The sequence below is a fragment of the Cardiobacterium hominis genome (assembly GCF_900637305.1).
In the GTDB taxonomy this organism is placed as follows: Bacteria; Pseudomonadota; Gammaproteobacteria; order Cardiobacteriales; family Cardiobacteriaceae; genus Cardiobacterium; species Cardiobacterium hominis.
In genome coordinates, this window is record NZ_LR134365.1 from 1824668 (window position 1) to 2055353 (window position 230686).

At 59.9% G+C, this 230686-nt stretch carries 209 protein-coding genes, 5 tRNA genes, 1 other RNA gene and 4 pseudogenes (1 of these 219 only partly in view); 127 read left to right on the plus strand and 92 right to left on the minus strand.

Annotated elements, in window-relative coordinates:
* From EL199_RS08930 to EL199_RS08940, 3 genes are all read left to right on the plus strand, one after another.
* On the plus strand, positions 1 to 652 hold the 3' portion of the coding sequence (locus EL199_RS08930; protein WP_004142170.1) for a hypothetical protein. The gene continues 59 nt to the left of window position 1, outside the view; the window shows 652 of its 711 coding nt (coding positions 60–711); its start codon lies off the left edge, out of view; it ends in the stop codon at positions 650 to 652.
* Between the two features lie 72 nt (positions 653 to 724).
* Complete coding sequence (locus tag EL199_RS08935) at positions 725 to 1342, plus strand: bifunctional tRNA pseudouridine(32) synthase/ribosomal large subunit pseudouridine synthase RluA (protein ID WP_004142168.1); 618 nt, start codon at positions 725 to 727, stop codon at positions 1340 to 1342.
* Positions 1343 to 1393: 51 nt separating this feature from the next.
* Positions 1394 to 3100, plus strand: coding sequence for a DUF945 family protein (locus EL199_RS08940; RefSeq protein ID WP_004142165.1), 1707 nt, complete (start codon positions 1394 to 1396; stop codon positions 3098 to 3100).
* 222 nt (positions 3101 to 3322) lie between these two features.
* Here EL199_RS08940 and cls read toward each other — a convergent pair whose 3' ends face one another.
* The gene (gene cls / locus EL199_RS08945; protein WP_004142164.1) at positions 3323 to 4783 is read right to left on the minus strand and encodes a cardiolipin synthase; all 1461 of its coding nucleotides are present in this window, start codon (positions 4781 to 4783) and stop codon (positions 3323 to 3325) included.
* Positions 4784 to 4837: 54 nt separating this feature from the next.
* Here cls and EL199_RS08950 point away from each other — a divergent pair, with 54 nt between their 5' ends.
* Together EL199_RS08950 and EL199_RS08955 are read left to right on the plus strand one after the other, a co-directional pair.
* Positions 4838 to 5587, plus strand: a complete 750-nt coding sequence (locus EL199_RS08950) for an endonuclease/exonuclease/phosphatase family protein (protein ID WP_232008282.1) — start codon at positions 4838 to 4840, stop codon at positions 5585 to 5587.
* Between the two features lie 133 nt (positions 5588 to 5720).
* Positions 5721 to 6584, plus strand: coding sequence for a DMT family transporter (locus EL199_RS08955; RefSeq protein ID WP_004142161.1), 864 nt, complete (start codon positions 5721 to 5723; stop codon positions 6582 to 6584).
* Here the strand turns inward: EL199_RS08955 and EL199_RS08960 are convergent.
* Together EL199_RS08960 and EL199_RS13685 are read right to left on the minus strand one after the other, a co-directional pair.
* Positions 6556 to 7302, minus strand: coding sequence for a phosphatase PAP2 family protein (locus EL199_RS08960; protein ID WP_004142160.1), 747 nt, complete (start codon positions 7300 to 7302; stop codon positions 6556 to 6558). The genes EL199_RS08955 and EL199_RS08960 overlap by 29 nt on opposite strands.
* Positions 7299 to 7433, minus strand: a pseudogene (locus EL199_RS13685) (DUF1287 domain-containing protein); the annotation flags it as partial. The gene EL199_RS08960 and the pseudogene EL199_RS13685, both read right to left, overlap by 4 nt.
* A gap of 443 nt (positions 7434 to 7876) precedes the next feature.
* On the opposite strand from EL199_RS13685, the gene EL199_RS08970 reads away from it, so the two are divergent.
* Positions 7877 to 18946, plus strand: coding sequence for an Ig-like domain-containing protein (locus tag EL199_RS08970; protein WP_126316062.1), 11070 nt, complete (start codon positions 7877 to 7879; stop codon positions 18944 to 18946).
* Positions 18947 to 19051: 105 nt separating this feature from the next.
* Here EL199_RS08970 and EL199_RS08975 read toward each other — a convergent pair whose 3' ends face one another.
* The 3 genes from EL199_RS08975 to EL199_RS08985 are packed head-to-tail and all read right to left on the minus strand — an operon-like array spanning position 19052 to position 21943.
* On the minus strand, positions 19052 to 19816 hold the full coding sequence (locus tag EL199_RS08975) for an ATP-binding protein (RefSeq protein WP_004142142.1): 765 nt from the start codon (positions 19814 to 19816) through the stop codon (positions 19052 to 19054).
* Position 19817: 1 nt separating this feature from the next.
* The gene (locus tag EL199_RS08980; RefSeq protein WP_004142139.1) at positions 19818 to 21428 is read right to left on the minus strand and encodes a DUF4153 domain-containing protein; all 1611 of its coding nucleotides are present in this window, start codon (positions 21426 to 21428) and stop codon (positions 19818 to 19820) included.
* Positions 21428 to 21943, minus strand: a complete 516-nt coding sequence (locus EL199_RS08985; RefSeq protein ID WP_040355577.1) for a disulfide bond formation protein B — start codon at positions 21941 to 21943, stop codon at positions 21428 to 21430. Before EL199_RS08985 ends, EL199_RS08980 begins: the two co-directional genes overlap by 1 nt.
* 625 nt (positions 21944 to 22568) lie before the next feature.
* Between EL199_RS08985 and EL199_RS08990 the strand changes: the two genes are divergently transcribed.
* The 3 genes from EL199_RS08990 to menA are packed head-to-tail and all read left to right on the plus strand — an operon-like array spanning position 22569 to position 25326.
* Positions 22569 to 23939, plus strand: a complete 1371-nt coding sequence (locus EL199_RS08990) for an MATE family efflux transporter (RefSeq protein WP_004142133.1) — start codon at positions 22569 to 22571, stop codon at positions 23937 to 23939.
* A gap of 9 nt (positions 23940 to 23948) precedes the next feature.
* On the plus strand, positions 23949 to 24422 hold the full coding sequence (locus EL199_RS08995; protein ID WP_004142131.1) for a tRNA (cytidine(34)-2'-O)-methyltransferase: 474 nt from the start codon (positions 23949 to 23951) through the stop codon (positions 24420 to 24422).
* A 16-nt stretch (positions 24423 to 24438) separates the two neighbouring features.
* Positions 24439 to 25326 (plus strand): 1,4-dihydroxy-2-naphthoate octaprenyltransferase, encoded by an 888-nt coding sequence (gene menA, locus EL199_RS09000; RefSeq protein WP_004142128.1) that lies wholly within the window; start codon positions 24439 to 24441, stop codon positions 25324 to 25326.
* A gap of 61 nt (positions 25327 to 25387) precedes the next feature.
* On the opposite strand, the gene EL199_RS09005 is transcribed toward menA, so the two are convergent.
* The 3 genes from EL199_RS09005 to argH all read right to left on the minus strand — a co-directional run bounded on the left by EL199_RS09005 (position 25388) and on the right by argH (position 27710).
* Positions 25388 to 25702 carry a YMGG-like glycine zipper-containing protein gene (locus tag EL199_RS09005; RefSeq protein ID WP_004142126.1) on the minus strand — a complete coding sequence of 105 codons (315 nt, stop codon included), beginning with the start codon at positions 25700 to 25702 and terminating at the stop codon, positions 25388 to 25390.
* A gap of 177 nt (positions 25703 to 25879) precedes the next feature.
* Positions 25880 to 26254 carry a glycine zipper 2TM domain-containing protein gene (locus EL199_RS09010; RefSeq protein WP_004142124.1) on the minus strand — a complete coding sequence of 125 codons (375 nt, stop codon included), beginning with the start codon at positions 26252 to 26254 and terminating at the stop codon, positions 25880 to 25882.
* A 64-nt stretch (positions 26255 to 26318) separates the two neighbouring features.
* Entirely contained in the window at positions 26319 to 27710 is a 1392-nt protein-coding gene (gene argH, locus EL199_RS09015) for an argininosuccinate lyase (protein WP_004142121.1), read from the minus strand.
* Between the two features lie 40 nt (positions 27711 to 27750).
* On the opposite strand from argH, the gene hemC reads away from it, so the two are divergent.
* The 4 genes from hemC to EL199_RS09035 are packed head-to-tail and all read left to right on the plus strand — an operon-like array spanning position 27751 to position 31946.
* Positions 27751 to 28683, plus strand: coding sequence for a hydroxymethylbilane synthase (gene hemC / locus EL199_RS09020; protein ID WP_004142119.1), 933 nt, complete (start codon positions 27751 to 27753; stop codon positions 28681 to 28683).
* Complete coding sequence (locus EL199_RS09025; protein WP_004142118.1) at positions 28676 to 29407, plus strand: uroporphyrinogen-III synthase; 732 nt, start codon at positions 28676 to 28678, stop codon at positions 29405 to 29407. The genes hemC and EL199_RS09025 overlap by 8 nt, the downstream gene beginning before the upstream one ends.
* Positions 29400 to 30680: a uroporphyrinogen-III C-methyltransferase gene (locus tag EL199_RS09030; protein ID WP_004142116.1), complete on the plus strand. Its 1281-nt coding sequence runs from the start codon at positions 29400 to 29402 to the stop codon at positions 30678 to 30680. Before EL199_RS09025 ends, EL199_RS09030 begins: the two co-directional genes overlap by 8 nt.
* 3 nt (positions 30681 to 30683) lie before the next feature.
* Positions 30684 to 31946, plus strand: coding sequence for a heme biosynthesis HemY N-terminal domain-containing protein (locus tag EL199_RS09035; RefSeq protein ID WP_004142115.1), 1263 nt, complete (start codon positions 30684 to 30686; stop codon positions 31944 to 31946).
* 320 nt (positions 31947 to 32266) lie between these two features.
* On the opposite strand, the gene EL199_RS09040 is transcribed toward EL199_RS09035, so the two are convergent.
* The 12 genes from EL199_RS09040 to lptM form a co-directional block, all read right to left on the minus strand.
* Complete coding sequence (locus EL199_RS09040) at positions 32267 to 32641, minus strand: YqcC family protein (protein WP_004142114.1); 375 nt, start codon at positions 32639 to 32641, stop codon at positions 32267 to 32269.
* On the minus strand, positions 32638 to 33867 hold the full coding sequence (icd, locus tag EL199_RS09045; RefSeq protein ID WP_004142112.1) for an isocitrate dehydrogenase (NADP(+)): 1230 nt from the start codon (positions 33865 to 33867) through the stop codon (positions 32638 to 32640). The genes EL199_RS09040 and icd overlap by 4 nt, the downstream gene beginning before the upstream one ends.
* Positions 33868 to 33926: 59 nt before the next feature.
* Positions 33927 to 34637, minus strand: coding sequence for a DUF2262 domain-containing protein (locus EL199_RS09050; protein WP_004142110.1), 711 nt, complete (start codon positions 34635 to 34637; stop codon positions 33927 to 33929).
* A gap of 413 nt (positions 34638 to 35050) precedes the next feature.
* The gene (locus EL199_RS09055; protein WP_004142108.1) at positions 35051 to 35863 is read right to left on the minus strand and encodes a hypothetical protein; all 813 of its coding nucleotides are present in this window, start codon (positions 35861 to 35863) and stop codon (positions 35051 to 35053) included.
* Positions 35864 to 35923: 60 nt separating this feature from the next.
* Positions 35924 to 37447, minus strand: coding sequence for an NAD(P)H-hydrate dehydratase (locus tag EL199_RS09060; RefSeq protein WP_126316064.1), 1524 nt, complete (start codon positions 37445 to 37447; stop codon positions 35924 to 35926).
* Positions 37434 to 38231, minus strand: a complete 798-nt coding sequence (gene truA, locus EL199_RS09065; RefSeq protein WP_004142103.1) for a tRNA pseudouridine(38-40) synthase TruA — start codon at positions 38229 to 38231, stop codon at positions 37434 to 37436. The genes EL199_RS09060 and truA overlap by 14 nt, the downstream gene beginning before the upstream one ends.
* Positions 38231 to 41509, minus strand: a complete 3279-nt coding sequence (locus EL199_RS09070) for a FimV/HubP family polar landmark protein (protein WP_004142101.1) — start codon at positions 41507 to 41509, stop codon at positions 38231 to 38233. The genes truA and EL199_RS09070 overlap by 1 nt, the downstream gene beginning before the upstream one ends.
* A 91-nt stretch (positions 41510 to 41600) precedes the next feature.
* A complete protein-coding gene (leuB, locus tag EL199_RS09075) occupies positions 41601 to 42695 on the minus strand; it encodes a 3-isopropylmalate dehydrogenase (RefSeq protein ID WP_004142099.1) in 1095 nt (364 codons plus the stop codon).
* Between the two features lie 2 nt (positions 42696 to 42697).
* A complete protein-coding gene (gene leuD / locus EL199_RS09080; RefSeq protein ID WP_004142093.1) occupies positions 42698 to 43309 on the minus strand; it encodes a 3-isopropylmalate dehydratase small subunit in 612 nt (203 codons plus the stop codon).
* Positions 43306 to 44712 carry a 3-isopropylmalate dehydratase large subunit gene (gene leuC / locus EL199_RS09085; protein WP_004142091.1) on the minus strand — a complete coding sequence of 469 codons (1407 nt, stop codon included), beginning with the start codon at positions 44710 to 44712 and terminating at the stop codon, positions 43306 to 43308. Before leuC ends, leuD begins: the two co-directional genes overlap by 4 nt.
* The gene (gene lysA, locus EL199_RS09090; protein ID WP_232008283.1) at positions 44709 to 45953 is read right to left on the minus strand and encodes a diaminopimelate decarboxylase; all 1245 of its coding nucleotides are present in this window, start codon (positions 45951 to 45953) and stop codon (positions 44709 to 44711) included. The genes leuC and lysA overlap by 4 nt, the downstream gene beginning before the upstream one ends.
* Positions 45946 to 46065, minus strand: coding sequence for an LPS translocon maturation chaperone LptM (gene lptM / locus EL199_RS09095; protein ID WP_081447838.1), 120 nt, complete (start codon positions 46063 to 46065; stop codon positions 45946 to 45948). Before lptM ends, lysA begins: the two co-directional genes overlap by 8 nt.
* Before the next feature lie 31 nt (positions 46066 to 46096).
* Here lptM and EL199_RS09100 point away from each other — a divergent pair, with 31 nt between their 5' ends.
* Positions 46097 to 46750 (plus strand): alpha/beta hydrolase, encoded by a 654-nt coding sequence (locus EL199_RS09100; RefSeq protein ID WP_004142087.1) that lies wholly within the window; start codon positions 46097 to 46099, stop codon positions 46748 to 46750.
* Between the two features lie 39 nt (positions 46751 to 46789).
* On the opposite strand, the gene EL199_RS09105 is transcribed toward EL199_RS09100, so the two are convergent.
* From EL199_RS09105 to EL199_RS09125, 5 genes are all read right to left on the minus strand, one after another.
* Positions 46790 to 47458, minus strand: coding sequence for a hypothetical protein (locus EL199_RS09105; RefSeq protein ID WP_004142085.1), 669 nt, complete (start codon positions 47456 to 47458; stop codon positions 46790 to 46792).
* Positions 47459 to 47470: 12 nt separating this feature from the next.
* The gene (locus EL199_RS09110) at positions 47471 to 48706 is read right to left on the minus strand and encodes a DUF819 family protein (RefSeq protein WP_004142083.1); all 1236 of its coding nucleotides are present in this window, start codon (positions 48704 to 48706) and stop codon (positions 47471 to 47473) included.
* Positions 48707 to 48713: 7 nt separating this feature from the next.
* Positions 48714 to 49298 (minus strand): RdgB/HAM1 family non-canonical purine NTP pyrophosphatase, encoded by a 585-nt coding sequence (rdgB, locus tag EL199_RS09115; RefSeq protein ID WP_004142082.1) that lies wholly within the window; start codon positions 49296 to 49298, stop codon positions 48714 to 48716.
* Between the two features lie 63 nt (positions 49299 to 49361).
* On the minus strand, positions 49362 to 50051 hold the full coding sequence (locus tag EL199_RS09120; protein ID WP_004142080.1) for a hypothetical protein: 690 nt from the start codon (positions 50049 to 50051) through the stop codon (positions 49362 to 49364).
* A gap of 65 nt (positions 50052 to 50116) precedes the next feature.
* Positions 50117 to 51055, minus strand: a complete 939-nt coding sequence (locus EL199_RS09125; protein ID WP_004142078.1) for a bile acid:sodium symporter family protein — start codon at positions 51053 to 51055, stop codon at positions 50117 to 50119.
* 71 nt (positions 51056 to 51126) lie between these two features.
* Here EL199_RS09125 and EL199_RS09130 point away from each other — a divergent pair, with 71 nt between their 5' ends.
* Complete coding sequence (locus EL199_RS09130) at positions 51127 to 51759, plus strand: trimeric intracellular cation channel family protein (protein ID WP_004142077.1); 633 nt, start codon at positions 51127 to 51129, stop codon at positions 51757 to 51759.
* Between the two features lie 25 nt (positions 51760 to 51784).
* Here EL199_RS09130 and EL199_RS09135 read toward each other — a convergent pair whose 3' ends face one another.
* Together EL199_RS09135 and gshB are read right to left on the minus strand one after the other, a co-directional pair.
* Positions 51785 to 51934: a hypothetical protein gene (locus EL199_RS09135; protein ID WP_004142076.1), complete on the minus strand. Its 150-nt coding sequence runs from the start codon at positions 51932 to 51934 to the stop codon at positions 51785 to 51787.
* Entirely contained in the window at positions 51931 to 52914 is a 984-nt protein-coding gene (gene gshB / locus EL199_RS09140) for a glutathione synthase (protein ID WP_004142073.1), read from the minus strand. Before gshB ends, EL199_RS09135 begins: the two co-directional genes overlap by 4 nt.
* Positions 52915 to 53036: 122 nt before the next feature.
* Between gshB and gshA the strand changes: the two genes are divergently transcribed.
* Entirely contained in the window at positions 53037 to 54554 is a 1518-nt protein-coding gene (gene gshA / locus EL199_RS09145; protein WP_004142071.1) for a glutamate--cysteine ligase, read from the plus strand.
* A gap of 317 nt (positions 54555 to 54871) precedes the next feature.
* On the opposite strand, the gene EL199_RS09150 is transcribed toward gshA, so the two are convergent.
* From EL199_RS09150 to EL199_RS09180, 7 genes are all read right to left on the minus strand, one after another.
* Positions 54872 to 56359, minus strand: coding sequence for a tetratricopeptide repeat protein (locus tag EL199_RS09150; protein ID WP_232008284.1), 1488 nt, complete (start codon positions 56357 to 56359; stop codon positions 54872 to 54874).
* A 150-nt stretch (positions 56360 to 56509) separates the two neighbouring features.
* Positions 56510 to 58510, minus strand: coding sequence for a UvrD-helicase domain-containing protein (locus EL199_RS09155; RefSeq protein ID WP_004142061.1), 2001 nt, complete (start codon positions 58508 to 58510; stop codon positions 56510 to 56512).
* A 48-nt stretch (positions 58511 to 58558) separates the two neighbouring features.
* The gene (locus EL199_RS09160) at positions 58559 to 58789 is read right to left on the minus strand and encodes a hypothetical protein (protein ID WP_004142060.1); all 231 of its coding nucleotides are present in this window, start codon (positions 58787 to 58789) and stop codon (positions 58559 to 58561) included.
* A 97-nt stretch (positions 58790 to 58886) separates the two neighbouring features.
* Entirely contained in the window at positions 58887 to 60137 is a 1251-nt protein-coding gene (locus EL199_RS09165) for a tetratricopeptide repeat protein (protein ID WP_004142058.1), read from the minus strand.
* A gap of 54 nt (positions 60138 to 60191) precedes the next feature.
* A complete protein-coding gene (locus tag EL199_RS09170) occupies positions 60192 to 60863 on the minus strand; it encodes a hypothetical protein (protein ID WP_004142056.1) in 672 nt (223 codons plus the stop codon).
* A 56-nt stretch (positions 60864 to 60919) separates the two neighbouring features.
* The gene (locus tag EL199_RS09175) at positions 60920 to 61780 is read right to left on the minus strand and encodes an alpha/beta fold hydrolase (RefSeq protein WP_040355796.1); all 861 of its coding nucleotides are present in this window, start codon (positions 61778 to 61780) and stop codon (positions 60920 to 60922) included.
* Positions 61777 to 62826 carry an NADP(H)-dependent aldo-keto reductase gene (locus tag EL199_RS09180; RefSeq protein ID WP_004142050.1) on the minus strand — a complete coding sequence of 350 codons (1050 nt, stop codon included), beginning with the start codon at positions 62824 to 62826 and terminating at the stop codon, positions 61777 to 61779. Before EL199_RS09180 ends, EL199_RS09175 begins: the two co-directional genes overlap by 4 nt.
* A gap of 135 nt (positions 62827 to 62961) precedes the next feature.
* Between EL199_RS09180 and exbB the strand changes: the two genes are divergently transcribed.
* From exbB to EL199_RS09195, 3 genes are read left to right on the plus strand one after another with little or no spacing between them, the layout of a single operon-like run.
* On the plus strand, positions 62962 to 63399 hold the full coding sequence (gene exbB / locus EL199_RS09185; RefSeq protein ID WP_004142048.1) for a TonB-system energizer ExbB: 438 nt from the start codon (positions 62962 to 62964) through the stop codon (positions 63397 to 63399).
* On the plus strand, positions 63396 to 63791 hold the full coding sequence (locus EL199_RS09190; protein WP_004142046.1) for a biopolymer transporter ExbD: 396 nt from the start codon (positions 63396 to 63398) through the stop codon (positions 63789 to 63791). The genes exbB and EL199_RS09190 overlap by 4 nt, the downstream gene beginning before the upstream one ends.
* A gap of 1 nt (position 63792) precedes the next feature.
* Positions 63793 to 64668, plus strand: coding sequence for an energy transducer TonB family protein (locus tag EL199_RS09195; protein ID WP_004142039.1), 876 nt, complete (start codon positions 63793 to 63795; stop codon positions 64666 to 64668).
* A 442-nt stretch (positions 64669 to 65110) separates the two neighbouring features.
* Here the strand turns inward: EL199_RS09195 and EL199_RS09200 are convergent.
* The 6 genes from EL199_RS09200 to EL199_RS13335 form a co-directional block, all read right to left on the minus strand.
* Positions 65111 to 65187: transfer RNA gene (locus EL199_RS09200), tRNA-Asp, on the minus strand.
* 58 nt (positions 65188 to 65245) lie between these two features.
* Positions 65246 to 65322: transfer RNA gene (locus EL199_RS09205), tRNA-Asp, on the minus strand.
* A 5-nt stretch (positions 65323 to 65327) separates the two neighbouring features.
* A tRNA-Val gene (locus EL199_RS09210) sits at positions 65328 to 65403 on the minus strand.
* A 131-nt stretch (positions 65404 to 65534) separates the two neighbouring features.
* The gene (locus EL199_RS09215; RefSeq protein ID WP_004142037.1) at positions 65535 to 66677 is read right to left on the minus strand and encodes a mannitol-1-phosphate 5-dehydrogenase; all 1143 of its coding nucleotides are present in this window, start codon (positions 66675 to 66677) and stop codon (positions 65535 to 65537) included.
* Positions 66678 to 66690: 13 nt separating this feature from the next.
* Complete coding sequence (locus tag EL199_RS09220) at positions 66691 to 68553, minus strand: PTS mannitol transporter subunit IICBA (RefSeq protein ID WP_004142036.1); 1863 nt, start codon at positions 68551 to 68553, stop codon at positions 66691 to 66693.
* A 411-nt stretch (positions 68554 to 68964) separates the two neighbouring features.
* Positions 68965 to 69216 carry a LysR substrate-binding domain-containing protein gene (locus tag EL199_RS13335; protein ID WP_315861903.1) on the minus strand — a complete coding sequence of 84 codons (252 nt, stop codon included), beginning with the start codon at positions 69214 to 69216 and terminating at the stop codon, positions 68965 to 68967.
* On the opposite strand from EL199_RS13335, the gene EL199_RS13340 reads away from it, so the two are divergent.
* On the plus strand, positions 69106 to 69411 hold the full coding sequence (locus tag EL199_RS13340; protein ID WP_232008285.1) for a hypothetical protein: 306 nt from the start codon (positions 69106 to 69108) through the stop codon (positions 69409 to 69411). The two genes, EL199_RS13335 and EL199_RS13340, sit on opposite strands and share 111 nt — an antisense overlap.
* Positions 69363 to 69779, plus strand: coding sequence for a hypothetical protein (locus EL199_RS09235; RefSeq protein ID WP_197719328.1), 417 nt, complete (start codon positions 69363 to 69365; stop codon positions 69777 to 69779). Before EL199_RS13340 ends, EL199_RS09235 begins: the two co-directional genes overlap by 49 nt.
* Before the next feature lie 30 nt (positions 69780 to 69809).
* Here EL199_RS09235 and EL199_RS09240 read toward each other — a convergent pair whose 3' ends face one another.
* Complete coding sequence (locus EL199_RS09240; protein WP_126316065.1) at positions 69810 to 70784, minus strand: IS30 family transposase; 975 nt, start codon at positions 70782 to 70784, stop codon at positions 69810 to 69812.
* A 146-nt stretch (positions 70785 to 70930) separates the two neighbouring features.
* On the opposite strand from EL199_RS09240, the gene speD reads away from it, so the two are divergent.
* The 15 genes from speD (at position 70931) to EL199_RS09315 (ending at position 86675) form a co-directional block, all read left to right on the plus strand.
* Positions 70931 to 71356: an adenosylmethionine decarboxylase gene (speD, locus tag EL199_RS09245; RefSeq protein ID WP_004143641.1), complete on the plus strand. Its 426-nt coding sequence runs from the start codon at positions 70931 to 70933 to the stop codon at positions 71354 to 71356.
* Between the two features lie 189 nt (positions 71357 to 71545).
* Entirely contained in the window at positions 71546 to 72520 is a 975-nt protein-coding gene (locus EL199_RS09250; protein ID WP_126316066.1) for an IS30 family transposase, read from the plus strand.
* 294 nt (positions 72521 to 72814) lie between these two features.
* Complete coding sequence (locus tag EL199_RS09255) at positions 72815 to 73561, plus strand: phosphoadenylyl-sulfate reductase (RefSeq protein ID WP_004142031.1); 747 nt, start codon at positions 72815 to 72817, stop codon at positions 73559 to 73561.
* Positions 73562 to 73569: 8 nt separating this feature from the next.
* Positions 73570 to 74496 (plus strand): sulfate adenylyltransferase subunit CysD, encoded by a 927-nt coding sequence (gene cysD, locus EL199_RS09260; RefSeq protein WP_004142030.1) that lies wholly within the window; start codon positions 73570 to 73572, stop codon positions 74494 to 74496.
* 387 nt (positions 74497 to 74883) lie between these two features.
* Positions 74884 to 76167, plus strand: a complete 1284-nt coding sequence (locus EL199_RS09265) for a sulfate adenylyltransferase subunit 1 (RefSeq protein ID WP_004142029.1) — start codon at positions 74884 to 74886, stop codon at positions 76165 to 76167.
* A 740-nt stretch (positions 76168 to 76907) separates the two neighbouring features.
* On the plus strand, positions 76908 to 77789 hold the full coding sequence (locus tag EL199_RS09270) for a metal ABC transporter substrate-binding protein (protein ID WP_004142027.1): 882 nt from the start codon (positions 76908 to 76910) through the stop codon (positions 77787 to 77789).
* Entirely contained in the window at positions 77773 to 78606 is an 834-nt protein-coding gene (locus EL199_RS09275; RefSeq protein ID WP_004142026.1) for a metal ABC transporter ATP-binding protein, read from the plus strand. The genes EL199_RS09270 and EL199_RS09275 overlap by 17 nt, the downstream gene beginning before the upstream one ends.
* Positions 78603 to 79442, plus strand: coding sequence for a metal ABC transporter permease (locus EL199_RS09280; RefSeq protein WP_004142018.1), 840 nt, complete (start codon positions 78603 to 78605; stop codon positions 79440 to 79442). The genes EL199_RS09275 and EL199_RS09280 overlap by 4 nt, the downstream gene beginning before the upstream one ends.
* Positions 79426 to 80241: a metal ABC transporter permease gene (locus EL199_RS09285; RefSeq protein ID WP_004142017.1), complete on the plus strand. Its 816-nt coding sequence runs from the start codon at positions 79426 to 79428 to the stop codon at positions 80239 to 80241. Before EL199_RS09280 ends, EL199_RS09285 begins: the two co-directional genes overlap by 17 nt.
* Before the next feature lie 99 nt (positions 80242 to 80340).
* The gene (locus tag EL199_RS09290) at positions 80341 to 81132 is read left to right on the plus strand and encodes a Slam-dependent surface lipoprotein (RefSeq protein WP_004142015.1); all 792 of its coding nucleotides are present in this window, start codon (positions 80341 to 80343) and stop codon (positions 81130 to 81132) included.
* 147 nt (positions 81133 to 81279) lie between these two features.
* A complete protein-coding gene (locus EL199_RS09295; protein ID WP_004142012.1) occupies positions 81280 to 82047 on the plus strand; it encodes a transferrin-binding protein-like solute binding protein in 768 nt (255 codons plus the stop codon).
* A 279-nt stretch (positions 82048 to 82326) separates the two neighbouring features.
* A complete protein-coding gene (locus EL199_RS09300; RefSeq protein ID WP_004142010.1) occupies positions 82327 to 83217 on the plus strand; it encodes a substrate-binding domain-containing protein in 891 nt (296 codons plus the stop codon).
* A gap of 6 nt (positions 83218 to 83223) precedes the next feature.
* Positions 83224 to 84750: a sugar ABC transporter ATP-binding protein gene (locus EL199_RS09305; RefSeq protein ID WP_004142007.1), complete on the plus strand. Its 1527-nt coding sequence runs from the start codon at positions 83224 to 83226 to the stop codon at positions 84748 to 84750.
* Positions 84737 to 85696 carry an ABC transporter permease gene (locus EL199_RS09310; protein WP_004142005.1) on the plus strand — a complete coding sequence of 320 codons (960 nt, stop codon included), beginning with the start codon at positions 84737 to 84739 and terminating at the stop codon, positions 85694 to 85696. Before EL199_RS09305 ends, EL199_RS09310 begins: the two co-directional genes overlap by 14 nt.
* Positions 85697 to 85730: 34 nt before the next feature.
* Complete coding sequence (locus EL199_RS09315; RefSeq protein ID WP_004142004.1) at positions 85731 to 86675, plus strand: tagatose kinase; 945 nt, start codon at positions 85731 to 85733, stop codon at positions 86673 to 86675.
* A 301-nt stretch (positions 86676 to 86976) separates the two neighbouring features.
* On the opposite strand, the gene EL199_RS09320 is transcribed toward EL199_RS09315, so the two are convergent.
* The 6 genes from EL199_RS09320 to EL199_RS09345 form a co-directional block, all read right to left on the minus strand.
* Positions 86977 to 87399, minus strand: a complete 423-nt coding sequence (locus EL199_RS09320; protein ID WP_004141997.1) for a type II toxin-antitoxin system VapC family toxin — start codon at positions 87397 to 87399, stop codon at positions 86977 to 86979.
* A complete protein-coding gene (locus EL199_RS09325; RefSeq protein WP_004141995.1) occupies positions 87399 to 87644 on the minus strand; it encodes a type II toxin-antitoxin system Phd/YefM family antitoxin in 246 nt (81 codons plus the stop codon). The genes EL199_RS09320 and EL199_RS09325 overlap by 1 nt, the downstream gene beginning before the upstream one ends.
* An 83-nt stretch (positions 87645 to 87727) precedes the next feature.
* The gene (locus tag EL199_RS09330; protein ID WP_004141993.1) at positions 87728 to 89347 is read right to left on the minus strand and encodes a phosphoethanolamine transferase; all 1620 of its coding nucleotides are present in this window, start codon (positions 89345 to 89347) and stop codon (positions 87728 to 87730) included.
* 94 nt (positions 89348 to 89441) lie between these two features.
* Positions 89442 to 90551 carry an aspartate-semialdehyde dehydrogenase gene (asd, locus tag EL199_RS09335; protein ID WP_004141990.1) on the minus strand — a complete coding sequence of 370 codons (1110 nt, stop codon included), beginning with the start codon at positions 90549 to 90551 and terminating at the stop codon, positions 89442 to 89444.
* 93 nt (positions 90552 to 90644) lie between these two features.
* Positions 90645 to 92036, minus strand: a complete 1392-nt coding sequence (locus tag EL199_RS09340) for an SGNH/GDSL hydrolase family protein (protein WP_004141988.1) — start codon at positions 92034 to 92036, stop codon at positions 90645 to 90647.
* Positions 92037 to 92045: 9 nt separating this feature from the next.
* A complete protein-coding gene (locus tag EL199_RS09345; RefSeq protein ID WP_004141980.1) occupies positions 92046 to 93446 on the minus strand; it encodes an MBOAT family O-acyltransferase in 1401 nt (466 codons plus the stop codon).
* 162 nt (positions 93447 to 93608) lie between these two features.
* On the opposite strand from EL199_RS09345, the gene EL199_RS09350 reads away from it, so the two are divergent.
* The 8 genes and pseudogenes from EL199_RS09350 to EL199_RS09380 all read left to right on the plus strand — a co-directional run bounded on the left by EL199_RS09350 (position 93609) and on the right by EL199_RS09380 (position 99914).
* Positions 93609 to 94724: an ABC transporter substrate-binding protein gene (locus EL199_RS09350; protein ID WP_004141977.1), complete on the plus strand. Its 1116-nt coding sequence runs from the start codon at positions 93609 to 93611 to the stop codon at positions 94722 to 94724.
* An 11-nt stretch (positions 94725 to 94735) separates the two neighbouring features.
* Complete coding sequence (locus tag EL199_RS09355) at positions 94736 to 95380, plus strand: hypothetical protein (protein WP_040355566.1); 645 nt, start codon at positions 94736 to 94738, stop codon at positions 95378 to 95380.
* Positions 95381 to 95394: 14 nt separating this feature from the next.
* Positions 95395 to 95544 (plus strand): hypothetical protein, encoded by a 150-nt coding sequence (locus EL199_RS12840; protein WP_155814344.1) that lies wholly within the window; start codon positions 95395 to 95397, stop codon positions 95542 to 95544.
* A 513-nt stretch (positions 95545 to 96057) separates the two neighbouring features.
* Positions 96058 to 97155, plus strand: coding sequence for an ABC transporter substrate-binding protein (locus EL199_RS09360; RefSeq protein WP_040355790.1), 1098 nt, complete (start codon positions 96058 to 96060; stop codon positions 97153 to 97155).
* Positions 97156 to 97158: 3 nt separating this feature from the next.
* Positions 97159 to 98286, plus strand: coding sequence for a FecCD family ABC transporter permease (locus EL199_RS09365; protein WP_004141967.1), 1128 nt, complete (start codon positions 97159 to 97161; stop codon positions 98284 to 98286).
* Positions 98283 to 99089, plus strand: a complete 807-nt coding sequence (locus EL199_RS09370) for an ABC transporter ATP-binding protein (protein ID WP_004141966.1) — start codon at positions 98283 to 98285, stop codon at positions 99087 to 99089. The genes EL199_RS09365 and EL199_RS09370 overlap by 4 nt, the downstream gene beginning before the upstream one ends.
* Positions 99086 to 99520, plus strand: a pseudogene (locus tag EL199_RS09375) (pseudoazurin); the annotation flags it as partial. The gene EL199_RS09370 and the pseudogene EL199_RS09375, both read left to right, overlap by 4 nt.
* A gap of 145 nt (positions 99521 to 99665) precedes the next feature.
* Entirely contained in the window at positions 99666 to 99914 is a 249-nt protein-coding gene (locus tag EL199_RS09380) for a hypothetical protein (RefSeq protein WP_004141964.1), read from the plus strand.
* Positions 99915 to 100013: 99 nt separating this feature from the next.
* Here EL199_RS09380 and uvrD read toward each other — a convergent pair whose 3' ends face one another.
* Positions 100014 to 102185: a DNA helicase II gene (gene uvrD / locus EL199_RS09385; RefSeq protein ID WP_004141963.1), complete on the minus strand. Its 2172-nt coding sequence runs from the start codon at positions 102183 to 102185 to the stop codon at positions 100014 to 100016.
* Between the two features lie 189 nt (positions 102186 to 102374).
* On the opposite strand from uvrD, the gene EL199_RS09390 reads away from it, so the two are divergent.
* Together EL199_RS09390 and EL199_RS09395 are read left to right on the plus strand one after the other, a co-directional pair.
* Positions 102375 to 102451: transfer RNA gene (locus tag EL199_RS09390), tRNA-Met, on the plus strand.
* Between the two features lie 115 nt (positions 102452 to 102566).
* A complete protein-coding gene (locus tag EL199_RS09395; protein ID WP_004141962.1) occupies positions 102567 to 103190 on the plus strand; it encodes a YcbK family protein in 624 nt (207 codons plus the stop codon).
* A 241-nt stretch (positions 103191 to 103431) separates the two neighbouring features.
* On the opposite strand, the gene thrC is transcribed toward EL199_RS09395, so the two are convergent.
* From thrC to EL199_RS09450, 11 genes are all read right to left on the minus strand, one after another.
* The gene (gene thrC, locus EL199_RS09400; protein ID WP_004141960.1) at positions 103432 to 104856 is read right to left on the minus strand and encodes a threonine synthase; all 1425 of its coding nucleotides are present in this window, start codon (positions 104854 to 104856) and stop codon (positions 103432 to 103434) included.
* A gap of 76 nt (positions 104857 to 104932) precedes the next feature.
* On the minus strand, positions 104933 to 106606 hold the full coding sequence (recJ, locus tag EL199_RS09405; RefSeq protein WP_040355563.1) for a single-stranded-DNA-specific exonuclease RecJ: 1674 nt from the start codon (positions 106604 to 106606) through the stop codon (positions 104933 to 104935).
* A gap of 323 nt (positions 106607 to 106929) precedes the next feature.
* Positions 106930 to 108240, minus strand: coding sequence for a homoserine dehydrogenase (locus EL199_RS09410; RefSeq protein ID WP_040355560.1), 1311 nt, complete (start codon positions 108238 to 108240; stop codon positions 106930 to 106932).
* Positions 108241 to 108321: 81 nt separating this feature from the next.
* On the minus strand, positions 108322 to 108822 hold the full coding sequence (locus tag EL199_RS09415; RefSeq protein WP_004141954.1) for a cytochrome b: 501 nt from the start codon (positions 108820 to 108822) through the stop codon (positions 108322 to 108324).
* A gap of 57 nt (positions 108823 to 108879) precedes the next feature.
* Positions 108880 to 109860, minus strand: coding sequence for a KamA family radical SAM protein (locus tag EL199_RS09420; RefSeq protein ID WP_004141951.1), 981 nt, complete (start codon positions 109858 to 109860; stop codon positions 108880 to 108882).
* Between the two features lie 132 nt (positions 109861 to 109992).
* On the minus strand, positions 109993 to 111444 hold the full coding sequence (locus EL199_RS09425; RefSeq protein ID WP_004141948.1) for a hypothetical protein: 1452 nt from the start codon (positions 111442 to 111444) through the stop codon (positions 109993 to 109995).
* Between the two features lie 6 nt (positions 111445 to 111450).
* Positions 111451 to 112392, minus strand: a complete 942-nt coding sequence (locus EL199_RS09430) for a glycosyltransferase (RefSeq protein WP_004141947.1) — start codon at positions 112390 to 112392, stop codon at positions 111451 to 111453.
* Positions 112393 to 112396: 4 nt separating this feature from the next.
* On the minus strand, positions 112397 to 113104 hold the full coding sequence (locus EL199_RS09435; protein ID WP_004141945.1) for a DUF3108 domain-containing protein: 708 nt from the start codon (positions 113102 to 113104) through the stop codon (positions 112397 to 112399).
* A gap of 71 nt (positions 113105 to 113175) precedes the next feature.
* Positions 113176 to 113970 (minus strand): indole-3-glycerol phosphate synthase TrpC, encoded by a 795-nt coding sequence (gene trpC, locus EL199_RS09440; protein WP_004141944.1) that lies wholly within the window; start codon positions 113968 to 113970, stop codon positions 113176 to 113178.
* Between the two features lie 3 nt (positions 113971 to 113973).
* The gene (gene trpD / locus EL199_RS09445) at positions 113974 to 114999 is read right to left on the minus strand and encodes an anthranilate phosphoribosyltransferase (protein WP_004141942.1); all 1026 of its coding nucleotides are present in this window, start codon (positions 114997 to 114999) and stop codon (positions 113974 to 113976) included.
* A 9-nt stretch (positions 115000 to 115008) separates the two neighbouring features.
* Complete coding sequence (locus tag EL199_RS09450) at positions 115009 to 115578, minus strand: pseudouridine synthase (protein WP_004141941.1); 570 nt, start codon at positions 115576 to 115578, stop codon at positions 115009 to 115011.
* A 153-nt stretch (positions 115579 to 115731) separates the two neighbouring features.
* Between EL199_RS09450 and EL199_RS09455 the strand changes: the two genes are divergently transcribed.
* The 13 genes from EL199_RS09455 to mgtE all read left to right on the plus strand — a co-directional run bounded on the left by EL199_RS09455 (position 115732) and on the right by mgtE (position 131305).
* Positions 115732 to 116280, plus strand: a complete 549-nt coding sequence (locus EL199_RS09455; RefSeq protein ID WP_004141939.1) for a metallophosphoesterase family protein — start codon at positions 115732 to 115734, stop codon at positions 116278 to 116280.
* 4 nt (positions 116281 to 116284) lie between these two features.
* The gene (locus EL199_RS09460) at positions 116285 to 116959 is read left to right on the plus strand and encodes an AzlC family ABC transporter permease (protein WP_004141938.1); all 675 of its coding nucleotides are present in this window, start codon (positions 116285 to 116287) and stop codon (positions 116957 to 116959) included.
* Positions 116956 to 117288, plus strand: a complete 333-nt coding sequence (locus EL199_RS09465; protein WP_040355559.1) for a branched-chain amino acid transporter permease — start codon at positions 116956 to 116958, stop codon at positions 117286 to 117288. Before EL199_RS09460 ends, EL199_RS09465 begins: the two co-directional genes overlap by 4 nt.
* A gap of 53 nt (positions 117289 to 117341) precedes the next feature.
* Positions 117342 to 118337, plus strand: a complete 996-nt coding sequence (ilvE, locus tag EL199_RS09470; protein ID WP_004141937.1) for a branched-chain-amino-acid transaminase — start codon at positions 117342 to 117344, stop codon at positions 118335 to 118337.
* A gap of 335 nt (positions 118338 to 118672) precedes the next feature.
* Positions 118673 to 119770, plus strand: coding sequence for an AI-2E family transporter (locus EL199_RS09475; RefSeq protein ID WP_004141936.1), 1098 nt, complete (start codon positions 118673 to 118675; stop codon positions 119768 to 119770).
* A 325-nt stretch (positions 119771 to 120095) separates the two neighbouring features.
* Entirely contained in the window at positions 120096 to 121514 is a 1419-nt protein-coding gene (tnaA, locus tag EL199_RS09480; RefSeq protein ID WP_004141935.1) for a tryptophanase, read from the plus strand.
* Positions 121515 to 121580: 66 nt separating this feature from the next.
* Positions 121581 to 122789 (plus strand): aromatic amino acid transporter, encoded by a 1209-nt coding sequence (locus tag EL199_RS09485; RefSeq protein WP_004141934.1) that lies wholly within the window; start codon positions 121581 to 121583, stop codon positions 122787 to 122789.
* 149 nt (positions 122790 to 122938) lie between these two features.
* Positions 122939 to 125188 carry a DNA topoisomerase IV subunit A gene (gene parC / locus EL199_RS09490; protein ID WP_004141933.1) on the plus strand — a complete coding sequence of 750 codons (2250 nt, stop codon included), beginning with the start codon at positions 122939 to 122941 and terminating at the stop codon, positions 125186 to 125188.
* Positions 125185 to 126933: a choline/carnitine O-acyltransferase gene (locus EL199_RS09495; RefSeq protein ID WP_004141931.1), complete on the plus strand. Its 1749-nt coding sequence runs from the start codon at positions 125185 to 125187 to the stop codon at positions 126931 to 126933. The genes parC and EL199_RS09495 overlap by 4 nt, the downstream gene beginning before the upstream one ends.
* Positions 126934 to 126948: 15 nt before the next feature.
* Positions 126949 to 127521, plus strand: a complete 573-nt coding sequence (locus EL199_RS09500) for a DUF1007 family protein (RefSeq protein WP_004141930.1) — start codon at positions 126949 to 126951, stop codon at positions 127519 to 127521.
* Entirely contained in the window at positions 127509 to 128471 is a 963-nt protein-coding gene (locus tag EL199_RS09505; protein ID WP_232008289.1) for a nickel/cobalt transporter, read from the plus strand. Before EL199_RS09500 ends, EL199_RS09505 begins: the two co-directional genes overlap by 13 nt.
* The gene (locus EL199_RS09510) at positions 128468 to 129793 is read left to right on the plus strand and encodes a patatin-like phospholipase family protein (RefSeq protein WP_004141928.1); all 1326 of its coding nucleotides are present in this window, start codon (positions 128468 to 128470) and stop codon (positions 129791 to 129793) included. The genes EL199_RS09505 and EL199_RS09510 overlap by 4 nt, the downstream gene beginning before the upstream one ends.
* 78 nt (positions 129794 to 129871) lie before the next feature.
* On the plus strand, positions 129872 to 131305 hold the full coding sequence (gene mgtE / locus EL199_RS09515) for a magnesium transporter (protein WP_040355556.1): 1434 nt from the start codon (positions 129872 to 129874) through the stop codon (positions 131303 to 131305).
* A 544-nt stretch (positions 131306 to 131849) separates the two neighbouring features.
* On the opposite strand, the gene EL199_RS09520 is transcribed toward mgtE, so the two are convergent.
* On the minus strand, positions 131850 to 133139 hold the full coding sequence (locus EL199_RS09520) for a hypothetical protein (protein ID WP_040355553.1): 1290 nt from the start codon (positions 133137 to 133139) through the stop codon (positions 131850 to 131852).
* Between the two features lie 391 nt (positions 133140 to 133530).
* Between EL199_RS09520 and EL199_RS09525 the strand changes: the two genes are divergently transcribed.
* On the plus strand, positions 133531 to 133881 hold the full coding sequence (locus tag EL199_RS09525) for a VOC family protein (protein WP_004141923.1): 351 nt from the start codon (positions 133531 to 133533) through the stop codon (positions 133879 to 133881).
* Between the two features lie 112 nt (positions 133882 to 133993).
* On the opposite strand, the pseudogene EL199_RS13345 reads toward EL199_RS09525, so the two are convergent.
* Positions 133994 to 134806, minus strand: a pseudogene (locus tag EL199_RS13345) (IS256 family transposase, variant Zn-binding type); the annotation flags it as partial.
* Between the two features lie 160 nt (positions 134807 to 134966).
* Between EL199_RS13345 and EL199_RS09535 the strand changes: the two are divergent.
* From EL199_RS09535 to EL199_RS09545, 3 genes are all read left to right on the plus strand, one after another.
* Positions 134967 to 135530 (plus strand): DJ-1/PfpI family protein, encoded by a 564-nt coding sequence (locus EL199_RS09535; protein WP_040355776.1) that lies wholly within the window; start codon positions 134967 to 134969, stop codon positions 135528 to 135530.
* 340 nt (positions 135531 to 135870) lie between these two features.
* The gene (locus tag EL199_RS09540) at positions 135871 to 136845 is read left to right on the plus strand and encodes an IS30 family transposase (RefSeq protein WP_126315995.1); all 975 of its coding nucleotides are present in this window, start codon (positions 135871 to 135873) and stop codon (positions 136843 to 136845) included.
* A 19-nt stretch (positions 136846 to 136864) separates the two neighbouring features.
* Positions 136865 to 138661, plus strand: a complete 1797-nt coding sequence (locus tag EL199_RS09545; protein ID WP_040355549.1) for a LysR family transcriptional regulator — start codon at positions 136865 to 136867, stop codon at positions 138659 to 138661.
* An 87-nt stretch (positions 138662 to 138748) separates the two neighbouring features.
* Here EL199_RS09545 and EL199_RS09550 read toward each other — a convergent pair whose 3' ends face one another.
* Genes EL199_RS09550 through pyrB form a run of 3 tightly spaced genes read right to left on the minus strand, consistent with a single transcriptional unit; the run spans position 138749 to position 140949 of the window.
* Complete coding sequence (locus EL199_RS09550) at positions 138749 to 139519, minus strand: transferrin-binding protein-like solute binding protein (protein WP_004141914.1); 771 nt, start codon at positions 139517 to 139519, stop codon at positions 138749 to 138751.
* Positions 139520 to 139548: 29 nt separating this feature from the next.
* Positions 139549 to 139887, minus strand: coding sequence for a P-II family nitrogen regulator (locus EL199_RS09555; protein ID WP_004141912.1), 339 nt, complete (start codon positions 139885 to 139887; stop codon positions 139549 to 139551).
* A gap of 15 nt (positions 139888 to 139902) precedes the next feature.
* Positions 139903 to 140949, minus strand: a complete 1047-nt coding sequence (gene pyrB / locus EL199_RS09560) for an aspartate carbamoyltransferase (protein ID WP_004141910.1) — start codon at positions 140947 to 140949, stop codon at positions 139903 to 139905.
* Positions 140950 to 141074: 125 nt separating this feature from the next.
* Between pyrB and dtd the strand changes: the two genes are divergently transcribed.
* Complete coding sequence (dtd, locus tag EL199_RS09565; RefSeq protein ID WP_004141909.1) at positions 141075 to 141512, plus strand: D-aminoacyl-tRNA deacylase; 438 nt, start codon at positions 141075 to 141077, stop codon at positions 141510 to 141512.
* Positions 141513 to 141531: 19 nt separating this feature from the next.
* Here dtd and EL199_RS09570 read toward each other — a convergent pair whose 3' ends face one another.
* Positions 141532 to 142029, minus strand: a complete 498-nt coding sequence (locus tag EL199_RS09570) for a paraquat-inducible protein A (RefSeq protein ID WP_004141908.1) — start codon at positions 142027 to 142029, stop codon at positions 141532 to 141534.
* Complete coding sequence (locus EL199_RS09575; protein ID WP_004141907.1) at positions 142026 to 142457, minus strand: DUF1249 domain-containing protein; 432 nt, start codon at positions 142455 to 142457, stop codon at positions 142026 to 142028. Before EL199_RS09575 ends, EL199_RS09570 begins: the two co-directional genes overlap by 4 nt.
* 108 nt (positions 142458 to 142565) lie before the next feature.
* Between EL199_RS09575 and EL199_RS09580 the strand changes: the two genes are divergently transcribed.
* The 8 genes from EL199_RS09580 to greA all read left to right on the plus strand — a co-directional run bounded on the left by EL199_RS09580 (position 142566) and on the right by greA (position 148722).
* Positions 142566 to 143084, plus strand: a complete 519-nt coding sequence (locus tag EL199_RS09580) for an adenine phosphoribosyltransferase (RefSeq protein WP_004141906.1) — start codon at positions 142566 to 142568, stop codon at positions 143082 to 143084.
* Between the two features lie 87 nt (positions 143085 to 143171).
* Positions 143172 to 143837 carry a Bax inhibitor-1 family protein gene (locus EL199_RS09585; RefSeq protein WP_004141904.1) on the plus strand — a complete coding sequence of 222 codons (666 nt, stop codon included), beginning with the start codon at positions 143172 to 143174 and terminating at the stop codon, positions 143835 to 143837.
* 60 nt (positions 143838 to 143897) lie between these two features.
* Positions 143898 to 144512 (plus strand): paraquat-inducible protein A, encoded by a 615-nt coding sequence (locus tag EL199_RS09590; RefSeq protein WP_004141902.1) that lies wholly within the window; start codon positions 143898 to 143900, stop codon positions 144510 to 144512.
* The gene (locus tag EL199_RS09595; protein WP_004141900.1) at positions 144490 to 145143 is read left to right on the plus strand and encodes a paraquat-inducible protein A; all 654 of its coding nucleotides are present in this window, start codon (positions 144490 to 144492) and stop codon (positions 145141 to 145143) included. Before EL199_RS09590 ends, EL199_RS09595 begins: the two co-directional genes overlap by 23 nt.
* Complete coding sequence (locus EL199_RS09600; RefSeq protein WP_004141898.1) at positions 145110 to 146741, plus strand: PqiB family protein; 1632 nt, start codon at positions 145110 to 145112, stop codon at positions 146739 to 146741. The genes EL199_RS09595 and EL199_RS09600 overlap by 34 nt, the downstream gene beginning before the upstream one ends.
* Position 146742: 1 nt before the next feature.
* Positions 146743 to 147366, plus strand: a complete 624-nt coding sequence (locus tag EL199_RS09605) for a PqiC family protein (RefSeq protein ID WP_004141896.1) — start codon at positions 146743 to 146745, stop codon at positions 147364 to 147366.
* A gap of 121 nt (positions 147367 to 147487) precedes the next feature.
* A complete protein-coding gene (locus EL199_RS09610) occupies positions 147488 to 148132 on the plus strand; it encodes a hypothetical protein (protein ID WP_004141894.1) in 645 nt (214 codons plus the stop codon).
* A 107-nt stretch (positions 148133 to 148239) separates the two neighbouring features.
* The gene (greA, locus tag EL199_RS09615) at positions 148240 to 148722 is read left to right on the plus strand and encodes a transcription elongation factor GreA (RefSeq protein WP_004141892.1); all 483 of its coding nucleotides are present in this window, start codon (positions 148240 to 148242) and stop codon (positions 148720 to 148722) included.
* A 224-nt stretch (positions 148723 to 148946) separates the two neighbouring features.
* Here the strand turns inward: greA and EL199_RS09620 are convergent, their stop codons facing one another.
* Both EL199_RS09620 and EL199_RS09625 read right to left on the minus strand, forming a co-directional pair.
* A complete protein-coding gene (locus tag EL199_RS09620; RefSeq protein WP_004141891.1) occupies positions 148947 to 150521 on the minus strand; it encodes a peptide ABC transporter substrate-binding protein in 1575 nt (524 codons plus the stop codon).
* Between the two features lie 8 nt (positions 150522 to 150529).
* Positions 150530 to 152098, minus strand: coding sequence for a peptide ABC transporter substrate-binding protein (locus tag EL199_RS09625; protein WP_232008292.1), 1569 nt, complete (start codon positions 152096 to 152098; stop codon positions 150530 to 150532).
* Positions 152099 to 152251: 153 nt separating this feature from the next.
* Between EL199_RS09625 and ccoS the strand changes: the two genes are divergently transcribed.
* Both ccoS and EL199_RS09635 read left to right on the plus strand, forming a co-directional pair.
* Complete coding sequence (gene ccoS, locus EL199_RS09630; protein WP_004141887.1) at positions 152252 to 152428, plus strand: cbb3-type cytochrome oxidase assembly protein CcoS; 177 nt, start codon at positions 152252 to 152254, stop codon at positions 152426 to 152428.
* Complete coding sequence (locus EL199_RS09635) at positions 152425 to 153078, plus strand: sulfite exporter TauE/SafE family protein (RefSeq protein WP_004141885.1); 654 nt, start codon at positions 152425 to 152427, stop codon at positions 153076 to 153078. The genes ccoS and EL199_RS09635 overlap by 4 nt, the downstream gene beginning before the upstream one ends.
* 32 nt (positions 153079 to 153110) lie before the next feature.
* On the opposite strand, the gene EL199_RS09640 is transcribed toward EL199_RS09635, so the two are convergent.
* Together EL199_RS09640 and gorA are read right to left on the minus strand one after the other, a co-directional pair.
* The gene (locus tag EL199_RS09640; protein ID WP_004141884.1) at positions 153111 to 153857 is read right to left on the minus strand and encodes a tetratricopeptide repeat protein; all 747 of its coding nucleotides are present in this window, start codon (positions 153855 to 153857) and stop codon (positions 153111 to 153113) included.
* Between the two features lie 24 nt (positions 153858 to 153881).
* Positions 153882 to 155231, minus strand: coding sequence for a glutathione-disulfide reductase (gene gorA, locus EL199_RS09645; RefSeq protein ID WP_004141883.1), 1350 nt, complete (start codon positions 155229 to 155231; stop codon positions 153882 to 153884).
* A 152-nt stretch (positions 155232 to 155383) separates the two neighbouring features.
* Here gorA and EL199_RS09650 point away from each other — a divergent pair, with 152 nt between their 5' ends.
* The 5 genes from EL199_RS09650 to EL199_RS09670 all read left to right on the plus strand — a co-directional run bounded on the left by EL199_RS09650 (position 155384) and on the right by EL199_RS09670 (position 157694).
* Positions 155384 to 155662 (plus strand): hypothetical protein, encoded by a 279-nt coding sequence (locus EL199_RS09650; protein ID WP_004141882.1) that lies wholly within the window; start codon positions 155384 to 155386, stop codon positions 155660 to 155662.
* Positions 155663 to 155721: 59 nt separating this feature from the next.
* Entirely contained in the window at positions 155722 to 156372 is a 651-nt protein-coding gene (locus EL199_RS09655; protein ID WP_004141881.1) for an ABC transporter ATP-binding protein, read from the plus strand.
* Entirely contained in the window at positions 156369 to 157112 is a 744-nt protein-coding gene (locus EL199_RS09660) for an ABC transporter permease (RefSeq protein WP_004141880.1), read from the plus strand. The genes EL199_RS09655 and EL199_RS09660 overlap by 4 nt, the downstream gene beginning before the upstream one ends.
* A gap of 67 nt (positions 157113 to 157179) precedes the next feature.
* Entirely contained in the window at positions 157180 to 157389 is a 210-nt protein-coding gene (locus EL199_RS09665) for a hypothetical protein (protein ID WP_004141879.1), read from the plus strand.
* Positions 157389 to 157694: a hypothetical protein gene (locus EL199_RS09670; RefSeq protein WP_004141877.1), complete on the plus strand. Its 306-nt coding sequence runs from the start codon at positions 157389 to 157391 to the stop codon at positions 157692 to 157694. The genes EL199_RS09665 and EL199_RS09670 overlap by 1 nt, the downstream gene beginning before the upstream one ends.
* A 75-nt stretch (positions 157695 to 157769) precedes the next feature.
* Here EL199_RS09670 and EL199_RS09675 read toward each other — a convergent pair whose 3' ends face one another.
* A complete protein-coding gene (locus EL199_RS09675) occupies positions 157770 to 162818 on the minus strand; it encodes an alpha-2-macroglobulin family protein (protein WP_004141876.1) in 5049 nt (1682 codons plus the stop codon).
* 275 nt (positions 162819 to 163093) lie between these two features.
* Here EL199_RS09675 and EL199_RS09680 point away from each other — a divergent pair, with 275 nt between their 5' ends.
* Together EL199_RS09680 and EL199_RS09685 are read left to right on the plus strand one after the other, a co-directional pair.
* Positions 163094 to 164068, plus strand: coding sequence for an IS30 family transposase (locus tag EL199_RS09680; RefSeq protein WP_126315995.1), 975 nt, complete (start codon positions 163094 to 163096; stop codon positions 164066 to 164068).
* A gap of 212 nt (positions 164069 to 164280) precedes the next feature.
* On the plus strand, positions 164281 to 165447 hold the full coding sequence (locus tag EL199_RS09685; RefSeq protein WP_004141873.1) for an NnrS family protein: 1167 nt from the start codon (positions 164281 to 164283) through the stop codon (positions 165445 to 165447).
* 79 nt (positions 165448 to 165526) lie between these two features.
* Here EL199_RS09685 and dcuC read toward each other — a convergent pair whose 3' ends face one another.
* Together dcuC and EL199_RS09695 are read right to left on the minus strand one after the other, a co-directional pair.
* A complete protein-coding gene (dcuC, locus tag EL199_RS09690; RefSeq protein WP_004141872.1) occupies positions 165527 to 166921 on the minus strand; it encodes an anaerobic C4-dicarboxylate transporter DcuC in 1395 nt (464 codons plus the stop codon).
* 230 nt (positions 166922 to 167151) lie between these two features.
* Positions 167152 to 168444 carry a leucine-rich repeat domain-containing protein gene (locus EL199_RS09695; protein WP_004141869.1) on the minus strand — a complete coding sequence of 431 codons (1293 nt, stop codon included), beginning with the start codon at positions 168442 to 168444 and terminating at the stop codon, positions 167152 to 167154.
* Positions 168445 to 168618: 174 nt separating this feature from the next.
* Here EL199_RS09695 and EL199_RS09700 point away from each other — a divergent pair.
* The 5 genes from EL199_RS09700 (at position 168619) to rbfA (ending at position 173807) form a co-directional block, all read left to right on the plus strand.
* Positions 168619 to 168695 (plus strand) — tRNA-Met (locus EL199_RS09700).
* Positions 168696 to 168760: 65 nt separating this feature from the next.
* Positions 168761 to 169234 carry a ribosome maturation factor RimP gene (locus EL199_RS09705; protein ID WP_004141867.1) on the plus strand — a complete coding sequence of 158 codons (474 nt, stop codon included), beginning with the start codon at positions 168761 to 168763 and terminating at the stop codon, positions 169232 to 169234.
* 10 nt (positions 169235 to 169244) lie between these two features.
* Complete coding sequence (nusA, locus tag EL199_RS09710) at positions 169245 to 170735, plus strand: transcription termination factor NusA (RefSeq protein ID WP_004141866.1); 1491 nt, start codon at positions 169245 to 169247, stop codon at positions 170733 to 170735.
* A 16-nt stretch (positions 170736 to 170751) separates the two neighbouring features.
* Positions 170752 to 173421, plus strand: coding sequence for a translation initiation factor IF-2 (infB, locus tag EL199_RS09715; protein WP_004141865.1), 2670 nt, complete (start codon positions 170752 to 170754; stop codon positions 173419 to 173421).
* On the plus strand, positions 173421 to 173807 hold the full coding sequence (gene rbfA, locus EL199_RS09720; RefSeq protein ID WP_004141863.1) for a 30S ribosome-binding factor RbfA: 387 nt from the start codon (positions 173421 to 173423) through the stop codon (positions 173805 to 173807). The genes infB and rbfA overlap by 1 nt, the downstream gene beginning before the upstream one ends.
* A gap of 123 nt (positions 173808 to 173930) precedes the next feature.
* Here the strand turns inward: rbfA and EL199_RS09725 are convergent, their stop codons facing one another.
* From EL199_RS09725 to secA, 3 genes are all read right to left on the minus strand, one after another.
* Positions 173931 to 174794: a transferrin-binding protein-like solute binding protein gene (locus EL199_RS09725; RefSeq protein WP_126316068.1), complete on the minus strand. Its 864-nt coding sequence runs from the start codon at positions 174792 to 174794 to the stop codon at positions 173931 to 173933.
* Between the two features lie 188 nt (positions 174795 to 174982).
* Positions 174983 to 175384 (minus strand): (deoxy)nucleoside triphosphate pyrophosphohydrolase, encoded by a 402-nt coding sequence (locus tag EL199_RS09730; protein WP_004141859.1) that lies wholly within the window; start codon positions 175382 to 175384, stop codon positions 174983 to 174985.
* Between the two features lie 131 nt (positions 175385 to 175515).
* Entirely contained in the window at positions 175516 to 178218 is a 2703-nt protein-coding gene (gene secA / locus EL199_RS09735) for a preprotein translocase subunit SecA (RefSeq protein WP_004141858.1), read from the minus strand.
* A gap of 162 nt (positions 178219 to 178380) precedes the next feature.
* Here secA and EL199_RS09740 point away from each other — a divergent pair, with 162 nt between their 5' ends.
* The 7 genes from EL199_RS09740 to EL199_RS09770 all read left to right on the plus strand — a co-directional run bounded on the left by EL199_RS09740 (position 178381) and on the right by EL199_RS09770 (position 184004).
* Positions 178381 to 178788, plus strand: a complete 408-nt coding sequence (locus tag EL199_RS09740) for a hypothetical protein (protein ID WP_004141857.1) — start codon at positions 178381 to 178383, stop codon at positions 178786 to 178788.
* 51 nt (positions 178789 to 178839) lie between these two features.
* Positions 178840 to 179211: a DUF6394 family protein gene (locus EL199_RS09745; protein ID WP_004141856.1), complete on the plus strand. Its 372-nt coding sequence runs from the start codon at positions 178840 to 178842 to the stop codon at positions 179209 to 179211.
* Positions 179211 to 180911 (plus strand): NAD-binding protein, encoded by a 1701-nt coding sequence (locus EL199_RS09750; RefSeq protein WP_004141855.1) that lies wholly within the window; start codon positions 179211 to 179213, stop codon positions 180909 to 180911. Before EL199_RS09745 ends, EL199_RS09750 begins: the two co-directional genes overlap by 1 nt.
* Positions 180908 to 181654, plus strand: coding sequence for an alpha/beta fold hydrolase (locus EL199_RS09755; RefSeq protein ID WP_004141854.1), 747 nt, complete (start codon positions 180908 to 180910; stop codon positions 181652 to 181654). Before EL199_RS09750 ends, EL199_RS09755 begins: the two co-directional genes overlap by 4 nt.
* A gap of 117 nt (positions 181655 to 181771) precedes the next feature.
* Positions 181772 to 182725: a 1-phosphofructokinase gene (pfkB, locus tag EL199_RS09760; RefSeq protein WP_004141852.1), complete on the plus strand. Its 954-nt coding sequence runs from the start codon at positions 181772 to 181774 to the stop codon at positions 182723 to 182725.
* Positions 182722 to 183477 carry a hypothetical protein gene (locus EL199_RS09765; protein WP_004141851.1) on the plus strand — a complete coding sequence of 252 codons (756 nt, stop codon included), beginning with the start codon at positions 182722 to 182724 and terminating at the stop codon, positions 183475 to 183477. Before pfkB ends, EL199_RS09765 begins: the two co-directional genes overlap by 4 nt.
* Positions 183478 to 183542: 65 nt before the next feature.
* Complete coding sequence (locus tag EL199_RS09770) at positions 183543 to 184004, plus strand: YbhB/YbcL family Raf kinase inhibitor-like protein (protein ID WP_004141849.1); 462 nt, start codon at positions 183543 to 183545, stop codon at positions 184002 to 184004.
* 137 nt (positions 184005 to 184141) lie between these two features.
* Here EL199_RS09770 and EL199_RS09775 read toward each other — a convergent pair whose 3' ends face one another.
* On the minus strand, positions 184142 to 184774 hold the full coding sequence (locus tag EL199_RS09775; RefSeq protein WP_004141848.1) for a c-type cytochrome: 633 nt from the start codon (positions 184772 to 184774) through the stop codon (positions 184142 to 184144).
* A 52-nt stretch (positions 184775 to 184826) separates the two neighbouring features.
* On the opposite strand from EL199_RS09775, the gene EL199_RS09780 reads away from it, so the two are divergent.
* From EL199_RS09780 to EL199_RS09795, 4 genes are all read left to right on the plus strand, one after another.
* A complete protein-coding gene (locus EL199_RS09780; RefSeq protein WP_004141847.1) occupies positions 184827 to 185060 on the plus strand; it encodes an accessory factor UbiK family protein in 234 nt (77 codons plus the stop codon).
* A 128-nt stretch (positions 185061 to 185188) separates the two neighbouring features.
* The gene (locus EL199_RS09785; protein WP_004141845.1) at positions 185189 to 186352 is read left to right on the plus strand and encodes an amino acid ABC transporter permease; all 1164 of its coding nucleotides are present in this window, start codon (positions 185189 to 185191) and stop codon (positions 186350 to 186352) included.
* Complete coding sequence (locus EL199_RS09790) at positions 186349 to 187446, plus strand: amino acid ABC transporter permease (RefSeq protein ID WP_040355535.1); 1098 nt, start codon at positions 186349 to 186351, stop codon at positions 187444 to 187446. The genes EL199_RS09785 and EL199_RS09790 overlap by 4 nt, the downstream gene beginning before the upstream one ends.
* The gene (locus EL199_RS09795) at positions 187443 to 188189 is read left to right on the plus strand and encodes an amino acid ABC transporter ATP-binding protein (protein ID WP_004141842.1); all 747 of its coding nucleotides are present in this window, start codon (positions 187443 to 187445) and stop codon (positions 188187 to 188189) included. Before EL199_RS09790 ends, EL199_RS09795 begins: the two co-directional genes overlap by 4 nt.
* A 69-nt stretch (positions 188190 to 188258) precedes the next feature.
* Here the strand turns inward: EL199_RS09795 and EL199_RS09800 are convergent, their stop codons facing one another.
* Positions 188259 to 188921, minus strand: a complete 663-nt coding sequence (locus EL199_RS09800; RefSeq protein ID WP_004141841.1) for a heme exporter protein CcmB — start codon at positions 188919 to 188921, stop codon at positions 188259 to 188261.
* Between the two features lie 96 nt (positions 188922 to 189017).
* Between EL199_RS09800 and EL199_RS09805 the strand changes: the two genes are divergently transcribed.
* The 16 genes from EL199_RS09805 (at position 189018) to EL199_RS09880 (ending at position 201781) form a co-directional block, all read left to right on the plus strand.
* Positions 189018 to 189830, plus strand: coding sequence for a Cof-type HAD-IIB family hydrolase (locus tag EL199_RS09805; RefSeq protein ID WP_004141840.1), 813 nt, complete (start codon positions 189018 to 189020; stop codon positions 189828 to 189830).
* On the plus strand, positions 189827 to 190621 hold the full coding sequence (locus tag EL199_RS09810; protein ID WP_004141837.1) for a Cof-type HAD-IIB family hydrolase: 795 nt from the start codon (positions 189827 to 189829) through the stop codon (positions 190619 to 190621). The genes EL199_RS09805 and EL199_RS09810 overlap by 4 nt, the downstream gene beginning before the upstream one ends.
* Entirely contained in the window at positions 190618 to 191085 is a 468-nt protein-coding gene (locus EL199_RS09815) for a nitrous oxide reductase accessory protein NosL (RefSeq protein ID WP_004141836.1), read from the plus strand. Before EL199_RS09810 ends, EL199_RS09815 begins: the two co-directional genes overlap by 4 nt.
* Before the next feature lie 78 nt (positions 191086 to 191163).
* The gene (locus EL199_RS09820) at positions 191164 to 191781 is read left to right on the plus strand and encodes a hypothetical protein (RefSeq protein WP_004141834.1); all 618 of its coding nucleotides are present in this window, start codon (positions 191164 to 191166) and stop codon (positions 191779 to 191781) included.
* A 96-nt stretch (positions 191782 to 191877) separates the two neighbouring features.
* Positions 191878 to 192630, plus strand: a complete 753-nt coding sequence (gene surE / locus EL199_RS09825) for a 5'/3'-nucleotidase SurE (protein WP_004141833.1) — start codon at positions 191878 to 191880, stop codon at positions 192628 to 192630.
* Complete coding sequence (locus EL199_RS09830; RefSeq protein ID WP_004141832.1) at positions 192627 to 193316, plus strand: peptidoglycan DD-metalloendopeptidase family protein; 690 nt, start codon at positions 192627 to 192629, stop codon at positions 193314 to 193316. Before surE ends, EL199_RS09830 begins: the two co-directional genes overlap by 4 nt.
* Before the next feature lie 20 nt (positions 193317 to 193336).
* Entirely contained in the window at positions 193337 to 193954 is a 618-nt protein-coding gene (locus EL199_RS09835) for an NUDIX domain-containing protein (protein WP_004141831.1), read from the plus strand.
* A complete protein-coding gene (locus EL199_RS09840; protein ID WP_004141829.1) occupies positions 193951 to 195792 on the plus strand; it encodes a peptidoglycan-binding protein in 1842 nt (613 codons plus the stop codon). Before EL199_RS09835 ends, EL199_RS09840 begins: the two co-directional genes overlap by 4 nt.
* Positions 195793 to 195915: 123 nt before the next feature.
* An RNA gene (gene ffs, locus EL199_RS09845) (signal recognition particle sRNA small type) lies at positions 195916 to 196012 on the plus strand.
* Positions 196013 to 196041: 29 nt separating this feature from the next.
* A complete protein-coding gene (gene dnaX / locus EL199_RS09850; protein WP_004141827.1) occupies positions 196042 to 197952 on the plus strand; it encodes a DNA polymerase III subunit gamma/tau in 1911 nt (636 codons plus the stop codon).
* A gap of 6 nt (positions 197953 to 197958) precedes the next feature.
* Positions 197959 to 198285 carry a YbaB/EbfC family nucleoid-associated protein gene (locus tag EL199_RS09855; protein ID WP_040355761.1) on the plus strand — a complete coding sequence of 109 codons (327 nt, stop codon included), beginning with the start codon at positions 197959 to 197961 and terminating at the stop codon, positions 198283 to 198285.
* Entirely contained in the window at positions 198285 to 198890 is a 606-nt protein-coding gene (recR, locus tag EL199_RS09860; RefSeq protein ID WP_004141821.1) for a recombination mediator RecR, read from the plus strand. The genes EL199_RS09855 and recR overlap by 1 nt, the downstream gene beginning before the upstream one ends.
* Positions 198891 to 198930: 40 nt before the next feature.
* Positions 198931 to 199872, plus strand: coding sequence for a hypothetical protein (locus EL199_RS09865; protein ID WP_004141819.1), 942 nt, complete (start codon positions 198931 to 198933; stop codon positions 199870 to 199872).
* 15 nt (positions 199873 to 199887) lie between these two features.
* Complete coding sequence (locus EL199_RS09870; protein WP_040355532.1) at positions 199888 to 200421, plus strand: NUDIX domain-containing protein; 534 nt, start codon at positions 199888 to 199890, stop codon at positions 200419 to 200421.
* Positions 200422 to 200510: 89 nt separating this feature from the next.
* Positions 200511 to 201161: an energy-coupling factor ABC transporter permease gene (locus tag EL199_RS09875; protein ID WP_004141815.1), complete on the plus strand. Its 651-nt coding sequence runs from the start codon at positions 200511 to 200513 to the stop codon at positions 201159 to 201161.
* Entirely contained in the window at positions 201158 to 201781 is a 624-nt protein-coding gene (locus tag EL199_RS09880) for an arylesterase (protein ID WP_004141813.1), read from the plus strand. The genes EL199_RS09875 and EL199_RS09880 overlap by 4 nt, the downstream gene beginning before the upstream one ends.
* 33 nt (positions 201782 to 201814) lie before the next feature.
* Here the strand turns inward: EL199_RS09880 and EL199_RS09885 are convergent, their stop codons facing one another.
* The 5 genes from EL199_RS09885 to EL199_RS09905 all read right to left on the minus strand — a co-directional run bounded on the left by EL199_RS09885 (position 201815) and on the right by EL199_RS09905 (position 209689).
* On the minus strand, positions 201815 to 203452 hold the full coding sequence (locus EL199_RS09885) for an FAD-binding protein (RefSeq protein WP_040355528.1): 1638 nt from the start codon (positions 203450 to 203452) through the stop codon (positions 201815 to 201817).
* Positions 203453 to 203537: 85 nt separating this feature from the next.
* On the minus strand, positions 203538 to 206513 hold the full coding sequence (locus EL199_RS09890) for a DEAD/DEAH box helicase (protein WP_004141810.1): 2976 nt from the start codon (positions 206511 to 206513) through the stop codon (positions 203538 to 203540).
* Between the two features lie 202 nt (positions 206514 to 206715).
* Positions 206716 to 207507 (minus strand): hypothetical protein, encoded by a 792-nt coding sequence (locus tag EL199_RS09895; protein ID WP_004141809.1) that lies wholly within the window; start codon positions 207505 to 207507, stop codon positions 206716 to 206718.
* Between the two features lie 33 nt (positions 207508 to 207540).
* Positions 207541 to 209064, minus strand: coding sequence for a polyamine aminopropyltransferase (locus EL199_RS09900; RefSeq protein WP_269471366.1), 1524 nt, complete (start codon positions 209062 to 209064; stop codon positions 207541 to 207543).
* A 208-nt stretch (positions 209065 to 209272) separates the two neighbouring features.
* On the minus strand, positions 209273 to 209689 hold the full coding sequence (locus tag EL199_RS09905; RefSeq protein ID WP_004141807.1) for a DUF4878 domain-containing protein: 417 nt from the start codon (positions 209687 to 209689) through the stop codon (positions 209273 to 209275).
* Between the two features lie 196 nt (positions 209690 to 209885).
* Here EL199_RS09905 and EL199_RS09910 point away from each other — a divergent pair, with 196 nt between their 5' ends.
* The 4 genes from EL199_RS09910 to EL199_RS09925 are packed head-to-tail and all read left to right on the plus strand — an operon-like array spanning position 209886 to position 212971.
* Positions 209886 to 210287, plus strand: a complete 402-nt coding sequence (locus EL199_RS09910) for a DUF350 domain-containing protein (protein ID WP_004141801.1) — start codon at positions 209886 to 209888, stop codon at positions 210285 to 210287.
* Between the two features lie 10 nt (positions 210288 to 210297).
* A complete protein-coding gene (locus EL199_RS09915; protein WP_004141799.1) occupies positions 210298 to 211293 on the plus strand; it encodes an SPFH domain-containing protein in 996 nt (331 codons plus the stop codon).
* 1 nt (position 211294) lies between these two features.
* Positions 211295 to 212779 carry a DUF4178 domain-containing protein gene (locus EL199_RS09920; RefSeq protein WP_040355526.1) on the plus strand — a complete coding sequence of 495 codons (1485 nt, stop codon included), beginning with the start codon at positions 211295 to 211297 and terminating at the stop codon, positions 212777 to 212779.
* Between the two features lie 12 nt (positions 212780 to 212791).
* A complete protein-coding gene (locus EL199_RS09925; RefSeq protein ID WP_004141797.1) occupies positions 212792 to 212971 on the plus strand; it encodes a hypothetical protein in 180 nt (59 codons plus the stop codon).
* 18 nt (positions 212972 to 212989) lie between these two features.
* Here the strand turns inward: EL199_RS09925 and EL199_RS09930 are convergent, their stop codons facing one another.
* Positions 212990 to 213214 carry a Rossmann-fold NAD(P)-binding domain-containing protein gene (locus EL199_RS09930; RefSeq protein ID WP_004141795.1) on the minus strand — a complete coding sequence of 75 codons (225 nt, stop codon included), beginning with the start codon at positions 213212 to 213214 and terminating at the stop codon, positions 212990 to 212992.
* On the opposite strand from EL199_RS09930, the gene glmS reads away from it, so the two are divergent.
* Positions 213213 to 215036, plus strand: a complete 1824-nt coding sequence (gene glmS / locus EL199_RS09935) for a glutamine--fructose-6-phosphate transaminase (isomerizing) (protein WP_004141794.1) — start codon at positions 213213 to 213215, stop codon at positions 215034 to 215036. The genes EL199_RS09930 and glmS overlap by 2 nt on opposite strands.
* Positions 215037 to 215110: 74 nt before the next feature.
* Here glmS and EL199_RS09940 read toward each other — a convergent pair whose 3' ends face one another.
* Together EL199_RS09940 and EL199_RS09945 are read right to left on the minus strand one after the other, a co-directional pair.
* Positions 215111 to 217888 (minus strand): tetratricopeptide repeat protein, encoded by a 2778-nt coding sequence (locus EL199_RS09940; RefSeq protein WP_004141792.1) that lies wholly within the window; start codon positions 217886 to 217888, stop codon positions 215111 to 215113.
* 119 nt (positions 217889 to 218007) lie between these two features.
* Positions 218008 to 219009: a YeiH family protein gene (locus EL199_RS09945; RefSeq protein ID WP_040355523.1), complete on the minus strand. Its 1002-nt coding sequence runs from the start codon at positions 219007 to 219009 to the stop codon at positions 218008 to 218010.
* Positions 219010 to 219130: 121 nt separating this feature from the next.
* Between EL199_RS09945 and EL199_RS09950 the strand changes: the two genes are divergently transcribed.
* The 4 genes from EL199_RS09950 (at position 219131) to EL199_RS09965 (ending at position 221512) form a co-directional block, all read left to right on the plus strand.
* Positions 219131 to 220105 carry an FAD:protein FMN transferase gene (locus EL199_RS09950; protein WP_169306935.1) on the plus strand — a complete coding sequence of 325 codons (975 nt, stop codon included), beginning with the start codon at positions 219131 to 219133 and terminating at the stop codon, positions 220103 to 220105.
* Positions 220106 to 220259: 154 nt separating this feature from the next.
* Positions 220260 to 220613, plus strand: coding sequence for a hypothetical protein (locus EL199_RS09955; protein WP_004141787.1), 354 nt, complete (start codon positions 220260 to 220262; stop codon positions 220611 to 220613).
* Between the two features lie 108 nt (positions 220614 to 220721).
* Positions 220722 to 221048 carry a hypothetical protein gene (locus tag EL199_RS09960; RefSeq protein WP_004141785.1) on the plus strand — a complete coding sequence of 109 codons (327 nt, stop codon included), beginning with the start codon at positions 220722 to 220724 and terminating at the stop codon, positions 221046 to 221048.
* Between the two features lie 110 nt (positions 221049 to 221158).
* Entirely contained in the window at positions 221159 to 221512 is a 354-nt protein-coding gene (locus tag EL199_RS09965; RefSeq protein ID WP_004141783.1) for a hypothetical protein, read from the plus strand.
* Positions 221513 to 221694: 182 nt separating this feature from the next.
* On the opposite strand, the gene EL199_RS09970 is transcribed toward EL199_RS09965, so the two are convergent.
* Positions 221695 to 222624, minus strand: a complete 930-nt coding sequence (locus EL199_RS09970) for an ABC transporter substrate-binding protein (protein ID WP_050768098.1) — start codon at positions 222622 to 222624, stop codon at positions 221695 to 221697.
* A 667-nt stretch (positions 222625 to 223291) separates the two neighbouring features.
* On the opposite strand from EL199_RS09970, the gene EL199_RS09980 reads away from it, so the two are divergent.
* From EL199_RS09980 to EL199_RS09985, 3 genes and pseudogenes are all read left to right on the plus strand, one after another.
* Positions 223292 to 224713, plus strand: a complete 1422-nt coding sequence (locus tag EL199_RS09980; RefSeq protein WP_004141779.1) for a transferrin-binding protein-like solute binding protein — start codon at positions 223292 to 223294, stop codon at positions 224711 to 224713.
* A gap of 18 nt (positions 224714 to 224731) precedes the next feature.
* Positions 224732 to 224821, plus strand: a pseudogene (locus EL199_RS13540) (hypothetical protein); the annotation flags it as partial.
* A complete protein-coding gene (locus EL199_RS09985; protein ID WP_040355518.1) occupies positions 224807 to 225589 on the plus strand; it encodes a transferrin-binding protein-like solute binding protein in 783 nt (260 codons plus the stop codon). The pseudogene EL199_RS13540 and the gene EL199_RS09985, both read left to right, overlap by 15 nt.
* A gap of 45 nt (positions 225590 to 225634) precedes the next feature.
* Here the strand turns inward: EL199_RS09985 and EL199_RS12845 are convergent, their stop codons facing one another.
* The gene (locus tag EL199_RS12845) at positions 225635 to 225784 is read right to left on the minus strand and encodes a hypothetical protein (RefSeq protein WP_155814343.1); all 150 of its coding nucleotides are present in this window, start codon (positions 225782 to 225784) and stop codon (positions 225635 to 225637) included.
* 194 nt (positions 225785 to 225978) lie between these two features.
* Between EL199_RS12845 and EL199_RS09990 the strand changes: the two genes are divergently transcribed.
* A complete protein-coding gene (locus tag EL199_RS09990) occupies positions 225979 to 226305 on the plus strand; it encodes a hypothetical protein (protein ID WP_004141775.1) in 327 nt (108 codons plus the stop codon).
* A 61-nt stretch (positions 226306 to 226366) separates the two neighbouring features.
* Here the strand turns inward: EL199_RS09990 and EL199_RS09995 are convergent, their stop codons facing one another.
* Positions 226367 to 226669: a DUF4282 domain-containing protein gene (locus tag EL199_RS09995; protein ID WP_004141774.1), complete on the minus strand. Its 303-nt coding sequence runs from the start codon at positions 226667 to 226669 to the stop codon at positions 226367 to 226369.
* A gap of 114 nt (positions 226670 to 226783) precedes the next feature.
* Between EL199_RS09995 and EL199_RS10000 the strand changes: the two genes are divergently transcribed.
* Positions 226784 to 228082: an MFS transporter gene (locus tag EL199_RS10000; RefSeq protein ID WP_126316070.1), complete on the plus strand. Its 1299-nt coding sequence runs from the start codon at positions 226784 to 226786 to the stop codon at positions 228080 to 228082.
* Between the two features lie 4 nt (positions 228083 to 228086).
* On the opposite strand, the gene solA is transcribed toward EL199_RS10000, so the two are convergent.
* On the minus strand, positions 228087 to 229196 hold the full coding sequence (solA, locus tag EL199_RS10005) for an N-methyl-L-tryptophan oxidase (protein WP_004141770.1): 1110 nt from the start codon (positions 229194 to 229196) through the stop codon (positions 228087 to 228089).
* A gap of 30 nt (positions 229197 to 229226) precedes the next feature.
* The gene (der, locus tag EL199_RS10010; RefSeq protein WP_004141769.1) at positions 229227 to 230618 is read right to left on the minus strand and encodes a ribosome biogenesis GTPase Der; all 1392 of its coding nucleotides are present in this window, start codon (positions 230616 to 230618) and stop codon (positions 229227 to 229229) included.
* Positions 230619 to 230686 lie beyond the last annotated feature (68 nt).

Genomic DNA, 230686 nt, shown 5'->3' on the forward strand with positions numbered 1-230686 from the left:
GCCTGCACCGAAAAACGACAAACCCGCCACCCCCAACGAAACCACCGCGCCCCAAGACGACAAAAAAGCAGATAAACCTGCTACTGATAACAAAACAGAGCAAAACAGCGACAAAAAATCCGAAAAACCCGCCGCCGACAGCAAAACCGAACCGCCAAAAGACAACAAGACAGACAAACCTGCCGAGGCGAAAACAGAGACAAAAACAGACAAGCCCGATGCAGGCGAAGCACAAAAAGACGAAAAACCGGGCGACGCCCCCGCCGAACCCGCGCCACCGCCCGTTTTCAAAACCGCCGAAGAAGCATTGCCTTACATTCAAAGCCAGCTACCCTACGACACCAAAGAAAGCAGCTTCCGCACTGTCGCCCTTGATAAAGGCGTTTTCACCTTCACCGCCGTCATCAAAGGCGTAGAAGATGCCGCCGCCTTTCAGGCAAGCCATAACATGGAAGCGCTGACTGGCGCCTACCAACAAAACATCAAGCCCTACATCTGCGAGCAGGAACCGCTCAAAAGCCTATGGCAAAAGAAAAAAATCCGCAGCGTTCACTTCGATTACCAAGACGAACACGCCCAGCCCATCATGCAAATTGACATCGCCGCGGCCGATTGCGCCGCGCCTGCGGAAGCCGCTCCCGCCGCGAAATAACGACATGCGCCCCATGCCCAAAAAAACCGTGCCGAACCGGACGAAACCGGTAACCCCAAGCCGCGATGCCGCATGAATCTCGACATCCACTACGAAGATCCGGACATCTACGTCATCAACAAACCCGCCGGACTACTCTCCGTCCCCGGCCGCGGCGACGACAAATACGACAGCGTGCAAAGCCGTTGCCAGATATCCGCTCCGGCGGCAATGGCCGCGCACCGCCTCGACATGGCAACCAGCGGCCTCCTGCTCATCGCCAAACACAAAGCCGCCGAGCGCCACTACAAACAAGAATTTGCCGCGCGCCGCGTGGAAAAGCGCTACATCGCCGTCGTCCACGGCAGCCTCGCCGACGACCGCGGCGACATCGAATACCCGCTCATCACCGACTGGGAGCGCCGCCCGCGACAAAAAATCTGCTACGAACACGGCAAGACAGCGCACACCAGCTACGAAGTCCTCGCCCGCGACGGCGCGACCACCCGCGTCGCCCTCACCCCGCACACCGGACGCAGCCACCAGCTGCGCGTCCATCTCGCCGCCATCGGCCACCCTATCCTCGGCGACGAATTCTATGCCGACGAAAACCCGCCTGCCGCGCCGCGCCTGTTGCTGCACGCCGAAACCCTCGCCGTCACCAACCTGCACGGAATCTTGCAGCGATTTCACCTAAACCCCGCCTTTTAGACGCGACAAACCGGTATAATTGCGCAACTTTTCAACCCATAAGGAAAACCCATGCAACTGAAACAACTGACACTTGCCGTCCTGACCGCCACCAGCCTGCTCGTCGCCTGCTCGGATGAGCCGAAAAAAAGCGACAAAGGCACGAAAACCGAACAAACCGCCCTCAAGGCAGCCGACCTGCCGCAAAAAGCCGAAGACCAATACAAAGCCAACCTCGCGTTTGTCGCCAAAACCTACGAAAACCTGTACGCGCAAAACCCGATGCGCGGCCTCACCAAATACCAAATCACCGTTAACGACTACCAGCGTGGCGACAACAGCGCCACGGCGAAAAGCACCCTGACCCTCGAATTCGCCCCGCACCTCTTTGGCGGTAACGACATTGGCGCCATCACCCTGGACAGCCACGACACCATCACCTACAGCCAGGAGTTGCTCGCCAAAGGCATCGTCGCCCACGTGGAAAACCACATCGACACCGACAACGTCACCAGCCTCAAAGCCGTGCTGAAAGAGCAACTGCACGCCAGCGACGCCAACATCGAGCGCCTCGTCAGCATCCTGAAAAACCTCAAGATGCAGAGCGATATCTATGTGGACGACAACGTCGTCGCCACCGCTGAAGTCGCTCCCTTCCAAGTACAAGAAGGCGACGACAGCCTTGACTTCAAAGGCCTGAAAGAAGAAATGCGCTACAACATGAAGACCCTGCCCGACGGCATCTTCGACCTCAATCTCGCTGTTGAACCCTTCACCTTCACCGCTACCGACAAAAAAGACGGCGGCAGTGCCACCGTCGCCGTTTCCCCGCTGAAAGGCGGATACGGCATCAAAGAAGACGGCAGCTTCACACTCAAAGTTGAGCCGATCAAAATTGAAGTCACCGCCAAAGACGGGCTTACCATCTTCGAACTGGACGGCGTTACAGGCAGCGGCAGCGGCGTCAAATACGACTCGGCGCTCATGACCCACCTTGGCGACATTGAAGCCAACGTCAACAACATCCGCGTCACCCACAACGGCGAGCAGTACCCCATTGGCGACATCAATGGCAAAAGCAGCACGCAAAAAACCGCCAGCGGCAACTACGACGCCAGCGGCGAATTTACCTTCAAAATTGACGGCGCGACGGTGAAAAAAATCGAGCCCAGCATCCCGGTTGAGCCGCAAAGCCTGCGCGTCAAAATCAAAATCAGCGAACTCTCCGCGCAAAGCCAACTCGACCTGCTCCAAGGGATCGAGGCACTCCAGCAAAGCCTCAGCATCGCCGCCAAAACCAGCGACGTAGGCTATATGGATAAAGACAAAGCGACCGCCGAAGCCACTGCCAACCTGGAGAAGAGCCAAGCGGACTATGAAAAAATCGCCCAGGAAAAATTCAGCGCCGCCTTGCAAGAAGCAATTAAAAACAAAACCCGCCTGAACTATGAGCTTGAAGGCGTAACCGACAGCGGCAAAGCGACCTTCAGCGCCGACGTGGGCATCCGTGCCGACAGCGCTACCCCCCCGGAAGCATGGCAAAAAGCCATCGCCGACGTACAAAACAACCCGATGGCACTGCAAGAGCTCCTGAAAAACAACCTCGACCTGCATGCCGAAGCGCGCATCAACAAAAGCCTGACCGACAAACTGGGCGTGAGCCAATTTATCGAAAGCCAGGGCGCGATGTTCATCACCGTTGAAGGCGAAGACTACGTCGCCAAACTGGAAAACGACAACGGCACGCTGAAACTCAACGGCAAACCGCTGCCTTTCTGACCGGCACGATGCGTCAGCGCAAAGAAAAACCCCGCTACGGCGGGGTTTTTTAATGCGGTAATAAAAGCACGTTGCCGCGACGGATTTCGACATCTGACGATGCCCTGCCGTCCAACGCCCGTAGCGACGGCAACCATGCTGATGCCAAGGCATCGTCGCGCATTATAGCGACCACAGGACGGGGCAGAAACCGCCGCTTAACCGCCTGTTGTGAACAGGTTCTTACAACAACGGACTCACCAGGCGCACACAGCGCTCAATAAAGCGCTGCACGCGGCGCCGCTGTTGCCATTTCTTCAGCTCTACCGCCTCGCTGCCCGCAAGATAGCCATCGAGCAGCGCGCTGATGGCGGCGACGGTTTCCGGCGTGAATACCGCCAGGCTCACTTCCAGATTGAGGTAAAAACTGCGCATATCCATGTTCACCGTGCCGAAGAGCGCGAAGCGGCCGTCAATCACTACCGCCTTGGTGTGCAGCAGGCCTCCGTCAAACATCCGCAGTTGCACGCCTGCCGCAAGCAGCGGCTGGTAATAGGCGCGGCTGGCATAGCTCACCAGGCGCGAATCGACGCGCTTCGGCAGAATCAGCACCACTTCCACGCCGCGTTTGGCGGTCAGAATCAGCGTATTGAGCAGCGCCTCGTCCGGCACGAAATACGGCGTGCTGATGACCACCCGCTCCTGCGCCACGTTGAGCGCGTTGCACAACACGTCGTACACCAGCGCCATGTCGCTGCCCGGCTGCGACGGGATGACCTGCAACAGCGCACCGCCGGGCGTTTCCGTCGCGCCCTGCGGCATTTCATCCACATAGCCGGTGAGCTGTTCCAGCGTCGCCGAGAGATTGTGTTCGTTTTCCACCGCCCAGTCGCCGTAAAACACCGCCGCCAGCTCCTGCGCCGCCGCGCCCTCGCAGCGCAGCACCGCATCGACCCATTCGCCGACGCCCGCTTTCTGCTTGAACAGGCGCGGATCGACCAGGTTGTAGCTGCCGGTGTAGGCGACGCGGTAATCGACGATGAGGATTTTGCGGTGGTTGCGCAAATCGCTGCGCACCCACAGCGATTTCAGCAGGCCGACCGGCAGCGCTTCCGTCACCTCCACCCCTGCCGCGCGCAAGCGCTGCGGCCACGACGAACGCCAGAAACTGCTGCTGCCGAGCGCGTCTGCGAGCAACTGGCAGCGCACACCGCGCCCGGCCGCCCGCATCAGCGCTTCCAGCACCGCCTCCACCCGCCCGGTGCCCTCGACGATATAAAACTCCAGCAAGCAGCAATGCCGCGCCGCCTCAATATCGGCGACGAACGCTTGCAAAATCGCGTCCGTGTCGGTCAAAAGGCGCGTCGCATTGCCGCCGGTGGCGACGTAGCCGGAATCCGCCTGCACCAGATGGGCAATCTGGCGGAAACGCACCTCGCACAGCGGCACCGTCTGCGGCGGCAGGAAGCGGTCGGCAAAAGCATCGTGAAAGGCGAGCAGCTCCGCCTGCCGCTTCGCCCGCGCCCGCCCCAGTTTCGGCTCGCCAATCAGAAGATAGATGATGACGCCCAAAATTGGGAAAGCGAACAGCACCGTCAGCCAGGCGAGCGCGGCGCTACTGGAACGGCGCGAATAGATGATGCGCAGCGCAATGGAAACCGACAGGCAGAAGTGAAAGAGGACGAGTAAACCGTACCAGTTCATCGGGGACTCCGGGGAAGGAAAGGGGAGGGCAGTATAGCGGGCAGGAGACTATAATTGCCACCGATTCCACCATCCCGCCCCGCCATGCGCATTTTGAGCTACAACATTCAGGCCGCCATCAACGCACGCAGCTATCTTAGTTATACCTGGCAATGGCACCGGCAAATCCTGCCCGGCCCCGCCAAACGCAAGACGCTCGCCCGCATCGCCGCCTACATCAGCCAGTTTGACCTCGTCTGCCTGCAAGAAATTGATCTTGGCGGCCTGCGCAACGGTTTTCTCAACCACGTTGAGCAATTGCGCGACCTCAGCGGCCTGCCCTATGCGCTGGCGCAAACCAACCGCCGCCTCGGCAAACTCTCGCTACACGGCAATCTCATCCTCAGCAAAACCCCGCTGCGCGAAGTGCTGAACCAACCGCTGCCGTCGCGCATTCCCGGCCGTGGCGTGCTGGCGGCGGCGGTGGAAAGCACGCACGGCGCGCTGGTCGTCGCCAATGTGCATTTGAGTCTCGGCGCTCTTGACCAGCACCGCCAGCTGCGTTTTATCCGCAACCGCCTCGCCGCCTGGCCGGACGTGCTGATTACCGGCGATTACAACTGCACTCCGGATGCGCCGCAGCTGCGCATCCTCGCCGAACACGGCTACCGCAGCTTGGGCGATGCCAGCCCGACGTTTCCCAGCTGGAAACCGCAGAAAGCCCTGGATCATGCTTTTTTGAAGGGCGGCCTGACCGCCCGCAGCCACGTCAGCCCGCAGCGCGACAGCGACCACCTGCCGCGGGTAATCGAACTGGACGGTTGAAGGCGATGGCGCGCCTGTGGCGTTTCTCTATGTGAATCGCCAGCATTCCCGTACAATGCGCCGCTTCTTGCGCCTACTGCGCAGCGGCGAAGAAGCGGTTTTTTAGTCTTTTGTAGTTGTTTAGGGGGGTCTTGTGCTTTTCCTGCTGATAAGCGTGTGTTTGAGTGTGGCGGTGTCAGTGCTTTTGAAGCTGGCGCGGCGGCGGCAGCTTGAGGTGACGCAGATGGTCGCGGTGAATTATCCGGTGGCGGCGCTGCTGACCTGGCTGCTGGCGCAGCCGTCGTGGGCAAACGCGGACGGCTTTTGGTCGTGGTGGTGGCTGTTTGTGCTGCTCGGCGTGCTGTTGCCGCTGGTATTTGTCATCATGGGGCGGGCGGTGCAGGCAGCGGGGATTGTCCGCGCCGATGCGGCGCAGCGGGTGGCGCTGGTGATTCCGCTGCTGGCGGCGTTTTTGCTGTTCGGCGAGCGGTTGTCGTGGTGGTCGGCGGCGGGGATTGCGCTGGTGTTTGCCGCGCTTGCCGCTTTGTTGCAGCGCGACAGCTCTGCGGGCGAGGGCGATGGGCGCCACGCCGCGCTATGGCTCACCGGAGTGTGGCTCGGCTATGGCGTGATTGATGTGTTGTTGAAGCGCTTGTCGCTGGCAACGGACGGGAAGCTGTTTGCGCTGCTTTTGGTGATTTTTGTGCTGGCGGCGCTGCTGTCATTTGCCTTTTTATGGGCGCGGGGGACGCGCTGGCGTCGGGATAATGTGCTCGCTGGCATGGCGCTCGGCGCGCTCAATTTTGGCAATATTTTTTGCTATCTCAAGGCGCATGTGGCGCTGAAAGATCATCCCAGCGTGGTCTTCGCCGGGATGAACGTGGGAGTGATTGTGCTCGGCGCGTTGGTCGGCGCCGGCGTGTTCCGCGAGCGCCTGAGTCGGGTGAATGTGGCAGGGGTCGCGCTGGCGCTGGTTGCGGTCGGCTGTCTTACTTACGCCAGGCTAGCAGGCGCTTGAGCAGGCGCTGGAGGCGCGGTGCGCTGTGGCGCTGTTGCCAGGCATGCAGGAGCGGCAGGTTGATGCCGCCAGCGAGAAGGACGCCGCCGACGAGGTCAATCGGGTAGTGCATGCCCAGCCAGACGCGGCTTGCCATGACGAGCATTGCCCAGGTGATGACGGCGCCGCTAATGAGACAGCGGCGGCGGTTGGCAAAGCCGATGATGCCGGCAAAGAGTAGCGCCCAGCTGGCGGCGAAAGTGCTGTGGCCGGAGGGGAAGCTGTAGCCGGTTTCTTTGGCGCGGTGGGCGATGAGGTGCGACGGCGCCGGGCTCACCGTTTTGGCATAGTAGGCGCGGACGGCGTCAGCGCGGACGCTGCGTTTGACGGCGTAGAAATCACGGATGCGCGCGGGATCGTCTTTGGTGAGAATGACGACATAGGGGCGCGCCTCGCCGATGAGCGGTTTGAGCAGACTCTTGCCGACTTGCGTCGCACCGAGGCTGATGAGGACGACAAGCAGCAAGGCACGCCCTTCGCCACGGCGGTGCGTGTAATAAAGAAGGACAAAGAGGACGGCGATGCTGGCGAAGGCGACGGGATTGCCGCCGGTCTGGGTAACGAGATAGAGCAGATGGTTGAGCGGAACTTCGTTGCCCTGCCAGTGCCAGCCAGAAAGCCAGAAGGCGAGGGGAACGAGAAGGAGCAGGGCGGTGACGGCGAGGAGGCGGGTTTTCATGGTTGGTAACGGTAGTGTGTGATACGGGAGTATTCGTTCAAGATATTTTCTTCCTGGGTGCCGCGACCGATGTTATGAATGATGAGCGGCGCGCCGTCTTCCGCGCGGCGGTCGGAGACGATGCCGATATGCGCACGGGCGTCGCGCACCAGCTGGTTGCGGTCAAAAGCCAGCGCCCGATGCGGCAAAAGCGTGAAAAACAGTAATGTTAAATAGCTGCGTAAAATCATGATGGTAGATTTAGATAATGTGATTGGTCTTGGCTATGATAGCAGTTTTGGTGTTGTTAACTGTTGTTGTATCAAGGAGAAAAAGCTCAGTTACCTTACGGGCAGTTTTATGATTTGTAATAAAGTAGAAATAAAAAAAGACTTGCGGTAACATTGACGCACGCCAAGCTATAACGTTATGAAGGATAACCGCATAGCGGCGGTGTGCCGCAAGGCATGCAGGGAGAGCGCCCACCTGCCGGACTGACAGGACCCGCCAGGAAGGCTCTCAACAAATCTCCACCGCCAAACACCGGGTCTTACCCGCCAAGATGGCAAAATCCAGTGAACATTCGAGGTAAAACATGGCCAAACAAATCGCCCTGACGCTAGCCAAAGTCAAAGGCAGCAACAACAGCGCAGACATCATCGATCAAGTGAACATCAACACCGGCAATGGAAGCCCGGTGCATGTGCGCGCGGTAGATAACGTCTACTACCAACTCACCGACCTGGAGACCCAATACGGTCCGGAGAACATCATGACCGAGCGGGTCGGCAACGACCTTTACGTCGCCTTTGAAGGCGAGAGCATCGAATCGCCGAGCCTGATCATTGACGACTACTACAGCCTGAACCCCAACGGCAGCAAGAACCTGCTGGTAGGCCAACACGAGAACGGCTCGTTCTACCCCTACATCCCGGAAAGCGCACAACAAACCGACGCAGTACACATGCTGGCTGACCATGTGGCTGCCGGGCAGGCGCTGGGAGGCGACTCCAGCTTTGCCGGCATCATACCGGCAGAAGCAGGCGGCGCGGGCTGGAGCCCGTGGGCGATTCTGGGCGGTATCGTAGCCTTGGGCGGCCTGTCAGCACTTGCCATTGCCGCACGCAACCACGACCGTCACCATAACAAACACCACGACGACCAGCCGCAACCCCAACCGAACCCTAACCCGCAGCCGAACCCGCAAACCATTGCCCCGCCGACGGTAGCGAAAGACCCGACGCACAAAGGCGGCGTGACCGTCACCCCGGACAACAAAGCGACGACGCTAGAAATCAAATACACCGACGAAGCGGGCCAGCCGCACACCATACACGTCAACAAAGGCACGAACGGCAAATGGCAAGCGGATGGCAGCCTGCCGCCGGGCGTCGTCGTTGACCCGAACACCGGCAAAGTGACGCTGGCGCCGGACAGCGTCAAAGACGGCTCAAGCGTGACCGCGAAGAACAGCGACGGCAGCCACAGCAGCATGGAATCCACCGTCATCGCAGACAACGACGACGCCACACCACAACCGAATCCCAATCCCCAACCCAATCCGAACCCGAATCCCCAACCCAACCCCAACCCCAATCCGAACCCGAACCCGAACCCGAACCCGAACCCGAACCCCAATCCGCAGCCACAACCGGGCGGCATCAACCCGCCGACAGTGGCGAAAGACCCGGCGCACAAAGGCGGCGTCATCATCACCCCGGACAGCAAAGCGACCACGCTGGACGTCAACTACACCGACGAACAAGGCCAGCCGCATAGCGTGAGCTTCACCAAAGACGCGAGCGGCAAATGGGTCGCGAAAGGCACATTGCCGGGCGGCGTGACCATTGACCCGACGACGGGCAAAGTGACCATCGCTCCGGAGGCAGTGAAAGACGGCAGCACCGTCAAGGCACACAACAGCGACGGCACCCACACCAGCCCGGACGCTGACGTCATCACCGATACCGACGGCACCACCCCGCCGCCGGCGACGATAGAACCGCCGCAAGTCGTGAAAGACCCGGCGCACCAAGGCGGTGTCATCGTCACCCCGGTAGCCAAAGCGACGACGCTGGAAATCAAATACACCGACGAAGCGGGTCAGCCGCACACCCTGACCGTGGCCAAAGACGCGAGCGGCAAATGGGTCGCGAAAGACCCCTTGCCGAAAGACGTCACCGTTGACGCGGCGACGGGCAAAGTGACCCTGGGTCCGGAAGCCGTCAAAGACGGCAGCACCGTAGTTGCGAAGAACGGTGACGGCACCCTGACCAGTAGCGAAGCAAACGTTGTTGCCGACAGCGACGCCAACACCACACCGCCGGCATTAGATCCACCGAGCGTTATTGCCGACCCGGCGCACCAGGGAGGCGTTATTGTCACCCCGAACGGCAAAGCCAAAACCCTGACTGTCACTTACACCGACGAGAACAACCAGCCGCACACCTTGACTGTTGAAAAAGACGCAAGCGGCAAATGGACACCGAAATCCCCCCTGCCGACAGGCGTCAAAGTGGACGACGCCACCGGCAAAGTGACCTTTGAACCCGATGCGATCAAAGATGGTAGCACCGTCACCGCGAAGAACAGCGATGGCAGCATTACCAGTAACGACAGCAGCCTACGTGCCCCGGATGATGCAGTGACCCCGCCGCCGGCTAACGTTGACCCGACCGCCAATGCCGACACGGCGAAAGGCACGAAGGGCCAGCCGGTCGAAGTGGACGTCCTTGCCAACGACAGCGACCCGCAGGGCAACAACACCCTCGATCCGAAGAGCGTCAAACTGATCGATCCTGCGACCAACCAGCCGGTAAGCGAGCTCAAAGTTGCGGGCGAAGGCGAATGGAAAGTTGACCCGACCACCGGCAAAGTGACCTTCACGCCGGAGCCGACCTTTACCGGCAACCCGAAACCGGTGCAATACACCGTATCGGATACCGAAGGGCACAGCAGCAAACCGGCGACCATTACCGTCACCTACGACGGCACCACCCCGCCGCCGGCTAACGTTGACCCGACCGCCAATGCCGACAGTGCCAAAGGCACGAAGGGCCAGCCGGTCGAAGTGGACGTCCTTGCCAACGACAGCGACCCGCAGGGCAACAACACCCTCGATCCGAAGAGCGTCAAACTGATCGATCCTGCGACCAACCAGCCGGTAAGCGAGCTCAAAGTTGCGGGCGAAGGCGAATGGAAAGTCGACCCGACCACCGGCAAAGTGACCTTCACGCCGGAGCCGACCTTTACCGGCAACCCGAAACCGGTGCAATACACCGTCACCGACACCGAAGGCCATACCAGCAAACCGGCGACCATTACCGTCACCTACGACGGCACCACCCCGCCGCCGGCTAACGTTGACCCGACCGCCAATGCCGACAGTGCCAAAGGCACGAAAGGCCAGCCGGTAGAAATCGATGTCCTTGCCAACGACAGCGACCCGCAGGGCAACAACACCCTCGATCCGAAGAGCGTCAAACTGATCGATCCTGCGACCAACCAGCCGGTAAGCGAGCTCAAAGTTGCGGGCGAAGGAGAATGGAAAGTCGACCCGACCACCGGCAAAGTGACCTTCACCCCGGAGCCGACCTTTACCGGCAACCCGAAACCGGTGCAATACACCGTATCGGATACCGAAGGGCACAGCAGCAAACCGGCGACCATTACCGTCACCTACGACGGCACCACGCCGCCGCCGGCTAACGTTGACCCGACCGCCAATGCCGACAGTGCCAAAGGCACGAAAGGCCAGCCGGTAGAAATCGATGTCCTTGCCAACGACAGCGACCCGCAGGGCAACAACACCCTCGATCCGAAGAGCGTCAAACTGATCGATCCTGCCACCAACCAGCCGGTAAGCGAGCTCAAAGTTGCGGGCGAAGGCGAATGGAAAGTCGACCCGACCACCGGCAAAGTGACCTTCACGCCGGAGCCGACCTTTACCGGCAACCCGAAACCGGTGCAATACACCGTCACCGACACCGAAGGCCACAGCAGCAAACCGGCGACCATTACCGTCACCTACGACGGCACCACGCCGCCGCCGGCTAACGTTGACCCGACCGCCAATGCCGACAGTGCCAAAGGCACGAAAGGCCAGCCGGTCGAAGTGGACGTCCTTGCCAACGACAGCGACCCGCAGGGCAACAACACCCTCGATCCGAAGAGCGTCAAACTGATCGATCCTGCCACCAACCAGCCGGTAAGCGAGCTCAAAGTTGCGGGCGAAGGCGAATGGAAAGTTGACCCGACCACCGGCAAAGTGACCTTCACCCCGGAGCCGACCTTCAGCGGCAACCCGAAACCGGTGCAATACACCGTCACCGACACCGAAGGCCATACCAGCAAACCGGCGACCATTACCGTCACCTACGACGGCACCACGCCGCCGCCGGCTAACGTTGACCCGACCGCCAATGCCGACAGTGCCAAAGGCACGAAAGGCCAGCCGGTCGAAGTGGACGTCCTTGCCAACGACAGCGACCCGCAGGGCAACAACACCCTCGATCCGAAGAGCGTCAAACTGATCGATCCTGCCACCAACCAGCCGGTAAGCGAGCTCAAAGTTGCGGGCGAAGGCGAATGGAAAGTCGATCCGACGACGGGCAAAGTGACCTTCACGCCGGATCCGACCTTTACCGGCAACCCGAAACCGGTGCAATACGTGGTGTCAGACCTAGACAAACACGAAAGCCAGCCGGGTACGATCACGGTGACCTACGACAACGTGACGCCGCCGCAGCCGCAGAAGATAGACCCGCCGACGGTGGCAGCAGATCCGGACCACCAAGGTGGCATGATCGTGATGCCGGTGGACAAGGCAACGACCCTGACGGTGAACTACACCGACGAGAAAGACCAGGCGCAGACCATCACCGTGGTCAAAGATCCGCAAACAGGCGAATGGAAAGCACAAGGCACAGTACCGAGCGACGTCAAAGTGGATGCGAAGACAGGCGCGGTAACCCTGCCGCCGGACGAAGTCAAAGACGGCAGCACCGTGGTTGCGAAGAACGGCGACGGCACCCTGACCAGTGCTGACGCGAGCGGTATAGCGCCGAACGACGACGGCAGCACGCCGGTGCTACCGGCGCCGACCGTTGCCGCCGATCCGGCGAACCAGGGAGGCGTAGTCATCACGCCGAACGACAAGGCGACGACCCTGACGGTGGACTACACCGACGAAGCGGGACAGCCGCAACACATCCAGGTAGCCAAAGACCCGGCGGACAACCAATGGAAACCGCAAGGCCAGCTGCCGGGCAAAGCCAGCGTAGACCCGACGACAGGCAAAGTGACGCTGCCGCCAGATGACGTCAAAGACGGCAGTACCGTCAAGGCGAAGAACGGCGACGGCACGAACGAGAGCCCGGAAGCAAGCGCAACCGCGCCGGATGACGCGGCGAACCCGCCACAGCCGGGCAACGACGCGCCGGTAGCGAACGCTGACAACATGAAAGGCGAGCCGGGCAAAGCGGTCGAAATAGACGTGTTGAAAAACGACACCGACCCGCAGGGCGAAAGCACGATCGACAAGACCAGCGTCAAACTGCTAGACCCGACGACAGGCGCGAAAGTGACCGAGCTGAAAGTTGCGGGCGAAGGCGAATGGAAAGTCGATCCGACGACGGGCAAAGTGACCTTCACGCCGGATCCGACCTTTACCGGCAACCCGAAACCGGTGCAATACGTGGTGTCAGACCTAGACAAACACGAAAGCCAGCCGGGTACGATCACGGTGACCTACGACAACGTGACGCCGCCGCAGCCGCAGAAGATAGACCCGCCGACAGTGGCAGCAGATCCGGACCACCAAGGTGGCATGATCGTGATGCCGGTGGACAAGGCAACGACCCTGACGGTGAACTACACCGACGAGAAAGACCAGGCGCAGACCATCACCGTGGTCAAAGATCCGCAAACAGGCGAATGGAAAGCACAAGGCACAGTACCGAGCGACGTCAAAGTGGATGCGAAGACAGGCGCGGTAACCCTGCCGCCGGACGAAGTCAAAGACGGCAGCACCGTGGTTGCGAAGAACGGCGACGGCACCCTGACCAGTGCTGACGCGAGCGGTATAGCGCCGAACGACGACGGCAGCACGCCGGTGCTACCGGCGCCGACCGTTGCCGCCGATCCGGCGAACCAGGGAGGCGTAGTCATCACGCCGAACGACAAGGCGACGACCCTGACGGTGGACTACACCGACGAAGCGGGACAGCCGCAACACATCCAGGTAGCCAAAGACCCGGCGGACAACCAATGGAAACCGCAAGGCCAGCTGCCGGGCAAAGCCAGCGTAGACCCGACGACCGGCAAAGTGACCTTGCCGCCGGATGACGTCAAAGACGGCAGTACCGTCAAAGCGAAGAACGGCGACGGCACGAACGAGAGCCCGGAAGCGAGCGCAACCGCGCCGGATGACGCGGCGAACCCGCCACAGCCGGGCAACGACGCACCGGTAGCGAACGCTGACAACATGAAAGGCGAACCGGGCAAAGCGGTCGAAATAGACGTGTTGAAAAACGACACCGACCCGCAGGGCGAAAGCACGATCGACAAGACCAGCGTCAAACTGCTAGACCCGACGACAGGCGCGAAAGTGACCGAGCTGAAAGTTGCGGGCGAAGGCGAATGGAAAGTTGACCCGACGACGGGCAAAGTGACCTTCACGCCGGATCCGGCGTTCAAAGGCAACCCGAAACCGGTGCAATACGTGGTGTCAGACCTAGACAAACACGAAAGCCAGCCGGGTACGATCACGGTGACCTACGACAACGTGACGCCGCCGCAGCCGCAGAAGATAGACCCGCCGACGGTGGCAGCAGATCCGGACCACCAAGGTGGCATGATCGTGACGCCGGTGGACAAGGCAACGACCCTGACGGTGAACTACACCGACGAGAAAGACCAGGCGCAGACCATCACCGTGGTCAAAGATCCGCAAACAGGCGAATGGAAAGCACAAGGCACAGTACCGAGCGATGACATCAAAGTTGATCCTGCGACGGGCAAAGTCACCCTGCCGCCGGACGAAGTCAAAGACGGTACGGATGTAACCGCAACCAATGCCGACGAAGCGGGCAGCGTGAGCGATCCGGCTTCCGGAAAAGCGCCGAACGATGATGGCAATACGCCGAGCGAAGTTGAAGTAGCGAGCATCACCGGCGACAAGGCGATAGAAGGTACCAACCTTACCTACGACGTCACGCTGAACAAAGCCCCGACCGCCGATACCGAAGTCACCCTCAAGTTGGCGAACGGTAGTGGCGATGTGGCGACTGACCTTGGCAAAGAAATCGAAGTGAGCACCGACGGTGGCAACACCTGGACGAAAGTCACGCCAGACGCCGACGGCAACTTCAAAGTCACCGTACCGGCGGGCAGCACGAACGGCATCAAAGTTCAGGTGCCGACGGTTGATGACACGGCAGTGGAAGGTGACGAAACCATCCGCCTCGAAGGCAAGACGGCGACCCAGACCGACACCGTGGTTGGCGAAGGCACGATCGTTGACAACGACGTAACCGGTCGCGAACCGCCGGCGCCAACTGTGGCCCAAGACCCGGATCACAAAGGCGGCATGGTAATCACCCCGGCCGACAAGGCGGACAAACTGGAGGTCAAATACACCGACGAAAACGACCAGCCGCAGACCATCACCGTAACCAAAGACCCGGCAACGGGCGAATGGAAGCCAGAAGGCCAGCTGCCGAGCAAAGACATCACCGTTGATCCCGCGACGGGCAAAGTGACCCTGCCACCGAAAGACGTCAAAGACGGCTCGGATGTGACAGCGACTAACAGCATCGGCCCCGACAGCAGCGTCCCGGCGCACGGCAAGGCTGATAGCAACGACGTCAATCCGAACCCGCCGCAGCCAAACGAGCCGGTCGTTACCATCAGTGGCAGCGACAAAGTCAACGAAGGCGAAACGGCGACCTACACCGTCAAGCTGGACAAACCGGCGGACAAAGACGTCACCGTCACCGTCACCCTGACGCACAAAGGTACAGAAGACGCCGACTTCACCACGGCACCGGATGCGACCAAGACCCTGACCATCAAGGCGGGCGAAACCGAGGCGAAAATCACCCTGGAAGCAGCCAAAGACGGCAAGTTTGAAGGGGCGGAACACTACAACCTCAGCATCAGCAACCCGCAGGGAGCCCAACTGGGTACAGAAACCAGCGTTGATACCCAAATCGTCGATGTCGATACCCCGCCGCCGCCGGCTGTGGACCAAGACCCGGATCACAAAGGCGGCATGGTGATCACCCCGACCGACGGGGCGGACAAACTGGAAGTCAAATACACCGACGAAAGCGACCAGCCGCAGACCATCACCGTAGTCAAAGACCCGACGACGGGCGAATGGAAGCCAGAAGGCCAGCTGCCGCACAAAGACATCACCGTCGATCCGAAAACGGGCAAAGTGACCCTGCCGCCGGATGCGGTGAAAGACCAGAGCGACGTCATTGCCGAAAACAGCGGCGGTGGCAAAACCTCGGAAGGCAAAGGCACCGCCGGTGAAGACGATGCGAACCAACCGCAGCCGGTCGAGCCGAAAGTCAGCATCAGCGGCGACGAAAACGTCACCGAAGGCAACAGCGCGACCTACAAAGTCACGCTGGATAAGCCAGCAGACAAAGACATCACCGTCACCGTCACCCTGAAACACGGCGAGACCAGCGATGCCGACTTCAGCCCGGCACCGGAAATCAACAAAACGCTGACCATACCGGCGGGCAAAACCGAAGTAGAGTTCAAGCTGAACACCGTGGATGACAAACAGGCCGAAGGCAAAGAAACCTACAGCCTGACCCTGAGCGAGCCGAAAGGAGCGCAACTGGGCGACCACACCAGCGTGACGACGGCGATCAACGACGCGACCACCCCGCCGCCTGCAATACCGCAAGTGAAGAGCGTGAGCTCGCCGCAGGCGGAAGAAGGCAAGGCGCTGGTCTATGAAGTCGCGCTGGATGCGCCGCAGGCGGACACCCCGGTGGAACTGACCCTGAAAAACGGCACGGCGACTCTCGGCACCGATACCGGTTCACCGATTGAAGTCAGCACCGACGGAGGTACCACCTGGACAGAAGTCACCCCGGGCAGCGACGGTAAATTCACCGCCACCGTTCCGGCAGGTAGTGAAAACGGTGTCAAAGTCCGAGTACCGACCGTCACCGACACGGTAACCGAACAGGACGAAACGCTGACGCTGGATGCTGCTACCAAAGACCAAACCACTCCGGCCACAGGCACTGGCACCATCACCGACGTACCTCCTCCGAGCGCGGAAGTGAAGAGCGTCAGCAGCCCGAAAGTTGCAGAAGGCGAAGCGCTGGTATTTGATGTCGCGGTGGATAAACCGGCAGCTGATACCGAAGTGAGCCTGACCCTGAAAAATGGCACAGCGACCCTCGGTACCGATACCGGTTCACCGATTGAAGTCAGCACCGACGGAGGTACCACCTGGACGCCTGTCACCCCGGGCAGCGACGGTAAATTCACCGCCACCGTTCCGGCAGGTAGTGAAAACGGCGTAAAAGTCCGTGTGCCGACCGTGAAAGATACGGAAACCGAAGCGGATGAAACGCTGACGCTGGATGCTGCTACCAAAGACCAAACCACTCCGGTCACTGGTACTGGCACCATCACCGACGTACCTCCTCCGAGCGCGGAAGTGAAGAGCGTCAGCAGCCCGAAAGTTGCAGAAGGCGAAGCGCTGGTATTTGATGTCGCGGTGGATAAACCGGCAGCTGATACCGAAGTGAGCCTGACCCTGAAAAATGGCACAGCGACCCTCGGTACCGATACCGGTTCACCGATTGAAGTCAGCACCGACGGAGGTACCACCTGGACGCCTGTCACCCTGGGCAGCGACGGTAAATTCACCGCCACCGTTCCGGCAGGTAGTGAAAACGGTGTCAAAGTCCGAGTACCGACCGTCACCGACACGGTAACCGAACAGGACGAAACGCTGACGCTGGATGCTGCTACCAAAGACCAAACCACTCCGGCCACAGGCACTGGCACCATCACCGACGTGCCGCCGGTTGCTCCGCAAGCGCCGAGTGTTGCCGCAGGAACCGAACAAGGCAGCGTCACTGTGACCCCGTCGGCCGGTGCGGACAAACTGACCATCACCTACAAAGACGAAGGCAATGCAGACCATGAAGTCGTGGTGAACAAAGACCCGGCCAGTGGCGAATGGAAAGGCACCGACCTGCCGGATGGCGTTACCGTAGATGCCAAGACAGGTGTTGTTACCATCGCGGCGAAAGCCGTGCTGGATAACAGCGAAGTCAAGGCGGTGGCCGCGACCGGTACACTCAGCAGCGACGAAGGTAGTGGCACTGCCGGTGAAGATGCCGTCAATAACGTGACCGGCGAGGCCAGTAGTGAAGCCGTTGCACAGGATCAGCTTGGTCTGAATGGTGAGTTCTACGGCTTCAATGACAGCGAACTACCCTCACAATTGAGATGGAATAAAAAGACGGCCGATCAGGTTCGTTACCATGCCGATGATGAGTCCTTCGATAACCTGCGCTGGGTCTCAACCATGCAGACTCTGGTTGATGGCCGCAACGGCGAAACGCTGGTCGGTACCACTAATGCCGCAAAAGCAGGAATACCGGATGCGCGATTCAAGTCAACAACCATTAAATATGGTATGGATCCCGCAGTAAGCGACAACCTTGGTAATAACGAGAAAGTTGCCCCGGGCGGTACAGTGACAAAAGCAAGCGCGCTCTACCAATTCCTCAATGCGAACGGTCGTTCTGATGCAGCTTCACTGCAAGTTGAAGAAGGCGTACCGAATAAAGGCACTTCAGGCTTGGGCTTCACCACTGACTCCATGGTTCGTGTCGTCGGCAAAGTGTACTTTGAGGGAGGTCATTATGACTTCCGTGTCTATTCCGATGATGGCTATCGCCTGATGATTGACGGCAAAGAAGTGTCGAAATTCAATGGCAACCGTACGCCTGCTTCAACCGATAGCGAAAACGTTTCAATTGGTGAAGGCTTCCATACCGTTGAGATGATCTATTGGGAGCAAGGTTCAAATGCCCGTCTGCATATGCAGTACAAAGAGCATGGCTCGGATGAAAGCCATTACAAAACGCTGGATATGGGCAACAACCTGATGATGCATCCGGACGCTAATATTGATCTGAACCAGTTGCAGGATGTACACAATACCGGAACAGCAGAAAAACCGGTTTGGGAAGTCCGCACTGGCGCAACGCTGGACGGTGGTGAAGGCAAAGACAACATCACAGGATCTGATGGCCGCGACTTCATCTACGGCCACGACGGCAATGACAGCCTGACTGGTGGTAAGGGCGACGATACCTTCATCTACAACACGAAGGCAGCGAACGGCCACGATGTCATCAAGGACTTCAAGATCGGCGAAGACAAAATCTCGCTCACCGATCTATTAGATACCAAGAGCATCGATGCCAAAACGCCGGGCTGGAAAGGTCTATCGGAAATCCAGAACGCCCAGTGGGACGACAGCGCACACAAACTCAGCTTCGATACCACCGATGGCGCGAAAACCTACCACAACAGCATCACCTTTGAGGGAATGACCCAAAGCTATAACAGCGTGGACGACTTCCTCAGGGAAAATGGCAACGGCATCATCTGATGCGTGCCAGTGGTACAACAACAAAAGCCACCCGCAAGGGTGGCTTTTTTGTGGCTGAATAAGACAAAAACTGCGTACTTATGGCTGTTTCATGATGGTGCACATTCAGCGCAAACTACGGGCGCATTGTGCGGCGACGCGGGCGCTGCGCGAGCCGTGGGCGAGGGCGTATTGCAACGCTTTTTGTCGCGTCACTAAATCCAGCGGACGACCCAGCCAATGCGCCACGGTGGCGAGGTATTGTTCCTGGTCGAGCGGGTGGAAGGCAAGGCGAAGGCCGAAGCGTTCCGCCAGCGACACTTGTTCTTCTTCGTCTTCTTGCGGATGTAGCGCGCGGTCGTCGCGGTGGTATTCGGCGAGCAGGTGGCGGCGGTTGGAGGTGAGGCAGAGCAGCAAGTTAGGAGCGATGCCGCCGAGTGCGCCGTCCAGCACCGCTTTGAGCGCGCGGTAGCTGCCGTCGCCGGCGCTGAAGGAGAGGTCGTCGATGTAGATGAGGTATGGGGCGGGGCTGTGCGCCAGTGTCCAGAGGAGGAAGGGCAGGTCGGCGAGGTCGTCGCAGGCGATTTGCAGGCTTTTCAGGCCGCGGGCGCGGTAGTGCAGCAAGGCGGCGCGAATGAGCGAGGATTTGCCGGTGCCGCGTGCGCCCCAGAGGAGCATGTGCTGGCAGGGTTTGCCGTCCAGAAAATGGTCGAGATTGGCGAGTAGCGCGGTTTTTTGCGCGTCAATGCCGAGCAGGTCAGCAAGATGGACGTCGTCACGCAGCGCGACGGGGAGGATGTGTGCCGCGCCCTGGTAGGTCATGCGGACAAAGGCGTCGCCGTGGGCGAGGTCGTTGAGAATCGCGGCGGCGACGGGGTTGTTTGGCGTCATGTCAGTCGTTCAGCTTGAGGCGCAAGTCGCCGATGATGATGTCGTCGTAGCGCGAGCGTTCGTAACGGATGCTATGCTGGCGCAGGGCAGCGGCGGGGTCAGTACCACAATCCCTGTAACCGAGGTAGTTGAAGCGCTGCTGGTTGCTGTCGTAGCGGTGGACGTGGCATTGTTTGTCGCTATCCCAGCCGAGGAGCAGGATTTCCGGGGTGCCGTCGTGGTCGGCGTCGGTTTGCAGCAGTGCGGTCGGGAAGCCTTCGTGACTCGCTTCGTAGGCGGCGGCAAGGATGGCTTCATCCGGCTGGTAATCGGCAGGGAAGGCTTGCAACGCGGCGCGGAAGCGTTCTTGTGCCTTGGCGTTTTTTTCTTCAGGCGACAGTTCGGCTTCTTTGAGCGCCGCCACTGCTTCGCTATCGCCATGCCAGGTATGGATTTCGGCGAGCGCGCGTTTGCCCGCCTTGCCGTAGCGGTTAAAAAGGTAATTCTCCGCCAATTCCGTAGGATCAGCGCCGCCAGTGGTATAGCGCGCGACCTGGCTGGCTAACACCCAGCGTGGCAGCGGCAGAAGCACCGTGATGAGGGTGCAGATGGCGAGCAGGGCGATGGTCGTGGTGAAAGCGCGTTGTGCTACGGCGGTTTTCCGGTTCAGAGCAAGCATTTTCAGCAGCAGTCCGCCGTGGGCAAGCAACAGGGCGAGGGCGAGAAACAAGGCGTAAGCGCGTTCTTCGCTCAAACCATAAGCGTTGATGCGAACCATGATGCCGTGCAGGCTGAGGAGCGCAAGGATGATGCCGACCGCTGCGGTGAGCAGATTGGTCCAGCGGCGCGGCTGTTCGCGGTCATACAGCCATATGGCAAGCAACCAGAGGGCGGCGGCGATGGTGAGGCGTTGGCCGCTGTCGATATGGGCGCTGGCAAAGGGCAGTACCGCAAGGTAAAAGAGGGCGAAGGCGAGGGCAATATACTGAAAGATATGCAGATATGGGAAAGGGCGTTCGCGTTCCGGCAGCGGGGCAAGGTTGAGAATGAGCAGATTCAATCCGCCGCAGAGACCGACAAGCATTTGCTGTCCCGGCTCGTCCAAAAAGCGCCAAAGGTCAATATTAACCAGGCGCAACAGGGCGAAACCGAGGCCAAAAATCAGCACGGTAGAACCGATGAAAAGGCCGTAGAGCAATCCGTTGAAAATAAATCGGTTAGTGCAGACGGCGAGGGCAATATCCGCCGGGCGCTGCGGTGATTTCTCGCAGAAAGCCGCAAGAAGCAGACCGCCGGTTTGCGTGACGAGCGAAAGAAGCAGGGTAGGGGCGGGCGTGTAACGAAAGTAGTCGTCTTCACAAAGCGTTTGAAATTGCTGCTGTATATAAAAATCGCAGGCGGTCGTGCAGGCAAGCCATAGCAATATGCCTGCCCAGGCCTTATGCCGCGCGCCTGCTTCGGAGAGCAGGCGCCAGTTGAGGATAAGCGCCAGCGTGCCGTTAAGCAAGAAAAAATAGGCGTGATATTTCAGCGCCGGGTTGGCAAGACGGTCGCTGTAATACAAACCTAGCGCGCAAAGGACGCCGAGCAGGGGCGCGGCGATAAGGGCAAAGGAGGGCAGTCTGCGTAGCATCAATAATCCCGCTGACGCTTGGCGCGTTCACAAACCACGCAAATGACGAGCAACCCGATGAAGAGAATCATTGACCAAACGGGAATTCGCAATCCGAGAAAAGTATCGGGAATGGCGCAGTCGCCATCGCCGTGCATCGCTTCAATCAAGCCTTTGAAAACATTGGGCGCTCTGTCCATCATCGTATAAAAATCAAAGCCGCAGGCCGGCACTTGATCCGGCGGCAGACTCTGAATATAAAGATGACGCGCGGCAAGCCCGATGCCGAAGAAAACCGAGAGATACTTGAACAGGCGCATCAGATAACGCGCCACCAGTTGCTGTGGCCAAAAAATGGCGTCCAGCAAGAAGAAAAAGCCAATGAGCGCGAACGCCAGCCGCTGCATCATGCAGAGGTTGCACGGCGTGAGATACAGCGTTTTTTCCAGATAATAGTAAGCAAAGGCGATGGACGCCCAGGAAGCCAGCCCGCTAACCGCAAGCACGATGCGACGATGCGTATCGGTAAAAGTCATGGTAAATATCCGTGTTACAAAAAAACGGCGCGGATAATAGCAGAATTCAACCTGAGGCGCGTAGCAGGCCAGAATCGCGGCCATTTCTTGTCATAATATTAATTCTAGGAAGTTATGTATGTGACGTGGGAGACCAGCCTGACGCGTCTGAAGTTGCCTGTAATCGTATTGTGCGACTCGCCTTTAAAATTTACCCGGTACGCCGTGCCGTAAAACGCCTGTTTTCATCTGCGATGTGCGACATTGGCAGGTTTGCTTTGTTATGAGTATGACGTTGCGCTGTTAATCGTCGCTGGCCGGTAAGGCGTACAACAGCAGCAGAAATGGCAATATTCTTTGCTTCGGGCATCGCCGTTGTGCTCGCTGGCGGGATATTCCGGAGTCCTCCCGAGCGACAGAAACAGTCGCCACTATGACGGCGGATGGCGTTTTTACATGGCTCGGTAATTCTCCTGAGAATGTTACGAAAGCGGAAGCCTCGGTTAAAGTGCTGCGATTTTATGGAAAATACACTGAATCTTTATGGCGGTTCGTCTTGCCGCAGGAAATAGGAGAAACGGTCGCGTTTTGTTACAAGTTGCGCAAAAACCGCTAAAATCCGCGCCTTTGTTTTCTCGAAAATCCTATGCACCGCCCCCCCACTCCCGCGACCGCCCCCTTCATCGCCGGCAACCTCTGGCGCCATCTCATCAACATGACGCTGGCGCGCAGCGTCGGCATCCTTGCCACCTTCATCGTTGATTTCGTCGATATCCTCTTTATCAGCCGCCTGGACGATGCGCACCTCATCGCCGGCATGGGTTTTGCCGCCGCCGCGCTTTATTTCATCCGCGCCGTCGCCATCGCGCTTGGCATTACCACCACCGTGCTGGTCGCCCGTGCCATCGGCAGTGGCGACCGCCACCGCGCGGCGCGCTACGCCTGGGACACTTCCATCTTCAGCTTCCTCCTGCTGAGCCTGCTTGCCGCCCTCGCCTGGTTCGCGCGCGAGCCCATCCTCGCCGCCCTCGGCGCCCGTGGCGCCACCCTGCACCATGCCGCCAACTACCTCGGCATCATCCTTGTCGGCCTGCCGCTCTTGGCGTTGGGCAACTGCGGCACTTCAACCCTCTTTGCCCTTGGTAGTGCGCGCCTGGCGATGCTGGTCAGCCTGAGCGCGACCGTGACGCAAGCCGTCCTTGACCCCATCCTCATCTTCGCCTGCGGCTGGGGACTGCAAGGCGCCGCCCTTGCCTCGCTCGCTGCGCAGATTGTCCTCGTCGTTGCTGCCTGGTACGTCGTTATCTACCGCTACCGCCTGCGCCCCCCGCTGCGCCCGCGCCTGCTCGCGCTCAACATCCCGGCGATTGTCGCCATTGCCGTGCCGGCGGTACTCACCAACCTCACCAGCCCGCTCGCCACCGCCTATGCGGCGCGACAAATGGCGCCCTTTGGCGACGATGCTGTCGCGGCCTTCGCCGTCATCATCCGTCTCGTCCCGGTCGGCTTCGCCCTGCTCTTTTCACTTTCCGCCGCAGTCGCCCCCATCGTCGGGCAGAACGCGGGCGCGGCGCGCTACGACCGCGTGCGGCAAACGCTCACGGCGGCGCTGCAATTCAACTGGCTGACCGTCGCTGTCATTGGTCTCTCGCTGTTCCTGCTGCGCGACGCGCTGCCGCAGTGGTTCAAACTCGACGACAACGCCGCCGCCCTGCTACGCTTTTACTGCAGCGGCGCCTCGCTCCTTTTTGGCTTTAAGGGCATGATTTTCTTCATCAACGCCGCCTACAACAACCTCGGCCGCCCTTTCTATTCCACCGCATCCAACCTCGCCGGGCTGATGTTCGGCGCGCTGCCACTCATTAGCCTTGGCGCCTGGCTGCTCGGCCCGCGCGGCATCATCCTCGGCCATATGGCAGAAGCGATTCTGACCGCGCCAGTGTGCTGGCTGGTGGTACAGCGGCTGATTACCCGCCTAGAAGCCTCCCATACAAGCCCTTTGCCTCGCCAACATTAAGCCTTCATCGTGCAACACATCGCCCTTTACCAACCGCAAATCGCGCCCAACACCGGCAACATCATCCGCCTCTGCGCCAATACCGGCGCGGTGTTGCACCTCATCCACCCGCTCGGCTTTGCCTGGGACGACCGCCGCCTGCGCCGCGCCGGGCTGGATTACGCCGAGTTCGCCGACATCCGGCACCACGACGACTGGGCAGCATTCACCGCGGACATTGCCGGGCGCAACATCTGGGCGCTGACCACCAAAGGTACGCGCAGTCTCTATGACGCCACTATCAGCGCCGAAGACGTCCTCCTCTTTGGCAGCGAAACCGCCGGACTGCCGCCGTTCATTCATGCCGAGCTTGAAAACACACAGAAAATCCGCCTGCCGATGCGCCCGACCTCGCGCAGTCTCAACCTCTCCAACGCCGTCGCGGTTGTCCTTTACGAAGCAATCAGGCAAAATCTGCGCGCCAAAACCGCTATAAATTTATAAATACCCATACAATCTCATGAGAACCCTGCTCGAACTGGCGCGCCCGCGCACCTTGCCGCTTGCGCTTGCCGTCATCTGTTGTGGCAACGCGCTGGCCTACACCCACGGCGCCTGGCGATTCAGCGTCTTCCTCCTCTCGCTTCTGACGGCCCTCTCCCTGCAAATCCTCTCCAACATCGCCAACGACTACGGTGACGGCGTGCGCGGCACCGACCGCCACCGCCCTGCCAGCGCGCCGCGCCGCCTCACCGCCAGTGGTGCGGTCAGCATCCGACAGATGCGCCAACTGCTCGCGGCGGGCGTGCTTGCCAGCCTCTCCTTTGGCATCGCCCTGCTCGCTGTCAGCTCGCCGAGCTGGAGCGATCTTCTGCTGTTTCTCCTGCTTGGCGCGCTTGCCATCCTCGCCGCCATCACCTACACCGTCGGCCGCTACGCCTACGGTCACCACGCCCTCGGCGAAGTCAGTGTCTTCTGCTTTTTCGGCCTGCTCGGCGTCATCGGCAGCTACTACCTGCAAAGCGGTAGTTACCGCCCGGCGGTGCTTCTGCCCGCAACCGGCTGCGGCCTGCTCTCCGCCGCCGTGCTGCATGTGAACAACATGCGCGACATTGATAGCGATGCTGCCGTCGGCAAAAGCACTATCGCCGTCAAACTCGGCTTTGCCCGCAGTAAAACCTTTCACCTCGCCCTGCTTGCCGCGGCCGTGCTGTGCTACCTCGCCTACGCCGTCATCGCGCCTGCCAGCCTGCTCTGGCTGCTCGCCTGCCCTGCCCTCGCCCGCCATGCCCAGCGCATCTTCCGCGCCGCCGACCCCGTCTGCGCCGGCCGCGAACTGAAAGCCATCGTTCTCATCACCTGCGCCATCAATTTGCTGTTTAGTCTGGGGCTTTGCTTTGTCACTTGATGGGGTAACGAAATAAAAAATCCCCGGCATGAGCGGGGATTTTTTATGGTTTCGCGGGCGTTTAGCGAATCAGCTTGCTGCCGAAGTAACCGCCAAGCGTGCCTGCGGCTGCGCCATAGACGGTGCTTTCGGTGTCATGACCGATTGCTTGTCCGGCACCGGCGCCGAGAGCGGCACCCCACAGGGCGTTATTTACTTCATTCGGTTGGTTGGCGTAGCGGCTGTGCTTGTAACCGATGATGTTTTGGCCGATGCTGCTCGGTCCTTCCATGCCCATCGGAGCAGGGGCTTGTGCTTGCAATGGTGCTTCCATGCGCGGCGGTGCCGCACAGGCGGCAAGCAGGAGAACGGTGGCGAACGGAATGAGGGTTTTCATGGGCTTTCCTTGGATTGTTTAGGGTTGGATGAAGTTTGGGCTTTTCATTTTACAATGTTTTTTGTCCCGATAGCGCGAGAAACGAGGCGTGCACATACGCAGGCGTGCACATACGCAAACGCTGCGTGCCCCGAAAGGGAAACACGCAGCGCTGCGGGATGGTTTTAAGCGGGGTGCTTAGCGACGGTAGCCACCGTTGTAGTATCCGCCGTTGTTGTAGCCACCGTTATTGTAAGTCGGCTGTTGTTGCGGGTAACCGTAGCCGCCGTTGTAGGCCGGCTGTTGCGGTTGGGCGTAACCGCCGTTGTTGTAGCCGCTGCCGTCCGGGGTGCGGACCTGGCTGCCAATGAGGCCGCCGATGGCTGCGCCGGTAAGTGTTGCTTCGGTGTCCTTGCCCCAGAGGTTACCAGCGGCAGCGCCAACGGCGGCGCCAATGGCGGCGTTACGGGCGGTAGTCATGCCGGACTGGTTCGGCGGGGTTACGCTGCTGCAGGCGGCAAGACCGGCAATCATGGCAGCGACAAGCGAGGTTTTGATAAGGGTATTTTTCATGGTTAAGCTCCGTGTGTTTGTGGGTTGGGCAAAAGAGTAGTGCAATTTTGCAACGGGCGTTGTGTCAATTCTGCAACTTTTCTTTTGCCTGTTGGATCCGGGCTTTAACCTGTACGGGCGCGGTGCCGCCGAAGTGGTCGCGCGCGTTTATCGAGCCTTCCAGCGTCAGACTTTCGTAGACATCTTCGCCGATAGCGGGCGAGAGGGTTCGCAGGTCGGTGAGCGGCAGCGTGTCCAGCGTAGTGTGGCGTTCGATGGCGAGATGCACGGCGCGGCCGACGATTTCGTGCGCATCGCGGAACGCCACGCCACGGCGCACGAGGTAGTCGGCGAGGTCGGTCGCGGTGGAGTAACCCGCCCCGGCGGCGCGGTACATCGCCTCGCGGTTGGCTTCTATTGCCGGAATCATGTCGGCGAAGGCGCGCAGGCAGGCGAGCACGGTGTTCACGGTGTCAAACAGCGGTTCTTTGTCTTCCTGGTTGTCTTTGTTGTACGCCAGCGGCTGGCTTTTCATCAAGGTGAGCAGGGCGACGAGGTGGCCGTAAACGCGCCCCGTTTTGCCGCGCACTAGTTCGGGCACGTCCGGGTTTTTTTTCTGCGGCATGATGGACGAGCCGGTGCAGAAGCGGTCGGGCAGGTCGATGAAGCGGTAGGCGGCGCTGTTCCAGATGATGAGTTCTTCGGCGATGCGCGAGAGGTGCATCATCAGCGTCGCGGCGGCGGCGCAGCACTCAATCGCAAAGTCGCGGTCGGAGACGGCATCGAGCGAGTTGGCACACGGCGCGGCAAAGCCGAGCGCGGCGGCGGTCATGTGGCGGTCGATGGGATAAGTGGTGCCAGCCAGGGCGGCCGCGCCGAGCGGTGACTGGTTGAGGCGCTCGCGGCAGTCGCGGAAGCGTCCGGCGTCGCGCACGAGCATCTCGTACCACGCCATCAGGTGATGCCCGAAGGTGACGGGTTGCGCGACTTGCAAATGGGTGAAGCCGGGCATGATGGTCTCCGCCTCACGCTCGGCCAGGGCGACGATGGCGGCTTGCAGGCGGCGGATTTCACCGAGGATGCGCTCAATGGCAGCGCGGGTGTAAAGGCGGATGTCGGTCGCCACCTGGTCGTTGCGCGAGCGCCCGGTGTGCAGGCGTTTGCCCGCGTCGCCGATGCGGTCGGTCAGGCGTTTTTCGATGTTCATATGCACATCTTCCAGCGCCGTATCCCAGACGAATTCACCGCGCGCGATTTCATCGGCTATCGCGTCCAGCCCGCGCGCAATCGCCTCGCCGTCGGCCTCGCTTAACACCCCCTGTTTGACCAGCATCGCTGCATGCGCGCGTGAGCCGGCGATATCTTCCTGTGCGAGACGCTGGTCAAAGCCGACCGAGGCGGTAAAAGCGGCGACGAAAGCGTCGGTGGATTCCTGGAAGCGGCCGCCCCAGGCGCTGTTGGTTTTTGCTTTGTGCATACAGTAAACTCCGCGAAATTTCCGCGCATTCTACAACCGCATGACCGCAAACATCAGCGAAATCCGTATTGCCACCCGCGAAAGCAAACTCGCGCTGTGGCAGGCCGAACACGTTGCCGCTCGCCTGCGCGCGCACTATCCGCACCTTGCCGTCCGCCTCGTGCCGATGACCACCCGGGGCGACCAAATCCTCGACGCACCGCTTGCCCGCATCGGCGGCAAAGGACTCTTCATCAAAGAGCTGGAACAGGCGATGGCGCGCGGAGAAGCCGACATTGCCGTTCACTCCATGAAAGACGTTGGCGTGCACCTGCCGGAAGGCTTCCGCATCGCCGCCATCCTGCCGCGCGAAAACCCGCATGACGCCTTCGTCAGCAACCACTACGCCAGCCTCGCCGAACTGCCGCCAGGCGCGCGCGTCGGCACATGCAGCCTGCGCCGCCGCATGCAGCTCGCCCGCCTGCGTCCCGACCTCAAACTGCTGGACCTGCGCGGCAACGTGCAAACCCGCCTCGACAAACTGGACCGCGGTGACTTCGATGCCATCGTCCTCGCCTGCGCCGGCCTGATTCGCCTCGGCCTGCAAGCGCGCATCCGCGCCGAACTGCCGCCGGAACAATCCTTACCCGCTATCGGCCAGGGCGCGATTGGCATCGAATGCCATGAAACGAGCGCCGTTTACCCGCTGCTCGCCGCGCTGGACGACGCCGACACCGCCCTCTGCGTGCATACCGAGCGCATCATCAACACCCACCTCGAAGGCTCCTGCCAGGTGCCACTGGCCGCACACGCCGCCCTGCACGGCGAACGCATTCACCTCGCCGCGCGCATCGGCATGCCGGACGGCAGTCGCTACCTCAGCGCCGCAGACGACGCCCCGCGCCGTGATGCCGAAGCCCTGGGCAATCACATCGCCGCCCGTCTCATTGCCGACGGTGCGCGCGACATCCTGCAAACACTCTCGCATGAATGAACTGAGCGGCTGCACCCTCCTCTACACCCGCGATGCTGCCCACTACCCCGCCTTTCGCGCGCGCATCGCCGCCTTGGGCGGCAGCGCATTGCACCTGCCGCTGATGACAACCCGCGTTCTGCCGCTCAGCGCTACCGACCGCGCCATCCTCGACCACAGCGACGTTCTCGTCTTCACCAGCGCCGCCGCCGTTCATCACCTCATAGAACAATACCCGTTGCGCGACCAACAAACCGTCGCCATCGGCAAAACCACCGCCGCCGCCCTGCCCTCCCCGCCTACCATCACCGCGCCTGCGCCGTATAACAGCGAAGCGCTGCTCGCCTACTGGCAACCGCGCGGCATGCGCATCGCCCTCATCGCCGCCCCCGGCGGACGCGAACAACTCGCAGCCACACTCAACAAAAACAACACCGTACACACCCTCTACCCTTACCGCCGTACCAACCCGACCGCAGTCTGGCCAGACGCACTCCCCCTGCCCGACATCATCACCATTGCCAGCCAGCAAACCCTCAACCACCTGCTCGCAATAATCCCGCAAGAAAAACTAAAGCTGCTAAAATACCGCGCCTGTATCGCGGCCATCAGCGCAAGGGTGGCGCAATACGCGCAACAACAAGGCTTTCAACAGACCATCTTCGCCGAAGATGCCAGCGAAACCCGGCAAATCTCAGCCATTTGCCGCTGGTGGACACAAACCCAGGAGCAACGCCATGACTGAAGAAAAACAACCCGAAAATCAGCACGAAACCAGCCCCGTCGTGGCGCAGGAAGCGCCGCTTGAGCACCAGCCTACCGCACCGAAAACCGGACGCGGACTGGCATTACTGGCGCTGCTCGTCAGCATCGCGACAGCAGGTGCAGGCATCTATGCCCTCAAACAATTCTCCGACAGCTACGACCGCGCCTTCACCCTGCAAGCCAAAGCCCAAGAAAGCGCGCTACAACATTTCGCCAGCACCGGCCAAGTCGATGACCTCACCCTGCGCGTCGAAGCACTGAACAAACAGGCGCAAGTACTGAACAACCTCGACAGCACCATTAACACCGCCATCGCCGCCAACCAACTGAGCGAAGACCAAATCGCAGCACTCGTCGCTGCCAACAGCATCAACCGCGAGCAAGCAGAAAGCCTCATCAAACAAGCGCTCGCCACCTTTGCCCAGGGTGAGACCAAAATAGATCTGAGCAAAGAAATCGCTGCCGTCGAAAAAAGCGAAGCTGCAGCCAAAGCAGCCGTCCAACAAATCGACGACAAAGCACAAACCTTCGCCCGCGAAATAGACGAAAAACGCGTACTCATCGAACACGCGCTGGCGCAAAGCAACAACAGCATCAACCCCTTCCCGCTGATTAACGCCCTGAAAATGGCACAAATCGCGGCGAACGACGGCAACTACAACGCCGCCAAAGCCTACCTCGAACAGGCGGGCGCAACCTACACCCTCTTCAACCTCGGCCAAAGCAACTACGCCCAATACCAGGACGAACTGGCCAAACTGCGCAGCGACTACGCCGTACTGGCCGCACAGGCAACCCCGGCGGCACAAATCGACGCCATCATCACCACCCTGCCCGCCTGGCCGTACAAAAACGTTGACCCGCTCGCGCACGAAGAAACCGTCAAAGCAGCCGACTGGAAAGAACGGCTGAAAGGCATCGGCGCAGACATCCTCAAAAAAACCATCACCGTGCGTGAAATCGACGACGCCGGTCTTACCTGGATACAGGCAAACGACGCACTACAAATTATCCTCAAAGAAAACCTGCGTTTAGACCTCGCCTACGCGCGCAACGCCCTGCAACTGCACGACCAGGCAGCCTACGCAGCGACCGCCGACCGCCTGCACAGCGACATCGAGCGCCTCTTTGACGTGAACAACGACAACGTCGCCGCCGCCCTTGCCACCCTGGAAGCCCTGAAAAACAGCGGCGGCAACGCACCAGACATCGCCGCACTGATCGAAAAACTCGAACAGGCCGCCAAGGAGTAAGCCATGCGCATCATCCTCTTCCTCCTCATCCTCTGCCTCTGCGGCCTCGTCGGCTACGCGGTGAACCTCATCCCGCTGCGCGTCATCTTCAAAGCAGACACCTACTACATCGAAACCTCACTCATCGTCTGGCTGCTACTCTCGCTTGTCGCCAGCGTCGCCCTCTACCACATCCTGAAAGCACTCTGCTGGCTCTGGCACAGCCCGCAAATCTTCAGCCGTAGCAGCGCCGTGCGTCGCCAGCACAAAGCCGATCGCCTGCTGAAAAGCGGCATGACCGCACTGCTCGCCGGCCACTACAGCCGCGCCGAACGCGACCTTGACCGCGGCGGCAAACTGGCAGAAAGCCTTGGCCAAAACGCCGTCATCTACTTTGAAAACGCCGCCATCGCCGCCGACCGCCAGAATGCCAAAGAACGCCGCGACCACTACCTGCTGCTCGCCCGCCAAGACGCGCGCCACCAGCACGGCAGCCTGACCCGTCTCGCCGAAGCCGAAATCCACGTCCAAAACGGCGCTTACGAACAAGCGGCAAAACTGCTGGAAAAACTGCACCAAGAAGAACCGCGCAACAGCAAAATCACCGCGCTGCTGGACGAAACCTACGCCAAACAACAAGACTGGGCAAAAGCCTGGGCGCTCCTGCCCGCATTGCGCCCGCATCTGGCAGAAGCCGAATACAGCACACGCCAAAAAACCTATGCCAAAGGCCTGCTGCACGACACCGCCACGCGGGAAAGCGTCGAAGCACTGGAAGCGGCGTGGAAACGCCTGCCTGCCGAAGTCCGCCGCGACAAAGACATGATCCTGCAATACGCAGGCGCGCTGGTCGAAAACGACCACCCCGAAGAAGCCGAAAAACTGCTTGCCGCCGAAATTCGCCAGACACAAGACCTCGAATACATCCAGGCCTACAGCCAACTGCGCCGCGCCAACTTCCGCGCCCAACTGGAGCACATGAAACAGTGGGAAAACAAACACACCAACGACGCCATCTTCCTCTACGCCAAAGCGCTCATCGCATATAAAGCAAAAGAACTGGACATCGCGCTCGCTGCCATCGAAGAAGCGGTCAAACGCAGCCAGACCGGGGAAGCCTTTGCGCTCTACGCACAAATCCTGGAGGCGAAAAACCGCCCGGAAGCCGCGCTGGTTGCTTACCGGCAAAGCGTCGCCCCGCTACACCCGGAACAGGCACTAGACGGCGACTTGCTACCCGCCCCGGAAGCAGAAGCACCCAAACCGGACGACGTAAAAACCTCCTGAACTTAACTTCACCCCGACACACCCGCAACTGCGGGTGTGTTTTTATCTACTCCCTGCGCAGATTTACAAACGCCGCGAACAGCACCGATTTTAGAGCCTAGTCAAAATCCCGTGGCGGTTGTCATGTGCGCAGGGTTGGGCGATCTACGGCCTTGCCAAACTTGGCAAAGTAGCCCCATGCCTGCGTTTTGCGCCTTGCACCCCATCCCAATCCGCATTACACCCAACTCGCCACACAATCTTGAACAGGCTTCTAAAAGCAACCCCTGTGCGACAGTACAGCCCCAAAACCAAAAACGCCACAACCGTGGCGTTTTTCTTTAATGCCGCTGATAACGGCGGCGGACTTCCTGCAAATGCTGCGGTGTGGCGGCGTCGTTATTCACGAGGCCATCCAGCGCGCGCATGACCAGTAGCAGGCCGCGGGTGTCTTCCGCGCTGCCGCGCCACGCTTCTTCAGCAATTGCCAAGAGGCCGCTGCGCTCCGGCAGCGCGCCTTGACTCGCGATGTAATCCCGCATTTTCGGGATGTACACCCATTGCAGCCATTCGCTGAAGCGCAGGGTATCGACGCAGAAGGGTTCGATGCTGGTGAGTGCCGCGTCATCCGGCGATGCGTCGCCCCACCAGCCCGCCTCCAGCAGCGCCAGTTCGAGGGCGGCGAGCAGTTCGTGCATGTGTTCGAGTGCGTTCATGTGAGGTTTCCGATGAGGGCGTCGGCAAAGGCGCGGGTACTGACTTCTCTCGCCCCTTCCATCAGGCGGGCGAAGTCGTAGGTGACGGTTTTTTCGGCAATGGTCGTGGCGTAGGCGCGGTTGATGCGTTCTGCCGCTTCATGCCAGCCGAGGTGCTCCAGCAGCATCAAGCCGGAGAGCAGGAGCGAGCTGGGGTTGGCGCGGTTTTTGCCCGCGTGTTTCGGCGCGCTGCCGTGGGTGGCTTCAAAGACGGCCAGCCCCGCACCGATGTTCGCGCCGGGGGCGATGCCGATGCCGCCGACTTGCGCGGCGAGCGCGTCGGAGAGGTAGTCGCCGTTGAGGTTCAGGGTGGCGATGACGTCGTATTCTGCCGGGCGCAGCAGCAGCATCTGGAACATTGCATCGGCGATGCGGTCTTTGATGATGATTTTGCCGGCGGGCGCCTCGGCGCCGTCCAGTTCGTCTTCGCGCACGGTCAGGCCGGGGAAGTGTTCGCGCGCGACTTCGTAGCCCCATTCGCGGAAGGCGCCCTCGGTGTATTTCATGATGTTGCCTTTGTGGACGAGGGTAACGCTGCGCCGCCCGTGCGCTATGGCGTATTCAATCGCCATTTTGATCAGGCGTTTGCTGGCATATTCGGAGACGGGCTTGATGCCCAGCGCCGCGCCGTCGAAGAATTGCGCGCCCAGTTCGCGCCGCAGGAAGTCGGCCAGTTTGGCGTTTTCCGCGCTGCCTGCGGCGTATTCGATGCCCGCGTACACGTCTTCGGTGTTTTCGCGGAAGATGACGACGTCAAGGTCTTCGGGGCGGCGCATCGGCGAGGGTACGCCCGCGTAGTGGCGCACTGGGCGCACGCAGGCGTAGAGATCCAGCGTTTGCCGCAGGGCGACGTTAAGTGAGCGGAAGCCGCCGCCGACGGGCGTGGTCAGCGGCCCTTTGATGGCAACACGTAATTGGCGCAATGCGGCGAGCGTCGTCTGCGGGAAGGCGTCACCGCCCTGCCCTGCCGCTGCTTCACCCAGCGGCAAGTCGCACCAGACGATGCGGCGGCGCTCGCCGTATGCGGCTTTGATGGCAGCGTCCCAGACGCGGCGCGATGCCTGCATGATTTCCGGGCCGATGCCGTCGCCGGCGATGCAGCCGATCCAGGGGTTGTCCGGCACGTGCCATTGGCCGTCGTGCCAGCGGACGAGCGTGCCGCCAGCGGGGAAGGTTTGTGTGGTCATTGCAGGGTCCTTCTTAGGTGGTTTTACCGTATTTACATACGCGATAGCGGGTAGGTATATTACCCCATAAAAGTAGCTTCTCTAAAACTGCCATCGGGGTTTACGGCAACATAGATGATATGTCCGGCAAAGAGGTCGCCATCGTCAAACCAGGCAGCGAAGCTACCGTCATAACGGCAGGAGAGTAAATCCAGGCGGATGCGCTGGCGGAATGTTTCGGCAGTGAGCGGCGGGACCGGTTCGCCGTCGTCATCCGTGTCGTCCTGCCAGTCGCGCGCGCTTTCGAGCAGCGCATCGCACGCCCAGTTTTCCAGGCACGCCTGCCATTTTTCCGGTGCGGCGTACAGTTTGCGCAGGGTGGCAAGAGCGGCTGGCGGCGGGATGTCGCTACTGTCGTCCGGGTGTTGGTCAAGCGAGACGCTGATGGTATTGCCAAGCCAGTCCATGTCGGCAATAAATTGGTTTGACGCTTTGTATTGTCCGAAGGCAGGAAATGGCTCTTCCTGCCAGTAGGCATCCGGTCGAATGATTCGGCTTTCGCGCAATGCTTCCTGGGCGGCGCGTTCTTCGGCTTCGCGCTCTACGAGCGTGGCGCGTACCGTCTGTAGTGCAGTGTCGGTAATGTCGCGTTGCAGGATAGTGAGTAGCAGGAAATTGCCGGTTTCGTGCTGATGCGGGCGGACGAGTAGGCGATAGAGGGTAAACGGCGCAAAGGGGTTGTCTTTGTCATCCGACCAGTTGATGCTGCCGACGCTTTCGCGGTGCAGCACGCCGTCTTCCGTCCACGCACCGAGGTAGTAGCGGCTGTACGGGGCTTGGTGAGCCTCGGGGAAATCTTAGGTGAGGACAAGGATTTCTTTCGCTTCAGCGCGATAGTCTTCGGTGGCGGTTTTTGTAAAGGAGGTCATATGGACTCTGGGTTGCGGTGTTTAGAACTTGTTCAAATTCCCCCTTCTCTCTGTAGAACAAGCATTGCTTGCGAAGCAAGAGATTGGGCTAGGGTGAGGGCGGCAAACGTGAAAAATCGAAATCTTGTCTCGTAAGCAACATCGCTCATCCCCCAACTTTTCCCCCACTGCGGGCTTCACCCTGCAGGGGAGGCGGAGTGTTCAATTGTCAACAGCCCCTAGCGCTCAGGTAGGTGTATGTAAAAAGGCTGCCCGCAGGCAGCCTTTTGCTGTTTTTAGTCGGTAAGGACGGCGTTTTTGATTTGTTCGATGAGCGCGCGGCGTTCGCTTTTGTTCAGGCCGCCGATGCTTTTTAGCTGGTCGTCGAAGGGGACGGGGGCGCCGTCGCCATCTTTGGGGGTGAAGGCGAGCAGGGTCAGGCGGTCGCCGTTGTCACCGGTAATCCACGGGCTGCCTTTGCCGAAGTTGAGGCCGATTTTGACGGTTTTGCCGTTGTGTTCGGCAAGGTAGCTGGTCGCCCGATCGCCTTTGCGCGTGGCTTCGATTTCGGTCAGTTGCCACGGCTGAGCTTCTTTGCGGTTCAGCCCGGCAAGGAGCGCGCGGCTGCGCGGCAGGGTGATGAACAGGCCGTAGAGGGCGAGCCAGAGGCAGAGCAGGAGGGCGGCGAGGAACATGAGGGCAAGGACGGCGCGGTTCATGATTTTGTCCACGGCGATGTCCAGCGTGATGTTGGCGGGGTTGTCGTTGGCGGCGATGGCGGTCACGGTATAGTCGCCGCTGGAGAAGTCAAAGAAGGCGAAGGTTTTTTCAACGCTGTGTCCGTCGTGGCGGATGGTCGCCTTGCAGCCGGTGAAGATGGCCTTGCGTGTTTTGCATTCGCCTTTGATATCGGCGTCGATGGCGTGGTAGGCCTGCCCAATTTTGTAGTCGGCATAGATGGCTTTGCCCATGTCGGCGACCCACCAGGCGATGCCAGCGGCCACCAGCAGCAGGAAGAGCGCGGCGATGACGGCGCGTACCGGGTTGTTGACGCCGATACGTTTCATCTTCAGGCGTTTTCCGGGGAGTTCGAGGGTGTAAGTGCGCATGGTTTTTTCTTTTGGTTTGAATGTGGAGGGCGCGGATTATACGCCGAGGTGAGCGTTTATTCAGGAATTCAGCGGATCAGGAAAGAGGTTTTGCAACGCGGCGGGGATGGCGGCGAGGACGTCGCGGGCGGTGAGGCTGGTGAGGTAGCTGTCAGCAAGGGCGATGTCGGCTGTGAGGCCGTGCAGGTAGCTGCCGATGGCGGTGGCGGTAAAGGGCGGGTAGCCCTGCGCCAGCAGGGCGGCGATGATGCCGGCGAGGACGTCGCCGCTGCCGCCTTTGGCGAGCCCGGCGTTGCCGGTAGGGTTGATGAGGGTATCGCCGTTCGGCGCGCTGATGATGCTGTATTTGCCTTTGAGGACGACAACCGCGTGCAGGCGGGCGGCGAGATCGCGCGCGGCGGCGATGCGTTCGCGATCGTGCGCAAGCGGGCGGCCGGCGAGGCGGACAAATTCGCCCGGATGCGGGGTGAGGACGCTTGCCGGCGGCAGTTTGGCTTGTAGCGCCGGGTCGGCGGCGAGCAGGTTGAGTGCGTCGGCATCCCAAACCATCGGACGGTCGTGGTAGCGCTCGGCGAGGTCGTGCAGCAGCGCGGCGGTGTCGATGTGCGTGCCGAGGCCGCAGCCGAGCAGCAGCGCGTCAGCGGCAATGTCGCGCGTGAGGCGGCTGTTGTGGTTGGGGTGCGGGTCAGCGTCGCTCATCGCTTCCATCACTTGCGCGTGGTAGGCGTCAGTGCAGGCGGCGGGCAGGTGCGTGGTAAGCAGGCCGCAGCCGCTGCGCAACGCCGCTTGTGCCGCCATCACTGCCGCGCCGGTCATGCCGCGGCTGCCCGCGATAAGGAGCAGGCGTCCGGCGTCGCCTTTATGGGCAAAGCGGCGGCGCGGGCGCTGTTGCGTGCGTAGCCAGGCGGGGTCGAGCCAGCGCGCGCTGGGGGTGTCGGCCAGCGCGGCGCGGTCAAGGCCGATGGGCAGCAGGTGCAGCGTGCCGACGTAGGGTTCGTGTTCTGCCCAGAGCAGCGCCGCTTTGGGGCAGCCGAGGCAGAGGGTGTGGCTGGCGTGGACAACGGCGCTGTTCGGGGCATGCGGCTGCTCGGCTTGCAGGCCGGAAGGCAGGTCGATGGCGACGACGGGGACGGGCGCGCGGTTGATGGCGGCGACGAGGCTGGCGTAGGGTTCGGCCAGCGGGCGGTTGGTGCCGACGCCAAAGAGGGCGTCAATCAGCACGCCACGCGCGGGCGGGGTAAAGGTGGCGAGGTCAGCAGTCGGCAGCAGGCGTTCGAGGCGGGCGGCATTGGCGTCGTGATCGGCGCCGCAGGGGCGGTTATGCGGGCGGTACACTTGCACGCTGTCGCCACGCATAAAGAGCTGGCGCGCGATGACTAGGCCGTCGCCACCGTTGTTACCCGGCCCGGCGACTATCGTCCAGTCGTGGTTGTCCGGATACAGTTGCAGCAGTTTAGCGGTGCAGCAGCTGGCGGCGCGCGCCATCAGTTGCAGCGAGCTGATGCCTTGACGTTCGCAGGTGAGGCGGTCGAGCGTGCGGATGTCGTCGGCGTTCGCCAGCGGCAGTTGTTCAGGAAAATGCATCGGGTATCCAGGCAGGCGGGAAGGCGGGCAGCGCGTATTCGCGCGGGTAGGCGACGCCGTGGAAGTACAGTCCCTGCGCCGGAGCGGTCACGCCTGCGCAGCGGCGATCGCGGCTGGCAAGCACTTCGCCCGGCCAGGCGGTATCGCGGCGGCCATCACCAACGGCAAGCAGGGTGCCGACGATGTTGCGCACCATGTGGTGCAGGAAGGCGTTGCCGCAGATATCAACGGCAATCCAGCCGTGGCGTTCGCGTACGTCGATGCTGCGGATGAAGCGCCACGGCGATTTGGCCTGGCATTCGGCGGCGCGGAAGGCGCTGAAGTCGTGTTCACCAATGAGCGCTTGCGCGGCGCTGTGCATGGCGGCAGCGTCAAGCGATTTTTTGTGCCAATGGCAACGCCGCGCCCACAGTGCCGAAGGCTGGGCGCGGTGGCGGATGAGGTAGCGGTAATGGCGTTCGCGCGCACTGTAGCGGGCGTGGAATTCGGCTGGCACGGCGCGTATCCATTGCAGGCGGATGTCGGCGGGCAGGTAGCGGTTCGCACCGGCAAGCCAAGCAAAGTCGCTGCGCGCCGCACCGGTATCGAAATGGATGACTTGCGCGGTGGCGTGCACGCCTGCGTCGGTGCGCCCGGCGCAGGTGGTCTCGACTGGATGCGCCGCAACCTGGCTCAGAGCACACTCAAGCTGTTCCTGAATGGTGGCCGCAAAAAAGGGCTGGCGCTGCCAGCCCGCATAGTGCGTGCCGTCGTACTCAAGGCCGACGGCATAGCGTGTGGTCATCAGACTTTTTCCAGCTGCTCCAGCATGCTGCGCGCGCGGATTTTCTGCGCTTCGCTACCAGATTCCAGCACTTCGTCCAGCCAGGAACGTGCTTTTTCTGCTTTGCCCATGACGATGAAGGAGGTCGCCATGTCGAGGTTGATTTCCATCGCTTCCACGTCCACGTCTGCATCCGAGGCGGCAGGCGCGATAACAGGTTTGCTGATGGTAACGGTGGCTTTGGGCGCAGGTTCGGCAGCGGCAAGCTGGTCAATGTGCTGCGGAGCGGCGGCCGTTTTCACGGTTTCGGCGGCTTCAACGACGACGTCTTGCGCAGTGTCGCTGTTGAAGAAATCCAGCGTTTCATCGTCTGCCGCGGCGGCAGCAACCGGCGCGACCGCTTCAGGCGCGTGTACCGGCTCGTCTTCCAGCGCGAAGAAATCCAGCGCTTCGTCTTCAGCCTTGACGTCAACCGGTTCTGCGGCAATCACCACGGCATCGCTGACGACGGTGTGATGCGGCGCCGGTTTTTCGTCTTCGTCGCTGGCGAAGAAGTCGAGGCCGTCGTCTTCTGCTGCGGGAGCAGGCGCCGGTGCAGGCTCGGCTTTGGCGGGCGCTTCTTCGGCAAAGGAGATAAAGTCAAAGTCGTCGCCTTCGTCTGCGGTAGCCGGTGCTGGTTCTGCCTTGACAGGTTCGGCAGGCGCAGCGGGTGTTTCGGCGGCGAAGGAGAGGAAGTCAAACTCGTCTTCCGGTTCGGCAGCGGTTTTGTCTGCATGTGCCGCAGGTTGCGCTTCCACTTTGGCGGCAGGCGTTTCTTCGCTGGCAAATGAGAGGAAGTCGTCAAATTCGTCTGCCTCGGCTTCGGGCGCGCTATGTGCTTCGGGCTTAGCCACGGCGGCGGCGGGTGTTTCTTCGCTGGCAAACGACAGGAAATCGTCAAATTCGTCTGCGGCTTCCGCTTCGTCGGCGTGCGCGACCGCGGCGAGCTTCGGCTCGGTTTTTTCTGCCGGGGCGCTGTCTTTTTCGAGGCTTAAGAAGTCGTCAAACGCGTCATGGCTGGCATTGCCATTCGCCAGCGCTGCGGCGGCCGGTTTGGCCGGAGCATCGTCTTCAGCGGCGAATTTTTCCAGGTCGTCAAAGAAGTCGTAGTCTTCGTCGGCGCTGTCGTCCGCGGCGGGCACGGCAATCGCAGCCGGTTCTTCTTTGTGCAGGTCAACCCCCGCGACGGCGGCAACCGGAGAGGCCGGTTCGTCATCCGGGATTTCCAGATCCTTGAAGAAGTCATCCGGCAGTTCGTCCGCGGAGTGCGGTTCGCCGTCGTCGTATTCGTCACGGTATTTGGGCAGGCCGGAGAATTTGTTGTTGAGGTCGTCCAGTTCGGAGAGTTGCGCGTTGAGACGGTCCAGTCCGTCCAGGTCAGCGCTGGCAGGCGCGGCGTTGCGCACTTTGACTTCGCCCACTTTGTCGCCAACTTTCTGGCTTTCGTTCGCGTCCATTTCCGCGGCAAGGCGGTCAATGGCGTCTTGCGAGAATTCTTCCATGTTGTCTTCGTCGTCGCGGCGCTTGCGCTTGGCGAGCATGAAGGCAGCGGCACCACCGAGGGCGAGAACGCCGGTACCTGCGGCAGCAAGCAGCGGCAGCGGCAAGCCGCTGGAGACTTTGTCTTCGGGTTTTTCTTGCGCGACGGCGACGACCGCAGCAGGTTTCATTTCCGGTACGGTAGCCGGTGCGGCGCTTTCAGGCGCTGCGTCGTTGGCGGCGACTTCCACCGCAACCGGTGCGTTTCCTTCTGCCGGCTGTTCGTTCGGGATGGGTTCGGGTTGTACGGCAACGACTTCCGCCGGTTGTTCGGCCGGGGTGTCGTTGGCGGCGATTTGCGGCGCGTTGTCAGCAGCAAGTTCAACCGGCGCTTCTGTGGCGGCAGGTTTCGCCTGGTTGGCCGCGAGGGAATCGGCGCCATCCAGCGTCAGCGCGTTGCCATCCAGCGGCGCGTTTTCTGCGCCACCGCTCGCCGCTTCCGGCGCGGGGCTGTCGTTCTGTGCGAGTTCCACCACAGGTGCGGCGGCCGCTTTGTTGTCTGCTTCTTTCTGCGCGGTTTCGTCGGCTTTGGCTTCGGCGTTTTGTGCCACTTCGGCAGCGGCTGCCGCAGCAGCAGCTTTGGCCGCGGCTTTTGCCGCTTTTTCGGCTTTTTTCGCCTCGGCTTTGGCCTTGGCGCTGTTGTCGGCGACTTCCGCCGGCACGGCTTTGCCCGCAGGCAAGGCAGCAGCAGACGGATCGGGGATGACCAGCGTGCTGCCAATCATCAGGTTGCCCATGTCGTTATGCGCAAACGAGCCACGGTTGGCGTTGTAGATGGCGCGCATCATTTGCTGGATAGAAACGGAATCGGACGGACGCGCGGCGTTGGCAATGGAGAACAGGGTTTCGTTCGATTTGACCGGGCCGTATTTGCTGCCGACCGGAATGCTGCCCGGTTTGACCGAGGCGGAGTAGTAGGAGTAACCGCCTTCGCCGTTGTCGTTGCGTGCAGCAGGGGCAGGGCGCGTCTGTTTTTGTTGCAAGGCGAGATCGTGTCCACCCCAGCCTTCGCTGTCGGCGCTTGCCGCGCGCAGCGGGGCTTGTGCTTTGCGCGCCGCGATTTGTTGTTCTTTGGCCTTGTCTTTTTTGGCTTTTTCTTTTTGCTCTTTTTCTTTTTTCGGGTTGGCCAGCACCGGCTCGCTACGGCGGGTTCCGGCCAGTTCGGCACGTGATTCGGGCTCGCCTACCGGCAGCAGTTCGCGCTCGGCTTTTTCCGCTTTGTCTTTTTTGCCTTTTTTCTTGCTTTTGCTGTCGCTGTCCGCAAGCGTCGGTTTTTCGACGACTGCCATTGGCTCGGCCGCGTTGGGGTTTAACGGGTCAGGGTTGAAGAAGGCGGCGTATTCGCGGGTAACGGTGCTGCCGTTACTGTTGATGGTAATGAGGAAGTTGACGAACGGCTCGCGGATGCTGGCGGTACTGGTGACGCGGATGACGTATCCTTTGCCCGACGGCACCAGGCTGAAGCGCAGTTTTTGGTGGCTCGGCAGCAGTTCGATGCCGCGCGCACGATAAGCCGCCGCGCTGGCGAGTTGTACGGTGGCGCCTTTGGCACTCGCGGTGGTCAGTCCTTCTACCGGAATGGTGGCGCTCATCGGCTGGCCGATGCTGGAATTGACATGGATAGGGCCGAGGCCGATGGAGATGGCGGCACTGCTGCACCCCAGACCGACTGCCAGTGCAACGGTATGGCGCAGACGTGCAGGTGTTTGATTCCTGTTCATTTTGTGCTCCTGAGCCGTATTGCATCTACGGCGGTATCATAAAAACAACATTGAGATTATAGCAGCAGTTGTTATACAAGCAAGTAATGTTTTATACAGACCGCGCCAATGCTGCTTCCATCTCGCGGCAGACGGCATCGCCGATGGCGGTGGTGCTGTATGCTTGTTGCCCGTCTGCAACAATATCGGCGCTGCGGTAGCCCGCGCTGATGCATTGGTTGACGGCGTTTTCCAGCAACGCGGCGATGCGTTCTTCTTTTAGGGAATGACGCAGCAGCATGGCGAGCGAGAGCAGCATGGCGTAGGGGTTGGCGATGTTTTTGCCGGCGATGTCCGGCGCGGAGCCATGCACGGGTTCAAACAGGCCGACGCCATCACCGCGCAGCGAGGCGGAAGGCAGGAGGCCAATCGAGCCGGTGAGCATCGAGGCTTCGTCGGAGAGGATGTCGCCGAAGAGGTTGCCGGTGACAATGACGTCGAACTGGCGCGGGTCGCGCACCAGCTGCATGGCGGCGTTATCGACCAGCAGATGGGTCAGCGCAACGTCGGGGTAGTCGGCGGCGACGGCTTCGACGGTTTCCCGCCACAGTTGTGAGCTTTCCAGCACGTTCATTTTGTCAATCGAGCAGAGGCGTTTTTGCCGACCGCGCGCTGCTTCAAAGGCAACGCGGGCGATGCGCCGCACTTCGCTTTCGCTGTAGCGCAGGGTGTTGTAACCCTCGCGTTCGCCTGCGGCATTGGTTTCGATGCCGCGCGGTTGGCCGAAGTAGATGCCGCCGGTGAGTTCGCGCACGATGAGGATGTTCAGCCCCTGCACCCGTTCGGGTTTCAGCGCGGAGCGGTCAATGAGCGCGTCCATGACTTGCGCCGGACGCAGGTTGGCGAACAGTCCCAAATCGGCGCGGATGGCGAGCAGGCCGGTTTCCGGGCGTTGCGCGCGCGGCAGGCCGTCCCATTTCGGCCCGCCGACGCTGGCAAGCAGCACCGCATCGGCGGCGCGGGCTTTGGCGCGGGTCGCTTCGGGATAGGGTTCGCCCGTGGCATCCACCGCGCAACCGCCGAGGTCGGCGTAATCCAGCGCGACCGCCAGCCCGGCTTTGCTTTGTAATAAATGCAGGATTTTTTCGGCTTCTGCCATGATTTCCGGGCCGATGCCGTCGCCGGGGAGGAGGAGGAGGTTTTTCATGTTTATTCCTTGAATAGCCAGGGGAATTGTTGCCGGTGCCGCGCTTCGAAGGCGCGAATCTCGGCGGCGTGTTGCAGTGTCTGCCCGATGTCGTCGAGGCCGTGATAGAGCGCGTGTTTGCGGAAGCCGTCCACGCTGAACGGGTAACGCGCCGCCCCGCATTGGATGGTCTGCGTTTCCAGATTGACTTCTATCGTAACCGCCTCCGCCGCCTGTGTCGCGGCCAGGAGCGCTTCGGCGTCGGCAGCGCTGACTTGTGCGGGCAGGATGCCGTTTTTGAAGCAGTTGCTATAGAAGATGTCGCCGAACGATGGCGCGATGACGGCGCGGAAACCGTATTCGTCCAGCGCCCACACCGCGTGTTCGCGCGAGGAACCGCAGCCGAAATTCGCCCCGGCGAGGAGGAATTTGGCGCCGTGGTAACGCGCTTCGTTCAGCACGAATGCCGGGTCGGGCGTGCGGTCGGGTAGATAGCGCCAGTCATCAAAGAGGTGCTGGCCGAAGCCGGTTTTGCTGATGAGCTTCAGATATTGCTTCGGCAGGATGGCGTCGGTGTCGATATTGCTGCGAAAGAGCGGCATGAGCAGGCCGCGTTCAACGGTAAATGCTTTCATGCCAACCACTCCCGCACATCGACAAAGCGCCCGGCGACCGCTGCCGCCGCTGCCATTGCCGGACTGACCAAATGGGTGCGTGCGCCCTGCCCTTGCCGTCCTTCAAAATTGCGGTTGGAGGTGGAAGCGCAGCGCTTGCCCGCCGGGATGCGGTCGGCGTTCATCGCCAGACACATCGAGCAGCCCGGCCCGCGCCATTCAAAACCGGCGGCGGTGAAAATGCGGTCGAGGCCTTCCGCCTCCGCCTGCGCCTTGACCAGCCCGGAACCGGGCACGACCAGCGCCGTTTCAATATTCGCCGCCACCTTGCGCCCTTGCAGGATGCGGGCGGCGACGCGCAAATCTTCGATGCGCGCGTTGGTGCAGGAGCCGATGAAGACTGCATCGAGCGGAATATCGCCCACCGCCTGCCCCTCGTGCAGTCCCATATAATCAAGCGCGCGCGCATAAGCGTTGCGCTGGTTGTCATCGCGCGCGTCGGCAAGATGCGGCACCACGCCGCCGACATCGACCACCATTTCCGGCGACGTGCCCCAGCTTACCTGCGGTGCAATCGCGGCGGCATCGAGCACCACTTCGGCGTCAAACCGCGCATCCTCGTCGCTGACCAACGTGCGCCAATAGGCTTCCGCCGCGTCCCACAGCGCGCCCTGCGGCGCACTCGGCCGCCCGCGCAAATAGGCGAGCGTCGTCTCATCGACTGCGACCAGACCGGCGCGTGCGCCCGCTTCAATCGACATATTGCACATCGTCATCCGCCCTTCCATCGAAAGCGCGCGGATGGCCGAGCCGGCGAACTCCAGCGTGTAGCCGGTGCCGCCTGCGGTGCCGATGGTGCGAATCACCGCCAGCATCAAATCCTTGGCGAACACCCCCGGCTGCAACGCGCCGTCAATGACGATGCGCATCGACTTCGTCTTCTTCTGCGGCAGACATTGCGTCGCCAGCACATGCTCGACCTCGCTCGTGCCGATGCCGAAAGCGAGCGCGGCAAAGGCGCCATGCGTGGACGTATGCGAATCGCCACAGACCACCGTCATCCCCGGCAACGTCAAGCCCTGCTCCGGGCCGACCACATGCACAATCCCCTGCCGCGGGTCGCGCCGCCCAAACAAACGGATGCCGAACTCGGCGCAGTTGCGCTCCAGCGCCTCCACCTGTGCGCGCGAAACCGCGTCCTCAATCTCGCGCTCCGGGTGCAACGTCGGCACATTGTGGTCGGGCACCGCCTGCACCGCATCGACCCGCCACGGCTTGCGCCCGGCAAGACGTAGCCCGTCAAACGGCTGCGGCGAGGTCACCTCATGAATCAAATGGCGGTCAATATAAAGCAGTGCCTGGCCGTCCGCCTCGCGCACCACATGCGCCTGCCAGACCTTGTCATACAGCGATAACCCGCTCACAGTACCTCCTGCGCCCACAAATCGGCAAACGTTTCGCGGCGGCGAATCAGCCGCGCCTGCCCGCCTTCGATTAACACCTCGGCCGGACGCGGGCGGGAGTTGTAATTGCTCGCCATCGAAAAACCATAAGCGCCGGTGCCGGGAATGACGACCACATCGCCGCGCTCGCCACAAATCGGAAAATCACGCGCAAACGTATCGCTGCTCTCGCACACAGGGCCGACCACATCCATGCGCGACACGCCGTCATACGGACGCGACACATTCACCAACGACGGCCGCACCTGATACAGCGCCGGACGCACATAATCATTCATCGCCGCATCCAGCATCAAAAAATCCCGCCCCGATTGCGACTTACGGAACACCACCTGCGACAACAACAACCCGGCATTGCCGACCAGCGAGCGCCCCGGCTGCAAATGCAAACGCAGCGGTCGCTCGCCTACCCGCTCCAGCAGCGCGCGAGACAAATCCGCAGGCGTGAGCGCCATAAAATCATCGGCCGTCTCAATCCCCAGACCGCCGCCCAAATCCACATGCCCAAGCGCGATACCTTCCGCGACCAGCGCATCGGCAAGCGTCAGCACCGAATCCGCCGCCTGCAAAAACGGCGCCAGCGAACGAATCTGCGAACCAATATGACAACCCACGCCGACCACGCGCAGCGACGGCTGCACCGCCGCCCAACGATACAGCGCGGGTGCATCCTCCAGCGCCACGCCAAACTTGTTCTCGCGCATCCCGGTTGAAATATACGGATGCGTCTTGGCATCCACATCCGGATTCACCCGCAACGCGACCGGCGCGACCTTGCCCATGGCAGAAGCCACCTCGGCAAGACATTGCAACTCCGCCGCCGACTCCACATTAAAACAGCCAATCCCGGCCGCAAGCGCCGCCTGCATCTCTGCGTCCGACTTTGCCACGCCGGAAAACACCACCTGCGCCGCGTCGCCGCCCGCCTGCAACACCCGCGCCAACTCGCCGCCGGAAACAATATCAAAACCCGCACCTTCCGCCGCGAGCAGGCGCAAAATCGCCAAATTCGAATTCGCCTTCATCGCAAAATGCAGCTGCAACTCGCGCGGCAACCCGTGCGCCAAATACGCGCGGAACTGCCCACGGATGGCGTCGCCGTCATAGACATAAAGCGGCGAACCAAACTCGGCGACCAAATCCACCAGCGACACCCCGCCGACACACCCCTGCGCATCCATCCCGGACAAAAACTCACTCACCGGCCTGCTCCTGCGCCTTTGGCGCGCCATCATCCGGCAAATACAGCGGCCCCTTCTGCCCGCAGCCTGCGCACAAAGCCGTTACAATAGACAACATCAAAAACCTGAACATAACGAAAACCCGCTAAAAAAGGAGCGAAATTATGGCACAGCCCCTCGAACGAATCACCCACGGCGCCGAAAAAAACGCCACCCACAGCATCATCTGGCTGCACGGCCTCGGCGCCGATGGCAACGACTTCGTCCCCATCCTGCCGCAGCTTGAGCTGCGACCGACGACGCGCATCACCTTTCCGCACGCCCCCGTGCGCCCCATCACCCTGAACTACGGCATGCCGATGCGCGGCTGGTACGACATCAAAGACTTGAGCTTCGAGCAACGCGACGAAGACCTCGCCGGCATCGAGGCGAGCGCCGCGCAAATCCTCGCCATCGCCGAAGAAGAAGAACAGCGCGGCATTCCGGCAGAAAACCTCCTCTACGCCGGCTTCTCGCAAGGCGGCGTACTGGCGCTCTACCTCGGCCTGCACCACCCCTGCGCGGGAATCCTGGCGCTTTCCACCTATCTTGCCGACCGCGACCACACCCCGCCCGCCGACTGCGCCCACTGCCCGCCCATCCTGCAAATGCACGGCACCCAAGACCCCGTTGTTCCCTACACCGTTGGCAAACTGAGCTACAACCTCCTGAAAAGCAAAGGCTACGCCCCCGAATGGAAAACCTACCCGATGCAGCACCAGGTCATCTCGGAACAACTCGCCGACATCGCCGCCTGGCTGCACGCCCAAGGATTTTGAGCGCATGACACCCAAACGCCCCGCAGCGCGGGGCGTTTTTCATGAACCTATCGCGTCCGCGCGTTGCCGCAGGGTGCGCCGCAGGTCGGCGCGGGCGTCCAGCGTTTTTCGCTCGCGATCGCGGTTAAAAATGCCGTTCAGGAAATGATGCAGCATGGCGATGGCGATAAAGAGCCCCAGGATGATGACCAGCGCCGCGCCCGGCCGCCACAGGCCGAATTTGAGCGCCACCGCGATGCTCATCAGCAGCCAGGCGAACCAGATGAAGGCGTTGAGGGTGATGAGCGTGGTCGGCGGGTGCAGCTGGAAGGTATCGGGCAGGGCGTTTTCCGCGTAGGTTTCTTGGCCGAGGCTGTAGTTGTACACGGCGACCAAGTGTTCCCCCGTGCGGTCTGCGACCCAGGCGACGGCGACGTCATGCCCTTCGCGCAGCGCGACGTCCCAGTTTTCCAGCTCTATCGCTTCTTCCTTGCCGCTCGCGTCGTCGCGCAGGAAAAACTCGTGATAGGTGCGGGTTTCGCTGCTGCTGGCAAGGGGATTGGTGCCCGCGTGGATGTTGCCGTCGTTGTGGGTATCGAGGTAGCTGTCTCCGCCGCTAATCCGGGTATGGACGATGCGGCTTTTCTGGCTGGCGACGACGGTGCCACGAAAGAGGGTGGTCGTGCAGCGGTATTTGCCGTGGTAGTGGTAGGGCTCGGTGCGGCGCATGGGGCAGGAAAATCAGGGGGCGACGATATGCCGCAGGATTTCGGCGGTGATGTAGCCGCCAATCGTACCCAGGGTGTAGCCGAGGATGCCGAGCAGCACGCCGACCGGCGCGAGCGCCGGATGGAAGGCGGTGGCGACGATGGCCGCGGATGAGGCGCCGCCGGTGTTCGCGTTCGAGCCGACGCAGAGGAAAAAGAGCGGCGCGCGGATAAGGCGGGCGACGGCAAAGACGATGGCGATATGGATGCCCATCCACAGCGCGCCAACGAGCAGCAGCCGCCATTGTTCGTGGATGCCGTTCAGGCGGATTTGCATGCCGATGGCGGCGATGAGGATGTAGATGAGCGCGGTGCCGAGTTTGGAGGCGCCCGCGTGGTCAAGTTTGCGCGCCGGAGTGAAGGAAAGCAGCAGGCCGATGAGGGTGACGAGCAGCACTTGCCAGAAGAAGGCGCTGTTCAGGCTGTATTCGGCGGCGCGCGGGTATTGGTTGAACCAGGCGGCAATCAGGTTGCCGCAGGTGTGGCTGATACCAACCACGGCAAAGGTCAGGCCGAGCATTTGCATGAGATCCGGCAGGGTGGTGATGCGCGCGTGTTCGCGTTCGTAGGCTTCCACGGTGCGGATGACCTGGTCGATGCCCTGGGTGTCTGCCTTCAGCCAGCGGTCGATGCGCGGCGCGTGGCGTGCCATCGCCAAAATGGCAAACAGCCAGACGGAGGCGAGGGTCGCGTCAATCAGCAGCATGGTGCCAAAGAGGTCGCCATCGACGTGGTAAAGCTCTTTCATCGCCGCCTGGTTGGCCGCGCCGCCAATCCAGCTACCGGCAATGGTGGCAAAGCCGCGCCAGATGCGGTCGCCATCGACCCATTCGGGCGCAATGGCGTGAAAAATGGCGAGGCTTAACACACCGCCGAGGATGATGGCGAGGCTCGCGGTCAAAAACATCGCCAGCACTTTCCAGCCGAGGCCGAGCAGTTTGGGGACGTCCATCGACAGCGTCATCAGAAAGAGGCTCGCCGGCAGGAGGTAGGTGGCGGCGAAGCTGTAGATTTGTTTGCCCAGATCGGGGGCGAAGACACCGGCGCTGTTCAGCCCTGCTGGCACGAAACAGCAAAGGACGATGCCGGGCAGGATGGTATAAAAACGACGCCAGAAGGGATGGGCGCTGTTGCCGGTGTAGAAGATGGCGCCGACGACGCCCATGATGAGGCCGAAGGCGGCAGGCAGCGTGGTAATGAGCGGGTTCATGTGTGTATTAGTCGAGGTCTAAATAAAGTTCGGTAAACGCGGCGAGGGCGCGCGCGCGGTGACTGATGCTGTTTTTCTCGGCGGCGCTGTATTCGGCGGCGGTGCGGCTGTCGCCCGCAGGGACAAAGAGCGGGTCGTAGCCGAAGCCGCCGTCGCCGCGCGCCTCAAGGGCAATCGTGCCGTGCCACAGGCCTTGCGCGATGATGGGCAGCGGGTCGTCGGCATGGCGCAGATAGACGATGAGGCAGACGTAATAGGCGCGGCGGTCTTGCACGTTTTCCAGCGCCGCGAGCAGTTTGCGGTTGTTGCCCGCATCGCCTTCGCCGCTGTAGCGCGCGGAATAAATGCCGGGGGCGCCGCCGAGTGCGGGTACGCAGAGGCCGGAGTCGTCGGCAATCGCGGGCAGGCCGCTTTGCCGTGCGGCATGGCGCGCCTTGATGAGCGCGTTTTCGACGAAGGTCAGGCCGGTTTCCGGGACGTCTTCGATGCCGTAATCGCGCTGCGCCTTGATTTCGATGCCAAAGCTGGCAAGGATGGCGGAAAGTTCGGCGATTTTTTTGCCGTTGTTACTGGCGAGGAGGATGGTTTGCATGGTGCGCAGGGTTAGGGTTATGTGAGATGAAGGGGGCGGATGCGCGCAAGGCGCCTTGCCGCTTTATGGTGTATTGCCTTGCTGCCAGCTGCTCTCGAAGGCTTTGAGCGCCGCTGCGTCGGCATCGGGCGGAAGCGCTGCGGTGCGCAGGCGGCTGGCGCTGTCGCCAGGGTTTTGCAGCGCCGGAGCAAGCTGCCCGTACACCCAGCGGATTTTGGCAGGGGCGTCAGCCGCAGGCGCAGCGGCCGCTTCTAATTCGGCGACACCCGCCGCGGTTGCCGCCTGCCGCAACAATTCGCCGCTGCGCGCCGCCGCATCGTCTGTGTTTTGCAGGGCGCGGTTGAGTGCGCCGGTGTAGCAGCCGAGCGTCTGCGCGTGGCGGTAGTCGTCGCCATTTTTTTCGTTGAACCAAGCGGTCGCGTCGTGTTTGCCATCATCGCCGAGGGCAAGTTGCGCCAGGCGCTGCGCCAGCGGCGTGAGGTTATGTTGCGCGAGCAGGGTACTGCCCCAGAGGGCAAGCGCGTCGCGACCGTCGCTACTGCGGCAAAGCGCGGCGAGGACGGCATTGCCGTTCACTTGCAGCGCGGCGCTGATTTGTACCGCTGCCTGCGCTTCGCCTGCGGCGAGTTTGCCCGCGTGTTTTACGATGAAGTCGCGACGCGATTGGGCGTCGGCGGCAAGCGCGTCATCTGCGCGGGCAGGGGCGAGGGCGAGCAGGCAGGCGGTGAGGATGAGGATGAGGATTTTCTTCATGCGGTTTGAGGGGGATGTCAGATAACGAACGCCCTGCCCCGCGGGGAAAGGCGCAGTTTGGGGGATTATTTTCCGTGCCGCTTGTCCCACCAGGTGCAGATGTTGGCGACCAGCGCGCCGCTGATGTTGTGCCAGACGCTGAAAATGGCGCTCGGCAATGCCGCTTCCGGGCTGAAGTATTTGGTGCCCAGCGTCGCGCCAAGGGCGCTGTTTTGCATGCCGACTTCTATCATGATGGCGCGGCGTTGCGCGCTGTTGAATCCGGCGGCACGCGCGGCAAGCAGTCCCAGCAGGTAGCCGAGCAGGTTGTGCAGGATGACGACGCCGAAGATGATCATGCCGCTTTTGGCAATCGCGCCTTTGCTCAGCGCGACGACGCTGGCGAGAATCAGGACGATGCAGACGACGGAGATGAGCGGCAGGGCGTCGCGCAGCACTTGCAGGTGGCGGTCAAACAGGCGGTTGATGATGATGCCGCCGACGATGGGCAGCAGCACCATGTCAACGATGGAGAGCATCATCGCGCCCACGGCAATGTCTACGGTTTTGTGCGCGTAGAGTTCGAGCAAAAGCGGCGTGAGGAACGGCGCGAGCAGGGTTGAGCAAGCGGTGATGGTGACGCTCAGGGCGACGTCGCCACGCGCGAGGTAGGTCATGACGTTGCTCGCCGTGCCGCCGGGGCAGCAGCCGACCAGGATGACGCCAAGGGCGACCATCGGCTCAAGGCTGAAGACGTGTACCAAAAGGACGGCAAGCAGCGGCATGATGAGAAACTGCGCGACGACGCCCAAGAGTACCTGGAAGGGACGGCGCAGGATTTCCGCGAAATCGCGCGCGCGCAGGGTCAGCCCCATGCCGAACATGATGATGCCGAGCGCATAGGGAATCGCTGGCTTGAACGGCGTGAAGACTTGCGGCGCGGTGAATCCGGCGATGGCAAAGACGATTGCCCACAGGGCAAATGTCTGACCGATGAAGGTGGAAAGCTGGCGTAAGCCCTGCATGGATGACCTCTCTGTGAATTTTTTGAAAGGGTGCTATCCTAGCGCGCCACCTCCCGCAACGCCAGCCCGCCATGACCCTTGCCCCTGAAACCATCGTCGCTGTTCTCGATTTTTTCGGCGTCTTCACCAGCGCCGTCGCCGCCACCGTGCTTGCCAAGCGGCAGCAGCTCGATATTTTTGGCGCGGTGATGATTGCCTTCGTCGCCTCCATCGGCGGCGGCACCACGCGCGATTTGCTCTTAAACCGCCACCCGCTGTTTTGGCTGAAAGACCTCAATTACGCCTGGACGATTACGCTGACATCGCTGTTTACCCAAGTGTTTTATCACCAGTTTGAGCGGCTGGACAAACCCTTCCGCTGGTTTGACGCGCTGGCGCTGGCGACCTTTACCGTCATCGGCATCGAAGTCGGGCAAATGCGCGGCGCATCCGCGCCGGTGGCGGTGCTGATGGGGGTGATTACCGCGGTGATGGGCGGCATCCTGCGCGACATCGTCTGCCGCCAGGTACCGCTGCTGTTGCGCAAGGAAATCTATCTGACGGCGGCGATGGTCGGCGGCGTGTTTTACTTCGTGCTGCTGCACGCCGGCGTCAGCCTGTGGGTGCGCGACCTGCTGACGCTGCTCCTGGTGCTGGTCATCCGCGGTTTCGCCATCGTTTACAACTGGAACTTGCCGGATATCGCCATCCGGCGGAAACCATAAAAAAAGCGGGGCAAGCCCCGCTTACTTACCGCTCCTGCCCGCTACAACACGGACAACCCGGCACATGGTCGCTTTCGTCTTCGACTGCCTCGGCTTGGCGCGCGTAGCGCCACAAAAGCGCTTCGCCTTGCAGTTTCTCGCCTTCGGCAGCGGGCTTCTTTTCGGCAGGCGTCATGCCAGACCCTCCCAGAAGCGGCGCGCTATCGGCTGTCCAGTCGCCTTTTCAATCTCGCGCATACAGGTAGGGCTGGTGACGTTCAGCTCAGTCAGATAACCGCCGATGACATCCAGCCCGGCCAGATACAACTGCTGTTCGGCAATCAGCGGTTTGACCTGTTCAACAATCCACCATTCGCGCTCGCTGAGCGGCTGCACCACACCGCGCCCACCGGCGGCGAGATTGGCACGGAACTCGCCCTCGGCAGGCAGGCGCGCCAGACCATGATCAACCGCCGCGCCGTTGATGACGAGAATGCGCTTGTCGCCCTCGCTCACCTTGTCCAGATAACGCTGCACCATCAGTGTTTGCAGGCCGTCCGGGTTCATCGCGTCCAAAATCGCGTTGGTGTTCTTGTCGCCCTGGGTCAGCTTGAAAACGCCGCTGCCGCCCATGCCGTCCAGCGGTTTCGCCACCGCCTCGCCGAACTCGCGCAGAAAGGCGAGAATCTCGCCGCGCGACTTGGTGATGAGCGTCTCCGGCGTGCATTGCGGCAGGCGGGTGATGGCAAACTTCTCGTTCATGTTGCGCAGCGCCTGCGGCGGATTGACCACCCGCACCCCCTGCGCCTCCAGCAGATCGAGCATATAAGAATCATAGATATAGCGCAGATTGAAGGGCGGGTCCTTGCGTTGCAGCAGCACATCGACCTCGCCCAGATCAATCACTTCCTCGTTCAGCACGCGGAAATAATCCTCGTCCTGATCATAGAGTTGCACCGTGCGCACATAAGCCTGCACCGCACCGTCGCGCACCTGCCAGTCGCGCTGGCCGAAGACCATCACCCGGTGGCCGAGCGCCTGGGCGGCGAGCATTAGCGCGAACGTCGTGTCCTTGTAAGGCTTGATTGACTCCAACTCATCCATCAAAACCGCGATATCCATCACAACCTCCCAACATTGACTTAAAACCGCATCATAAGCTATCTCGCCTCCCATTTGAATTCCATACGAAAGTAAACGCCATTCCGCCGAAAAAAGGACTTTTTTCGGCGGGTTGCCGTATGGAATCCAAACGGAGCCCGCTATATCATGCCTGCTCATTTCCACGGAGACCGGCCATGCAAGACCTCACCCTCGCCCACGGCAACCTCGGCATCGAACGCGAAACCCTGCGCAGCAACCCCGATGCCACCCTCGCCACCACGCCGCATCCCGCCGCCCTTGGCAGCGCCTACACCCATGCGAACATCACCACCGACTACGCCGAAACCCTGCTCGAACTCGTTACCGACCCGCACCCGACGCCGGACGCCGCCTACGCCCAGCTCCTCGCCCTGCACCGCTACTGCGCGCAAAACATCGGCGCGGAAACCCTCTGGCCGGGCAGCATGCCCTGCATCCTCCCGGAAAACAGCGACGACATCGCCATCGGCTACTACGGCACGAGCAACGGCGGCAAAATGCGGCGGCTCTATCGCGAAGGCCTCGGCCACCGCTACGGCAAAACCATGCAAATGATCGCCGGCATCCACTACAACTACTCGCCACCCGCTGCCCTCTGGACGCAACTGGCGGCGCGCGACGGCGAGACCGCCGACCAGGACTACATCAACCGCCGCTACATGGGCGCACTGCGTGCTATCAACCGCCACGCCTGGCTCATCAACTACCTCTACGGCGCCTCGCCCGCCGTCCACGACAGCTTCGCCCCGGCGCGCGCCGTACTCGATACCCTGGCGTCGCACACCCTCGGCTGGACGGGCGCGACCAGCCTGCGCATGAGCGACCTCGGCTACCAGAACAAAACCCCGTTCACCATCAGCTTCAACGACCTCGCCACCTACACCCGCGATCTCGCCAGCGCCGTATCCACCCCGGCGCCGCGCTTTGAACACCTCGGCCTCTACAACCCCGACGGCAGCCGCAAACAAATCAGCACCCACATCCTGCAAATCGCCAACGAATACTACACCGCCGCCCGCCCCAAACAACCCATCAAAAACAACGAACTGCCGACGCTGGCGCTCGCGCGGCGCGGCATCGCCTACCTCGAACTGCGCCTCCTGGACTGCAACCCCGAAGACCCTTGCGGCGTCAGCCTTGACCAACTGCGCATCCTCGAAGCCTTCATGCTCTGGGTCATCCTGAATCCCGATGCGCCGCAAAACCACAGCGCGCGCGACGAAAACGCGCATAACCGCCTGCGCACCGCCTGCTGCGGCCTCGGCGAACACTTCACCCTCAAACAAAACCAGCGCGACCGCCCCGTGCAGGACGCCGCCCTCGAACTGCTGCACGCCCTCGAACCCGTCGCCGCGCGGCTGGACGAAGAACGCGGCGAAAACGCAACCCGTGCCGCCCTTGCCGCGCTCATCAAAGAAGTAGAAGCGCGCCGCCACCTGCCTTACCGCGCACAAGCGGGCAACCATACGGGATTCCTCGACTACCACCTTGGCTGGCGCGAGCGCCACCGCGCCACCCTGCACGAACCAATCGCCGCAGACATTGAAGAAGCGCTGAAAAAACAGGCCGCCGCCAGCCTGGAGCGGCAAAAAGAAAAAGAAGCCGAGCCGCAGCCCGACTTTGAAACCTACCTGCAAAACCATTTCGCGCCCTTGCAGGAACTCCTGCAATAACTACGGGAGGAAAAATGGAGCCATTTGTCTTTAGGGCGTGTCGACAATTGAGACATCCCCCCTCCCCCGCGGAGGGTCGGGGAGGGGGTGGGCGATGTTGTTGATGAATCGAAATTCCGGTTTTTCAATGGATTGCTGCTCTCACCCGAACCCCTCTCTCTTGCTGCGCAAGCAATACTTGTCACTGCGTGAGCTGTTCCAGTCCCAGAGGGACAAGCATTGCTCGCGTAGCGAGAGAGGGGCTCGTTCGTCGAATTGTCAACAGCCCCTAGAAGAAACGCCGCATGATGCGGCGTTTCTTCTGGTTAGCGGCGGCGTCAGAACACTTCGCTTTGTGCCTGGTCATGGGCGCGCTGCCATTTTTCCAGCTGGCGGTGGGCTTGGGCGACGCCTTGTGCGGCGGCGCGTTGCCACCATTTTTCTGCTTCTTCGTCGTTTTCTTCGACGCCGAGGCCTTCGCGGTAGAGGCTGCCCAGTTGGTATTGCGCCTGCGCGTGTCCTTGTGCGGCGGCTTTTTCGTACCACTGCGCGGCGCGGCGGTAGTCTTGTTCGACACCCTGGCCGGTTTCGTACATGAAGCCGAGCTGGTATTGGGCGTCGGCGTTGCCCTGTTTTGCCGCTTGCTCGAAGCTGGCGGCGGCTTGTTGCGCGGCGTAGGTGAAGTGATTGACGGCGCGGCGGTAGCCGGCGTCGTCTTGTTGCAGGCCGTGGTTTTCGCGGCAGGTAAGGTCGGGGTAGTACCAGGCGTCGTTGTCGTTTTCGTCGGCGATGGGGTCAATCCAGAGGTCGGTCGTACGGGTAACGGGTTCGTTTGTCACCGGCGGTTCCGGCGCGGGGTGGCGCTCGATCCAGACGAGGCTCTGGTGGTAGTCGTCCAGCAGTTCCCAGCCTTCGCGGTGCTGGATGCCGAGCGGGTAGTAGTCGAGGTCGCCATCGAAGGTCATGTCGTAGTAGTGGCCGGTCGCGGGTTCGGCAAGCGGCGAGATGCCTGCGGTTTGGTGGTACCAGTCGGTGAGGACTTTTTCGGCGAGGTGGATGAGGTATTCGGCGGCGCTGTCGTTGCCTTGTTCGGCGGCAACCGCCAGCCAGTAGCGCGCCATGTTGTCGTCCTGGGCGACGCCGATGCCTTTGTCGTAAAGAAGCCCCAAGCGGTATTGCGCTTTGCTGTCGCCCTGTTCGGCGGCGCAGCCGTACCATTCGGCGGCCTGTTCGGCGTCTTGCGCGACGCCGCGGCCACGCTCGTACATCATGGCGAGGTTGCATTGGGCTTTGGCGTAGCCTTGTTGGGCGGCTTTTTCGAACCAGCGCACGGCGCGGCGGTCGTCCTGGGTGACGCCGTTGCCGTGGAAGTAGAGGTTGCCGAGGTTGAATTGGGCTTCGACGTCGCCTTGTTGTGCGGCCTGCACGAACCAGAAGGCGGCGCGGCGTTCGTCCTGCGGTACGCCTTGTCCGGCGATGTAGAGGTTACCGAGGTTGAACTGCGCCTGTTTGTCGCCTTGGGTGGCGGCGCGCTCGAACCAGTAGGCGGCTTGTTCGTCGTCGATTTCGACACCGCGCCCCTGGCCGTACATCCAGCCGAGGTTGCATTGGGCGGCGGCGTGTCCCTGTTCGGCGGCTTTGCTGTACCACTCGACGGCGCGGCGGTCGTTTTGTGCGGTACCGCGGCCGTTGGCGTGCATCCAGCCGAGGCGGAATTGGGCGGCGGCGTCGCCTTGTTGGGCTTCTTGTTGGGCGAGGGTGTAGGCCTCAAGGTCGTGTGCGGTTTCTGGGTCGGTGTTTTTCTTTTTGGTCAGCGGCAATTTCACGCGGTTCTCCATGTTTTCGTGCCAAGGCGTGCTTGCAATGGTGTTTTGATGTTTGTCGCTACGCGGTTTTTTTCACCCCCTCCCCTGCCCTCCCCCGCTTCGCCGGGGAGGAGGGGTGGCATTGCAAGCAGCCCCTGGTTTTTCTGCGGCTTATTGTCGCAGCATTGTTTGTAATCCGGCAAAGAAATCTTCGTTTTTTTTCTGTTCGATGACGGGGTCGGGCGGGGTGCGGCCGTCGTGCCATTGCACGCCGTCTGCGGGCAGTTCGTCGAGGAAGCGGCTGGGTTCGGTGGTTTGTAGTTCGGCGCCGCGCCGCCGCGCTTTGGCATATGACAAAAGCAGGGTTTCTTTGGCGCGGGTCATGCCAACGTAGAGCAGGCGGCGTTCTTCGCGCTCGCCGTCGTCGTTGTCCATGCTGTTGCGGTGCGGCAGCAGTTCTTCTTCGCAGCCGGCGATGTAGACCACCGGGAATTCGAGGCCTTTGGCGCTGTGCAGGGTCATGAGCTGGATGGCGTCTTCTTCTTGTTCCTGGCGGTCGAGGATGTCGAGCAGGGTGAGGTGCTGCATCAGGCCGTCCAGGGTTTCAAAGCGTTCTTCTTGTAGTTTGGCTATCCAGGCGCGCAGTTGGCTGATGCGTTTTTGCCGCACTTCGATTTTTGCCGGGGCTTTGTGCAGTTCGAAGAGGTAGTCGTCGTATTCGATGTCGTTGATGACGCGGTTCAGGATTTCCAGCGGCGGTTCGCTTTCGCCGTCGCGCTGCATGGTTTGTAGCCACTGGATGAAGGTTTGCAGGTTTTGGTAGGGTTTGCCGCCGATTTCGTGGGCAAAGCCGACTTCTGCGGCGGCGACTGAGAGCGCCACGTGCCGCCGCGCCGCGTATTCGCCCAGTTTGGCGAGCGTTGCCGCGCCGATTTCCCGCTTCGGGGTATTGACGACGCGGAGGAAGGCGGCGTCGTCGTCCGGGTTGTTGATGAGGCGCAGGTAGCCGAGCAGGTCGCGGATTTCGCTGTGCTCGAAGAAGCTGGTGCCGCCGCTGATTTTGTACGGCAGGCTGAGTTCGCGCAGTTGTTGTTCGAAGGTGCGCGCCTGGAAGTTGCTGCGGTAGAGGATGGCGAAGTCGCTGTTTTTTTTGTTGTCGCGGATTTTGCGCAGGTAGATGTCCTGCACGATTTGTTCGGCTTCGGCTTCGTCGCTGCGCGCGCAGATGACGTGTACGCCCTCGCCTGCCGTCAGCTCCGACCAGAGTTTTTTTTCGACGACGTGCGGGTTGTTGGCAATCAGGGTGTTGGCGGCGGCGAGGATTTGTTGGTGGCAGCGGTAGTTCTGTTCCAGTTTGACGGTTTTCAGCGCCGGGTAGTCTTCGTGCAGGTGGGCGATGTTCTCCGGCCGCGCGCCGCGCCAGGCGTAGATGGACTGGTCGTCGTCGCCGACGGCGGTAAATGCCGCGCCCGCCCCGGCGAGCAGTTGCAACAATGCGTACTGGCAGTCGTTGGTGTCTTGGTATTCGTCAACCAGGAGGTAACGCACGCGGTGCTGCCAGCGCTCGCGCACCGCTTCGTGTTCGCGCAACAGCGCCAGCGGCAGGGCGATGAGGTCGTCAAAATCGACGGCGTTATACGCGCGCAGCCGCTGGTCGTAGTGGTGGTAGATGTGCGCCGCCAGCACTTGCGCTTCGTCCTGCGCCAGCGTTTTTGCCGCCGCCGCGCTGATGTTGGCGTTTTTGTAGGCGGAAATCTGCGCCTGTAATTGCCGCACCATCGCCTCGTCTTCTTGTTTGCTCAGTTCTTTGACCAGCGTCGCGCCGTCGCGCGCGTCAAAGACGGTGAAGTTGCGGCGCAGTCCGGCAGCGAGGTGTTCTTTTTGCAGGATGTCCAGCCCGAGGCGGTGGAAGGTAGAAATGTGCAGGCCGCGCGCCTCCTTGCCAAGCAGCGCCCGCACCCGCTCGCCCATCTCGCGCGCCGCCTTGTTCGTAAACGTCAGCGCGAAAATACCGTTCGCCGGATAACCCGCGGCGCGCACCAGCCAGGCGATTTTTTGGGTAATCACGCCCGTTTTGCCGCTGCCCGCCCCGGCGACGACGAGCAGCGGCCCGCCGAGGTAACGGACGGCTTCGGTTTGTTGTGGGTTCAGGGCGGGGGGGATGGCGGTCATGGGCGGGACGGGTGAAAACGGGCGGGCATTTTATAGCGGGGGATAGTGCTACTCCAGCCCCGCCGGCGCGCGGTAGCGGTTAAGGTCGATTTGTCGCGTAAACAGCGCTTTGATTGCCGCCTGGTGGCTGATGGCGAGGCAGAGGGTGTCGGGTAGCGCGGTTTTCAGTGTTTGCATGAGGCGGCAGGCGGCGGCGGCAAGCAGCGCCCAGGCAACGCGGTTGTGGCGGTTGAACCAGTAGGGGGCGATGAGGCGGAGGAAGCGGTGGAGGGTTTGCATGGCGGTGGCGGGGGGGGGGTGGTTTTTGGATCGTGCGGCGGCATGCAGGCCGTCGCAAAGCCGCAAAAAGCGCCCCGTGGGGCGCTTGGCTGTGCGGTTATGGCGCGGTCGTGTTTTTGCGTTCGTCCAGCAGGCGGTTGATGTCGTCTGCCGGTTCGCCGAGGGCGCGCAGTTTGTCGATAGCAGCGTCGTTGCCAAGGCGCAGGGATTCGCGGTAGTCCGCCTTGCGGCTGTCTGCGGTGGTGGTCGGGTCTTCGGGATCGGCGAGGTCGGCAACTTTTTGGTAGGCAAGCGCCACGGCGGTTTTGTCGCTCGCCGCCGGTTCGCAGGCGCTGCCGTATTCGTAGTTTTCGATGGCGCGGCGGTAGTGCTGGCGCGCCCGCACGGGGTCGGCCTCAACGCCTTCGCCGTTTTCATACATGGCGGCGAGCGCCATTTCTGCCGCGATGGTGGCGGCGCGGCTGTACCAGCTGTAGGCCTCGGTCAGGTTTTTCGCCACGTTTTCGCCGTGACGGTAGATGTTGCCGAGGGTTTCGGCTGCTTTGGCGGCGCTGTCGGTCTGGTCGTAGCCTTCAAGCGCCGCTTTGCGGTACCAGCTGCGGGCGGCGGCGGGGTCGCTCGTGCGCAGTATTTCTGCCAGTTTGTAGCGCGCTTCGGGTTCGCGTAGGCTGGCGGCGGCCTGGTAGTAGGTGCGGGCTTTGTCCGGGTCGCTATCGCGGTAGTAGTCGCCCAGGCGCAGCGCGGCGTGCAGTTCGCCGCCTGCTGCGGCTTTTTGGTACCAGTCGTGCGCCTGTTCGGGCTCGTCAGGCTGGAGGAGGTCGCCCAGTTTCCAGGCGGCGCGCGCGTTGCCCGCGGTGGCGGCTTTTTCGTACCACTGGCGCGCTGCGGCGGGGTTTTCGTCGGCGTCGTAGTGGTCGCCGAGGGCCTCCATTGCCGGGACGATTCCTTGTGCGGCGGCTTTTTTCTGCCAGTCGGTGCCGTCAAAGCCTTGGTCGTTCAGGATTTTGCCGTATTCGCTCTGCGCGACGGGGTCGCCTTGTTCGGCGGCGGTTTTCAGGTATTTTTCGGCGGAGACGTTGTAGTCGCGCGCGCTGTAAAGGCGGGCGAGCTGGTAAGCGTAGCGCGGGGTGTCCGGGTGGGCGGCGTAGCTGTTTTCGCAAGCCAAGCGCAGCGCGTCCCAGGTGGTGCTGTCGTCTTCAAAGCGCGGCGGGGTTTCTGTGCCGGGTGCGCCCGCCGGGTTGCCGGGGTGCATCGGGTCGGCGACGCGGTCGCATTGGGCGGTGTCGCTGTCTTCGGCGTGGGCGAGTTGGGCGGCAAGGAGGAGGGTGAGGAGGAGCGGGGTTTTCATTGGGGTTCCTTTTGGGGTTTTACATACACTTTGAGCGCTCAGGTGTATGTGGTTTTAGGGTTTGGCTTCGCTCAGCATTTGGATGATGCGGTCGGAGAGCGCTTTGCGCGCGGCGGCGTTTTCGGCGTCGCGCGCGCCGCAGACGAGTTTGTAGAGGAAGGCGTTCAGCGTGATGGCGGCAACGCCGGCGGCGATAAGGAATAGCAGCAGGAGCAGCAGGCCGGCAGTGATTTGTTTGGCGAGGGCGATGGCAAGCAGGATGCTGCTTATCCAGACGATGATGTCGAGTACTCTCAGGGAGAGTGGTTTTTTGAGCTGGAAGATGGCGGGCAGTCGGTCGGCGCGCCAGCTGGTTTTTTGTAGGGTGTAGTTGTGAAAGGCGATAAATGGCCCGCTATTACTGCCGCGCGGGACTATCCAGACGGCTGCCGCATCGTGTCCGTCGCGCAGGGCGATGTCCCAGTCAGTCATGGCAAAGTCTTCTTCTTGCCCGCTCGTTTGGTTGCGCAGGAAGTATTTGTCGTGGATGCGGGTGTGGCTGGTGGTGGTGATGGGGTTGATTTTGCCGCGTACTTTGCCGTCCAGTCCGGTATGGATATGGCCGTCGCCACCGCTGGTTTCGGTGTAAACGGTTCGTTCTTTGTTGACGCCTACGGCGATGCCACGGTGGATGTTGATGTTGCAGTGGTATTTGTCGTTGTAGTGGAATTCTTCTTTTTCGGCCATGTTGGTTCCTTTTGGGGTTTTACATACACTTTGAGCGCTCAGGTGTATGTAAGTGGTTATAGCGGTTTTTCCCGCCAGAATTGTTTGATGGCGGCGGCGACGGCTGCGGGGTGGTCCATGTGCAGGTGGTGGCCGCCGTCGAGTTTGGCGACGCGGATGTCTTGTGTCAGGCGGTAGCGCTCGGGCAGGTAGTGCCAGTGCGCGGTGAAGCCTTCGTTGCCTTCGATCATGAGGACGGGCGCAGTGATGCGCGGGATGAATTCTTGGACTTGTTCTTCGGAGAGCATCATCGGTTGCCATACGGTGAGGCGTTTGTCGCTGATAAAGCGGTAGCCCTGCGCTTCTTCGATGAGGTTGCGCCGCACCAGACGTTCGGCGCTTTCCGGCCGCATCGCGCCCGCCTTGATGCGCGCGGCGACAAGCGGCGCGAGGTCGTGGTAGTAGCGGGTGCTGCGCGGGTTCATGTAGTCCATGGTCAGCAGGCGTTCGCGCATGCGCTCCGGCAGGTCGTTGTGGTTGGAGACGTAGGGCGTGCCGTAGCATTCGATGCAGACGAGGCGCGCGATGCGGTCGTGGAAGGTGCCCGCCAGCATGCTGGCGACTGCCGCGCCCAGCGAGTGGCAAACAAAGTCTATTTTTGTAAGCCCCAGGGTTTCGGCGGCGAACATGGCGTCGCGCATGTGGTCGGTAAAGTGGTAGCCGGCGCCGAGCGGGCGGTGCGCGCTGCGCCCGTGGCCGGCGAATTCGAGGGCGATGAGCGAGGTGTTGTCGTCAATGAGGTGCGGCGCGAGCGGGGCGAAGCTGGCGGCGTTGTCGAGCCAGCCGTGCAGGGCGAGGACGATGTGTTCGCCGTCGCCCCAGCGCTGTCCGGCGAGGCGGATGTGGGGCAGGTCGATGCTGATTTCGCGGGGTGTCATGGGCATGGGTTGCTGATTTCGGCGTGGATGGTGTCAATGGCGGCGAGGGTGTCGTCGCTCAAGTTGATGTCGATACTGGAGATGTTTTCGGCGAGCTGATCGAGCGTGGTCGCGCCGATGATGTTGGCAGTGACGAACGGGCGGCTATTGACGAAGGCAAGCGCCATTTGTGTGAGGCTGAGTCCGGCCTGTGCGGCGATTTGTGCGTAGCGCTCCACGGCGGCGAAGCCTTGCGGCTTGGTGTAGCGGGTGAAGCGCGCAAAGCGGGCGATGCGCCATTCGGGTTGCCACGGTTTTGTGCGGTATTTGCCGCTGAGCAGGCCGAAGGCGAGCGGTGAGTAGGCGAGCAGGCCGATGTTTTCGCGCAGGCTGATTTCGGCGAGGCCGACTTCGTAGCTGCGGTTGAGCAGGTTGTAGGGGTTTTGGATGGAGACGGCGCGGGTGCGCTGGGCGTGTTCGCTTTCGCGCAGGTGTGCCATCACGCCCCAGGGGGTTTCGTTGGAAAGTCCATAGGCGCGGATTTTTCCGGCCTGGACGAGTTCGTCCAACGCGGCGACGGTTTCTGCCAATGGGGTGAGGTCGGCAGGGTCATCCAGCGCGCTCATGCCGAGGCGGCCGAAGTAATTGACGCGCCGCTCGGGCCAGTGCAACTGGTAGAGGTCGAGGTAGTCGGTGTGCAGGCGGGCGAGCGAGGCGTCGCAGGCGGCGTGAATTTGTGCGCGGGTGAAACGCGAACCGCCGCGGATGTAGTCCTGGCCGTCGTCGCCGCGCGAGGGGCCGGCGATTTTGCTGGCGAGGATGATGTCATCGCGTTTGCCGCGGCGCTTCAGCCAACTGCCGAGGTATTGTTCGGTGCGGGTGTAGGTCTCGCGCCCCGGCGGCACGGGGTACATTTCGGCGGTGTCGATGAAGTTCACGCCCCGCTCAAGGGCGTAATCGAGCTGCGCATGCGCCTCGGCCTCGCTGTTCTGCTCGCCGAAGGTCATGGTGCCAAGGCAGATGACGCTGACGTCAATGCCGGTCTGGCCAAGTTTGCGGTACTGCATGGGGTTCTCCGTAAAAGCGCGTACCTTACCATCGCGCGAGGAAAGTGCAATGCACCGAGATAAGAATCCCTCTTGTTTACAGCTTAATGCTGCCCGCGTATAGTGGCGCCTCTATTAACTCGCGAGGACTCCAACATGGAATTTCTGAAAGCACACGTCGATTACATCATTCTTGGCATACTCGGCCTCATGAGCCTAATCATGCTGTGGAAAGTGGTAGAGCGATACATATTCTTCGCCCGCATGGACGTGCGCGATTACCCCAATATCCATGAACTCAATATCGCGCTGGAACGCAATCTGACGCCCATTTACACCATCGGCTCCAATGCGCCGTATGTGGGACTGCTGGGAACCGTCACCGGGATTTTGATTACCTTCTACGATATGGGACAACACGGCGGCAATATTGACGCGGCACAAATTATGGTCGGCCTCGCGCTTGCCCTGAAAGCGACCGCACTCGGCATCCTCGTCGCCATACCCTCCATCATGTTTTACAACATGCTCTCGCGCAAAGTCGATATCCGTCGCGAAAAATGGCTGTCTTACCAAATCGGGAATGCGCGATGAAAAAATTTGACCAAATCAACGTTATTCCCTTCATCGACATCATGCTGGTATTGCTCGCCATCGTCTTGATGACGGCAACCTTTATCGCCCAGGGAAAAATAGACGTCAATCTGCCGACCTCAAAATCACCCGCCGCGCTGCATTCCGAAGACACGCTGAAACTCATCACCATCGATAAAGACGGCATCTACTATTTGAAAGACGGCGAAATTGTCGATGAAAAAATCAGCGTGAACGAACTGGAAAAAATCGTCGAAAATTGGCCGGAAAACCAGCGCGTCACCCTGAAAATAGACGCCAAGACGCCCTTCCAGCATTTCATCGAAATCCAAGAAATGCTGAAAAACAAAAAATTCCGCGTCGCTGTACTCGCCGTACCAGAGGAGAAATAACATGGCCGGATACAGCCGGGCGAGAAGCGCGGCGGCCTTTTGCCTCTCGCTCGCCGTACACACCGCGCTCTTTGGCGGCGGATGGTATCTCTACCAAAGCGGGCGCGCCGCACCCGTTGCGGTTGAAAACGTATTGGGCTGGGAATCGCTGGAATACCTAGTCACAGAAGAACACGCCCCCGCGCCGCCACCTGCGTCCGAACCTCCCCCGCCACCGCCGGAACCGGAGCCTGAACCCGAGCCCGAACCAAAACCCCAACCCGTCGTCGAAGAAAAAGCCGCGCCGGTAGAAATCAAAAAAGAACCGCCGCCCCCGCCGAAAAAAGAAGAGCCCAAAAAAGAAAAGCCCAAAGAAAAGCCCAAACCGAAAAAAGAAAAACCGAAAGAGCCGCCCAAGCCCAAAGAAAGACCCAAACCGCGCGAAGAAGCGCCGCCACAACCCGTGCCGCAAATCCGCGAACGGCCGCAAATCACCCCGCCTGCGCCGCGCCCGGTCAATATCGCGCCGCCCGGTAACAATAACTACGGACAAACGCCCAATGCCGCCGCCAATAACGGCAACAAGGCCAATGGCGGCTCCGCGAACGGTGCACAAAGCGGCAACAAACAAAGCGCAGCCAGTTACAACGCCGGACTACAAGGACGCCTCGCCAGCACTGTACAAAAACGCAAAGGCCGCATCCGCGAACGCGGCACGGCGAGCGTCGGCTTCGATATCCAGCCGAACGGCCAATTCACCAACATCCGCATCGAACAAAGCTCCGGCGTACAGCGCATTGACGACCTCATCCTGGAATCCGTGCGCAGCGTCGGCCGCTACGACCCGCCACCGGACGGCCGCACCATCCACAGAACCATCCCGCTCAACGTCAAATAAATCTTTCTCTCCGGCAATCTCACGCCGACCAGACCGCGCGCGGTCGCGTCGGCGGCGTTGCCAATCGCAACAAAAACCACCAAAAGAAACATACAGGCAAGGACGGCAGCCTTTACGGCATGTCGATGAGTCACGGCTTTAACCTCAAACTATCGGCCAAAACCTATCTCGACGCCGGAACGGCCGACGGTTTTGATCTGGTAAACCTGACACAGTTGCGCGGGAATCTCCGGTAAAGGAAACATATTCAAGTCAGCATCGGGAGTTTTTTTCAAAAAAATTTTTAGAGCAAGCCCCCATTTGCATTACTTCAATCTGCAGAAAATTAAAACAACACAGGCTGGGGCATAAGCAGAATAGCCATATCAGGAATTCAGACTTTTTTACAGACGAAAAAAAACCGCCTTGCGGCAGCTTCGTCTATTTCGGAATCTTTGTGAAATGGCGGAATGGACGGGACTCGAACCCGCGACCCCCTGCGTGACAGGCAGGTATTCTAACCAACTGAACTACCACTCCGCAGTGGTGATGAGCGATGAAAAAAATCCGCGAACGGATTTGATTGGGAATAAGGAAATGGCGGAATGGACGGGACTCGAACCCGCGACCCCCTGCGTGACAGGCAGGTATTCTAACCAACTGAACTACCACTCCGCGATTGGTGGGTACTATAGGACTCGAACCTATAACCCTCGCCTTGTAAGGGCGATGCTCTACCAATTGAGCTAAGCACCCGCCGGTGGAAGAAGCGCGCATTATAGTGATTTTTTCGTGGCGGGCAAGTCTTTTTTCGTGTTTTTTCGCATTCGTTCCGGCGAAAAAATATCCACCGCGTGGGTGGATATTTTTTGTTTGTGAAATCCGCTTTATAGCGCTTGATACGCCGCTTCGATTTTGGCGACGACTGCGGTGTTGTCGAAGTCGCTGTATTTTACAAGCGTCGCAGCGATGCCGTGTGCCTGCCGGTAGTACTGCATTTCGACCGCCTGCGGGTCGTCTGGGTTGTGGTAATGCAGGGTCGCGGCGATGGCACGCACGGTGGCGTCGTGCGGCAGGTCGTATTCGAGCATGCCGTTTAGCGGTTTGATGAAGCGCTCTTGCGCGCCCAGTTTGCGCAGCGGCTGACGCGCGACGCGGTCGATGTCGTCATGCAGGTAGGGGTTGGCGAAGCGCTTGAGGATTTTGTCGATGTAAGCGCGGTGAGCAGCGGGATCAAAGGCGTAACGGCGGATGAGTACCGCGCCGCTTTCTTTCATCACGGCTTCTGCTGCCTGGCGCACGGCGTCGTCTTGCATGGCCTCGCCGACGGTTTTTTTGCCCGCCAGCTGGCCGAAGTAGGCAAGCGCGGTGTGGCCGGTGTTCAGAGTGAACAGTTTGCGCTCGATGAAGGCCATCAGTTTGTCGGTGGCAATCATGCCGGCGATGGCGGGTACGGCGCCTTTGAATTGGGTGCTATCGACAATCCATTCGCTAAAGACTTCAACGGTCACGGCAAGCGGGTCGGCGTCGCCACCACGCACCGGCGGCACGATGCGATCGACAGCGCAATCCACGAAGCCGGTATTGGCATCAATGAGCGCAGCGTCGTCGCCCGCAGCGGTCAACACTTTTTCTTTGAGGAAGCTGCTGCCGCGTACCATGTTTTCGCAGGCGATGATGTTGAGCGGTGCGCCGCCAGCGCGGTAGCGCGCGGCGAGGCTGCGGGCGAGCAGGGGTGCCAGGATTTCCAGCACGGGCGGGCCGACGGCGGTGGTGACGAGCGTTGCGTCGCTGATTTCGGCGGTAACGGCGGCTTCATCGCCGGAGTTGATGCCGCGCACGTTTTTCACGGTTTCTTTTTGGTCAACACCTTCGCCGACGACGTGCACGGTATAGCCGTGGTCTTGGTTCAGGCGGTCAATGACGGTCATGTTGATGTCGGCAAAGACGACTTCGTAACCGGCTTCGGCAAGGATTTTGCCGATGAAGCCACGGCCGATGTTGCCGCCGCCGAAGTGTAGTGCTTTCATGGGGCGCTCCTAATTAGCGGCTGAGGATGTCCAGCACCGCTTGCGGGTCGCTGGTGTTTTTCAGCATTTCGATGTCGGCTTCGCTGTCGAGCGCGTTGGTGAGCGCAGCGATAACGCCGATGTGTTCGTTGTTCTGCGCGGCGATGCCGATGACGAGATAGGCTTTTTCGTTCGGATCGTTGGAGAAGCTGACGCCTTCCGGGTACTGGCAGAAGACGATGCCGGTTTTCAGCACCGCGTCTTTGGCGACCAGCGTGCCGTGTGGGATGGCAATGCCTTCGCCGAGGTAGGTGGAGCTGTCGTTTTCGCGGGTAATCATCGCTTCGACGTAATCCGGGGTGACGAAGCCGCCTTCGACCAGTTTGCGCCCGGCGAAGCGGATGGCTTCTTCTTTGCTGAGCGCACGACGGCCGAGGAAGATTTGCTCCAGGCCGAAGGTGTAACGCGGCGCGCTGCTGCCTTTTGCTTTGCTTTCTGCTGCTTGTGGCGGGTGATGACCGACTTTCAGCTTGGCGACGATTTGGTCGTAAAAGGCGCGGTCAAGGAAGTTCTGCAAGGAGAAATGCAGCGCGTCGGGGCGATAGGCCTGGGCGCGGGCAGTCAAATCCTGGTGGGTGATGACCATGCGCGCGTCTTCCGGCAAATCATTGATAGCGCAGTTTTTCACCGCAATATCCAGCCCTGCTTCCTGTACCTTCTTGCGCAGGATGCTGGCGCCGGTGGCGCTGGAGCCCATGCCCGCATCGCAGGCGACGTACACGGTTTTCACGTCGTCAAACTGATGCGCATCGGTACCGGTGGCAAGTTTGAGCGACTGCATCTTGTCGCGCGCGGCGGAGAGTTCCTCATCACCGGAGGCGGGCATGCGGCGCACAAAAACGCTGGCAACAAGGAACGACACCACGCAACTGGCGGCGACCGCACAGAGTACCGCGGCATAACCGCCTTTGGGCGTCATCGCCAGTACGGCGAAAATCGAGCCCGGAGAGGCGGGAGAAATCAGACCGCCGTGCATAAAGACGAGCGTGAAGACGCCGGTCATGCCGCCCGCAATCACTGCCAGCAGCAGACGCGGATTCATCAGCACATAGGGGAAATAAATTTCGTGAATGCCGCCGAAGAAATGGATGATGGCAGCGCCGCCTGCGGTTTGCTTGGCGGAACCCTTGCCGAGCAGCATATACGCGAGCAGTACGCCGAGGCCGGGGCCGGGGTTCGCTTCAATCAAGAAGAAAATGGAGCGGCCAACTTCTTGCGATTGCGCAATGCCGAGCGGCGAGAAAATGCCGTGGTTGATGGCATTGTTCAGGAAGAGAATCTTCGCCGGTTCAACGAAAATCGAGGTCAGCGGCAGCAGATCATGTTTGACGAGAAAATCCACACCGGCCGCGAGCGCACCGGAAAGCCCTTTCACCGCCGGCCCGATGACGACAAACGCCAACAGCGCCAACAACATACCAATAATGCCGGCGGAAAAATTGTTCACCAGCATCTCGAAACCGCTCTTGATCTTGCCCTCAACGGCCTGGTCAAACTTCTTGATAGACCAGCCGCCGAGCGGGCCGACAATCATCGCGCCGAGGAACATCGGAATATCAGTACCGACGATGACGCCCATCGTGGTAATCGCACCGACCACCGCGCCGCGATCACCGCCAGCGAGCTTGCCGCCGGTATAACCGATGAGCAGCGGCAACAAATACGTAATCATCGGGCCGACTAACTTGCCAAGCGACTCATTCGGCAACCAGCCCGTCGGAATAAACAGCGCGGTAATCAAACCCCAGGCGATGAACGCACCAATATTGGGCATCACCATATTCGAAAGGAAGCGGCCAAACCGCTGCACCTTCAACTTCGCCGATTCAGAAAACATACAGCCTCCGCAAAAAAAATGAAATTAAAGAAACCGCCGCGCATCATAAGCCATTTCCCCATCCCGATAAACAGCAGCTCACAGATGACTAATCAGCCGTATTTCCCCGTCCCGTCGAACGGGAAAACCAAACTCGGTAGCCATACACTTATCACATTTTATCTATTCGTTTTTACAATATTTTTCAAACAATTCCGCACCCACTAATATGCGCAGCAATCTGCCCATACAGACGTTGACCGCGACCTTAAATGGCTTACCGCGGTCCATCAGCCGCTTATAAAATGCTTTTATCTTCGACGCAAAACGCTGCCGTAGCTAGGGTTTATCAAGAAACCTTACTTCATTGCTCACGTAGCGAGGGGGGCTATCCGCTGAATTGCAAACACACTCCAAGGAGGTTTTTTATTTTCAGCCTGCCTGCCCTGCCAACACCTCACCCAAGAAATCCGCCACCGCGCAGATTTTTGGTGAGCGGCGCAGGTCTTCGTGCAGCACCAGATAGATGTCAGCAGCAAATTCTTCTTTTTCTGCCGCATCGTTCAGCCCGACTTGCACGAAGCCGTCTTCGGGGCGGTCGCAGAAATCGGGCAGGAGGCCGATGCCGGTTTCGGCGGCGATGGCGGCTTTGATGAGGTCGAAGTCGTTGCAGGCGAGGATGATTTTCCGCCCGGCGAGTTGTTCGGTTTGCCACAGGCCATGCGCCCCGGCGATGTTCAGGCAGAGAAAGGCTTGCTCGTCGCGCGGACGGTTTTTCAGGTAAGCCGCGCGGGCGTAGAAGCGGTAGCGGATAGGGCGCAGACGGCGGTTTGGGCGGTGAGCATTTCAGCGCGCTCGTATCTGCTGACGGCACGCTGAAAGGCTTTGCCCATATTTCGCTGGATTTGGCAGGCAAGCCTTTGCCAAGCCGTGAACGCAGTGAACAGGTCGCCCGTAGCTTTCTGCAAACGGCGGCACCGGATTTGCTGGCGTGCCTGGAAATCAGCTGGATTGCGCCGCATGACGAGCCGATTCGCATCGCACGCGACGACCACAGCGAAACCGTTATCTTGACCGGCATGAAGGTAAAAATGCGCAATCTCGCTGACGGCCGCTGGCTTTGGGTTATTGTCGGCAGCGACGAACGCCCGATGATTTTTGAACGGGACATTGTGTGGATTACCTTCCCAGGCCACCGCAAGACGGAGCAATGGCTGCATGACAGCTGGCTTGAAAAGAGACGGTAGTGTGCTGGTCGGTCTATTTACGGCGAATTGTCAAACCAAGTGCAACGTCTTGTCAAAATGTAGTTCATAAGGTGTCCTCCACTGCAAACATTTGCGCGGGCGGTTATTCAATGCCAGCACCGCCTTTTCAATGTAATCATCTGGATATTGCGCAATATCCTGATGCTTCGGAAAATATTCACGCAACAAGCCGTTGGTGTTCTCGTTCGTGCCGCGTTGCCACGGCTGGTACGGCGGCGGAATGTATATTTTTATCCCCAACGCCTCCGCCACCACCGCATGCCGCGCAAATTCCTTGCCCCGGTCTGGCGTGATGCTGAGCACCGTCTGCTCGCGCAAGGCTTCAATCATCGCCGCATTCACGCCGTCCGCCGTCTTCTTCTCCAGCCGAACGCACCGCAGATAGCGGCTTTTGCGGTCAACCAACGTCAGCAACACCGCACCACCCACCACGCCTGCAACGGTATCGGCTTCCCAGTCGCCCATGCGCTCCCGCGCCTGTGCCTCTGGCGGACGCGCCGACAGCGCATGCTCAACCGGGAAGTTATCACGTGTCGGCTCGCCCTTGCGCCGCCGCTTCTTGCCACGGTGGCGCAGCCTTTGCTTGCCGCTTATCACCCAGTCGAGGTCATTGAAACGCCCGGCGTAGATACCGCGGTAGATAGTGGCGTAGCTGATGGCGTGCGGGCGGCCTTCGTGGCGCAAGCGGTACTGAATCTGCTCCGGCGACCAGTGCAGTTTTAGAAACCTCTCCTTGATCAGGGCAAAAAGTTCCGGGTCATCAAGTTTACGCTTGCGGCGGCAGAGTTTACGCCTGCTGTCGTATTTCTCCTGCGCCTTGTTGGCGTCGTAGCTTTCGCCATCGCTATTGCGCTTCAGTTCGCGCAAGATGGTGCATCTGTGGCGCTTCAGCATGGTGGCAATAGCGGCGGGGCTATGACCTTGGTTGAACAAGGTCATTATGCAACCCCGCTCAATGGGCGTAATATGACTGTAGGCATCCATTTTCGGTCTCCTGCAATGTTTTGATGTTTTTTGCAGTATCGCTTATGGATGTCTTTTTTGTAGCTGTTGCACTTGAATTGTAAATTCGCCACATACACCGGAGCGCTCAATGTGTATGTATAAATCCACAACTGCCCTGATTGAACATGACTCACTCCCCCGGTACTCACGCCCTGCTTGACCTCTACGACTGCGATGCTGCCCTGCTCGCAGATGCCCCCGCGCTGCAAGCGTTGCTTCAGCGTGCCGCCGATGCGGCAGGCGCGACCACGCTCGCCGCACATTTTCATCATTTTGGCGACGGCATGGGTGTGACCGGCGTGCTGCTGCTCGCCGAGTCGCACATCAGCATTCACACCTGGCCGGAGCATCGTTTTGCCGCAATTGATATTTTTCTCTGCGGCAACGGGCGGCCCGCCGCCGTGCGCCATCTGCTCTGCGAGGGTTTACGTGCCGGACGGCACGAGTGGCGGGAATTGCCGCGTGGCGCTGGGCTAGGGGCTGTTGACAATTCGAATCCCCCTCCACTGCAGGGCGAAGCCCGCAGCGGGGGAGGGTTGGGGAGGGGGTGAGCGATGTTGTTGATAAATCAAACTGCCTGCTTTTCAAGAGAGTTCGGGGTGGGGGCAACAAACAACCCACAGTACGACAAAACCTTCTCATCCATTTACGGCGAATTTACAATTCAAGTGCAACAGCTACAAAAAAGACATCCATAAGCGATACTGCAAAAAACATCAAAACATTGCAGGAGACCGAAAATGGATGCCTACAGTCATATTACGCCCATTGAGCGGGGTTGCATAATGACCTTGTTCAACCAAGGTCATTGCCCCGCCGCTATTGCCACCATGTTGAAGCGTCACAGATGCACCATCTTGCGCGAACTGAAGCGCAATAGCGATGGCGAAAGCTACGACGCCAACAAGGCGCAGGAGAAATACGACAGCAGGCGTAAGCTCTGCCGCCGCAAGCGTAAACTTGATGACCCGGAACTTTTTGCCCTGGTCAAGGAGAGGTTTCTGAAACTGCACTGGTCGCCGGAGCAGATTCAGTACCGCTTGCGCCACGAAGGCCGTCCGCACGCCATCAGCTACGCGACTATCTACCGCGGTATCTACGCCAAGCGTTTCAATGACCCCGACTGGGTGATAAGCGGCAAGCAAAGGCTGCGCCACCGTGGCAAGAAGCGGCGGCGCAAGGGCGAGCCGACACGTGATAACTTCCCGGTTGAGCATGCGCTGTCGGCGCGTCCGCCAGAGGCACAGGCGCGGGAGCGACTTGGCGATTGGGAAGCCGATACCGTTGCAGGCGTGGTGGGTGGTGCGGTGTTGCTGACGTTGGTCGACCGCAAAAGCCGCTATCTGCGGTGCGTTCGGCTGGAGAAGAAGACGGCGGACGGCGTGAATGCGGCGATGATTGAAGCCTTGCGCGAGCAGACGGTGCTCAGCATCACGCCGGACCGGGGCAAGGAGTTTGCACGGCATGCGGTGGTGGCGGAGGCGTTGGGGATAAAAATATACATTCCGCCGCCGTACCAGCCGTGGCAACGCGGCACGAACGAGAACACCAACGGCTTGTTGCGTGAATATTTTCCGAAGCATCAGGATATTGCGCAATATCCAGATGATTACATTGAAAAGGCGGTGCTGGCATTGAATAACCGCCCGCGCAAGTGTTTGCAGTGGAGAACGCCTTATGAAGTACATTTTGACAAGGCGTTGCACTTGGTTTGACAATTCGCCACATACACGATAGTCGCTACCCTGTATGTATATTTGCGGGTATTTCGTTTGGGAAGTGTCGCTGAAATACAAACGCGCATTAAGCAGCAAGGCACGCCGCAGGTCAGCGACCTGATTCGGTATATCGCTTCAAACTGCTGGGCAACGCCCGGTTTTTTTGCGCCTATAAAAAAACCTTCTAAGCACCAAAAAAATTGCTCTTTCCCTTCTGCCCCGGTGCGCGCCTACGATAGCGCCTGACTTTTCAGGGAGTATCACCATGACAACCATCATAAGGAATCCACGATGACGGCAGCATTCGCCCTGCAGCGGCCAGCGCTGTGGCAAATCCCGCAACCGGCGGCGGAGGTATTCGCGCACTTGCCGGAAAAAACGGCGCAGTTGCGCGCGCGCCTGCAAGACATCTGCGCCCGCCATCAGCGGGTCAAACTCGCCAGCAGCCTGGCGGTTGAAGACATGGTGATTACCGACCAACTGGCGCAGTTTGCCGCGCCGGTAGAAGTTTTCATGCTGGAAACCGGGCGGCTGAACGCGGAAACGCTCGCCTACGCCGAGGTGGTACGCGCGCGCTACCCGGCGCTGGATTTCCGCCTCTATCAGCCGGACGCGGCGGAAGTCGCCGAATATGTGAACACGCACGGCTTAAACGCCTTTTATCAAAGCGTCGAATTGCGCAAGCGTTGCTGCTTTATCCGCAAGGTCGCGCCGCTCAACCGCGCACTTGCCGACGCCGACGCCTGGCTCACCGGGCAGCGGCGCGCGCAATCGGTAACGCGCAGTGAACTCGCGCTGCACGAGCACGATGAGGCGCGCGGCATCGCCAAATACAACCCGATTTTTGACTGGTCGGAAGACGACGTCTGGGCATACATCCAGCAAAACGCCATTCCTTTCAATGAACTTTATCACCAGGGCTATCCGAGCATCGGCTGCGAGCCATGCACCATTGCCGTCAAGGCAGGCGAAGACATCCGCGCCGGCCGCTGGTGGTGGGAAAACAAAAATAGCCGCGAATGCGGCCTGCACAAGTGAGGCTATAGATGAGCAAACAAACGAAACTGTACAACGAACATCTGGACTGGCTCGAAGCCGAGTCGGTGTACATCATCCGCGAAGTCGTCGCCGAATGCCGCAACCCGGCGCTGCTATTCTCTGGCGGCAAAGATTCGGTGGTGCTGCTGGCGCTCGCCCGCAAGGCGTTTCAGGTGGCAGGGCGCGACATCCCGCTGCCGTTCCCGCTGCTACACATCGACACCGGGCATAACTACCCGGAAGTCATCGCCTTCCGTGATGAAACGGTAAGACAACTGCGGGCGCGGCTCGTCGTCGGTCATGTAGAAGATTCCATCGCGCGCGGCACGGTGGTGCTGCGCCGCGAGACCGATTCACGCAACGCCGCCCAAGCGGTAACACTCTTGGAAGCCATCGAAGAACACGGCTTCGACGCCCTGCTTGGCGGCGCGCGACGCGACGAAGAAAAAGCGCGGGCGAAAGAACGCATCTTTTCCTTCCGCGACGAGTTCGGGCAATGGAACCCGAAAGACCAGCGGCCAGAGCTGTGGTCGCTCTATAACACCCGCCTGCACGCCGGGGAAAACATGCGCGTCTTCCCCATATCCAACTGGACGGAACTCGACATCTGGCAATACATCGCGCGCGAAAACCTCGCGCTGCCGCCGATTTACTACGCGCACCCGCGCGAAGTGGTGGAACGGCGCGACTTGCTGGTGCCGGTAACGCCGCTGACCCCGAAACTTGACGGCGAAGAAAGCAAAACCGTGTCGGTGCGCTTCCGCACCGTTGGCGACATTTCCTGCACCTGCCCGGTAGCAAGTAGCGCGGTCGTGCCGGAAGACATCATCGCCGAAACCGCACGCGCGACCATATCCGAGCGCGCCGCCACCCGCCTCGATGACCGCGCCAGCGCTGCCGCGATGGAACAGCGAAAAAAACAGGGATATTTCTAAGAGCCTATTCAACATCACGAAAAAGCTATCTTTTAGTGAACGAAGCGAGGCAGGCCGCCGATATGTTCCCTCTCCCTGTGGGGGAGGGTTAGGGTGGGGGCAGCAAGCACACCGCGCAGCGACGAAAACAATTTACATACACGAACCTCGCTACCGCGTATGTAAATCGCTGATAAGCCCCCTCTCCCTGTGGGAGAGGGTGAGGGCAGCAACCAATTGAAAAATCGAAATCTTATCTCGTAAATAAGATTGTCCACCCCCTCCCTAGCCCTCCCCCGCTGCGGGCTTCGCCCTGCAGGGGAGGGGAATTTCCCAATGTCTTGCCGTGGTGGGTCAAGACCCACCCTACATTTATTCACCGCAACCGCAGCAACCCAAGGAACCCCCATGCCCAACCTCAACCAACACGCGCCGCTGCGCTTTATCACCGCCGGCAGCGTCGATGACGGCAAATCCACCCTCATCGGCCGCCTGCTCTACGACAGCAAGGCGCTGCTCGGCGACCAGTTACAACAAATCGAAGCCACGAGCGCCAACGGCAACCCCGACTTTTCCGCCCTGACTGACGGCCTCGAAGCCGAACGCGAACAAGGCATCACCATCGACGTTGCCTACCGCTACTTCAGCACCGCGCGGCGCAAATACATCATCGCCGACACCCCCGGCCACGAACAGTACACGCGCAACATGGTTACCGGCGCATCCACCGCGCACGCCGCCGTCCTCTTGCTCGACGCTGCGCAACTCGATTACAGCCAAACGCCGCTGCAACTGTTGCCACAAACCAAGCGACACAGCGCCATCCTGCATCACCTACGCTGCCCGCACATCATCGTTGCCATCAACAAAATGGATTTGCTCGACTACGACGAAGACAAATACCGCGCCATTACCGCCGCCTACGACGCGCTGGCGCAACAACTCGGCCTCGCCAACGTCCACTACATCCCGGTGTCGGCATTAAATGGCGACAACATCGTGCACGCGAGCCAACACACCCCGTGGTACACCGGCGGCAGCCTGCTTGCCACCCTCGAAGCGCTGCCGGTCGGCGAAAGCGTCAGCGACGCACCTGCCGCCTTCCATTTCCCGGTGCAGAACGTGCTGCGCGCCGACGGCAGCAAGCAGGACGACTTCCGTGGCTACCAAGGGCGGATAGAAGCGGGCAGCGTGCGCGTTGGCGACCGCATCCGCGTTGAGCCGGCGGGACAAAAAAGCAGCGTGCGCGAAATCATCGGCTTGAACGGCAGCGTAGCGACGGCAGGCGTCGGCGAAAACATCACCCTGCGCCTTGCTGATGACATTGACATCTCGCGCGGCGATACCCTGCTTGCCGCCACAAACGCGGCAGAAAACCGGCGCGAACTGCGCGCGACGCTGTGCTGGTTTGACCAGCGCCCGCTCAACCCGGCGCGCAAATACCTGCTCAAACACACCACGCGCACCGTCGCCGCGAAAATCCGCCAGATAGAACACATTTGGGACGTGCATACCTTGAGCAACTACGCCGACCGCGACACCCTCAACATGAACGACCTCGGCGAAGTGAGCATTGTGCTGCAACAGCCCGTCGCCGCCAGCAGCTACGCGGAAAACCCCGCCACCGGCGCCTTCATCCTCATTGACGACGCCAGCAATCAGACGGTTGCCGCCGGGATGATTGTGGCGTAACCCCGCGCGCTTGCCGCAGCAAAAATCCCGCCAATGGCGGGATTTTTTCGCTTAGAATCTGTTCCGAATCTAGCGGCATACAGAGAAAACACCCTCCCCTGCAGGGCGAAGCCCGCAGCGGGGGAGGGCTGGGGAGGGGGAGCGATATTGCTGATGAATCGAAATTCTGATTTTTCAATTAGTTGCTGCCCTCTCCCCCTTTTCTCTCGCTTCGTAAGCTGTTCCAGTCGTTACGCGAGCAATGCTTGTCCCACAGGGACTGGAACAGCTCGCGTAGCGAGAGAGGGGCTAGTTAGCTGAAATACGCTTCTAATATGTCCCTTTCCCCGTGGGGGACTGGAACAGCTCATCCGAAGGACGACAAGCATTTGCTCGCGACGCGAGAGAAAGTTGGGTGAGGGCGGCAAACGTGAAAAATCAAAATCTTATCTCGTAAACAACACCGTCCACCCCCTCCCCATTCCTCCCCCGCTGCGGGCTTCGCCCTGCAGGGGAGGGGGATTCAAATTGCAAACAGCCCCTAAAAAACCCACTATCCACGCGCTTGCACAGACACTTACCCATATTGGCAACGCAAAATAATCACCCATCATTCACCTGCAAAATCAACACAAAAAGATAACTTTCTGCAATACAGCATCTTGTACAAATAACAGCCGTTCGCATTTGGAAGCCAAAAAAATTGCGCGTATCATACGAGCGGGCGCCCACACATTCGTTTTCAACTTTTGAGGTTTAACATGAAAAAACTGCTCTTTTCCCTGCTTTTTTGCGTCGTTTCGCCGCTTTTCGCCGCAGGCGACAAACCCTTTACGGTGGTTACGACCTTCACCGTCATCGCCGATATGGCGCAGAACGTCGCCGGTGATGATGCCAAGGTGGTTTCCATCACCAAGCCGGGCGCGGAAATCCACGATTACGAGCCGACGCCGCAGGATTTGGTCAAGGCGCAGGAAGCGGATTTGGTCTTGTGGAATGGGCTGAATTTGGAACGCTGGTTTGAGCGTTTCTTTGCCAACGTCAAAGACGTACCGTCTGTGGTGGTCACGGAAGGCGTTGAGCCGATGTCGATTCACGGCGGCGAGTACGACGGCAAGCCGAACCCGCACGCCTGGATGTCGGTCAGTAATGCCAAGATTTATGTGAAGAATATTGAGGCGGCGCTCGCCAAGCACGACCCGGCGCACGCGGAGAATTATCACAAGAACGCCGCCGCCTATCTCGCCAAGCTGGAAGCGATGGACGCGAAGTTGAAGAAAGATGTCGCGAAAATTCCGGAAGCGCAGCGCTGGCTGGTATCAAGCGAGGGCGCGTTCAGTTATCTCGCCCGCGATTTGGGTTTCAAGGAAGCGTATCTTTGGCCGATTAACGCCGAGCAGCAGGGCACGCCGCAGCAGGTGAGCGCCTTGATTGAGACGGTGCGCGCCAACAAGATTCCGGTCGTTTTCAGCGAAAGCACGATTTCTGACAAGCCGGCGAAGCAGGTCGCCAAGGAGTCCGGCGCGAAGTACGGCGGCGTCCTTTATGTGGATTCGCTTTCTGCCGCCGATGGTCCGGTGCCGACCTATCTGGATCTGCTCAAAGTCACGACCGACACGGTGATCAATGGTTTCCAGCACTGATGCCATCTCGCTCGCGGTTGAGCATGTCAGCGTGACTTATCCGAACGGTCACCAGGCCATCCGCGACATCAGTTTCACCCTGCAAGGGCGCACCGTTTGCGCCCTTGTCGGCGTGAATGGTTCGGGTAAATCGACGCTGTTTAACACCATCATGGGCATCATCCGCCCGCAGGCGGGCAGCGTGCGCGTCAATGGCCTGCCGGTCGCACAGGCGATGCGGCAAAACGGCATCGCTTATGTGCCGCAAAGCGAGAATATTGACTGGCATTTCCCGATTTTGGTGAAAGATGTCGTCATGTTGGGGCGTTATGGCCACATGGGCATGCTGCGCCGTCCGCGTACTGCCGACCGCGAAGCGGTTGCCGCCGCGCTGGAGCGTCTCGGCATCGCTGACCTTGCCGAGCGGCAAATCGGCGCGCTGTCCGGCGGGCAGAAAAAGCGCGTTTTTCTCGCCCGCGCCTTGGCACAGCAAAGCCGCATTATCCTGCTCGATGAACCGTTTACCGGCGTGGATGCGAAAACGGAATTTGCGGTGATGGAGCTGCTGAAAAACTTGCGCGACGAGGGCTATTTGATGCTGGTTTCCACCCACAACCTCGGCGCGGTGCCGCAGTATTGCAACGAAGTGGTGCTGATTAACCGCGAACTCATCGCCCACGGCGACATCGCTGAAATCTACACCGTCGATAATCTGGAACGCGCTTTCGGCAGCGTGCTGAAAAACATCGGCCTCGGCGAAGTCGCGCCGCAAGTGCGCATCGTCAGCGATGACGAACATCCCGCGGTCTTCGTCGATGACCGGAGTAGCTGCCCATGACCGCGCTCCTCGCCCCGTTGCAATACGACTTCATGATCAAGGCGCTCATCAGCGCGGCCGCGGTCGGCGGCGTCTGCGCGCTGCTCTCGGTCTATCTCATGCTCAAAGGCTGGTCGCTGGTTGGCGACGCGCTCTCGCACGCGGTCGTCCCCGGCGTCGCGCTCGCCTACCTGTGGAAACTGCCTTACGCCCTCGGCGCCTTCACCACCGGCATCCTCGCCGCCGCCGCCATGCTCATCCTGAAGCGCCTGCCGATGCTGCGCCAGGACGCCATCATCGGCCTCGTCTTCACCACCTTCTTCGCCGCCGGACTTTTCATCATCTCCCTCTACCCGACCGCCATCAACCTGCAAGCGGTCATCTACGGCAACATCCTCGGCATCGACGACCACGACCTCTGGCAAATGCTCGCCATCTGCGCCGTCTCGCTCATCATCCTCGCCGCCAAATGGCGCGACCTGATGCTCTACTTCTTCGACGACATCCAGGCGGTCACCGCCGGCCTTCCCGTCGCCCGCCTGCGCTGGACGTTTTTCCTGCTGGTCAGCGCCGCCGTCGTCGCCGCCCTGCAAACCGTCGGCGCCATCCTCGTCATCGCCCTGCTCATCACCCCCGGCGCTACCGCCTTCCTCCTCTGCCGCAGCTTCGGCAAAGTGCTCATCACCGCCTTTGCCATCGGCGTCAACACCGCCGTCATCGGCACCTACGCCAGCTACTTTCTGGACAGCATCACCGGCGCCGTCATCGTCGTCCTGCAAGGCGGCCTGTTCCTCGCCGTTTTTGCCGTCCGCCGCCTGCAACACCTCGCCCGACTGCGCCATGAACCCCATCCTTGAAGCCCTGCAATACCCCTTCATGCAACAAGCGCTGGCTGTCGCGCTGCTGCTCGCCGTCACCTGCGCCCTGCTCTCCTGCTACATCGTCCACAAAGGCTGGGCGCTGATGGGCGATGCCATCTCGCATGCCGTCCTGCCCGGCATCGTCATCGCCAGCAGCATCGGCGCGCCGCTCATCCTCGGCGCCTTCGCCGCCGGTCTCACCTGTACGCTCGCCACCGGCTGGCTCGAAGAACGCAGCACGCTGAAAAGCGACACCCTGCTCGGCATCACCTTCGCCACCCTCTTCGCCGCCGGCTTCCTCCTCTACCAAAAAAGCGGCACCGACCAGCACCTCACCCACATCCTCTTCGGCAACCTGCTCGGCATCACGCCGACCCAGCTATGGCAAGTCGTCGCCATCTGCGCCGCCGTGCTCGCCGTGCTTGCCGTCAAATGGCGCGACTACCTGCTCTACACCTTCGACGAAGCGCAAGCGCGCCTTGTCGGCATGAACGTCCCCCTGCTGCACACCAGCCTGCTCGTCATGCTGACGCTGACCGCCATCGGCGCGATGCAGGCGGTTGGCGTTGTTCTCGTCGTCGCCTTGCTCATCGCCCCCGGCGTCAGCGCACAACTCGTCACCCGCCGCTTCCACCACACCCTTGCCGTCGCCGTCGCCCTGTCGGTCGCGGCCAGCATCAGCGGCGTCCTCATCAGCTACCACTTAAACGCCTCCATCGGCGCAAGCATCGTCCTCTGCCAGGCCGCCGGCTTCCTGCTCATGCTGGCATTGCGGTTGATATGGCGGCGAGGGTGAGGCATATCAGCCTCATCATTTGGCAATCCCCCATGCAAGGGGCATAATGCCGCCGTCGCAAGAACGCGGCAAAACCCACAAACCTATGGAGAACACGCAATGAAAAAACACACACTCGGCCTGAGTATCGCCACCATCCTGTTGCTTGCAGCCTGCGGAGGCGGCGGCAGCGACGACAACAACCCTGCCGATCCGAATAACGGCGGCAGCAATAACAACACCCCGTCCGTGCCGAAGATCAGCAGCCCTGCCGCGCCGACCAACAAGGTCAGCGGCACTTACCAGGGCAAGGCATACATCATCCCGGTCAATGGGGGCACAGGCAAAGCTGAAAACATTGGCGGCAACAACATTGCTACGCCAACTATCAGTGGTCAGCAAATCGCTACCGAAATCCCCAATATCAGTGGCGGTGGCATGACCTTTATCAGCAACAGCAACATCTTTGGTAAAAGCTACCGCTTCTTTGTTGCCAGTGGCAGAAATGAACTGCCCAACAGCCGTTTCGGCTACATTAACGAAGGCGACAAGGACTACATTTTCAGCCACGGTACGCTCACGACCAATATGCCAACCAGCGGTACCGCCAAATATAGCGGTGAAGCCGTTTTGGGTCGTTCAGCATCCGGTACGCTTGGTACAGCAAATATTACTGCCGATTTCGGTCAGAAAACCCTTGCCGGCAGCATTACGCGATCAAAAGACAGCGACATTAACTTCAATCAAATTGATCTCAACGCCACCATCAGCGGCAACAGCTTCAGCGGTGACGGTGCAGTCAAAGCCAACGGCAACTTCTACGGCAACAACGCCGCCGAAGTGGGCGGTATCTTCCACGACACCACACAAAACCTCTACGGCAGCTTCGGCGCCAAACGTGCCAGCAACTAAGCACCGCCAATCGCCAAGGGCTGCATCCGCAGCCCTTTTTTCATGCTGAATCGTAACAGGGGGCGTCATTAAACCTTCATGTTGGCGCGCGCATAATGGCGCCGTTGTCGCAGCACGACAACAAACGCATCCCAACCGGAGATTCCCATGAAAAAGCACGCCATTGGATTCATCATCCTCAATGCCCTTCTGCTCACCGCCTGCGGTGGCGACAAAGACCAGAACGACCGCCTGCCCTACGACCCGTCCCGCCCGCAAACCGACAATAACATCGACTACAGCAAGGCCTACCACGGCACGGGCTATGCCGTGTCCAGCCGTAGCAGCACCATCAACACCCGCCGCCCCGCGCAAACCCTGAACAGCAACAGCCTCGATACCGTGCGCATTGACGGCAATCGCCTGCCCGCGCGCCAAGTGGGCATATACACCAGCGGTGTGCCGCGTCTGCGTGCGAACACGCCCATCACCGTTGAAGGCGTCAGCTACAAAAACTTCCTCATCAGCGGCGAGCACTACCAAAACAGCCGCTTTGGCTACATCACCCGCGACAACACCGACTATATCTTCAGCCAGGGCGCGCTGACGCAAAACATGCCCAGCACCGGCATCGCCCGTTACGACGGCGAAGCCATCGTTGGCCGCAACGGGCAGACAGACGCGGCTGACGCCAAATTCATCGTCGGCTTTGGCAGCCGTAGCCTCTCCGGCCGCATCATCCCGCTGCGTGACAGCAAAGTCGCCTTCAACGAGGTGAACTTCAATGCCAGCATTGATGGCAACAGCTTCTACAACAACGGATTAAGCGTCGGCACTAACGGCAACTTCTACGGTGACAACGCCCGCGAACTGGGCGGCGTCTTCTACGACAACAACCAGGAACTGCGCGGCAGCTTCGGCGCGACCCGCCGCTGATGTTGCGCACATGAAAAAGGGCTGCAATTGCAGCCCTTTTTGTTGCGCCCCTGACAGCGCCCGCCGCACAACGAATCAGACTCCGCCCCGTATTACCAGCCATATGCCTTCCAATAGGCGCGTCAATAAGCGCGAAATTGCATTGTCCCTCAAGGCTTAGGCGCAAGGTGTGCATTTTCCGCTAGCATCCTCAAAAAATTAGCGCTACATTAACATTCATGCGCAGGAATTCACAATTTCTCACGCGCATTCCTCAAAATCCACACAAAAGGCAACATCATGAAATCTCTGAAACTGAAATCTCTGGCTGCGGCCACTTTGTTCGCTTGTTGTGCAGGCAGTGCCTGGGCGGATGGCATTGGCGCCTCGCTCCTGACGCAGCAGCATCCGTTTTATATTGAACTGGCTGATGCGATGAAAGCCGAGGCAAAAGCGCAGAATGTGCCGCTGGAAGTCGCCATTGCCAACCAGGATTTGAGCAAGCAGCTCGCCGATATTGAAGACATGATCGTCAAGGGTGTGAACGTGCTGGTGATTTCGCCGGTCGATAGCAAGGGCGTGCTGCCTGCCATCAAGAAGGCGCAAGATGCGGGCATCAAGGTCATCACCGTGGACATTCCCGCCGAGGGCATTGAAGTACTGTCTTATGTAGGCACTGACAACTACAAGGGCGGCGAGAAAGCGGGCGAGCTGATGGCGAAGGTGCTGAACAACAAGGGCGAGGTCGCCATCATCAATTATCCGACGGTGCAATCTGTCGTCTCGCGTATTGACGGCTTCAAGAAAGCGCTGGAATCGCATCCTGATGTGAAAATTGTCGCCGAACAAACCGGCATTACCCGCGCCGAAGCGCTTGCCGCCGCACAAAATATGCTGCAAGCCAACCCCGATATCGACGGCATTTTCGGCTTTGGCGACGATGCCGCGCTGGCGGCCGCCGTTGCGGTGAAATCCGCCAATATGCAGGACAAGGTTAAGGTCATCGGTTTTGACGGCATGAAGGAAGCGCGCGACGCCGTCGATAGCGATCCGGTCATGGTCGGCGTTATCCGTCAGTTCCCTGACCAGATGGGCAAACAGGCGATAGATACGGCGGTTGCGGTCATGAAGGGCGAGAAGGTCCCGGCAGAGCAGCCGATCGAACCGGGTGTGTACACCGGCAAAGAGTAAGCAGCCATGACTGCCGCGGTTGATGATGCCCTGCTGCAATTACGCGGCATCGGCAAAGTTTTCACCGGCGTCGCCGCCCTGCGCGACATCAATCTCACCGTGCGCGCCGGGCAGGTACATACCCTGCTCGGCGAGAACGGCGCGGGTAAATCGACGCTGATCAAAATTCTCGCCGGAGTGCATCAGCCATCCGGCGGCAGCATGACGCTCGACGGCGCGCCCTATGCGCCTGCAAGCCCGCGCGAGGCGGCTGCGCGCGGCATCGCCGTCGTCTTTCAGGAGCTTAGCCTGTGCAACAACCTCACCGTCGCCGAAAACATCCTCGCCACGCGCGAACCGGCGCGCTACGGCTTCATTAACCGCAAAGCGTTGTACCGCCGCGCGCGGCAACTGGTGGATGAATTGCAACTGCCGGTGGACGTGGAGGCGCGCGTCGCCGACCTCTCCATCGCGCAGCGGCAGTTGGTGGAAATCGCCAAAGGGCTGAGCCATGAGGCAAAAGTCGTCATCCTGGACGAACCCACCTCCTCACTCTCCGACGCCGAAGCGGAAATGCTCTTTGCCATCATCGCCCGCCTGAAAGCGGCGGGCAAAGCGGTTATCTACATCTCGCACCGTATGGAAGAAATCATGCGGCTGTCCGACGAAATCACCGTCATGCGCGATGGCCAGTACATCACCACCCTGCCGCGCCACGAAACCACCGTCGAAGAACTGATCCGGCTGATGGTCGGGCGGCGCATGGACCAAATGTACCCGCCGCGCCTGCCGCAAACCCCGCCGCCGGACGCCGCCCCGCCCGCGCTGGAAGTCCGCGCGCTGACCCATACGCGCGCCTTTCGCGACGTCTCCTTTGCCGTGCATCCCGGCGAAATCCTTGGCTTCTTCGGCCTCGTGGGCGCGGGGCGCTCCGAAGTGATGAATGCCGTCTTCGGCATGCTGCCCGCGCACGGTGAAGTCCGGCTGGACGATGAAAGCGTGCGCATCCGCCATCCCGCCGACGCCATCCATTACGGCATCGGCTTCGTTACCGAAAACCGCAAAGAACAAGGCTTGGTACTTGCCCACAGCGTGCGCCGCAACACCAGCATGGCCGCGCTCAAGCGCTTCGCCGCGCGCTTTGGCTTCCTCCGCTTCGCCGCCGAACGCGCTGCCGCAGAAGCGGACGTTGCCCGCCTCGCCGTACGCACCGCCTCCATCGAAGCCGCCGCCGAAACCCTCTCCGGCGGCAACCAGCAAAAAGTCGTGCTGGCAAAATGGCTCGGCACCTACCCGCACGTCCTCATCCTCGACGAACCGACGCGCGGCGTGGACGTCGGCGCCAAATTTGAAATCTATCGCATCATCCGCCAGCTCGCCGCCGAAGGGACCGCCATCCTCCTCGTCTCCTCCGAACTGCCGGAATTGCTCGGCCTCTCCGACCGCATCGTCGTCATGCACGAAGGCCGCGTCAATGCGACCCTCGCCCCCGCCGACTTCAACCCGCAAACCATTATGGCCGCCGCCACAGGACAACACCATGCCCACGCCTGACCGCCCCCTCATCCGCCATCCGCTCCTGCGCCAATACGGCGGCATCGTCATCGCCCTCATCATCCTCTGCACCGTTTTTACCATTGCCAACAGCCGCTTCCTCTCGCTGGCAAACTTCATGAACATCTTCCAGCAAGTCGCGGTCGTCGCCATTGCCGCCTTCGGCATGACCTGGGTCATCCTGCTCGGCGAAATCGACCTCTCCGTCGGCTCCATCATTGCCGTCGCGGGAATGGTCGGCGCACAAAGCCTCGCCCTCGGCACCGGATTTCCCGCCGCATTGCTCATTACCATCATCGCCGGTGCCATCCTCGGCGCCGTGAACGGCCTGCTCACCGCCCGCCTGCTCCTGCCCTCGTTTATCGTCACCGTCGCCACCATGAGCATCTACCGCGGCCTCGTCAGCCTGCCGACCGGCGGCGCACCCCTGATGATCAGCGACCCCAACTGGCAGGCGATAGGCGCAAGCCACTTCCTCGGCGTACCGCTCATCATCTGGATACTGCTCGTCCTCTTTCTCGCCAACCACATCGCCCTCTCCATGACCGTCTTCGGGCGGGAAACCTACCTCACCGGCGGCAACCGCGAAGCCGCGCTCTACTCCGGCATCCGGGTGAACCGCATCAAAATCATCATCTTCACCCTCTCCGGCGTGATGTCCGCCATCGCGGGCATCCTCCTCTCCTCGCGCCTTTACTCGGCGCAAACCAACGCAGGACTTAGCTACGAACTCGACGCCATCGCCGCCGCCGTCCTGGGCGGTACCAGCCTCTCCGGCGGCGTCGGCACCATGCCGGGCACCCTCATCGGCGCACTCATCATCGGCGTGCTCAACAACGGCATGAACATGCTCTCCGTCCCCTACTTCTACCAGCTCATCGTCAAAGGCGTGGTCATCATCATCGCCGTCTGGCTGGACGTGCGCGCCAAACGGCGGAAAGACTGACAAACCACCACGACAACCCAAGCGAGGCACAAGCATGAAAAAAATCCTCACCATCGGCGAAATCCTCGTCGAAATCGTCGCCAGCAGCAAAGGCGACGGCTTCCTCGAAGCCCAACCGCTCACCGGCCCCTACCCCTCCGGCGCGCCCGCCATCTTCATCGACCAAGTCGGCAAACTGGGCGCGCCCTGCGCCATCATCTCGCGCGTCGGCGATGACGACTTCGGCACCCTCAACCTGCGCCGCCTGCAACAAGACGGCGTGGATACCAGCGGCATCACCGTCGCCCCCGGCGAAAGCACCGGCAGCGCCTTCGTCCGCTACCGCGAAGACGGCAGCCGCCGCTTCGTCTTCAACATCGCGCACAGCGCCTGTGGCCGCCTCGAAAAGACCCAGGCCGCCGCTGATCTCATCCACGAATGCAGCCACCTGCACCTCATGGGCAGCGCCTTGGCCGCCCCCGGTATGCGGGCACTCGCCCTGCACGCCTTGCAACACATCAAGGCGCGTGGCGGCAGCGTCTCCTTCGATCCCAACCTGCGCCGCGAACTGCTCGGCGCACCCGGCCTGCACGAAGCGCTCCAACAAACCCTCGCCGCGACCGACATCTTCCTGCCCTCCGGTGACGAACTTTATCTTTTCACCACTGCACAAAACGAAAGCGATGCCATCGCCGAACTGCTCGCGCGCGGCATCAAAGAAATCCTGCTCAAACGCGGCGAACAAGGCGCAAGCCATTACAGCGCGGACGACCGCCTCGATGCCGCGCCAATCGCCGTGCGCGAAGACGACCCGACCGGCGCGGGCGACAGCTTCGGCGGCGCCTACATCGCCCTACGTCTGAACGGCCACGATGCAGCCAGCGCCCTGCGCTACGCCAACGCCGCCGGCGCCCGCGCCGTTACCCGCATCGGCCCGATGGAGGGCACCTCTACCTTGGCAGAGCTGGATGCGCTGCTCATCGCCCATAAAAACAACTAGGGGCTGTTTGCAATTTGAGTCTCCCTCATTCAAAACGAGATAGTCCTCAAACGTATGTTGTCATGCGAAATTTGTTTAACCCTGCCCTCACCCCAACCCCTCTCTCACTGCGTGAGCTGTTCCAGTCCCAGAGGGACAAGCATTGCTCGCGTAGCGAGAGAGGGGCTTATCCACGGAAATGCAAACAGCCTCTAGTGTTTCCAGCAAATAAAGACAAGTAAACGGACTGAAAACTTAAAAGCCGCCTGCAACCGTAACAGCGGTTGCAGGCGGCTTTTTTATTTCCGCTTATTTCCGCGCGTTATACGGAAAACGGGTTCAGCAGTGGCACTTGCAGCGCGGCGAAATCGCGGGTGTTGCGCGTGACCAAGGTGAGGCCGTGGCGAATGGCACAGGCGGCAATGAGCGCGTCGTTATAAGGACGCTGGTCGGGGACGTGCAGGCGGGCGCAAATGCGGGCGGTATGGGCATCTATCGGCAGGATGCGCGTGCCGAAGGTCGGCAGCACGGTGTCGTTCAGCCAATTTTCCAGGCGCAGAAATTGTGCTTCGTCGCCGCGATGCTGCACGCGCAAAATGCCCTGTTCGATTTCCAGCAAGGTGATGACACAGAGGTGGCAGCGGTCAAAATCAATGGATTGCACCCAGCGCGCGAGCGCCGGGTCTGCCCGCCCCTGGCTGATTTTGCGGATTTCCGACAGGATGTTGGTATCCAGCAGAAACATCAGAACAGCTCCTCGCGATCGGCAATGATGCAGCGGGGAAATTCCACTTCGATCCAGTCCGATTCGGGGTCACACAGTTTTTCTGCCAGGCTTGGTTTGCCTTCCTGTAACGCCCGGTAAGCGGCGTAGTTCATCAACACGTAGGCGGGTTCGCCGCGGTCGGTAATGCACACGGGGGCGGTATCGCTCATGTTTTTCGCTTTGGCGACGTTTTGGTTAAATTCGCGGCTGCTGATGGTTTGCATGATGGTTCTCCGTTTGGTTGTAGCAACGTGTACGCATTGTAGGCGGCGGGCGCGCTGGAGGCAAGGCGGCGCGGCAATCGTTCCTACTTCCGGCAGCCGGCTAGCAGATCCAGTTCTTTCTGGTAAATGCTGCCGCCGGTTTGTACGTCAAACAGGCCGAGATAGGTATGGAAGACGTTATCCTGCGAATATTCGCCGCTGCTGGCGCGCTGGTGCAGGCAGTTGCCATCAACCGCCCCGTCCTGCCGCCAGGCGTCGGAGAGCCACAACATCATCGGCACCCGCGTCTGTTCGGCCGGAGCGACGCTGTAGGGTGTGCTGTGCAGGTAGATGCCGTTTTCGCCGAGCGATTCGCCGTGGTCGGATACGTAGAACACGCTGCTTTTCCAGTCTTTTTCGCGCGCAAGCCGCGCAATCACCCGCTCGATGAAGCCGTCCACGTAGCGGATAGTGTTGTCGTAGGTGTTGGTGATTTCTTCGCGGCTGCATTGTTGGATTTGTTTGGTGTCGCAGGTCGGGGTGTAAGCGCGGTATTCCGGGGTGTAGCGCTGGTAGTAGGTCGGGCCGTGGCTGCCGATGGTGTGCAGGATGATGACGGTATCTTGCGCGCCTGCGAGCGGTTGTTCGATGTCTTGCAGGAGGATGTCGTCGAGGCATTCGCCGTCCGTGCAGTAGGCGGGCAGGTTCAGCGCGGTCATGTCGTGGTATTCGATGTTGGCGCAGGCACCCTTGCAGCCGGTGTCGTTGTCGTACCAGACGACGCGTACCCCGGCGCGTTGCAGGATGTCAAGCAGGTTGTCGCGGCGGCTGGCGATATCGACGTCAAAAGTCGCGCGCGGCTGTTCGGAGAGCATGCAGGGCACGGAGTAAGCGGTGTAGGTGCCGCAGCTGCTCACTTGCGGGTAGTTGATGATTTCTGCGCCGCGCGCCGCGAGCTTTGGCGTGGTCTGGCGCGCGTAGCCGTTCAGCCCCCAGTTTTGCGCGCGTGTCGCCTCGCCGATGATAAAGACGCTCACCCGCCGCTGCGGGTCGGTTTTTTGCTGATGTGCATCGGCGGCGACGGTCTCATAAGGACGGTTGGCGCGGCGCTGGTGCTTGATTTTGCTGATGCTGGCGACGATGAAGTTGGTCGGCACGATGAGGTGCGGGATGTCGTGGTTGTTGCGGCCGTAGGCGGCGTAATCCTGGTAGTAAAGGCGGGCAATGAGCGCGAGCAGCAGCAGCGAAAGCAGCACCGCACCGAGGCGCAGCGCCAGTTCGCGCCACCAGCGGCGGTAAACGACGCGCACGCGCAAGTAAAGGAGCGCCGGAACGACTCCGAGTGCGAGCAGCCAGAGGGCATACGGCACGGTCAGCAGTTTGGCGCTTTCGGCGGGGGTGGTTATCAGCACGTTGGTGAGCATGGCGCGGTCGAAATAGACGCCGAGGAAGATGACGGAATAGCTGACCGCCGCCGACAGCAGCAGAATCAGCGGGATGATGAGTTTGTGCAGATACGGCAGGAGCAGCAGGTGGAAGATGATGTTCAGGCAGAGAAAGATAAACAGCGGCACGCTCCAGAGGAATGTGCCGTCGCCGCCTGCGCTACGCCACGCCTGCCAGATGGTGCGGAAGAAGCCGTAGTTGAGCAAGGTGAAAAATAGCGCCAAGAGGAGCGCGAGGCGCGTGGCGGAAAGCTGCCAGCGGCCGGTGAGTAAGTGCATGGGGGAATGTCCTTATGTGAGGGAATCGCCGGGCAGTCCGCACGGCCAGAAAAAGCCGGTTTGAAACCGGCTTTTGTGTGGGCAAGGCGTTTGTTTAGTCAATCAGGATGCGCAGCATGCGGCGCAGCGGTTCGGCCGCGCCCCACAGCAGCTGGTCGCCAACGGTAAACGCGCTGAGGTATTCGCCGCCCATTTCCAGTTTGCGCAGGCGGCCAACCGGCACGGTGAGTGTTCCGCTGACTTTCGCCGGGGTGAGCTCGTGGATGCTCGCTTCTTTGGTGTTCGGGATGACTTTCACCCAGTCGTTGTGCGCAACCAGCAGTTTTTCGATTTCCGCCAGCGGCAGGTCTTTTTTCAGCTTCATCGTGATTGCCTGGCTGTGGCAGCGCATCGCGCCGACGCGCACGCACAGGCCGTCCACCGGTACCGGGTTGGCGCTGCGGCCGAGGATTTTGTTGGTCTCGACGCCGCCTTTCCATTCTTCTTTGGACTGGCCGTTGCCAAGATCGGCGTCAATCCACGGGATGAGGCTGCCGGCGAGCGGTACGCCGAAGTTGGCAGACGGATAGCCGTCGCTGCGCAATGCGGCGCTGACTTTGCGGTCAATGTCGAGAATGGCGCTGCGCGGATCGGCCAGTTCACCCGCGACTTGCGCGTGCAGGTAGCCCATGCCTTCGAGCAGTTCGCGCATGTTTTTCGCGCCCGCGCCGGAGGCCGCCTGGTAGGTCATGCTGGTAATCCATTCGACGAGGTCGTTGGCAAAGAGGCCGCCGAGCGCCATCAGCATGAGGGAAACGGTGCAGTTGCCGCCGATGAAGTCTTTTTTGCCGTCGCGGATGGCCTGGTCGATGACGCTGCGGTTCACCGGGTCGAGGATGATGACGGCGCGGTCGTCCATGCGCAGGGCGGAGGCGGCATCAATCCAGTAGCCGTCCCAGCCGCGCGCGCGCAGTTGCGGGTGGATGGCCTTGCTGTAGTCACCGCCCTGGCAGGTGATGATGATGTCCATCGCCGCGAGCGCGTCCAGGTTGTTGGCGTCTTGCAGGGTTTTGCCGCTGCCCGCGAAGGCAGGCGCCGCTTCACCCGCCTGCGAGGTGGAAAAGAGGGTGGTTTCAACGTGGGCGAAGTCTTTTTCTTCTTGCATGCGCCCGATGAGGACGGAGCCGACCATGCCGCGCCAGCCTACGATGCCTAGTTTTTTCATGAATGTTCCTCGGTTGGTAAAGGGGGAGGGGTATTAAACGCTCTTTAGGGGACGCCTGCAAGCGCCCGTTACACGCAAGGCGCGGGGTTTTCGCTACGGGTTAATCTGTTCGATGATGTGGCGGGTGAGGATTTTTTCGCCGGGGCCGGTGAAGTGGATGCCGTCGCCTTTGCGTACCGCCACCGGTTTGCCGCGTTCGTCGGGAAGGAAGGCGGTGTAGCTGCCGTCAGCCTTGGCAAAGAGGCGGTTGGTGTTTTGGTAGTGTTGTTGGGCTTTTTCGACTTCGTCGGCGATGAGGCCGTCAAGGTAGGTGATTTTTTTGCTGTATTTCGGCGCTTTCATCAGCGGCGGGCCTATCCACAGGGTTTTGGCGCCCCGTGCCGCCGCCGTTTGCAGGATTTTGCGGATTTCGCCGCGGTAGTAGTTTTCCCATTCGGGGGTGCCAAAGTTCAGTTTTTGCTCTGGAGCGGCGGGGTTGGGCGTGTCTTGCGGGTCATTGGCGCCAAGCAGCACGATGATGAGGCGCACGTCCGGGTTTTCTTCGAGTTGGGCGGCGAGGTGCTCCGGCCAGTTGTAGTAGTCGGGGTAGCGCAGGCCGCTGCTCGGTTTGCCGCGGTTGATGCTTTTGATGTGGTGGCGCGCGAGGAGTTCGCGCTGGATGTGCGGCGCCAGCGATTGCATCATCGAGTCGCCAATGAGCAGCACGCGGTCGTTTTCGCCAAGCTGGATGGGGGTTTTGCCCGCAGCTTCGGGGGCGACGGCTGCGGCGTCCGCAGGCGGCGTTTCTTCAGCAGCGACGGTTTCGGTTTCGCTGAGGTCAATCGGGTGTTCGTCGCTGTCGTCGGCGCTAGCGGCGACGGCGGGGTGATGTGTCCAGCCGACGCTGGCGACGGGCAGGTAGTGGGCAGCGTTGATGGGATGGCTTTGTTGCAGGGCGCTGCCCAGCCGGTTCTGCCAGGGTTCGGCGGGCGCAGGTGCATCGGGCGACGGACGCAGGCGCGCGAGCTGCGCGGGGTCTTCGTCGGCAAGCCAGAGGGTGCTGGCGATGGGCGGGGTGAGCGCGCTGCCGTGTTCTTCCCACAGGGTTTGGACGCTGGGTGCGGGGGCATCGGCGGCAAGTTCGGCCAGTTGTGCGGGGTCAGGCAGGGTCGTGGCCACGGGCTCGGCAACAGGCGGCGCGACGGTTGGGTTTTCCGGCGCTGTAACGGTTTGGGCTGCCGCTGGCGCTGCCTGGGCGGTGGCAATGTTGATGCGCGGCAGGCTGGCGGGGTGGTGGCTTTCGCCGCCCGCGCCGAGCAGGCGCATGAGGTGTTGTTTGAGGGCATCGCCGCTGCGCCACAAACGGTTTTTTTGCAGGGCGGCGAGCGGGGATTGGTGGTAGTAGGTTTGTTGCCAGTATTGTTCGATGTTGTGTTGCATCAGCCAGAGCGCGAGGAGCAGGCTGCTGGCGAGGGTGGCAAGGATTTTCAGGCTGCGGATGGGCATGGTGGTTTTTCAGTAGTTGCTGTAGAGGAAACTGGGGATGCCGCTTGGCGCGTAGGCGCTGATGATGATGAGCGCGGCGGTAAATAGCAAGGCTTGGCTGTGCCACGGCAGGCGGCGCCATTGCGCGGCGGCGTAGTCTTTCCAGCCGGTGGTGCGCGGGTAGAGGTAGATGAGGAGGTTGAAGGCGGCGACGAGGGCGAGTGCGGCGACAGGCGCGTGCAGGCTGAGGTTGCCGCCGAGCGCGCGGAAGATGGCGCGGGTGTTGTCGGCGTCGTTGCTGTAAAACACCGCCCAGGTGAGGACGATGTAGTGGATGGTGCCGTAGCGGGCGAGCGCCGGGCTTAGGGTGGCGACGGCGTTTTTGCCCATGAGGCGGTCGCCGAGGTTAAGCAGTATGAGGCCGCCCGCGTGCATCGCGCCCCAGATGAGGTAGTTGTTGCTCGCGCCGTGCCAGAGGCCGGAGAGGAGCATGGCAATGCTGAGGTTCACCTGGGTGCGCAGGAAACCGTGGCGGCTGCCGCCGAGCGGGATGTAGAGGTAGTCGCGAATCCAGGTGGAGAGGCTGATGTGCCAGCGGTGCCAGAAGTCGCGCAGGTTGGTGGCGGCGTAGGGCATGTTGAAGTTTTCCGGGATGCGGATGCCGAGCAGCAGCGCGATGGCGGTAACGAGGTCGGTGTAGCCGGAGAAGTTCAGGTAGATTTCCAGGGTATAGGCGTAGAGCGCAGCGAGGACTTCAGTCGGCAGGTATTGTTCGGGATTGCCAAGGATGGGCGTCACCCAGCTCTCTTTCAGCCAGGCTTCGAGCCAGACCACTTTTATCAGGCCGCTGATGAGCAGGACAAAAATGCGTCCGCTATCGCCCACAGCACGCGGTGCGGTCGCGGCAAATTGCGGCATCATCACCCCCGCGCGGCAGATGGGCCCGGCAATGAGCGTCGGGAAGAAAGCGAGAAAAAGGCAGAGGCGCTCCGGTTTTTCGACGACGATTTGCACGCGGTAAGCGGCGACGAGATACGTAATGGAGTGGAAGGTGTAATAAGAGATGCCAATCGGCAGCAGGATTTCCACCGCAGGCAATTGCCAGTCGATGCCCAGCGTGTCCAGGAGGTTTTGGCTGTGCAGGCGGAAAAAATCTAGGTATTTCATCAGGCAGAGGTGACCGATGGCAATCGCGATGGCGATTTTCAGCTGCTTTTTGCTGCGGTAATACTGGATGTTGCGCGCGGCAAGATAGATGAAGGCGGAATAGAGCAGGAGTTCCAGCGCAAACAGCAGGCTGTAAGTCGCCACCAGGGTATAGCTGGCGGCGAGCAGCAGATGGTTCTGCACGTCCACGCGCGCCCGCACGCACCAGTACAGCGCGAAGAACGGCAGAAAAACCGCAATGAATTCGGGGGAAAGGTAACTCATGGGGCGACATTATCGCGGAAAGTGCAAACATTAACAATCCGTATAGACACAGCAAGCTCATTGAAATTTTGCGCGCCGGGCGGCGCTGTGGCCAAACGTGAATCATTGACATTAGGCTTAGCACTGGGCATAATGCGTCGCATTTTTAGCCGAGGAGTATCCATGTTGAAACCATTGATGAATTTAGCAAAATTGGTATTTTGTGGCGCGGCGTTTGCCGTGCTCGCGGCACAGGCGGAGGTGAAGCAGATTAAAGATGTGCTTGGCCGCGAAGTGCAGGTCGATGTGCCGGTCAAGCGCGCTATTCTGACCTTCTATTACCCCGACTACATTGCCGCGACCGGCGCGGACAATTTCCGCAACGTTGTTGGCATTTCGCGTGAATTCTGGGAAAAATTCAATCCCGGCAGCTGGGCACAATTTACGGAAAAGATGCCATTCTTAAAAGACATTGACGATGTCGGCTACGTCATCAGCAATACTTTCTCCACGGAAAAGGCGCTGGCGCTGAAACCCGATGTGCTGGTGATTCCGAAGGTTCAATACGAAGCGCTGGCGGCGGAATTGTCGCGTTTTGAAGAAGCGGGCATACCGGTGATCGTGGTCGATTTCAATGACCAGACCGTCGAGAACCATACGCAGAGCATCCGCATTTTCGGGCAGCTGGCGGGCACGGAAGCGCGCGCGGAAAAGATTGCCCGAGCATATGCCGACGGCATTGCCGATATTCAAAAGCGGGTCAAAGCGGCAAATCTGCCCAAGCCGAAAATCTATATCGAATTTGGCAATAAAGGGCCGGAGGAATACAGTTTTACCTTTGGCAAAAACATGTGGGGCGCGATTGCCGATACCGTCGGCGGCGATAATGTCAGCGCACCGCATATCAAAACCTGGGGCACGATTTCTGCCGAACAATTACTGGTCGCCCGCCCCGATGTCATCATGATTTCCGGCACGGAACTGGAACACGACACCAATCCCAATGTGATGTCGATGGGCATCGGCATCAGTGAAGCAGACGCGCGGCAGCGCCTCGCCGGCTTCATCAAGCGCACCGGCTGGGACAGCCTGCCGGCGGTGCAGAATAACCGCGTCTATGGCCTTTACCACACCGCCTCGCGCTCGATTACCGACCTGGCGGCAGCACAGTTCATGGCGAAGGCGCTGTATCCGCAGGTGTTCGCCGATGTTGATCCGGACAAAACCTGGCAGGATTTCTATCGCGAATATCTGCCGATCGTGCCGCAGGGGACGTTTTTCCTATATCCGCAGTACTGAAAGGATGAAATATGGGTGCTTTAAATGATTTTCTAAATATAATTTTAAATGTAATTAGCCCATTTCTCAGCCGTAAAAGACTGAAAAAATACCTAAATGGAATTTTAGAGCCTGATATGGAAGAACTTGAGATTATCAAGCTATATATCGAGAGGACTCGCCCTGAGATAATGGCGAATGGTGCAAGTAATATATTAAGGCAAATAGAGCAAATGAAAATACCCTATTTTAGAGATTTGACTGTGGAGGAGCTTGATTTTCTTCTCGATAAAGAAGTGAGTCTGCATGGAATACTTGATGTTGTTATGGCTAAAGATGGTTTGAGTAGGGGGTTGGCTGCTATCGTTTGGAACGAAAATAGAAAACGTTACGAGGAAAGGAAAAAGATAATTGGAGAAGAGTTAATAATATTCTTTTTTATTGCACTTATCCCTGTGATAGTCTATGGGGCCTATATTGTGATAATCAGATTAGAATTGGGTAATGGCAGTCTTCCTGCAGCATCAATATTCCCTATGCTTTCTGTATTTTTTATATTTTACTTATTTTATTTGATTTTTATCTTATTTCCCCTGGCATCTATCCCATCTAATATAAATACTGCCAAAAAACGTCTATTGAGAAGCAGCAATAGAGTAATTTTTGGCAATAATTAATCCTATCTCTAAATATGCTTGACCCCCTAAACACCCTGCTGGCTGCACCCAATCCGCATTTTGTCAACCGTGCAGAAGCAGGCGGCGACATCATCCCACTTAGCCACATCACTTTTCCGCCTGCGTCCGCAATCGCTGTTGCCGCGCTGGAAGACGCCTTGTAGGGCAGCGATACGGTCTTGCCCGCGCTCTATCGGGAAAGCGACGGTTTGCAGCTTTTCGCCAACCGTGCTGATAGCGACGAATGCTTTTTCTTGCTGCCGCTTGCCCACATGGCAGAAGAAAAGGCGGCGCTCTATGAATGGCTGCTGACGAATGACGAAAACTGCGAAGACGGTGATGCGGTGTACGGCGTCCCGACCTGGTGGGATAGCGCAGTCGTCTTTGCCGGCTTCGGGCAGGCACCGGAACGTTTTTATCTGGCAACCACCGGCGCGCATCGCGGCAAGGTGTTTTATTACAACCATGAAGAATGCTCGATGCGGATTGCCGACAGCGTCGCCGCTTTTCTTGATTTGCTCTGCGGCGATCCGGTCGCGTTTATGCAGCGTTTTTACGATGTCGCTATTGGGACATTGCCGCTTACCACCCCGACTGATTTTCCAAGCCACCGCGCCTTGTGTCCGGGCGCGGCGGGTTTTATTCACGGGCGCACCTTCCCCACAACAGGAGCTTATATGCTGAAAAAACTGCTTGCCGCTGCCGTCGTGGCGGCGACCATGACCGCCGCCCATGCCGAGGTGAAGACCATCAAAGATGTGCTTGGCCGCGAAGTGAAAGTAGATGTGCCTGCGAAGCGCATCATGCTGGGTTTCTACTACACCGATTACCTCGCCGTTGGCGGTGAAAAAGCACTGGATAACGTCGTTGGCTTCTCGAAAGCCGTGTGGACGGACTGGACGCCTGCCAGCTGGGAGGTGTACAGCAAGGCGCTGCCGAAGCTGAACGAACTCGCCGATGTGGGCGAAGTTGAAGTCGGCACCTTCTCGGTGGAAAAAGTGCTGGCGCTGAAGCCGGATCTGGTCATCCTTGCCGACTGGCAATGGCAGGCGATTGAAGACGACCTCGAACCGCTGGAAAAAGCGGGCATCCCCGTTGTCGTCCTTGACTACAACAAGGAACAACTGCCGCTGCATCTGGAAAGCACCCGCGTCCTTGGCGAAATCACCGGACAGGAAGCGCGCGCCAAAGAAATCGCCGCCTGGTACGAAGGCGTGGTGAAAGACGTGCACAGCCGCGTGGAAAAATCCGGCCAGCCCAAGCCAAAAATCTATCTTGAATTTGGCAACAAAGGCCCGGCTGAATACGGCAACAGCTTCGGCAACACCATGTGGGGGCCGCTCGCCGAGCAGGCGATGGGCAGCAACATCGCCGTTGGCCACGTCGAATACGCCGGCCCGATGAACCCCGAACAGGTTATCGTCGATAAACCTGAAGTCGTCGTCATCAGCGGACGCGAAACCGAGCTGAAGAAAAACGAACAGGCGCTGGTGATGGGTATCAACATCGCCAAAGACGAAGCGCTGAAACGCCTGAACGGCTACAAGACGCGCCAAGGCTGGGCGGAACTGCCAGCCATCAAGGATGGCCGTCTCTACGGCATCTATCAGGGCGCCTCGCGCACACTGGCCGATGCCGCCTCCATCCAGTACATCGCCAAGGCGCTCTACCCCGACGCCTTCAAGGACGTTGACCCGCTTGCCACCTACCTCGACTTCCACAAGAAGTATCTGCCTGTCACCCCGGAAGGCACCTTCTTCCTGAAAGCGGAGTAATCCGTGCCGCAGCAAATCGTACAAGACACGATTGCCGCCCACCGCCGCCGCGAAAAGCGGCGGTGGACCATCATGCTGCTCTTCATCGTGTTCTGCCTCATCACCTTCATTCTCGACCTCACCAATGGTGCGGCTGGCGGCAAAATCAGCGCCAAAGACGTGCTCTACGCCCTGCTGCAATTCCGCGACACCGCGCCGGAAGCGGGCGCGGGCAGCCTCGCCCTGCACTGGTACAGCTTCCAGCAATGGCTCGGCATCGGCGGTGTGGACAACATCACCCACATCATCGTCAACCACCTGCGCCTGCCCATCGCCCTGATGGCGCTCGTCGCCGGGGCAGCGCTTGGCGCGGGCGGTGCGGAAATCCAGACCCTGCTGAACAACCCCATGGCCAGCCCCTACACCCTCGGCATGGCCGCTGCCGCCGGCTTCGGCGCCTCGCTTGTCGTCGTTTTCGGCACCTTTGGCCTCTCCGTGTACGTCGCCCAGCCACTCTCTGCCTTCCTCATGACCATGCTCGCCGCCGGCATCATGTTCATCTTCGCCTCCATGCGCCGCTTCTCCTCATCCACCCTGGTGCTGGTTGGCATCGCCCTGCTCTTCATCTTCCAGTCCGCCTCCTCGCTCATGCAATACATCGCCACCCCGGAAGAATCACAAAAAATCCTCTTCTGGCTCTTCGGCGCCCTTAGCAAAGCCAAATGGCAGACCCTCGCCATTACCGCCGTCGTCACCCTCACCTGCATCCTGCTGCTCTTTGCCAACGTCTGGCAACTCACCGCCCTGCGCCTCGGCGAAGCGCGCGCCGCCAGCATGGGCGTGAACCTTGCAGCACTCAGGATGCGCGTGCTGGTCATCGTCGCTGTCATGACCGCGACCGTCATCAGCTTCGTCGGCACCATCGGCTTCATCGGCCTCGTCGCCCCGCACGTCGCGCGGATGCTCGTCGGCGAAGACCAGCGCTACTTCCTGCCGACCGCCATGCTCGCCGGCTCCGCCTTCCTCTCCGCCGCCTCCGTCCTCTCCAAACTCATCAACCCCGGCGCGGAATTCCCCATCGGCATCATCACCTCCTTCATCGGCGTGCCGTTCTTCTTCTGGATCATCCTCTCGCGCAAGGCCAACACATGATGCAGATAGACCACCTCACCATCCATCGCGGCCAACTCTGCGTCGCCGACAACATCTCGCTTGAATTGCACCACGGCAAAACCTACGCCATCCTCGGGCCGAATGGGGCAGGCAAATCCTCGCTCATCAAAACCCTCTTTGCCGAACTGCCCTACAGCGGACAGATCCGCTACCGTGACAAAACCCTCAGCCACGGGCACCACATGGCTTGGCGCAAACCCATCGGCTACATGCCGCAGGACACTATCGTCGATGCCTCGCTCACCGCGCTGGAAATCGTCCTGCTCGGACAGATGAGCAATCTCACCATGCGCGTCTCGGACGAACAACTCGCCCGCGCCGCTGCCATGATGGAAACCCTCGGCATCGCCCACCTTGCCGGACGCGATGTGCTTGCCCTCTCCGGCGGGCAGCGACAAATGGTCATGTTCGCGCAAGTCCTGCTGCGCGATCCGGAAATCCTCCTGCTTGACGAACCGGTGAGCGCGCTCGACATGCACCACCAGTGCGTCCTGCTCGAAGCCGTGCGCCACCACACCCGCGAACGCGACCTCATCACCCTGATGATCCTGCACGACCTCAACCTCGCCGCCCAATTCGCCGACGAAATCATCCTGCTGGCGGACGCCAAAATCCAGGCACAAGGCACGCCGCGCGACGTCTTGCAAAAAGAAACCATCGAACGCATCTACCGCGTCGAAGCCGCCGTGTACAACGACCCCGACGGCGCCCCGGCCGTCGTCATGCCGCGCCGCGCCATCCGCGCCCCCAAACCCAACCTACCCACGGAGACAACACCATGAAAAACCCCCTCCTGACCCTCGCCCTGCTTGCCGCCGCAGCCTCCGCCCACGCTGCCGAACACGAAGTGAAAATGCTCGACATCGGCAGCGACAAAGAGCCGATGGTCTTCGAACCCGCCGTGCTGAAAATCGCGCCGGGCGACACCGTCACCTTCGTGCCGACCAACAAAGGGCACAACGTCGAAAGCAAGCTCGTCCCCGAAGGCGCGGAAACCTTCAAAAGCGAGCTGGACGCAAAATACAGCGTCAAACTCGACAAAGAAGGCGTGTACATCTACGTCTGCCCGCCACACAGCATGATGAACATGGTCGGCGTCATCCAGGTGGGAGAAGCGACCAACCTGGAAGCCGTCAAAACCGCGCTGCCCAAACTCGAACGCCGCGCCATGAGCAACAAAGGCCGCCTCACCAAATACGTGGAAGAACTGGCAAGCGCCCCCGCTGCTGATGCCAAAGCGGCGGAAGAAAAACCCGCCGAAAACAGCGAAACCCCGGCGGCAAAATAAACACGCATAAAAAAACCGCTGAAGGGCGACCTTCAGCGGTATCGCATTCATTCACGTCAGGAGACACACTATGAAAATACTCGCCATCCTTGTCGGCGCTATCGCCGGATTACTCATCGTCCGCTACTTCATGCTCGATCCCTTTGAAGAAATCGGCTGGGAAATCTTTTGGCACGAAATATTCAATGGCAAAGGCGGCGTTTCAGGCGAAGGATTAGAAGTCGTTCTAAAATCCAATACCTTCATGAAATGCAGCATCGGTACCATTATTGGCGCTATCGCAGGCGGCGTGATTCATAGCCTAGTTAACAAAAAATAGTCCGTCTTTCATACAAAAAACGGCGGTAGATTCCGCCGTTTTTTATCGTTTTGTATCTTTCCGTCGTCTTCATCACGGCGGCAATAGAAATGGAAGGATTCAAATTTTCTCCAGCTTGGCATAGGCGAGTACCAGCCATTTTTCACCCGCTTCCGCGAAATGGATTTGCGCGCGCAGATGCTCGCCGTGGCCTTCCAGCGCCATTACGCAGCCTTCGCCGAATTTGGGGTGGCGCACGCTGTCGCCGAGCTTGTAGGGCGCGGCGGGGCTGGCGGTGCGCGGGGAGGCGCTGTCCATGCGGCGCATTTTGCTGATGCCGCTATAGACCATCGGCCGCACCGCTTCGGTCAGTTCTTCCGGGATTTCGTGGATGAAGCGCGAGGGCTGCGGGTAGTTTTCTTGTCCCTGGAAGCGGCGGCGCTCGGCGAAGCAGAGAGTGAGTTCGCGTTCGGCACGGGTCATGCCGACGTAGGCCAGCCGCCGTTCTTCTTCGAGTTTGTCCGGGCTTTCGATGGCGCGCTGCGTCGGGAATAGGCCTTCTTCCATGCCAACGATATAGACGTTCGGGAATTCGAGGCCTTTGGCGCTGTGCAGGGTCATCAGCTGCACGCTGTCGCTGCCTTCTTCGGCCTGGCCGTCGCCCGCATCCAGCGCCGCGTCGACCAAGAAGTCCATGATGCGGTCGCTGTCCGGGTCGGTGCTGAGGTCGATGTAGCTGCCGGCGTTGATGAGTTCGTCCAGGTTTTCGCGGCGCGCGTCTGCTTGTTCGCTGCCTTCGCTTTCGAGCGCGGCGTAGAGGCCTGTGTCATGGACGACGGTTTCCAGCGCTTTTTTCAGCGAGGGCTCGGCGGCGAGTTTGGCGGCGATTTGTTCGATGAGAATGACGAATTCGCGCAGGGCGTTGCGCGCACGACCGCTGAAGTGGCGGGCGATTTGCGCGTCGTCGCTGAGGATGCGCCACAGCGGTACGCCCGCTTGTTGGGCGAGTTGGCGCAGGTCTGCCAGGGTTTTTTGTCCGATGCCGCGCGTCGGGGTGTTGATGATGCGCTCAACGGCGCCGTCGTCGTCACGGTAGCGGGCGAGACGCAGGTAGGCGAGCGCGTCCTTGATTTCGGCGCGTTCGAAGAAGCGCAGGCCGCCGTAAACGCGGTACGGCAGGCGGTGTTGCAAGAGCATTTCTTCGAAAACGCGCGATTGGGCGTTGGAGCGGTAGAGGATGGCGCTTTCGTCGTAGCGGCCGCCGTCTGCATGCCAGCGCTGGATGTGCTCGCAGACGTAGCGCGCTTCGTCCATTTCGTTGATGGCGGGGTAGATGCGTACCGCTGCGCCGCGCTGGCCGTCGCTCCACAGGGTTTTGCCGAGGCGGTTGCTGTTTTGTGCGATGACGGCGTTGGCGGCATCAAGGATGGTTTGGGTTGAGCGGTAGTTTTGTTCGAGACGGACGGTGGCGAGTGCCGGAAAATCGCGTTCCAGTTGCAGGATGTTTTCGACACGCGCGCCGCGCCAGCCGTAGATGGATTGGTCGTCATCACCGACGACGAACAGCTGCGCCCCGCCCGCGCACAGTTGTTGTACCAGGCGGTATTGCAGGGCGTTGGTGTCCTGAAATTCGTCCACCAGCACGCTTTGAAAACGCTGCTGATAGTTTTGCAGTACCTCGGGGTGGTGGGTGAAGAGCTCAACGGTCAGCAGCAGCAGTTCGGCAAAATCCATCGTGCCCTGCTGGCGGCAAAGTTTTTCGTAGTCGTGGTAGAACTCGCGGATGGCCAGCTCCCCCGGATGCGGCGTCGGCGGCACGTCTTCGGCGCGCAGGCCTTCTTCTTTATAAGCATTGATTTGCCAGACCATGTTTTTCGGCTTCATCACCGCTTCATCCCACTGGCGCGCGCGCATCATCCGCTTTACCAGACGCAGCTGGTCGTCGCTGTCCATGATGACGAACTGCTCCGGCCACTGCATCAGCAGGGCGTGACGGCGCAGGATGCGGTGGCAAATGCCGTGAAAAGTGCCCATCCACAACTGCCCCAGCGGGCGCTGCAACGCCGCTTCCAGCCGCTGCCGCATTTCACGCGCTGCCTTGTTGGTAAAGGTCAGCGCCAAGAGGCCGTAAGGCGACACGCCCTCAACCGCCATCAGCCACTGCATGCGCTGCACCAGCACGCGCGTCTTGCCGCTACCCGCTCCGGCAATCACCCGCATGGCGCGCGCCGGATGGGTGACCGCTTCGCGTTGGCGCTCGTTCAGGCCTTGCAATATTTCGCTGACATCCACTGCTTTATGTCTCCCAAATTGAAAAGTGGCGCATTATAACGCGGCGGTAATTCGCCCGCCGCCTGCACGGTAATATAGCGACCAGTTTGTAGTAATCTTGCAACAAACCGTATCCCGCATAAAAATCCCAAATAATCGCTTGACACTCCCCTGCCGCATCGGCATAATCGCGCGCCTCAAATCCCCCGTGGCTACGTAGCTCAGTTGGTTAGAGCACATCACTCATAATGATGGGGTCCCCTGTTCGAGTCAGGGCGTAGCCACCACTTCTCCTCTATCTTCTGTAATCAAGAATTTCTGCGTTTTGCGACGTAGATTATTGCAAAAGGATTGCAATTATTTTATATTTCGCCGCCTAAACACGAAACCTTGGTATCCAACATGTTTTTCAAAAAACCTGACACCGAACGGGCCGTTACCTTTGCCGATTTTGAGCATGGTGTGGACTGCCCCTGCTGCGCCCGCAACTCCCGTCGCACCTTTATCAAAACTGCTGCGATTGTGACTGCGGGCCTTTTAGCTCCTGCGGACTGGGTGCGCGCTGCCACCGGCCGCGAGCGCATGATCAAGATGTTCAACCCCCATACCGGCGAAAGCATCCGCGCGGTTTTCTGGACACCGGAATACGGATATATCCAGCCGGCCATGGATGAAATCAGCCGCTTCTTCCGCGACTTCCGCCAAAACCAAATCGTCTCTGTGGATATTGACCTGCTCAATATCCTGCACTACATGCAAAGCAATGTCGGCAACAGCTCCACGATTGAACTGCACAGCGGTTACCGCTCACCCGCCACCAACTCCATGCTGGCGCGCCGCTCCAAGAACGTCGGCAAACAAAGCTATCACATGAAAGCGCAAGCCGCCGACATCTCCATTCAGGGCTACACTTCCCGCCAGCTGCGCGCGATGGCACAACGCTTGAACGCTGGCGGTATCGGCATCTATCGTGGTTCCAACTTCATTCACGTGGATTCCGGGCCAATCCGCACTTGGTACTACTGATTTTCCAAATGAAAAGCGGGCAAAAGCCCGCTTTTTTTGTTCAGCTTTCCGTCCCCAAAAGCCCGCATACTGCGGGCTTTTCTTTATCAACTATCTCTAAACAAGGCGCGCCGCCGACGGCGGTACGCATGGGTACGGCGCTGACGAAGCTGCCCTGTCAGGCGGCGCAACACTGTATGAGGCTTTGCGAGGAGCGCTGTAAGTCCGGAATCTGAAAAAGCCCCGCTCTGCGGGGCTGGTTTTATTGGTGCTGCGCGAGGCTGCGGGCGATGTAGTCTTTGAGTGCCGTGACGTCGTTCGGCAGGATTTCCACGCGGCGCGGGGCTTGTTCGATGTCGCGGAAGCGTTCCGGGCGTGGTGCGGTAATGCCGGTCGCTTCCTGTACGGTTTCTTCGAATTTCGCGGGCAACGCGGTTTCCAGGCATATCATTGGGCGTTCGCTGGGGTGGGCGGCTTGCCACTGCCGCGCGACATGGACGCCGTCGGCGGTGTGCGGGTCAATCAGGCGTCCGTATTTTTCGTACACGTCGCGGATGGTTGTCAAGCGGTCGGCATGGCTGCTACGACCGGCGTCAAAGCCGGAGGCGCGGATGCGCTCGCCCAGCGCTTTCAGGCTGACGGTGCCGCCCGCTTCAAGGGTGTGCCAGAGGGCGGCGGTTTGTGCGCTGTCGTCGCCGCTGATGTTGTAGATGTAGCGCTCGAAGTTGCTCGCTTTGCCGATGTCCATCGACGGGCTGCTGGTCTTGGCGACGTCTGCCGCCGGGCGGGCGCGGTATTCGCCGCTGCGTAAGGTGTGGTAGAGGACGTCGTTTTCGTTGGTGGCGACGATGAGGTGGGCGATGGGCAATCCCATACGTTTGGCGATGTAGCCGGCGTAGATGTTGCCGAAGTTGCCGGACGGCACGGTGTAATCGACTTCTGCGCCTTCCGGCAAGTCGAGCGCGAGGTAGGCTTTGATGTAGTACACGCTTTGTGCCAGCACGCGCGCCCAGTTGATGGAGTTCACCGCGCCGATGTGGTGGCGGCTCTTGTAGGCGGCATCGGCATTGACGGCTTTGACGAGGTCTTGGCAGTCGTCAAAGACGCCTTCGATGGCGATGTTGTGGATGTTCGCGTCTTGCAGGCTGTACATTTGTGCCTGCTGGAAGGGGCTCATGCGGCCATGCGGCGAGAGCATGAAGACGTTGATGCGCGCTTTGCCGCGCATGGCGTATTCGGCGGCGGAGCCGGTGTCGCCGCTGGTCGCGCCGAGGATGTTCAGCCGCTGGTCGCGCGCTTCAAGCACGTATTCCATCGCGTTGCCGAGGAATTGCATGGCGATGTCCTTGAAGGCAAGCGAGGGGCCGTTGGAGAGTTCGAGGATGTAGGTGTGGCTGTCGCCGAGGCGGGTCAGCGGGGTAATGGCTTCGCTATGGAAGACACTCTCGTGGTAGCTGCGGTGCAGGATGCGGCGCAGGTCGTTTTCCGGGATGTCGTCGATGTAGTGGCGCATCACGGCAAAGGCGAGGTCGGCGTAGTTGTAGGTTTTCCACTCGTGCAGGTTTTTGGCGGTGATGATGGTCGGGATGTGTTCGGGCATGGCGAGGCCGCCGTCCGGGGCGAGGCCTTGCAGGAGGATGTCGCTGAAGCGGCCGAGGGATGCGCCGCGGGTGGATTGGTATTGCATGGGGATTCCTTGCGGGTTTCGGGGAGTGGTTATTTCGTCGGTTGGGTTTCTGGGGGTTGTTGGGCTTTCGCGGGTTTCATAGCGGCTGCGCGTGCTGGACGAGGAGGCTTAGGCGTTCGTCGCCGTAGAAGCGGTTGACTTGTAGTTGGTAGGCGATGCGCAGGCGCGTGCCGGGGCGGTAGTCGGCGGTGTGGAAGAACCATGAGGCGTTGTAGGCGTTGCCGCTGTGCATTTCGCGCAGGACGAGGCGGGTGTGCGCGCTGCCCAGCAGGCGGCAGTCCAGTACTTCAAAGGGGTTGGCGAAGACGGGGACGGGCAGCGACGCGCCCCAGGGTTCGAGGCGCTCCAGGTAGCGCGCCCAGTCGAGGTTCAGGAGTGCGGCGGGTAGTTCGCCGTCGATGTACACGGGTTCGGGCGGTACGGTCGTGCCGTAGGTTTCGAGGAAGGCGCGGTTGATGGCTTCTATCAGCGCCGGGTAGTGTTCGCGTTTGACGCTAAGGCCTGCGGCGGCGGCGTGGCCGCCGTAGCGCAATGCTTCGCCGGGGAGGTGGCGCGCGGCGTCGTTCAGGAGTTCGTGCAGCGGCACGGCGCTGACGGAGCGCAGTGATGCTTTGATCCAGCCGTCTTCGTTGCTGTCGGTGGCGACCAGCGCCGGGCGGGCGAAGCGGCTTTTCAGGCGGGCGGCGAGGATGCCGATGATGCCTTCGTGCCAGGCGGGGTCGTAGGCGGCCGCGAGTGGCAAGGCGGGCGAGACTTGTCGCGCCGCTTCTTGTACGGCTTCGTTTTCCAGCGCTTTGCGGTCGCGGTTTTTTTCGTCGCTTTGTTGGGCGTAGTCTTGGGCGGTTTGCCAGTCTTCGGCAAGAAGCAGGGCGACGCCGTCGCTCATGTCGCCGAGGCGGCCGAGGGCGTTCAGGCGCGGCGCGACGGAGTAGGCGATGTCTTGTGCGCCGAGGTGGGCGGGTTCGAGGTTGGCGACGGCGAGCAACGCGCGGATGCCGGTGTTCGCCTGGCCGCTTCTGATGCGGGCGAGGCCGTGGTTGACGAGGATGCGGTTGTTGTAGTCAAGCGGCACGAGGTCGGCGATGGTGCCGAGGGCGACGAGGTCGAGGTGGTCGGTGAGGCGCAGGCTTTCCGGCCAGCGGTTTTGCGCGCGCAGGCGTTGGCGCAGGGCGAGGAGGAGGTAGAAGGCGACGCCAACGCCGGCGAGGTTTTTGCTGGGGAAGGTGCAGTCGCGGCGGTTGGGGTTGATGGTGGCGATGGCAGCGGGCAGGGTGTCGCCGGGCAGGTGATGGTCGGTGATGAGGGTGTCAATGCCGCGCGCGCGGGCGGCGGCAACGGCTTCGTGGCTGCTGGTGCCGTTATCAACGGTGAGGATGAGGCCGGGCGTGCTCGGCAGGGCGGCAAGTCCGGCGAGGCTAAAGCCGTAGCCGTGCGCGCTGCGGTTCGGGATGAACCAGTCCACGTTGGCACCCAGTTGGCGCAGGACGCGCACGGTGAGGGCGGTGGCGGTGGCGCCATCGACGTCGTAGTCGCCATAGACGAGGATGGGTTCGTGCGTGTTCAGCGCGCGTTCAAGGCGGTCAAGCGCGGGGGCGAGGTCGGTGAGGTCGTCCGGCGGCAGCAGGTTTTGCAGGCGTTTTTCGATTTCGTCATGCCGGGCAAGGCGGCTGGCGTAGATGTTTTTGACCAGCGGGTGCCAGTCTTCCGGCAGGGTTGCGGCGCTGATGCGCGCGGGGCGGGGGGTGAGCACGGGTGTGTGTTTGGGGTTTGGTTAGTGTGGTGTTGTGAAGGTTTACATACGCCTGAGCGCTCGTGGTGTATGTATAGCAATACACGCAAAGTTCTGTACAAGGCGTGCCGCCGAAGACAGTACGCATTGTACGGCGAGACGGTGCAATGCCGTATAGGGCTTTGCGTAGGCCGGGGAGGGTTGGAGGGGATGAGCGATCATTGATGCAGCAGAATTCCGGTTTTGCACATTTGCCGCCCTCACCCCAACCCCTCTCCCAGAGGGAGAGGGGTTCGTTCGTTCATGGGCCCCTCCCGTCCCCACAGGGAGGGGCAGTTTGGTGTTTATTCGATGTTTTCGACGCGGATGCGTTTGACCGCACCAGAGACGGCAGGCAGCGCCGCCAGTTGTTCGCAGGCGCGGTTCATCTGCGCTTCGTTGACGACTTCGGTGAGCAATACCAGCGGGATATGACCGTTGTTCTTGCGGTGGTTTTTCTGGCTGACCGAGTTGATGGAGATGCTGTTGTCGGCGAGGATGCGGGTGATGTCGGCCAAGACGCCTGCGCGATCGGCAACGGTCAGGCGCAGATAGTAGGCGCTATGGAAGGCTTCGGCGGGCAACACCGGCAGGCTGCTGCGGTCATGCACTTCGCTGTAGCCGAATTCGGTGAGGCGGTCTTCGCCCTTGAGGTTAAGCTCGCGCACGACGTCAATGAGGTCAGCGACCACCGCCGAGGCAGTCGGCAGTTTGCCTGCGCCGGGGCCGTAGTAGAGGCTGTTGCCGACGGCGTTGCCCTGTACCTGCACCGCGTTCATCACGCCATTAACGCTGGCAATGAGCGCGTTTTGCGGGACGAGCGTCGGGTGCACGCGGATTTCCACGCCGTTGTCGCGGCGCACGGCGAGGCCTAAATGCTTGATGCTGTAGCCGAGTTCGGCGGCATCCTGGATATCTTCCGGGGTGAGGGCGTCAATGCCTTCGATGTAAACGCTGTCAAATTGTAGCGGGATGCCGAAGGCGATGGAGGCGAGGATAGTGATTTTGTGCGCAGCGTCGGTGCCGTTGATGTCAAACGACGGGTCGGCTTCGGCGTAACCCAGCGCCTGCGCTTCTTTCAGTACGTCGGCGAAATCGCGCCCTTTTTGCGCCATTTCGGTAAGAATGTAGTTGCTGGTGCCGTTGATAATGCCCGCGACGCGCTTGACTTCATTCGCGCTCATGCCTTCGCGTAAGACTTTAATCACTGGGATGCCGCCCGCAACTGCCGCCTCAAAGGTCAGTTCGCGTCCTTTTTCGCGGGCAAGCGCAAAGAGTGCTTCGCCGTGTTTGGCAATCAGTGCCTTGTTGGCGGTGATGACGTGTTTGCCGTTTTTCAGCGCGGTTTCGATCAGTTCGCGCGCCGGGTGTTCGCCGCCTGCCAGTTCGATGACGATATCCACCGCCGGGTCGCCCGCCACCGCAAAGGGGTCGGTGACGCAAGTGAAGGGCAGCGCGCTGGTGTCAGTGCCGCTCCAGTCGCGGCGGGCGACGCTTTTCACTTGCAGGTGGTAGCCGCAGCGGCGCTCAATTTCGCGCGCGTTTTTTTGCAGGACTTCGACGACCCCCTGGCCGACGGTTCCGTAGCCGATGATTCCGATTGCGACGCTTTTCACTGTGTTTCCTGTAGGTTGGTTCATGTGGATAAGGGCGGCAAGTATAGTGCCGGAGTGGGGGCTGTCAATACGCGCCACAGGCTATTTTTCGTGGAAATTTTGCGGGTTGCGACGGCCGGCCATGCGTTGCAGGATTTTTTCGCCGCGGCGCTGGTGGATGATGGTCATGAGGATGTGGCCGGCGATGAGTGCCAGCAGGAGCCAGGCGGTGCGGCCATGCCAGTCATCGCCGAAGCGGGTCAGGGTGTTTTCCGCCAGGCCGTCTCGTCCGCGGGCGGCGTCGCGGATGAGCGCAATGCTCGGCACGGTAATCATCAGCAGGTAGAGCGCGAGGTGGCCGAGCCATACGGCGCGGTTGCCCGGCTTGGGGCGTTGTTCGCTGGCGATCGCCCAGATGCCACGGAACAGCACCAGCATCAGCAGGGCGTTGCCGAGGGTTTTGTGGACGGGGATGAGGCTCTGCCAGCGCGCGTTTATGTGCCAGGCGATGGCCATGAGGAACATCAGCAGGATGGCGAGCGCCATGCCCCAGTGGAGGAGGCGGCTGATGGTGCCGTAATGGGTGCGGGTGTCGGGTTGCATGGGGGAGTGGCTCGGGTGGATGGGTGATGGTGCGGGCGTGGCTAGGCTCTGCGGGGGTCAGTATATGCCGCTGGCGCGCAGTTCTGCTTCTTGTGCGGCGGTGAGTTCGCCCACCGGGATTTTGCCGTCGCCGCCGGGGATTTCGACGATGTAGGTCGGCATGGCGATGCCGGAGAGGCGACGGCGCAGCGCGGCGACGATGGCGCGGCCTTCGTTGAGCGAGACGCGGTAGTGGCCGGTGCCGCGCGCGAGGTCGAGGTGGTGCAGGTAGTAGGGTTTGACGCCGCAGTCGAGCAGGTCGTTCATGAGGTTGGCGAGTGTTGCCGCGTCGGCGTTTACGCCTTTGAGCAGTACGGTTTGTGAGTAGAGCATCACGCCGCTTGTGCGCAGGCGGTGCAGCGCGGCACGGGCGTTGGGGGTGAGTTCGGCACTGTGGTTGGTGTGGACGACGAGGTGGGTGCTTTGTGGCTGTTCGCCGAGGAGGTCGAGCAGGGCGTGGTCAATGCGGGCGGGTTGGACGACGGGGATGCGGCTGTGGATGCGCAGGCGGCGGATGTGCGGCAGGTCACGGATGATGGCGAGGTTTTGTCGCAGTTTTTTGTTGGAAAGGGTGAGCGGGTCGCCGCCGCTCAGGATGATTTCTTCTATTTGCGGGTTTGCGGCGAGGTAGGCGGAGACGGCGGCGATTTCGCTTTGGCGCAATGCCTGGCCGCGGCGGCCGATGTGTTCTTTGCGGAAGCAGAAGCGGCAGTACACGGCGCAGATGGGCGAGATTTTCCACAGGACGCGGTTCGGGTAGCGGTGTACCAGCGAAGGTAGCGGCGAGTGGGGCGCGTCGCCGATGGGGTCGGCCAGTTCGCTTGCGGCGATGGTGAGTTCGCGCGCGTCGGGGATGAATTGGGCAGCGATGGGGTCGTCAGGCGCATCGTGCATGGCGGCGCTCATTTCGTCGCTCATCGCGTATTGGTATTCGGCAAGCAGGCGGTGCAGGGTGGCGGGAGTGAGGTTGGCGCGCCGCGCGAGTTCTTCAGGGGTCATGAAGGGGGTCGATGTGTGGGTTTTGTGGCTGCGCCGCTTCCGCAGGTTTTTACATACGCTTGAGCGCTCGATGTGTATGTAAGTGTTTTGCTGCGGCGGTGCCTACTGATGTTTTTTTTGTCGGGTTATGCGCTATTCGGTTTTGACGCGCAGGATGTAGGCTTTGTCGCCGCGGTCGTTGTGGTATTCGGCGAGGATGTCAAAGAGGTCGAGGTCTTGCGGTTCTGCCTGTTTGCGGCCTTTGATGTGAACGAGGAGGTCGTCCGGGGTGAGTTCGAAGTATTCTTGCCGCGGGTGTTCCATGTCGATGTAGGCCTGTCCGTCCAGGTAGGGCGGGCGGCCGCTATAGGCGAGTGCGGTGAGGTTGTTGCTGTAGGTCGCGCCGTTTGCCGGTTGGTGCGCGCGCGCCCATTCGCCTGCTTCGCGCAGGTAGGTGAGGCGCGGGCCGATGGTGATGATGCTGGCTAGTGCATAGGCGATTATCAGCCAGAGGAGGATGAGCAGGCGTTCTGGCGGGATGCGGCCGCTTTTGATGCGTTGCAGGGCGTAGAAGACGACGCCGGAGGAGAGCCAGAGGACTAGCATGGTGACCGGGGTGTAGTAGAGGTCGCTCGGCAGGTAGCCGTAGTAGAGGTAGGCGACGGCTGCCATGCCCCAGATCCAGATGAGGGAGCAGGTGTGGAAGTGGCGCACGCGTTTTTCGAGGACGGTGTTGAGGACGCGGCGCGAGAGGGCCAGCAGAGCGAGGATGGTGATGACCGGCCCCATGATTTTGATGGCGTTCAGGGCGACGAGGACGAGGGCGACGAGGTAGCCTTCGGTGATGGTGAGGTCAACGGGGTTGTCGGCGTTGATGAGGAAGGCGATTTCGCTGCGTTTGAGGTCGATTTGGGCGATGAGTTCGGGCAGCCAGTCGCCGATGGCGTGTCGCCAGGCGGGAACGAGTCCGATGATGAGCGCGATGAGGGCGTAGTAGGCCAGCAGGAAGCGGCCGCGTTCGCACAGGCGCCGCCGCCAGTTGCCGCGTCCCGGCCAGAGGAGGAAGAGGAGCGGGAAGCCGCCCGCCCAGAAGGCGGCGATGGGGACGAACAGGGCGCCGAGCCAGGCGGTGGTCGCCCAGCCGAGGAAGGCGAGGTGGATGTGGTTTTTGTAGTGGGCGAGGAAGAGGTAGAGGCCGGCGAGCCAGAGGAGCAGTACGGGCTGGAAGCGGCTGATTTGCAGGCGGACGTCGTTGTATTCGGGGTTGAAGTTGAGGAGGAGGAAGAGGATGAAGGTGGTTTGCGGGCCGATGCCGATGAGGCGCGAGAGGCGGCAGTAGAGCCAGAGCGAGAGGGTGGAGAGCACGGCCATGATGGCGACGGCGAGGTCGGGGTTGCCGGCGAGCGGCGCGAGCAGGTGTTCAAACAGCGTTTGCGGGTGGTGGGTGCTGCGCCAGAGGTTTTGCAGGGATTCGACGTCCAGCACGCGCCCGCCTTCCAGCCAGAGCCAGAGGGAGGTGGCGAGGGAGAGGGTGACGGTGAGCAGGCTTTGTTGTTGGCGGTTGAGCCAGAGGCCGTGCCACAGGGCAGCGAGGGAGCGGCGCATGGGCGGTCAGATTTCGAAGCCGAAGATGCGCTGGCGTTTGCGGTAGTTCGCCGGGTCGCGTACTTGGGTTTCGAGGTATTCGCCGATGCGTTTGCCGAGCGGTTGCGGCTGGAAGTTTTTGGCGCGGGCGACGGCGTGCTGGGCGATGCTGGTGTGGCGGTGCGGGTGCGCCAGGTTTTGTTCGACGAGGCTGGTGATTTCGTCGGCGCTGTTGTAGAAGAGGACGTCGTGTTTGTCGCGAAAGCGGTAGCGCAGGCGGATGTCGTTGCCCGGGTCGGGGGTGATGACGACGGCACCGCAGGCCATTGCCCAGATCATCGGGGTCGGGTCGTAGTGGTCGTTTTCGGGGATGTAGAGGAAGAAGTCTTCGCGGCAGACAAGGCCGCGGCTCATGTCCTGCCAGAGGGTGTTTTTGTCGAGCGGTTTGAGGTTTACCGCTTGTTCGGCGAGGGCATGGCGCACGGTGTCGGCGTTGTTGCCGGGGCCGTCGTAGAGGTGGCAGGTGGGCTGTCCCAATGTTTTGGGGCGGGCGTAGAAGTGTTCGGGGTCATAGACTTGCGGCAGCCAGAAGATGTCGTGCCCCGGCCCGCTGTATTCTTGCGCGACGGCAAGGTCACAGCCTATCCAGCGCAGCCACGGCATGACGAAGAAGTTTTCTTTCATTTTTTTGCGCCGCTCCGGGGGGTCGTATTCGAGGCGCAGCATGGCAAGTGACGGCAGGGTGCGCAGGAACAGGCTGTGGCGGTGGATGTAGTCGCCGTCGTACATCAGCACGATGCGGTCGTAGTGTTGTAGTTTGACGAAGTGGTTGAAGAAGGCGCTGATGTCGGCGCTTTGTTTGTCGTCCAGCGCGTAGAGGTCGCAGGTGCCAACTTGCACGCGCAGGGAGGCGTACAGGCTGTTCAGGTAGGTCGGTGAGTCTTTGGGGGCAATCAGCAGGACTTTCATTATGTTATAGGGACTTGTAATTCAACAGTTTAAGGCTGAAGCGGGATTCTCCATCCTTGAGTTGTTGTAATTTTACCAAACGGAGCGGGTTTTCGGCGAAGTATATTTTGGTTTGGCGGTTGCCGCTGGTTTGCAGGAAGACTTTGATCTTGAGGGTTTTGCCGCTTTTGACGTCCTGCCAGGTTTCGTCCGGCAGGCGGCTGACCTGGTAGCTGCGCACGCGGTCTTCGTTGATGAGGGTGTAGTTGTGTTCGCCGATGTGACCGCGTTCGACGTCAAGCAGGCTTTGTACGACCAGAGCCAAGATATCGAGCGCCGGTTCGTTCGGGTTCACCCGCAGGGTTTTGTTTTGCGCGCCGACGATGGCCTGGATTTCGCCATTAACGGCGTTGGCGTAGTCGTAGGAGAGGTGCTGGTTGTCGTTGCCCTGCATGTCGCGGCGGTAGTAGGTCGGCACGACTTTGTCTCCCGCGATTTTGCCTTCGGCTTTTTCGCGGATTTCGCCAAAGCCGAGCATTTTGGCGGCAAGCGAGGGAGAGCCGATGGTTTCAAAGCGGTAGCCGCGTTCGGTGAAGATGGCTTCGTGGCGCACGCGCCCGGCGCCAACGCCGCGCACGGTGAGGTCGTATTCGGCGAGATAGCCTTGCAGCGCCTGCGCGCCGAGGCTGATGACAAGAAGGAGGGGGGCGAGGGCGTGGCGAAGTGTGCGCATGGCGGGGTTCCGGTAAATGTGAAGGCGGCGGATTGTGCCATAGCGCTCCGCCGCCTCGCGATTAACGTTCGTTATTTAGCGAGCAGCGCCGAGAGCGCCACGCCGGGGTCATCCGCCTGCATCAGCGCCCCGCCGACGAGGAAGGCGTGAATGCCGTCGGCCTGCAAGGCTTCGATATCGGCGCGGGTATGGATACCGCTTTCGCTGACTAGCAGGTAGTCGGCAGGCAGCATCGTCTTGATGCGGCGCGAGGTATCGAGCGAGACGGAAAAGTCGTGCAGATTGCGGTTATTGACGCCGATGACGCGCAACGGCAACTGTAGCGCGCGTGCGCATTCCGCCTCGTCATGCACTTCGACCAGTACATCCAGCCCCAAATCGTGGGCGAGGCGGGTAAACGCCGCCAGTTCCGCATCGCTTAACGCGGCGACAATGAGCAAAATGGCATCCGCCCCCAGCGCGCGCGCCTCGACGATCTGGTATTCATCGACGATAAAATCCTTGCGCAACAACGGCAGGCCGACCGCCGCGCGAACCAGGCGCAAATAATGCCCGCTGCCCTGAAAATATTTCTCGTCGGTCAGCACCGACAAACACGTCGCGCCCGCCGCCGCATAACTTTCCGCAATGGCGACCGGATCAAAACTGGCGCGGATGACGCCCATGCTTGGCGACGCCTTCTTCACCTCGGCAATCACCGCCGTGCCGCCAATCGCGACCCGCGCCTGCAACGCCTTCATGAAACCGCGCGGCGTATCATTGCTCGCGCTGATATTGGCGACCAGCGTATCCATATCGACCCGCTGCTTTTGCGCCGCGACCTCCTGCCGCTTGTGCGCGAGAATATCATCCAGAATCGTCGCCATCGCCTACACCTCCTTGAGCCGCTGCGAACAGGCAGCGATACGTTCCAACTGCGCCGTCGCCTGCCCCTCGCGCATAATCGCGCGGGCGCGCGCAACGCCGTCGGCAAAATCCGCGACCTCGCCCGCCACATAAAAAATCGCTGCCGCATTGAGCGCGAGCATATCGAAGCCTATAGCAGGCGTGCCGTCTGCAAACACCTGACGGATGAGCGCCAGACTGTCGGCGGCACTCGTCACCTGCAAGGCGCTGTGGTCATGATGGTTCATGCCAAAATCCGCCGGATTGAGCATGAACTCGACAATCTCGCCATCGGCGCGAAGTTCCGCGACATCATTCGGATGCGTCACGCTGAACTCATCCAAACCATTGCGCGAATGCACCGCCAGTACCCGCTCCGCGCCCAGCGCCTGGGCAACTTCGACCATCGGCCGCAGCCACGTCCGGCTGAACACCCCCAGCATCTGATGCTTGACGCCCGCCGGATTCGACAGCGGCCCCAACACATTAAACACCGTGCGGATGCCAATGGCGCGGCGCACCGGCACAACATGGCGCATCGCGTGGTGATACGCCTGGGCGAACATAAAACCAAAATTCGTCTCGGCAATACAGGCCTTGACCTGCACCGGTTCCAAATCGACGACCACGCCTGCCTGACGCAAGACATCGGCGCTGCCGGAAGCGCTGCTGGCGGCGACATTGCCGTGCTTGGCAATCTTCACCCCGCCCGCCGCAGCGACAATAGCCGCCGCCGTGGACACATTAAAAAGACTGGCGCCATCGCCGCCGGTGCCGACCGGATCGACCAGCACACCGCCGCCCAAATCCGCCGGTTTAGCGAGCGCGCGCATCACCTGCGCAGCCGCCGTCACCTCGGCAACCGACTCGCCCTTGATGGCCAGCGCCGTCAAAAAAGCGCCGACCGCTGCCGGGTCGGCCTCGCCGCGCATCAGCGACAACATCACCTCGCGCATCAACTCGGCGGGCAAATCCTGCCCGCGCACCAGCAAATCAATCGCTGCCTTCATGCAAACTCCTTAAACGTGAACCTTTTTCCAGGCGCCGGATTGTAACCCGCGCAGCGACCAATCACCAACCTGCACCCGCACCAGGCGCAACGTCGGCAAACCCACCGCCGCCGTCATCCGTCGCACCTGCCGGTTGCGCCCCTCGCGAATCGAAAGCTCCAGCCACGCCGTCGGCACCGACAGGCGAAAGCGCACCGGCGGCACCCGCGGCCACAGCGGCGGTTCGGCAATCACCCGCACCGCGGCGGGCAACGTCCGCTGCGCCTCGCGCTTGCCCTTGTCCTTCAGCCACACCCCCGCACGCAACTGCACGAGCGCCGCCTCGTCCGGCACGCCCTCCACCTGCACCCAATACGTCTTCACCAACTTGAAGCGCGGGTCGGCAATACGCGCCTGCAAACGGCCGTCATCGGTAAGAACCACCAGCCCCTCGCTGTCATAATCGAGCAAACCGGCGGGATAAACGCGCGGCACATCCACAAAATCGGCGAGCGTCGCCCGCCCGGACTTGTCCGTGAACTGGCAGAGAACGTTGAAAGGCTTGTTAAAAAGAATAAGCATGACCGTCGCAAAACCCATGGCAGAAAAAACGCGCGGAGCGGTTACAAAAACTCAGCATCCATTGCCGCAAGACTATAGTCGAATTGCCCGAATTTGTCGCGAGCTCCCCCGCCACCGCATACGCGCCGCCGCGTGCTATCATGCCGCGCGATTACCCACCGGAAACCAGACATGGCGGTTTACTTCACAGCGGATACCCACTTTTTTCACCACAACATCATCAAATACTGCAACCGCCCCTTTCGCAACGTCGCCGAAATGAACGCGGCGATGATCGCGCGCTGGAACGCACAAGTCGGCAAAGGCGACCGCGTCTATCACCTGGGCGACGTCTCCTTTGGCGGCCTGGCCGAAACCTTCCGCCTGCTGGCCGAACTCAACGGCGAAATCTGCCTCGTTAGCGGCAACCACGACGACGAACTCGGCGCCGACCCCTACCTGCAAGAACGTTTCCACTGGATCAAGCCCTACCACGAAGACACCCTGGATGGCCAGCCCGTCGTCCTCTTTCACTACCCCATCCTCGAATGGCGGGGCGCACAGCGCGGTAGCTGGCACCTCTACGGCCACACCCACGGCACCGTACACCTGCGCGGCGCGGCGCTGGACGTCGGCATCGACGCCCATCCCGAATTCCGCCTGTGGTCATGGGAAGAAATCCGCGCCCGCCTTGCCAACATCCCGCCCCTGCCTTACCCGCCCCGCAACCCCAAAGCCTGAAACCATGACCGACTACACCTGGCGCCGTGCCTTCATCCTCACCATCCCCATCCTGCTCGGCTACATCCCGCTGGCCATCGCCTACGCCGTGATGTGGACACAAAACGGCCTGCCCGCACTATGGGCGCTCGTCGCCAGCACCTTCCTCTACGCCGGCGCGATGCAATTCCTCCTCGCCGGCCTGCTGGCAACCGGCACCAGCCTCGGCGCGGTTGCCCTTGCCACCCTCGCCGTCAACCTGCGCCTCATCTTCTACGGCTTCTCCTTCCCGACCGCCGCCTACCGCGGCCGCCCGCTGCTCCTCGCCTACAGCATCTTCGCGCTCACCGACGAAGCCTACAGCCTCATCGCCCCGATGGGACGCGACACCGACCCGCGCCTCATCGCGCGCATCGAAGCCCTCTGCCAACTCTACTGGATAGGCGGCACCGCCCTCGGCCTCCTTCTCGGACAAATCATCCCGCCCACCCTCACCGGCTTCGAATTCGCGCTGACCGCACTCTTCATCATCCTCGCCCAAAGCCACAGCTACTACCGCGAACGCCGCCCGGCGCAAGCCTACGGCCTCATCGCCATCCTCATCGCGCTCGCCACCGTCAGCGACCGCAACGTACTGGCGACCGCCATCGCCATCCTCCTCGCCCTCCTCTGCCTCACCCCCCGCAAAACCATCGCATGAACTACACCGCCATCGCCGCCGCCGTCCTGGTCAGCGCCCTCATCACCCTCGCCCTGCGCGCCTTCCCCTTCCTCCTCGCCCGCATCGCCCGCCGCTACGACACCACCTTCGCCTGGCTCGGCCGCGTCATGCCGCCCGGCGTCATGACCATCCTCGCCCTCTACGCCGCCAGCACCCTCAAATGGCAACCCGCAAGCGCCGCCGCCGTCAGCGCGCTTGCCCTCATCGCCGTCATCGCCCTTGAGCACCGCTGGCGCAACCCCGTCATCAGCGTCCTCGGCGGCATGAGCCTCTACATCGCCGGCCAAAGCCTGCTCGCCTTGCCATAGCACGCCACGCGCAGTATCGTAGCCGCTCCCCAAACGACCCAAAAGGAAACCCCATGAGCAGACCCGTCCCAGCCGTCTTCGGCAGCGAGTTCTACCCCGAAATGCCGACCGTCGCCTACCAAAACGGCGCCTGGCAACCCGTGCGCTGGCAAGAAAGCGCCACCATCACCCTGCCCGCCGGCGCACACGGCCTGCACTACGGCAGCGAATGTTTCGAAGGCCTGAAAGCCTTCTGCCAAAAAAACGGCGACATCGTCCTCTTCCGCCCGGACGACAACATCGCCCGCATGCGCCAAAGCGCGCGCCTGCTCGACATGCCCATCCCCGAAGCCGACACCTTCCGTGAAGCGCTGTTCGAACTCGTGCGCCGCGCCGCCGACTACGTGCCGGACGCGCCGAACGCCATGTACCTGCGCCCGACCCTTGTCGGCACCGACCCCGTCATCGGCAAGGCCGGACACAGCACCACCAGCGCCCTCCTCTACATCCTCGCCTCGCCGGTGGGCGACTACTTCAAAGTCGGCAGCCCGATGAAACTCCTGGTCGAAACCGAGCACATGCGCTGCGCACCGCACATGGGGCGCATCAAATGCGGCGGCAACTACGCCTCGGCGCTCCCCTGGCTCAACCAGGCGCACGAAAAATACGGCGCAAACCAAGTACTGTTCTGCCCGAACGGTGACGTCCAAGAAACCGGCGCGTCCAACTTCATGCTCATCGACGGCAACACCATCCGCACCAAAGGCCTGACCGACGAATTCCTGCACGGCGTCACCCGCGACTCCGTCCTCAAAGTCGCCAAAGATCTCGGCTACACCATCGACGAACGCAACCTCACCGTCGCCGAACTACAAAAAGCCATCGAAAACGGCGCCGAAGCCATCCTCACCGGCACCGCCGCCGTCATCTCGCCCGTCACCAGCTTCGTCATCAACGACAAAGAAATCCCGGTCGCCGGACAAGAACGGGCGCTAGCCATCCGCGCCGCCATCACCGCCATCCAGTACGGCGACGCCCCCGACCGCTACGGCTGGATACACAAAATCTGAAGCCTCAAAGCGGCTGCCTTGCGACGAAAACCGTTCGCACAAAACCAAAAACGCCACAACCGTGGCGTTTTTCTTTAGAAAAGCGAAGTTAACCATATCTGGGATAGGTGGACTGATTTAACGCGCGTCGCTTGTCTAGCTTCGTGGGTTACATCTCACCAGTAGTATTTGAAGCGGCATACCACCGCAAAAAATATAGTTTAGACAAAGCCGCCTGCCTCAAACGAACAGCCTCTTAATTAAGATAGGCGGTTCAGAACGGCCGCGAAAATCCCGCACCAAACCCGGCGCAATCCCTTAAAATTGCCGCCCGATTCCCCGCAAACAAACGCCACATGCACACTCCCACTACCTCGCTCTGGGCGCCTTTCGCCCGCTTCCTCGCCAACCCGTCGCTGGTTGCGCTGGTTGCCTTCGGTATCAGCCTGATTGCCATTTTCTACTTCCTCGGCGAATGGCTGCTGCCGGTCATCATCTCCATCGCCCTCGCCTACCTGCTCGAAGGCATCATCGGCAAACTGGAGCGCATCGGCGTGCGCCGCGCGATAGCCGTCTCGCTCGTTTTTTTCCTCTTCATTGCCGCCATTCTCTACCTCACCGTCGTGCTGCTGCCCGCCATCATCGACCAGGCAAAACTGCTCATCAGCGCCCTGCCCGACTACTTCCAGCGCGTGCAGGAATACATCCTGCTGCTGCCGCACAAATTCCCCACCATCTTCAGCGAGTCCGGCGTGCAAAGCCTTCTGGACAGCATCAACGGCGAGATCGCCAACTTCAGCAAATCACTCTCCGGCAAGCTCTTTTACTCCGTCTTCGTCCTCATCAAGGCGCTGGTGTACATCATCCTCGTGCCGCTGCTCCTCTTTTTCTTCCTCAAGGACAAAAAGCTCATCATGGCCTGGCTTGGCCGCTTCCTGCCGAAACGGCGCGAAATCATCCAGGACGTCTGGTACGAAGTCGATATCCAGATTGGCAACTACATTCGCGGCAAAATCAGCGAAATCCTCGTCGTCTGGCTGCTGACCTTCATCCCGCTGCACATCTTCAACCTGCAATACAGCCTGCTACTCAGCTTCATGGTCGGCCTCTCCGTGCTGATCCCCTACATCGGCGCGACCATCGTCACCATCCCGGTGCTGGTTGTCGCCTACATGCAATACGGCCTCTCCAGCGATTTCTACTGGGTTTCCGGCCTGTATTTCGCGGTGCAGATTCTGGACGGCAACGTCATCGTGCCGCTGATTTTCTCCGAAGCAGTGAACATCCATCCGGTCGCCATCATCATCGCCGTACTGGTCTTCGGCGGCCTGTGGGGCTTCTGGGGCATCTTCTTCGCCATCCCGCTGGCGACGGTGGTCAAGGCAGTAATGGAAGCCTGGCGCCGTTACCAGAAAAAAGGCGGCGACGAAGGCGAAGCGGAAACGACCGCTTGATTTGCCAGACCCGCCCATATAACCCGCTGCAGCGGGTTCTTTATTATTTGCACCATGCATCAACACAAATATCCACGGATTAACCACAAAAATCATACAAAAATATTGCCATTTTCCACAGATTACACTACATTATCCTCAGCGGACAGCAGCCGCTTCCGTATCAACAGCTTGAGGGATATCACATGAACATCGCCATATTCCCCTGCATCCGGTGGTTCAATCTGGATCACGTTCTTTCTGCCGGTTTTCCATAGCCGTTTCTCCTGTGCCGTTGCTGGCGCCAGCTGCTTTCACTTTTTCAACAGACAATGAGGAAACGATCATGGAAAACTTCACCCACATCCCCGAACCCTTCCGCATCCGCGTCATCGAACCGGTCAAACGCACTACGCGCGAACATCGCGAAAAAGCCATTCTCAAGGCAGGCATGAACCCGTTTTTGCTCGACAGCGAAGACGTCTTTATTGACCTTCTGACCGACAGTGGCACCGGCGCGGTCACGCAAGACATGCAAGCGGCGATGTTGCGCGGCGACGAAGCCTACAGCGGCAGCCGCAGTTATCACGCGCTTGCCAAAGCCGTCAAAGAAATCTTCGGCTACCAATACACCATCCCGACCCACCAGGGGCGCGGCGCCGAGCAAATCTACATTCCGGTACTCATTAAAAAACGCGAGCAGGAAAAAGGTCTCGACCGCAGCAAAATGGTCGCTTTTTCCAATTATTTCTTTGATACCACGCAAGGCCATTCGCAAATCAATGGCTGTACGGTAAAAAACACTTATACCAAAGAAGCCTTTGATACCGGCATCAAATACGATTTCAAAGGCAATTTTGATCTGGAAAAACTGGAAGCGGGCATTAAGGAAGCGGGCGCTGAAAATGTGCCGTATATTGTCTGCACCATTACCTGTAATTCCGCTGGTGGCCAGCCGGTATCTATTGCCAATTTGCGCGGTATGTATACCATCGCGCAGAAATATGATATTCCGGTGGTAATGGATTCCGCCCGCTTTGCCGAGAATGCCTATTTTATTCAGCAACGCGAGCCGGGTTATCAAAATAAATCCATCGAGGAAATTACCCGCGAAAGTTATCAATACGCCGATATACTCGCCATGTCTGCGAAGAAAGACGCGATGGTGCCAATGGGTGGTTTGCTCTGCATTAAAGACGACCGCTATCTCGATGTTTATACCGAATGCCGCACCCTCTGCGTCGTGCAAGAAGGTTTCCCGACTTATGGCGGTCTGGAAGGCGGCGCGATGGAGCGTTTGGCGGTTGGTCTGCATGATGGTATGCGTCAGGACTGGCTCGCTTACCGCATCGGCCAGGTGCAGTATTTGGTGGACCGTCTTGAAGCCGTCGGCGTCGTTTGCCAACAGCCGGGCGGGCATGCCGCTTTTGTCGATGCCGGCAAATTGTTGCCGCATATTCCGGCCGAGCAATTCCCGGCGCAAGCGCTTGCCTGCGAGCTGTATAAAGTCGCCGGTATCCGTGCGGTGGAAATTGGCTCATTCCTGCAAGGGCGCGATCCAAAAACCGGCAAGCAGTTACCTTGCCCGGCAGAACTCTTGCGCCTGACCATTCCGCGCGCGACTTATACCCAGTCGCACATGGATTTCATCGTGGAAGCCTTTGTGCATGTCAAAGCCAATGCGCCGAAAATCAAGGGGCTGACTTTCACTTATGAGCCAAAAGTGCTGCGCCACTTCACTGCGCTACTCAAAGAAGTCGATTAAGCATAAACTGGCGGGGCGTAGTGCAAACTACGCCCCCCTTTTTTACTCAAAAAACAGGATACAAACATGAATAAACAACCTTCCGTCTTTGGCGGTGCCTGTATTATCGCCAGTGTTTGCGTCGGCGCGGGCATGCTTGGCCTGCCCAGTGCCGGAGCGGGTGCATGGACCCTCTGGACCTGCCTCGTCATGCTCGTCACCATGATTGTCATGACCATTTCCGGCTGGATGCTGCTGGAAGCCTATAAACGCTACGATATTCGCGTCTCTTTCGATACGGTGACGCATGATATGTTTGGCAGCGGCGCCAATCTTGTCAATAATCTCGCCGTTTATTTCGTCGGCGGTATCCTTCTTTATGCCTACATTACGACAGCCGGGATGATTTTGCCGCCGCTGATTGGCCTGAACAGCAAATTGTCTTCCATTCTGTTTGTCCTCATTTTTGGCGCGTTTGTTTGGCATTCTACCCGCGCGGTGGACCGTATTTCCGTGGTGCTGATTATTTTTATGGCGCTCAGCTTTATTTTCAGTATTTTTGGCCTGACGAAGAATATCAACATTCCCACGCTATTCGATACTGGCAGTAATCATCCTTCCTATGCGCCTTATGCGCTGGCAATGTTTCCGGTAGCCCTCGCTTCTTTTGGCTATCACCATTCCGCCGCTTCCATGCGTGCCTATTACGGCGAAGAACGCAAAGCCTCGCGCGCCATTCTCGGCGGTACGCTGATTACGCTGGTTTTTTATATTGTCTGGATTGTCAGTATTTTTGGCAATATGCCGCGCGAACAATTCGCGCCGGTCATTGCTGCCGGTGGTGATTTGGATGTACTACTGCCCGCGCTGAGCAGTGTCATTCAGTCCGAAAACGTCAATCATGCCATTCGCGCGTTTTCGATGGCGGCGATTCTGTCTTCATTCATTGGCGTCGGTCTCGGCGTTTTCGATTTCCTTGCCGATTTTTTCAAATTCAAGAACGACGCTGCCGGGCGGACAAAATCCTGGCTCGCCACCTTCATCCCGCCGCTCGTCCTTTCGCTCCTTTTCCCCATGGGCTTTATCATCGCCATCGGCTACGCGGGTGCGGTCGCCACTATCTGGACGTGCATCATGCCCGCGCTTTTGGTGCGCGAATCGCGCCGCCGGGGTCATGAAGGCTTCACCGCGCCGGGCGGGATGTTCATGGTGTGGTTCGTTTTCTGCTTTGGCATTGCCGTCGCCGTGCTGCATATTTTGAACATGATGGGCAAACTGCCGATTTACAGCGGTTGATGCCCTTTCCCGCAGGGGGCTCTCGCAGTAGCCGAAAAACAACCTCGCGCAGGCGGCAGAATCCTATCTGCCGCCTTTTTCCGTCATGACGCTGGATTTTTCCGGCAAAACGTCGTAAAACGCCGCCCACACAAACCACCCCGCATACCATGAACACCGCCCTCACCGAACAGCAACCCCTCGCCGGCTTCGTCGAAAAAGCCTATCTCGACTACTCCATGTACGTCATCCTCGACCGTGCCCTGCCGCATATCGGCGATGGCTTAAAACCCGTACAGCGCCGCATCATCTACGCGATGAGCGAGCTTGGCCTCTCGCACCAGTCCAAGCACAAGAAATCGGCGCGCACCGTCGGCGACGTCATCGGCAAATACCACCCGCACGGCGACAGCGCCTGCTACGAGGCGATGGTGCTGATGGCGCAGGATTTTGCCTACCGCTACCCGCTGGTTGATGGCCAGGGCAACTGGGGCAGCGCTGACGACCCCAAATCCTTCGCGGCGATGCGCTACACCGAAAGCCGCTTGACCGGTTATGCCAAAACGCTGCTCGCCGAACTCGAACAAGGCACGGTCGAATGGGTGGCAAACTTCGACGGCACCCTGCAAGAACCGGCGCGCCTGCCCGCCCGCCTGCCGAATATCCTCTTGAACGGCGGCAGCGGCATTGCCGTCGGCATGGCGACCAACCTCCTGCCGCACAACCTCGGCGAAGTCGTTGCCGCCTGCCGCGCGCTCATCGCCGACCCGCTCTTGACCGACGACGCGCTGATGCAATACATCCCCGCGCCCGACTTCCCCACCGGCGGCGAACTCGTCTCCGCGCGCGAAGAAATCGCCGCGCTCTACCGCACGGGACGCGGCGCGGTGCGGCTGCGCGCCACCTGGCACCTCGAAGACGGCAACATCATCATCGACCAACTGCCCTACCAAGTCTCCGGCAGCAAAGTACAAGAACAAATCGCCAAACAAATGCAGGCGAAAAAACTCGCCTGGCTCGAGGATCTGCGCGACGAATCCGACCACGAACACCCCATCCGCCTTGTCCTCGTGCCGCGCTCCAACCGCGTCGATCACGAACGGCTGATGCAGCACCTCTTCGCCACCACCGACCTCGAAAAACGCTACAGCGCGCAGATGAACATGATCGGCCTTGATGGCCGTCCGCAAGTGAAAAACCTCGGACAAATCCTGCGCGAATGGCTGGTGTACCGCGAAGAAACCGTGCGCCGCCGTCTCAACCATCGCCTGCACGCGGTCAATGAGCGCCTGCACATCCTGCAAGGCCTGCTCATCGCCTACCTCAACCTCGACGAAATCATCCGCATCATCCGCACAGAAGACGAACCGCGCCCCGTCCTCATGGCGACCTTCGCCCTCAGCGAGGCGCAGGCCGAAGCCATCCTGAACACCCGTCTGCGCCACCTCGCCCGTCTCGAAGAAATCCAAATCCGCGCCGAACAAGAAGCGCTCGCCGCCGAACAACAACATCTGCACGAACTGCTGCAAAGCCGCGAACGTCTACTGACCCTCATCGCCGACGAACTCGCCGCCGACGCCGCAACCTACGGCGACGCGCGCCGCACCGTCATCATCGAGCGCGAAGCGGCTGTCGCCCTTGATGAGACCGAACTGACGCCGAGCGAAGCCGTCACCCTCATTCTCTCCAAAATGGGCTGGATCCGCGGCGGCAAAGGACACGCCATCGACGGCGCGGCGCTCACCTACAAAAACGGCGACGCCTACCTCACCCAAATCAGCGGCCGCAGCAACCAACAAGCCTGCCTGCTCGCCGACAACGGCCGCAGCTACACCCTCGCCCTGCACGGCCTGCCATCGGCACGCAGCTACGGCGAACCGCTTAGCAGCAGCATGAGCATCGACGCCAGCGCGCATATCATCGCCGCCGCCATCATCGAACCCGAACGCCGCTACCTCATCGCCGCCGACAACGGCTACGGCTTCCTCATCCCGGGCGCCGAACTCACCAGCAAAACCAAAAGCGGCAAAACCCTCATCACCCCGGGCGGCGCAAGCCGCGCCATCACCTTGCAAGCCCTGCCGGACGGCGAGACGGACATCCTCGCCATCAGTAACGAAGGCCGGGTCGCCCTCATCCCCGCCGAAGAAATCCCCGAACTCGCCAAAGGCAAAGGCAGCCAAACCCTGGCGATTGCAAAAAAAACCTACGACGCCGACGGCATCCGCCTCGCGCACATCCTCGCCGTACCGCGCGGGCGCGACATCACCCTCCACAGCGGCAAACAAAAACTCACCATCCGCGCCAACGAACGCGAGCACTACCTCACCCCGCGCGGCCACAAAGGCAACTGGCTGCCGAAAAACTACCGCCGCATCGACCACATCGAACTCCCCGCCGAAAACCCCACCCCATCATGAAAACCCTGCCCCTGCCGAGCCTGGACGACACCTTCGCCACCTACCTCCAATGGCTGCGCCCGCTGGTGGACGACAAAACCTACGCCCACAGCGCCAAGGCACTGGAAGACTTCCGCCATCTCGAAGCCCCCAAACTCCAGCGCCTGCTCGAACAACGCGCAGATCTCGCCGCGCCCGACTCCTGGCTCATCGACTACTGGCGCGGCATGCGCCTTGCCAACCGAGGCAGCCTGCCGCTCACCGGCAACCAGGCGATGAAAATCGACTGGAAAGCGCCACAAAGCGGACTGAAGCGCGTCGCCCACTTCACCCACGCCCTTGCCCGCGTCCACCACGCCTACCAAAACGGCGAACTGCGCGCCATCCTCGACGACCCCGACACCTGCCACGGCCAGTGGGAAGTGCTGCGCGGCGCCGCCCGCCGCCCGCTGCCCGTAGAAGACGAATACACCTTCAACAGCCCGCACGACCCCGCGCGCCACATCATCATCCTCTACCAGGGGCGCGGCTGGAGCATGGACATCCATGACGACAAAGGCGGCATCGCCTCGCCCGCACAAATCGAAAACACCCTCTACGCCCTCATCCAAAGCCGCCCCGAAGCGCCCGACCTGCCCTTTGCCGCGCCGAGCGTCTTCCCCAACACCCAGGCGCGCGAAATCCGCGCCCAACTCATCAGCCGCGGCGAAAACGCCGCCATCTGGCAAACCGTCGAAAAAGCCCTGTTTGTGCTGAGCATCGACGACTCGCACATCCTTGACGACGAAGACGCCCTGAACGACGCCGCCTTCTCCGACGGCAGCGCCTTCTGGGCATACAAACCGCTCAACTACCGCTGCAACATCAACGACGACCGCTACTTCCTCCACAGCGAAAGCACCTGGATAGACGCGGCGAGCCTCGCTGACATCCTCCAGCTCGCCCAACACTACCAGCGCGACAAACAAATCCGGCGCAAAAACACCCTGCCGGAAAACCTCAACCTGCGCCCGCTGGACTGGCAAATTGACAAACACGAAACCAAAGACCAAGACAGCGGCACCCACAAACTCATCAAAGACGCGCTGGCCGAATACCGCCACCACGCCGAAAGCTACACCACCAGCATCTACGACCTCTTCCTCAACGATCAGGAACAAGCCCTCCTGAAACACAACGACCGCGACGCCATCATGCAGCTCGCCCTACAATACGCCCAATACAAAACCCGCAAAACCATCAAAAGCAGCCGCGAAAACATCGACATGCGCCACTACCAAAACGGGCGCAAATCCTACATGCAAAGCGTCACCGCGACCTCCATCGCCACCGCCCACGCCATCTACCAACTCGAAGACGCCAGCGACATCCAGCCGCTCATCGACCAATACAGCAAAGAACACCGCGCGCGCAAACACGCCTGCCTGAACGGGCAGGACACCTACGGCCACCTCCTCGGCCTGCGCAGCATCGCGCGCGAACAAAAACAAGAAATCCCCTTCTTCAACGACCCCGGCTACCTCATCCTCACCGACAACCACATCTCCGCCATCACCCTTGGCCACCACGGCATCCTGAGCTACATCGCCTTCACCGCGGGCGGCCCGGAAAACATCGCGGTGAACTACGCCTTCAACCGCAACAACATCAACCTCGTCCTCACCCATCCGCGCGCGCACACACGGGAAATCCAAAAATTCGCCACCGCCATCCAGGCGGGCAACAAACAAATCCTGCGCATCCTCGCCGCACAACAAGACGAATAACCCGCCGGAGTCCCCATGAAAACCCCGCTTCTTCTGCTCCTCTACCCTGCCCTCGCCCTCGCCCACCCGCACCAATGGATAGACCTGCGCATCACCCCGGAGACCGACGCGAGCGGCGCCCTCATCGCCCTGCACGAAAGCTGGGAATTTGACCCCTACTCCTCCGAAGTGCTGCTCCAGCGCAACCAGGACGCCGTTGCCCTTGCCCAATTCAAAAAAGACATCGACCAATTCTTTGCCGACCAGCGCGGCTTCACCTACAGCCAGACACTCACCTTCGCCGCCCCGCGCGACACCAAAATCGACACCAGCGGCGGCATCCTGCGCTACCACTACACCCTGCCGCTCACCCAACCGGCGCGCGGCGCGCTGCAATTCAAAATCTATGAAAACAGCTACTACATGGACGTCACCTACGCCGCAGACCAAACAAAACAATGGGACAACGGCTGCCGCCTCACCATCCGCGAAGCAAACCCGAGCGCCGAAGAAGAAGAACTGGCAGCGAGCTTCGACCAGAACGCACAAGCACCCGCCGGCCTTGGCGCCGTCTTTGCGCAAACCTCGGAACTACAATGCAGCGAATGAAATACCGCATCGCCCAACCGCCCCCTCCCCCTGTGGGGGAGGGACGGGGTGGGGGCAGCAAACACCCCGCAGCGCGGCCAATCCCCCTGCGCCGCGCCATCCCCGCCCTCATCCTGCTCATCCTCATCATCGCGCTCATCTACTACTGGCAACCGCTGCGCCTTGCCACGCAACGCCTGCAAAACAGCTGGCAGCGTGACCTCGCTGCCACTCTGCGCGAACTGCGCCAGCACGGCGACAGCGCTGCCACCTGGCTTACCCTCTGCGGCCTCGGCTTCCTCTACGGCATCCTGCACGCCGTCGGCCCCGGCCATGGCAAAGCCATCATCGCCACCTTCACCCTGAGCCAGCCCGCCGCACGGCGGCAAACGCTCGTCATCGCGACCGGCGGCGCCTTGCTGCAAGGGGTGAGCGCCATTATCTGGGTCGCGCTTGCCATGGGACTGTTGCAACACCTCATCGCCGACACCGTCAGCCATACCCTGTGGTTAAACCGCGCCAACGCCCTGCTCATCGCCGCCATCGGCGCCTACATCATCTACCGCCACCGCCCGCACCGCCACCACGCCCATTGTGCCTGCCATGCGCACGGCGCGCGCCCGCTCACCCCGTGGGCGGCGATTATCGCCATCGGCATCCGCCCGTGTAGCGGCGCGGTACTAAGCCTCGCCGTCGCCTGGAGCTGGGGCATCGCCGCCGCCGGTATCGCCATGACGCTCGCCATCGCCTGTGGCACCGCGCTCACCATCACCGCCATCGCACTGCTCTGTTACCACGGCAAACAGCACCTCGCCCGCCGCCTCCTGCGCGACGAAACCCGCTTTGCCCGCCTGACACAAACCCTGGCGCTCGCTGGCGGCCTGGCGCTTGTCATCCTCGCCGCCCTGCTCTGGCAGGCAGACGGCAGCGCCCTGCCCTCACCCACAAACCCCGTCGGACTGCCACGATGAAACCCCTCCTGCTCCTCCTCGCCATGCTCCTTACTGCCTGCGGCCATATCGAATACCAGCCGCTGGCGACCATCGACCACGTCGATCACAGCCGCGGTTACCGCCTGCAACACGTCTTCCACGACCAACAGGACGACGACCTCTTTCTCGTCCTCCTCTTCTCCGGCGGTGGCACGCGCGCGGCCGCCTTCGGCTACGGCGTGCTAGAAGTTCTGGCGGCGACGCCCATCACCGGCCACGGCAAAACCGCCAGCCTTTTGGAAAAAACCGACCTTGTGCATGGCGTCTCCGGCGGCTCGATACTCGCCACCTACCTCGGCCTGCACGGCAAAAACACCGTCCCCCGCTTTGAGCGCGAATTTTTGCAGCAAAACCTGCAAAGCACCGTGCTGCGCCAGCTTCTTTCCCTCGCCAACCTGCCGCGCCTCACCAGTTCGCAATACGGGCGCGGCGATTTGCTTGCCGAAGAACTCGACCGCCTCCTTTACCACGGCGCGACCTTTGCCGACCTCGCCGAGCGCCGCCAGGGGCCGTTTGCCGTCATCAGTGCCACCGACATGAGCCTCGGCCAGCGCGTAGAGTTTACGCAAGAACACTTCGACGCCCTCTGCCTTGATTTGAACCGCCTGCCCGTCGCCCGCGCCGTCGCCGCTTCCAGCGCGGTGCCGCTCATCTTCGCGCCGATTACCCTGAACAACCACGGCGGCCATTGCCACTACCAGCCGCCGCCGCGCGCCCGCGACGACTCGGAAACCCTCACCCGCTACATCGCGCCCTATCAGGACAGCGCCGCCCGTCCCTACATCCACCTGCTTGACGGCGGCCTGACCGACAACCTCGGCCTGCGCAGCCTGCTCGATTTTGCCGACATCCACGGCGACGACAACCTGCAACGGCAAATCACCGGCGGCAACATCCGCGACGTGGTCGTCATCAGCGTCAATGCGCAAAACCATCTCGACAGCACCATCGACCAAAGCCCGAAAATCCCCGGCCTGCGCGACGTCGTTAACGCCATCATCCACGTCCCTATCAACGAAAACACCCAGCAAAGCATCCGCAACTTCCAGCGCTTCACCGAACAATGGAACCAGAGCCGCAGCGGCGAGCATCCGGTAGCGTTGCACTACATCAACCTGGACTTGAACGACCTACCCGACGGCGCGCTGAAAAAGCGCGTGCTCAATATCGACACCACCTTCTACCTGCCGGAGGCGGACATCCGCGACCTGCGGCAAAGCGCGAAAATCCTCCTGGAACAAAACGAAACCTGGCGCAACCTGCCGGGGCGCAATGGCAACTGGCGCGCCATCGCGCCTTAACCGCCCTGCCCTGCACAAACCGTGTAAAATCCGCCGCCTTTCACGCGCATGCCTGCGCCCCTAGCAAGGAACACGACCATGACCGAAACCCAAGACAACGACACCGCCCTGCGCGAACGCCCCTCCGCCGATATGGAGCTGATTCACCGCCTGGTGCATGACCTGATGCCCGCCGCTGAACACATCATGGCGGGCGGCGAACCGGACGACCCCGCGCAGCGCCTTGCCTTTGCCGACCTGCGCCTGCTGTTGGAAGAACTGCACCCGGCGGACGTCGCCGACATCCTCGAATCGCTGCCGCAGGAAGAGCGGATGCTGGTCTGGCATCTGGCGACGCCGGAAGAAGACGGCGAAGTCTTGCTCGAAGTCTCGGATGCGGTGCGCGAAAGCCTGATTGACGCGATGGACCGCGAAGAACTGCTCGCCGCGGTCGATGACCTGGACGCGGATGAACTGGCGGAACTGGCCGACGACCTGCCACAAGAAATCGTCGATGAAGCCTTGAGCGCGCGCGATGCCGAAGAGCGGGCGCAAGTCGATGCCGCGCGTTCCTACGACGACCACCAGGTCGGTGCCATCATGGACTTCGAGATGGTCAGCATCCGCGCCGATGTTACCTGCGAAGTGGTGCTGCGCTATCTGCGCCGCTTCGACAGCCTGCCCGATCACACCGACAAAATCTTCGTCGTTGATACCGACGACGTCCTGCGCGGCGTACTGCCCATCCGCAAACTGCTGGTGTCCGACCCCGAAGACCGCGTCGAGGCGGTGATGATTACCGATGTGGTGCGCTTCCAGCCGGAAGACGACGTCGAGGCGGCGGCGCAGGCGTTCGAGCGCTACGACCTCGTTACCGCGCCGGTGGTGGATGGCGAAAAACGGCTCATCGGGCGGATAACCATCGACGAAATCGTGGACGTCATCCGCGAAGAATCCGACGCCGACATGCTCAACATGGCCGGTTTGCAAGAAGAAGAAGACCTGTTCGCGCCGGTATGGGATTCCGTGAAGAACCGCTGGGTGTGGCTCGCCATCAACCTCTGCACCGCCTTCATCGCGAGCCGCGTCATCGGTGCGTTTGAAGGCTCGATTGAAAAAATCGTGGCGCTGGCCGCGCTGATGCCCATCGTCGCCGGCATCGGCGGCAACTCCGGCAACCAGACCATCACCATGATCGTGCGTGCGCTGGCGATGGGGCAGCTTTCCACCGCGCAGGCCGGACACCTCTTGAAAAAAGAAATCGGCGTGGCGCTGGTCAATGGCGTCATCTGGGGCAGCGTCATGGGGCTTATCTCCTGGGCGCTGTACGGCAGCGTCGGCATCGGCCTCGTCATGGTGGCGGCGATGACGCTCAACCTGCTGCTTGCCGCCACCGTCGGCGTACTCATCCCGGTGACGATGGAAAAATTCGGCAAAGACCCGGCGCTCGGCAGCTCGGTGCTGATTACCGCCGTCACCGACTCCGGCGGCTTCCTCATCTTCCTCGGCCTGGCGACCCTATTCCTGCTGTAAGCGCACCATAGCAGGCAACAAAAAAGCGGGCAGATAGCCCGCTTTTCTAAAAATATCACCACACATTTGAGCCCTGATCGCCCTGCCTACCCTTCTCACAAGATTATTTTCATGCGGCAGACAGCCAGAACAACATCCCTTCTCTGGTGTCCATCAGGATAATCTCATCCCCAAACATCAAAACCACAGCAATAACCAAAGCCTATCCGCAGCAGACAGAACATTGCATTCAGGAACAGAAAGAGTGCGCCACAAACTGTAGATAACAGAATCTCCACTGCACAAACAATATCTTTTGCGCAGATACAGGCACTATCCTATAGAATCCAGCCAATAAACCAGCCGATTGCCGCCAAGTGGGATAAAACCTGGGTTCCTGGATCGCCGCCAAGCGGGATAAAAGCTGGATTCCTGGATTGCCGCCAAGCGGGATAAAAGCTGGATTCCTGGATTACCGCCAAGCGGGATAAAACCTGGGTTCCTGAATTGCCGTCAAGCGGGATAAACACGGGATTGCCACCAAGCGGCGCAACCACGCGCTTTTTTATTTTCTCCTGATGACGAGGCAGAGGATGGGCACGATCAGGTTAACCAGACCCTGCGCGGCGGCAAGCCAGAGGATGTCTTCATGGTGCGCGGTCAGCCAAGTCTCTACGCCCAGGTTCACCTGAATGCTGGCCGGGATAGCGAGGCAGGCCCACAGGGTATTCGGCCAGAAAAGGAGGCGCTCCGTGAGCGGTGTGGTGGTGAGCATGGGGGGACGCAGTGGCAGCGGTTTTTTGCCTTCGCGGATGGCGTCAATCAGCGCGACGGTTTCCGCGAGGCCAAGGCGGTCGTCATCGTCTTCCTCAAACAGCGTGTGGCGGATGCGGCGGCTGTGGCCGAGGCGGTCGTGCAGGTCCAGGACGCGGTGAGTGATGAGGTGGTTGTTGCGGCCCATTTGGACTTCATCCAAGGTGGCGTCGCGGATATCCTGCCAGCGCAGGCTGAGGATGCGGCCATTGCGGTGATGGATATGCAGGCCATCGCCGTCGGCGACACGCAGAATGCGCGGTGTGGCAGCACAGGCGGCGCGATATTCCCGCACGATGACAAGGATGATGAACACGCCGAGCGCGATACCACCAGCGACAAGGAAGGGATAGAAGGCATTGAGCAGGGCGGTGGGCGGCGGTTCGTGCCAATCTTCCGGCCACTGCAAGAAGGCGGTCAGGAAATCCGGTATCGTCCACAGCACAACCAGGAAATGCCAGTAAATCAAGCTGTAAAAAGCGTAACCGTCGCGCCGCTCGTACCAGCAGTGATCAAGATCGGGCGGCGGGATGACGGGCTGGAGCGGCGGCGCACCACCGCGCAGGTAACGCTGCGCCGTGGCGACAATGTCGTGGTAATCAGGGTAATCCAGATAGCCACTGCGGTAGCAGATGGGTTCGCCCTGCTGCGGCTCCAGTAGCAGACCGTGCTGCATTCCGCGCTGATAGCGCACGTCGGCAAGCGCCGCCCAGCGCCATTGGTGGCGGATGCGGCCAAAGGCGTCGTGCAGGGTGATGCCGCGCGGATCGCAGACGACACGCGGGCGTGGCGCGTAGCGCGGGTTGAAATAGGCGAGACGGCGCAGGTAAAGGAACAGGCCATAAGCACACCACAGCGGCAACCACAGACCAACCCAGGGAGTGAGAAACGGCCCGATGGTCGCATCGTACATGGAGGGCAGTAGCAGCGCGGTGACGATTACCCAATAGGAAGCATGTGAGGGGTTGAGATAAGCACCGCCCCAGCCGCGTGTGCATGGGTCAGCGAGATTGAGCGGGAAACGGTGGGCGGTGCGGGGCATGGTTTTTCCTTAACTACGACGATTGTTTGCCATTTTATCGTCGTTCCCTTTGTTCTGAACCGCCAAACGGCGTCGTTACTGGGTCCGCCAAGCGGCGAAAATACTGGGCCCGCCAAGCGGCGTCATTGCTGGGCCCGCCAAGCGGCGTCATTACTGGGCTCGCCAAGCGGCGTCATTACTGGGCTCGCCAAGCGGGATAAAACCTGGGTTCCTGGATCGCCGCCAAGCGGGATAAAATGGATTCCTGGATCGCCGCCAAGCGGGATAAAACCTGGATTCCTGGATTGCCGCCAAGCGGGATAAACGCGTGGAGCGGGTATGCTGACCCGGCATTGATACGGCGGACGGCATTCCACCCGACCCTGACCATAGCTTCAAAACAAGGAAAAAAATGAGCGTTAAGCGTATCGTGGCGAATATCAAAGCGCCCCAACCCGCTGCTGCAAAGGCTTTCTACCACGACTTGCTCGGACTGGAGTTGCTGATGAACCACGGCTGGATACAGACCTACGGGCAAGACACAGCTATGCCGGTGCAGATCAGTTTTGCCAGTGAAGGTGGTTCTGCTACGCCCGTGCCCGACCTGTCTATTGAAGTGGACAATCTTGACGAACTATTGGCACGCATGAAGAGCGCGGGTTTCCCGCCCGAATACGGCCCTGTTACCGAACCGTGGGGTGTCCGCCGTTTTTTCGTGCGTGACCCGTTCGGGCGGCTGGTGAATATTTTGCAGCATGAATAAGGGCGTATAGGACAAAAAAGGAGCTATCCATCGTCAGGCATGGCGAAATAATCCTTTATAAACTTGAATTTATTCTCTCTTTTCATCCCGTGATGACGCCCCAATTTGCGCTTTAAGTCGGCAAAGCGCCCATCCAGCAGATTGGTGGTGTTGCACATGCCCAACTCAGGATGGCCTCGAAGGTAAACAGGTAGTCCAAATTCCGTTTCAGGCTCAAATACGCGCTTCTCAGCGTCTTGTGCGTGTAGTGCGAACTGCCGATTTCCTCGTTGACCGTTCGTTCGTTGAGGAAGCCCTCATGCTGCTCAAACCATGCCTGCAGCGCGCCTTGAAACGCCTCCTTATGCGCTCCTTTCAGGGTGAGCGTCAGCCGCCACAGCGCCTTGCCTACGCCCGTTTTCGGGTTACGTGTCAGATAACGGCTGACGGTTTTGACCTGGTGAAACTGGCATAGCTGCGCGGGAATCTCGGGAAACATCTGTAGTAATCCCTTTCGCCCGTCGCAGACAATATTTTGTATCTCAACGCCTTTTTCCCGAAGCTCGTTCAGCGCCGCGGCATACAGGGCGTTGGTTTCGTATTTGACTTCATCGACGGACAGAGCCTGCTGGCTGATGCTGTCCATCAGCACCATCACGCCGAAACTGCGTCCGAAGTATGTGGTATCCATGATGATGTTGGCTTTTTCGGGCAGCGGGTAGCGCTCCCTGATTTGCACACTGCGAAGGCGGCGATAGATGGTTTTGCTGCTGCATCCATACTGCTTGGCAAGCTGCGCGGCCGTTTGTTTGCCTGCACTATAAGCTGTCCAAAGCTCGTCGTTTTGAAGGCGCTTGCCGCCGTCAAAACGTTTGCCGCAAGCCTTGCATTTATATCGTTGTTTGCCATTTTGCCAGCCATCTTTTTTGATCTGCTTTGAGCCGCAGAAAAAGCATTTTTTGTGTTCAAAGCCTTTGACCCCGCTTAAAGCCTTGCAGCATAAGGCTTACAGCGATTCTTGGCTCCTTTTTTGTCCTATACGCCGACAAAAACTGGCACAACACCCGCCTATAATCCGCGCATTCCAAACCCTTAAAGAGTGCGCCATGAAAAACATCACCATCGTCATCCCCGACCGCTTTGCCGACTGGGAATACAGCCTCATCGCCCCCGTCCTGCACAGCTTCACGACCAATTACCGCGTGCGCTACGCCGCCGCTGACCTCAACCACAAAACCTCGATGGGTGCGCTGCGAGTCATCCCCGACCTTAACTTTGCCGACATCCCCGCCGAAAACGCCGCCCTCATCCTCATCGGCGGCCAAGACTGGCGCGAGCTAAACCCCGCCGACCGCGCCACCCTCGCCGCACATTGCGAAAGACAAAAAACCGACGGCAACCTGCTCGCCGCCATCTGCGATGGCGCATGGTTTCTCGCCGCCAACGGCTTACTCAATGACCGCCGCCACACCGGCAACCACCTCGACGCCTACCGCGCAGAAGCCGCCTACCACAACGCCGCACAATACCAAGACAGCCAGCGCGAAGCCGTGCGCGATACCAACCTCATCACTGCGGGCGCCATGGCCGCACCTGCCTTCAGCCGCGCCGTCCTGGAAGCGCTGGGCGACATCCCCGCCGAAGTACTTGCCTACCTGCCCGCCGCATGAACACCCCACGCCGCTACTGGATTGCCTTCGCGCGCGCATGACTTCATCCTTGCATACCGGCCGTAAATGACTCACCTGCAACCGCTAACGGGGTGCGCGTTGGCGCACTCTCCTTTATAGCGATACACCGAAAGCCTCAGACAAGGCGCGTCGCTGAAGACAGTACGCATTTGTACGGCGAAGCGACGCAACGCCGTATGAGGCTTTCAGGGGATTGCTATACATACACCATAGCCGCTACCCTGTATGTGGCGAATTTACAATTCAAGTGCAACAGCTACAAAAAAGACATCCATAAGCGATACTGCAAAAAACATCAAAACATTGCAGGAGACCGAAAATGGATGCCTACCGTCATATTACGCCCATTGAGCGGGGTTGCATAATGACCTTGTTCAACCAAGGTCATAGCCCTGCCGCTATTGCCACCATGTTGAAGCGCCACAGATGCACCATCTTGCGCGAACTGAAGCGCAATAGCGATGGCGAAAACTATGACGCCAGCAAGGCGCAGGAGAAATACGACAGCAGGCGTAAGCTCTGCCGCCGCAAGCGTAAACTTGATGACCCGGAACTTTTTGCCCTGGTCAAGGAGAGGTTTCTGAAACTGCACTGGTCGCCGGAGCAGATTCAGTACCGCTTGCGCCACGAAGGCCGTCCGCACGCCATCAGCTACGCCACTATCTACCGCGGTATCTACGCCGGGCGTTTCAATGACCCCGACTGGGTGATAAGTGGCAAGCAAAGGCTGCGCCACCGTGGCAAGAAGCGGCGGCGCAAGGGCGAGCCGACACGTGATAACTTCCCGGTTGAGCATGCGCTGTCGGCGCGTCCGCCAGAGGCGCAGGCGCGGGAGCGCATGGGCGACTGGGAAGCTGATACCGTTGCAGGCGTGGTGGGTGGTGCGGTGTTGCTGACGTTGGTTGACCGCAAAAGCCGCTATCTGCGGTGCGTCCGGCTGGAGAAGAAGACGGCGGACGGCGTGAATGCGGCGATGATTGAAGCCTTGCGCGGGCAGACGGTACACAGCATCACGCCGGACCGGGGCAAGGAATTTGCGCGGCATGCGGTGGTGGCGGAGGCGTTGGGGATAAAAATATACATTCCGCCGCCGTACCAGCCGTGGCAGCGCGGGACAAACGAGAACACCAACGGCCTGTTGCGTGAATATTTTCCGAAGCATCAGGATATTGCGCAATATCCAGATGATTACATTGAAAAGGCGGTGCTGGCATTGAATAACCGACCGCGCAAATGTTTGCAGTGGAGGACGCCTTATGAAGTGTATTTTGATGAGGTGTTGCACTTGGTTTGACAATTCGCCGTAACCGCCCATGCCCCACCTTCGCGACCGCCTGCACTTCTCCACCCTGATGGTCTTCATGGAATTTTGCCGCACACGCAGCGTCTCGCAGACCGCTGCCAACCTCGGCAAATCCAAAGCGCACCTCAGCGTCCAGCTAAAAACCTTCGCCGAACAAAGCGGCCTTACCCTCTACAGCCGTGCGGGCGGCCATTACTACGTCAACGAACAAGGCCTCAGCATCGGCAAATCCATCTACCACCTCGCCAACCTCAACAGCTTCGCCGCCACCGCCTGTAGCGCGCCTGACGACTGGCAGCACATCACCATCCGCATCCCGATGCGCTACTGGGGCGGCGGCATCAGCCAGGCGCTGATGCACGCCATCGGCGAAGTGCGCCGACAATACCCCGCCATTTTCTACTACTGCGAATTCCTCGACGACTACCACGACTTCCAATACCGCCAGCGCAGCTGGCTGCCGGAAACACGTTCCCTGGGCAGCATCGACATCCGCTACACCAGCGCCGGAGCAGACATCAGCGGCCGCTGGCTGGCGCTGGACAACGGCCACAAAATCCGGCATGCCAACTGGATCGTGCCGAAAATGCCCTGGGGCATCATGCAAACCCTGGCACAAAACCTCGAAAAGGCCGACATCCCCTACACCTACTGCGATGCCGACTACACCCAAAAACTCGCCGCACCGCTACCCGACGGAGAACGCCTGCTCGTCAATGAACTGCTACTGACCGAAGCCTTGCGCGCCCCGCACCACAGCGAACCCTTCCCGCAGGCACGGCGCAGCGGCCTGCACTGCCTGCTGCAAGGCGAACATCCGGCGCTTGCCGCCTTCCGCGACCACTACATACACGGCTTTCACGCCGAAAACATCCGCTTGCGCGCCTGGGGTGAGCGCATCAGCGCGCGCCAATGGCGCTATTTTGCCGCCCTTGCCGAACACAAACGCTTCAGCCGCGCCGCCGACAGCCTCTGCATCACCCAGCCAGCGCTGAGCAAACTGATGAGCCAACTCGAAAACCGCCTCGGCCAAAAACTCCTCCTGCGCGAAAAAGGCGGACGCCAACTGCGACTCAGCCCCGCAGGCGAACTGCTGCACACACTTGGCAAAGGCATTGCCGTCGCCCTTGACGACCTCGGCGCGCAAATCACCGAACGCCGCCGCCGCGAAAAACGCGAACTGCACATCGGCATCCTGCCCAGCGTGGACGAAAACAGCCGCCTGCTTGCCACCGTCATGCACCACCTTGACGCCTGGCGCGAACAGTACCCGGACATCCGCGTGCGCATCTACGAAGCCGTGCATGAACGGCTGGTCGAACACCTGCGCCGTCTCGACATCCAGCTTGCCATCACCGAAGCACCTTCGCCCTGGCTGGAACAATACCCGGTCTTCGCGCCCGAAACGCTTGGACTCGTCGCCCCCGCGGCCTGGTTTACAGACGCCCCACCGCCAGCGCAGCTCGCCTGGAGCGAATTGGGCGACTACCCGCTGGTCCTGCCGGGCAAAAACGTCGGCATCCGCTACCTCATTGACCGCCACTGCCGCGCGCAAAACCTTGCCCTGCTGCCCGATATCGAAAGCGACAGCCTCAATCTCAACAGCCGCTGGGTTGCCCAAGGGCGCTACGCCACCATCCTGCCCGCCTCGTCCATGCACAGCCTGATTGAACGCGGCCAGGCACAATTCATCCCGCTGACGCCGCCGCTAGAACGCCAGCTCCACATCAGCCACCTGCGCCACCGCCAACCGGGCGCGGACGAAGCGCGCCTGCTCGCCCATTTCTACCCTGGCAGCGGTTCATAACCCGCCCCGTTTTCCGCAGAAACAAGGACTTTCTTCTAGCGATAAAAAACCGCGCTGGAGCGCGGTTTGCTTGCAGGGATGGCAGTGTTATTGGCGAATGGCACCGAAGCTGCCAGAGAGGCGTTGCACGGTGTCGCTGAACAGGCCGCCGAGTTCGCGGGCATCGTCGCCGTAGAAGTGGCCGCCGCTGCTGACGGCAGCGCCGCTCGCGGTAGCGAAGCTGTTACCGTTGATGGTGGCATTGATGTTCACCGGCGTGAAGGTCACGCTACTGCTTTTCGAGGTGATGGTGCCGTTTAGGGTTTTGGCGGCGAAGTCGGCGGTGAAACGGCTGTCGCCGGTACCGGCCTCACCATTGCGGACAAAGGCCGCCTGCCCGACGTATTGGGCGGTGCCGTTGCCCGGCATGCGGGCGGTTAGCCTGCCCTGGCTGAAGATGTAGTCTTCGTTGCCGGATTTGATGTAGCCGTAGCTGCTATCCCGGTAGTCGAAGTTGCTGACGACAAAGATTTCATAGCTTTTGCCGTCTTTGCTGAGGATATGAGTCGTCGTGATGCTGCCGTCATCGTTAGGACGACGCAGGCTGAACTGTTTGCCGTTGACGTTCAGGGTAGTGAGGTAGTCGCTGCCGATATTGAGGGTGCGGTGGCTGCTGTTGATGGTGCTGCCACTGGGGACGACGACCGCCGTGCCGCGATAGATGCCGTTTACGCTGTTACCGGCGTTGTTGCCGGGGATATTGGCGGGCGGCGTGCCGGGATCAAGCGGCGGATTATTGTCGCCACCACCACCGCCACCGCAGGCGGTCAGTAGCAGGGCGGTGCTCAGGCTCAGGGACAGGTGGATACTGGTTTGCATGGGATACTCCTTATTGGTGGGGGGATGGTTCACAGGGCTTCGTCGTCCAGTTCGCCGGTGCGGATGCGCACCACCCGTTCCAGCGAGGTGACGAAGATTTTGCCGTCGCCGATTTTACCGGAGTTGGCAGTGTCGCGGATGGTTTCGATGACCTGCGCGGCCAGGTCGTCGCTGACCGCGATTTCCAGCTTGAGTTTCGGCAGGAAGTCGATGACGTATTCCGCGCCGCGGTAGAGTTCGGTGTGCCCTTTTTGTCGGCCGAAGCCTTTGACTTCGGTGACGGTGATGCCCTGCACGCCGATATCCGACAGCGCCTCGCGCACGTCGTCGAGCTTGAAGGGTTTGATAATGGCCGTGATCATTTTCATGCGCTGCGCCCTGCCTTAGTCGAGCTGGTAGAAATCGGCGTCGTGGTCGCTGTAGCGGCGCGGACGGTAGCCGTGGCGTTTGTGGAAGTGGCGGTCGATGTTTTCATGCACGTCCAGCACCATCGCGAAAATCGCCATGCGCATGGTGACGCCGTTGTCCGCCTGGCGGAAGATGGCAAGGTTGGGCAGGTCGTCGAGGTCGGTGGCGAGGTCAAAGGCGCCGGGACGACCGTCGCGCGGCAGCGGGTGCATGATGACGACGTCTTTCTCGGCGTGGTTTTCGATGGCGACGCGGTTGATGCGGTAGTCTTCGCTGTAGCCTTCCATTTCTTCGCCGCCTTCGATGCGCTCGCGCTGGATGCGGGTGGCGTAGATGACGTCGGCGCCGGGCAGGCCGATGCTGATGCTGGCAAATTCGTGCACGTGGTGTCCGGCGGCCTTGAGGCTGTCGAGCAGTTCCTGCGGCGCGGCAAGCGCAGGCGGGGCGATGAAGTGGAAGGTGATGTTGCGGAACAGCCGCAGCAAGCGGCAAAGGGAATGGATGGTGCGACCATGCTTGAGGTCGCCGACCAGCGCAATCGTCATGCCGTCAATGCTTTTGCCGAGGCGGCGGAATTCGCTGTCGATGGTGTAGTAGTCCAGGAGCGCCTGGCTGGGGTGTTCGCCGGTGCCGTCGCCCGCGTTGATGACCGGCACGCGGATGCCCTTGGCAAATTGCGCGACCGAGCCGGTTTCGGGATGGCGCATGACAATGGCGTCGGCATAGCCGCTGATGACGCGCGCGGTGTCTTCAAGCGATTCGCCTTTGGAAAGCGAGGAGAAGGTGAAGCCGGTGGTGTCGCAGACGCGGCCGCCCAGGCGCGAGAAGGCGGTGTGGAAGCTGATGCGGGTGCGGGTGCTGGCTTCAAAGAACAGGTTGGCCATGACCGCGCCGTCAAGGGCGTCGCAGCGGTACTGACGCCGCGCGACGGGCTCGAGGGTGTGTGCGACTTCGAGGATTCTTTCGAGTTCGCTGCGGTTGAACTGGTCGATGGACAGGATGTGTCGGCCTGCAAGGGACATGGTTTTGCTCCGTGGGAATTTGCCGCATTATATAGCGGGCTCCGGCGGGATGCCACGCGGCAAGGCGCGCAGTAGCGCGATTTCCGCCGGATTTTCTGGCAAATATTTTTTGGGGGAGGAACGGGATGATTGCTTTGATTCAGCGGGTTTCGGAGGCGAGTGTGTGGGTTGCGAATGAGCAGGTCGCGGCGATTGGCCACGGCCTGCTGGCGCTGATTGGTATTGAAAAGACTGACACAGCGGCGAACGCCACGCGCTTGCAGCATAAGCTCTTGAATTACCGTGTTTTCCCTGACGATGCGGGGCGGATGAACTGCAATGTGCAGGAAGCGGGCGGCGGGCTGCTGCTGGTGTCGCAGTTCACCCTGGCGGCGAATACGACGAAGGGCAACCGCCCCGGTTTTGATCCGGCAATGCCGCCTGCACAAGCGGAGGTGTTTTTTGCCCGTTTCTGCGCGGAGATGCGCGCGTTGTATGCGCCGGTCGCCTGCGGGATTTTCGGCGCGGAAATGCAGGTGCGGCTGGTAAACGAAGGGCCGGTGACGTTTTGGTTGCAGACTTAATCGCGGATGTATATCCGGGCTACGACGCTTTCAGCCGCCCTTTCAGGTCGTATTCAATGGCAATACCGGCGACGAGCGAGAGGATGACCGCGGCGGAGAACCAGTAGATGCCGCTGTGGATTTGCACCTCCACCAGCCAACCCAGTTTCAGGATCATCAGCATTTGCGCGACGACGAAGACGTCCAGCATCGAGAATTTCGCCAGTTTGCCAAGCCAGGTCTGCCAGCGGGCAAGCGCGGCGGGAATGGGCGGGTAGTAGTAGAGATATGCCGCCATCAGCGCGAATTTGCCCAGCGGGAAGATGACGCTGAAGCCGAGCAGCAGCAGGCCGAGGCCGAAGGTTTTGTCGGCAAGCAGCGCGCCAATGCCGGAGAGGACGGTGAAGGTGTTTTTCATCAGCACCAGTTTTTTCACCGTCATCATCGGCAGGGTGATGCCGGGGATGAAGGTCGCCACGCCCGCCAGGACAAGCGCCAGCAGGATGAAGCGCCGGCGGCGGTTTTCCATGCGGTTCATGCGCTGTCCAGCAGTGGTGCGGTTTGTGTCGCGCCATCAAGGCGGTATTGGTGACGGCGGCAGTAGTCCAGCCATTCGGCGAGCGCGCGGTTTTGCGCCCGCTTTGCCGCGCGCAGCGCCCGCACCGGTAGGTCGGCATCAAGCATGGCTTCGGCGAGGCGCGCGTCATGGTAAACGCGGATGCGGTAGTCAGGGGCGAAGCGGCGCTGTTGTCGCGTCGGGTAGAAGTGACCAAGCAGCCATTCGCTGGTGTAGGCATGGCGGCCGGTGCAGCGCAGGTACAACGCCGCCCGCTGTGGCGCGCGCAAGATGTACCAGCCGTCGTCTTCGGGCGGCTGCGGCAGGACGAGGCGGAACAGCCAGTAGTTGTGTTCATACAGCGACTGCAACGGGGTCTCGGTGCGCTGCATAAAGCGCGGGTTTTGCATGATTGTGGTTCTCCGAAAAGGGGCGCTATTGTGGGGACGAACGCCGCTGCACACAAGCCCGCACGCTCTGCTAGAATGCGGTTTTTCAACTGTACAAGGAATCGACCCATGTCTTGGCATTCGCTGATTAAAGACATCCCGGATTACCCGAAAGCGGGCATTATTTTCAAGGATATTACGCCGCTCCTGGCCGACGGCCCCGGCTTCCACGCCGCCATTGAGGAAATGGCGCAGTTCTGCGAGGAAAGCGGCCACCAGCCGGATGTGCTCGCCTGCCCGGAAGCGCGCGGTTTTATTTTCGCCTCTGCCTTGGCGCAACGCCTCGGTATTGGCTTTATCCCGCTGCGCAAGCCGGGCAAGCTGCCGCGAGAGGTCAGCCGCATCACGTTTGATCTGGAATATGGCCAGGACACCCTTGAAGTTCACAAAGATGACGTCAAATCAGGGGTACGCGTGATGATGGTCGATGATGTACTCGCCACAGGCGGCACGATGGCTGCCTGTATCGAGCTGCTGCAAAGCCTCGGCGCGCAGGTCATCGGCGCGGCTTTTTTGATGGAAATCGAAGGGCTGCACGGGCGCGACAAGCTCGGCAATATCGAAGTCTGTTCGTTGGTGAAATGCTAACGGGTGTTAAATTTCGCCCGCTTTACAAGCATTGCCTGACCCCCTACAATCTCTGCGTTTTCAACCCTCAACCCTTAAGGAGCTTTCATGAACAACATGAACCCCCGCACCATTGAAGCCATCTCCCAGGACGGCATCCTCGCGCGCAACAAGGTGCTGCGCCAAACTTACATCCTGCTCGGCATGAACGTGCTCTTTAGCGCAGCGTGCGCTTATGTCGGCATGCTGATGAAGGTGAATGTGCCAATGTGGTTGTATCTCATTGGTTTCTTTGGTCTTGCTCACGCCGTTGTCGCTAACCGCAACAATGGTGCTGGCATCGTCCTGCTTTTTGCCCTCACCGGTTTCCTCGGATTTAGCATTTCCAACATCCTGACCGCACTGATGGGGCAGGGCATGGGCGCAATTATCGTCAAGGCACTGGTTGGTACAGCTATCCTCTTTCTTGGCCTTTCTGCCTATGTGCTGTTCACCGGTACCAATTTCACCTTCCTCGGTGCTTTCCTCTATACCGGCCTCATGGTCGCCTTCCTTGCAGGCATAGGCGCCTGGATTTTCAACATGAGCGCGTTGAGCGTTGCTTCCGCTGCCGCTTTCCTGTTGATTTCTTCCGGTTATGTGCTTTACGACACCAGCAATATCATCCACGGTGAAGAAACCAACTACATCATGGCGACGTTGAACCTGTTCATCAACATCTTCAACATCTTCCTGAGTCTGCTGAACATCCTCTTTGCCTTTAACCGCAACTAAGGCAACCTGCCCATCCGTCTGGCACCTCCCCGGTGCCAGACTTTTTCGTCTTTACGCCCCATGCCGCAACGAGAACTGCTCGCCTGCCCCTACTGTGACGCGCTGTATCAGCGCAAGCCGCTGCGCCCCGGCGAAAACGCCTACTGCACCGACTGCGGCAGCAAAATCGACGACGGCCTTGCCGACTTCCGCAAAGCCTTCATCTACGCGCTCACCGCGCTTATCCTCTTTATCATCGCCAACAGTTTCCCCTTCATCACCCTGAGCCTGAGCGGCGACACCACCACCATCTCCGTTTTCTCCAGCATCAAGGCGCTGTTTGACAACGACCTGCACATCCTCGGCGTCCTCGTCTGCATGCTCATCATCGTCATGCCGCTGTGGTACCTGCTCGCGGTGCTGTGGGTCATCATCAGCTTCCGCTACCGCTTCCTGAACGAAATCTCGCACAAATTCCTGCACTGGATGACGCACATGGCGCCCTGGAACATGCTGGAGGTGTACCTCATCGGCGTCATCGTTACCCTCGTCAAAATCCTGCAAATCGCCAGCATCACCTTCCAGCCCGGCTTCTGGGCGTTCTGCGCGCTGATGTTCTGCTCCGTCTTCGTCACCCTGCGCTTTGACCTGAGCGACGCCATATTCCTTGCCTATGAAGAAGACTACCGCCTCTAGCGACACCGCCCGCGCCCACGGCTACCTCCTCTGCCTTGACTGCGCCACCGTCGTCCAGGCACCTGCCGAACGTTGCCCGCATTGCCACGGCCACCTGCACGCGCGCAAACCGGCAAGCTACAGCCGCACTTGGGCATACCTCATCACCGCCATCGTCCTCTTCTTCCCGGCAAACCTCTTGCCCATTACCAGCACCACCTACCTCACCCAAGCACCGCAAGCCGACACCATCATGAGCAGCATTGCCCTGCTCTGGCACCACGGCTCCTACGGCATCGCGCTCATCATCTTCCTTGCCAGCGTCTTCACCCCGTTTTTCAAAATCGCGGTACTGCTGTATCTCCTCGCCTACAAAAACACGCGCCACCCGCCGCGCCTGCAAACCCGCCTCTACAAACTCATCCACTTCGTTGGCCGCTGGTCGATGATAGACGTCTTCGTCGTCGCCCTGCTCGGCGCGCTCGTCCACGGACGGCTGGCGCAAATCAACCCCGCGCCCGGCATCTTCGCCTTCGCCGCCGTTGTCGTCTTCACCATGCTCGCCACCGAAACCTTCGACATGCGCCTCATCTGGGACAACTACCGAGAACAACACCCATGCAAGAACCCGAAATCGCCCGCAACCGACTGAGCTACCTCTGGCTGCTGCCCATCGTCGCCCTTGGCATCGGCCTCTGGCTCGCCTACTCGCGCCTGAGCCAAATCGGCCCGAACATCCATATCACCTTCACCAGCGCCGAAGGACTGGAAGCAGGCAAAACCAAAATCCGCTATAAAGACCTCGCCGTCGGCACCGTCACCAGCATTGACCTCTCCAACGACCTCAAACAAATCATCGTCACCGCACAAATGTCGCGCACTGCCGAGCCACTGCTGAAAAAAGACAGCCAGTTCTGGATCGTCAAACCGCAAATCAGCGCGAGCGGCGTCACCGGCCTTGGCACCATCGTCTCCGGCAACTACATCGCCGTCAGCCCCGGCAAAGAGGCAGACAGCGCCAACCAGTTCGCCGGCCTTGACGAAGCGCCGCAAATCCAGAGCACCGAAGAAGGCCTGCGCGTGCGCCTGATTACCGACAGCGCCAGCGGCGTCAACGTCGGCACCGCCATCTACTACCGCGGCATCAGCGTCGGACAAATCGAACAAATCCGCTTCAGCGAGCGCTACGACAACCTCTACCTCACCGCCTTCATCCACGCGCCCTATGACCACCTCATCACCAACAACACCAAATTCTGGAACATCAGCGGCATCAACTTCAGCATGGGGGCAGAAGGCGCCAACCTCGAAGTCGAATCCCTCGAAGCGCTGGTACGCGGCGGCATCACCTTCAGCACCCCGACCACACTCAACACCAACGACACCCCGGCCAGCCCCGGCACCGTATACACCCTCTTTGAAAACGAACGCGCCAGCACCGAGCGCACCGGCTTCGAAAAAGAATACTACGTCGTCTACTTCGACGACACGACACGCGGCCTGCGCCAAGGCGCGCCGGTATACTTCAACGGCATGAGCATCGGCGAAGTCATCGACATCCGCCTCCTCTACGACGAAACCAAAAACACAGCCGTCACCCCGGTACTCATCGCCCTCGAACCCGATCGCATCGACCGCGTCAACCGCCAAGAAAAACGCGACCGCAACCTCATCACCGACCTCGTCAAACACGGCCTGCAAGCAAGCCTGGAAACCGGCAGCCTCATCACCGGCGACAAAATCATCACCCTGAACCAATACCCGGACGACATCCGCAGCCTGCGCAAAGACGAATACAGCAACTACCCCGTGCTGCCCTCACGCGCCGGCAGCATCAGCCAGCTGACTGACGACATCAGCGCCATCGTCGCCAGCGTCAAAAAACTGCCGCTGGAAGAAATCGCCAACAACACCAAAGAAGCGACCGCCGCGCTGAAAAGCGCGCTGGCAACGCCTGCCGTCAAAACCCTCGGCGCAAGCCTCGACAAGACCCTCAAACAACTGGACAAAACCCTGCAGAGCGTACAAAAAGCGGGCGACAGCACCGACAAAGCGCTCGCCCAGCTGGACAAACAAATAAAAACCCTGGGCAAACAACTCGAACAGACCCTGTACAACATCGGCCCGGAAAGCAACCTCACCTACACCCTGCAAGAAACCCTGAAAACCGTCCAGCGCAGCATGAAAAGCATCAACGACGTCATGCGCAAAATCGACGACAAACCCAACGTCCTCATCATGGGAGAATAAAATGCGCCTTACCGACCTGACAAAAAAGCACAAAAACAAACCCGTCTCCCTCCGGACGGCGCCCGCCTTCCGCACAATCGCCCTCGCCCTCACCGCCAGCCTGCTTGGCGCCTGCGGCAGCGTCCCCGACACCTACCACAGCCTGCGCCCAGAAATCAGCATCACCCCGACCCGACAAGGCACAGCGACCGCGCTGCGCTACACCGAACTGCCGCCGTACTACGACAGCGAATACCTCGTCTGGTACGACGAACACGGCCGCATCACCCGCGACAAAAGCCAGCACTGGACCTACCCCTTCAGCGAAAACCTGCGCGACGTCCTGCGCCAGGCGATTGCCGCCGAAACCGGCAACAGCCGCCTCTACACCTACCCGCTCGCCGAAAACAACCGCCCCGAAGTGCTGCTTGACCTGCAAATCCGCGAACTCATCGCCGACCTGCCGCACCAGCGCTTCCTCATCAGCGCCCAATGGCAGGTGAGCCACGCGGGCAGCGACGCCGCACCGACCAACCACGAATACCAACAACAACTGCCGCTTGCCAAAACCGACCCGGACAGCCTTGTTGCCGCCACCGCCCAGGCCGTTAAACAACTCGCCAGCGCCATCGCCCGCAGCCTGTAAACCGCACGGGCAGCGCCGAGAGACTTAGGGACAGCTCGCTAAGCAATAGACAACGAAAACCACATAAACATACAATCGCACCACACACATCCACACCGCTAACCGCAAGGAAAACCCGCACATGGAAACCCAAAACCCAGAAGAACAAACGCCGGACAACCCCGCCTCCCCGGCAGAACCCAGCTTGAGCGACACCCCTCCCGCCGAACCCGCACCCGCGCCCCCCCTCAACCCCGACGACATCAACCCGCTCGTCCCCGCCTGGCAACTGCTACAAGAAGAAATCAGCCCGGCGGTCGCGGCGGCAAGCGCCGTCAGCGCCGAGCCCGAAGAAAAAGCGCCCGACGAACCGCCGCTCTACACCCAGAGCGAATACGACAAACTCTACCGCCAATACCAAGAACAAAAACAACGCGCCGACGCCCTGCAAGACAGCTTCTTCGCCAGCGCCGACGTCATGTACGAAATGCTCGCCTACCTGAACGCGAGCCGCCTCTACCACGGCAAAGACGCCATCATGGCGAGCGATATCAACGGCATCGTCGAAAACAACCCCATCCTGAACACCCTTGCCAACGACCTGCGCCAGACCAGCATCGAATCCGGCATCGGCATCGTCAGCGAACTGCCAGAATCGCAAGAACACCTGCGCGAACACGTCATGAACGTCTGGCGAACCCGCATGGCCGAGCCCGGCGAACGCGACCGCATCCACGCACAACTCTTCACCCACCGCAACATCCCCGACGGCGAAGAACTCTTCTAAAAGCCGGGCAAAACGGCGCGACATCCGGTAAAATACGCGCCACACAAAAGCCTTGCTGCGGCAAGGCTTTTTCTTATGTAAAACGCCAACAAGCAGAGAGAAATCCCATGGTTGCAAAAATCCCCATGACCAAAAAAGGCGAGCAGGCCTTGCGCGCCGAACTGGAAAAACTGAAAAGCGAAGAACGCCCGCGCGTTATCGAAGCCATTGCCGAGGCGCGTGCACACGGCGACCTCAAAGAAAACGCCGAATACCACGCCGCCCGCGAACAACAAGGCTTCGTCGAAGGCCGCATCCGCGAGCTGGAACACAAACTGAGCCACGCCAACGTCATCGACGTCACCACCCTGCCGCAAAACGGCAAAGTCGTCTTCGGCACGACCGTTGAACTGGAAGACAGCGACAGCGGCGAAGAAATGACCTACAAAATCGTCGGCGAAGACGAGGCAGACATCAAAGCCGGCCTTATCTCCAACACCTCGCCCATCGCCCGCGCCCTGCTCGGCAAAGAAGAAGGCGAAACCGTTGAAGTCGTCATCCCCGACGGCCGCAAAATGCTGGAAATCCTCGCCGTCCGCTACGAAGCCTGACCTTCTGCAAACCCGCCCCGCTGCGGGTTTTTCTTTGCTGAACAACACCCCCAAATCCCGCCCTAATCCTGCTGGAGCGCCTCACCGCCAGCTATCGCGGCACCTGCAACCCATACGAACACTTCAGCGCGCTGTACCGCAACTACCAAAGCCGTCCGCGCACCGTTTCCTGACGTACCGCGCATCAAAAAAACCGCCCCGAAGGGCGGTTTTTTCTGCGTGCTTTATTGCGCTTTCTCCAGCCGCATATATTTGCTCGGCCAGTGGTTCATTACGTTTTCTTCGTAGCCTTTCACGTAGGGTTTGATCAGGTGTTTGGAGACGAAGTAATAGACCGGGATGAGCGCGTGGCTGTCAATCAGCCGTTTTTCCGCCTGTTGCAGGATGGCGGCGCGTTTGTCGCGGTCGGTTTCGTTGGCGGCAGCGGCGATGAGTTTGTCGTATTCGGCGTCATTCAGGCCGATGGTGTTGCTGCCGCCGCCGCTGACGAAGAGGTCAAGGAAGGTGTTGGCGTCGTCGTAGTCGCCCATCCACGAGCCGCGGAAGACTTGGGTGTTGTATTCGCGGCGGTCGTTCAGGTAGGCCTTCCATTCTTTGTTGATGAGGCTGGTTTCCACGCCCAGCGCGTCTTTCCACAGGGAGGCGACGGCAATGGCGATTTTTTTGTTGTTGTCGTTGGTGTTGTAGAGCAGTTCGACGCGCAGCGGGTTTTCTTTGTTGTAACCAGCTTCCGCGTAGAGCGCTTTGGCTTTTTCCACGCGCTTTTGTCGGTCCCAGGCGGCGTATTCGGGCTGGTAGGGCGCATAGCCGCTGATGCCGGGGACGACGAAGCCATAAGCCGGTTTTTCGCCGCTGGCGGTGATGTTTTTGACGATGCGCTCGCGGTCAATGACGAGGCTCAGCGCTTCGCGCAGTTTGGGGTTGTCCTTGAAGGGCGGTTTGGTGAGGTTGTAGCCGAAGTAGAAGGTGCCGAGGTAGTTGTAGATGTGCAGTTCGTCGCTCAAGTTTTCTTGCAGCCATTTGATTTGGTCGTTGGGGACGTCTGCCGTCCAGTCCAGCTCGCCGGCGCGGTAGCGTTGCAGTTCGGCGTTTTTGTCTTCGCTGACGTAGTAGATGACTTTGTCGAGCTGCACGTCTTGTGCGCCGTAGTAGTCGGGCGATTTTTCGAGGACGATGCGCGATTGTGGCTTCCATTCGCGCATTTTGTAAGCGCCGTTGCCGGCGATATGCTCGGCGCGCGTCCATTCTTTGCCGTGTTTTTCCACGATATGCCGCGGCACGGGGTAGGTGACGGCGTTGATGAGCAGGCCGGTGAAGTAGGGGGTGGGGTTGTTCAGTTCGACGACGAGGGTTTTGTCGTCCGGCGCGCTGACGCCGAGCGTGTCCAGCGGCTGTTTGCCTTCGACGATTTCTTTCGCGTTTTTGACCGGATAGAGGAAGAAACTGTATTTGCTACCGACCGCCGGATCGACGCCGCGCCGCCAGGCATAGACGAAATCGCCTGCGGTGACGGGGGTGCCGTCCGACCAGGTGTTGTCGCGCAGGTGGAAGGTGTAGGTTTTGCCGTCTTCCGAGACGTCCCATTTTTCGGCGACGCCGGGGATGAGGTGCGCGCCCGCGTCTTCGTCGATGAGGCCGACGAACATGTCGCGCAGGATGTGCATTTCCGGCATGCCTTGCGCCAGTTGTGGGTCCATGCTGGCGGGTTCGGCGTCGTTGCTGCGGCGCAGGACGTTTTCAGCCTGCGCGCCGCTGGTGGCGGCGAGCAGGAGGGTGGTGAGTAGCAGTTTGTAATTCATGGAATTTCTCAAGGTTCGATATGCAGGTACTGGGTGCGCAGGGTGCCAGTGGGGTTGGCGGCGTAGCCCTTGAACTGCGGTTTGAGCAGGCGCACGGTGACGTAGTAATAGAGCGGGGCGAAGGCGTAGTCATCGACCACCATTTTTTCCGCTTCTTGCAGCAGTTTGGCGCGCGCCGCCAAATCCTGGGTTGCCGAGGCTTCTTTCAGTTTGGCGTCGTAGGCGTCGCTGCTGAATTTGGAGTAATTCATTGCCGAGCCTTTCTGGAAGACTTCGAGGAAGGTATAGGGATCGTTATAGTCGCCAATCCAGCCGTAGCGATAGGCTTCGATATTGCCCTGGGTGAAGTTGGAGAGCATGACTTTCCATTCTTGATTGACCAGTTCGGTTTCTACACCCAGGACTTGTTTCCACATCGCGGCAATGGCAACCATGATTTTTTTGTGCGCTTCGCTGGTGTTATAGGTGAGCGAGATTTTCAGCGGTTTTTCTTTGGAATATCCGGCTTCAGCATAGAGCGCTTGGGCGCGTTCGATTTGTGCCTTGCGATCCAGTTTGGCGTATTCCGGCTGATAGGGTGCGCTGTTTTTGGTCGCTGGCGGCACGAGTCCATAGGCGGGAATTTGCCCGGCTTTGGTAATTTTGTCGATGATGGTTTGTCGGTCTATGGCAATACTTAGTGCTTCGCGCAATTTGACGTTATCTTTGAGCGGCGGTTTGCCGGTATTGAATCCAATCCAGTAAATGCCAAGGTAGGGATCAATATGCAATTGGTCGGCGAATTGTTTGCGCGCCGTTTCCAGATCTTCGGAAGTCAGGCTTTCTACGTAATCCACTTCACCAGCGCGATAGCGGGCAAAGGCGGTCGCGGTGGATTCGGTCGGATAGTAAACGACTTTGTCAATGCTGACCTGGTCCTTGTTCCAATAGGTCGGCGATTTTTCGGCGACGATATTGGCTTGTGCTTTCCATTCGGTGAGCTTATACGCACCGTTGCTGACAATATTGCCCGGCTGCGTCCATTTATCGCCGTATTGTTCGACGATTTTTTGCGGTATGGGATAGGTGGTGTAATGCGCGGTGAGATCCAGGAAGTAGGGCGTTGGATTATTGAGCTCCACTTGCACGGTGTGCGCATCTATGGCTTTGATGCCAAGCGCTTCGATATTTTTTTCCGTGCCGCTGGCAATGGCTTCGGCATTTTTTACCGGATAGAGGATGAAGGCATATTCACCGCCTGTCGCCGGATTGACGGCGCGCCGCCAGGCATAGACGAAATCGCCCGCAGTTACGGGCGTGTCATTTGACCATTTGGCGTTTTCACGCAGGTGGAATGTATAGGTTTTTCCGTCATCGGAGATTTCCCATTTTTCGGCGACGCCGGGGGTAATTTCACCACTGGCAGTATTGCTGACCAGGCCTTCAAAAGTATCGTAAATCACATTCGACCCCGCATTTTCAGAGGCAAGTTGGGGATCAATGCTTTTCGGTTCGGCGCCATTACTGCGGCGGAATACGCTTTCCGCCTGGGCATTGAGGGCGAACAGAATCAGGGAAGTGAGAAGCGCCTTTTTCATATACATATCCTCATGGGAGTGAAGGGAAAACTGCCGCCGCGGCAAGCGGCACGATGACGACAGTTCGCATACTTTACGGTAATTTCCGCGCAAGGCAAGCGTTACCCGCCGAATTGCCGCATAATATGCGCTCTTTTCGCATTATTCCGCCCCATGCAAATCCTTTTTCTGCTCATCCCCATCTCCGTCATCCTCATTACCGCCGCCGTATTTGCCTTCCATTGGGCGGTGCGCACCCGCCAGTTTGACGATCTCGAATCGCCCGGCATGATTCCGCTTTTGGACGACACCGAAGAAGAGCGCCAGCAACGCGACCGCAAAAACGGATGAACAGCGCCGTTATTTTCACCGCCTTCGCCACTGGTCTTGCGGGCAGCGCGCATTGCATCGGCATGTGCGGCGGCATCAGCGTCTCGCTCGGCCTCGGCAGCATGAAAAAGCGGCTGCTGCCGGTCTATCATCTCGGCCGTCTCGCCAGCTATACCACTCTCGGCCTCGTCTTCGGCAGTCTGCTGCCGCTCATCGGCGTGCGCGCCTATAACGCCATCTGGGGCGCGTCGCTGCGTATCGCCGCTGCCTTGATTATGCTCGCCATCGGTCTGCAAATTGTTTTTGGCGTCAATTTTTTGCGCTATCTGGAGCGCTACGGCTCGCGCCTGTGGCGACCGCTTGCCGGTCTCGTGCAGTCGCTGTTGCCGGTGCAAACGGGCAGCGACGCGCTCCTCCTCGGTTTTCTCTGGGGGCTGCTTCCCTGCGGCCTGATTTATAGCGCGCTGGCGCTCGCGGTGGTCAGCGGCAATCCCTTGCAAGCGGGGCTGGCGATGCTTGCCTTCGGCGTGGGAACGCTGCCCGCAATGCTGCTCCTCGGCGTGTTCTCCGGCACGCTGGTGCAGGCGCTCACCCGCGACAGTAGCCGCTTCATGCTTGGCGCCATCGTCATCACCTCCGCCTTGTGGACGCTGTGGCCGTTTGTGAAATAAAAACCCCGCCGCAGCGGGGGTGGTTTGTCTGATTACAGCGCCGGATGCTTCGCCCGCTGCTGGCGGATGTATTCCAGTTCGTTGCGCGCGCGGTCGTCGTGCGGGTTTTCTTGCAGCAATTTCTGGTAAATCGCCTCCGCGTCCTGCCAGCGGCCGCGTTCAATCAGGGTAAAGCCCAAACCGCGCTGCGCCGCGCCGTACATTTTCTGCCGCGTCGCCGTGTCTTCAATCCATTGGCTGAATTCTGTCGCCTGCTCGAAATCGGCGGCCGCCGCCTGCCAGTTTTTTTCGCGCTGGTAGTAGAAGCCGCGCTCGTTCAGCGCCTGCGCGTTTGCAGGCTGCAAGGCAAGCAGCGCGTCCAGATCCGCCTTGCCCGCCGCCAGTTCGCCCAGTTCGTTGTGCGCATAGGCGCGCAGGTAGTAGAGCTCCGCCCAGCGCGGGTCGATGATGTAGGCTTCTTTGCCTTCGTTCGCCGCTTTGGTCAGGTAAAACAGCGTCTCGACGTTGCCGGAGGCGGCATAGCGCTGGCGCGGGTCGGCAGCAAATTGTTTTTCGTAGCGGGCGATGGCTTTGTCCAGGAGCGGTATTGCCGCGCGTGCTTGGCCGGAAAAGAGCGCGGCGACCGCCTGTTCGTGCAACTGCGCAACTTCTGGCGTCAGCGCTACGCCCGCCCCACCCAGCACGACTTTTTTGTCGCCGTCGGTATGCGGCGCGTTGAAGGTCTCGCTGTGGGCAAGCGCAGCAGCAAGCGCCAAGGTAAGCAAGAGCGTTTTTTTCATTTGTGATTCCTTGTGTTAAAGCGTTCAGCGCAGCGTCACCAGCTCTTCGCTGCTGGTCGGGTGGATGGCGACGGTGTCGTCAAAATCCGCCTTGCGCGCGCCCATTTTTACGGCGACGGCAAAGCCTTGCAGCATTTCATCGACGCCGTCGCCAATCATCTGGATGCCGACGATTTTTTCTTCCGCGCCAACGCAGACCAGTTTCATCAGGGTTTTCGCCGGATGGGCGGCAAAGGCGCGCGCCATCGGCGAGAATCCGGCGCGATAGACTTTGACCGCTTCATCGCCAAATGTGCGGCGCGCGGCGGCTTCGTCAAGGCCGACGACGCCAATCGGCGGGTGGGTGAACATCACCGTCGGGATGTTTTCGTAATCCAGATGCGCCTCCGGCTGGTGGTTAAAGAGGCGCGCGGCAAGACGGCGTCCGGCGGCGATAGCGACCGGCGTCAGCTCTGCCGCACCGGTGATGTCGCCGATGGCGTAAATGCCGGGGACGTTGGTGTTTTGCCAGGCATCGACCGGAATTTCGCCGGTGTCGCGCGCGGCGATGCCTGCGGCGGCGAGGTTGAGGTTGGCGGTGTTGGCGCGCCGTCCCAGCGCCCAGAGGAGGAAGTCAGCGGCGAGGGTTTCGCCGTTATCGAGTGTTACCGCGAGCGCTGCGCCATTTTCGGCAACGCGGGCAACCTGTGCGCCACGGTGGATGCGGATGCCCTGCGCCCCCATCGCCTCGGCCAGCGTTTCGGCAATGTCCGCATCATGCGCGCGCAAGAGGCGTTCGCCGCGGATGACAATGTCGCAGGCGGTGCCGAGCGCTTGCAGGACGCCGGCGATTTCGCAGGCGATGTAGCCGCCGCCGACGATAACCGCGCGCTGCGGCTGGCGTTCGAGGGCGAAGAAATCGTCCGAAGTTTTGCCCAGCGACGCGCCTGTGATGTGCGCGGGGATAACGGGCTGGCCGCCGGTAGCGATGACGATATGCGGCGCGCGGTACAAATCGTCGCCAACGCGCACGGTATCGGCGCGCTCAAAGCGGGCGAAGCCGCGAATGAGCGTGACGCCGCTTTTGCCGAGGTTGGTTTCGTAGATGCCGTTCAAGCGGGCGATGTAGGCGTCGCGCGCTTCTTTGAAGGCATCCCAGCGGAAAGGCAGGTTTTCCGGCACGTCCGCGAAGAAACGCGGCGCATCACGCAAGGCTTCGGCGGTGTTCGCCGCGTACCAGAACAGTTTTTTTGGCACGCAGCCGACGTTCACACACGTCCCGCCGAGGCGGCCGCTTTCGATGACGGCGACTTTCGCGCCATATTCGGCGGCGCGGCGGGCGGTGGCGATGCCGCCGGAACCGCCGCCAATACAAATGAGGTCAAAGGTTTGCATGTTCTCTCCTGCTGTAAAAGGGCACAATTATAGCGGCACATTCCGCGTCGGCGCGCGCTGACCAAAGCGTATGGCGACAACGCGCGCAGCTGTGTTAGCATTTGCCCGTCGAAATGACGACACCATTCACCCTTTAACACAAGGAAACTTATATGAAAAAAGTTCTAATTGCTTCCCTGCTCGCCTCTGCCTTCCCGGCTGTCGCCCTTGCCAATTCTTGTGACGACTATTACAAGAAAATGGAAGAAGACATGAAAAAAGACGGCGTTTATAGCGATCAGGCGATGAAAATCGTCAAGGATCAAGTCGCCGCCGTTCCTGCCGACCAGCAGGAATCATTCTGCAAAGCCGCGATCGAAAGCATAAACAACAGCGCCAATGACAACGGCGGCAGCGACGAAAAAGAAGAAGGCGAAGAAGCCAAAGGCTAAGCCGTCTTCACGACGAAACCGAACCTGCGGGTTCGGTTTTTTATTGATGAAAGAACCCTATGACCGCCCTGCCCTGCCCCATCACCCTGCATAAGCTCTGCGTGCGCTACGGCGCCGACACCATCATCGCGCCGCTGACCCACACCTTCGCCGCCGCGCGCTGGCACGTCATCCTCGGCAAAAGCGGCGTCGGCAAATCGACGCTGTTGCGTGCCATCGCCGGACTCATTCCCTACGACGGCACGATTACCCGTGACCCGCCCGGCCTGATGGCGCAGCATGACGACCTCCTGCCGTGGCGCAGCGCGCGCGACAACGTCACCCTCGGTGCCAGCCTGCGCGGCGAAAAAGCCGACAACAGCCGCGCCGCACAGCTACTCGCCGACGTCGGCCTCGCCGAACACGCACACAAATACCCGCAACACCTCTCCGGCGGTCAGCGCCAGCGCGTCGCCCTCGCCCGCACCCTCTACGAAAACCGCAACCTGCTACTGATGGACGAGCCCTTCTCCGCCGTCGATGCCGTCACCCGTTACCAGTTACAAAACCTCGCCGCCCGCCTGCTACGTGGCAAAACCGTCTTGATGATTACCCACGACCCCGCCGAAGCGCTGCGCCTTGCTGACCACCTCTACATCCTCGACCACGGCCTGCGCGAATTGCCCGCAAACAGCGATCCGGCGCAACTGCTGGAGGCACTCGGCGCATGAAAACCGCACTCCGCCACCTCGCCATCGCCGCCGTCCTGCTCGCGCTCTGGCAAGCGCTCATCCTCGCCACCGGCACCCCCAAATACATCCTGCCGCCGCCGCTTGCCGTCCTGCAAAAAATCGTGAGCGCCCGCAGCCAACTGGCCGAACACGCACTCGTCACCCTCGCCGAAGTCGGGCTGGGACTCATCAGCGGCACCACACTTGGCATCCTGAGCGCGCTCGCCCTGCAATACAGCCGCCTGCTGCGCGCCCTGCTCTCGCCGCTGCTCGTCTCCTCGCAGGCCATCCCGGTCTATGCGCTCGCGCCGGTGCTGACCCTGTGGTTCGGCTTCGGCATGCTGCCGAAAATCCTCATGACAGTGCTCATCATCTACTTCCCCATCACCACCGCCGCCTACGACGGCCTGCGCCGCACCCCGCAAGGCTACCTCGATCTCGCGCGCAGCATGAACAGCCTGCCGCGCAACACCCTGCTCCGTCTGCGCCTGCCCGCCGCCCTGCCCGCATTCGCTTCAGGACTGCGCGTCGCGGTCGCCATTGCCCCGATTGGCGCGGTCATCGGCGAATGGGTCGGCGGCAGCAGCGGCCTGGGCTACCTCATGACCTACGCCAACGCGCGCACCCAGACCGACCTGCTTTTTGCCGCCCTCGCCGTGCTGGTCCTCATCACCCTCACGCTTTATAGCGCTACCGACCGCCTTTTGCACCGCCTCATCCGCTGGAAGGCGGCGGGGTGAAAGCGGCGGACACACTTCTGTAGTAACATAAACACATGACATCAAACTGCATCCAAGAGGTGAAAAAATGACTACAGGAACAACAGAATATACAGAACGTCAGGCACGTGTCATTGGCGAAGATGGCGAGATCTTCGACAGCATCGAGGAATACACCGCATGGGTCAATGATGTGAAAGCGCAGCTTGCTCGCAGTGAAGCAGACCGCAAAGCCGGGAGGGTGCTAACCGCCAGCGAGGCGAAGGCTTTTTTCCTTTCGCTAGTAGAGGATAGCTGATGTACAGCGCTATCTGGAGCGAAGCAGCGGCGTCCCATGTTCGAGAAATAGTGGAATATATGCGGACAGAAAATCCGCTGGTCGCCCGCAAACTGGCTCATGCATTTGCGCTGTTTACAGACTTGGTTGAGCATATGCCGGAGATTGCCTCGGTATGGAAGGAAAATTCGCGATACCGCATCTGGTCCGGCTATATCCGTACAAAATTTTCTATGTCATTGATGAGCAGGAAGAACAAATATTCATATCGGCCGTTCGACACGGAAAGCGGCAAAATCCGTATTTGCCTTGAGAATGCGGCATAGCGATAAGGCTGCCTCTTTCCCCGCTTCATAAAAAAACCGCCCCGGAGGGCGGTTTTTGTTTGGCTCACGCGATGGTTATTGCACGACGATTTGTTGTGCGGCTTGGCGCGCGTGTTCTTCCGGGTGGTACATGTTTTCAATGGATGCCCCCGGTGCGTGCCAGGTGCCTGCGCGGGTGGTGCGTCCATGGATGGTGTAGCTGAACGCCTTGGGTGCGCCGTTCAGGGTGAAGGCAGCGATGTGGCGGTCATCGCGGTTTTCCCGGTATTGGTAGTTCACGCGGTCTTCGTCGTCGTCGCCCGGCTCCATCGCACTGTTGTTGTCGTCGCGCAGCGCGCTTAGGGTGATGCCGGCCGGTAGCGGGTAGGTGTACACCAGGTCGCTTTGGCTGGTTTCGCGGTCGAGTTTGGGCGTGAAGGTCGCGGTGATGCGGATGTCGGTGTTGTTCGGCAGTTTGGCCGGGTCAAGCACGGTGCCGTCCGCGTTTTCGTAGCGCAGGGTGATTTCCCAGCCTTCGCTGCTCGCTTCTGCCGCCGCCGGGGCGTGCAGGTCGCGCACGCTCAGCCACAGCGGTTGTTTGCCGGGGTTGGTGATGCGCACTTTGCCGTTATGCGGGGCTTTTTCGAGGTCGGCCAAGGTCGCGGCTTTGCCGTTGATTTCGATGGCGGTGTCAGCAGCGAGTTTGGGCGCGACGGTCGCCAGGCGCACCAGCCAGGCGAGTTCTTGGGTGCTCAGGTAGCGGTCATGCGAGAGGGCTTGTGCCAGGGCTTCGCGCTGTTCGTCGTAGAGTTTGGTCAGGGTGTCTCCGGTGTTCTGCGGGTCGTTTTTGACGTTTTGCCACAGGGTTTCCAGTTGTTTGAGGCGGACGAGGTTGTGCGCGGCGAGGCTGGTCGTGCTGCTGTACGGGTAGCTGTTGCTGTTTTCGACGGCAGCGACGGTGGCAAGGCGCTCGCTCGCGGCCTGGTATTCGCCAAGCAGCGCGAGGGCGGCGGCGATGTCGAGGCTGTCGTTGCGGTCGAGTTTGTCGCCGGCTTCGCGGTGGTAGCGCAGGAGGTTGCCACGCACGGGTTCGCCCGCATAGGCCAGGGTGTAGTAGGTATAGCTGTCGCTGTGCGCGCGTTCGGCGTTGTAGCTGCCGTCGGTGTTTTCGCGCAGGTTTTTCAGCAGGCGGCCCAGTTGTGAGGGGTTGAGCAGCTGGTCGTGTTTTTGCAGTTCGATCAGTGCTTCGCCGACATAGGCGGTCAGCCATGTGTCGGCGTTGCCGTAGCCCCAGAGGCTGTAGCTGCCGTCGTAGGCGGCGAGGTTGGCCAGGCGGTTTTCGGCCTGGCGGATGCTGTCACGGTCTGGCGTGGCTGCGCCAATGAGTCCCCACAGTTTGCCGGTGGTTTGTTCGCTGCAGCCCAGGGGGTAGTCGGCGAGTTGTTTTTGGTAGGGTTCGGCGTTGTAGGGGATGCCGCTGTTCAGGGTCAGGCGGGCGTCGGCGAGGTCGGTGTATTCGTGTGTCGCTCCGGCGTCCAGGCGCTGGTACTGGTTGCGTACTTGCGGCAGGGTCGGCGCGCGTACCGGGATGCGGCGCTCCAGGGTTTCGTTGTAGTCGCCGCTGATGGCCATTTTGATGTGTGCGTCGCCCGCTTTGTTGCTGCGGTAGGGGTAGCGCAGGGTGGCGACTTGGTCCGGTGCCAGAGTGCTTTCCGGGATGGGTTCGCCAGCGAGTTCGAGGCCTTCGGTCTCGAGTTTGATGTTGAGGTTCTGCGCTTTGTCGGTGGTGTTGTGCAGGCGCAGGGTGAAGACGCCGCTGTCGCCCTGGCTCAGGTAGCGCGGGCTTTGCAGTTCGGCAACGACGGGCGCTTTGACGATGGCGGTTTGTTCGCCGCTGCCGGTTTTGTCGGCGTTCCAGGCGGCGGTCATGATGCGCAGGCGGCCGTTGTAGTGCGGCAGCGGTACGGTGTATTGGAGGTTGCCGTCGGCGTCGAGTTTGAGCGGGCCGCTCCAGTTGGCAACAAGAATGAGGTCAAGGTCGGGCAATGCCGCCAGCGCAGCGCGCTCGCTCGCACTTTCGTCGCCACCGGCTCCGCTGCGCAATGCGGCGAGGCGGGCGTTGGTTTGGCGGATGATGTTGCCGAAGGTGTCGTAGAGGCTGATGTTCAGTTGTTTTTTGCCGTAGAAGGCTTCCAGCGGGTCGTGGAAGCTTTCGGCGGCGAGTTGGTAGAGGCCGTCATCTACGACGGCGACGTTCACCCAGGTGTTTTCGCCCGCCTCTGGCACGTGGATGCCCACGGTGAGCGGTTGTGCGGGCTGGGTATTTTCGGGGACGGTGATTTGCGGGGTGAGGCGGCGGTGCGCGAGGTCGGCGCCAACCCATTGTAGGCCGACGGCGCGGCGGTTGTGGTCGTCGCTTTTGTCGTTCCAGGCGTTGGCGAGCAGCCACACGCCTTGTTCCCAGTCGTCTTGCCACGGGATTTGGAGTTGGGCTTTGCCGTTTTTGAGGGTGAGGTCGTGGCTGGCGATGATGGCGTCGCGGCTGGCGATTTTGACGCTGGCGGCGCCGTCAAACGGGGCTTCGAGGTTGAGGGTTAGGGTGTCGCCGTGTTTGTAGGTCGGGTGGTCGGTGGCGAGGGTGATGGTGGACGGGCTGTTGTTGCCCGGTTCGCCGTACCAGCCGCGCGCGATTTCGATGCTGGCGGCGCTGGCGGGGTCATCGCCCTGGACTTCGAGTACGTAGAGGCCGTTAGTGAGCGGCAGTTCGAGGGTCGCCGGGGTTTTGCCGTCGGTCGCGATGCTGCCGGTTTTTTCAGGTTGGCGGCTGTCGTTTTTTTCGTAGCGCCAGTCGCCGTCGCTGTAGTACCAGTACCAGTCGCGCTCTACGCGGTACAGGGTCCATTTGAGGTTGTTGCTTTGTTGTTCGCCTTTGTCGTTGATGAGGGCGATTTGGGCGTTGTTGTCGCCTGCTTTCAGGGCGATGTAGGGCGCGCTGCGCGGCAGCAGGGTTTCGTTTTCGGCGGCGATGGGGCTGCCATCCGGCGCGGTGAGGGTGGTCATCGCCCACAGTGCCTGCGGCCGGGTGTCAAACGGGCGTTCCAGGGTGAGTTCGATGTGGCGTTTGCCGTCTTTGTCGGTGTTGGCGGCGGCGATGCGTTGTTGGTCGTAGGCGGCGACGGTTTCGTCGTGGCGGCCGATTTGCCAGCCCGTCCACGCCGGGTAGGTTTTGGCGAGGTCGCCTTGGGTGATGCGCCAGACGCCGTCGTTTTGCAGGTCGGCTGCGGGCGCGCCGTAGAGCCAGTCGGCTTTGAGGTCAAGGCTGGCCTGGTTGTCACCTTCGGTTTTGATGGTGAGTTTGCTCTCGATTTGGCGCGGTACGATGCTGTCCACGCGGTAGGTTTCGTCTACGAGGCGCGCGCCGTCTTTGCCGAGGCTCAGACGGATTTGCCAGTTGCCAAGGCGGGCGTTGGCGGGGATGTCGGCGCTGTAGCGGTAGGCACCGCTGTCGTCGGCTTTCAGCAGTTCGCTGTGGACGAGTGCGCCGTCCGGGCGGCGGATTTCCAGCCAGAGCGGGCTGTCGCTATAGGCTTTGCCTTCTGGTGTTTTGAACAGCCACAGGGCGTTGATGGTGTCTTTCGGGCGGTAAACGCCGCGGTCGTGCCAGCTCCAGTGGGTGAGGGTGCGGTTGGTCTCGGCTTCGCCGGAGAGGCCTTTGTCGGAGAGGTCGATTTCTTGTCCGGCCACGCGCAGGTAGGCAAGGTGGCCGTCGTGCTGGCTGATGAGGTGGCCGGGGGCGTCGGCATCTTCACCGCCGGTTTGTGCGGCGCTGAAGCGGGCGATGCCTTGGGCGTCGGTTTTGGCTTCGCCGAGGATGCGGTTGTTTTTGGCGTAGAGGGTGACGTTTTGTCCGGCGATGGGCTGGTTGTTGCGCAGGTCGCGCAGTTCGGCGAGCAGACCGTCCGGGGTTTGGTAGGCGGTCAGTCCCTGGTCGGTGACGGTGAAGCCCAGCAGCGCGTTTTCGTATTGGTCTTTGGCGCGCACGGTGAGGACGTACACGCCGCTGCGGGTTTCTTTGCCCGCCATGTCGGCAAAGGCGACGCGGCTTTGTACGACGCTGTTGCGCGCGCTTTTTTCGGGTTCAAAGCTGCCTGTCCAGATTTTGCTGGCGTTGTTGTTGAGGTCGTAGGTGTTGAAGTATTCGGGGTTGTCGATGGCGTCATGCGCGTCGCCGGCGAGGTTGTTGTCCGGGATTTGCCACAGTTCGAGTTCGACGGCATCCACGTTGCTGCTTTCGATGGTCAGCGCCGCTTCCGGGTCAAGTACCAGGGTTTTGCCGCGGGTGGCGAAGCGTACCATCGGTGCGCGGTCGCCGGTGTCGATGTTGCGTTCTTCTGTCTGCCCCAGTTCGAGGTGGTTTTTCGCCGCCAGTTTCGGGTCAATGGTTATTTTGTATTCGCGCTGCCAGACGCCGGTGTAGCAGATTTTGTCGCCGCTGTAGCGCGCTTCGCCTTCGGCGGCAGGGGTGATGGTGATGCGTTTGCGCCAGTCTTGCAGCGGCTCGGCGAGGACGATATCGCTGAATTCGGCGCAGATTTGCGGTTTGTCCTGGTTGTTGTCCACGCTGACGTTGTCAAGGTTAAAGCCAAAGCGCTGGCGCAGGTTGCGGTAGGTTTGTTGCTGTTGTTCGTCCAGGTCGGGCTGGATTTTGGCGAGAGCTGCCAGGGCAAAGGCGGCATTGTTGCGGTCATCTTCCATGATGGCTTCGTACAGCGCGAGGTTGTCGTTCAGATAGGCGCCCATCGAGTTGCGCACGCTCGGCGCAGAGGCCAGCAAGGCAAGGAAGCGGATTTTTTCTTCATAGGGCGCGCTGGCGGCGATTTTTGCCAGCAATTCGCCGCCGTTTTGCAGGTGGGCGAAGTTGCGCGGCTCGCCTTTTTTGCCTTTGCCGTATTTGGCGTGCTCGCGCCAGGTGCGGATGTCGGCATTGGCGAAGCGGGCGATGGGGCCGCTGCCGTCGCGCAAATATTGGTTAATTTCCGCTTCTGCCTGTTGGCGGGCGGTGGCGAGGGTTTCTGCGTTCCAATCGGCGGCGTGTGCGAGGGAAATGGCGCCAATCATGGCGGCAAGTAGCGATTTTCTGAACATTTTGGGGTTCTCTTGTGGATTGAAAAATGACGCGAAATTTTAACAAAAGATGCGGATTTGTTTTGCCTGATGTGGATTTAATTTTCTGCGTTTTCCGCCCCGCATGATGATTGATTTCTATCATCGGCGGCGGGCGCGGGCGATGCTATGCTGTTGGCTCAATGTGAGTGCGGCTTGCCGTTTACGGCGAATTTACAATTCAAGTGCAACAGCTACAAAAAAGACATCCATAAGCGATACTGCAAAAAACATCAAAACATTGCAGGAGACCGAAAATGGATGCCTACCGTCATATTACGCCCATTGAGCGGGGTTGCATAATGACCTTGTTCAACCAAGGTCATAGCCCTGCCGCTATTGCCACCATGTTGAAGCGCCACAGATGCACCATCTTGCGCGAACTGAAGCGCAATAGCGATGGCGAAAACTATGACGCCAGCAAGGCGCAGGAGAAATACGACAGCAGGCGTAAGCTCTGCCGCCGCAAGCGTAAACTTGATGACCCGGAACTTTTTGCCCTGGTCAAGGAGAGGTTTCTGAAACTGCACTGGTCGCCGGAGCAGATTCAGTACCGCTTGCGCCACGAAGGCCGTCCGCACGCCATCAGCTACGCCACTATCTACCGCGGTATCTACGCCGGGCGTTTCAATGACCCCGACTGGGTGATAAGTGGCAAGCAAAGGCTGCGCCACCGTGGCAAGAAGCGGCGGCGCAAGGGCGAGCCGACACGTGATAACTTCCCGGTTGAGCATGCGCTGTCGGCGCGTCCGCCAGAGGCGCAGGCGCGGGAGCGCATGGGCGACTGGGAAGCTGATACCGTTGCAGGCGTGGTGGGTGGTGCGGTGTTGCTGACGTTGGTTGACCGCAAAAGCCGCTATCTGCGGTGCGTCCGGCTGGAGAAGAAGACGGCGGACGGCGTGAATGCGGCGATGATTGAAGCCTTGCGCGGGCAGACGGTACACAGCATCACGCCGGACCGGGGCAAGGAATTTGCGCGGCATGCGGTGGTGGCGGAGGCGTTGGGGATAAAAATATACATTCCGCCGCCGTACCAGCCGTGGCAGCGCGGGACAAACGAGAACACCAACGGCCTGTTGCGTGAATATTTTCCGAAGCATCAGGATATTGCGCAATATCCAGATGATTACATTGAAAAGGCGGTGCTGGCATTGAATAACCGACCGCGCAAATGTTTGCAGTGGAGGACGCCTTATGAAGTGTATTTTGATGAAGTGTTGCACTTGGTTTGACAATTCGCCACATACAGCTGAGCGCTCGATGTGTATGTAAATCCGCAGCCAGACGATATATAGCGATACACCGAAAGCCTCAGACAAGGCGCGTCGCTGAAGACAGTACGCGGTTGTACGGCGAAGCGACGCAACACCGTATGAGGCTTTCGGGGGATGGCTATATTTGTATTTGAACCGGCGATTCCCGCCATGCTTTCAGGAGTAAATCAATGACCCGCTACCCCGCGATACTCAATCTGGGTTTTCGCCTTTTTTTCTTCTCCGCAGCCGCCTTTGCCGTGCTGACCATGCTCGCCTGGCTCGTGATTTATCAAGGGCATCAGCCTGTGATCGGCGGGCTTGTCGCGCAGTGGTGGCACGGTCATGAAATGATCTACGGCTACGCCGCCGCCGTCGTTACCGGTTTTCTTTTTACTGCCGTGCAGAACTGGACCGGCGTACCGATGCCGCACGGTTGGCCGCTCTTTTTCTACTGGCTGCCGTGGTTTGCCGCGCGCCTGCTTTTTGCCTTTGCGCCCTCGTTGCACCTCATCGCCGCGGGCTTTGACCTCGTCTTCGCCCTCGGCGGGTTGTATGCCGTCGCAAAGCGCGTCGTTGCCGTCAAGCAATGGCGGCAAATGGGGCTGGTCTCCAAAATGGGGCTGCTCGCCATCGGCCAAACGCTTTTTATCAGCGGCCTGCTCGGCTTTGCGAGCGGTATCCTCTGGAGTCTCTATCTCGGCGTTTTCACCATCCTCGCCATCGTCCTCACCATCGGGCGGCGGGTAACGCCGTTTTTCACCGAGCGCGGCGTCGGCTATCCCTTCACCCCGAAAAACAGCGCCCTGCTTGACCGCGCCTGTCTCATTACTTTTACCGCTTTCTTTATATTGAAGGTGTTTACGCCGTGGCAGAACGCCGCTGCCGTCTTCGCCCTCGCCACCGCCGCCTGCAACGGCTGGCGTCTCGCGGGCTGGTACACCCGTGGCATCTGGCACCGTCCGCTGCTGTGGAGCATGCACCTCTCGCTCGCCGGCATGGTCTTCGGTTTCCTGCTTTACGGCAGTCAACTGTTCTGGTCGCAGGTCAGCGACTCGCTGGCGATGCACACCCTCGCCCTCTCCGGCATCGGCCTCTTGACGCTCTCCATGATGGCACGGGTCAGCCTCGGCCACTCCGGCCGCAATATTCACGAACCGCCGCGCCTGCTCATTTTCGCGCTCTACCTGCTCTGCCTCGGCTTCATCTGCCGCATCCTGCTACCGCTCGCCGCCCCGGCGCAGTTCCTGCTGTGGATTGGCGCGGCGCAAGTGTTGTGGATTGTCGCCTTTTGCCTGCTGCTGCACGGCTACACCCGCATCTGGTTCTCGCCAAGAATTGACGGCAAGCCGGGTTGAGCGGCATTTACGCTGCTGACACTTAAGCGTTCCAGAAAAAAGGGCGGGAAATCCCGCCCTTTGCTTTTTCGCGTCTGTTTTACGGCGCAGCTGGTAAATGCAGCGGCACGAAAATCAGCGTGTAAAGCACCACCACCGCCAGCGCGACGAGGGTCGGAATCGCGGTGCGTTTGACGAGCAGCATCGGCGAGAGGTTACCCGCGCCGCTAACCGCCACGATGACCCCCGATACCGGCGACAGGGTGCGGCCGACGTTTGACGCCTGTTGCATCGGCAGGATGAGATAGGCGGGATTGATGCCCAGTTTTGCCGCCATTTTCGGCGCGATTTCAACGAAGGCATAAAACGCTGCGTTGCCTGAACCGGAGGCGACGACCACCAACAGCGTCACCCCCACCAGCGCGAACATCATCGTCACGCCTGCGGCGCCGCTTTTTTCTACTAGCGCAATCATTTCATCGACGAAGCCGATATTGCTCAGTCCCTCGGCGAAAACACCGGCGGCAATTAAGAGGATGACTACGCCAGCAAAGGCTGCGCCCATTTCTTTATAGGCGACTTCCAGCCCTTCGTAGAGGTCTTTGGCGCGCGGATGACGGCAGTATTCGATGATGAGGCTGATGATGAGCGTCAGCACCACCACCGCGCCGAGCGACATTTCCGGCATGACACGCCCGGCGATCGGGACTTTGCCATCAAAGATGAGCATGCCCGCGATCGGCAGGAAAGGCAGGATCATGTAAAAGGTCGGCGCTTTTTTCAGCGCGGACAAGTCCATCTGGATGCGCTCGCCACCGCCCTGCGGCAGCAGGCCTTCTTTGCGGTCGCAGTACGGTTGCCAGAAGAAATGCGCGACGGCGGTGGCGAGAATCGCCAGCACGCTCATCGGAATCATGTAGCTGAAGGCGTAATCTTTGACGGGAATGCCTGCCTGCTCTGCCGCTAGCACCACATCCGGCGCAGTCGGGGCGAGAGTCAGCATCGCCGTGGTGGCGCAAACGGCGGCGGCCGACGGGCGGGAAATGCCGAGGTTGGTGAGAATCGGGAACAGCGTTGCCATCAAAAACGCGCCGAGTGCGGTCGCCGACGATATGGCAAACGAGAGCAGGCTGCCGATGAAGAAAGCGCCAAGCAGAAGGAAATACGGCGAGCGAATATGGCCGAGCGGGCGCGAGAGAACGCGGATGACGGTGTCGTTCGCGCCGATGTGCGACATATAGGCGGAAAAGCCAATCAGCACCATGATGAGCAGACCGAGGCCGCCGCCGCGTTTTTCCATCAGACTGAAGATGAGGTTGCTGATATCGACGAAAAACAGTCCGGTGGATTTCTCGCCGCCAATCGCCTTGCCGAGTGCGACCGCGATTAACAGTAATCCCACACCGCCGACGAACAGCACGCCTTTGGCGTTATAGCCACGAATGATGAGAAAGCCCACCAATAATATTGTGATAAAACCAATAATTAATCCCATAATGACACTCCGGTTATGTTAAAAATCGTGCGTTATCTTAGTCTTTTTTTAGGGAGAGTAAACAGAGATTCACAGCTATCATCATAAATAAATGCGCTTTGCACAGAGCGTTGTGTGGATTTTGTGGTGCACGCGGGCATAAGCCCCTTCCCTGCGCCGCGCGCTACTAAAATCAGGTAAAAGAAAAGGGCGGGAAATCCCGCCCTTTTCTTGTTCGTGGGTCGCCGCCGTTATTTGTAGTAGCCCGCCATCACCGCGTTGCTTTCGATGCGGTTGGCCAGCGCCAGCGGGATTTTCATCCGCGTGTTGCGCACATCCAGAATGCAGAGGCGGTTCAGGTTGCTGATGAATTTCGGCAGGTACGGGATTTGTGTGCTGGAAAGGTCGAGCCGCGTCATTTTGGTGAGGTTCGCCACCGACGGCGGCAGCGCGCCGATGTTGTTATGCGCGATATTCAGCACTTCCAGCTCGGTCAAGAGGCCGATGTCGTCCGGCAGTTCGGTCAGTTCGTTGTAGCCGAGGTGCAGGTCGTTCAGATGACTGAATTGGCAGATAAAGTTCGGCAGTTGCATCAGGCGGTTATGCGAGAGATCCAGTACCGCAAGGCGCTGCATTTGTGCAGCCGGCGGTGGCAAGAGGCTCAGCTGGTTATGCGCCAGCGAGAGGCGGTGCAACTGGCCGAGGTTGCCGAAGTTGGCGGGCAAGCTGGTGAGGCGGTTGTTGTGTATGTCCAGAATGCTCAAGTTTTGCAGATCGCCGAGGGTTTCCGGCAGGGTGGTCAGCATGTTGCCGCTGATGTCGAGGTGGTGCAGCTCTTTGAGGCGGCCGATGTATTCGGGCAGACTGCCCAGCTGGTTGCCGCTGATTTCCAGTTCGCTCAGCTGGCTGAAGTTGGCAATGAAGTCGGGCAGTTGTTTGAGTTCGTTGCCAGAGAGGTTCAGGCGCGTCAGCTGGGTGAGGTTGGCGCAGACAGGCGGCAGGTTTTCCAGTTTGTTGCGCGCGAGGTTGAGTTTGGTGAGGCGGGTGAAGTTGCCGAGAAAGAGCGGCACGCGCAGCAGGCGGTTGTCGCTGAGATCCAGCTCGGTGATGTGGTTGAAGGCGGTCAGCACTTCCGGCAGGCTGGTCATTTTGTTGTAGCCCAGTTCGAGTTTGGTCAGCCCGGTCAGTTTGGCAAAGCTGTCCGGCAGGGTTTCGAGCTGGTTCCATTTAAGGTCAAGGCGACGCAGCAGGCTGAGGTCGCCGATGGATGCGGGCAGGCTTTTCAGCTCGTTGCCGCGCAGGTCAAGCTCGGTCAGTAGTGCCAGTTCACCCAGGGTTTCCGGCAGGCTTTGCAGGCGGCGGAAGGAGAGATCCAGACGGTTCAACCCTATCAGTTCGGAGGGTTCGCGCGGGATGCGGTCTTCGCCGATGTTGTTATCTTCCGCCCATTTCAGGATCTCGCTGAAACGTCCTTGATTTTCGTCGTCGTCTTGCGCGTCGCTCTTGAAAACGCGGCGCAAGCCGCTGGTGATGCTTTTGAGCATGGGTTTTCCTGTTGGTTTCGGTTTTTGTGGCGGTATTGTAACAATCCGCGCTCACTATTTGTAAGCCCTGCGCATGCTGTCCATGTTTTCAAGCGGTTGTCGCTTTTTTATCCGCTTTTCGGCATCAGGGCTTGCATGTGGCAAAGTTTTGCCTATAATGCGCGCCTCATCAATTGCGGGGTGGAGCAGTCTGGTAGCTCGTCGGGCTCATAACCCGAAGGTCGTTGGTTCAAATCCAGCCCCCGCTTCCAAGGATTTTTTAGAAGGCCCTTTTTCAAGGGCTTTTTTGTTGTATGCGTTTTTGCAAGGGGTCGCTATGTCGCGCGAGGAAAGGGTTACAGAGTTGTTGAAGCCCGTGGTGGAATCCATGGGTTTTGAGTGGGTGGGGGTGGAATATCACCACAATTCGGTCAATGCGATTCTGCGGATTTATGTCGATCGGCCGGAAGGCGGGATCGATATGGAAGGCGTGGTTGAGGTCACGGAAGCGGTAAACCCGATTCTCGATGTGGAAGACCCGATTAACGCGCCCTACACGCTGGAAGTTTCTTCGCCTGGCTTGGATCGTCCGCTGTTTTCTTTTGCCGATTTTGTCCGCTTTACCGGCGAGACGGCGAAGGTGCATTTGCACGCGCCGGTCGGCAAGCGCCGCCGTTTTGAAGGGGTAATTGAGTCCACCGACGAGACCGCGCAGCGCATTACTTTTGCGGTAAGGCAAGGGCGTGCCGTCGAGGCGGTCGAAGTGGATTACGCCAATGTGGACAAGGCGCGTCTGGTACCCGTTTTTTGAAGGAGGAGTTATGTCGAAAGATTTGTTGAACATTATTGAAGCGGTAGCGAACGAGAAGGAAGTCGATCGCAGCGTGATTATCGAGGCGCTAGAAGCGGCGTTGGCGGCCGCGACGCGCAAGCGTTATCCCGACGAGGAAATTGGCGCCAAGGTCGTGATTAACCCGCGCACCGGCGAGTACAAGAGTTTCCGCCTGTGGACGGTCGTTGATGATGAGGCGATTCTGGAAAACCCGGACGCGGAGATGCGCGAAAGCGTCGCCGCCATTGAGTTTCCCGAGGCGCATTTGCAGGTCGGCGATGTGCATGAGGTGCCGATTGAAAACGAGCCCTTCGGCCGCATCAGCGCGCAACAGGCGAAGCAAATCATCATTCAGAAGCTGCGCGAGGCAGAGCGGCGCAAGGTTTATGACCAGTTCATCGCCGAGGAAGGCACGCTGGTGCATGGCATTGTCCGTCGTCATGAGCGTGGCAACGTCATCGTCGATATCAACGGCGCCGAGGCGACCATCCTGCGCGATGGCATGATTCCGCGCGAATCGCTGCGCATCGGCGACCGCATCCGCGGTTACCTTGCCAAGGTCAATCTGGAAATGCGCGGGCCGCAGCTGGAAGTCAGCCGCGTCGCCCCGGAAATGCTGAAACAGCTCTTTACTTTGGAAGTACCGGAAATTGGTTCCGGCATTATCGAAATCATGGGCGTTGCCCGCGACCCCGGCCTGCGCGCCAAAATCGCGGTGCGCACCTTTGACCCGCGCATTGATCCGGTCGGCGCCTGCGTCGGCATCCGCGGCTCGCGCGTGCAGGGGGTGATGAACGAACTGGCGGGCGAGCGCATTGACATCGTTCTCTGGGACGAAGACCCGGAAACCTATGTACGCAAGGCGATGGCGCCGGCGCAAATTACCAACGCCGCCGCCGATGAAGCGCGTAGGGTGATGGATATCGCCGTGCCGGAAAACAAACTGCCGCAGGCGGTGGGTCGCGGCGGGCAGAACGTGCGCCTGGCAAGCGAGCTCACCGGCTGGACGATTAACGTCTTGAGCGAAGCCGAATTCGAGGCGCGGCAAGAGGCGGTGCAAGACGCGCAGGAGCAGGCGCTGGCTGAAGCGCTGGATGTGGACGACGAAATCGCCGACATCCTGATTGACGCAGGCTACACCGCGCCGGAAATGGTCGCCTACGCCGAGCGCGACGAGTTGCTCGGCATCGAGGCCTTTGACGAAGAAACCGTCGATGCGCTGATGGCACGCGCGGCAGATTACCTGTTGCAACAGGCTTTTGTCGCCGAGGTTGAGCCGGAAGAAGAAATGCAGTTACCGCTGGAAAACGTCGAAGGCATTGACGAAGCGACCATCGCCGCCCTGCAGGAAAATGGCCTGCACACCCAGGAAGACCTGGCGGAGCTGGCGGTGGACGAACTGGTGGCCTACACCGGACTGGACAAAGAACAGGCATCGGCGCTGATACTGAAAGCGCGCGAACCGTGGTTTCGTGGATGAATGAGGGGAAATTGAAATGGCAGTAGCAGAACAAACCGTAGCGGCGCTCGCCAAGCAGCTGAAAATAACCGTGAGCCGCCTGCTTTCCCTGCTGAAAGAAGCGGGCATCGCAGTTGAAAACGAAGAAGACACACTGACACCGGCGCAAAAAGTCGCGCTGACCAAACACATGGCGGCGAAAAAAGGCGGCGAGAAAAAACTTAGCCTGAAAACGCCCGCCGGCGCGGCGAAAAAGCCCGCCACCGCCGAGAAAAAAAGCAGCGAGGCAGCGGCGAAAAAACCGCGTGCCAGTGCCAGCACGAAAAAAACCGGCGAGAAAAAACTGAGTCCGCTGGAAATCGCCAAACAAATGGCTGAACAACAGCGCCTCGCCCAAGGTGAGGCGATGCGCGACAACGAAGCACGCGCGCGTGAAGAAGCGCAGAACGCCGAACGCCAGCGCGCTGCCGAAGAAGAAGCGCGCCGTACCCGTAAAGAACAAGAAGAAAAAGCCGCCCAGGACGCCGAACAGGCGCGAGCAAAAGCCGAAGAAGCGCTCGCCACCCAACTGGCCGAACAAGAAAAACAGCGCAAACTGCGCGAAGCCGAAGACGCCAAACGCAACGCCGCTGAAGAACTGCGCAAACAGGAAGAGCGGGAAAAACGCTCTGCCAAAGAAAACGAAGAACTCGAACGGCAGCGGCAAGAAGCGCTCAAAGACGTCGCCAAACGCGAAAACTACGAAGAAGAAGCCGAATCACGCTTCCACATCCAGTCACGCGAACGTAGCGCTGGTGGCGGACGTGAACGCAGCGGCAAACGCAGCGGTGGCCGCGACAGCGATGACCGTCGCAGCGGCGGTGCTAGTGCGGGCGGCCGTGGCGGCAAAGGCGGCAACAAACGCGAACGCGAGCGCAAAGGCGGCAAATTCGAAAAACCCGTCGCCCCGGTCTCACGCGAAGTGCGCATTCCGGAAACCATCACCGTTGGCGAACTGGCGCAAAAAATGAGCGTCAAAGCGGGCGAACTCATCAAAATCATGATGAAACTCGGCTCGATGGTCACCATCAACCAGGTACTTGACCAAGAAACCGCCGCGCTGGTTGCCGAAGAAATGGGGCACCAATACATCCTCATCAAAGAAAACGACCTCGAAACCCAGGTCATGGCCGAAGCCGACGAAGACGCGGGCAACATCATCCAGCGCGCGCCGGTCGTTACCATCATGGGGCACGTCGACCACGGCAAAACCTCGCTCCTCGACTACATCCGCAAAACCAAAGTGGCGGTTGGCGAGGCGGGCGGCATTACCCAGCACATTGGCGCTTACCGCGTGCAAACCCCGAAAGGCACCATCACCTTCCTCGACACCCCCGGCCACGCCGCCTTCACCGCCATGCGTGCGCGCGGCGCGGACGCGACCGACATCGTCATCCTCGTGGTTGCCGCCGACGACGGCGTCATGCCGCAAACCATCGAGGCCATCCAGCACGCCAACGCCGCCAAAGTGCCGCTCATCGTCGCGGTGAACAAAATGGACAAACCGGATGCCGACCCCGAACGCGTCAAATCCGAGCTCTCCCAACACGGCGTCATCGCCGAAGAATGGGGCGGTGAAAACCTCTTCGCCTACGTCTCTGCCAAGAGCGGCGAAGGCATCGACGACCTGCTCGACAAAGTGCTCATCCAGGCCGAAGTGCTGGAGCTGACCGCACCGTCCACCGGCATGGGACGTGGTGTCGTGATTGAGTCCCGCCTTGACCGTGGTCGCGGCAGCGTCGCCACCGTGCTGGTCCAATCCGGCGTCGTCAAAAAAGGCGACATCATGCTCGCCGGCATGGAATATGGTCGCATCCGTGCCATGCTGGACGAAAACGGCAACGAACTCAAAGAAGCCGGCGCCTCCACTCCGGTGGAAATCCTCGGCCTCTCCGGCACGCCGAACGCGGGCGACGAAGTCGTCATCGTGGAAAACGAACGCAAGGCGCGGGAAATCGCCAACTTCCGCCAGGGCAAATTCAAAGAAATCAAAATCGCGCGCCAGCAGAAGGCGAAGCTGGAAAACCTCTTCAGCAACACCGGCGACGGCGAAGTCCACACCGTGAACCTGATGATCAAGGCGGACGTACAAGGCTCGGTCGAAGCCCTCTCCGACTCGCTGCTCAAACTCGCCACCGACGAAGTCAAAGTGAACATCATCGCCTCCGGCATCGGCGGCATCACCGAATCCGACGTGCAGCTCGCCATCGCCTCCGAAGCCATCATCATCGCCTTCAACGTCCGTGCCGACGCGAACGCGAAAAAACTGGCCGAAAACGAAGGCGTTGACCTGCGCTACTACAGCATCATTTACGAAGCGATAGACCAGGTGAAAGCGGCGATGCAGGGCATGCTCTCGCCCGAAGTGCGCGAAGACATCATCGGCCTCGCCCAGGTGCGCGAAGTCTTCCGCTCCTCAAAATTCGGCACCGTGGCAGGCTGCATCGTCGAAGACGGCGTACTCAAGCGCAACAACCCGATCCGCGTCCTGCGCAACAACGTCGTCATCTACGAAGGCGCGCTGGAGTCATTACGCCGCTTCAAAGACGACGTCAGCGAAGTGCGCGCCGGCACCGAATGCGGTCTGGGCGTGAAAAACTACAACGACGTACGCATCGGCGACCAAATCGAATGCTACGAACGCGTCTCCATCGAGAGGACGCTCTGATGCCAAAAGGACAAGACCGCACCCGCCGCATCGGCGAACAAATGCGGCGCGACCTCGCCGTTGCCGTGCCGCAAATCCTCGACCACCCGCACGCCTCGCTGCTGTCCATCACCGCGGTGCGGGTGACGCGCGACCTGTCATTTGCCAAAGTGTACGTGACGCACGTCATCAACGACGCCGACGAACGGCAGACACTGCTCCGTGCGTTAAACGCGCACGCCGGACAACTGCGCCACGCGCTCGCACAAAAACTCAGCATCCGCAAAATGCCGGAACTGCACTTCGTCTACGACGACTCGGTCGAATACGGCGCGCGCATGGACCACCTCCTACACGACCTCGTCAAAGACCTGCCGCCGGAAGAAGAAAGCGAAGAACCGGCCTGACCGCCCTGCCCCTTTGGCATCCATAAATCAGCGCGCTCCCCGGAGCGCGCGTTTCTTATACCGCTATCACCACAAACAAAAAGGGCTGCAAAGCAGCCCTTTCGTATTGCGCAAATGGCGGGATCAGTTACTGCGAACCGCGCCGAAACTGCCGGAAATCGCCTGCGCACTATCCTGGAAAATACCACCCAGCTCATGGGCATTGTCACCATAAAAACCGCCGGTGGTTTTTACCGCCGCGTCGGCTTTACTGCTGAAAGTATTGCCTTCAATGCCTGCGCTGATATTGACCGGTTTGAAGTCCACCGCGCTCGAAGCATTTTGACTGATACTGCCCGTCAGCGTTTTCGCGCCAAAATCCGCGCTGAAATTGGCGAGCGCGCTATCAGCAACCGCTGCCTGACCAACCGCTGCCGCGCCGCTGTATTTGACGACGCCGGTGGTCGGCATAGTTGCGGTCGGCACGCCCTGACTGAAAATATAGTCCTTGCTGCCGTCATTAAGATAGCCGAACTTGCTGTTGGCATAACGGGTACCGCTGACGATGAATTGCTTGTAGCTGGTATCGCCGATAGTCGCACCGCGTACCGAAGTGATATTGCCACTGCTGATGTTCGGCAGTTGCAGCGGTAATTTCTTGCCATCCAGATTCAGCACGGCAAGATCATCGCTGACGACACTTTTCGCATCAGTAAGCCCGTTGGGTTGCTGACCGAGCGGCACGATAAAGCCCTTACCCTGATACTTGCCGCTGGCGTTGTCGCTATTACCCTGATTGACCGGCGGCGGAATGAGCTGGCTGCTGCCGTTATCGGATTTCTTGCCCGGATCGGCAGGCGTATTTTCATCCTTGCCGGGGGCGCTCGGAACATTATTGCCCTTATTATTTTTCGGGTTCGGATCCGCAGGGGTGTTGTCATCACTACCGCCGCCACAGGCCGTAAGCAGCAGCGCTGCAATCACCAGTCCAATAGATTGTTTTTTCATGTAAATAGTCTCCATTCTGGTTGGAATTTCATCGCGCAAAAAACTGCGACCGCCCGCATTATAACAATACACCGAAAGCCTCGGACAAGGCGCATCGACGAATACGGTACGCATTTGTACGGCGCGGGCTTCCCATAAAAATGGCTTCGCGGCGTATAGAGCTGTCTTGGCGGTTTGCGCCAAACGCCTCAGTGGATTGAGGCGTTTTGCAGTTTTTGCAGGACGGCGGTGTTGGGTTCGGGGAAGCGGTAATTGGCAATTTCGGCGCGCGAGACCCAGCGCCAGCGCTGGCCTTCGAGGCTTTGCGGGGCAACGTCTCGCGTAAGAAGAATGTGGTAGAAGTCGAGGATGACTTCCGCGCCACGGTTACCGTGATAGTAGTGAGTGAGTGTTTCGCCTTCAAGCGCAAGGCCGAGTTCTTCGCGCAGTTCACGCAGAAGCGCCGCTTCGTGGCTCTCACCGGCTTCGATTTTGCCGCCGGGAAATTCCCAGTAACCCGCCCAGGCCTTGTTCGGCGGACGTTCGGCGATGAGGAGCTGGCCTTGCGGGTTTTCGATGATGGCAGCGACGACGTTAAGCGGGATAGTCATGGTTGTGGTCCGGTATGGTGAATGTTCAGGCGCTTGTTGTTTTCGGGATGGCGCTTTACATACAGCTGAGCGCTCATGGTATGTAAACGGGATGTTCCGGCAAAAACCCCGCCGGAGCGGGGTTTTTAGGGTTATGCCAGTTTACCGTGGCAGTCTTTGAGGCGTTTGCCGGAGCCGCAGGGGCAGGGGTCGTTGCGGCCGGTGCGGGCGATTTCTTCCGGGGTGGGTTCGCGTAACGCTTCGCTGCTGTCGCTGCTGCCGTGGTATTGGGCGCGAGCGAGTTCGGCGTCGTGTTGGCGTTGGGCTTGTTGTTGCATGGCTTCGGCTTCGTCTGCCGCGCTTTGTGCCTGGAACTGGATGTGGGCAAGGACGCGCACGATTTCGAACTGGATGTGATCGAGCAGGTCTTTGAAGAGTTCGAAGGATTCGCGCTGGTATTCGCGCTTCGGGTCTTTTTGGGCGCGCGAGCGCAGCCAGATGGCCTGGCGCAGCATGTCCATCGTCGCCAGGTGTTGTTTCCATTGGGTGTCGATGGTTTGCAGCGCGATGTATTTTTCGACGCGGCGCATGATGTCGCCGCCGACCTGGTTTTCTTTTTCTTGTTGGATGTGTTCGAGCAGTTCGACGAGGCCTTCTTTGATTTGTTTGGCGCTCATGTTGGGGTTGGCTTGCAGCCAGTGGTTCTGGATGTCCACCGCCAGGCCAAATTCGTTGCGCAGCGCGGCTTCGAGGCCGGGGATGTCCCAGTTTTGTCGCACTTGGTCGTCGTCTATGTAGCGGCTGGCGAGGGTGTCAATGACGTTGACGCGCATGCCGGCGACGAGCTCGGCGATGTTGTCGGCGTCCATGATGTTGGCGCGCTGGGTGTAGATGACTTTGCGCTGTTCGTTGGCGACGTTGTCGTATTCGAGCAGGTTTTTACGCGCGTCGAAGTTGTGCGCTTCGACTTTGCGCTGTGCGCCTTCGATTTGTTTGGAGACCATGCGCGATTCGATGGCTTCGTCTTCGCTCATGCCGAGGCGCTGCATCATGCTTGCCATGCGTTCGCCCGCGAAGATGCGGACGAGGTTGTCATCGAGGGCGACGTAGAAGCGGCTGGAGCCGGGGTCGCCCTGGCGGCCGGAGCGGCCGCGCAGCTGGTTGTCGATGCGGCGTGATTCGTGGCGTTCGGCGCCGATGACGTGTAGGCCGCCGGCGGTGATGACGGCTTCGTGGCGTTTTTGCCAGTCTTCGCGCACGGCTTGTTTGGCGTCTTCGCTTGCGTCTTTGCCGAGCGCGTTCAGTTCTGCCCGCAGTGAGCCGCCGAGGACGATGTCGGTTCCGCGGCCTGCCATGTTGGTGGCGATGGTCACTTGGCCGGGGCGGCCGGCCTGGGCGATGATTTCGGCTTCGCGCGCGTGTTGTTTGGCATTAAGTACGTTGTGTTCGATGCCGAGTTGGGTCAGGAGGCTGGAGACGAGTTCGGAGGTTTCAATGGAGGCGGTGCCCAGCAGCACGGGTTGGCCGCGTTCTTTGCAGTCGCGCACGTCGGCGGCGATGGCGTCGTATTTGCCTTTTTGGTTGAGGTAGATGAGGTCGGTGTGGTCTTTGCGCTGCACCGGGCGGTTGGTGGGGATGACGACGGTTTCGAGGCCGTAGATGTCCTGGAATTCGAAGGCTTCGGTGTCGGCGGTGCCGGTCATGCCCGCCAGTTTGTCGTAGAGGCGGAAGAAGTTTTGGTAGGTGATGGAGGCGAGTGTTTGGGTTTCTTGTTTGATGGGCACGCCTTCTTTGATTTCGATGGCCTGGTGCAGGCCGTCTGACCAGCGGCGGCCGTCCATGGTGCGTCCGGTGAATTCGTCCACGATGACGACTTCGTTGTTGCGCACGATGTAGTCCACGTCTTTGTGGTAGAGGTGGTGCGCGCGCAGGCAGGCGTTCAGGTGGTGGAAGATGCCGAGGTTTTTCGGGTCGTAGAGGCTTTCGTCTTCACCGAGCAGGCCGTGCTGGTGCAGGAGGTCTTCGAGGTGGTCGTGGCCGCTTTCGGTGAGTCCGACTTGTTTGGTTTTTTCGTCGATGCTGAAGTCGCCGGGGCCGTCTTTTTCTTTTTGCGGGACGAGTTCGGGGACGATGGTGTTCAGTTTTTCGTAGAGGCCGTTGTCGAGGTCGGAGGCGCCGGAGATGATGAGCGGGGTGCGCGCCTCATCTATAAGGATGGAGTCCACTTCGTCGACGATGGCGTAGTTAAGTTCGCGTTGCAGGCGGTCTTCGGGGGCGAGCGCCATATTGCTGCGCAGGTAGTCGAAGCCGAATTCGTTGTTGGTGCCGTAGGTGATGTCGCTGCGGTACGCCGCCTGTTTGTCTTCTTGTGGCATGCCGGCGACGATGATGCCGGTGGTCATGCCGAGGAAGCCGTAGAGTTCGCCCAGTTCTTCGCCGTCGCGGCGGGCGAGGTAGTCGTTGACGGTGACGACGTGCACGCCTTTGCCGGGCAGGGCGTTCAGGTACACCGCCAAGGTGGCGACCAGGGTTTTGCCTTCACCGGTGCGCATTTCGGCGATTTTGCCTTGGTGCAGCACGATGCCGCCAATCATCTGTACGTCGTAGTGGCGCAGGCCAAGGACGCGCTGGCTCGCTTCGCGCACCACGGCGAAGGCTTCGGGCAGGAGTTGGTCGAGGGTTTCGCCTTTGGCGAGGCGTTCGCGGAATTCGGTGGTTTTCGCCTTAAGGGCGTCGTCATCGAGGGCCTGGATTTGCGGTTCGAGCGCGTTGATTTTAGCGACGGTTTTTTTGTATTGCTTAATGAGTCGGTCGTTGCGGGAACCGAAAATTTTTGCGGCGAGACTATTCCACATAAGTGCTTCCTTTTGTTTTGGTTTGCGCCTCTTTGGCGGCTCGGAAAGCGCGCATGATACCGCAATTGCTGCGGCGCGGCGCAAGGAAATGGCTGCTTTTGTTATCATTGCGCCATTGCGGGCGGATATGCGTCCGCCGGTTGTTTTTATCAAGTAAAGGCCATGAAGAAAACGCTTGCTCCGGTGCGTAATCAGTTGAAATCGCTGCTACGCCAGCTCGATATGGACACCACGCAGTCGCGCGATTATCAAAACCTGCTCTATGCCTGTCTGCCCGCCTCGTGGCGCAGCCGCGTGTTGCTGGGCAAGCAGGAGGGTTTGCAATGGCAGCTGTGGGTGGCAAACGGCAGCGACGGCTATCAGCTGCGCTTTCTTTTGAGCGAGGTTGAGGCGATGCTGGCGCAAAAACTGCCGCATCCGCCAAAACTTTCGGTAGTTGCCCGCCCGGATGTGTGGGCGCAGCAGCGCGTCCTGCCCGACGGTGGACACCTCTACCCGCGCCGTTATTACAGCGAGGCGGAGGCAGAAGCGGTGATTACCGCCTTTATAGAAGGGCAGTTGCGCGGATAAACGCGGCTGGCGTTAGAATAGCCGCCATTTCCTTCACCTTACGGAGCATCCATGCGCAGCGAACGTGTCTGGTTCGGGTTTTTCGTCATCCTGGCGCTGACCCTCAATTTCGGCTTTGTTTACGGGGACATCAGCAACCCCGAACATCACGACAAACTGGAGCTGTTCTTCGCTTTCATCGTCAGCGTCGTCTGCACCATCCTCAAGTTCGGCGACCGCTCGCACCTCGGCTCGCTGATGCTGGCGACCAGCCTCGTCGCCGACGTGCAACTGCTCGGCGCCATCTTCGCCTGGACCTTCAGCGTTTCCCTGCTGGAATCCAGCACCATGGCGAGCATCGTCTCCTTCACCGCAGGCGCGCTGCTTGCCAACCTCGTCTCGGTCATCCTCGTCGTCATTGAAGCCGCGACCCTGCGCCGCTGATGAACGAAGTCGTCTACCTCATCCTGCGGCAAATGCGCCGCCCGGCACTCATCCTGCTGGGGACGTATTCGCTTGCCATCCTCGGCATTACCCTCATCCCGGCGGTCAATGCCGACGGCGAACTCACCTTCATCACCCTCTTCCAGGCCTTCTACTGGGTCAGCTATACCGCCACCACCATCGGCTACGGCGAACTGCCGCTCGCCTTCTCCGAATGGCAGCGGATGTGGGTCGTCGTCAGCATCTACTACACCGTGCCCGCTTGGTTCTACGCCATCGGTAAAGTCATCGCCCTCCTACAAGACCCCACCTTCCAGCACGCCTTGAGCGAAAGCCGTTTCGCCCGCCAAGTCGAAAAACAGCGGCAGCGCTTCTGCATCATCTGCGGCTTCGGCGAATCGGGACAACGCCTCGTCCGCCTCCTGCTCAACTCCGGCTACCAATGCGTCGTCATCGACAACGACCCCATCCGTATCAACAAAATGGCGCTTGATCCCAGCCTGCACGGCGTCCTCGCCATCACCGGCGACGCCTTCAGCGTCGAACTATTGCTGAAAGCGGGCGTACAATCGCCGCATTGCCGCGCCGTCATCGCCATCACCGACTCCGAAGCGGTAAACATCAAAGTCTCGCTCGCCGCCCGCCTGCTCACCTCCGACCAAACCCGCTTCCAGGTCATCTGCCGCACCTACACCCGCGCCGGCAGCGCCAACGCCAAATCCTTCAACACCGACGCCACCATCAACACCAACCAAATCTTCGCCCTGCGCCTGACCACCGCGCTGCGCCGCCCCGCCATCGCTGAACTCATCACCCGCCTGCAAAGCACGCCGGGCGAGCGCTACGAATCACCGCCGCAGCCGCCGATGGGGCACTGGATCATCTGCGGCAACGACGCCCTCGGCAAAACCCTGAAACGCTACCTTGACTACGAAGGCGTGGACTGCACCATCATCGACCCCGACCTGCCGACCGCCCCCGGACAAGTCCGCGGCATCGGCACCGAAGCCGTCACCCTGCGCGAAGCGCGCATTGACCGCGCCCAGGCTATCGTCGCCGCCTACAAATCCGACCCGGACAACCTCTCCATCGCCGTTACCGCCAAAAACATGCAGCCGTCGCTCTTTGTCGTCGGCAAACAAAACCACAGCTCCGACCAGCGCCTCTTTGCCGTTGCCGGCTTTGACCGCGTCATGGCCGAAGCCGACCTCATCGTCAGCGAAATCTACCCGCGCATCGCCCAAAGCCTGCTAAGCCGCTTCATGAAAGTCCTCTGGCACCAAAACGAAGCCTGGGGACAAAAACTCCTACAACGCCTCGAAAACCTGAGCGGCGACTACAACCCGCGCCACCACATCCTCAAAGTGGACAAACAACGCGCGCCCGCCATCATCGCCGAACTACAAAGCGGCCGCCTGCTGCGCCTGCAAAGCCTGTGGATGCTGCCGGATCGCCCCGAAACCGCCAACGACGCCATCCCGCTCCTCATCCTGCGCAACCAACAACAAATCGTCCTGCCCAACGCCGCCACCTCACTCCAGGAAGGCGACCAAGTCCTCATCATCTACCACCAGCCGGACATTGGCCGCCGCATCCAGCGCGCCGCCCGCGACGAAAACGAGCTCTACTACGCCACCCACGGCCGCGACAAACCCGTCTCCCACCTCACCAACTACCTGCGCAAAAAACTCGACCTATGATCCACTACCAAACCCACGGCCACGCCGACAGCCAACCAGTCATCCTCCTGCACAGCGGCGGCATGGCGGGCGAAGAATGGCAGCCACAAATCGCCCCGCTGGCACAACGCTACCGCGTCCTCGTCCCCGACCTTCCCGGCCACGGCAAAAGCGAACTTGCGGGCGAACGCCTCAGCGTCAGCCTGATGGCAGAAGCCGTACTCGACATGATGGACGCCGAAGGCATTGAGACCGCCAACCTCTGCGGCTCCAGCATGGGCGGCGCCGTCGCCCTCTGGCTCACCCTGAAGCACCCCGAGCGCGTCAAACGCCTCGTCCTCTACCGCATCAGCTACCGCAGCAACCTCGACATCCACAAACAAATCTACGCCATGGGCGACCCCGCCTACTGGGAAAACTTCGGCCTCGCCGCCTGGCTCTCCAAACTGCACAGCCCGCAAGGCGGCGCGGACGCCTGGAAACAAGTCATCGCCCGCGTCGGCGACGCACTGCACGCCGACGACAGCGAACACCGCCACCGCCTCGCAGACCTGGCGCGCATCACCTGCCCGGTACTCATCATCACCGGCGACCGCGACCCCGTCGCCCCGCTGGAAGACGCACTCGACATGTACCGCACCATCCCCGACGCCGGCCTGTGGATCATCCCGCACGCCGCCCATATCACCGCCAGCAACACCTGGCGCGCCCCGGCATTTGCCGAAGAACTGCGCCGCTTCTACAGCCGCGGCGCAGAAAAATAAGCCCTGAGCCGTCGGCAAAAAAATCCCCGCCTGCCTTGCCAAACCGTATAATGCGCGCAACTTTTTACTAAAAACCGAAAAACCGGTCCCAAGCCCTCAAACAAAAAAGGAGAACCAATGGAAGTCATCACCATCACCGCGAACCCCGCCATAGACATGACCATCCACGTCGATGGCTGGCAACGCGACACCGTCAACCGCGCGCAAGCCGTGGACATCACCGTCGGCGGCAAAGGACTGACGGTCGCCATCAACCTTGCCGACGCCGGCATCAGCACCAGCGCCACCGGCTTCATGGGCGCGGATAACGAAGAACGCTTCGTCCGCACCTTCAAACAACACGGCGTCATCGACCACTGCATCCGCGTCCCCGGCGAAACCCGCACCTGCGTCAAAATCGTCGATGGCAGCAACGGCGAAACCACCGACATCAACCCCGCCGGCCTCTTCGTTCCGGAAGAATACCAACAACAACTGTGGGACTACATCGACCAACACGTCGGCACCGCGCGCGTCCTGATGATGGGCGGCAGCCTGCCCGCCGGCATTGACAAAAACCTCTACGCCCGCATCGTCGCCAAATACAGCGGCAAATTCGAATACATCGTCGTGGACAGCAGCGGCAAAGCGCTGATGGAAACCATGAATGCCGACATCCTGCCGGACATGATCAAACCCAACATCCACGAACTCCAAGAAATGTGCGGCCGCGAACTGCCGACCGACGCCGACATCATCGCCGAAGCACGCAACTACATCGCGCGCGGCATGAAAATCGTCGTCGTCTCCATGGGCGGACAGGGCGCGTGGTTTATCACCAAAAACGAAGCCGTCCACGCCAAACCCCCGCGCGTGCGCGTCACCAGCACCGTCGGCGCGGGTGATGCCATGGTCGCCGGCACCATCCGCGGCCTGCTGCTAAAACGCGACATGGCCGAAATGGCACGCACCGCGACCGCTTACAGCGCTTCTAACATCGAACACGTCGGCACCTTCCTGCCGAGCCAACAGCGCATCGAGCAACTCAAAGGCTGGGTCGTCATCACCCGCGAAGGCGAAGAGCGAAAATGAGACTGCCGCACCGCCCCCTCCTGCAAACCGCACTGACCACGAGTAGCATCGCGCTACTCGCGGCCTGCGCCACGAACCAGCCCTTTGATGCCGCCCAGCGCGCCATCATCAAACAACACACCATCGTGACCGAAAAACTGCCCGCCGACTACGCAGAACCATTACCCGTTTACACCAAAAGCGCCAAAACCGGCACCGACATTGGCGTCAGCATCGCCGCGAGCCTGCTGAGTGGTGGAATCAGCTTCGGTTCCCACACCCCACCTAACGAACCGCGCAAACGCTTTAACGACTCCAACAAAAGCCTGGGACAAGCGATCAAAAACAAAATCCGCCAAAGCAACGCCGAAAAAATCCAAACCGCTGAGCCGACCCGTATCCTGCATGACCTGTTGGCCGAGCGCTATCCTGAAAGTGCCATGCCGACAGACAACAACATGACCATCAGCGTCAAACCCGTTGCCTGGCACCTCTACTACAACGACGGCGACACCTACCTCCTCGAATACGCGGGCGACATCACACTCAACCTGCCCGCCCAAAAATTGCGCCGCTACCTCCCTTGCGACCGCGCCAGTGAACAGGCGCTCACCAAAGAAGAATGGCTTGCCAACGATGCCCTGCGCATCCGCAGCTTCGCGGAAGAAACCGCACGGCGCTGTGCCAACGTGGCATTACTGGAACTGGGCGAAGCACCACTAACAGCAGAAACAGCAACCACACTGCCAGCGACACCCGCGACGACGCCCTGAAACACCCGCTCATCCCGCAACGCCAGCGCTGTCTGGCGTTTTCCATATTCAAACCGGAGAAAACCATGACCTTCACCCTCACCTCCCCCACCACCCTACCGCTCGCGCACGTTCACACCGACGCTGGCGGACAAAACCACTCGCCCGAACTGCATTGGGCGAACCCGCCCGCGGGCACCAAGAGCTTCGCCCTTTCCTGCTACGATCCGGACGCGCCGACCGGCTCCGGCTTCTGGCACTGGTACATCATCAACCTGCCTGGCGATGCGCGCAGCCTCGGCGAAAACGCCGCCGCAAGCGGCTTGCCCGCCGGTGCGCGCCACGCCCGCAACGACTACGGCGACTACAACTATGGCGGTGCCTGCCCGCCGCCCGGCCACGGCACACACCGCTACATCTTCACCATCCACGCTCTCGACTGTGAACACCTCGACCTGCCCGAAGACACCACTACCGCCCGCGTCGGCTTTAACGTCTGGGCACACAGCCTGGGCAGCGCCAGCCTGACCGGCACTTTTAGCCGCTAAAAAAGCGCGCTGAAAACCAAAACCTTAGAGCGTGTTCAAATTCCCCTCTCTCGCTGCGCGAGCTGTTCCAGTCCCACCGGGACAAGCATTGCTCGCGTAGCGAGAGAGGGGCTTATCCACTGAAATGCAAACACGCCCTACGGCGCCTGCGTCGAGAGCCAGGCGGCGACGGCGGCGCTGTCGGCGTCATCCAAATGGCGCGCGGTCTGGAACATCCCTTTCGGGTCGGCGCTGTCGTTCGGGCGGTCGCCCTGTTTCCACGCGGTGATTTGTGCGCGCAGGTAGGATGCGGGTTGGGCGGTGATGGCGGGGATTTTGCCGTCGCCGCGGTTGTCCGCGCCATGGCATTCGGTGCAGGGTTTGATTTGTTTGCTGGCGTCGCCCTGTTCTGCCAGCTGTTTGCCGCGTTCCAGCTGTGCCGCGTCCGGCGATGCGGGGTTTTCTATCGCCGCAGGCGGCAGCGAGGCGTAGTAGGCGGCGATGTCGGCGGCTTTGGCGTCATCTAGCATCATGGAAAAGGGTTTCATCGAGGGGGCGCGGCGCTCGCCTTTTTTGTAGGCGGCGAGTTGCGCGGCGAGGTATTCGGCGTTCATTCCGGCAAGTCGCGGCCAGGCGTCGGCGCTGGCGCCGTTGTCGCGGCCGTTGCCGTCTTCTTGGTGACAGGCGACGCAGGCGCCGGTAAGTGCTTTGCCGCGCGCGGGATCGCCTTCCGCGAGTGCGCTAACGGCGGTGAATAGGAGTGCAGCACTGATGATTCGTGAATTTTTCATGTTTGCCTCTCGTGTTAAACTGCGCCGCCATTATCTATGAGCGGAGGACGCGATGAAAAGTAACCCTTTTTCTTTTTTGTTGGACCAGTTGGAGCAGAAATTGCCGGATTCGCTGCGTCCAGTGCAGGCGGAGGTGAAGGCGGCGGCACGCTCGCTGCTTGACGACAAACTGGCGCAGTTTGATTGGGTGCCGCGCAGCGAGTTTGAGGCGCAGGCACAGCTCTTGGCGCAAGCCGAGGCGCGCATTGCCGCACTGGAGGCGAAGCTGGAGGACAAGAGCGCGTGAATTTTCTGTTTTACGCGGTTGATGTCTGTATTGATGCGGTGCGCCAAGGCGCACCCTATGTTTCTTTAGGGATGGTGGGGCAAGCCCCACCCTACTTCGCTACGGTTTTTTGTTAGGTCTGTTTTTTGATGTGGTATGCAGCTTCTTTCCGGCGGGCGCTGTTTCAGTTCCTGCTGCTCGTGCTGATTGTCGTCGTCGCCGCGATGTTGTGGCGCAATACGGCGGCGAATATGGCGGCGCGCGGGCTGGTTTTCAGTTTTGCCTTTTTGGATAACCCCGCCGGTTTTGCGGTCAGTCAGCATTTGTTGCCGTATCAGGAGAGCGACAGTTATGGCTGGCTGTTTGTCATTGGCCTTTTGAACACGCTTTTGGTGTCACTGCTCGCTATTGTCGCGGCGACGCTGGTCGGCGTTGTCGTCGGCGTGCTGCGGGTGTCGCGTAATTGGCTGCTGCGCAAGCTGGCGGCGGTGTATGTGGAGGTGTTCCGCAATATTCCGTTGTTGTTGCAGCTTTTTTTCTGGTATTTCGCCGTGCTCGCGGTGTTGCCCGCGCCACGCTCCAGTACGCTGCGCCTCGGTTGTGATGAGGCGGGTTGTCTGGCGGTGTTGAGTAATCGCGGGCTGTCGCTGATTGCGCCGCTGTGGCAGTCGGCGCTGCAAACGGCGCTCGCGCTGTGTGCCGTTGGCGTCGTTCTTGCCGTGCTGCTCGCGCGCTGGAACCGCCGCCGTCAGGCGCAAAGCGGGCAGGTGCTGCGCCTGTGGTGGGCGTATGCGCTGCTCATCGTCGCCCTGCCGCTGGCCGCTTTTGCGCTGCTGGTTGAGCCGTCGCAGTTGTCGCGCCCGCTGTTGCAGGGTTTTAATTTCCGCGGCGGGGTAACGCTGTTGCCGGAGTTGATGGCGCTGTGGCTGGCGCTGTCGCTTTATAGTGCCTCTTACATTGCTGAATATGTGAGAAGCGGTATTGCCTCGGTGCCGCGCGGCCAGTACGAGGCGGCGGAAGCGCTCGGCCTGCCGCCGGCGCGGGTGATGCGTCTTGTCATTTTGCCGCAGGCGCTGCGGGTGATGGTGCCGCCGATGACCAGCCAGTTTTTGAATATTGTCAAGAATTCGTCGCTCGCCACCGCCATTGCCTATCCGGATTTGGTCTCGGTCTTTACCGGCACGGCGCTCAATCAGACCGGGCGCGCAGTGGAGATTATCGGCCTGACGATGGCGGTTTATCTTGCCATCAGTTTGTTGATTTCGCTGGCGATGGGTGTTTATAACCGCCGCATCAGGATTGTTGAACGATGAGTGATTTTTCGTATTTACCCAACCGCCCGCCGCCCGCCTCGGAATTTGGGGTTTGGTGTTGGCTGCGTCGCAATTTGTTCGCCTCGCCCGTGCATGCGGTCTTGACCGTGCTGGCGCTGTATTTGCTTTACCGCATTGTGCCACAGCTGTTCCTCTGGGCGCTGTGGCTGGCGGATTTCCGCGGTTCGACCGCCGCCGATTGTACTTCCGGCGGCGCCTGCTGGGTGTTCATCAAGGTGCGCTTGAGCCAGTTTCTCTACGGCTTTTATCCGGAAAGCGAGCGCTGGCGCGTCTGGCTGTTGTTCCTCGGCATTACTCCGGCGACTTTCCTCGCGCTGTGGTGCTGCGAGGGGAAAAAACGCCTGTGGGCGCTCTTGTTCGCGCTGCTCGTTCTACCGGTGCTGTCGTGGTATTTGCTGCGCGGCGGCGTTTTCGGTTTGCCGGAAGTGCGGCCAAACCTCTGGGGCGGGATGATGCTGACGCTGGTAGTCGCCTCCGCCGGGCTGCTGTTTTCCCTGCCGTTCGGCATTTTGCTGGCGCTCGGCCGCACCTCCGACATGCCGTTCTTGCGCGGCGTCTGCGTCGCTTTTATCGAGCTGTGGCGCGGCGTGCCGCTGGTAACGGTACTCTTTATGGCAAACGTCATGCTGCCGCTGTTCCTGCCGCCGTCCTGGCATATCGACAACCTGATGCGCGCGCTGATTGGCGTCGCCCTCTTCGCCTCGGCCTATATGGCAGAGGTGGTGCGCGGCGGCTTGCAAGCGATTCCGCGCGGCCAGTTTGAAGCAGCCGACAGCCTCGGCCTCGGCTACTGGGCGAAGATGCGCCTCATCATCCTGCCGCAGGCGCTAACCACCGTCATCCCCGGCATTACCAACACCTTCGTCGGGCTGTTCAAGGATACGACGCTGGTTTCCATCATCGGCCTCTACGATTTCCTCGGTATCGTCCACTCCGCCGGACAAGACCCCGCCTGGCTCGGCCACGGCATGGAGGGTTACGCCTTCTGCGCCCTCGTTTACTTCCTGCTCTGCTACGGCATGAGCCACACCAGTTACCGCATCGAACGCCACTTCACCCCGGAGCGCGCATGACAGACGCTATCAACATCCGCCACCTCAACAAATGGTACGGCAAATACCACGCCCTGAAAGACATCAACCTCGACATCGCCAAGGGCGAGCGCCTCGTTATCTGCGGCCCGTCCGGCTCGGGCAAATCGACGCTCATTCGCTGCATCAACCGCCTGGAAAGCTATCAGGAAGGCGAAATCCGCCTTGACGGCGAAGTGCTGAACGGCAGCGTGCGGCAAACGCGCGACCTGCGGCGCAAAGTCGGCATGGTCTTCCAGCAGTTCAACCTCTTCCCGCACCTGACCATTCTGGAGAACCTCACCCTCGGCCCGGTATGGGTGAACCAGCAGCCGCGCGCGCAGGCGGAAGCGGTGGCGCGGCAATACCTGGAGCGCGTCGGCATCCGCGACCAGGCGGACAAATACCCCGGCCAGCTTTCCGGCGGGCAACAGCAGCGCGTCGCCATTGCCCGCGCCCTCTGCATGGATTGCGAAGTGCTGCTTTTCGACGAACCGACCTCGGCGCTTGACCCGGAGATGATTAAAGAAGTGCTGGACGTGATGGTCGAACTCGCCGAACACAGCCAAATCACCATGCTGGTCGTCACCCACGAAATGGGCTTTGCCCGCACCGTCGCCGACCGCATCGTCTTCATGGACAAGGGCGAGATCCTGGAGCGTGCCACGCCGGAAGATTTCTTCACCAACCCGCAACACCCGCGCGCGCAGGAGTTTTTGAGCCAGATATTGTTGCAGACGGGGTAATGCCCTGCCCTCGCCTTCTGCTTCCTCATAAAAAAGACCGGACATCATCCGGTCTTTTTTTATCTACCCCTACGGCAACCCCTGCGCGCGGATTGCCAGCGTGCCGAAGGGGATGATGGTGATGAGGGCAAAGAGGTTAAAAGCGCCGAGCAGCGCGTAGTGGCCGTTGATGGCAAGGCCGAGCAGGCTGTCGTGGCTGGCGGTAACGCCGATAATCAGCACCGGAATGTAGAGCGGCACGACGATGAGAAAGCGAAGAAAAGTGCTGTGGCTCTGCGCCAGCGTCAGTACCGCGCCGAGCGTGCCGACGAGCAGGAGCGGCAGACTGCCCAGCGCGAGTAACGCCGCCATGGCGGGCAGTTTCGTCGCCGGAATGTGCAGCATCAGCGCCAAAAGCGGCAGCACGGCGAGCAGCGGCAGGGTGAAGCGCAACCAGGCGGCGGCGAGTTTGGCGGCGAGCAGCTGCCACAGTTCATGCAGGTGGATGCGGTCTTGGCTCAGGGTGCCGTCGGCGTAGTCTTCGGCGAAAAGCTGTTCGCTGGCAAGCAGCGCGGCGAGCAGGAGGGCAATCCACAGCGCTGCCGGGGCGATGCGCGCCAGCGCTTCATTATCCGCGCCGCTAGCAAGCGGAAAGAGGCAGATGGTGAGGGTGAAAAACAGCACGGGTTGCAACAGGGTGTGCGGGCTGCGCAGGCTGGCGCGCAGTTCGCGGCGGATGAGGAGCGATAGCATGGCGGACGGGGTGGTTATGAAGCGCGCCAGCTTAGCGGCTACGCCCGCGGAAATCCATATGCGGTATCATGGCGCGGTTTTTCTGGAGACCCCACCATGCCCCCCAAAATCGTTTTCTTCGACATTGACGACACCCTTTTCCGCAAATGGCAGGATTTTATGCCCGAATCGGTGCTGCCTGCCTTCCGCGCCCTGCATGAGGCGGGCGTGCTGACCGCGATAGCCACCGGGCGTAGCCCCTGCGCCCTGCCCGCGAAAATCCGCGCGCTGATTGATGCGGTCGGGCTGGATATCCTCGTCTCCACCAACGGCCAGTACAACCGCTACCGGGGTGAAACGGTCGCCGCGCATCCCATCGACCCCGCAGATATCGCCGAAGTCGTCCGCGTCTGCCGCGCACACGACTGGGATTACGGCTGCACTTCGGAGGAAAAAATGGCGCTGTCGTCAGACCGCCAGCGCGTGCACGATTCGCTCTACGGCACCGTGCCCTACGAAACCGACCCCGATTACTGGCAGCGCCACCCGGTGTACCAGATGAACGTCTTTATCACCGCCGAGGAAGAAGCAGCTTTCGCGGCAAGCGGCATCCTGCAACGCGGCTACCAGATGATTCGCTGGCATCCGCTTGGCATGGATTTGCTGCATGCCGACGGCAGCAAGGCGCGCGGCATCCGTGCCGTCTGCGCCGCGCTGGGTATCGACCTGGCCGACACCATGGCGTTTGGCGACGAACTGAACGACCTGGAAATGTTCAAAACCGTCGGCTTCGGCGTGGCGATGGGCGACGGCCGCGACGAACTGAAAGCGCTCGCCAAATACGTTACCACCCCGCTGGAACAACACGGCGTCTATAACGCCCTCGTCCATCTCGGCATCATCCCCGGCCCCACATGGAATAACGCATGAAAACCCCCAAAATCATCTTCTTCGACATTGACGAAACCCTCTACCGCAAAAGCAGCAACTACCTGCCGGAAAGCGTCCCCGCCGCCATCCGCGCCCTGAAAGCGCGCGGCATCATTCCGGCAATTGCCACCGGCCGCTCGCTCGCCGCCCTGCCCGCGAAAATCCGCGAACTCGTCGCCGCCGAAAACATCGAACTGTTCATCACCATCAACGGCCAGTACAACCAATACCGTGGCGAGCCGCTTGCCACCAACCCGATGAGTATCGGCGAAATCGAGCGCTTTAACGCCCTCTTTGCGCGGCACGGCTGGGACTACACCTACGTCGGCGCCGAACAAATGGCGTCCAACCGGCAAAGCGCGCGCATGGACGAAGCGCTCGCCGGCATCGGCCCCTACATCGTCGCCCCCGACTACTACCTGCACCAGCCGGTGTACCAATACCTGCTCTACATTGACCCCGCCGAAGAAACCGCGCTGAACGACAGCGGCGAACTGGGGCGCGACTACCACGCCATGCGCTGGCACCCGTTTTCCGTCGATTTGCTGCACGCCGACGGCAGCAAGGCGCGCGGCATCAAGCGCGTCTGCGAAGCGCTGGGCGTGCCGCTCGATGAAACGATGGCGTTCGGCGATGGCTTAAACGACGTGGAAATGTTCAAAACCGTCGGCTACGGCGTGGCGATGGGCGACGCCGTCCCCGAACTGCAAGCGCTGGCGCAATACCAAACCGGCACCGTCGAAGAAGACGGCATCTACACCGCCTTACAACACCTGGGAATCATCGCATGAAAACCCTCATCACCCCCCTCGCGCTTGCCCTGCTGCTCACCGCCTGCGGCGACGACAAACCCACTGCCGCCGCCGAACCCGTCGCCACCATCCCGACAGACGCACGCGACTACTTCAACCAAATGGGCGTTAGCGATACCGGCGGCAGCAAAGGCCAAGTACGACGCAGCGACAACGGCGAAACCCTGTGGTTTGACAGCGTGCGCACCACGCTGACCTACCTGCGCCTGCCGGAGACCGCCAACCAGCCGCTCACCGCCTGGGTCAGCGCGCATGACAACGCGGCACAATGGCTTGCCGTCAATGACGCCTGGTACGTCCACACCCCAGAAGCGCCGCAACTCATCGGCAAAGACGACTACTTCCCCTTCGCCGATAAAGCCGCCGCAGAAAAATTCGCGGGCGAACACCAGGGCAAAATCCTGCGCGCAAGCGACATCAGCGAACAAGAATTACAACTTTAAGCCCTAAAAAATGCGCGTAGCGACCGCTGGGCGCAACCAATACCGCCGGACAAACCCACACCCATAACCGGAGTACCCATGACCGAAACCTTCCCCGCCTTCTTTGCCCAAGCGCCGACCCTGCGCGTCCGCGACCCGCTCGCCCAATTCCTCGGCGCCGCAACCGACGGCGTCCTCGAATACCACTACGCCGACGCCGTGCGCCTTGCCGGACACTCCTGCCCGACCGTCGCAGGCGCCTACCTCCTCACGCGGCGCGGCCTGCGCGCCCTTTACGGCGACGACCTGCCAGAACGCGGCAACATCGCCGTACAAATGCGCGACGCGCGCGACCGCGGCACCACCGGCGTCATCGCATCAATCGCGACCCTGCTCACCGGCGCCGCCGCAGAAACCGGCTTTGGCGGCATCGGCCCGCAGGGACGCTTCAGCCGCCGCGACCTGCTCACCTTTAACACGCCCATCGCCGGGCTGATGGCACTCACCCGCGAAGATAACGGCGCGCGCGTTGAACTGGAACTCAACGCTAGCATCGTTCCCTTCCCCGCAGAAATGCAGGCACTCATGCCAAAAGCAGTAAGCGGACAGGCAAATACCGAAGAACTTGCCCGCTTCGGCGCCTTATGGCAAAGCCGCGTGCGCGCGATGTTGCTGGAACATGCCGACGACCCGCAGATGTTGCAAATCCTCGAATAAAAGCCACAAACCCTTCGCACCAAACAACAGTCCCGCATTGAAAAAAAGACGGACGACGGTATAAACTGCGCCTTTTCCCCGCCCCACGGAAGCCCCATGTTTCTCCTCCTGTCCAACGACGACGGCTACCTCTCGCCCGGCCTGCGCCACCTCGCCGACGCCCTTGCCAGCGAAGTCGCGCGCATCGCCGTCATAGCGCCCGACCGCGACTGCAGCGGCGCGAGCCACTCGCTCACCCTGAAGCGTCCGCTAACCGTCACCGAACACGGCGCAGGCATCTGGAGCGTGGACGGCACACCATCCGACTGCGTCCACCTCGCACTCACCGGCTACATCGACACCCGCCCCGACATGGTCATCTCCGGCATCAACCACGGCGCAAACATGGGCGAAGACGTCCTCTACTCCGGCACCGTCGCCGCTGCCTTTGAAGGCCATAACCTCGGCCTGCCCGCCATTGCCCTCTCCTGCGCCGCACACCACCCGCAACACCTGGACAGCGTCGTAAAAAGCGCGCTCGACATCTACCGCCACCTTGCCGCCAACCCGCTGCCGCGCAACCTCTTCCTCAACATCAACATCCCCGACCTGCCTTACAAAAACATCAAAGGCTGCCGCGCTACAGTCCTCGGTATGCGCCACCCCGCGGGCCCCTTACAAGAAACCAAAAACCCGCGTGGCAAAACCCAATTCTGGATTGGCATGGCAGGCGGGCGCATCAGCGGCAACGAACAAACCGACTTCCACGCCGTCGAAAACGGCTACATCTCCGTCACCCCGCTCCAGTTCGACCTCACCGCACACCGCGAACTGCCCGACGTCGCCGCCTGGCTGGAGGAACTGCGATGAAACACGCCCTGCCGCTTGCCCTGTTCGCGCTGCTGCTCGCCGCCTGTGGTGGCGGACGCTACCACGGCCCTACCGCCTACGACCTGCACGGCCAGCGCGGCGCCATGCGCCCCGGCGGCGACTACATCGTCCGCCCCGGCGACACCCTCTTTGGCATCTCCTGGCGCTACGGCCTTGACATGCAAGAACTCGCCAACTGGAACGGCATCAGCGACCCCAACCGCATCCTCGTCGGCCAGCGCCTGCGCACCACCCCGCCGCGCGGCGTCCAGCCCAAACCCGTGTACATCCCGCAAGTCAGCAGCGCCGGCCAACCCGGCTGGATGTGGCCGACCCGTGGCCGCGTCATCAGCGAATACGCGCCCAACACCCCCGGCGGACAAAGCATGAAAATCGGCGGCAGCCGCGGCCAGCCCATCTACGCCGCGCATGATGGCGAAGTCGCTTACGTCGGTTCTGGCCTCTCCGGCGTCGGCCGCATGATCATCATCCGCCACGACGACGTCCTCGCCGCCTACGGCTACCTCGACAACATCAACGTCAAAGAACACCAGCGCGTCCAGCGCGGCCAACAAATCGCCAGTATGGGCATCAGCCCGCAAAGCATCCCGGCGCTGTACTTCGAAACCCGCAAAGGCAACCGCACCGCCAACCCGTACAGCTACATCGGCAGCACCCCGCGCTAATAAAAAAGGAACACCCCGGCATGGACTACCGCTACCACATCCAGCACAGCGAAGAAACCTACCAACACTTCTTCCGCGTGCGCCGCTACCAAGTCGCCTACGAAAGCTTCCGCGGCGGCATGCTCGAAAACATCGAACGCGAATGCCTCGGCGGCACACACCACGTCGTCGCCGCCCTGCCATACGACCCCGTGCGCGAAAAAATCATCCTCGTCGAACAATTCCGCATCGGCGCCATGGTCGCAGGCGAAAACCCCTGGCAATACGAAATCGTCGCCGGCTTCATGGACGCGGACGACCCCTCGCCCGAAGCCAGCATCCAGCGCGAACTCGAAGAAGAAATCGGCACCCGCGCCCGCCGCCTCGAGCCCCTCATGAACTACTTTGGCAGCCCCGGCGGTAGCGCCGGCCGCACCCACCTCTACCTCGCTGAAATCGACAGCAGCCGCATCGTCCCCTACACCGGCCTCCTCGACGAAGGCGAAGACATCGCCGTCCACAGCCTGCCCTACAAGACCGCCCTCGCTTGGCTCGCCCAAGGCAAACTGGACAACGCCAACACCCTCCTCGCCATGCAGGCCTTCCTGCTGCGCCACCCCCAACACGCCACACAACAACCAGAGGCAACCACACCATGACCCACAAAACCACCCTGCGCGGCCTCCTCCTCGCGGCCCTCCTCATCAGCCTGCCCGGCGCCTACGCTGCCCCGGCAAAAACCGCACCAGCGAAAACCCCGCCGGCCAAAACCGCGCCCGCCAAACCGGCCGCCGCCAAAAAAACCGCTGCGCCTACAAAACCCACAGCAAAACCGGCTGACAACAAAAAAACCAGCACCAGCAAAACCCCGGCGAAACCGGCCGCTAACAACAAAACCCCGGCCAAACCCACCGACAACAAAAAAACCACCACCGCCAAAACCGCGACCAAACCCGCTGACAGCAAAAAAACCGCCGCCGCCAAAACCCCGGCCAAACCGGCCGACAACAAAAAAACCGCCGCCAAAACCCCGACCAAACCCGCCGACAACAAAAAAACCGTAGCCGCCACCGCCAAACCCGCCGCGGCACCTGCGAAAAAAACCAACACCTGCGGCGACGAACGCCTGGCGGCACTGAGCGCCGCACGCGAAGGCAAACTCGATGCCCTCAAAAAATACAGCGACAAAAAATGCCCGCTGAACATCACCGACACCAGCGGCCTCACCCCCTACGACCTCGCCACCCTGAACGGCCACAAAAACATCGCCGACTGGCTCGTACAAAACAAACACGCCCAAAAAAACCAGCACAGCAGCGCCTACACCAAAACCCTACAAACCGGACTGAACTTCCTCGGTTACAACGCCGGTCCCGCCAACGGCAAACCAACCGCCGCCACCACCAACGCCATCAAAGCCTACCAAAAAGCCAACGGCCTCAGCGTCAACGGAAAAACCGATGCCAGCTGGCTCCCCGGCTTCAACAGCCAAATCAACAAAAAACTCCAACAAAAACTGCGCGCCCAAGGCTACGATACCGGCGGCAGCAAAGGCATCATCGGCGCCAAAACCCAAAACGCCATCCAGGAATACCGGAAAAAACACAAACTGGGCAGCAACGACAACCCGCAAGACAGCCAACTTCTCGCCCAACTCATGAACGGCGACAAACCCGCGGCCAAAACCAAAGAAACCGCCGCCAAACGCCCGCCAGCGACCATCGCCGCCCCCGAAACCGACAGCCGCGACGCCGAACAACGCGCCACCGAAGCCGCCGAACAACAACAAGCCGAAGCCATCGCCCGCCGCCAGGCCGAAGAAGCACAACGCCCGCCACAAATCCCGCTGGCGCCGCCGCCCGTCACCATCGACCGCGACGCCGCCAACCAAGCCACCGCCAACCTCCAGCGACAAATCGAAGCCGAGCGCCAGGCCAACCTCGCGCGCCAAGAAGCCGAACGCCGCCGCCTTGTCGCCGAACAAGCCACGCGCCAAGCCGAGGCGCAACGCCGCGCCGAAGCCGCACAACTCAACGCCGAACTGGCGCGACAAACCGCCGAACGACAAAGCGCCGAGAGCCTCGCCGCCGAACAAGCCGCACAAAAAGCCGAAGCCGAACGCGCCCGCTTCCGCGCCGAAGCCGCCCAACGTGCAGCCGAAATCGCGCGCGAACAAAGCGCTACCGTCCGCCCGGCGGCCAGCGCCCCGGTCCTCGCGCAAAACACCCCGCGCGTCGCCCCGGCAACAACCACAACCCTCGCAACCGCTCCCGCCACCGCACTCGGCGGCAACAAAGCGCGCGGCAAAACCCGCTTCAACCGCATCAGCGGCAGCCTGAGCATGAGCGGCAACGGCAGCCTGGTCAGCAGCTGCACCATCGGCGGGCAAAGCATCGACTCCGGCTGGTGCCAACAGTACTACCCGGATGGCGACGGCAAACAATGCAACGCCGTCATCAGCGGCAGCGGCAGCGTCGTTTCCCTCACCTGCAAATAACACTGCGAAAACCCAACGGTGTGCCTCGTCCTTGCCGCAGCACACCGTTTTTCTTGTCCGTATTTCCCGGATGAAAAGAAAGTTGCATCCCGGTAAAAAATCCGTAAAATGCGCCGCTGGTCTGCATTGGCGCTTCGCAACGATCAGCCGCAAACCCCGTCAGGTCCGGAAGGAAGCAGCGGTAGCGGTGAAATCGGGTGCCGGAGTAAGCTGGTGCAGGCCTTTTTCTTTACCTCAAAAAAGCACCCCATGTATCAGGTTCTCGCACGCAAATGGCGGCCGAAAAACTTTCACGAACTGGTCGGCCAGACGCATGTGACCCAGGCGCTGACCTACGCGCTGGACCATAACCGCATCCACCACGCTTACCTCTTTACCGGCACACGCGGCGTCGGCAAAACCACCATCGCCCGCATCTTCGCCAAATCGCTCAACTGCCAGAAAAACCACGTCAGCTCGAACCCCTGCGGCGAATGCGACCACTGCAAAGAAATCGACCAAGGCCGCTTCCCCGACCTCATCGAAGTCGATGCCGCCTCGCGCTCCCGCGTCGAAGAAACACGCGAACTGCTCGACAACGTCCCCTACGCCCCAGTCAAAGGACAATACAAAGTCTATCTCATTGACGAAGTACACATGTTCTCCGCCAGCAGCTTCAACGCGCTGCTGAAAACACTGGAAGAACCGCCGCCGCACGTCAAATTCATCCTCGCCACCACCGACCCGCAAAAACTGCCGGCGACCATCCTCTCGCGCTGCCTGCAATTCCACCTGAAAAACATGAGCGAGCGGCAAATCAGCGAGCACCTCGCCCACATCCTGCAAGCCGAACACGCCGAATACGAACCGGACGCCCTGCACCTGCTGGCCAACGCCGCCGCCGGCAGTATGCGCGACAGCCTCAGCCTGCTCGACCAGGCTCTTGCCTACGGACGAGGACACGTCCGCACCCGCGACGTCGCGACATTGCTCGGCGCCGTCCCCGAACCACAACTGCTGCACATGCTGCAACTGCTCGCCAATGGCGACGCGCCCGGATTGCGCAACACCCTCGAATCGCTGGACGAATACGCGCCCGACTACGCCGGACTGCTGCTGCGCCTGCTGCAACAAATGCAGAAAATCACCATCGCCCAGCTCGGCGCGGAGCGCTACGCCGAAGAAATCCCGGCAGCATTGCACGCCCTGGCGGCGCGACTGCCGGTCGAACTATTACAACTCTGGTACCAAATCGGCAACGAAGCCTGGCAAAACCTGCCCTACCAGCCAGACGCACGCATGGCGCTGGAAATGAGCCTGCTGCGCATGATTGCCTTACAACCGCTGCTGCCCACCAGCGACCCGGCGCAAGCGCGCCCGGTACGCGAAGCCGCACCGGCGAGCGACAGCCTCACCGCCAGCCTGCAAGCGCAAACCACGCCTGCAACAGCAACACCCGCTGCGACCACAGAACCGCAAGCCGTCGCACCATCTGAAACCGCAAGCCACGGCGAAGCACCTGCCGCCCCTACAACAGCAACCGTTCACGCAGAACCCGCCGACAACGAACCGCCACCGTGGGAAGACACGACCCCAGCCGCTGCTGACGACAGCAACGACGCCGTCCCGCCGTGGGTCAGCGAAACCATCCCGGACGACAGCGAGCGCACGCCCGCAAAAAAGCCTGAATCCGCGCCCGCTGCGGCGATTGCACCCGAAACAGCCGCGCCAGCTGCGGCGAAAAAACCCGCAGCCCCGCCTGCGAACACCACTGACCCCGGCGATCTCATTGACAACCTCGAACGCTGGAGCGACTTCCTTGCCAGCCTTGACCTGCACGAATACCCGCTGCTCCTTCTCGAAAACAGCGTCCCCGCCAGCTGGCAAGCGCCGCTCCTGAGCCTCTACACCGCGCCGACCGGCATCATCTTCGACCAGGCACAAAACCGCGAACAGGCAGCCGCCGCCATTGCCCATGCCCTCGGCATCGCCTGCACCATCGAAATCCAGCCGGCAGATGCCCTCAAAACCCCCATCGAATACCGGCGACAAAAAAACGCCGCCGCGCAGCAGCGCGCCGAACAAGACTTTCTCAACCATCCACAAATCCGGGCGGCACAAGCCACCTTCGGCCCCGCCCTGCAAGTGGACAACATCCAGCCCCTAAACCCACAGGAGTAAAAAATGATGCTACCCGGCAAACTCGGCACCATGATGAAAAAAGCGCAGGAAATGCAAGAAAACATGCAAAAAATGCAGGCAGAACTGGCGAACCGCCATATCGTCGGCATCGCTGGCGCAGGCGCGGTCAAAGTCACGCTAAACGGCCACTACGCCTGCCAGCGCGTAGAACTCACCGAAGAAGCGCTGAAAGAAGACAAAGACATGCTTGAAGCCCTGCTCGCCGCCGCCATCAGCGACGCCAGCGCCAAAGTCAACGCCATGACCCAAGAAGAAATGGCGAACCTCACCGGCGGCATGGGCCTGCCCGGCGGCTTCAAACTGCCCTTCTGATGAGCTTCTCGCCCTCATTCGACCAACTGGTGCAGGCACTCACCTGCCTGCCCGGCGTCGGCAACAAAACCGCGCAACGCATGGCGTTGCGCCTCTTGCTAGACCAGCCGCAAAAAGCCAAACAACTGGCAGACGCCATTGACCACGCGCTGCACACCGCGCAGCGCTGCCACAAATGCCGCAACATCAGCGACGCCGACCTCTGCCTCATCTGCGCCAACCCCAAACGCGACGCAAGCACCCTCTGCGTCGTGGAAGCACCGGCGGACGTCCTTGCCATCGAACAATCCACGGACTACCGCGGCCAATACTTCGTGCTGATGGGACACATCTCGCCGCTAGACGGCATCGGCCCGATCGAACTCGGCATGGACATCCTCGACCGGCAACTGGCGACAGGTGACATCAAAGAACTGGTGCTTGCCACCAACAGCACCCTCGAAGGCGAAACCACCGCCTACTTCCTCGCTGAACTGGCCGCCAAACACAACGTCCCCGCGACCCGCCTCGCGCATGGCGTACCGATGGGCGGCGAACTCGCCTACATCGACAAAAGCACCCTCTCGCTCGCTTTCAACACCCGCAGCCCGTACCGCAGCGAATAGCAACAGAGCGCGCGGCTGCACCACAACGGGACACTTCCCTATGCCAACCCGCATCCTTGCCACCCTACTCGCCCTCGCGCTAACCGGCACTGCTTCGCTGACCGCACCCGCCGCAGAACGCACTGACTACATCACCCAAATCAAACAACCGCAGGGCGATGCCAGTACGGCACAAGACCCGCTCGTCAAACAAACCCTGAACCAGCACTATCCCGTCAATGCAGACGCCAGCGAACGCCTTGCGCGCATCAGCGACGGCGCGCCGCGCGAATGCCACTACATCCGCAGCGGCAACGATGAATACTGCATGACCCTGCACAGCGAAAAAACCGTTGATGGCGCACGGCACAAACGCCGCTACCTGCTCTTTCGCGGCGACAATCTCAGTGGTGCGCACGCCGCCAGCGGGCTGGTCGTCCTTCATGCCTTTACCGCCGAAAACGGCGCATGGCGGGAAACCGCGCGCGTGCAAAGCGAAGTCGGTGAGTGGGGACGCGCGCCGGAAACGTGGCAATGGCAAGAATTGGGCGCCGGATACTGGAGCGTAAGCGGACAAAGCAGCTTCACCGCGAACGGCGAAACCACTGGCGGCCTGACCCTGCTATACGACGACGGCGAGCGCCTCGCCGAAAGCCACATCCCGCTCACCTACAGCTTGGACGCAGACTTTTGCGCACCTGCCGAACAAAAAACCTGCGACAACGACAACCTATTTGCTGACAAAACCCGCTTGGAAGAAACGCTTGCCAACAGCGCCGACCTGCACGGTATCGCCACCATCCGCCGCGACCTCGCCCCAAGCGACAACCATTGGCCGTTGGAAATCAGCGTCAGCGGTTTTAAAGGCCGCAAAATTACCGGCCGCGAGACAAACGGCGCCTACCGCATCGCCCCCATCAAAGAATACTGGCAGGACAAATACCTGTTCCGCTACGACGCAGCGAAACACAGCTACCAAATGCCGGACGACTACCCGCTATAAACCACGCCCTAAACCATGACCCACCCGCTGCACACCTTCCGCTACTGCCCGCGCTGCGGTGCGCCCGACCTGCAACACCCGCACGACCGCGCCCTGCATTGCCCGCAGTGCGAGCTCACCTACTTCCACAACGTCGCCGCCGCTGTTGCCTGCATCGTCCTCGATGACCGCGACCACATCCTCTCCGTGCGCCGCGCGCGTGAACCGGCAAAAGGCACGCTGGATTTGCCCGGCGGTTTCGTCGATCCCCATGAGAGCGCAGAAGCTGCCGCCCGCCGCGAACTGCACGAAGAAACCGGCCTCGTGCCACAAAGCCTGCGCTACCTGTTCTCGCTGCCCAACACCTACCCCTACAGCGGCATCGACGTCTTCACCGCCGACTTTTTCTACCTCGCGCGCGTCCCCGATTTCAACGGCGCCCACGCCGCCGATGACGCCGCCGCACTCGACATCCGCCCGCTCGCCGGGCTGCGTGCCGCAGACTACGGCCTCGCGTCCATCCGTCAGGCAATCGCCACCATCATCCGCGAGCCGGAGCTGCTGTCGTAACTGAATAAACCGCCCCCGCGACTGTTGCAGCTACCCCAAGCGGGGCAGTTCCACTCCCCACCTTGGAAAACCCTCTCGCAGAAAAGCCTATGCCCCCTGCCCTCCTCCACCTTGCCAACCTCCTCTGGCTGACCACCGTCCTCACCGCCCTCTACCGTGCCCGCCGCCAACTGCCGCGCCTGCAACCGGTCGCCATCCACCTCTTCTGCGGCGCAATCCCCGTCCTCACCCTGCTCACCCTGCTCAAAACCGCCGCTGCGCCCGGCCTGGAACTGCACCTCATCGGCCTCACCGCCACCACCCTGCTCATGGGCGCCCGTCTCGCTATCCTTGCCGCCGCCTTTAGCCAACTGCTCCTCCTGGCCCTTGGCGAACTGCCACCCGCCACCCTGGGACTAAGCGGCCTCACCCACGCCGCCATCCCCATTGCCGTCAGCGCCAGCCTTGCTGCATTGCTGCGCCGTTACCTGCCGCCCAACCCCTTCATCTACACCCTCGGCGCCGGATTCCTCGGCGGCATCCTTGCCATCCTCGCCGCCATGCTCGCCACCGCCCTCATCCACCACGCGGGCGGCGTCTACCCTTGGGACACCCTCTGGCACAAATACCTGCAAACCCTGCCCATCATCGCCTACCCCGAAGGCTTCATTAACGGCGTCTTCGCAACCGCCATGGTCGCCTTCCATCCCAACCTGCTTGCCACCTTCAACCCGAACGACTACTTCAAAGAAACCCCATGAACCGTCGCCATTTCCTGCTCCTCACCGCTGCCGCACTCGCCGCCTGCGGCAAAAAAGCCCCGAAACACAGCGCCCTGCCGCGCGGCAGCGCCGTCCTTGCCCTCGGCGACTCACTCACCTATGGCTACGGTGCCAACCCCACCGAATCCTACCCCGCGCGCCTTGCCGAGCTCACCGGCTGGACCGTCACCAACGGCGGCGTCAGCGGCGACACTAGCGCGCAAGCCCTCGCCCGCCTGCCGGAACTCCTGCGCGAGCACACGCCGCGCCTCGTCATCATCAGTATCGGCGGCAACGACTTCCTCCGCCGCCAGCCGGAAAACGAAACCCGCACCAACATCCGCGCCATCATCCAGGCCTGCAAAGCTGCGGGCGCGGAAACCCTCCTCGTCGGCGTGCCTGGCGTCGGCGTTGGCGCAGCGCTTGGCTACCCCGGCGACCACCCGCTCTACACAGACCTCGCCAAGGCAGAAAACGTCCCTTACTACGCCAACGGCTGGTCGCAAATCCTGGGCAAAGACGCCCTCAAATCCGACCAAATCCACCCCAACGCCGCCGGATACGCTGAATTTGCCCGCGGCCTTACCGCGTACCTGAAAGAAAACGGCTGGCTGCGCTGACAAACTGCCCGATTTCCCCATCCGCCGCCGCATTCACCCCGCGAGCACCCGCCGCGCCGCCTCCACCCCCCAAAACGCCGCCTCCTCAAATACCGAATAGCCGCTCAAATCACTGTGCGCAAAATGCAGACGCGAGCGGTGCGCGCGCACGGCGGCGAGTTGCGCATCATCCAGATAGCCGGGGCGCGGGATGCGCATCGCGTGCGCGCGGATGCCAATATCGACCGCATCCACCGCGCGCCAGAAGCGCCTGCCATAAGCAGCGACCAGATCTTGCGCGGCAAACGCCAACAGCTCCGCATCGGGCGCATCCAGCAGCCAGGCGCGCACCGCAGCGGGGTCGCCCTGATTGAGCGCGGTGTAGGCGGTAAACACCGTGCGTGCCGGCTTGGCGACGCGGATGAGCTGATTGCTGGAAGCGACATAGCCCAGCCCGCCGCTGCCGTGGATGACATTGTCCCAGGCGAGCGCCTCGCCCGCGCCCTCGGCGGGAAAGCGGTGCAGCACAAAATTGCTGACCAGCCACGGCGCATAATCGCCGCGCCCGGCAAGCAGACCGTAGCGGGCGGCGTTCTCCACCACCCGCGCCGCCACCATCAGCGGCATCGCAGAAATCACCTGACGCGCGCGCAACAGCGAGAGCGCACCGCTGCCGTTATCGCGCAGCAACACCTCAACGTGCGCGTCGCGCTCGCGAATGCGCACGGCGCTGGCGTTGATGGCGACGGGATTGGCGAAATGCAGCGTCTCGTCGTCCGGCAAGGCGGCAAGCGACTGCAAACCGCTGCGCTCACGTAACAACTGCGAGAGATGCGCAAGCCCCTCCGGCCAAGTCAGCACCGCCTCGCTGTCGTGGCCGCGCGCCGCGAAATAATGTAGCCCGGCAAAAGCAGAAACCTGAGCCGCACCCGCGCCATAATCATCGCGGCAACAATAATCGAGATACCACAGCAGCGTCGGCGAGCGATAACCCTCGCGCGCGAGCCAATCGGCAAAAGAAAGACGGTCAAGCGCGCGCCATTCGCCGTCCTCTGAAGAAAGCACCACGGGAATGGCGAACACCTTGCGCCCATCGCGCCCGCGCGCATGTTTCAGGCGCCGGATGAGGGCGAAAAAGCGGCGGCTGTCGTCATCCTCCTGCGGCAACAGCGCCTCCTGCCAGCGCCCCTGATAACGCAGACGCTCCATCGGCGCAAAAACCAAATCCGTCTCACGGAAACGCGGCGCGTCGCTATCCACACCACTTTCCAGAATACCGAGGTCGGCAAGCATCTCGCGCAGCGCGACACTCTCCCGCGACGGCAACGCCAAATAATGCGCCCCGCCCGGCGCACGCAAATCGCCGCTGACGAAGGCGGCGTTATTGCCGTTGCGCTCCAGCCCTTCGGCGAGAATGACATTGCGCTGCCCCTGCCGCGACAAAAACCACAGCGCGGAAAGCGCCGCCGCACCGCTGCCAAGAATAAGCACATCGCAAACCTGCGCCCGCGGCGCTTGCGCGTCGGCGTCGGCAAAAGCCCCATCGCGCAACAGATGCCCAAACGGCAAACCAATACGCCGCACGGCAAGCGGCGGCGGACGGTTAAGCTCACGATGCGTCAGCCAGGACGCGGCAGCGGCAACGCTGATGGTAGCGGATTGCGCGAGAAAACGACGGCGGGTATGCCTCAAAACGATTTCCTGATTTTTGCGTAAAGAAGAACACACGCTACAGCGGAAATGTTATTGCTTGCTACAAAGCACCTTTGCGCACTTTTCATTCGGCGGAGAGACAGTTTGCAGCATGCTGAAAAAGAAATTGCGCGAGCAATCCGCGCGGCGTGCTTTTCGGCGTATTCTTGAATACCTCCATATCGCCAAACACGAAAAAACTATCCTTGGCGCGCGATACCGCAACATTCAGCATACTGGGGCTGCTGTCAATAAAAGCTCCATCGGCATCTTTGCTGTAAACGGGCGAAAAAATAACGAGCGGGCGTTCCGCGCCTTGCAAGGCGTGAATGGTGCCAACGGTCATGCTGTTTTCGCCTTGGCCAACGGCAATCCCTTTCTCGCGGCAGGCTTTGCCAATCGCCTGTACTTGCGCGCCGAAAGGCGTTACCACGCCGACGATTTGCGGCAACGGCAAGTCATAAATAGATTCCAGCGTGTCGCGTTGTGCGACAAGCCAGGCGGCAATCGCTTCCGCTTCTTCCTGATTGCGCCGGCTGCCGCCATCGGTTTGCTGGCAATGCCCGGCAATATGCAGATAGCCCATTGGCGGCAAATTATTGCTTTCTGTTTTCCTGCCGCGTTTCGGTTGCAAATTGCCCTTGTAACAAAGCGCGTTGCAATAAGCGATAATTTCATCAAAACAGCGGCGGTGTTCATAAAGAAACATCCCGCGCGCCAATTCCGGATTATAGTGATGACGGCTGCGTGTTTGCGCGATTTGCATGACACTGCCGGAGGCGACCGATTTGCCCAATTCGCATAGCGCCTGATATTGCTCGCCGTCATTTTTGCCAGCAAGTAATCCCGCCTGGCGCATATTGCCAATATCTACCGCAGGCGGCAGCGACCAAATCGGTGCGATTTGTAAAGTATCGCCAATGACCAGCGCTTTTTGCGCCAGCGCGAAAGAAGCTCCGGCAATTTCCGGGCGCACCTGCCCCGCTTCATCGACAATCAGCAAATCAGCAAAGTCATAGAGATAATCTGCTGAAAATGTATCGCCATCACGGCGGGAAACTTCCATTTCGCTGGGCAACATGAAAAAGGTGGAGACAATACACGGCGTCAATTTCATCCGTCGCCGCCAACGCGGCTCCAGCGTTTTACGTCCCTTTTTATTTTTTTTCTTTTCCAGTTCCGGCAACAGCGCTGCCATTTCCAGCAGCCAACGTCCTTCCCAATAATGGGTCGCCAGTTGGAATATTTTGAAACGGATATGGGTATCGGCACGTGTATCGCATTCCTGTAAATCGCATTCTGCGGCAGGCTTGCCCAGCTTTAGCGGCTGCAATACGATTTGCCACTCCTGTAATGCTTGCTGCAAATTTTGCCAGAGTTTTTTGCCACGGGCGACCTGCTCTGCTTGTATAGCCAAATGCTGCTGCAATTGCGCGGCAAGGGTTTTAATTTCTGCCTCGATGGCATCCAGCGATTGCCCTTGTGGCTCGGCATAAACGCTTGACCATATGTTTTTTAAGAATAGACGGGCGAGGCGCAGCCGCTTTTTCGCAACCGGCGGCAGCCAGGAAAAGAAGGCATACAAAAGCGATTCTTTAGCGCGGTAGTTTTCCCATTCATCTAGCATCGTATCCATTCTCTCTTTTTCTGTTTCGGTAGCTTTGTATTCGTGGCGAATTTGGTTCAATGCTTCCTGGTAATTCTCGCCCAATGCTTTTTTTATTACCGTGCGCGCGCGGGATAAATGCGCCCAGGCATGCTCAATATCCCGCAGTTTTAAGACTTCTTTTTGTAATGCTTGATGCAAGGCATCCACCGCTTCTTGCACGGTAATAATAGCGGGGAAAGCATTGGCGGCGGCTTGCAGATAGGTTGCTTGCGCATGGTAAAAATATTCGTCGCTTTCGACTTGCTCGAAAAAGCTGCGCGTTTGGTATTTTCTCGCTACCGTTCCTTCTTTTTCCTTTTGTTGTGAAGGGAAATAAGCACCAAAACTTGCTATCTCTGGCAACCAGCGCCCGGCAAAAACACCGCTGCCACGGGCGAAATCCTTGCCGAAGGCGTCGATGATGTTGGTTACTGCCTGATTGTTGGTGGAAGCGGCAACGATGACCGGCGGTTCGCTTTCCGCCAAGGCGGCTTTTGCCCAGAGGCTGGCGACCACGGAAAGCAGCAGGGTGGTTTTGCCGGTGCCGGGCGGGCCATTGACGGCGAGGATGTCGCCATGCGCGCTGCGCAATAAATGGGCGAGCGCATCGCGTTGCGCCGCTGCCAGCGGGTATTTGTCGCTGGCGTGCGCCAGTCTTTCCGTAAAAGCGCTGTGTGCGGGCAGGCAGGGTTCGGTTGGGGCGAGGGCGGCGCGGGCATAATTGGCAAAAAGCGACGCTGCGGGTTGTGTTTTCTGCAAATGGTCGTAGAGGGCGAGGATGTGCCTGCTCGCTTTAATCATGCTTTTTTTGAGCAGATAGCCATAGTTGGCGCGCAGGTAGTTATTGCCGTTCAGCCAATCGTGGGCGACGCCATCAAGAAAGCGATGGCAATCCGCCAGCCAGCCTTGCCATTCCCGATAAAAAGATTCGTCATCAAGCGGCTCGCCGTTTTCATCGAATTCCGGCACACCGGGAATTGGATTGCGGCTTAGCCATTCATCACGACTAGCAACGCTGCCAATGGAAAAACTGCCTTCGTCAATAGGTTCCAAAATATCGCGTGGCATAATGGTTTGCGCACTGGGATAGATTCTGCCATCGCGATATAACAGGGCAGGGGTAACGATTGGTGTAATTATTGGAGGATTGCTGTTTTCTGCCACAACACTATGCTGTAAAGGGGCGCAATAGACTTCAGGACGCAGGACGATTTCGACGAAATGGGTTTCCGCTTTTTCATCGGCAAAGTATTGCGCGATAATTTCCGCTGATGCAATACCGCTCGCCAAGGTTTCCGGTGAGAGTTGCAGAAACGCGCCGCAATCTTGCAGACGAAATGCGCCTTTGCTGGTTTCGGCATCTGCAAGGGAATTGCGCCAGTATTGGGCGAAGGCGAGAGTTTCGGTTTGCATAATGGTGTCCTTACGGCTGGGGATTTATACATACAGGATGAGCACTGTCCTGTATGTATATGAAGCATTGTAGGCAGGTTGGGTTAGCGAGGAATTAATGTGACCTGACAAAATTGCACCTGATTTCTTATCATTGGGCTATATATTGTGTTCAAACTTAGCTTGCGAGACTGGCTTTTACAAAGAAACAAACATAATTTCTTTAGACAAGAGAGTTCTCTAGTTTATTTATAAGTATAAAAATAAATTTAGACCTTAAAGCCAATACTAATTTTTTGTCTGCATGTCCTTCTACCACAACTCCACAAATTTGAGCTTCAGGTAAAGTGTTGTATCTATAACTATTAGCTGTTATATTAAGCATCATAAGAGGACATCCACTTATTCCTTCAGGCTGAATATAGCTGCCAATTAATCCATCGCTATTAACAACCTTTTTGCTATAATAATTTATTGCAAAATAATCATCTTGCTTTATTTTTAAAGATTTAAAAATATCTGAATTATAGTTAAACTTATCTAAATAAGCTAGAATTTCTATTTTTCTTTTTTTTGCTACTTTTTTATTTCTTGTATTTGGGTATCCCAAAAATATTCCATAATCATAATTGTGGCGCATGGAATCATTATAAATAAAATCTGTTAAAAAATAATTTAAATCAATACTAGATTCTAACCTTATTGCGGCCATATCAATTTTATGTTCTTTATTAAAATAAGCACTTTCCCCTCTAATAGGTATTAATCTATTTAAAGTCCCAATATATAAATTAGTACTTTCCAGATGTTCTAAAACATGATGAGCTGTTATTAAATATTTAATTTTATCTTTTTCTACAATAAAACAACTCCCAATATGTTCCGGTTCTTTATGTTCATTCGCCCCATATATTGGATATACAGCATTTGAATATTTTTGAAGAATATGATTTTCGCATTCCTTAAAATATTGATCTATAAGTTCATCATTGGTTTTGACGATTCTATCAGACATATCAACTCCTAAAAACAATCAAATAATAAAACTTCACCTTTGCACCTCTCCCCAATCCTGCTCGAAGTAACTCACCAGTTTTTGGGTGTTGAGGTAATTCGGCTCGACTTCTCGGCGTGCCATGTCAGGCGGGAAGCGGAACATTTCCGCCGCGGTTTCGCCGTTGAGGTAACGGGTGGGCACGTCGAAATGGCGCGGCACGGGGAAGTTGTCCGCGCGTGCTGCGAGGACGTAGCCCCATTCGCCAAAGGATGGCACGTAAACGTGATACGGCGCGGTGTAGAGGTTTGCCGCTTCCAGCGTTGCCACCACCGACCAGTAGGCGTTTGGCGCGAAGTAGGGCGAGGTGGATTGTACGACGAGGTAGCCATCGGGCGCGAGGTGGCGCGCGACGAGGCGGTACATCGGCACGGAGTAGAGTTTGCCGAGGGAGAAGTTGGAGGGGTCGGGCAGGTCAATGATGATGACGTCGTACTCGCCGCGGTTTTCTTCCAGCCATTGCGCGGCGTCGGCGTTGATGACGCGCAGTTTCGGGTGGTTGAGCGCGCCATTATTGAGCGCGGTCAGGGTGGCGGAGCTGGCGAAGGTGCGGGTCATTTCCGCGTCCAAATCGACGAGGGTGATGTCTTGAACCTGCGGATATTTCAGCACTTCGCGCGCAGCCAGCCCGTCGCCGCCGCCGAGGATGAGGACGCGCGCGGGCGAACGAGCCATTTGCATCGCGGGCAGCACCAGCGCTTCGTGGTAGCGCGCTTCGTCGCGCGAGGAGAATTGCAGGTTGCCGTTCAGGTAAAGGCGGGTGTCGTCTTTCCAGCGGGTGATGACCAGGCGCTGGTAGGGGGTGTGGCGTTCGTAAACGACGGGGTCGCCGTAGTAGTGCTGTTCGGCGAAGGCGGTGATGCGGTTGGCGGCGAGGAAAGCGATGGCGAGCGCGGCGAGGACGAGCCAGGCGCGCAGGCAGAGGGCGGGGTAACGCGGCAGTTGGCGGCGGAAGACGCGCGCGGTGAGCAGGGCGACGGCGGCGTTCAGGATGCCAAAGAAGAGCGCCGAGCGCGCCATGCCGAGATGCGGCGCGAGCAGCAGCGGAAAGAGGAGGGAGACGGCGAGCGCGCCAAGGTAGTCGAAGGTCAGCACGCGGGCGACGAGGTCGGCAAACGCCGCCTGTTCGCGGTGCAGGACGCGCATCACCAGCGGGATTTCCATGCCGACGATGATGCCGGTGATGAGGACGAAGGCGTAGAGCAAGCTGCGGAAGGGCGCGGCGGCGAGGCCAAAGGCGACGAATAGTGCCAGCGCGGAGAGGCCGCCGATGATGCCCACCAGCAATTCGATTTCGATGAAACGGGTGAGCGCGTCTTCGTCTTTGATGTAGCGGGTGAGGTGCGCGCCGATGCCCATGGAAAAGAGATACAGGCCGATGATGCTGGAGAATTGCAGGATGCTGTCGCCCAAGAGGTAGCTGGCGAGCGCGGCGATGATGAGTTCGTAGGCAAGGCCGCAACTGGCGACGATAAAGACGGAGATGATGAGGGTGCGCTGGTTTTTCATGGTTGCGATGGTTTTATTTTTAGTCTGGCTATTTTATGGGTCATCAGCGTGTTTTTATTCCATAAGGTGCGGGCGCATATTTCGGTATTTGTTTTCTGTAGCGGTATGTAAAGGGTGCGCCCAGGCGCGCCTATCGTTATTATTCTTCGATAAAATGTAATGCAATAGGTGCGCCTTGGCGCACCGTTTCATAATGAGGTTTTGATTCAAGGATTTTTTATTCCCCCGCACGCCATTTGCCATCAATTTTAATCAGCGGAATAGCATCTTGTTTGCTATTGCCGTCTTTCATTTTGATGGTGAAGGATACACGCGCCTTGTCGCCGTCGTCGTTGTAGGAGACTTCGTGGATAATCACGCGCTCAAAGCCTTTGGCTTTTTCCATTTCGGCGCGCATGTCTTTCGTCGCGGCGCGCATTTTTTCTTTGATTTCGTTTTCGGAAAGGTTCTGTTTTTTGAGGAGCTCGGGCGAGAAGTAGGTCATGGCGATGACTTTTTCGACGTCGCCATTGAGCGTTTCGTTCACATAGGTTTTGATAAATTCAGCCGGGTCGCTGCTGGGCTGGCTGTCGCCGCAAGCGGCGATAATAAAGGCAGCAAGGGTGAGCGCGAGCGCGTGCAGGGTGTTTTTCATCGGTTACTCCAAGTATCAAGGCAGGATTGCGGCGCGGATGATAGCGCATTCTGCGCGCAGCCGCGACGGACCGCCCTCCCCTGCCGCCGTTTCCTGTCCGTCGGCCACGCGTGATTGCCACGTCGCAATCTGCCCGCACCGCCGCGCGTTTTCTGCCATAATTCCGCTATCTTTCCGCTTGAAAAAAGGAGCTTCCATGCATATTTCTCCGGGTGAGTACTGGCTCTATTTGCAGTACATGGCGCTGGCGGTGGCGATGGTGTTTGCCTTCGCCGCAGTCTATTTGCATTGCACGCCGCCAGCCGAGTTGCGGCTGATTCGCGAGGAGGGCAACGTCGCCTGTGCGTTGTCGTTTGGCGGGGCGCTGGTCGGTTTTTGTCTGGCGCTCGCTGCCAGCATTCGGCAGAGCGTGCAGGTGCCGGATTTTGTGTTGTGGGGGCTAGCCGCCGCCGTGGTGCAGATTCTGGTTTATTTTGTCGCGACCCGTTTTGTGAAGGATGCGAGCGCCGCGCTCGCCCGCAATAATGTCGCCGTTGGCGCGTTTTTGGGCGCGGTATCGGTATCGATTGGGCTGCTCAATGCCGCCTGTTTGAGTTAGGAGGTTTGTTATGTTTGGTTTTATCCGTAAGCAGTTTATTGATGTCATCGAGTGGCCGAATCCGGGCGATGACACCTTGATGTGGCGTTTTCCCGCCGAGGATCAGGAGATTCAGACTGGCGCGACGCTCGTCGTGCGCGAGTCGCAGCAGGCGCTGTTCGTTGATGAGGGCAAGACGGCCGACCTGTTCGGCGCAGGCACGCATTTGCTGACCACGCAAACGCTGCCGTTGCTCACCAACCTCAAGAATTGGGACAAGTTTTTCGCCTCGCCTTTCAAATCGGATGTTTATTTTTTCAACCTGCGCCAGCAGTTGGGGCGGCGTTGGGGCACGGCGCAACCGGTAACGGTGCGCGATAGCGAGTTTGGCGTGGTGCAACTGCGCGCCTTTGGCATGTACGACTACCGCATCAGCGACCCGGCGAAGCTCTTCAGCGAGGTGACGGGCGTCGTCGCGCAGTACAGCCGCGAAGCACTCGACGAACCGCTGCGCAATGTGGTGATGACGCGCCTTGCCAGCGTTTTCGGCTCCTCCGGCATCGCCTTCCTCGACATGGCAGCCAATCAGGTGTTGCTGTCGCAGAAGATGGCAGAGCTGCTCGCCCCCGATTTTGCCCGCCTGGGGCTCACGCTGGAGCGCTTCAGCGTGGAAAGCGTTACCCTGCCGGAAGCCATTCAGAAAGCGCTGGATGAGCGCATCTCGATGGGCGTCGTCGGCGATCTGAACCGCTACACCCAATACCAGGCGGCGTCTGCCATACCGCTCGCCGCGCAGAACGAAGGCGGCCTCGCGGGCATTGGCGCCGGTGTCGGCGTTGGCGCGGCAATCGGTCAGGCAATGGCGACGAATATGAATGCCGCCCCCGCCGCCGCACCGCAGACAACGGGCAACAACGATCCGCAGGCGCGCCTGGCGCAACTCAAAGCCTTGCTCGACCAGGGGCTGATTACCGCCGAGGATTACGAAAAAGCCAAGGCGGAAGTGCTGAAACAGCTGATTGGCTGACATGGCCGCGCCGCTTTTTCATACCGACTGCCCCAGCTGCGGCGCGCCGGTGCGCAGCATGAGCGCCAGCGCGGTAACGCTGGTGTGCAGCTACTGCCACAGCCTGCTCATCCGCGAGGGCGAAACGCTGCGTGATAGCGGCGAAGACAGCGCGCTGCTGGAAGACTTCAGCCCGCTGCAAATCGGCACCAGCGGCGTGTTTAACAAACAGCCGTTCACCCTGGTGGGCCGCTTGCAGGCGCGCTACGACGCGGGCGTCTGGAACGAATGGTACCTGCTCTTTGCCGACGGCAGCGACGGCTGGCTTGCCGAAGCGGGCGACCAGTACGTACTGACCCGTCCGGTGGCAGCGACAGAAACGCCGCCCGCATTTGCCAGCCTGCGCGCTGGCAGCAGCCGCTTCACCTTCCACGGCAAAGCCTTCATCGCCGCCGACGTGCGCGACATCACCCTGGAGCGCGCCGCCGCCGAAGGCGAACTGCCCTTCCGCTTCAGCGGCACGCGGCAAAACCGTGTCGCCGACTTCCGCTACGGCGGCGAATTTCTCACCGTCGATTACGCCGACGAGCCGCCGGAAATCTTCGCCGGGCAGGGCGTGGCACTCGCCGACCTCAAACTGCAAAACACTCGCAGCGACACACAAATCATCGAGACCGCAGGCAAACTGAAAGGCAGCCGCGCGAGCGGCAACTGCCCGCATTGCGGCAGCCCAGTCGAATGGATAAACGGCCTGACCGGCACCATCCTCTGCCCGTCCTGCGGTAGCGACCTCGCCAGCAACGACAAAGGCTTGGCGTTACGGCAAAAAAGCGCGCGCCGCGCCGCCAGCGAAGCGCATACTCTGCCGCTTGGCGCGGAGGCGACCATACACAACGTGCGCTACACCCTGATTGGCGTCGTACACAAAACAGAAACAGGCGAAGACAGCGGCTGGACAGAATACCTGCTCTACGCGCCGCAGGAAGGCTTCGCCTGGCTGACCGAGACCGACGACGGCGAATGGAGCTTCGCACAAACCCTAAACGAATGGCCGCTGCTTGACCGCAGCGGCGACCCGCTCGGCAAGCGCAAACTCTACGACTACCAAAGCCGGGTAGAAAGCGCGGCGGGCGCGTTCTACTGGCATATCCAGCCGGGCGACACCCTGCAACACCGCGACTACGGCCGCGATGACGACAAACTCTGCGCCGAACAAAGCGCGCAAGAACTCTCCTGGAGCCGCAACCTGAGCGTCACGCCGGAACAAATCGAAAAATGGTTCGGGCGGAAAATCGCCACGGCAGGCGGCGCGGGCAGCAGCGGCGTGTTTGGCGTCATGATCATCATCTACATCATCCTCAACATCCCCGCCTGGCTGATGATGGATGCCGACAGCGTCGTCTCCTCGCTGATCATATCCGGCATCGCCATCGTTGGCCTCGCCCGCCTCGGCAGGCGCGGCGACTGGCGCGACGTCTTCAAATCGGACAAAGACGACGATGACTAACCGGGGCAGCACATGAACCGCAACACCTACAACCTCATCGTCGCAAGCACCCTCATCTTCTGCACCTTCATCAACTACAGCATGAGCAGCAGCGAAAACACCACCGGCACACGCAGCCACAGCGGAGGCACCATTTTCGGCAACGGCAGCAGCTTTGGCAGCGGTAGCGGCGGCGGCAGTTGGCACAAATAACGCCACCGGTTTACATACCTATGTAAATGAGGACAGCGTTCTATCCAGGAGAAATCCCGCGCCGCGTAGTGAAAACGATGCGGCGAAATAATCACCAAGCGCCTGTGCAAAATTCTCCTTCCCCCGCAGGGCGCTGTTTGTGCCGACATACAAATTGACACCCCCCGCGGCCTTCACTATATTGCCGCGCCCAAGCCCCGCGACCAAGGGCGCAACCCGTTCAGAAAAGAGGAAAAAAACCATGTGTGGAATCGTCGCCGGCGTTGCCGAACGCAACATCGTCCCCATCCTGCTCGAAGGCCTGAAGCGCCTCGAATACCGCGGCTACGACTCCGCAGGCCTTGCCGTCAACCACGATGGCACCATTGACCGCTGCCGCGCCGTCGGCAAAGTGGCGAGCCTCGTTAGCAAAGCCGGGGCCGAAAACATCCACGGCAACAGCGGCATCGCCCACACCCGTTGGGCGACACACGGCGTGCCGAGCGAAGCCAACGCCCATCCGCACATGAGCGGCGCCACTATCGCCGTCGTCCACAACGGCATCATCGAAAACTACCAGGAAATCCGCGACGAACTGCGCGCGGCGGGCTACACCTTCACCTCCGACACCGACACCGAAACCATCGCCCACCTCATCGACCGCCACTACCGCGAGCATCACGACCTGCTGCGCGCCGTGCGCGACACCACCGCCCGCCTGCGCGGAGCGTATGCCATCGCCGTCATCGCCGCCGACCGCCCCGACGAAATCATCGCCGCGCGCCACGGCTCGCCGATGGTCATCGGCCTCGGCATCGGCGAACACTTCGCCGCCTCCGACATCTTCGCGCTGCTGCCCGTCACCCGCCGCTTCATCTCCTTGCAAGAAAACGACCTGGCGCGCATCACCCGCGACCACTGCCAAATCTATGACGCGAGCGGCGCGGAAGTCACGCGCGCCATCAACGAAAGCGAGCAGACGGGCGACCTCATCGGCAAAGGCGGCTACAAACACTACATGCAAAAAGAAATCTTCGAGCAGCCGACCGCCATCGCCGACACCCTCGAAGGCCGCCTGGCGCATGGCGAACTGCACCTTGCCTCCTTCCGCCCCGAACTCCTCGCCGCGCTCAAACGCACCCGCCAACTGCACATCGTCGCCTGCGGCACCAGCTACCACGCGGGGCTCGTCATGAAATACCACTTCGAGCAGAACGCCATCCCGACCAGCGTCGAATACGCCAGCGAATACCTCTACCGCGACATCGCCGTACCGCCGGACACCCTGTTCATCAGCCTGTCGCAATCCGGCGAGACCGCCGATACCCTCGCCGCCCTGGAAAAAGCCAAAAAAGACGGGCGCTACCACGACAACCTCGCCATCTGCAACGTCCCCGAAAGCGCACTCACCCGCGCGGCAAACCACACCATCCTCACCCGTGCCGGACGCGAAATCGGCGTCGCCTCCACCAAAGCCTTCGTCACCCAACTGGCCGTGCTGCACCTGGTTAACGCCATCATCGCCGCCGAACAAGGCCGTCCCTTCGCGCGCGAACACCTGCAAACCTTCGACCACCTGCCGCGCCACCTACAACACATCCTCGCGCTCGAACCGCAAATCGCCCGCGCCGCCAAAGCACTCGAACACCGCCACGGCTGCCTCTACCTCGGCCGCGGCGAAAACTACGCCATCGCCGCCGAAGGCGCACTCAAACTGAAAGAACTGACCTACATCCACGCCGAAGCGCACCCGGCAGGCGAACTCAAACACGGGCCGCTGGCGCTGGTTGATGAAAACATGCCGGTGCTGGCACTCATCAAACACGACGCCCTCACAGAAAAAATCAGCAGCAACCTCGAAGTCGTACAGGCACGCGGCGGCCGCCTCATCATCTTCGCCGACGATCGCGTCGATACCAGCGGCTTCCCCGGCGCAGACGTCATCCGCCTTGGCGAGCTGGACGCGTTCACCGCCAGCATTGCCTTCGTCGTGCCGCTGCAACTGTTCGCCTACCACGTCGCCCTGCTCAAAGGCACCGATGTGGACCAGCCGCGCAACCTCGCCAAATCGGTGACAGTGGAATAAGGCAAACCCTATCGCCGTTGGGTTACGCTCGTCTCTCGCTGACCCAACCTGCGTTCGCTGCCTTTTCCTGTGGTTTATTTGTTTCTGAACGGATTTTGCGAACGGCGGATGGCGCCTTGTTTTGCTAGAGTCGGCAGTTCGCGTTTGAAAAAGTCCGCATATGGCTCTGCGCCGGGGGAGAGGTAGATTTTGTTGAGTGAATTTCTAACCGGCTCAGCGTATTCAAGATACATCTGTTTGCCGTCCCAATCGGTATAAATGCGCTCCTCTTCCAGTAAATTGCCGATATAGAGCATGCGGCATTCCTGCTCTTCCTGAAACGCGGCGTGTTTCACCAGATAGCGCAGCGGTTGCAGGATAAAGACAAGGGTTTGCAAAACATCGTTTTCGGCATCCTTCGCTACAGCTTTAATCTTTTCAGACAGTTTAGATAAATCGTCTTTGACTTTTTCTGTCAGCTTGTTGATTTCGGCCTGATACTTTTTCCAATTTTTTTCGGCTTTTTTACAGAGTTTCTTATGTACGGCTGTTTTATCGTTATGCCACGCTTCGGCATAGAAAGTAACTTTGTCGCGGTGGGCAATAGACACATAACCGCTTTGCGGTTCAAGATAAATACAGCGGTAAAGCGGCAGTTTGTCTAATTTTTTCTGTGTGGTTTTGTCAGGCTGCGCAGGGCTGCTGTCTTCCATCGTATTGTTCGTAGTGAAGGCTTCCCGCTCTGGCGCGGCAGTCATGATGGCGAACGGGTCTGCGGCAGAGAAAAAGCGTTTCCCGAAAACCAGGCTTACGCCAGATGCCTCCAGCCCGTCTTCTTTACCGTAGAGACGGAACTGGTTCAGGCTATCGTGGTTGAAAGTAAAGCAGCTGATAAATGCCGCCAAGGCTTGGCTGTCAGATTCCTGCTCCGCATCCAGTACGCCGGATGGAAGCCCGCAAGACTTGTGCAGATAGCCGTACAGTACCTTTCCTTCAGTCGGGTCGTTGGTATTTTTCACCGTGTTAAGACGCAAAGAAGAGACCTTGTCTTTCTCTCCCGCAATCAAAAGGCGGGCTATTGAGGGGCGAGTATAATGAGCCACTTTCAGCGGATTTTCTCCCGCTATCCCCCCGACGCTTGAAATAAACAGCGTTTTGATGATGGATACGGTGGCATCATAAACTGCCCTCAAATTTAAGCGGCTACCGGGTGGGCAGTTTAAAATTTTCAATAGGCTTTCTGACTGATAGTAGAAAACCGACCTGCTATTTGCAAAAGCCTGCTGAGCCTTTGTTTTATTTTTATCGAACCCGAGAATGCCAAGAGTCAATTGAGCCTTGGCATACGGCCTGGACGAATCTGTGTGTTTGATACTGCGATAGGCAGCGACTGCTTCTTTGGCCTTACCCTGTTTTTGCAAAGCAACACCCAGATTAAACCGCGCCTTTGCATACCATTCGGGCGAATCTGTGCGTTTGATACTGCGGTAAGCAGCGATTGCGCCTGCACTATCGCCTTGTACTCTCAAAGTAATACCCAGATTAAACCGAGCCTTGGCATAAGCCTCCTTCGAATCTTTACGTCTAATACTACGATAGGCGACAATTTCGCCCGCGCTATCGCCTTGCGTTCCCAAAGTAATACCGAGACAAAGCTGAGCCTTGGCATACTGCTCGGGCGAATCTGTGCGTTCGATGCTACGGTAGGCGGCAATTGCGCCTGCATTATCGCCTTGTGCTCCCAAATCAATACCCAGATTAACCTGCGCCTTTGCATACTGCTCGGGCGAATCTGTACGTTCGATACTGCGGTAGGCGGCAATTGCGTCTTCGATCTTATCCTGTTCCCGCAAAGTAACGCCCAAATTAAACCGAGCTTCAGCATACAGATCGGGCGAATCTGTGTGTTCGATGCTGCGGTAGGCAGCAATTGCGCCTGCGCTATCACCTTGTGCTCCCAAAGTAATACCGAGATAAATCCGAGCTCTAGCATATAGCTCTGGTGAATCTGTACGTTCGATACTGCGGAAAGCAGCGATTGCTCCTTTAATCTTACCCTGTTTCTGCAAAACAATACCCAGATTCAACTGGGACTTGGCATACTGCTCGGACGAATCTGTCCGTTCAGTATTGCGGTAAGCAGCAATTGCTTCTTTAATCTTATCCTGTTTTTGCAAAACAACACCCAGATTAAACTGTGCCTTGGCATACAATTCGGGCGAATCTGTGCGTTCAATGCTGCGGTAGGCGGCGATTGCTTCTTCAGTCTTGCCCTGTTCTTGCAAAGCAACACCCAGATTAAACCGAGCCTCGGCGTATAGCTCGGGCGAATCTGTGCGTTTGATACTGCGGTAAACGGCGATTGCTTCTTCAGTCTTGCCCTGTTTTCGCAAAGCAACACCCAGATTAAACTGAGCTTCGGCATACAGTTCGGGCGAATCTGTGCGTTCGATATTGCGGTAGGCGGCAATTGCATCTGCGCTATCGCCTTGTTCTTCCAAAGTAATACTAAGATAAAGCTGAGCCTTGGCATACAGCTCGGGCGAATCTGCGCGTTCAATACTGCGGTAGGCAGCGATTGCGCCTGCACTATCGTTTTGTGCTCGTAAAATAAAACCCAGATTAAACCGAGCATCCGCATATAGCTCAGGCGAATCTGTGCGTTTGATACTGCGGTAAACGGCGATTGCTTCTTCAGTCTTGCCCTGTTTTCGCAAAGCAACACCCAGATTAAACTGAGCCTTTGCATACAGTTCGGGCGAATCTTCGCGTTTGATTCTGCGCAAAATCTCTATTGCCTTATCAAGCTGCCCTTGCAGGTACAAATCATCTGCCTGTTGGAGCAACGCATTAAGTTCTTGTTCTGTCATCATGACATCCTTTATGTAAATGTGAACTGAAACGGTAATTTGCGGATGACACCTTTTCAGGCTGTCTTATTTTTTCCATTTCGCCAACGTATTCGCCATCGCGCTATTTGCAGCGAGTAGCATCAACCCGCCAGCCAGGTTTGTAATGCCCCACCGGCGACAACCAGCCAGACAAGAACGATCGCGCCAAGGATAAGCGGCTTGATGCCTGCCTGGCGCAGGGTGCTGTGGTGGGTGGTCATGCCGAGTGCGGCCATTGCAATCGCAAGCAGCCAGTTATCGAAGGTGTTGATGGCGTCCAGCACGGCGGGCGGCAGGTGGATGAAGGAGTTAAAGAGCATCACGCCGATGAAGGCGAGCGCAAACCACGGGATGACGAGGCGGCGGCTGGCGCTGTCGTGGTGGGCATAGCGGCTCATCCAGTATGAGAGTACGAGGAGGAAGGGCGCGAGCATCATCACCCGGATCATTTTGGTGGTGACAGCGAGGTTGGCGACAGTGTCGTTAATGGCCTTGCCCGCCGCCACCACTTGTGCCACCTCATGCACGCTAGAGCCGATGTAGATGCCAAAGGGCGCGTCGGCAACCGGCCACCACTGCGCCGCGTGCATATAGGGATAGAGGAAGATGCCGACGGTGCCGTAGATGACGATGGTGGCGACGGCGACGATGACGTTGTGCGATTCTGCCCGCACCACGGGAGCGGTGGCGATGATGGCAGCAGCGCCGCAGATGCCGCTGCCCGCACCCATCAGCCAGACGGTGTGACGCTCGATATTCAACCAGCGGATGCCAATCCAGCAGGTGAGGAAGAAGGTAGTGGTGAGCATGAGGGCGTCGGCGAGGATGCTGTTCACGCCGACGGCGGCGACCTGCGCCAGCGTCAGGCGGAAACCGTAAAGAATGATGCCGAGGCGTAGCAGTTGCCCCTTGCTGAAGACCACGCCTTCGTGGCAATGCGTCGCGATGCGCGGGTAGAGGGTATTGCCGACAAGCATGCCGATGAGGATGGCAAGCGTCAGCATACTTAAGCCCATCCGTGCCAGATGCAATTCGCGGCTGGCAAGGGCGGCGAGGATGACGACGGCGAGGACGGGCAGCATGCCGATGATTTTTTGTCTCATGATGGGTTCTCTGGATGAAGTTGGCGCAATGATACGCCTCTCTTTTCGTCGGAAAAACGGGTTATTGCGCTTGGCTGTGGCGGTTTTCTTTATAATCTCCAGCCTCTTAACCGGAGTTTTTATGACCAGAGAAGCCGCACTGATTACCCTGCAAGGGCAGACGATGGGGACGGATTACTCCGTCAAGTATATTGACTGGGCCGATGGCCGCGCCCTGCCCTCGCCCGCCGCCATCAAGGCGCAGATTGAGCGCCGCCTGCATGAGGTTAATGCCGAGATGTCGCCGTATTTGCCGGATTCGGCCATCAGTCAGTTCAATCAACTACGCGATGACCGCTGGTTTTTGTTGCCGCCCGATTTTGCCACGGTGCTGCGTGAGGCGGTCGCGCTGCATGAGGTCACGCAAGGCGGGCTGGATGTGAGTCTGGGCGCGCTCGTCAATTTGTGGGGTTTTGGTCCAGAACCGCGCCGCGACAGCCCTCCTCCGCCGGATGCCATCGCCGCACGCACAAGCGGTATGGGGCAGTTTGAGCTGGCGGAGGAATCGGGGATGTGGTTTGTGCGCAAGCACGCGCCGCTGTTGCAGCTGGATTTGTGCGCGATTGCCAAGGGTTATGGCGTGGACGCGGTCGCGGGTGTCTTGGCGGCGGCAGACATTGGCGATTTTTTGGTGGAGATTGGCGGCGAGTTGTACGGACGCGGGGTCAATCCGCAGCGGCAACCGTGGTGGGTCGGCGTTGAGCATCCGTTGCAGCGCACGCAGCATGTGGCGGTGGTCGCGCTGGACGGGCTGGCGCTCGCCACTTCCGGCGATTACCGCAATTTTTTTGTCGATGATAACGGCGCGATGCAGTCGCATGTGATTGACCCGCGCAGCGGCCGACCGGTGCGGCATGACATTGCCTCGCTGTCGGTGTTGGCGCCAACGGCAATGCGTGCCGATGGGCTTGCCACCGGGCTGTATGCGCTCGGCGCGGAAGCGGCATGGGCGGTCGCCACGCAGCAGGATTTGGCCGTTTGCCTGGTCACGCGGCGCGATGGCGATTTTCACCGCATCCTTTCTCCGGCATTTCAGGCGCAGTTGCAATTTGCGTAAAAATGACATTCTCATTACGGAAATTTGGCTATAATCCGCGCACTTTTTTCGGGCTCCTGAATGGCAAGCGGCTGTTCGGGAGTTTCTTTTAGTCTGAATTTCTGTAAATTCCATAAGTAATCAATACTTTGTCCGTAAGACCCTAGTTTTGTAAATGCTCGCCGCGCTGCCGGTCATCGCCAGCGCCGCGCCCTATCAGCAGGGCGGCAGTGCGACTGCCACCGTGGATGCCGGTGAGCGCGTCGAGAAAGTCAATACCATCACCGCCATCGTCAAGAAAGACGGCAAACCCGACCGCAAAAGCCCGGTCGGCACCAGCGAAAAAGATTTCAACCGCAGCGGCAACCCGGTGCGCATCATCTGGTACGGCAACCCGAACGACGCCGACAGAAAAATCGCGCAAACCGGCGCGCTCAATAACGGCCACATTCACGGCAAAGTCGTCGCCACCGGCACGCTGACCACCAAGAAAACAGAAAAAGGCTCGACCGTTGAGCTGAACGGCTAGGCGAACGCCATTGACGCGCTCGGCTGGACGCCTGCCAGCAACCCGAACGACATCGACATCAACCTCGCCACCATCGACAACCGCCGCAGCGCGGTCGGCGAAGCGGTATTGCAGGCGGGACTGGCCGGCGTGCACGGCAACGTCAGCAGCTTCGGCAGTGCCAACGGCATCTCCGTGGTGGCGCTTGCCGATTTCGGCAAACCGGGCGTAGGCGGCGTGGATGGCAGCAGCGGCGCGACCGGCAAAAGCAGCAACGGCGGCAGCGCCAGCGGCTTCACCCTGCGCACGGACAAAAACCCGAATACCGTGCGCGCGGGACTTACCGGCGAATACCAGACCGCGAAAGGCGTCATCATCCGCGCCGGCGTCTCGGACAACCTGCGCAAAGGCAAAAAAGACCTGCAAGGCACCCTCAGCGTCGGGGTAAAATTCTGAGCCTGGGGACAAAACCCACCTCCCCCGCCCAGCGGGGGAGCGTGGGACGCGCGAACAAAACACATCGCGACCGCATCAACCCCTCACCACACCAACAACCGGAAACCTCCATGAAAAAAACCAAAATCCTCTACCTTGCCGCCCTGCTCGGCGGCTGCGCTGCCAATAGCGGCATCAACCAAAATACCCTGGCGCGCGAACTCATCAGCCCGCTGGTCAAACAACAATGCCATAGCCAACTCAACGCACGCCAAGAATGGCAACTGGCTTCCGCACTCATGGGTGCAGAAATCAAACAACAATGGGAAAACAAAATCTGCGGCTGCGTCAGCGAAGAAGCACCATCACAAATGAGCGGTGAAGAAATGATACAAGTCATCAACCCCGCCACCCGCTCACAAGCCGTTACAAACGTTGCCGTCAAAACCGTCAGCGCCTGCTTTAACCGCATCATGAGCCGCTAAACAAACCCTCAAAAAAAACCGGCATGAATGCCGGTTTTTTTAAGAGCCTATCCAACTCCCCCGCAGCGCGAAGCCCGCACTGGGAGAAGAAACATATCGGCTGCTTTCCTGCTTCAAATTTCTATCAAACTTTGGCGCTAAAAATGCACTTACGCCAAACAGACTCTAATACTGCAACCAACTTACGGCTCAACCGTACTGACCGCATCCTTATCCACCTTGCCAATCACGCCATTTCTCTGCAAAAACTCGGCGAAGCGCTGATAACGCGCATTATCAGAAGCCCCTGGACGCAGCGCAAGACGCGGCAAAGTATCCTTAAACGCCAAATGATGAATCTCATCATCCAGCTCCTTCTTGTACGAAACAAAAGATTGCCACGCCTCATCAGGATGATTCAGCATAAATTGCGTCGCCTGCTCCAAAGCCAAATTAAAACGGCGGAAACGATCATCATGCGCCTGATCCTCACGGGCAATAACAATCATCTCATCATAAGCAGGCACACCATGCTCTTCAGGAAAAAAAGCCTTGCCCGGCTTACCTGCCAATTCCAACTCATGCAATTCAAAATTACGATACCCGCCGATTACCGCATCAACCTGCCCGCTCATCAAAGACGGACTAATAGACCAATTCACATTGACCGTTTCCACATCTTCCGGTTTCAAACCACCCTCTGCCAATAACGTGCGCAATAACGTATCCTCAAAACCGGCAACACTATAGCCAACTTTCTTGCCCTTAAGATCGGCAATCTTCTCAATACCGCTTAATTTCAGCACCGTCAGCGTATTGAGCGGCGTTGCAATCATCGTAGAAACTCGCACGACCGGCAGTCCCTGATCGCGATACTGATGCAACTGCGGTTGATACGTCATGCTCAAATCCGCCTTGCCCGCCGCCACCAACTTGGCACCCGTCGCAGCATCCGTCGGCTCGGAAAGCGTAACCTCCAAATCCTGCGCCGCAAAAAAACCCTTCTGCTGCGCAATCACGACCTGACTATGCACCGGATTGACGAACCAATCCAGCACCAGACTAATCTTGTCCGCGGCAAAAACCGCCGCACTCTGACAACACAACAAAACAACAAAAAAGACACTTTTCATAAAAGACTCCTGGAAGCGAAAAGCACGCATTATGCCCGCATCTGCAGCAAACAGGAACGAAAGACGCGGGAAATAGCTTAATACCGGTCATCCCAACAAAAATCCTGCAAAAAAAGCCACAAAACTGCTCCTTTCCGGCGCAATCCTTACCGCGCTGACCGCCTGCGGTGGCGGCGGCAGCGACAACAGCCCTGCCGACCCGCAAACACCGGTCGTCCCCAAATCTGTCCCTTCCACCCCGCAAAACAACAACAGCGGCAACCACAACGAACCCGCACCGCAACAGGACGAACAGCCACAAAACCCGCAACCGGACAACACCACCCAGCCGACAGCCCCACAAGGCAACAACGGCGGAGTAACCCCACCGCCGTCCAATGGCGGTAATGGCGGTGCCGTTCCCCCGCCTGCAAATAATGGTGGCAACAACACCAACCCCGGCACCAACCCCGGAACGAGTCCCGGCACCAATCCCGGCACCAATCCCGGCACCAACCCCGGAACGAATCCCGGCACCAATCCCGGCACCAATCCCGGCACCAATCCCGGCACCAATCCCTGCACCAATCCCTGCACCAATCCCTGCACCAATCCCGGCACCAATCCTGGCACCAACGCATCCAGCAAAGTTGCCGATTGCGCCACCGAAACATGCGCTGGCAGCGCGATGGCCGAATCCCTCTATCAGGGCAAGATGGATTGGGGGATAACGAATGACCTCAAAGTCCAGAAGGGCATGAGCAACGCGCCCGTACTGGATGTCGAACTAGTAAACGGTGCAACCTACACAATCAACACCGCAGAACTGCGCGGCAAAGGCAGCAATGGTGGTGCCATTGCCAAAGAAAGTCTGGGACAAAACAGCTTCCGCAGTTTCGCCGTCAGCGACCCGCAAAAATACCGCGCACAAGCCTTTGGTTACCTCTACGAAGGTGACGGCACAGACGACGCGAAAAACCACGGCATCGCTTTTAATAGTGGCGCAGTAACCGATATCAACGACCCCGTATTCGATACCGGCGACGCCATTAAATACAAGGGTGATGCCTATCTGGCCAGCCGCGGCGACATCGTCAAAGGCAGCAGCGACATTGACGTTTATTTTGCCGATAAACAGCTGGAAGGCGACTTTACCTTTGCCGCAGGGCAAAAACGCACCACCCCCGGCAAAGAAAACGAAGACGCCAAGTATCCGGGCAAAATCAAATTTTTCAGCGAGATAGATGGCAATACCTTTGAAGGCGGCGGTAAGGTAGATAATCGCGTAACCACCACTACGACTGTTAAAGGCCACTTCTATGGCGCAGGTGCGGCGGAAATGGGCGGCATCTTCTTCGACTATGTCGACAAGTATGTCGGCAGCTTCGGCGCGCTGAAAGAAGGCATCGATAACAGCGGCAGCATCCCGCAACCACAGCCGCAACCACAGCCACAACCGCAACCGCAGCCACAGCCGCAGCCGCCAACAGCAGACGGTCTGGGTGGCAACCAGCTTTCCTCACGCACGATTGGCGAATACCAAAACGTTCCCGCCGCCGACATCAAAGGCAGCGGCAACAAACTGGCACTCACCGTCAAGGGCACAGAAATCAACAGCGAAGAACTGCGCGCGCTGGGTAACAAACTTGGCGTTGCCGCCGGTAACCCGGTGGACAACAGCGCCTACCAAACCAACCAGAGCTACCAATACTTTGCCGTCAGCGACGACAAATACGCCGCGCAAACCTTTGGCTACGTCTATAACAAGGCGAACGACAAAGGCACTGGCGACAAACAGGCGGTAGCCTTCAGCGTTGTTCAATTAACTCCTGAAACCGATGCCGTCCTGAAGCCTGCCAGCAAAGACAGCCTGAAATACAGCGGCGATGCATTCATCGGCGATAACGTCGGCATGCAACCAATTGTCAAAGGCACATCCCGTTTCAATGTCAGCTTCTTTGACAAAAAAATCACCGGCAAGCTGGAATTTGCCAACCGCGCAAAACCAGGCTATGGCGGCGAGAAAACCAGCTATCCGGAGAAAATTGACTTTACAGACGGCAATATTACAGGCAACACCTTTACTGCGACTGGTAAGTCTTCTGCCTAGCTATCTAACAAAGCTACCGCCCAAGGGCAATTCTACGGCGAAGGCGCGGCCGAGTTGGGCGGTACCTTCCAGACCGGAACATATAGCAGCACCGTGGATGGCAGCTTTGGCGCCCGCAAAGAAGCAAGCAACAATCCGCCGCCTGCCGCACAACTTGCCTTGGGTGGCAATGAATTGTCGAAAAGGTCGCCAATCGGTTCGTACGAAAAAATCACCGATATCAAAGGCGAAGGCAACAAACTGGTACTAAACATCAATGGCAAAGAAATTGATGCCAGTGCGTTACGCGCAGCCGGAAGCATCGATGGTTCGCCGGTATTGGATAAAAATTATGCCGATACCCGCAGCTATCAACACTTTGCGGTAAGTGGTGAAAAATACAAATCCCAGGCCTTTGGCTATGTCTATAACAAAGCCAATGAAAGAGGCAAGGGTGACAAGCAAGCCATTCCTTTCAGTGCCAGTGCCTTAACGCCGGAAACTGACGCCATCTTTGCCAGCAAAGACAATCTGAAATATAAGGGTGAAGCATTCATTGGCAGGAATACCGAAGGCTTTATTGTCAAAGGCATCTCCGATTTCAACATCAATTTCTTCAACAATCAGATTAGCGGTGATCTTTCCTTTGAAAATACGGAAAAACCCGGATACAGTCACGAGAAAACCCGCTATCCGGAAAAAATAACCTTCGAAAAAGGCACGATTAGCGGTAACACTTTTGTCGCTGAAGGCCATGCTGGCAGCGGCATCTATCCGGAGTCGGCAACAGCGCAAGGCCAATTCTATGGCGAAGGGGCTGCCGAAATGGGCGGCACTTTCCAGATTGGCAGTTTCATCAGTTATACCGATGGCAGCTCCGGCGCTATCAAGCAATAAAACTGAAGCCTGCAAAAGAGCCTGCCGGATTCCGGCAGGCTCTTTTCATTTCCAGTTCGTCTTGCACTCCGTTTGCCTGCTTTCGGCGCTTAGTAAACGAATTTTGCTGCGCCCCAATGCCCAGCCATCATCCTGCGCGCGTTCACCGCTCATCAAGCGCATTTCCCTGCCTGCATGGCGCAGCACGATCGGCATGACGGTTTCGCAATCTTCCCCCGCATGTGTCACGAGGCAAATATTGCCCGCCTGCGCCTTGCATTGGCAGCCGCGACAGTAGCGGCGCACATGGCTCGCAGCCTGCCGCAAGCGGTATAAATTTCGCGATTATCTGCTATCATTGCCTCGCGATTGACGCAAATTAACCGGCTTCTGATATTGAGGTAAATAACATGAAAAGCACCAAGTTGATTCTCTCCGCTGTCATTCTGGCATCACTCGCCGCTTGCACGGCTAGCGACGGCGCCAAGAAACAGCGCGACTTCTGCTACAAGTTTGACAAGTTTGAAAACATCTGTCTCGATGGCGACCACGCCTCCTCAGATGTCAAATCACAGGACAAATCCACTCCGGATCGTTCGGACGATCCTCCGAAGAATGACAATAACAGCAGCAACGACAATAACAACAACAGCAATAATAACGGCAACCAGAATGACAGCAAAAAAGGTGCTGAAAAAGACTGCAACTGCAATTATGGCGGCTCTTACGACCAATAAGCGCTGCAATATATGATAAAGCCTGCCAGCTGGCAGGCTTTTCTTTTGCTGTTTTGCCGGTTTATTTCTGCTCGCGAATGGCTTTGAGGTGTTCTTGAATGCGGAAGAACACAATCACCAATTCATTCATGACTCTCACTGTTAATATTCCTGCGACGAAAGTAAAGATGCCCAACAGGAAGCTAAGGAAAGTGAAACTGGGGCGATAGAAACCACCATGTCCCGCGTAGCCGATTTCCGCACCGATTCCTGAAAACATGACATTAAACGCGATAAAAAATACTGCCACAATCTGCATCCAGTAAATTATGGTGATAATACGCGGGGTAATAAAGTTGTCAAAGTTCAAAAAAGATTTCAACATATAGCATCTCCAATGGATTGATAAAACGCCTTTGCCGCTTGTGTTTCCCTTCCGGGGGACTGCGGTGAAGGCAGCCGCATTGTATCACTATCTCTTTTCAGACAAATAGATGCCATGCGCCGCGCCCGCGCTTTGCGACGCATCCGCTATAATGGCGCCACATTTCTATCCTTTTCCGCCATGAACTCCCGTTTTGCCGCCATAGTTGCGCCGCTGCGCGATTTGTTGCGCTATCGCGATCGCCCGGAGCTGTTTGCCCTGCTCATTTATCAGGCCATCACGACTACCGGTTTTACTTTGCTGATGCCACTGGTTTCGGTGCATTTCGTCGCCGATGTGGGCATGGCGGCGGCAACGGTCGGCATGGCGCTGGCGCTCCGGCAAATCAGCCAGCAGGGGCTAACCTTCATTGGCGGTATGCTTGCCGACCGCTACGGCTTGAAACCCGTGCTTTGTACCGGTTTGATTATTCGTGCGGTCGGCTTTTTCATGCTGGGTTATGCAACGGCGATGCCGACGTTTTTCACCGCATTATTGCTCACGGGTTTGGGCGGCGCGTTGTTTGATGCGCCCTTTCAAGCGGCGACGGTCGCCATGACGCAGCCGCAGGAGCGGCGCGAGTTTTATCTGCTTGCCAATTATTTGAGCGGTATCGCAGCGACCATTGGGCCATTGCTGGCGATTGCGTTGCTTTTAATTAATTTTAGCGCGGTGGGTGTCGCCGCCGGTTTGTGTTTTTTGACGAATGTTTTTGTCGCGCTGCGCTATTTTCCCAATACGCGGCCATCGACGACCAGTGATGGCGATGATACGCCGCAATTGCGCCGTCTGTTGCGCGACCGTATTTATTTGCGCTTTGTCGCCATTATGTGCGGTTATTGGTTTGTGGTGATGCAGGTCAATATCAGTTTCCCGCTACTCGCGGAGTCTCTTACCGGCAGCCAGAGCAGCGCTGGCTGGTTTTATACTTTCAGTTCGGTATTGACGCTTGTATTGCAATATTTTCTTGTCCGCCGCTTGCAGCGCCATTTTGCCAGTCATCAATTACTCATCACTGGCACACTGATTATGACTTGCGGCACTTTTTTTCTGGGCACTTCCAGCAATTTTGCCTTTTTTCTTCTATGGGTTGCCTGCTATACCTGCGGTTATCTAATCAGCCGCCCAATGATTGATATTTTGGTGGCGCATCTTGCCCATCCGCGTGCCCTCGGTCTTTATGTCGGCATAAGCAATATCAGTATTGGCTTGGGCGGCGGATTGGGCAATTTTCTTGGCGGTTGGCTTTATGATTTGGGCAAGACTTATCATTTGCCCTTGTTGCCGTGGAGCGTTTTTGCCGCAGTCGGCCTGTTTACCGCCTGGCAATTGGCGCTGTATTTCCGCCGCCATCCCCAGGCCGTCGCGCAGTAAGCGTCTATTTCAGGAAAAACGGCGCAAGCGCGGCAGGCAGGCTTTCGCCCACGGCAAAGCGGGCGATTTGTTCGCCCACGGCAGGGACGAATTTGAAGCCGTGTCCGCTAAAGCCGCTCAGAATGAGGATGCGCGGGTCTTTGGGGTGCAGGCTGATAATGAAGTCTTCCGTCGCGGTGCGGTCGTAGCTGCACACTTTGCCGTCACGCAACGCGCCCGCTTGCGGGAAGTATTGTTGCAGGAAGCGGTCTGTGTCGCGCCGGTCGTCATAGTGGCCGTAAGGATAGCGCTCGGCTGCTGTCCGCATGATTTCGCCACCGTCGTGGCGCCCCACTTTGAGGCCATCACCGCTATCCGGGAAGCCGTAGTAGATGCCATCGGCCGTTTCCGCGGTAAAGCCGGGGAAGCCGTGGCTTTCTTGATAGGCCGCGGGCACGTCGTACCAGGCGAAGGTTTTGCGTACCGGGGTAAACGGCAGCTGGAATCCGAGTCCGGCGATGTGATTCGCCCAGGTGCCTGCACACAGGGCGACGCGGTGCGCATGGTAGTGTTGCGCGCCACTTTCGACACGCAGTATTTCTGCTTCGCGTGCGATACGGGTAACCGGCTGGTTAAAGGCGGTATCGGCGCCGTTGCGCTGCGCTTGTTCGAGCAGGAGCGCAACGGCGCTTTCGCTATGCAGGTAGCCCGCCTCTGTTTCGTACAGGCCGATGGTGTCGGCAGGGACGCTTAATCCCGGCCAGCGTTTTTCGATGGCATCGGCTTCCAACCATTGGTAGGGCAAGCGGTAGCGCTCGGCAATAAGGCGTTTGGCAGCGAGGCTGGCGCTCGTTTTGGGCGCGAGGTTGATGACGCCGCAGCGGGTCAGCAGGCGCGCGTGATGCGCGCCTTCCAGTTGCGGCCAGAGGATGGCGGCACGGTTGAGCAGGTGCTGGTAGGCGTCGTTGTGGTAGAGGTAGCGGTAAAGGCGGGTTTGTCCGTGGTGCGCGCCTTGGTTGTGCGGCGGGGTATGCGCGTCAATGAGCAGGGTACGCAGGCCGCTGCGGCTGGCGTAGTAGCCACCGGCAGCCCCCATGCTGCCGCTGCCGATGATGATGAGGTCGTAGGTTTTCATGGTTATCTGATGGGCAGGCGGCGGCAGGGGTTATTTGTCCGCGTAGGGGTTGGTTTTGTCGCGGTAGCTGATGCGTACTGGTGTGCCGTGCAGTTTGAAGTGTTCGCGGAAGAATTTGCTCAAATAGGTGGTGTAGCTCGCCGGCACGTTGGTCGTGCGCGTGCCGTGGATGATGATGTGCGGCGGGTTGCGCCCGCCCTGGTGCGCGTATTGCAGTTTGATGGAGTAGCCCTGCACCAGCGGCGGCTGGTGGCGGCGGTAGGCGGCTTGCAGTGCTTCGGTCAGTTTGTTGGTGGAGAGTTCGGCCATGGCCGCGCGATAGACTTTTTTTACCGCGGGCAGGAGTTGGCGGATGTTGCTGCCATGCAGCGCCGAGATGTAGAAGACTTCGGCGTAATCGACAAAGTGCAGTTTGCGCTCGAATTGGCTGCGGATGGCTTGGCGCTGTTCGTCGTTGAGGTGGTCCCATTTGTTGATGGCGATGATGAGGGCGCGGCCGCGGCGGGTGATTTCGCCGAGGAGGTGCGCGTCCTGTTCGCTCACGCCTTCGTGCGCGTCCAGCATGAGGATGACGACGTTGGCGCGCTCGATGGCGTCCAGGGTTTTGACGATGGAGAATTTTTCGATTTTGTCGTTCACCCGCGCCTTGCGGCGGATGCCGGCGGTGTCAATCAGGGTGAAGCGGTCGCCTTGTGCGTCTTCGTAGGGGATGGCGATGGCGTCGCGCGTGGTGCCGGCGACGGGGCTTGCCACCAAGCGTTCTTCGCCGATGAGGCGGTTGAGCAGGGTGGATTTGCCCGCGTTGGGACGGCCGATGACGGCCAGCGCGATGCCTTCTTCTTGGTTTTCTGCCTCGTCTTCTTCACCGAACAGTGCGGCGTCAGGGGTTTCCAGCAGGCGGGTGACGATGCGCTGCGTCAGTTGTTGCAGGCCACGGCGGTGTTCGGCGGCGATGGCAAGGGTGTCCGCGATGCCCAGCGTGTAGAAGTCGGCGAGGATGAGGTCGGGGTCGGCGAAGTCGGTTTTGTTCACCGCGAGGATGACTGGCTTTTGGCTGCGGCGCAGTTCGGCGGCGATGGTTTCGTCAACCGCGGTCAGGCCGTCGCGGCCATCAACGACGAAGACGACGATGTCGGCTTCTTCGACGGCGGCGCGCGCCTGTTTGTCGACGCGGCGGTCAATCTGGTCTTCTTCTTCGCGCAGGAGGCCACCGGTATCGACGATGCGGCAGGGCATGCCGGCGAGGGTGGCGTCGCCGTAGTTGCGGTCGCGGGTGAGGCCGGGGGTGTCGGAGACGAGTGAGTCGCGGCTGCGGGTGAGGGCGTTGTAGAGGGTGGATTTGCCAACGTTCGGGCGGCCAACAAGGGCGACGAGCGGTTTGCGGCGGCTGGGGGGTTCAGGCGTTTCGGTCTCGGGGGTCATAGCAGGGATTCGGGTTGGGGTTTTGTGTTTTTACATACAGGGCAGCGCTTGGGGTGTATGTAAATGGT

Coding starts and splice junctions, on each gene's coding strand:
- EL199_RS09295 (WP_004142012.1), top strand. CDS start 81,280: ATGAAAAAGCACGCCATTGGATTCATCATCCTCAATGCCCTTCTGCTC.
- asd (WP_004141990.1), bottom strand. CDS start 90,551: ATGAAAAAACTAGGCATCGTAGGCTGGCGCGGCATGGTCGGCTCCGTC.
- EL199_RS09475 (WP_004141936.1), top strand. CDS start 118,673: ATGCACACTCCCACTACCTCGCTCTGGGCGCCTTTCGCCCGCTTCCTC.
- EL199_RS09310 (WP_004142005.1), top strand. CDS start 84,737: ATGCCCACGCCTGACCGCCCCCTCATCCGCCATCCGCTCCTGCGCCAA.
- EL199_RS09350 (WP_004141977.1), top strand. CDS start 93,609: ATGTTGAAACCATTGATGAATTTAGCAAAATTGGTATTTTGTGGCGCG.
- EL199_RS09060 (WP_126316064.1), bottom strand. CDS start 37,447: ATGCATTTTCCTGAACAACTGCCGCTGGCGAACGCCGACGACATCCGC.
- EL199_RS09380 (WP_004141964.1), top strand. CDS start 99,666: ATGAAAATACTCGCCATCCTTGTCGGCGCTATCGCCGGATTACTCATC.
- EL199_RS09320 (WP_004141997.1), bottom strand. CDS start 87,399: ATGTTTCTGCTGGATACCAACATCCTGTCGGAAATCCGCAAAATCAGC.
- EL199_RS09805 (WP_004141840.1), top strand. CDS start 189,018: ATGCCCCCCAAAATCGTTTTCTTCGACATTGACGACACCCTTTTCCGC.
- EL199_RS09100 (WP_004142087.1), top strand. CDS start 46,097: ATGGCACAGCCCCTCGAACGAATCACCCACGGCGCCGAAAAAAACGCC.
- EL199_RS09355 (WP_040355566.1), top strand. CDS start 94,736: ATGGGTGCTTTAAATGATTTTCTAAATATAATTTTAAATGTAATTAGC.
- EL199_RS09940 (WP_004141792.1), bottom strand. CDS start 217,888: ATGATGACAGAACAAGAACTTAATGCGTTGCTCCAACAGGCAGATGAT.
- EL199_RS08990 (WP_004142133.1), top strand. CDS start 22,569: ATGCACCGCCCCCCCACTCCCGCGACCGCCCCCTTCATCGCCGGCAAC.
- EL199_RS09590 (WP_004141902.1), top strand. CDS start 143,898: ATGCCGCAACGAGAACTGCTCGCCTGCCCCTACTGTGACGCGCTGTAT.
- EL199_RS09190 (WP_004142046.1), top strand. CDS start 63,396: ATGAAAAAATTTGACCAAATCAACGTTATTCCCTTCATCGACATCATG.
- EL199_RS09070 (WP_004142101.1), bottom strand. CDS start 41,509: ATGAACAGGAATCAAACACCTGCACGTCTGCGCCATACCGTTGCACTG.
- truA (WP_004142103.1), bottom strand. CDS start 38,231: ATGACCACACGCTATGCCGTCGGCCTTGAGTACGACGGCACGCACTAT.
- EL199_RS09005 (WP_004142126.1), bottom strand. CDS start 25,702: ATGAAAACCCTCATTCCGTTCGCCACCGTTCTCCTGCTTGCCGCCTGT.
- EL199_RS09270 (WP_004142027.1), top strand. CDS start 76,908: ATGAAAAAACTGCTCTTTTCCCTGCTTTTTTGCGTCGTTTCGCCGCTT.
- EL199_RS09275 (WP_004142026.1), top strand. CDS start 77,773: ATGGTTTCCAGCACTGATGCCATCTCGCTCGCGGTTGAGCATGTCAGC.
- EL199_RS09500 (WP_004141930.1), top strand. CDS start 126,949: ATGAAAACCCCGCTTCTTCTGCTCCTCTACCCTGCCCTCGCCCTCGCC.
- EL199_RS09625 (WP_232008292.1), bottom strand. CDS start 152,098: ATGAAAAAGGCGCTTCTCACTTCCCTGATTCTGTTCGCCCTCAATGCC.
- EL199_RS09680 (WP_126315995.1), top strand. CDS start 163,094: ATGGATGCCTACCGTCATATTACGCCCATTGAGCGGGGTTGCATAATG.
- EL199_RS09555 (WP_004141912.1), bottom strand. CDS start 139,887: ATGAAAATGATCACGGCCATTATCAAACCCTTCAAGCTCGACGACGTG.
- EL199_RS09175 (WP_040355796.1), bottom strand. CDS start 61,780: ATGACACCCCGCGAAATCAGCATCGACCTGCCCCACATCCGCCTCGCC.
- EL199_RS09745 (WP_004141856.1), top strand. CDS start 178,840: ATGCGCAGCGAACGTGTCTGGTTCGGGTTTTTCGTCATCCTGGCGCTG.
- dtd (WP_004141909.1), top strand. CDS start 141,075: ATGATTGCTTTGATTCAGCGGGTTTCGGAGGCGAGTGTGTGGGTTGCG.
- EL199_RS09915 (WP_004141799.1), top strand. CDS start 210,298: ATGTTTGGTTTTATCCGTAAGCAGTTTATTGATGTCATCGAGTGGCCG.
- leuD (WP_004142093.1), bottom strand. CDS start 43,309: ATGAAAGCATTTACCGTTGAACGCGGCCTGCTCATGCCGCTCTTTCGC.
- EL199_RS09820 (WP_004141834.1), top strand. CDS start 191,164: ATGACCGAAACCTTCCCCGCCTTCTTTGCCCAAGCGCCGACCCTGCGC.
- EL199_RS09305 (WP_004142007.1), top strand. CDS start 83,224: ATGACTGCCGCGGTTGATGATGCCCTGCTGCAATTACGCGGCATCGGC.
- EL199_RS09240 (WP_126316065.1), bottom strand. CDS start 70,784: ATGGATGCCTACAGTCATATTACGCCCATTGAGCGGGGTTGCATAATG.
- EL199_RS09810 (WP_004141837.1), top strand. CDS start 189,827: ATGAAAACCCCCAAAATCATCTTCTTCGACATTGACGAAACCCTCTAC.
- surE (WP_004141833.1), top strand. CDS start 191,878: ATGTTTCTCCTCCTGTCCAACGACGACGGCTACCTCTCGCCCGGCCTG.
- EL199_RS09290 (WP_004142015.1), top strand. CDS start 80,341: ATGAAAAAACACACACTCGGCCTGAGTATCGCCACCATCCTGTTGCTT.
- rbfA (WP_004141863.1), top strand. CDS start 173,421: ATGCCAAAAGGACAAGACCGCACCCGCCGCATCGGCGAACAAATGCGG.
- EL199_RS09505 (WP_232008289.1), top strand. CDS start 127,509: ATGCAGCGAATGAAATACCGCATCGCCCAACCGCCCCCTCCCCCTGTG.
- EL199_RS09920 (WP_040355526.1), top strand. CDS start 211,295: ATGGCCGCGCCGCTTTTTCATACCGACTGCCCCAGCTGCGGCGCGCCG.
- dnaX (WP_004141827.1), top strand. CDS start 196,042: ATGTATCAGGTTCTCGCACGCAAATGGCGGCCGAAAAACTTTCACGAA.
- rdgB (WP_004142082.1), bottom strand. CDS start 49,298: ATGCAAACCATCCTCCTCGCCAGTAACAACGGCAAAAAAATCGCCGAA.
- icd (WP_004142112.1), bottom strand. CDS start 33,867: ATGACCACACAAACCTTCCCCGCTGGCGGCACGCTCGTCCGCTGGCAC.
- EL199_RS09120 (WP_004142080.1), bottom strand. CDS start 50,051: ATGAAGAAAATCCTCATCCTCATCCTCACCGCCTGCCTGCTCGCCCTC.
- EL199_RS09485 (WP_004141934.1), top strand. CDS start 121,581: ATGAATAAACAACCTTCCGTCTTTGGCGGTGCCTGTATTATCGCCAGT.
- EL199_RS09455 (WP_004141939.1), top strand. CDS start 115,732: ATGGCGGTTTACTTCACAGCGGATACCCACTTTTTTCACCACAACATC.
- dcuC (WP_004141872.1), bottom strand. CDS start 166,921: ATGGGATTAATTATTGGTTTTATCACAATATTATTGGTGGGCTTTCTC.
- EL199_RS09685 (WP_004141873.1), top strand. CDS start 164,281: ATGACCCGCTACCCCGCGATACTCAATCTGGGTTTTCGCCTTTTTTTC.
- EL199_RS09360 (WP_040355790.1), top strand. CDS start 96,058: ATGCTGAAAAAACTGCTTGCCGCTGCCGTCGTGGCGGCGACCATGACC.
- EL199_RS09830 (WP_004141832.1), top strand. CDS start 192,627: ATGAAACACGCCCTGCCGCTTGCCCTGTTCGCGCTGCTGCTCGCCGCC.
- EL199_RS09345 (WP_004141980.1), bottom strand. CDS start 93,446: ATGAGTTACCTTTCCCCCGAATTCATTGCGGTTTTTCTGCCGTTCTTC.
- EL199_RS09765 (WP_004141851.1), top strand. CDS start 182,722: ATGAGACTGCCGCACCGCCCCCTCCTGCAAACCGCACTGACCACGAGT.
- nusA (WP_004141866.1), top strand. CDS start 169,245: ATGTCGAAAGATTTGTTGAACATTATTGAAGCGGTAGCGAACGAGAAG.
- EL199_RS09460 (WP_004141938.1), top strand. CDS start 116,285: ATGACCGACTACACCTGGCGCCGTGCCTTCATCCTCACCATCCCCATC.
- EL199_RS09450 (WP_004141941.1), bottom strand. CDS start 115,578: ATGGGTTTTGCGACGGTCATGCTTATTCTTTTTAACAAGCCTTTCAAC.
- infB (WP_004141865.1), top strand. CDS start 170,752: ATGGCAGTAGCAGAACAAACCGTAGCGGCGCTCGCCAAGCAGCTGAAA.
- EL199_RS09695 (WP_004141869.1), bottom strand. CDS start 168,444: ATGCTCAAAAGCATCACCAGCGGCTTGCGCCGCGTTTTCAAGAGCGAC.
- gshB (WP_004142073.1), bottom strand. CDS start 52,914: ATGGGAGGCGAGATAGCTTATGATGCGGTTTTAAGTCAATGTTGGGAG.
- EL199_RS09110 (WP_004142083.1), bottom strand. CDS start 48,706: ATGAACCCGCTCATTACCACGCTGCCTGCCGCCTTCGGCCTCATCATG.
- exbB (WP_004142048.1), top strand. CDS start 62,962: ATGGAATTTCTGAAAGCACACGTCGATTACATCATTCTTGGCATACTC.
- EL199_RS09880 (WP_004141813.1), top strand. CDS start 201,158: ATGAACCGTCGCCATTTCCTGCTCCTCACCGCTGCCGCACTCGCCGCC.
- pyrB (WP_004141910.1), bottom strand. CDS start 140,949: ATGTCCCTTGCAGGCCGACACATCCTGTCCATCGACCAGTTCAACCGC.
- EL199_RS09285 (WP_004142017.1), top strand. CDS start 79,426: ATGAACCCCATCCTTGAAGCCCTGCAATACCCCTTCATGCAACAAGCG.
- EL199_RS09330 (WP_004141993.1), bottom strand. CDS start 89,347: ATGCACTTACTCACCGGCCGCTGGCAGCTTTCCGCCACGCGCCTCGCG.
- EL199_RS09675 (WP_004141876.1), bottom strand. CDS start 162,818: ATGTTCAGAAAATCGCTACTTGCCGCCATGATTGGCGCCATTTCCCTC.
- EL199_RS09135 (WP_004142076.1), bottom strand. CDS start 51,934: ATGACGCCTGCCGAAAAGAAGCCCGCTGCCGAAGGCGAGAAACTGCAA.
- EL199_RS09420 (WP_004141951.1), bottom strand. CDS start 109,860: ATGACCCCTGAAGAACTCGCGCGGCGCGCCAACCTCACTCCCGCCACC.
- EL199_RS09970 (WP_050768098.1), bottom strand. CDS start 222,624: ATGAAAAGTGTCTTTTTTGTTGTTTTGTTGTGTTGTCAGAGTGCGGCG.
- gshA (WP_004142071.1), top strand. CDS start 53,037: ATGCAAGACCTCACCCTCGCCCACGGCAACCTCGGCATCGAACGCGAA.
- trpD (WP_004141942.1), bottom strand. CDS start 114,999: ATGAAGGCAGCGATTGATTTGCTGGTGCGCGGGCAGGATTTGCCCGCC.
- EL199_RS08980 (WP_004142139.1), bottom strand. CDS start 21,428: ATGCTACGCAGACTGCCCTCCTTTGCCCTTATCGCCGCGCCCCTGCTC.
- EL199_RS09370 (WP_004141966.1), top strand. CDS start 98,283: ATGATGCAGATAGACCACCTCACCATCCATCGCGGCCAACTCTGCGTC.
- EL199_RS09635 (WP_004141885.1), top strand. CDS start 152,425: ATGAACAGCGCCGTTATTTTCACCGCCTTCGCCACTGGTCTTGCGGGC.
- EL199_RS09255 (WP_004142031.1), top strand. CDS start 72,815: ATGACGGCAGCATTCGCCCTGCAGCGGCCAGCGCTGTGGCAAATCCCG.
- EL199_RS09790 (WP_040355535.1), top strand. CDS start 186,349: ATGAGTGATTTTTCGTATTTACCCAACCGCCCGCCGCCCGCCTCGGAA.
- EL199_RS12845 (WP_155814343.1), bottom strand. CDS start 225,784: ATGCCGATCGTGCTGCGCCATGCAGGCAGGGAAATGCGCTTGATGAGC.
- EL199_RS09570 (WP_004141908.1), bottom strand. CDS start 142,029: ATGAACCGCATGGAAAACCGCCGCCGGCGCTTCATCCTGCTGGCGCTT.
- EL199_RS09435 (WP_004141945.1), bottom strand. CDS start 113,104: ATGCGCACACTTCGCCACGCCCTCGCCCCCCTCCTTCTTGTCATCAGC.
- leuB (WP_004142099.1), bottom strand. CDS start 42,695: ATGAAAAACCTCCTCCTCCTCCCCGGCGACGGCATCGGCCCGGAAATC.
- glmS (WP_004141794.1), top strand. CDS start 213,213: ATGTGTGGAATCGTCGCCGGCGTTGCCGAACGCAACATCGTCCCCATC.
- gorA (WP_004141883.1), bottom strand. CDS start 155,231: ATGCAAACCTTTGACCTCATTTGTATTGGCGGCGGTTCCGGCGGCATC.
- EL199_RS09325 (WP_004141995.1), bottom strand. CDS start 87,644: ATGCAAACCATCAGCAGCCGCGAATTTAACCAAAACGTCGCCAAAGCG.
- EL199_RS09195 (WP_004142039.1), top strand. CDS start 63,793: ATGGCCGGATACAGCCGGGCGAGAAGCGCGGCGGCCTTTTGCCTCTCG.
- EL199_RS09655 (WP_004141881.1), top strand. CDS start 155,722: ATGACCGCCCTGCCCTGCCCCATCACCCTGCATAAGCTCTGCGTGCGC.
- EL199_RS09315 (WP_004142004.1), top strand. CDS start 85,731: ATGAAAAAAATCCTCACCATCGGCGAAATCCTCGTCGAAATCGTCGCC.
- EL199_RS09265 (WP_004142029.1), top strand. CDS start 74,884: ATGCCCAACCTCAACCAACACGCGCCGCTGCGCTTTATCACCGCCGGC.
- EL199_RS09035 (WP_004142115.1), top strand. CDS start 30,684: ATGCGCATCATCCTCTTCCTCCTCATCCTCTGCCTCTGCGGCCTCGTC.
- EL199_RS09785 (WP_004141845.1), top strand. CDS start 185,189: ATGTGGTATGCAGCTTCTTTCCGGCGGGCGCTGTTTCAGTTCCTGCTG.
- EL199_RS09725 (WP_126316068.1), bottom strand. CDS start 174,794: ATGAAAAAACAATCTATTGGACTGGTGATTGCAGCGCTGCTGCTTACG.
- EL199_RS09795 (WP_004141842.1), top strand. CDS start 187,443: ATGACAGACGCTATCAACATCCGCCACCTCAACAAATGGTACGGCAAA.
- EL199_RS09895 (WP_004141809.1), bottom strand. CDS start 207,507: ATGTCTGATAGAATCGTCAAAACCAATGATGAACTTATAGATCAATAT.
- cysD (WP_004142030.1), top strand. CDS start 73,570: ATGAGCAAACAAACGAAACTGTACAACGAACATCTGGACTGGCTCGAA.
- EL199_RS09665 (WP_004141879.1), top strand. CDS start 157,180: ATGACTACAGGAACAACAGAATATACAGAACGTCAGGCACGTGTCATT.
- EL199_RS09770 (WP_004141849.1), top strand. CDS start 183,543: ATGACCTTCACCCTCACCTCCCCCACCACCCTACCGCTCGCGCACGTT.
- EL199_RS09980 (WP_004141779.1), top strand. CDS start 223,292: ATGGCCGAATCCCTCTATCAGGGCAAGATGGATTGGGGGATAACGAAT.
- EL199_RS09990 (WP_004141775.1), top strand. CDS start 225,979: ATGAAAAGCACCAAGTTGATTCTCTCCGCTGTCATTCTGGCATCACTC.
- tnaA (WP_004141935.1), top strand. CDS start 120,096: ATGGAAAACTTCACCCACATCCCCGAACCCTTCCGCATCCGCGTCATC.
- EL199_RS09125 (WP_004142078.1), bottom strand. CDS start 51,055: ATGCAGGGCTTACGCCAGCTTTCCACCTTCATCGGTCAGACATTTGCC.
- EL199_RS09170 (WP_004142056.1), bottom strand. CDS start 60,863: ATGGCCGAAAAAGAAGAATTCCACTACAACGACAAATACCACTGCAAC.
- EL199_RS09600 (WP_004141898.1), top strand. CDS start 145,110: ATGCAAGAACCCGAAATCGCCCGCAACCGACTGAGCTACCTCTGGCTG.
- EL199_RS09755 (WP_004141854.1), top strand. CDS start 180,908: ATGATCCACTACCAAACCCACGGCCACGCCGACAGCCAACCAGTCATC.
- EL199_RS09875 (WP_004141815.1), top strand. CDS start 200,511: ATGCCCCCTGCCCTCCTCCACCTTGCCAACCTCCTCTGGCTGACCACC.
- EL199_RS09950 (WP_169306935.1), top strand. CDS start 219,131: ATGACCAGAGAAGCCGCACTGATTACCCTGCAAGGGCAGACGATGGGG.
- EL199_RS09605 (WP_004141896.1), top strand. CDS start 146,743: ATGCGCCTTACCGACCTGACAAAAAAGCACAAAAACAAACCCGTCTCC.
- EL199_RS09180 (WP_004142050.1), bottom strand. CDS start 62,826: ATGCAGTACCGCAAACTTGGCCAGACCGGCATTGACGTCAGCGTCATC.
- EL199_RS09965 (WP_004141783.1), top strand. CDS start 221,159: ATGAAAAAAACCAAAATCCTCTACCTTGCCGCCCTGCTCGGCGGCTGC.
- EL199_RS09340 (WP_004141988.1), bottom strand. CDS start 92,036: ATGCCCATCCGCAGCCTGAAAATCCTTGCCACCCTCGCCAGCAGCCTG.
- EL199_RS09925 (WP_004141797.1), top strand. CDS start 212,792: ATGAACCGCAACACCTACAACCTCATCGTCGCAAGCACCCTCATCTTC.
- EL199_RS09750 (WP_004141855.1), top strand. CDS start 179,211: ATGAACGAAGTCGTCTACCTCATCCTGCGGCAAATGCGCCGCCCGGCA.
- EL199_RS09670 (WP_004141877.1), top strand. CDS start 157,389: ATGTACAGCGCTATCTGGAGCGAAGCAGCGGCGTCCCATGTTCGAGAA.
- EL199_RS09705 (WP_004141867.1), top strand. CDS start 168,761: ATGTCGCGCGAGGAAAGGGTTACAGAGTTGTTGAAGCCCGTGGTGGAA.
- EL199_RS09055 (WP_004142108.1), bottom strand. CDS start 35,863: ATGCGCACTTACACCCTCGAACTCCCCGGAAAACGCCTGAAGATGAAA.
- solA (WP_004141770.1), bottom strand. CDS start 229,196: ATGAAAACCTACGACCTCATCATCATCGGCAGCGGCAGCATGGGGGCT.
- EL199_RS09220 (WP_004142036.1), bottom strand. CDS start 68,553: ATGTTTTCTGAATCGGCGAAGTTGAAGGTGCAGCGGTTTGGCCGCTTC.
- EL199_RS09465 (WP_040355559.1), top strand. CDS start 116,956: ATGAACTACACCGCCATCGCCGCCGCCGTCCTGGTCAGCGCCCTCATC.
- EL199_RS09730 (WP_004141859.1), bottom strand. CDS start 175,384: ATGACTATCCCGCTTAACGTCGTCGCTGCCATCATCGAAAACCCGCAA.
- EL199_RS08985 (WP_040355577.1), bottom strand. CDS start 21,943: ATGACTTTTACCGATACGCATCGTCGCATCGTGCTTGCGGTTAGCGGG.
- EL199_RS09870 (WP_040355532.1), top strand. CDS start 199,888: ATGACCCACCCGCTGCACACCTTCCGCTACTGCCCGCGCTGCGGTGCG.
- EL199_RS09995 (WP_004141774.1), bottom strand. CDS start 226,669: ATGTTGAAATCTTTTTTGAACTTTGACAACTTTATTACCCCGCGTATT.
- EL199_RS09300 (WP_004142010.1), top strand. CDS start 82,327: ATGAAATCTCTGAAACTGAAATCTCTGGCTGCGGCCACTTTGTTCGCT.
- cls (WP_004142164.1), bottom strand. CDS start 4,783: ATGAACTGGTACGGTTTACTCGTCCTCTTTCACTTCTGCCTGTCGGTT.
- EL199_RS09800 (WP_004141841.1), bottom strand. CDS start 188,921: ATGCTATCGCTCCTCATCCGCCGCGAACTGCGCGCCAGCCTGCGCAGC.
- EL199_RS09495 (WP_004141931.1), top strand. CDS start 125,185: ATGAAAACCCTGCCCCTGCCGAGCCTGGACGACACCTTCGCCACCTAC.
- lptM (WP_081447838.1), bottom strand. CDS start 46,065: ATGTTCAGGTTTTTGATGTTGTCTATTGTAACGGCTTTGTGCGCAGGC.
- EL199_RS12840 (WP_155814344.1), top strand. CDS start 95,395: ATGCTTGACCCCCTAAACACCCTGCTGGCTGCACCCAATCCGCATTTT.
- greA (WP_004141892.1), top strand. CDS start 148,240: ATGGTTGCAAAAATCCCCATGACCAAAAAAGGCGAGCAGGCCTTGCGC.
- speD (WP_004143641.1), top strand. CDS start 70,931: ATGACTCACTCCCCCGGTACTCACGCCCTGCTTGACCTCTACGACTGC.
- EL199_RS09030 (WP_004142116.1), top strand. CDS start 29,400: ATGACTGAAGAAAAACAACCCGAAAATCAGCACGAAACCAGCCCCGTC.
- EL199_RS09580 (WP_004141906.1), top strand. CDS start 142,566: ATGTCTTGGCATTCGCTGATTAAAGACATCCCGGATTACCCGAAAGCG.
- der (WP_004141769.1), bottom strand. CDS start 230,618: ATGACCCCCGAGACCGAAACGCCTGAACCCCCCAGCCGCCGCAAACCG.
- EL199_RS09105 (WP_004142085.1), bottom strand. CDS start 47,458: ATGCGCCGCACCGAGCCCTACCACTACCACGGCAAATACCGCTGCACG.
- EL199_RS09415 (WP_004141954.1), bottom strand. CDS start 108,822: ATGCAACCCGACACCCGCACCCATTACGGCACCATCAGCCGCCTCCTC.
- EL199_RS09840 (WP_004141829.1), top strand. CDS start 193,951: ATGACCCACAAAACCACCCTGCGCGGCCTCCTCCTCGCGGCCCTCCTC.
- EL199_RS09640 (WP_004141884.1), bottom strand. CDS start 153,857: ATGAAAAAAACGCTCTTGCTTACCTTGGCGCTTGCTGCTGCGCTTGCC.
- mgtE (WP_040355556.1), top strand. CDS start 129,872: ATGACCGAAACCCAAGACAACGACACCGCCCTGCGCGAACGCCCCTCC.
- EL199_RS09945 (WP_040355523.1), bottom strand. CDS start 219,009: ATGAGACAAAAAATCATCGGCATGCTGCCCGTCCTCGCCGTCGTCATC.
- EL199_RS09130 (WP_004142077.1), top strand. CDS start 51,127: ATGACCCTTGCCCCTGAAACCATCGTCGCTGTTCTCGATTTTTTCGGC.
- EL199_RS09585 (WP_004141904.1), top strand. CDS start 143,172: ATGAACAACATGAACCCCCGCACCATTGAAGCCATCTCCCAGGACGGC.
- EL199_RS08960 (WP_004142160.1), bottom strand. CDS start 7,302: ATGAAAACCCGCCTCCTCGCCGTCACCGCCCTGCTCCTTCTCGTTCCC.
- EL199_RS09250 (WP_126316066.1), top strand. CDS start 71,546: ATGGATGCCTACAGTCATATTACGCCCATTGAGCGGGGTTGCATAATG.
- EL199_RS09610 (WP_004141894.1), top strand. CDS start 147,488: ATGGAAACCCAAAACCCAGAAGAACAAACGCCGGACAACCCCGCCTCC.
- EL199_RS09905 (WP_004141807.1), bottom strand. CDS start 209,689: ATGAAAAACACCCTGCACGCGCTCGCGCTCACCCTTGCTGCCTTTATT.
- EL199_RS10000 (WP_126316070.1), top strand. CDS start 226,784: ATGCGCCGCGCCCGCGCTTTGCGACGCATCCGCTATAATGGCGCCACA.
- menA (WP_004142128.1), top strand. CDS start 24,439: ATGAGAACCCTGCTCGAACTGGCGCGCCCGCGCACCTTGCCGCTTGCG.
- EL199_RS09520 (WP_040355553.1), bottom strand. CDS start 133,139: ATGCCCCGCACCGCCCACCGTTTCCCGCTCAATCTCGCTGACCCATGC.
- EL199_RS09165 (WP_004142058.1), bottom strand. CDS start 60,137: ATGAAAACCCCGCTCCTCCTCACCCTCCTCCTTGCCGCCCAACTCGCC.
- EL199_RS09780 (WP_004141847.1), top strand. CDS start 184,827: ATGAAAAGTAACCCTTTTTCTTTTTTGTTGGACCAGTTGGAGCAGAAA.
- EL199_RS09010 (WP_004142124.1), bottom strand. CDS start 26,254: ATGAAAAATACCCTTATCAAAACCTCGCTTGTCGCTGCCATGATTGCC.
- EL199_RS09620 (WP_004141891.1), bottom strand. CDS start 150,521: ATGAATTACAAACTGCTACTCACCACCCTCCTGCTCGCCGCCACCAGC.
- argH (WP_004142121.1), bottom strand. CDS start 27,710: ATGCACAAAGCAAAAACCAACAGCGCCTGGGGCGGCCGCTTCCAGGAA.
- EL199_RS09955 (WP_004141787.1), top strand. CDS start 220,260: ATGCTCGCCGCGCTGCCGGTCATCGCCAGCGCCGCGCCCTATCAGCAG.
- EL199_RS08970 (WP_126316062.1), top strand. CDS start 7,877: ATGGCCAAACAAATCGCCCTGACGCTAGCCAAAGTCAAAGGCAGCAAC.
- EL199_RS09425 (WP_004141948.1), bottom strand. CDS start 111,444: ATGCGCCGCTCCCTCGCTGCCCTGTGGCACGGCCTCTGGCTCAACCGC.
- EL199_RS09815 (WP_004141836.1), top strand. CDS start 190,618: ATGAAAACCCTCATCACCCCCCTCGCGCTTGCCCTGCTGCTCACCGCC.
- EL199_RS08975 (WP_004142142.1), bottom strand. CDS start 19,816: ATGACGCCAAACAACCCCGTCGCCGCCGCGATTCTCAACGACCTCGCC.
- EL199_RS09430 (WP_004141947.1), bottom strand. CDS start 112,392: ATGAAAGTCCTGCTGATTGCCCCCAAAGACTCACCGACCTACCTGAAC.
- EL199_RS08940 (WP_004142165.1), top strand. CDS start 1,394: ATGCAACTGAAACAACTGACACTTGCCGTCCTGACCGCCACCAGCCTG.
- EL199_RS09910 (WP_004141801.1), top strand. CDS start 209,886: ATGCATATTTCTCCGGGTGAGTACTGGCTCTATTTGCAGTACATGGCG.
- ccoS (WP_004141887.1), top strand. CDS start 152,252: ATGCAAATCCTTTTTCTGCTCATCCCCATCTCCGTCATCCTCATTACC.
- EL199_RS09865 (WP_004141819.1), top strand. CDS start 198,931: ATGCCAACCCGCATCCTTGCCACCCTACTCGCCCTCGCGCTAACCGGC.
- pfkB (WP_004141852.1), top strand. CDS start 181,772: ATGGAAGTCATCACCATCACCGCGAACCCCGCCATAGACATGACCATC.
- EL199_RS09155 (WP_004142061.1), bottom strand. CDS start 58,510: ATGACCGCCATCCCCCCCGCCCTGAACCCACAACAAACCGAAGCCGTC.
- EL199_RS09160 (WP_004142060.1), bottom strand. CDS start 58,789: ATGCAAACCCTCCACCGCTTCCTCCGCCTCATCGCCCCCTACTGGTTC.
- EL199_RS09775 (WP_004141848.1), bottom strand. CDS start 184,774: ATGAAAAATTCACGAATCATCAGTGCTGCACTCCTATTCACCGCCGTT.
- EL199_RS09740 (WP_004141857.1), top strand. CDS start 178,381: ATGAAGAAAACGCTTGCTCCGGTGCGTAATCAGTTGAAATCGCTGCTA.
- secA (WP_004141858.1), bottom strand. CDS start 178,218: ATGTGGAATAGTCTCGCCGCAAAAATTTTCGGTTCCCGCAACGACCGA.
- EL199_RS09535 (WP_040355776.1), top strand. CDS start 134,967: ATGAAAAACATCACCATCGTCATCCCCGACCGCTTTGCCGACTGGGAA.
- EL199_RS09855 (WP_040355761.1), top strand. CDS start 197,959: ATGCTACCCGGCAAACTCGGCACCATGATGAAAAAAGCGCAGGAAATG.
- EL199_RS09280 (WP_004142018.1), top strand. CDS start 78,603: ATGACCGCGCTCCTCGCCCCGTTGCAATACGACTTCATGATCAAGGCG.
- EL199_RS09550 (WP_004141914.1), bottom strand. CDS start 139,519: ATGCAAACCAGTATCCACCTGTCCCTGAGCCTGAGCACCGCCCTGCTA.
- EL199_RS09510 (WP_004141928.1), top strand. CDS start 128,468: ATGAAACCCCTCCTGCTCCTCCTCGCCATGCTCCTTACTGCCTGCGGC.
- ilvE (WP_004141937.1), top strand. CDS start 117,342: ATGAGCAGACCCGTCCCAGCCGTCTTCGGCAGCGAGTTCTACCCCGAA.
- EL199_RS09215 (WP_004142037.1), bottom strand. CDS start 66,677: ATGAAAGCACTACACTTCGGCGGCGGCAACATCGGCCGTGGCTTCATC.
- trpC (WP_004141944.1), bottom strand. CDS start 113,970: ATGGCGACGATTCTGGATGATATTCTCGCGCACAAGCGGCAGGAGGTC.
- EL199_RS09595 (WP_004141900.1), top strand. CDS start 144,490: ATGAAGAAGACTACCGCCTCTAGCGACACCGCCCGCGCCCACGGCTAC.
- EL199_RS09525 (WP_004141923.1), top strand. CDS start 133,531: ATGAGCGTTAAGCGTATCGTGGCGAATATCAAAGCGCCCCAACCCGCT.
- EL199_RS09650 (WP_004141882.1), top strand. CDS start 155,384: ATGAAAAAAGTTCTAATTGCTTCCCTGCTCGCCTCTGCCTTCCCGGCT.
- recR (WP_004141821.1), top strand. CDS start 198,285: ATGAGCTTCTCGCCCTCATTCGACCAACTGGTGCAGGCACTCACCTGC.
- hemC (WP_004142119.1), top strand. CDS start 27,751: ATGACCGCAAACATCAGCGAAATCCGTATTGCCACCCGCGAAAGCAAA.
- EL199_RS09930 (WP_004141795.1), bottom strand. CDS start 213,214: ATGGTTTTTTTCCTCTTTTCTGAACGGGTTGCGCCCTTGGTCGCGGGG.
- EL199_RS09835 (WP_004141831.1), top strand. CDS start 193,337: ATGGACTACCGCTACCACATCCAGCACAGCGAAGAAACCTACCAACAC.
- EL199_RS09575 (WP_004141907.1), bottom strand. CDS start 142,457: ATGCAAAACCCGCGCTTTATGCAGCGCACCGAGACCCCGTTGCAGTCG.
- EL199_RS09395 (WP_004141962.1), top strand. CDS start 102,567: ATGTTTTTCAAAAAACCTGACACCGAACGGGCCGTTACCTTTGCCGAT.
- EL199_RS09545 (WP_040355549.1), top strand. CDS start 136,865: ATGCCCCACCTTCGCGACCGCCTGCACTTCTCCACCCTGATGGTCTTC.
- parC (WP_004141933.1), top strand. CDS start 122,939: ATGAACACCGCCCTCACCGAACAGCAACCCCTCGCCGGCTTCGTCGAA.
- EL199_RS09025 (WP_004142118.1), top strand. CDS start 28,676: ATGAATGAACTGAGCGGCTGCACCCTCCTCTACACCCGCGATGCTGCC.
- EL199_RS09040 (WP_004142114.1), bottom strand. CDS start 32,641: ATGAACGCACTCGAACACATGCACGAACTGCTCGCCGCCCTCGAACTG.
- thrC (WP_004141960.1), bottom strand. CDS start 104,856: ATGCAATACCAATCCACCCGCGGCGCATCCCTCGGCCGCTTCAGCGAC.
- EL199_RS09660 (WP_004141880.1), top strand. CDS start 156,369: ATGAAAACCGCACTCCGCCACCTCGCCATCGCCGCCGTCCTGCTCGCG.
- EL199_RS09540 (WP_126315995.1), top strand. CDS start 135,871: ATGGATGCCTACCGTCATATTACGCCCATTGAGCGGGGTTGCATAATG.
- EL199_RS08935 (WP_004142168.1), top strand. CDS start 725: ATGAATCTCGACATCCACTACGAAGATCCGGACATCTACGTCATCAAC.
- EL199_RS09890 (WP_004141810.1), bottom strand. CDS start 206,513: ATGCAAACCGAAACTCTCGCCTTCGCCCAATACTGGCGCAATTCCCTT.